Consider the following 223,724-nt stretch of genomic DNA (forward strand, 5'->3'; position numbering starts at 1 on the left):
AGCACGGCGGTCTGAATGGTCATGTGCAGGCTGCCGGCGATCCGCGCGCCCTTGAGCGGCTTGGCCTCGCCATAGTCCGCGCGGAGCGCCATCAGACCCGGCATCTCGGTTTCGGCGATGTCGAGTTCCTTGCGGCCGTAATCGGCCAGAGAGATGTCGCGGACAGCATAGTCCGCGGCTGTGACGTTTTCTGGTTTGTTCATGGTGTCGTTCCTCGAATTCCGTTTGGGTTACTGCGCGGCCACGGTGGCGCCGAAGCTGCGGGCCAGCTCTTCGGCGAGGTCGGTTTTCTCCCATGAGAAGCCGCCGTCGTCGTCGGGATGCCGTCCGAAGTGACCGTAGGCTGCGCTGCGGGTATAGATGGGTCGCAGGAGTTGCAGGTGATCGCGGATGCCGCGCGGCGTCAGGCGGACCATCTCGCGCAGACGGCGCGACAAGTCGTCTTCCGAGACCTGCCCAGTGCCCAGCGTATCGACATAGAGCGCCACCGGTTCCGGCACGCCAATAGCATAGGCGAGCTGGATCTGGCATTTGTCGGCAAGGCCCGCGGCCACGACGTTCTTGGCGAGATAGCGCGCGACATAGGCTGCGGACCGGTCGACCTTGGTCGGGTCCTTGCCCGAAAACGCGCCGCCGCCGTGGGGCGCCGCGCCGCCGTAGGTGTCCACGATGATCTTGCGGCCGGTCAGCCCTGCGTCACCGTCGGGGCCGCCGATGACGAAGTTGCCGGTGGGATTCACGATCAGCTTGTCGTCGGCGGGCAGATCCCAGCCTTCATCCTTGAAGACATCGGTGATGTAGGGCCTGACCATCTCACGCACCTCGGCCTGGCTGAGGCCCTCAGCGTGCTGGGTCGAAACGACGACGGTATCCAGGCCCACGGGCTTGCCGTTCGCGTATTTCAGGGTCACCTGGCTCTTGGCGTCGGGGCCGAAGTTCGGCTGCTTGCCGGATTTCCGGTCCTCGGCCATGTGGCGCAGGATGCGATGCGCGAACTGGATCGGCGCGGGCATCAGCTCGGCGGATTCATTGCAGGCATAGCCAAACATGATGCCCTGGTCACCGGCGCCTTCCTCGCCCTTGTCGCCCTCGTCAACGCCCTGCGCGATGTCGGAAGACTGGGCGTGGAGGCGGCAGATGATCTCGACATTGCGCCAGGAAAACCCGGGCTGGTCGTAGCCGATGTCACGGATCGCATCGCGGGCGATCTCCTCGACATCCTTGAGCACAGCTTCGGGACCGCGCACCTCGCCGGCGATGGTCAGGTGATCGGTGGTTGCCAGCGTCTCGCAGGCCACCCGGGACTGCGGGTCGGCGGCCAGGTAGGCATCCAGAATGGCATCCGAAATCCGGTCGCAAACCTTGTCGGGATGTCCCTCGGACACCGATTCACTGGTGAACAGCCAGGTCTTGTTGCTCATCTCGTTCCTTTCTCCACTGCTGTGGGGGTGGGTCGGTATTGGCAAGTGAACTTGCCGGGGTCAGGCGATCTTGCGATCCGCCCGTGACTTGTCGGGCCGATAGGCCAGACTGGGGGCCAGCCAGGCCTCGACCTCGGCGATCTCCATCTCCTTGCGCGCGGCATAGTCCGAGACCTGGTCCGGTCCGATCCGGCCGATCCCGAAATAGCGCGCCTCGGGGTGCGAAAAGTAGAGACCCGAGACCGCAGAGGCGGGCCACATCGCACAGGAGTCCGTCAGGTTGAGGCCGGTATGCGCGGGCGCATCCAGCAGGTCGAAAAGCGTGCGCTTCTCGGTGTGGTCGGGGCAAGCGGGATAGCCCGGCGCGGGGCGGATGCCGCGATATTGCTCCCGGATCAGCGCCGCGTTGTCGAGCCCCTCGCCCGGGGCGTAGCCCCAGAGGCTGCGGCGCACGCGGGCGTGCAGCGCCTCGGCAAAGGCCTCGGCCAACCGGTCGCCCAGGGCCTGCACCATGATCGAGTCATAGTCATTGCCCTCGGCCTTCAGCCGGTCGGCAATGTCGTGCACCGCCGGCCCGGTGGTGACGGCGAAACCGCCCACCCAGTCCGGCGTACCCTCGGGCGCGACGAAATCGGCCAGGCACATCTGCGTGGCGTCGCGGGTCTTGTTGCGCTGCTGTCGCAACTGCGGCATCCGCGCGCGCAGCTTGCCGCGCGTCTCGTCCGTCCAGACAAGGATGTCGTCGCCCCGGCTGTTGGCGGGCCAGAGCCCGACCACACCGCGCGGGGTGAACCAGCCTTCGGCCTCGATCCGGTCCAGCATGGCCTGCGCATTGTCGAAAAGTTCGCGCGCCGTCTCGCCCCTGTCGGGATCGTCGAGAATGGCGGGGAAGTTGCCCCTCATTTCCCAGGTGGAAAAGAACGGCGTCCAATCGATGTAGTCGCGCAGCGCGGCCACGTCGGTATCGTCGATCACGGTCAGGCCCGGGGTCTGCGGCGCGGGGGGGCTATAACTGTCCCAACCGCCGTCAAAGGCATCCGCCCGCGCCTGCACCAGCGGCGCGGTGGGCCGCTCGCCGGTGCGATCGTCGCCCGCCCGCATCTTCTCCTGACCTTCCGCGATCTCGGTCAGATACCCCGGCGCCGCCGCTTTCGACAGCAGCTTGGACACCACGCCCACGGCCTTGGAGGCATCGTCCACATGGATCACCCCGTTTTCGTACTCCGGCGCGATCTTGAGAGCGGTGTGCTTCTTGGAGGTGGTCGCGCCCCCGATCAGCAGCGGCAGGTCCAGCCCCTGCCGGGTCATCTCTCCCGCCACCTCGACCATGCGGTCGAGCGACGGCGTGATGAGGCCGGACAGCCCGATGATATCGGCCTTCTCTTCCCTGGCCTTGGCGATGATGTCCTCGGTCGGGACCATCACGCCCATGTCCACCACGTCGTAGTTGTTGCATTGCAGCACGACGCCGACGATGTTCTTGCCGATGTCGTGCACATCGCCCTTTACCGTGGCCATCAGCACCTTGCCCTTGGCCGAGGTGTCCCCCTGCAGGCGCTTTTCCTCTTCCATGTAGGGCAGCAGATGGGCCACGGCGGTCTTCATCACGCGGGCCGATTTCACCACCTGCGGCAGGAACATCTTGCCTGCGCCAAACAGATCGCCCACCACGTTCATGCCGTCCATCAGCGGCCCTTCGATCACATGAAGCGGCTTTTCCGCGCGCAGGCGGCATTCCTCGGTGTCTTCGACGACGAAATCCGTGATCCCGTGGACAAGCGCGTGTTCCAGCCGTTTTTCGACCGGGGCCTCGCGCCACTTCGGGTCTTCCTTCTTCGAGGCCTCGCCGGTGCCCTTGTACTTGTCCGCGATCTCCAGCAGCCGTTCGGTCGCGTCGTCGCGGCGGTTGAACAGCACGTCCTCGACCCGCTCGCGCAGTTCCTCGGGAATGTCGTCATAGACGGTGATCTGGCCCGCGTTCACGATGGCCATGTTCATCCCCAGCGGGATCGCGTGATAGAGAAAGGCCGAGTGCATCGCCTCGCGCACCGCGTTGTTGCCACGGAAGCTGAATGAAACGTTCGACAGCCCGCCCGAAATATGGGTGTCCGGCATGTCCGCCTTGATCAGCTTGATCGCGTCGAAAAAGGCGTTGGCGTAGTCGTTGTGCTCCTCGATCCCCGTCGCAACGGCAAAGATGTTGGGATCGAAGATGATGTCCCAGGGCTGGAAGTCCGCCTTCTGCGTCAGCAGGTCGTAGGAGCGGCGGCATATCTCGTACTTGTGCTGTGCGGTCTCGGCCTGACCGTTCTCGTCAAAGGCCATGACCACCGCGGCCGCACCGTGGCGGCGGATCGTGCGGGCCTGTTCCAGGAAAGCCGCCTCGCCCTCCTTGAGCGAGATTGAGTTGACCACCGCGCGGCCCTGGACGCATTTCAGCCCGGCCTCGATCACCTCGAACTTGGAACTGTCGAGCATTACCGGCACGCGACTGATGTCGGGCTCGGAGGCGATCAGGTTGAGGAAGGTGACCATCGCCCGTTCCGAATCGAGCAAACCCTCGTCCATGTTCACGTCGATGATCTGGGCGCCGTTCTCGACCTGGCTGCGCGCCACGTCGAGCGCGGTGGCATAGTCGCCCTCCATGATCAGCTTCTTGAACCGGGCCGAGCCGGTGACGTTTGTGCGCTCGCCGATATTGATGAAATTGGCAACACCGCTCATGCTGCATCCTCCTTGCTAGCGCCGGGGGCCTCGAACATCTCCAACCCCGACAGGCGCATCCGCCGCACCGTTTCGGGGACCGCGCGCGGGGCCTTGCCGGCGACGGCCTCGGCGATGGCGCGGATGTGGTCGGGCGTGGTGCCGCAGCAACCGCCCACAATGTTCACCAGCCCCGCATCGGCCCATTCACCCAGATGCGCAGCCGTTTCCTCGGGCGTCTCGTCATAGCCACCCATCTCGTTGGGCAGGCCCGCGTTGGGATAGGCGCTGATGCGCGTGTCCGCGACCTCGGAGAGCGTGCGCACGTGCTGGCGCATCTCGCCCGCGCCAAGGGCACAATTGAGCCCGACCGAGAAGGGACGCGCATGGCTCATGGAGACCCAGAAGGCCTCGGGCGTCTGGCCCGTCAACGTGCGCCCGGATCGGTCGGTGATGGTGCCGGAGATCATCAGCGGCGGCACGTCCAGCCCTTCGTCTTTCAGGCTGTCTATGGCAAAGAGCGCGGCCTTGGCGTTGAGCGTGTCAAAGATCGTCTCGACCAGCAGCACATCGACCCCCGTCTTGATCAGGGCCCGCGCGGCTTCGCCATAGGCGCGTGCCAGATCGTCAAAGGTCACGGCGCGATAGCCCGGGTCGTTCACGTCCGGGCTGAGGCTGGCGGTCTGGTTGGTCGGGCCGATGCCGCCGGCAACCCAACGCGGGCGGTCGGGTGTGGACATGGCGTCAGCCGCTTCGCGTGCAAGGCGCACGCTCTCGGCGTTCATCTCGGTGACAAGGCTTTCCATACCGTAATCGGCCTGGCTGATCGCATTGGCGCCAAAGGTGTTGGTGCACAGGAGGTCCGCGCCCGCCTCGAGAAAGGCGGTGTGAATGTCGCGGATCATCCCGGGCTGGGTCAGGCTCAGCAATTCGCTGTTGCCGCCCACGTCGGTTTTCCAGTCGGCGAAGCGCTCTCCGCGGTAGACGCCCTCGTCGGGCTTGTGCTGCTGGATCATGGTGCCCATGGCACCGTCCAGTACCAAGATGCGGCGGGCGGCATGGGCGACGATGTTGGACTCTGTCATCTCGACTCTCCTCAGGCGGCGCTCTCGGACGGGATCGCCGGCGTGATCCCGAGCGCGCGGCAGACCGCCAGGCTGACCTCGGGTCGATTGAGCGTATAAAAATGGAACTCGGACAGCCCCGCCTCCATCAGAAGGCGGCATTGTTCCGTGGCGACGCTGGTGGCGACCATGGCGCGGGTCTCGGGCGCGTCGTCCAGCCCCTCGAACATCCGCGCCAGCCAGTCCGGCACCGTCGCGCCGCACATCGCCGAGAACCGCTTGAGGCCGGCGAAATTGGTCACCGGCATGATCCCCGGCACGATCGGCGCGGTGATGCCCGCGGCACGGGCCCGATCGACGAAGCGCAGGATCACCTCGGTGTCGAAGGTGTATTGGGTGATCGCCCGGGCCGCACCCGCATCCAGCTTGCGCTTGAGATGGTCAAGATCGGCCGCGACGCTGGCGGCCTCGGGGTGAACCTCCGGGTAGGCGGCCACCGAGATGTCGAAATCCGCCACCCGGCGCAGCCCCGCCACCAGCTCGGCGGCGTCACCATAGCCGTCGGGGGCGAGGCGCTGTCCCTCAGGCAGGTCGCCACGCAGGGCCACGATGCGGGAGACGCCCTCTTCGTGCAGGCCCCGGGCCAGCCGGTCGATCTCGCCCCGGCTCGCACCCACGCAGGTCAGGTGATGGGCCACCGGACGCCCGGTGCGGTCTCTGACCATATCCACCACGCGGGCGGTGCGGTCGCGGGTGCTGCCGCCCGCGCCATAGGTCACCGAGAAATAGGCCGGTTCGGCACTGGCCAGTTGATCGACAACTCGCGTCAACGTCGCTTCGCCAGCGTCGGTCTTTGGCGGGAAAAGCTCGAAGGACACAAAGGCGGGGGGATCGGGATAGGGCCCGGTCATGCAGGCTCTCCAATTATGAGGGCGGAATGGTGAGGCAGGGGCCGGGGCGCGCGGCGGCACCCCGGCGCGGCGCATCACGCCGGCTTGCGGAAGTGCTGGACGCCCCAGGCGAGGTGGCCGTCATCGGCAGCCTTCACCCAGTTTTCCAGCCCCACAGCCATCTTGTCGAGATACTCCGCCGAGGCCCCGGCCTCGCGCAGTTTATCGTAGTTCGCCATCAGTTCCTCGCGAACACGGTAATAGTGCGTGCGCAGGTCGCTGACCGCGTCCTCCTGTTCCACCGTCTCGAAACCGAGCGCCTCGGCCGCCTCTCGGTAGAACCGCGGCGAGCCCAGGTCGTTAAGTTGCAGACGGTCGTAGACCGGTTGCAACACTGCGGGGTCTGCATCGTCGGCCTGCATCGGATCGGTGAAGATCAGGTGCCCGCCGGGCTTGAGCACGCGCCACGCCTCGGCCAGAACCTTGGCGCGCAGGTCGGAATGCAGGAAGGCGTCCTGGCTCCAGGCCACGTCGCAGCTGGCATCGGCCTCTGGCACGTCCTCGAACACGCCGTGGCGCACCGTGATCTTGCCGGTCAGCTTGGCGGCGCGGATCTTGCCCAGGTTGTACTCGTTCTGCGTCTCGGAAATGTTGAGGCAGACCGCCTCGCAGCCGGTCTTGCGCACAAGCGTGCGCATGGCGCCGCCATAGCCCGAGCCCATGTCCAGCACCCGGGCCGAGGCATCCAGCGGCGGGAGCCGGTCGATCATCGACTCAATGGTGCGGTCCGAGGCGGTGCGGATGTCGGGCGTTTCGGCATAGCGGCCGATATGCAGGTCCTCGCCGCCCCAGATGGTGGAGTAGAAGGTGTCGGCGTCGTCGCTGTCGTAGTAATCCTCGGTGATGTCGCGGATATCGGTCCCGGCGCTCTCGCCACCGCCCCAGCGTGCCAGGTGCAGCGCCGATTTTTCCGCGACATGGATGTAGAAGTCGGGATCGTCCTCGGCATAGGTTTCCTGAAAATCGCCATAGGTGCGGACCCGCTCGAATCCGGCCTCGCGGAACAGGCGGCGCATGTAGTCCTTGCGGATCGGGCAAAGGTTGAGCGTGTATTCCGACCCGTCGGGGAAGGAATAGCGCATCCGCACCAGCCCGTCGTCGATATGGTCAGGCTCGGCCGTCACCTTGTCGCCGCAGTAGTAATACTTGTGCTTGCTCGAAAACCCGTGGTCGAGCATCGCATCATAGTTGCGCTGGTCGAGGATGAGGATGCCGTCGTGCTTGAGCGCGGCGTAGAACTCGGCCAAGGCGCGGCGGCGGTCGGACTCCTCGTAGAGATGGGTGAAGGAGTTGCCCAGACAGACGATCGCGTCATACTTGCCGTTGATATCGCGGTTGAGCCAGCGCCAGTCGGCCTGTGCGGTCTTGAGGATCAGCCCGCGGCGGCGTCCGTTCTCGAAGGCCTTGGCCACCATCGAGGCCGCCCCGTCAGAAGCGGTCACATCAAAGCCCGCCTCGGTCAGCCGGACCGAGTGAAAGCCGGTGCCGCAGGCCACGTCGAGCACCCGTTCCTTGCCCCGGGCGCGCAGGATGTCGATGAAGAACTGTCCCTCGCTCTCGGCGCGGCCTGCCCAGTCGATCAGCTCGTCCCACTTGTCGACGAAGGTCCTGACATATTCCTTGCGGTAATGGTCGGTCTCGCGATCGGCCAGCGGATCGTCGCTGTAGACCTGATCGGTCATGGTCAGTTCAGCGTTTTCGGCCATCATGTTGCTCATTTCTGTCTCCGTTCCAAACTGTCCTGTCACCGGCGATGCGAATGCTTGCCGGTCGCGCAATATCACTGCGCGAGCCCCGAAAGGCGGCACTGACTTCTTTGCCCACTTCGATGTTCACCGCGGCCAGCGCGATCGCGCTGCGGGCGGCAATGTGGTCAGGTCCAGGTTCTGCGCGGGTCGGTGCCAAGCGGGTCGCCGGCTCGGCTCCGACACAAGGCGTCAGAGTGCTGCCCGATATGCAACGCGACCTTCACGAACAAATTGCGACCATACAACCCCCATTTGCGACATTTTTTCTAATATGCTGATTCAAAAAGGGAAAGACCGAATAGGCGGGATTCTCCGCTGCGAAATGCACCGTCGACGACATCGGGTGCCACGGTGATGATTCACCCATATGAAGGGAGAGGATATCCTCGGGCTGCGCGCATTGGACCGTTGGGCATGACGAAATGAAAAGGATCCGGCTCGTTCAGGCCGCGTCCGTGCCCAGCTCGTCCTCGAGTGCCGCAGTGGACACTGGCGGGTTGACCAGTTCGGTCAGTTTCAGGATGCTCCCAATCCCTACAGCAGCGGGCTCGGAGAGCGGCAGTGGCCTGCCCACGGTCCTCGGGGCATCAAGCGCCACATTCACCTTGAGACCAGGCGAGATCTTCTTGCCATTCGAAATCTCTGAAATCGTTCTCGTCGAACTCAGAACTCGTAACATCTTGGCTTGAGCCAGTGTCCGAATTTCGGCGGATCGCTCACCAATATTCGGATTGACTTGCCCCGCCCTCTCCTAGCGCTTCGTTCCCGTGGCACGTCGAAACAGGCGCGTCACGATCACGAAGAAGAGCGGTACGAAGATCACCCCCAGAACGGTGCCCGAGATCGTCCCGCTGAGCACGCCCGAGCCGATCGCGTTGCGCCCGCCCGAGCCCGCGCCCGAACTGAGCACCAGCGGCAGAACCCCAAGCGAGAATGCCATCGAGGTCATGATGATCGGGCGGAAACGCTGCCGCGCGGCTGTGGCCACCGCGTCGATAACCCGTTCGCCGGCCTCGTGCCGTTCGCGGGCAAACTCCACGATCAGGATCGCGTTCTTGCCCGTCAGGCCGATGACGGTGAGCAGCCCCACCTGGAAGAACACCCCGTTCTCGAACCCGCCCAGCCACGCGCCGGTGAGCGCACCGACGATGCCGATGGGCATGGCGAGCATGACGGCAAAGGGGATCGACCAGCTTTCGTAAAGCGCGGCCAACGACAGGAACACCGCCGCGAGCGACAGCGCATAAAGCAACGGTGCCTGATTGCCCGAATCGCGCTCTTCCAGCGAAAGGCCGGTCCATGCCAGGTCGAACCCGGGGCCCAGCTCTGCGGCGAGCCGCTCCATCTCGGCCATCGCCTCGCCGGTCGAGACGCCGGGGGCGGGAGAGCCCTGCAACTGCACCGCGGGAATGCCGTTGTAGCGATAGAGCCCCTGCGCGCCGTAATCCCACCGACCTTCGGCGAAATTCGAGAACGGGACAAGCCCGCCGCTTGCGTTGCGCACGCGCCATTTCTCGATATCGGTTGGGGTGGCGCGCGCCTCGGCCTCACCCTGCACATAGACGCGCTTGATCCGGCCTTGGTCGATGAAATCGTTTACATAGGTTCCGGCCCAGGCGATTTGCAGCAACTCGCCCACATCGGTAGGGGTCAGCCCCATCGCCCCGGCCTTGCGCCAGTCGATATCGAGGTTGAACTGTGCCGCGTCCTGCAGCCCGTTAGGCCGGACCGAGCCGATCAGATCGCTTTGCGCGGCCATGCCGAGCAGCCGGTTGCGCGCCGCCATCAGATCGGCGTGGCTCTGCCCGCCGCGCGCCTGCAGATAGAGATCGAAACCGGAGACGTTGCCCAGCTCGATCACCGAGGGCGGCACGACAGGAAAAACCTGCGCGTCGCGGATCTGACTGAACGCGCCAAAGGCCCGGCCCGCCAGCGCCTGCACGCTCTGCCCCGGTTCCGTCCGCTGGTCCCAGTCCTTGAGCTGCACGAAGGCAAGACCCATGTTCTGGCCGTTTCCAGAGAAGCTGAAACCGACGACGCCAAACATCGAGTCGACCACCTCGGATTCCTGTTCGAGGTAATAATCCTCCACCTTCTTGACCACGTCGAGCGTGCGTTCGGCGGTCGCCCCGGTCGGGGTCTGGATGAGGGTGAAAAGGATGCCCTGATCTTCCTCGGGCAGAAACCCGGTCGGCGTGCGCAGGAACATCAGCGCCATGCCAAGGGCCAGTGCCAGGTAAACGACGAACACCCGCACGGGGCGGCGTACCGACCAGCGCACGGTGCCGGCATAGCCCGAGATCAACCCATTGAAACCAGCGTTGAACCACGCGAACGGGCCGCGCCGTGCACCATGCCCCTTGGGCTTTAGCAGCGAGGCGCAAAGCGCGGGCGTCAGCGTGATCGCCACCACGACCGAGAGCGCCATGGCCGAGACAATGGTGATCGCGAACTGCTGATAGATCACCCCCGTGGAACCCGGAAAGAACGCCATCGGCACGAAAACCGCCGACAGCACCATCGCGATCCCGACCAGCGCGCCGGTAATCTGGCCCATGGATTTATGCGTGGCCTCGCGCGGCGGCAGGCCCTCTTCCTCCATGATCCGCTCGACGTTTTCGACCACCACGATGGCGTCATCGACCAAGAGGCCGATGGCCAGCACCATCGCCAGCATTGTCAGTGTGTTGATCGAAAATCCCGCCACCGCCAGCACCCCGAACGTGCCCAGCAGAACCACCGGCACCGCCAGCGTCGGGATCAGGGTTGCGCGCAGGTTCTGCAGGAACAGCAGCATCACGAGGAACACCAGTCCGATCGCTTCGAACAGCGTCTTGACCACCTCCTTGATCGAGATTTCCACGAACGGCGTGGTGTCATAGGGGATCACGTAATCGACACCCTCGGGAAAGAAGCGGGCGAACTCGGCCATGCGTTTCTTGACCGCGCGCGCCGTCTCGAGAGCGTTCGCGCCAGGTGCCAGCGTGATCGCCATGCCCGACGCGGGATCGGTGTTGAACCGCGCGGTCGTGGCATAATTCTGCGCGCCAATCTCGACGCGGGCCACATCGTCAAGCAGCACCAGACCACCATTCGTTTCCGCGCGCAGCACGATCTGGCGGAAATCCTCGGGCGTATTCAGGAGCGATTGCGCGGTGATCGTGGCGTTGAGCTGCTGTCCCTCCACCGTGGGCCGCGCGCCGAATGCGCCCGCCGATATCTGTGCATTCTGCGCCGAGACCGCCGCTACCACGTCGGAGGGTGACATCCCGAACGCGGCCAGCCTGGACGGGTCGAGCCATATCCGCATCGCGTATTCCGAGCCGAACACCCGCACCGAGCCGACCCCCTCGACCCGGCTCAACTCGTCCACGAGGTTGGTGGACATGTAATCCGACAGATCAACCTGGTCGAGCGTGCCATCGGTCGAGATCATGCCCACGACCATCAGGAACCCGGCCGACGATTTTTCGACCGTGATGCCCTGCCGCTGCACGATCTCCGGCAGGAGCGGCGTGGCCTGGCCCAGCTTGTTCTGCACCTGCACCTGCGCGATATCGGCGTCGGTCCCGGTCTCGAAGGTGAGGGTGATCTCTGTATTGCCCTGCGAGGTCGAGCGCGACGAGAAGTAGCGCAGCCCGTCGAGCCCGGTCATCTGCTGCTCGATCATCTGCGTGACGGTATTGGCCACGGTCTCGGCAGAGGCGCCCGGGTAATTGGCGGACACGGTGACCGAAGGTGGCGCAATCTCGGGGTATTGCGCCACCGGCAGGAGCCGGATCGCCAGCACCCCGATCCCCATGATCAGGATCGATATGACCCAGGCAAAGACCGGGCGGTCGATGAAGAAACGTGCCATGTGCCTGCGTCCCCTGCCCGGTTACTCTGCCCGCTCTTCGGGCGCAACGGTCGCCCCCGGCCCGGTTTTCTGAAAGCCCGCGACGAGCAGCCTGTCGCCCGGGTCGAGCCCTTCGTCCACCACCCAGTTGCTGCCTCGGTCCTGCACGATCCCGAGCGGCGTCTCCTCGATCACGTTCTCTTCGTTCACGACCCATGCGGTCGGACGCCCGCGACGGTCGCGCACCACGGCCTCCTGTGGCACGAGATACACCGCCTCGGCCACCTCGACCGGCATCTCGACCTGCACATACATGCCGGGCAAGAGAAGAAGCTCGGGATTGTCGAACTGCATGCGCAGCGTCACCACGCCGGTCTGCGGATCGACATTCGGTTCGGCGGCTTTCAAATGCCCGGTTTCGGAATACTCCGAGTCGTCGGCCAGAATGAGCCGCACCGTCGCATCTGCCCCGCGCAGCTCCTCTTCCGTCTCGCCACGCCGCCAACGGAGCAGATCGGCAGCGGACTGCGTTACATCCACGTAAACCGGGTCGATCCTGCGGATCACTGCCAGCGGCTGCGCCTGGCTTGCAGTGACCAGCGCGCCCTGCGAGGTCTGCGCCAGCCCAATTCGTCCCGAGAGGCGCGCCCGGATCGTGGTGCGCGACAGTTCGATCTCGGCAGAGTTGAGCTGCGCGCGAGCCAGCTCGAGCGCCGCATCGGCACTATCTCGTGTCGCCGTGGCCTCGTCGAGCGCCTGCTCGCTGGCCACGTTGCGTGCCCGCAATTCGACCAGACGCCGCTCCTCGCGTTCGGCAGCGCGCAACTGCGCCTCGGCCTGTGCCACGCTCGCGCGTGCCTGACGGACCGTTGCTTCGTAGGTCGCCCGGTCGATCTGATAGAGTGGATCACCTTCCGTCACATCCGCGCCCTCGTCAAACAGGCGTTCGGTGATGATGCCGTTGACCTGCGGGCGCACCTCGGCTTCGGCAGAGGCGGCGACACGGCCCGGCAGAAGCGAGGTTAGCGTAACATCTTGTGGCGCAACAGTTATCACGGTGACCGGCACTGTTCCCTGCTGCGCCTGCGCGGCACTCGTCAGGGTGCACATGCTGGCCATGAGGATCAGAAGGAACCTTCGGAGAGAGGCCATCGCAAGCCCTTTCACTGTCAAGATTTGGCGTAATTGCCTCTGTTGAACTGCCAAGGAACGGTGGCGCTCTTTAGATATGTCTCGCCTGGAAATGGCAAGTGCACGGCCGACAGCAAACGGGCGAAAGCCTGCGTCACGCATTCCTGGGATTCCGGTCGTGTCGCAGCTTGAAATTTGAAATTGAAGGGGGCAACGCTGGCCGCTCCTGATTACCCGAATGCTCCAACCTCCGAACAGAATAGGTCAACATCAACACAACATGGAACAAGCAACTACGATCCTCTTCGCGGATATCATCGTGCGATGGCGCGACCTCTGCGATTGCCCATGCGTATTGCCGCCTGACAGCGCAGCAGGCACAAGTGTCTGGCAACTTATGGGACGATTTCGGAAATGACCAATGGAAATCGAGAGAAGATCGACCTTCTAACCGGTCTCCTGCTGATCGCGATCACCTGTCTTGTCATCTTTCACGAATGGCATGTCGCGGCGTGGATGGCGCCCGCGAAACCTGTGCTTGTGGTGATGGTCGCCTGCATCTTCGCGGCGCAGGTGCGGTTTTCGCGCAAGGCATTTGTCGCGGTGGCGCTCGGCCTGACGCTGGCGCTGGCGGTCAGCACGGCGGACTGGCAGGGCACGGTTCTGGACGGGCTGGGTTCGGCGGCGTTCATCGCGGCCTTCTTCTCGGCGCTCTCGACCCTGCGCAATGTCGCACAGACCTCGCCCGCGGTGCAGGCGGCGGGCCGGTTTCTCTCGGGCCAGCGGCCGGGTCGGCGCTATGCCGCGCTGACCGTGGGCGGTCAGGGATTCGCGTTGCTGCTCAATTACGGTGCCATCCAGCTCTTGGGCGCCTTGGCGCTCGCAAATGCCGGATCCGAGCCAAACGCAGAGGTGCGCGGGCACCGTATCCGGCGGATGCTCCTGGCCATTCAACGGGCCTTCGTGTCGACGCTTCCGTGGTCGCCCCTTTCCTTTGCGATGGCGATCTCGGTTAGCGTCGTGCCAGGGGCAAGCTGGTCACAGGCGATGGTCCCGGGGCTGGTTTCGTCCGCGCTTCTGGCCGGGGTCGGCTGGGGGCTGGATACCGCGTTCAAGCCAAGGCTGAGCGTAACGCCTCGACGCCCCGAGCCGAGTGGCTCCTGGGCCTCCATGTTGCCGATGGTCGCGCTGCTCGGGGTCCTGGTGGTCAGCGTCATTACCCTGTCTGCCGTCACGGACGTGCGGATCGTCGGCCTGGTGGTGGTTATCGTGCCGGTGATCGCACTTGTCTGGATGCTGATCCAGCACTGGGCACATGCGCCCGTCCGGTCGGTGGCGACGCGGGTCGGTGATTACGTGACCAAGGAACTGCCGGGGTATCGCGGCGAACTCACACTGCTGATGATGGCGGGGTATATCGGCACCGTCGGCTCGGCCCTGCTGGGGCCCTTGATGCAGCGTGCCGGGCTCGACCTTTCGGTGCTGCCCCCGTGGGTCATCCTCGTAAGCTTTGTCTGGCTCATCCCGCTGGCCGGGCAGGTCGGGATGAACCCGATCCTGGCCGTGACGCTGATCGCGCCGCTCATCCCCGGGGCGGACAGTCTTGGCGTGGCCCCGCCCGCCATCGTCGTGGCACTGGCAGCAGGCTGGGCGCTGAGCGGGGCCAGCTCGCCGTTCACCGCGACGACGCTGTTGATCGGATCCTTCGCCGGCATCAGCGCGCTGCGTGTCGGATGGGTGTGGAACGGTGTCTATACGCTAAGCTGCGGCATCGCACTGTCGATCTGGGTGGTGCTTTACGCCTTCGTCTTGTGATCACCGAATGGATAACGGCGCCGGTATTCAGCCGCCTCGGTGTTCCGGAGAATGTTGTTGGCCGTTCGTTCCAAACCCGTGCATCTGAATCAACGTCAGGGCAACACCCTCGCAGCGTTCGCGGGACGCGGTTTCCGAACTGGTGATATCGCCTGTCCGTTCAAGGTCTTGGCGGACATCTCAAAGATCAAGCAAGAGATGGTGGAGCCGAGGGGAATCGAACCCCTGACCTCGTCATTGCGAACGACGCGCTCTCCCAACTGAGCTACGGCCCCGGTGGGCGCTGATTTGCGCAATTTGCCTGCCAAGGTCAAGGGGCAAAGCGCCGCTCAGAAGCACGGGCGCAGCACGTGCCCTGCATAGATATCGGCGAGCCGTTGCACCGCATCCTCGGGCGGCAGTTCCTCGCTCTCGCCGGTGCGCCGCGAGGTGAGTTCGACCACGCCGTTCTTGAGCCCCCGCGGCCCCACGGTGATCCGCCACGGCAGGCCGATCAAGTCCATCGTGGCAAACTTGCCGCCCGCGCGCTCGTCGCGATCGTCGTAGAGCGGCTCGAGCCCCAGCGCCGTCATCGCGGCATAGAGCGCCTCGCAGGCGGCATCGGCCTCGGCGTCGCCCTGCTTGAGGTTCACGATACCCGCGTGGAAGGGGGTCACGCCCTCGGGCCAGATGATGCCCCGCTCGTCGTGGCTCGCCTCGATGATCGCGCCCACGAGGCGGCTCACACCGATGCCGTGGCTGCCCATGTGCACCGGCACGGGCTTGCCGTCGGGGCCCTGCACGGTGGCACCCATCGGCTCGGAATACTTTGTTCCGAAATAGAAAATCTGTCCCACCTCGATACCACGGGCGACGCGGCGACGGTCCTCGGGGATATCGTTGAACAGCGCCTCGTCATGGGTCTCGTCGGTGCGGGCATAGCGCGACGTGAATTCCTCAAGCACCGCGCGGCACTGCGCCGGGTCGTCATAGTCGATCTCGCGGTCGCCGAATTTCAGGTCGGTGATGGCGCTGTCGTAGAACACCTCGGACTCGCCGGTTTCGGCCAGCACGAGGAATTCGTGGGTGTCGTCGCCGCCAATGGGGCCGGAATCCGCCCGCATCGGGATCGCCTGAAGGCCCATCCGCTCGTAGGTGCGCAGGTAGCTCACGAGGTGGCGATTATAGGCGTGCAGCGCATCTTCTTTCGTCAAATCAAAGTTGTAGCCGTCCTTCATCAGGAACTCGCGGCCGCGCATGACGCCGAACCGGGGGCGGACCTCGTCGCGGAATTTCCACTGAATCTGGTAGAGGGTGAGGGGCAGGTCCTTGTAACTGCCTACGTGGGAACGAAAAATATCTGTTACCAGTTCCTCGGCCGTGGGCGTATAGAGCAGGTCGCGCCCGTGCCGGTCCTTCATGCGCAGCATTTCGGCGCCGTAATCGTCGTAGCGGCCGCTCTCGCGCCACAGGTCAGCCGATTGCAGGATCGGCATCTGGATCGGGTTGTGACCCGCGCGCGCCTGTTCCTCATGGACGATATTCTCGATCTTTCTCAAGACCTTGAAGCCCAGAGGCAGCCACGAATAGATGCCCGCCGTCGCCTGCTTGATCATGCCGGCGCGCAGCATCAGCCGGTGGCTGGCGATCTGCGCCTCGGCGGGCGTCTCCTTGAGGACGGGCAGGAAATAGCGGCTCAGACGCATGGGCGGGCCTCGTGGCTTGGGGGCGAATGTCGCGGCGGTTCTAGGCGAGAAGCCGAAGCGGGGCAAGACGCCGCGCGCGCCGCCCCGGCACCACCGAACCTGCAGGTTCAGCGCACGAACCGCACGGTTCGCGGGGCGCGGCGGGCGGTGGGGCGACGCGACGTTAACGGACGGCGGCGGCGCGCGCTGTTTGCCAGCGCTGCCATCCCTGGATAGGGGCGCGGTTTGCGGGGCTTTGCATGGGGGTGCGATTGAGGAATGAGGTCCTCGGGTCAAGCCCGAGGATGACGGAGGCGCTGGGTACGAGAGGTCCTCGGGTCGAGCCCGAGGATGACGGGGGGATGACGCGCCGAGCGCTCTTGAAACCCCCGGCGTCACAAGCGATGTTGCGCACACGCAGCCGAAGGAACGCCGATGGCCCTGCCGGTCCGGGATCAGATCAAGTACTGGGGCATCGCGGCCATCGCGGTGTTCGTGGTGCTGTGGTTCCTGGGCGACGTGATGCTGCCCTTCGTGCTGGGCGCGGCGGTGGCGTATTTCCTCGACCCCGTCGCCGACCGGCTGGAACGGATTGGGATGAGCCGCATCTTCGCCGTGGCGACGATCACCGCGGTGGCGGTGCTGGTACTGGTGATCGTGGCGCTGCTCATCATCCCGTCGATCGTGGCGCAGGCGATCGCCCTCTTCGACACCGCGCCGCAGCTTGCGCGCGATTTGCAGGGCTTTCTCGGCAAGCACCTGCCGTCGCTCTACGAGCCGGACTCGACGCTGCAGCAGGCGCTGCAATCGCTGGGCGAGACGGTGCGCGAGCGCGGCGGACAGCTTTTGCAGACCGCGCTCAGCTCGGCCGCGTCGCTGGTCAACGTGGTGGTGCTGCTGGTGGTGGCGCCGGTGGTTGCCGTCTACCTGCTCTATGACTGGGATCACATGGTGGAGCGGATCGACCACCTGCTGCCGCGCGATCACGCGCCGATCATCCGGCGGCTGGCGTGCGAGATCGACGCCACGCTGGCGAGTTTCGTGCGGGGCATGGGCACGGTCTCGGTGATCCTCGGCACCTATTACGCGGTGGCGCTGATGCTGGTGGGGCTGCAATTCGGCCTCGTCGTCGGGGCGGCGGCGGGGCTGGTGACGTTCATTCCTTATGTCGGCGCGATCTTTGGCGGCACGCTGGCGCTGGGACTGGCGCTGTTCCAGTTCTGGGGCGACTGGCTGAGCATCGGGCTGGTGGCGGCGATCTTCGTCGCCGGGCAGGTGATCGAGGGCAACCTGCTGACCCCGCGCCTTGTCGGCTCGTCGGTGGGGCTGCACCCGGTGTGGCTGATCTTTGCGCTGTCGGCCTTCGGCACGCTGTTTGGCTTCGTCGGCATGCTGGTGGCGGTGCCGGTGGCCGCCGCGCTGGGGGTGATCGCGCGGTTCGCCGTGGCGGAGTACCAGAAAGGCCGGCTCTATCGCGGGTTGGACGGGCGCGGCGAGGATCGGGGCGACGGATGACATCCCGGCAACTGGTCTTTGATCTGCCCGCGCGCACGGCGCTGGGCCGCGAGGATTTCTTCGTCTCGCCGGCCAACGCGCAGGCGGTGGCGCTGATCGAGGGCTGGCGCGACTGGCCGGCGCGAAAACTGGTACTGGCGGGGCCGCGCGGCGCGGGCAAGACGCACCTGGTGCATGTCTGGGCGGCGCTGACGGGTGCGCCGATCGTGGCCGCGGGGGACCTGGGCGGCGCCGATATCGACGCGCTGGCCGCCGGGCCGGTGGCGGTGGAGGATGCCGATGGCATCGCCGGGCACGCGGAGGCCGAGGCGGCGCTGTTTCACCTGCACAACCTGGTTCTGGCGGAAGGTCACGCGCTGCTGGTGAGCGCGGCCGCGCCGCCGCGGCATTGGGGCCTTGCCCTGCCCGACCTGGCGAGCCGGATGGAGGCCATGCTGCTCGCGCGGCTGGGGCCGCCCGACGACGCGCTGCTGGCGGCGGTGCTGGCCAAGCTCTTTGCCGACCGGCAGCTTGCCCCCGCGCCCGATTGCGTGCCCTACCTCGCGCGGCGCATCGAGCGCACGTTCGACGCCGCCCGCGCCACCGTCGCCGAGATCGACGCGCGGGCGCTGGCCACGGGGCGGGCGATCACGCGGCAGCTCGCCGCCGAGGTGCTGGACAATCGCGGTCACTGACGCCATCATCCGTCACCCGAGTGTTACACTCCGCCACCATAAGGCCCGCATGACTCAGGCTGATTTTCTCAGGAACCCCGCCCCCGAACCGGTCACGCCCGAGGGGCTGGACATTGCCGGGCCGGGCCGGTTCTTTAACCGCGAGCTGAGCTGGCTCGGGTTCAACTGGCGGGTTCTGGAAGAGGCGGAAAACCCGCGCGTGCCGCTGCTGGAGCGTCTGCGCTTCCTGTCGATCTCGGCCACCAACCTGGACGAGTTCTACAACGTGCGCGTGGCGGGCCTGCGTGAATTGGCCAAGGCGGGCAACACCACGCCCGCCGCCGACGGGCTGACGCCCGCCGAACAGCTCGTGCTGATCAACGAGAACGCCCGCAGGCTGCTGCAAGCGCAGCAACAGGCGTTCGAAACGCTGCGCACGGAGATGGAGGGCGAGCGTATCTCGATCCTCACCCATGACGTGCTCGACGACACGGACCGCGAGTACCTGGCCGAGATGTTCCTGCACCGGGTGTTTCCGGTGCTGTCGCCGCTGGCCATCGACCCGGCGCACCCGTTCCCGTTCATTCCCAATCTCGGCTACGTGCTGGCGTTGCAGATGTCGCGCATCTCGGACAAGCGCCCGCTTCAGGCGCTGCTGCCGATCCCGCAGCAGATCGACCGGTTCGTGGCGCTGCCCGCACCCGAGGGAGCGCACCGATTCCTGCCGCTGGAGGAATTGCTGCTGTTGCATCTCGACAGCCTGTTCCCCGGCTACCGCTACAAGGGGCATTGCGCATTCCGCGTGTTGCGCGACAGCGATCTCGAGGTCGAGGAAGAGGCCGAAGACCTGGTGCGCGAGTTCGAGGTGGCGCTGAAGCGCCGCCGCCGCGGCGAGGTGGTGCGGATGAAGATCACCTCGGGCGCGCCCGAGGCGCTGCGCGAGGTGATCATGGAGGAGCTGCACGTCATCCCCGACGAGGTGGTGGAGGTGGATGGCATGATCGGGCTCGCCGATCTCAAGGAGCTGGTGCTCGATGCGCGGCACGACCTGCTCTGGCCGCCGTTCACGCCGCGCGTGCCCGAGCGGGTGCAGGATCACGGCGGCGACATGTTCGCCGCGATCCGGCAAAAGGACATGCTGTTGCACCACCCCTACGAGACATTCGACATGGTGGTGCGGTTCCTGCAACAGGCCGCGCGCGACCCCGACGTGCTCGCCATCAAGCAGACGCTCTACCGCACGTCGCGCAACTCGCCCATCGTCGAGGCGCTGTGCGAGGCCGCCGAGGATGGCAAATCCGTCACCGCGCTGGTGGAGCTCAAGGCGCGGTTCGACGAGGCCGCCAATATCCGGCAGTCGCGGCGGCTGGAACGGTCGGGCGCGCATGTCGTCTATGGCTTTGTCGACTGGAAGACCCACGCCAAGATTTCCACCGTGGTGCGGCGCGAGGGCGACACCCTCGTGACCTATACCCATTACGGCACCGGCAATTACCACCCGATCACCGCGCGCATCTATACCGATTTGAGCTTTTTCACCTGCGACGCCAAGCTGGGGCGGGACGCGACCAAGGTGTTCAACTACCTGTCGGGCTATGCCGAGCCGGAGGGGCTTGAGAACATCTCGATCTCGCCCAAGTCGCTGAAGCCAAGGCTGCTCGACATGATCGGGCGCGAGGCCGAGCACGCCCGCGCGGGCAAGCCGGCGGCAATCTGGGCCAAGATGAACTCGCTGATCGAGCCGGACGTGATCGACGCGCTTTACGCCGCGTCGGAGGCGGGGGTGAAGATCGACCTCGTGGTGCGCGGCATCTGCGGGCTGAGGCCCGGCATCGCGGGGCTGTCGTCGAATATCCGCGTGAAATCCATCGTCGGGCGCTTTCTGGAGCATTCGCGCATCGTCTGTTTCGGCAACGGCGCCGGGCTGCCGTCAAAGAAGGCACGGGTGTTCATCTCTTCCGCCGACTGGATGGGCCGCAACCTCAACCGCCGGGTCGAGACGCTGGTGGAGACCACCAATCCCACCGTCAAGGCACAGATCGTCAGCCAGATCATGGCCGCCAACATGGCCGACGTGGCGCAAAGCTGGGTCATGGCGCCCGATGGCAGCTTCGTGCGCGAACCGACCCCCGAGGGGGAATTCGCGTTCAACTGTCACCGCTTCTTCATGGAGAACCCGTCGCTGTCGGGGCGCGGCTCGGCGGGGGCGTCGGACGTGCCCACCCTCACCCACACCGACGATTGACCCGCGCGCGCCCGCGGCCTAGACACGTCAGGGACCGGCAAGGCAGACGATGGACGGCGTGAACGATCCCGCAGCGCACAGCGACCGCCCCTTCGGGCGCCCGCTCTTCGACAGCCCCGAGGCGCGCGCGCTGTCGCGCGTGGGTGTGGTGGACGTGGGTTCCAACTCGGTGCGTCTCGTGGTGTTCGACGGTGCCGCGCGCAGCCCGGCCTATTTCTTCAACGAGAAGGTGATGTGCGGCCTCGGCGCGGGCATGGCCGAGACCGGGCGGCTGGATCCGCAAGGCCGCGCGCGCGCGCTCGACGCGCTCAGGCGTTTCGCGCATGTGGCCGACGGGCTGGGCACCGGCCCGCTCAACGCGGTGGCGACGGCGGCGGTGCGCGAGGCCGAGGATGGCCCCGATTTCGTCGCCGAGGTGGAGCGCGAGACAGGCATCCGGCTCTTTGTCATCGACGGCCCCGAAGAGGCACGGCTCTCGGCGCAAGGGGTGCTGCTGGGCTGGCCGGGGGCCTATGGCCTCGTGTGCGACATGGGCGGCTCGTCCATGGAACTGGCCGAGATCGACGGCGGCCGCGTTGGGCGCTGCGTCAGTGCCAAGCTCGGTCCGCTCAAGCTGCGCGATCTCAAGGGTGGCAAGAAGGCGCGCAAGGCGCTGATCCGCGAAACGGTAGAGCGGCTGCGCGACGGGCTCGGTGAACAGAAGAACCGGCTGTTCCTGGTGGGGGGCTCGTGGCGCGCGATCGCCCGCGTCGACATGGCGCGGCGCGGCTATCCGCTGCACGTTCTGCACGAATACCGCATGACCGCCGCCGACCTGCGCGCCACCATCAAGCATATCGCCAAGCACGACGCGGACGCGTTGCGCGCGCAATCGGGCGTGTCGGCGGCGCGCATCGCGCTGGTGCCCTTTGCCGCCGAGGTGCTGCGCGAGGTGGTGCGCAGCTTTCGCCCGCATGACATCGCGGTGTCGAGCTACGGTATCCGCGAGGGGCTGCTCTATGAACAGATGCCGGAATCGCTGCGCGTGCGCGACCCGTTGATCGAGGCATGCCGCTTTTCCGAGGCCAAGGACGCGCGCCTGCCCGGTTTCGGCCAGGTGATCTATCGCTTCATCGCGCCGCTCTACAAATCCGCACGGCCCGAACGGCTGCGGCTGGTCAAGGCGGCCTGCCTGCTGCACGATGTGAGCTGGCGGGCCCATCCCGACTACCGCGCCGAGGATTGTTTCGACAACGCCACCCGCGCCAATCTCGGCGGACTAAAGCATTCCGAGCGGGTGTTTCTCGGGCTGGCACTGCTGCACCGCTATTCCAACAACCGCGCGGGCACGCGGTTCGACACGCTGGAAGAGCTGATTTCCGAGCGCGACCGCAACGAGGCCGAGATCCTCGGGCGCGCGCTGCGGTTGGCGGCGATGCTGTGGCTGACCGACGAGACCGATATCGCGCGGATGCGCTGGCACCCGCGGCGCAAGGTGCTGAGGCTCGATCTCGCCTCGGACGCCTCGGCGCTGTTCGGCGAGGTGGCGCAGGCGCGCTTCAAGGCGCTGGCCGGGGCGCTGGGGGCCGTGCCGGAGGTCCGCATCGGCAGGAAGCGGCTTTCGGTCTGAGCGCCGCGGGGCGCGGGCGGCGTTCAGTCCTCGGCCCACATGCGGTAGAGATTGCTCTTGGCCTTGAACAGCCGGTCGAAGGCCGGGGTCTTGCCCTGCGCGTCAAAGACCTCTCGCGTTGCCACGTCGAGATCGTAGAGCACCTCGCGCCGCGCCGCGTCGCGCACCCGGCTGGTGACCCAGCCGACCACGGCAAGCCGCTCACCGTCCGACACCGGCTCGACCCGGTGCAGCGCCGATGTGGGATAGAGCACCGCGTCGCCGGCATTCAGGCGGATCACCCGTTCCTCGATCCCGTCGTCGATGCACAGCCCGCCGCCCTCGTAATCGTCCGGATCCGAGAGCGGCAGGGTAAAGGAGAGGTCCGTGCGGCTGCCATTCATGATCGGATCATCGACGTGGAGGCCGTATTCCATGCCGGTGCGGTAGCGCGACAGCAGCAGCCGGGCAAAGCGCTTGGGCCGCGCGGCGGCGAGAAACACCTCGTGGCGCATGAGCGCGCGGCGGGCCTTTTCGAAAATCGCCTCGCGCCCTTTCGAGGGCTGCGCTTGCAGGTTGGCCTTCACGTCGCGGGCATAGCGCCCCGCGGTAGTCTTGCCATCGCCGAATTCGAGCTTGGCGGCGGCGTCCCGCAACGCCGCCACCTCGCCCGCATCGAGCACGTCACCGATGACGAGGATCATCCGCTCAGCCCAGCCCGAAGCCGGTGAGTTCGATCCGCGCCGCGGCCCCCATCAGGATCGAGGGGGCCATTTCGAAATCGCCCTCGCCCTGAAGATCGCCGAAGGCGGCGTTGGTGGCCTTTAGATGGTCGAGGATTTCCAGCCCCGCCGCCTTGATGGCGGGATCTTCGCTCTCGGCCATCTGCCGCGCCTCGCTCTCGACCACGCGCAGGAACCCCCATGCGTCCTGGTATTCGTGCAGGTTCGACACCTCGCCGCCCGCGACGGCGACGGTGTATTCCTCGCCCGCCACGCGGGTCAGCGCGGCCAGCCCCATGACCTGATCGGCGGGGGACATGGTGGCGCGCACCTCTTCCATCATGGCGCGGGCGGCCTCGAAAGCGGCACGCACCTCGTCGAGCGGCGCGCCCGTTTCGGCGGCCTCGGCAATGGCCCCGATCCGGTCCTTCAGCGCGCCCTTGTCCATCGCCGCGAGCGGGGCCGCGACGGCGTCGTATTTCTCCTTGATCGGGTGACCCATATGGGTGCGCGCGGCATCGAGATCGCCCGCCTCGTAAAGCGCGAGACCGGCGCGCAGGTGGCCCTCCATGAAGCTCAGGTCGCGCTGCAGGCGCTGTTCGGGATCGGCAACACCGGCGCTGCCTTCACCTTCCCCCTCACCTTCACCTTCTCCTTCGCCCTCAGCGGCGCTGGCTTCACCTTCGCCTTCGGCGGCGCTGGCTTCGCCCTCGCCTTCGACCTGCGCGAGGATGATACCGGATTGTTCGGTCTCGACAGGGGTATAGCCGTCCTCGGACGCTGCGGCGCCGGTCGCGGTCATGCCCGCGAGAACGGTGCCGAGGGTCAGGGTGCGGCGCACGGTGACGCTGCGTGGTTTGGTCCGGTCGGTCATGAGTATCCCCCTGTTTCGCGTTAAATCCGACAAATTCTGTTGGAATTGATAGCTCCCCGACGGCATGGGGTCAAGAAGCCCGATTGCTTTGGTCAGCTTTCTCATCTGCCGCACCACTTGCCACCGTGAGACGGGGGCAATAGGCTCCGCGCGAAACGGGACAGGACCATCCGACATGCACAAAAGACCGCTGGGCCGCACCGGCATCGAGGTGAGCGCGCTGTGCCTCGGCTCGATGACCTGGGGCGCGCAGAACACCGCCGAAGAGGGCCACGCGCAGATCGACCGGGCGCTGGAACGGGGCGTGAATTTCATCGACACCGCCGAGATGTATCCCACCGCGCCCGTCCGAGCCGAAACCACCGGGCGCACCGAGGAGATTATCGGCGACTGGGTCGCACGGACGGGGCGGCGGGACGAGGTGGTGCTGGCCACCAAGCATTCCGGCGCGGGGTTCAGGCACGCCCGCGACGGCGCGCCGATCTCGGCGGCGACCATACCCGAGGCGGTGGAGGGGTCGCTGCGGCGGCTGCGCACCGATTACATCGACCTGTATCAATTCCACTGGCCCAACCGGGGCAGCTACATGTTCCGCCAGAACTGGAGCTATGACCCCTCGGGGCAGGACCGCGCCGCGACGCTCGCGCACATGGAAGAGGCGCTGGAAGCCTTGCAACGCGAGGTCGACAAGGGCCGCATCCGCGCCTTTGGACTGTCGAACGAGAGCGCGTGGGGCACGGCACAATGGCTGCGGCTGGCCGAGGCGGGGCGCGGGCCCCGCGTGGCCTCGATCCAGAACGAGTATTCGCTGATGTGCCGCCTCTACGACACCGACCTGGCGGAGTTGAGCGTCAACGAGGATGTCGGCCTGCTGGCGTTCTCGCCGCTGGCGGCGGGGATGCTGACGGGCAAGTACCAGGACGGCGCGCTGCCCGCAGGGTCACGCATGACGATCAACACCGATCTCGGCGGGCGCCGCGTGCCGCGCGCCTTTGCCGCCGTGGATGCCTACCTGGAGGTGGCGCGCAAGCACGGGCTCGACCCGGTGCAGATGGCGCTGGCGTGGTGCCTGACGCGGCCCTTCATGTGTTCGGCAATCTTCGGCGCGACGCGCATGGATCAGCTCGAGCGGGCGCTGGGCGCGGCGGACGTGACGCTGGGCGACGAGGTGCTGGCCGATCTCGACGCGACGCACAGGGCGCACCCGATGCCGTTCTGAGACCCTCCCTATCGCCGCCGCCCCAGCCGTGCCTCGCGCATGAGCGTGTAAAGCCCCGAGGCCACGATCACCGCCGCGCCGATCAGCGTCCACGTATCGGGCCGCTCGGCAAAGACCAGCATCCCGATCCCCAGCGCGAACACCAGGCGCGTGTAGCGAAACGGCGTCACCACCGCCACCTCGCCCACCCGCATCGCCGCGACGATGGCGTAATAGGCCCCCACGCCGCAGGCCAGCGCCAGCCCGAGGTCACGCATCTGCACGCCCCCCGGCACCACCGGCCCGTCCCCGAACGCCAGAAGGATCGCGCCCGTCGGCACCAGCGTGGCAAAGGCATAGGCCGAGAGCTGCATCGACGAGATCGCCGCCGGCACCGCCCGCGTTGCCAGGTCCCGCGCCGCCAGCCCGACCACCGCCCCCACGGCAAAGAGCGAGGCGGGCGCAAAGCCTTCGAGCCCCGGGCGCACCACCATCAGCACGCCCGCGAACCCCACCAGGATCGCCGACCACCGCCGCCAGCCCACCGGCTCGCCCAGGAACAGCGCCGCACCCAGCGTGACGGCGAGCGGCGTCGCCTGAAGAATCGCCGAGGCCGACGACAACGGCGTCAGCGCGATCGCGGTGACGAAACACATGGTGCCCGCCATCTCTCCGGTGTTGCGCAGGATCACCGGCCGCGCCAGCAAATCCCGCGAGAACAGCCGCCGCCCCTGCCCCAGGCAGATCGCGGCGAATATCACCGCGCCGCCCAGCCCCAGCACCATGATGATCTGCCCCACCGGCATGGCCCCGGCCAGCCGCTTGATGAACATGTCCTCCAGCGCGAAGCCGGCCATCGCCAGCACCATCAGCACGCTGCCGCGCAGGTTTTCCATTCTCGGGGGCCTTTCCTCGGGGGCGATCCCCCCCTATTCGCACAGCCCGCGACGGGGCGAAAGCCACTGCCCTACGACAACACGACGATGCCGCTGTGCTTGGCCTTGTGCTCGGGTTCGACATGGATCGTCACCCGCGCATCGGGCAGCGCGCCCATCAGCGCCGCCTCGATCCGGTCGCACAGCGCGTGGGCGGCCTCTACCGTGGTTTCACCCGGCACCACCAGGTGAAACTCGATGAACGTCACCGGACCGGCGTGGCGCGTGCGCAAATCATGCGCCTCCAGCGCGGTCTCGCCCTCGGCGCTCTCGGCGATGATGCGGCGGATGCGCACCAGCTCGTCATCCGACACCGCCTCGTCCATCAGCCCGCTCAGCGAGCCGCGGATCACGCTCCAGCCCGACCACAGGATGTTGAGCGCCACCAGCACCGCGAGCGCGGGGTCGAGCACCCACCACCCCGTCGCCACTGCCAGCGCCACGCCACCCAGCACGCCCACCGACGAGACCACGTCGGTCATCAGGTGCCGCCCGTCGGCGGCCAGCGCCGGCGAGCGGTGCCGCCGCCCCTCGCGGATCAGCAGCCACGCCCATACCGCGTTGATGAGCCCCGCCCCCGCATTGACCGCCAGCCCCAGCCACGGCGTGTCGATCGCGCGCGGGCTCGCCAGCCCGTCCCACGCCTCGCGCAGGATGAACACCGCGGCCAGCACGATCAGCACGCCTTCCAGCACCGCGGCGAAGAATTCGGCCTTGTGATGGCCGAACGGGTGGTTGGCATCCGCCGGACGCCGCGCCAGCCGCAAGGCGGCGATCACCGCCAGCGCGGTGGCCACGTTGACCACGCTTTCGAGCGCGTCGGACATGAGCGCCACCGAGCCGGTCACGCGCCACGCCACCACCTTGAGCGAGAGCACCGCAAGCCCCACCAGCACGCTGCCCAGCGCCAGCCGCATCACCCGGTCCATGTTCCGCGCTACTCCTTGTCCTTGCGCGGCACGCCGTAAAGCTCCAGCCGGTGCCCCACAAGCCGATAGCCCAGCTTCTCGGCGATGCGCTCCTGCAGGGCCTCGATATCGGGATCGACGAACTCGATCACGTCGCCGGAATTGACGTCGATGAGATGATCGTGATGGGCGCGCTCGGCATCCTCGTAGCGCGCGCGCCCGTCGCCGAACTCCAGCTTGTCGAGGATACCCGCCTCCTCCAGCAGCTTGACCGTGCGATACACCGTGGCGATGGAGATCTTCGGGTCGCGGGCGGTGGCGCGGGCGTGCAGTTCCTCGACATCGGGGTGATCGTCGGAAATCTCCAGCACGCGGGCGATCACGCGCCGCTGCCCGGTCATCCTCAGCCCCCTGGCCGCGCAGCGCTCGGTGATGGTGTCGCGCATCGCACGCCTCCGCATCGGTTACGCAAGCCGGGATAGCGCCCCAAGCGGCGCATTTCCACCCTTTTCAGGACCGCCGAGCGACCCCGGTCACTCCTGGATCGGCGCTACGGCGTTGGCGGAACATGGGGGACTCGCGTCAATGCGCGGATCAACACATGCTTGCACGCCTCGGCTGCCGGTCGATGCGTGGCACACTCCGACCACCGTTCCTGCCGGCAGCGCGACAACCACCCGTCAATGCGGCGCCACCTTGGAGAAGAGCTGGATCACCACGATCCCGGCGAGAATCATCGCGGTGCCGATCATCGCGGGCGCGTCCAGCTTCTGCCCGAAGATCACGTAGCCGATGGCGGCGATGAACACGATGCCCAGCCCCGACCAGATGGCATAGACCACGCCCACCGGCATGTATTTGAGCGTCAGCGCCAGGAGGTAGAAACTGATCGCGTAGGCGACCACCACCAGCACCGACGGCCACAGCCGGGTGAATTGCTGGCTGGCCTGCAATGCCGTGGTGCCCGCCGTCTCGGCGAGGATCGCCAGCGCGAGAAAGATATAGACCTGGACGCTCATGGCAGACGCTCCTTGGATGGGATGTGGCCCCTCGTTACGCGAGCCCCCTCGCGCGGTCCAGCCCGTCCCGCCGCTTGCCAGCGGCGCCCCGCTGCCCCATATCTCGGATCATGTTGAAATTCACGCCGATCCTTCTGGCGCTTCTCTACGCGCTCGCGATGTATCGCTTCTCGGTCTGGCGCACCACGCGCGAGCTTGACGCGCGCTCGACCGAGTTGGCCGACCCGCGGCTCAAGTCGGTGTTCGACCGCCTCGCCCGCGCGCTCGACCTGCCGCGCGTGCGCGTGCATCTCTACGAGATCGACCCGGTGAACGGGCTCGCCGCCCCCGACGGGCGCATCTTCATCACCCGCGGCTTCTACCGCAAGTTCCAGACCGGCGAGGTCTCGGCCGAGGAAATGGCCAGCGTGATCGCGCACGAGCTTGGCCACGTTGCCTTGGGCCACGCGCGGCGGCGGATGATCGACTTTTCCGGGCAGAACGCCCTGCGCACGGCGCTGGCGATGATCCTGTCGCGTTTCCTGCCCGGCATTGGCGTGTGGATCGCCAACGGTATCACGTCGCTTCTGGCCGCGCGGCTGTCGCGCGGCGACGAACACGAGGCCGACGCCTACGCCGCAGCACTTCTGACCAAGGCGGGGATCGGCACCGAGCCGCAGAAATCGCTGTTTCAGAAGCTCGAGGCGCTGACCTCGGGCGCGGGCGGCCCGATGCCCGCGTGGCTGATGAGCCACCCCAAGACCGCCGACCGCATCGCCGCCATCGAGAAGCTCGAGAACCGCTGGCAGCGTTCGCTGGATTAACGTCGTCCTCGGGCTTGACCCGAGGATCTCTTGACCGGGAGGTCCTCGGGTCAAGCCCGAGGATGACATTTCCACACCCATTCCGTTGCGCAAATCCCTTCACACCTTCCCCGTGCGCTGCGCGGCACGAACCTTGCGGTTCGCCTCTCGAGCCTACAGGTTCGCCCCGGTGCCGCTTGGCATTTTTTTGATCAAATTATCCTTGGCAAGCCCCCTGCCCCGCGATAGGCTCGCCAAAACCCCGTTCAGGACCTCCCCGATGGACCTCTCACAGTTCCAGACCTTCCGCGTGGCCGCGTGCGACCTCAACGGCAGGATGCGCGGCAAGCGCCTGCCCGCAAGCTTTGCCGACAAGCTCGACGACGGTAGCCTGCGTATGCCACTAAGTGCCTTGAATCTCGATATTTTCGGTGCCGATATCGAGGGCTCGCCGCTGGTTTTCGACAGCGGCGACATTGACGGGCGCCTGTTCGCGACCGACCGTGGTGCCGTGCCCCTGCCCTGGCTGGAAGAGCCGCAGGCGCTGGTGCCGATGGTGATGCATTACGAGGACGGCACGCCCTTCGCGGGCGACCCGCGCCACGCGCTCTCGGCTGTTCTGGCGCGCTATGCCGCCCGCGGATGGGAGGTGTTCGCCGCTACAGAGCTTGAGTTCACGTTGGTCGATCCATCCGGCAAGTCGTTGAAAACAATTCGCGATCCACGTTCCGGGCGGCGCATGAAGGCGCCCGGCATCCTCAGCTTGGGGCAGATGGACGCGTTCGACGAATTCCTCTCGGCGCTTTATGCGGCGGGCGACGCGATGGGCATCCCGGTGGAATCGGCGATCTCGGAGGCCGGGATCGGACAGTTCGAATTGACCCTCCACCACCAATCCGCGCTGCGCGCCGCCGATGATACCTGGCTGTTCAAGACCCTCATCACCGGGCTTGCGCGACGGCACGGCTATGTCGCCACGTTCATGGCCAAGCCCTTCGACGCCGATAGCGGCAACGGCATGCACATGCATTTCTCGGTGCTGGACCGCGACGGGAACAACGTGTTCGACGACGGCACGCCACGCGGCTCCGATGTGCTGCGCAGCGCGGTGGCAGGGTGCCTCGCGGCGATGCCCGCCTCGACGCTCATCTTCGCGCCGCACGCCAACAGCTACGCCCGTCTCGTGCCCGGCGCGCATGCGCCCACCGGCGCGGGCTGGGGGTATGAGAACCGCACCGCCGCGCTGCGCATCCCCGGTGGCGCGGGCGCCGCACGCCGGATCGAGCACCGCGTGGCGGGTGGCGACATCAACCCCTACCTGACCTTTGCCGCCATCCTTGGTGCTGCAATCACCGGCATCGACGACGCGATGACGCCCCCCGACCCGATCGCCGGCAACGCCTACGAGGCAGACCTGCCGCAGCTTGCCGCCGACTGGGAGAGCGCCATCGACCTGTTCGAGGCCGATCCGCTGATCGCCCGCATCTTCCCCGCCGATCTGATCGCCAACCTGGTGATGACCAAGCGCCAGGAACACGCGCGCATCGACCAGATGGCCGCAGAGGATCACTGGAAGGTCTATCTCGAAACGGTGTAGGGTTCGGGAAAGCCCACCGCCAAGATTTGATCAAACAACGGACACCCAAATGAAGATCGGCATCCTGAAAACCGGCCACGCCCCCGACATCGTGCTGGGTGAACTGGGCGATTACGACGCCATGTTCGCGCGGCTGCTGGAGGGGCACGGATTCGACTTCGAACCGTACAACGTGGTCGATGAAGAATTCCCTGACGGACCGCACGCCGCCGACGGCTGGCTCGTCACCGGATCAAAACACGGCGTCTACGAGGATCATCCGTGGCTGCCACCGCTGGAGCAACTCATCCGCGACATCCGCGCGGCGGATCTGCCGCTCGTGGGTGTGTGCTTCGGCCACCAGGTGATCGCGCAGGCGCTGGGCGGCAAGGTGGTCAAGCACCCCGACGGCTGGCGCGTGGGCGCCACGACCTACGAGATTGACGGCCGCCCCTACACCCTCAACGCCTGGCACCAGGACCAGATAATCGCGGCCCCGCCGGGCTCGGAGGTAGTGGGCCGCGCCGAGGGCTGTGACATCGCCGCGCTGCGATACGGTCCGCGCATCTTCAGCGTTCAGCCGCACCCCGAGTTCAATGCCACCATGATGGACCGTCTGATCGAGCACCGCGCCATCGGCGTGGTTCCCGATCCGCTGCGCGATCATGCGCGCGCCCGGCTCGACACACCGACCGACACGGACGCGATGGCGCAGACCATCGCCGACATTTTCACGAAAGGCGGCTGAGATGGCTGATTTGAAAGAGTTCGTCAAAGGGCTTCCCGAGGCGGCGCAAGCCTATCTGGAGAACCGCCGCCTCGACGAAGTTGAATGCATCATCTCGGACCTGCCCGGAATCGCCCGCGGCAAGGCCGTTCCAGCGACGAAATTCGCCCGGCAAGACTATTTCCACCTGCCAGATTCGATCTTTTACCAGACCATCACCGGCGACTGGGGCGAAGCCGCGGGCGACGAAGGTTTTATCGAGCGCGACATGATCCTGCGCCCCGACATGTCCACCGCGTCGGCCGCGCCGTGGACGGCGGACTGGACGATACAGGTGATCCACGATGCGTTTGACCGCGAGGGCGCGCCGATCCCGTTCAGCCCGCGCAACGTGCTGCGCCGTGTGGTCGAGATGTATCACGCGCGCGGCTGGAAGCCCGTGGTCGCGCCCGAGATGGAATTCTTCCTCGTGGCGCGCAACCTCGACCCCGCCCAGGCGATCAAGCCGATGATGGGCCGCTCCGGTCGCCCGGCGGCGGCACGACAGGCCTATTCGATGACCGCCGTCGATGAATTCGGCCCGGTGATCGACGACATCTACGATTTCGCCGAGGCGCAGGGCTTCGAGATCGATGGCATCACGCAGGAGGGCGGTGCCGGGCAACTCGAGATCAACCTGCGGCACGGCGATCCGATCAAGCTCGCCGACGAGGTGTTCTACTTCAAGCGGTTGATTCGCGAGGCGGCGCTGAAGCACGACTGCTTTGCCACCTTCATGGCCAAGCCGATCGAGGACGAGCCGGGTAGCGCCATGCATGTCCACCATTCGATCCTCGATATCGAAACCGGGCGCAACCTCTTTGCCGGGCCGCAGGGCGGTGAGACCGACCTGTTCTTTCACTTCATCGGCGGCTTGCAGAAACACCTGCCTTCGGCCATCGCGGTGCTGGCACCTTACGTCAATTCCTATCGCCGCTACGTCAAGGATCATGCCGCGCCCATCAACCTCGCCTGGGGACGCGACAATCGCACCACCGGGATCCGCGTGCCGCTCTCGGGCCCCGACGCGCGGCGGGTCGAGAACCGGATGGCCGGGATGGACTGCAACCCCTATCTTGGCATCGCCGCGAGCCTTTCCTGCGGCCTGCTGGGCATCCTGAACGAGGAGTGGCCCGACAAGCAATTCAAGGGCGATGCCTATTCCGGCGAGTCCGACATTCCCAACGTGATGGGCGAGGCGCTGACCCTCTTCGAGGAGGCCACGGCGCTGCACGACATCCTCGGGCCCGAGTTTGCCCGTGTCTATGCCATCGTGAAGCGCACAGAGTACGAGGAATTCCTGCAAGTCATCAGTCCGTGGGAACGCGAGCACCTGCTACTCAACGTCTGAGCCCCGGGGCGCGGAAGGTGAGTATTTCGGGAGAGATGAAGCCATGAACCTGCTCCATGCCAACGACCGGCGGGGGGAGTATCCGCCAAGCTGGTACGCCGCCACGACCGAGCCGCTGCCGCCGTTCCCGCCCCTGCGCGGCGCGGCGCGGGCCGATGTCTGCGTTGTGGGCGCGGGCTATACCGGGCTGTCTGCGGCGCTGCACCTGGCCGAGGCAGGGCACGACGTGGTGCTGCTCGAGGCGCAGCGCGTGGGCTTTGGCGCGTCGGGGCGCAATGGCGGACAATTGGGCAGCGGGCAGCGGATGGAACAGACCGCGCTGGAGCGGCTGGTGGGTGCGGATGACGCAAGCCATCTGTGGCGGCTGGGAGAGGAGGCCAAGGACCTCGTCAAAGGGCTGGTGGCGCGCCACGGCATCGACTGTCACCTCAAGCCGGGCGTGGCGCACGCCAGTTTCACCCCGCGCGAGATGGACGAGGAACATGCCTATGCCGCCCATCTCGCCGCGCGCTACGGCTATGAGCAGATCGAGACGCTGGACCGCGAGGCGATGCACGCGCTCTGCCCCTCGCCCACCTATCACGGTGGCACGCTGGACATGGGCGCCGCGCATCTGCACCCGCTGGCCTTTGCCTTGGGGCTGGCGCGGGCGGCGCAGGCGGCGGGGGTGCGTATCCATGAGGGCGCGCAGGTGCACGACATCCGGCGCGGGGCCAAGGCCCGCGTGGCCACCGATGCGGGCCATGTCGAGGCGGATCACGTGGTGCTGGCCTGCAACGGCTATCTCGGCGGGCTGGACCGGCGGGTGGCCACGCGCGTCATGCCGATCAACAATTTCATCGTCGCGACCAAGCCGCTGGGAGAGGACGCCGCGCGCGTGCTGACCCGCGACGTGGCGGTGGCGGACACGAAATTCGTGGTGAACTATTTCCGTCTCAGCCATGACAAGCGGCTTCTGTTTGGCGGTGGTGAGAGCTATGGCTACCGCTTTCCGCGCGACATCCGCGCCACGGTGCGGCGGCCCATGCTCGAGATATTTCCGCATCTGGCGGAGGTGCCGCTCGACTATGCCTGGGGCGGGACGCTGGCCATCACCATGAAGCGGATGCCGTATCTGGCGAGGGTCGCGCCCAATATCCTGTCGGCCTCGGGCTATTCGGGCCACGGGGTGGGTATGGCGACGCTCGCGGGGCGGCTGATGGCCGAGGCGGTGCGCGGGCAATCGGATGGATTCGACTGCATGACTCGCGTGCCCTGCCCCGCCTTTCCCGGCGGCACGGCACTGCGCAGCCCGCTCCTGGTGCTGGCAATGAGCTGGTTCGCGCTGCGCGACCGGCTTGGGCTCTGACGGGCTTTGACAAACCGTCACAATTCGGGCCTATATGTTCGGGAAAGCCGAAGGTCACTTTCAGGAAAGCCGAACACATGACGCAAGCCCCGAATGTCCACGACGCCGAGCCGATCCCCGAAGCCGCGCGCGCCGAGATCGAGCGGCTGCTCCTCTCCGGCGACCTGTTTCGCTACACCGCTCCGCGAAACGCGCCGGTGACACTGCTCGAGCGCGAATTCGCGGAGATGATGGGCACATCCTATGCGCTCGCCGTGTCGTCGTGCTCGGCGGCGCTGTTCCTGTCGCTCAAGGCGCTGGGGCTGCCCCGGGGGGCAAGGGTGCTGATCCCCGGTTTCACCTTTGCCGCGGTGCCCTCCTCGGTGGTCCATGCCGATTGCGTGCCGGTGCTGTGCGAGGTGGGCGAGGATTACCGGGTCGACATCGCCGATTTCGAGGCGCGGCTCGAGGGTGTCCAGGCGGTGATCGTCAGCCACATGCGCGGCCACACCTCCGACATGGACGCGATCATGGCGCTGGCAGAGGCGCGCGGCGTGCCGGTGATCGAGGACGCGGCGCATTCGCTGGGCACGCTGTGGCGCGGGCGAAAGATCGGCACGATAGGACGGGTGGGCTGTTTCAGCTTTCAGTCCTACAAGCTGGTGAACGCGGGCGAGGGCGGCATTCTGATCACCGACGATGCCGACCTCGTGGCGCGTGCGGTGATCATGTCCGGCGCCTACGAACACAATTGGGCCAAGCACATGGACGGCCCCGATGAAGCGCTCGACGCGGCCTTTGCCCGCTGGCAGAACCGGCTGCCGCTCTACAACCTGCGCCTGTCGAACCTGTCGGCGGCGATCATCCGGGCACAACTGCCAGAGGTCCCGCGCCGCGTTCAGGCGGGCCGCGCCAACCACGATCACGTGGCCGGGCGGCTCGACTCGTCGCCGCACCTGTCGGTACCTGCCCCGCTCGACGGCGAGGTGCGTGCGCCCGATTCGATCCAGTTCAACCTCGTCGGGCTGAGCGACGCGGAAGCCCGCGATTTTGCCGAGAATGCCGCTGCGCGCGGTGTCAAGGTGCAGGTGTTCGGGCAGAGCACGGACAACGCGCGCGCCTTCTGGAACTGGGGTTTTCTGCCCGGACCCGCGCCCGACCTGCCGCGCACGCGGGCGATGCTGATGCGGGCCTGCGACGTGCGCCTGCCCGCGCGGCTGACACGACAGGACTGCGATACCGTGGCCGATATCCTGCTCGAGGCGGTGGCAGAGGTGACGGGTGCGCGTCGTGCCTACGGCACCTGACAGACGCAAAGGGGCCGCCCGCGATGCGGACGGCCCGGCATTCGTGTGAGCGGTGAGCGCAAGGCTTATTCCGGCTTGCCCGCCTCGATCGAGATCTCGACTTGCACCTCGTCGCTGACATAGGGCGCGAACTTGCCGAGCCCGAAATCGGTGCGCGTGAGCGTGGTCGTGGCGTCGAACCCGACCCAGGGGCGGTTCTCCATCGGGTGGGCGTCGGCCTTTTGATTCATCACCGTGTCGAGATCAACCGATTTGGTGACGCCGTTCATGGTCAGATCACCGGTGATGATCGCGGTGTTCTCGCCCGTCACTTCGATACCGGTCGAAGTGAAGGTGACCATGTCGCCCGCCTCCGCACCGAAGAAGTCATCGGACATGAAATGCTCCTCGCGTGCTTCCCAGCCGGTGAACATCGACATCACCGGCATGGAAACGCTGACCGAGGAATTGGCCGGGTCGTCCTCGTCGAACTGGATTTCACCCTCGAAACCCGAGAACATCCCCGTGGTCGTCGAGAAGCCAAGGTGGTTGTAGGTGAACACGACTTGGCTGTGGGCGGGGTCGAGTTCGTAGGTCTCGGGCGCGGCATGGGCCACGGAGGCGGCAAGTGCGAACGCGGCCGAGGTAGCGGCGGCGAAGAGAGTCGGTCTCATGTGCAAAAAACTCCAATCCTGCAATCGTCAAGCGATACGCAGGAGATTGGATCATTCGTGGCGGAGAACAATAGCACAGTTTCAAACAACCCCTGTGGACAGGCGAACACTCGCCGCGGCCTGCCAACGGTCAGCGTGCGGCGGCGAGCGCCTCGCGCAGGAGCCGTTCGCGGTACCTGCCCGCCACATGGAGCGACACAACGAGCCGCCCACTGCGGTCGCGCGCGCTCAGCAACCCGTCACGCAGGGACAGCTCGGGCAGATCGTCGAGCGGGTGCACCGACACGTGATGTACGCCGCCGTGACCCCGGGTTAGCACACGCAACTCGCGCGCGGTACGGTCGATTTGCACCTCGGGGCGCCTGTCGGGCAGGCGCGCGGCGTGGAGACAGAGCGCCCCGGACCAGAAAAGACCTATCGAGAACAAAAGCTTGATAAGCATCATAGCGGGATCGGCGCCGTGCGTCGGCAGCACCCAGAGTCCAAGTGCCGCCGCGATGAGCCCCGCGCCCGCCAAACGCAGCACGATCCGCACCAAGCCGCGCCCCCCGTCACGAACGGGAATGCCGGGATCGCCGCCGCGCAGGGGCGGACCTGCGAGATCGCAATCGAAATCGGAATGCGCAACCATGATCCTCTCCTTCCCTCGACAGACCCATTATGCGCGGCAATCGTGCCCGGAATTGGGCAACCCGGGGGCCAAGACCGGATCCGGCGCGATCGCCCTTGCAGGCACGGATGCAGCACGGTATACGCCGCCAACCTTTCGCAAACGTTATGGACCGCGCAGACTCTCGTGGACGGGCAGCGAAAGGGTATCGCCCGCCCTATGAAATGCGCCTTGACAGAAGTGGAGACGACATGCCGCTTTACGAGCATGTGATGATCGCGCGCCAGGATCTTTCCAACGCGCAGGCAGAGGGGCTCATCGAGCATTTCAGCACCATTCTCGCCGATAACGGGGGCAAGGCCCTCGATACCGAGTACTGGGGCGTCAAGACGATGGCCTACAAGATCAACAAGAACCGCAAGGGCCACTACGCCTATCTCAGGACCGACGCACCGGCCGCCGCCGTGCAGGAAATGGAGCGCCTGATGCGTCTGCACGACGACGTGATGCGCGTGCTGACCATCAAGGTCGATGCCCACGAAGAAGGGCCGTCGGTGCAGATGCAAAAGCGCGAGGAACGCGGCGAGCGCCGCGAGCGCCGTTGATCCACCACCTGAGAAAAGGACGATAAGTAATGGCTACGAAACCGTTTTTCCGCCGCCGCAAGGTCTGCCCCTTCTCGGGCGAGAACGCGCCGAAGATCGACTACAAGGACACGCGCCTGCTTCAGCGCTACATTTCCGAGCGCGGCAAGATCGTGCCGTCGCGCATCACCGCCGTGTCGGCCAAGAAGCAGCGCGAGCTATCGCGTGCGATCAAGCGTGCGCGCTTCCTCGCGCTTCTTCCCTACGCCGTGAAATAAGGAGGCGAGACCATGCAAGTGATCCTTCTGGAACGCGTCGCCAAGCTTGGCCAGATGGGCGATGTCGTCGAGGTCAGACCCGGCTTCGCACGCAACTACCTGCTGCCGCAGGGCAAGGCGCTGTCGGCGTCCGAGCGCAACATCGCCGATTTCGAGGAGCGCAAGGCGCAACTCGAAGCGCAGAACCTCGAGACCCGCAAGGAAGCCGAGTCGCTCTCCGAGAAGCTCGACGGCCAGCGCTTCATCGTGATTCGCCAGGCCTCGGACGGCGGCAACCTTTACGGCTCGGTCAGCACCCGTGACGTGGCCGATGTCGCCATCGCCGAGGGCTTTACCATCGACCGCAAGCAGGCGATCATCCGCCAGCCGATCAAGACACTCGGCCTGCACGAGGTCGAGATTCACCTCCACCCCGAGGTGATGGCGACGATCACGCTCAACGTGGCGCGTTCGCCCGAGGAAGCCGAGCTTCAGGCCTCGGGACGGACGATCCAGGACGCTGCCGCCGAGGAAGAGGCCGCAGCGGATTTCGAAATCGCGGAACTGTTCGACGATATCGGTGGTGCCGCCTCGGACGACGACGCCCCCGGAGCCGCCACCTCGGAAGACGAGAGCGCCTGATCCGCCACCGGCACGCAGACGTCAAGACGCACCGCGCGGCCAGCCCGCGCGGTGCGTTTGTCATTTTGGCGGATCGCTCGACACGCGCCTTCATCCCATGCTAGCGTTGGAAATGTTCGTATGTGCTCGCTTTTATCTTGACATAGCCTGGCAGGGCACAACCATGGGATTACCTCGGGCGGGGCACGATCATGTGTCATGACCCAGTACGGTTGATGCGGTAGCGTGTTTCCAGGGAGAGAACGGTTCTGAGAAGCGGCGCGCGCCGCGGCGGGAGGCACCATGATGGGTGACGCATTCGACCAGGCCGGGCTTATCGACCTCGCCGAATTGCCCGATGCCGCGCAGGATTTCGACGCCTTTCTGCACGAGATACGCGACCGCTTCGGTGTCGATCACGTCGCCTATGCCGGAATGAACCCGATCAATCGCTCGGTTATTGGTCACGTCACCTACGGCAAGGATTGGCAAGAGCATTACGCCACCCAGGGCTTTCACCGCATCGACCCTACCCTGCACAGCGCGCGCCGCTCGATCGCACCGGTGGACTGGTCGCGGCTGGAGCGCGATCTCGACTATCTCACGGTGTTTCGCTCCGCCCATGATTTCGGCATCTCCGACCAGGGCGTCACGATCCCGGTGCGTGGCCCCTATGGCGACATCGGCGGGCTGAGCCTGACCTGCGGTGGCTCCAAGACGGAATGGAAGGCGCTTTGCCGCGAGAACCTGCACGTCTGGCAGGCGCTTTCGGTACATGTGCACGACCTTGTGATTAGTTCGGACAGTTTCTCGAGCCTGTTGCGCGGCCCGTCGATGTCAATGCGCGAACGCGAGATCCTGCAATGGACGGCTGAGGGCAAGTCGCAGCAGGATATCGCTGATATCCTTACGATTTCTCACCGCACGGTCGAGGTTCACCTGCGCTCGGCGCGCCACAAGCTATACGCGCTCACCACGGCACAAGCGGTCGGTCGCGCGATCTCGATGGGGCTCATTTACCCCGGCTGAGGCGATTCCATACGGGATTTCCCCAATAGCGTTCCCCACAGCTTCCCCTAATCTCAAGGCTGCAGCCGCGTCACTCACGTTCGCGACTTTCATACGGCCAACTCAAGGGGATGAACACTATGATACTGATCGTTGACGCACTCAACAAGCACAAGTTTCCGATGGTTCTCGACCAGATGTTCCGATTGCGCGCCCGGGTCTTTGCCGGGCGGCTGGGATGGGACGTGACCATTACAGACGGGCGCGAGGAAGATCAGTTCGACGCGCTCGATCCAGCCTATGTCATCGGGCTCGACGAGGCAGGCAATGTCGTGGCGTGCGTGCGCGCGCTGCAAACCACAGGGCCGCACATGCTGTCGGACGTGTTCCACGCGATCCTCGACGGCGAGCCGCCGCTACGCAGCGCAACCTTGTGGGAATCCACGCGCTTTTGCGTCGATACAGAGCGGCTCGGGCGCGGGCGGTCTCGTGGCTCGGTCACCTACGCCACGTCCGAGTTGATGCTGGGCGCGGTGGAATACGCCATGCGTTCGGGCATCAGCGACGTGGTCACGGTGATCGACCCGGTGATGGACCGGGTGCTCAAGCGCTCGGGCAACGCGCCCTACGACTACGTCGGCAAGACCGTGCAGATGGGCAAGGCTGCGGCGCTGGCCGGGCTTCTTGACTGCACGGAAGAGCGGGCCGCAAGCATCCGCGAGGTGGCGGGGATCGAGGGCGAGGTATTCCTCACCGACGACGAGGCGCTCGCCCTGCCCGCGATCGCTGCGCACGTACCGCGCAAGTCCGCGCTCGAGACCTATTGCGACGAGCAGATCGCCGCGGCACGCAACGTTGACGAACGCATCGCCGCGCTGAAGCTCAAGGCGGCGCTCGCCGACAAGATTCGTTCTCACTCGCAAGTCGGTGCCTGACCCCCATCGGGCCTGGCCCGCCCGGCGCAGGCGCCGGGCCGGGTGATCGAACGAAGAGGGCCGCCCCAATCTCCCCGGGGCGGCCCTTTGATCGCTTGGCGACGGTCTTGCCCTGTAGGGCTTACTCGTCGTTCATCTCCTCGATCGCCTTCTCGAGATCTTCCTTGGACACTTCCTTGTCAGAGACCTCGGCCAGTTCGACCACGTAGTCGATCACCTTGTCCTCGAAGATCGGTGCGCGCATCTGCTGGCGCATCTGCGGGTTGTTCTGCACGAATTCAAAGAATTCCCGCTCCTGGCCGGGGTATTGCCGCGCCTGGTTCATCACCGCCTGCGTCATCTCGGCATCGGTCACCTCGACCTCGGCCTTCTGACCCAGCTCGGCCAGCAGAAGCCCGAGCCGCACGCGCCGCTCAGCGAGCTTCGTATGCTCCTCGGTCGGTTCGATATCGGGATGGTCGTGGCCCTCGTGCTCGGGGTTTTCCTCGTGCCAGAGTTGGTGCGCGATCTGCTTGGCCTCGGTCTCGACCATCGTCGGCGGCAACTCGAAGGTCACCTTCTCGTCGAGCGCGTCGAGCACGTTACGCTTGAGGATCGCGCGCGCGGCGCCGGCATATTCCTGCTCGAGCCGCTCGCCGATCTGCTGCTTGAGCCCGGCAAGGTCCTCGGCGCCGTATTTCTGCGCCAGTTCGTCGTCGATCTCGGCGGCGACGGGCTCCTTCACGGCCTTTACCGTGCAGTCGAACACCGCTTCCTTGCCCGCCAGATGCTCGGCCTGGTACTCCTCGGGGAAGGTCACCGTTACGGCCTTCTCCTCGCCCGCCTTGACGCCGACGAGCTGCTCCTCGAAGCCGGGGATGAAGCTGCCCGAGCCGAGCGTGAGCGGATAATCCTCCGCGGCCCCGCCCTCGAACGGCTCGCCATCGACCTTGCCGACGAAATCGACCACCACCTGGTCACCGTCCTTGGCCTTGGTGCCCTTCTTGCGGTCCTTGAAGTCCTGCGCGCTCTCGGCAAGGTTCTTGAGGGCCTCGTCCACGGCCGCGTCGTCGGCCTTGACGACCATCCGTTCGAGCTTGAGCGTGCCGAGATCGACCTCCGGGATTTCCGGCAGCGCCTCGTAGGTCATCTCGATCTCGACGTCGTCGCCTTCTTTCCACTCTTCGTTGGCCATCTTCACGTCGGGCTCAAAGGCCGGGCGCTCGCCTTTCTCGGCGAAATGCGCCTTCATCGCGTCATCGACGCTTTCCTGCATCGCCTCGCCGAGGATCCGCTGGCCGAACTGCTTTTTCAAAAGCGGCAGCGGCACCTTGCCCTTGCGGAACCCCTTGAGCTCGATCTCGGGTTGCGCTTCCTTGAGCTTGGAAGTGACCTTGTCTTCGAGAGCCTGCGCCGATAGCACCATCTTGTAGCTGCGCTTGAGACCTTCGTTGAGGGTTTCGGTGACCTGCATGTTCGTCCTTTCCTATGCATCGGGCCGCGGAGGCGTCCGCGGCGGTCAAGATCGCGGCCCTTCTATGGGTGGGCAAGGGCACACGCAAGGAGAAACCGGCCCGCGCGACGCCTGCCGCGCGCGGGCTTTAGCCCGGCAGGCCGGGCTTGACGGCGGTGCCCTTGGCGAGCGAGGTGCGGCGAGTCATGGGGATCATGTGCCCGGCCTGGCGCATCGCGCCCACCTCCATGATCATGCCGCTCACGGCCTTGGCGTGCGGCCGCTCCTGTAGCCGCTCGAACCAGGTGCGGATGCGGGGAAAGCGTGCCCACTCCTCCGCCGGGATGATCGCGCCGGCCTCGTGCGAGACGAATTCGTGAAACGCCAGCAGATCGGCAAAGCTGATCTCGTCGCCGCAGAGGTGGGTGTGGCGCTCCAGCCAAGTCTCAACGATCGGCATGGATTGTGCCAGCATGTAGCGGCCCATGGCGATCTCGGCGGAATAGTCGCGCGGACCCCAGATGCATTCTGCGAAGCGCGTGTAGAAAAACGCCCCCGCCCCGCGCCGCAGCATGGTGGAATGAAAATGTGTGTATTGCTGGATCAAGGCCCGCTGCCGCACGTCACGGCCCAGCCAGTTGCCCGGAAGATCGAACCGTCCGGAGAGGTAGAAGCCGATGGCGGCGCTTTCCCACAGGGTGAAATCGCCATCCACGAGGATCGGCACCTGCCCGGTGGGGTTGTAGGTGGTCTTGAAGTCCTCGGTCTCGTTCTCGCCATCCATCAGGTTGACGATTACCTCGTCGAAGGGAACGCCCGTCTCCAGCATGAGCTGATGTACCGCCCGGCAGGGCTGCGACGTGGGATGGTGCAGGAATTTGACGGTGCCGGTCATGGTTTCTCCTCACGCCCGGTCCTCTCCGCGGGATCGAGCCCTGGGGCCGGAGTATGCACCGGCATCACGGTGAGTGAACCTAAATCGCACCTGTTGACGCAGCCGTGAACGGACCCCTTGACCCCGCCCCGGAGGCCAGCACTTTGCGTTTCGCGGTGCATGCTCGCGCGGCGGCCCTCGCGACTACGAAACCATGTCGAACAGAGGCTTCCGAAAAATCTTCGGGAGTAGTGTATGTTGGAAGTTGGTTCCCCCGCTACAAAGACGACAGCGCCGGTGAGAGAGGAAGATATGGGCGATCGTGTAGATATCAGGCCTTTGGTCGCTGGAGATTATCGTGCTGTTGCTCGCATCTTCTTCTGCGCGGTCCATGAAGGCACAAGAGGAGCCTACAACTACGAACAGCGGCTCGCGTGGGGCGGAGAGACGATTGATCTTGATCGCTGGAAAAAACGACTGGAGACCCTGACGGGGTTTGTCGCGGAGATGGATGGCGAGCCGGTCGGCTTCTTCACTGTCGACCCAACGGGCTACATCGAACTCGCATTCGTTCTGCCATCAGCAACCGGGATAGGCGTGGGGCGCGCACTCCTGCGTGAAGCAGAACGGTGGGCCAAAGACCGTGGCGCAAAGCGACTTACAACCGAGGCTAGTTTGGTTGCCCGCCCCTTCTTCCTGAAGAGCGGTTGGCACGTGGTGATGGAGGAGCGGGTCGAGCGAAGAGGCGTGATCCTGACGCGCTGCAAGATGCACAAGGCGCTGGGCTGAGGCGTTTACCGCGCGTAGCTAACCTCGTCCGCACCACGAAATGCAAAGGGCCGCCCCTGGGGGCGACCCTTCCATTGATCTGGCAGTTGCCGACGATCAGCGCTTGGAGAACTGGAAGCTCTTGCGCGCCTTGGCCTTGCCGTACTTCTTGCGCTCGACCACGCGGCTGTCGCGGGTGAGGAAGCCGGCAGCCTTGAGCGCACCGCGCAGGGACGGATCGTAAAGCTGGAGCGCCTTGGATACGCCATGCTTGACGGCGCCCGCCTGGCCAGACAGGCCGCCGCCCTTGACCGTCGCCATCACGTCGAACTGGTCCTCGGTGCCCGACACGGTGAACGGCTGCTTGAGGATCATCTGGAGCACGGGGCGTGCAAAATAATCGTTGATCGGTTTACCGTTGACGACAACCTTGCCCGAGCCGGGCTTGATCCAGACGCGGGCCACGGCGTCCTTGCGCTTGCCCGTGGCGTAGGAGCGACCGAGCGCGTCGCGCACCGGCTCGCGCGGCGTCTCAACGGCCTCGGGGGACGCGGTCACCTCGCCTGCGACGGCTTCGAGACCTTCGAGGGATTTGATTTCTTCAGCCATCAGTAAGCCACCCGCGTATTCTTGGAGTTCATGTTCTTGACGTCCAGAACCTCGGGGTTCTGGGCTTCATGGGGATGCTCGGTGCCGGCATAGACGCGCAGATTGGTCATCTGGCGGCGGCTCAGCCGGTTGCCAGGCAGCATCCGCTTGACGGCCTGCATCACCACACGCTCGGGATACTTGCCCTCGAGGATTTCGCCGGTGGTGCGGCTCTTGATCCCACCGGGGTGGCCGGTGTGCCAATAGTTGGGCTTGTTGCGCTTGTTGCCGGTGAGCTGCACCTTGTCGGCATTGATGACAATCACGTTGTCACCCATGTCCATGTGCGGGGTAAAGCTCGGCTTGTGCTTGCCTCGCAGGCGCATGGCGATGATCGAGGCGAGGCGGCCCAGAACGACGCCCTCGGCGTCGATCACGATCCAGCTCTTCTCGATATCTGCCGGTTTTGCGGAAAACGTCTTCATTTCGGGCAGAACCTTGCTGTTATTCCAGTGATGTCCGGACCTCGGGCATGGCCGGGCCGGTCGATGGGCGGGTTATACGCGGGTTTTGCGCCACGTCAATGGCCCACGCTCTTAATTAAATACTATATTTCAATCTGTTACAATTACGGTATTAATTTACCCCACCGTTCTTTCAAGTCTCACCCCCGCGCGGCATGGGCCACGGGGCCGCAGGTCAAATTTATTTCGCACACTTGGCAGAAATGGCTTGCACGACTCAAGGCGCAGCCCTATGTGCCCCTCACTTGATCGGGACCGATCCCAACTTCGGATGTCTTCCGGGGGGGCGCTAAGGGACCGACTGGATTCAATCTACTGGTAAGAAGGGGAGCGCCATGAAAGACGCCAACCTCTTCCAACTGGGGATCGGTCTGGAGACAGGCGCCCAAGAGGAAGACACCGCCCGCGGGATCACCCCCGCGAACGATCACACCATTTTCGCCCGCGACGTGCTGGACGAGGACCGCGAGGATCACTTCATCCGGCGCGACGGCACCGTGTTTGCGGGCACGCATCTCATCATCGAGGTGGTGAACGGCCACGGGCTCGACGACGAGGGCCGCATCCAACAGGCGTTCCGTGACTGCGTGGACACCTGCGGGGCGACGCTCTTGCACATCCATACGCACAAGTTCTCGCCGCAGGGCGTCTCGGGCGTGGCGGTGCTGGCCGAAAGCCACATCTCGGTGCACACTTGGCCCGAGATCGGCTATGGCGCGTTCGACGTGTTCATGTGCGGCGACGCCCGGCCGTGGCTGGCCGTGGACGTTTTGAAATCGGCCTTCGGCACCGCCGATGTCCGCGTGCGCGAACTCAAGCGTGGTGAGGGTCTCGTAAGCGAGGCCGGTGTCGCGGCATGAGCGACTGGACGCGCGAGAACCTGCATCCCGACTACGCGCAATCCCTGCGCGTGGACGAGATGCTGTATGACAGCAAGACCGACCATCAGCGGCTGAAGGTGTTCATGAACGGCACCTTTGGCCGCGTGCTGACGCTCGACGACGTGGTGCAGACCACCGAGGGCGACAATTTCATCTACCACGAGATGCTGACCCATGTGCCTATCCTCGCCCACGGCGCGGCGCGGCGCGTGCTCATCATCGGCGGCGGTGATGGCGGCATGGCGCGCGAGGTGCTGCGGCACGACAGCGTCGAACATGTCACGATGGTCGAGATCGATGCGGGCGTGGTGGATTTTTCCAAGGAATACCTGCCGATGCTGAGCGCGGGCGCCTTTGACGACCCGCGGCTGGAATTGGTGATCGCCGACGGGGCCGAGTTCATCCGGCAGACCAAGGGCGGCTATGACGTCATCATCGTCGATTCCACCGATCCCATCGGGCCGGGCGAGGTGCTCTTTACCGAGACGTTCTACGGCCACGCGAAACGCGCGCTCGCCGAGGACGGTATCCTCGTGACGCAGAACGGCGTGCCCTTCCTGCAGGGCGAGGAGCTGACCAACACCATGCGCGCCTTTCGCGCGCTCTTTGCCGATGCGACCTGTTACCTGGCCACAATCCCCACCTATGCGGGCGGGCCGATGGCCTTTGGCTGGGGCACCGACGGTACCGCGCGCGACACGCCGCTCGACGTGCTACAGGGGCGGCTCGATGCTGCCGGGTTCGCGCCGGACTACTACACCCCCGAGGTGCACAAGGCGGCCTTTGCCCTGCCCGGCTATGTCCGGCGGCTGATCCCCTGACCGGGAGCGCGGCGCGTCACCGGCGCGCCGCCAGCGCCGGCCGTTCGACGTCGAGCTTGCGGCGATAGCGTGACTGCACAATCTCGACCACGAACAGCACCACCACCGACAAATAGACAAATAGAAGGTGGTCTTGGACATCGACACCACCTCGTAGCCGAAGAACCTGAGCGCAAGAGTATCGTCATGCGTGGCATGCGCCGCCGCCTGCGCCGCCTCGCTCAACAAGACCCCCCCCGACGATCAGCAGGATGAACAGGCCCAGCACCTCGTACATGCGGTTGTTCTGAAGAAAGGCGTTGACGTTGTCGGCCAGAAGCAGCATCGCCGCCCCCGACAGCAGGATCGCGATGGCCAGCACCGCGAACACGTCGGTGATGGCTAGCGCCGAGAGCACCGAGCCAAAGGAAAAGATCAGGGATGCGAGGGACGCGCCGGATCGCTATTGGCCGATGTTCCGAAAGCCGGGCTAGCCGCCCGCCCCGGTATCGGTCGCAGCGTCTTTCTCGGCCTTGAAGCGGCGCAGCCGCTCCATCAGGATCGCGCGGGCCTTGAGATTGGCGCGGCGCACGCGCAATGCGGTGAGGAAGGCCTCTTCGGCGGTCTGCGAGGACGCGCCGAGCACCTTGGTGATCTCGCCCACGATATCCTCGTCGCCGGTGGCGTCGATCGCCTTGATGACGTCACGGGCCAGTTCGTCGGCAAGGTCTTCTGTCACGCCCATGATGCGGCCTCAGCGGGTGGTTTCGGTCAGGCGGCGCTTGACGTAGTCGGTAACGGTCTCGACCATCGTCTCCATGTAGGGATCGCGGAAGAAATGATCCGCGCCCTCGATTTCCTCATGGGTGATGGTGATGCCCTGCTGCTCCTTGAGCTTGGCAACGAGATGGGTCGTATCGGCGGGCGGGGCCACGCGGTCGGCGGTGCCGTTGATGACGAGACCCGACGCTGGGCAGGGCGCGAGGAAGGAGAAATCGTACATGTTGGCGGGGGGCGCCACAGAGACGAAGCCGGTGATCTCGGGCCGCCGCATCAGCAATTGCATCCCGATCCACGCGCCGAAGGAAAAGCCCGCGACCCAGCAATGCTTGGAATTGGCGTTCATGGATTGCAGGTAGTCAAGCGCCGAGGCGGCATCGCTAAGCTCGCCAACACCCTGATCGTATTCGCCCTGGCTCCGCCCGACACCCCGAAAGTTGAAGCGCATGACGGTAAAGCCCATCTTGTAAAAGGCGTAATGCAGGTTGTAGACGACCTTGTTGTTCATCGTGCCGCCGAATTGCGGGTGCGGGTGCAGGACGATGGCAATAGGCGCATCGCGGTCGCGCTGCGGGTGATACCGGCCTTCGAGACGGCCCTCGGGGCCGGGAAAGATTACCTCGGGCATTTATGCTCTCTTTTTATGTCACTGTCCTGCGCAGGCGAATTTCTTGACGGAACCGACGCCGCGCTCTAGGCAAGCGGGATCATCGACACCGATGCGGCTGAAGGCCGAGATAAGCCCTGCGCCGTCCAAGGTCAATCTGTGTCGCTCCGTATCGAGGAGGAAGGGCCATGAAACTCAGCACCAAGGGGCGCTACGCGATGGTTGCGCTGGTCGATATCGCGCTTCAGCCCGAGGGTGAGGTGGTCACGCTGGGCGAAGTATCGCGGCGACAGGATATCTCGTTGCCCTATCTCGAACAGCTCTTCGTCAAGCTGCGCCGCGCGGGGCTGGTTGAATCGGTGCGTGGCCCCGGCGGCGGCTACCGGCTGGCGCGCCCGACCTCGGAAATTCGCGTGGCCGAGGTGCTGGCGGCGGTGGACGAGACGGTCGACGCGCTGCACAAGGGGGCGGGTGCGTCGGGCGGGGCGAGCGGCAGCCGCGCACAATCGCTGTCGAACCGGCTCTGGGAGGGGCTAAGCGCGCATGTCTACGTGTTCCTGCACCAGGCGCGGCTGAGCGACGTGGTGGGCAACGCGCTGGCGCCCTGCCCGGCGGTGCCGCATCTCTTCTCGGTGGTGGATGACGAGTAGCGGCTTGCGCGCTGTGCATGGCTCGGGCAGGGTAAACGCCCGGACCCCGTAAGGAGCCCCGCCGCGTGGCCAGTCTGAACCGCATCGTCATGCAGAAAGCCACCCGCCGCTGGATCGAGGCGCTGGAGCCGGAAACACTCGATGCCGCCGAGATTTCGGGCAAGTTCGGGCGGCGCTTCGCCTTTCGCAGCTACACGCGCTTTCGCTATCCGCGCCACGACATCTGCGAGGGCGCGTTTCATGATGCCGCCGGCGCAGTGCAGCAATTCGACCTGATCCTCGCCAACCAGGTGTGGGAGCACCTCGACCGGCCCTATGCCGCCACGCGCCACGTGCGCGAGATGCTGCGCGAGGAAGGCTGGTTCTGGCTCGCTGTACCGTTCTTCATCCCGTATCACGGCGACCCGGTGGATTGCTCGCGCTGGAGCGCGCGGGGGTTGAAGAACCTGCTCATCGAGGCCGGATTCGACGCGCGCAGGATCACCGCCCGGCAATGGGGCAACCGCGCCGCCGCGCTGCGAAACCTCGAAGGTCCATGGCCGCCACCCTACGACCCCGAAACCGACGACCTGACCGACGAGCCGGATTTTCCAATTTGCGCCTGGGCGCTGGCACAGAAATAGGGCGCGGCAGCCCTTGCGGCGTCTTGCGTTCAATCGCCTTCCCGCGGCACGCTCCAACCCCTTGATTTCGTATGTTCGAGGAGCTCAAAACCGGTTCCCGCTCTTGAGCAACATGCTCTACTCGGGCTTTGCCCCCGGCATCAACCGGGCCAGAGCGCAGAACCGTTCGAGATCAACAGTCTCGGCCCGATCTGTGGGCGAGATACCGGCGGCCAGAAGCCGGTCCTCGATATCGGGGGCCGCCCCCTTGAGCGCCGCGCGCAGCATCTTGCGCCGCTGGTTGAAGGCGCGCGCCACCAGGCGTTCGAGGATGCGCGCATCCGCAGGGTAGCGCGGCGCGGGCAACGCAGTGAGGTGCACCACCGCGCTCGACACCTTGGGCGGCGGGATGAAGGCGCTGGGCGGCAGGTGCATGACGATCCGCGCATCCGTGCGCCACTGCGCCAGCAGCGCCAGCCGTCCATAGGCCTTGGACCCCGGCGCGGCGACGATCCGCTGGGCGACCTCGCGCTGGAACATCAGGGTCAGCGTCTCCCACACGGGCGGCCATTCCTTGGGCGTGAGCCAGCGCACCAGCAACTCGGTGCCCACATTGTAGGGCAGGTTCGCGACCACGCGGATGGGCGGCGTGAGATGCGCCAACGGATCGATGTCAAGCGCGTCTCCCTCCAGCACGGTAAGCCGGCCTGGCGCGGCCTCGGCAATCTGGGCCAGGGCAGGCAGGCAGCGCGGGTCCTTTTCCACCGCGAGGACGTGGCGCGCGCCCTCCATCAAAAGGCCACGGGTGAGCCCGCCGGGGCCGGGCCCCACCTCGAGCACGTCGCAGGCGCTGAGGTCACCCGCCTGGCGGGCGATCTTGGACGTGAGGTTGAGATCGAGCAGGAAGTTCTGCCCGAGAGATTTGCGCGCCGAGAGGCCATGCGCCGCGATCACCTGAGAAAGCGGCGGTAGCGCGTCCAATCCGCTCATGTCGCGCGCGCCCGCGCCAGCCGGTCGGCCATTTCCAGCGCCGCGACGAGCGAGGTAGGATCGGCCACCCCGTGCCCGGCGATGTCGAGCGCGGTGCCGTGATCGGGAGAGGTCCGCACGAAGGGCAGGCCCAGCGTCACGTTCACGCCGCGGTCGAAATCCAGCGTCTTGATGGGAATGAGTGCCTGATCGTGATACATGGCGATGGCCGCGTCATAGCGCGCCCGCGCCGCCGCGTGGAACATCGTGTCGGCAGACATGGGGCCGCGCAGATCCATCCCCTCGGTGCGCAGCCGGTCGAGCAAGGGCGCGATCATCTCGATTTCCTCGCGGCCCATACGCCCGCCCTCGCCGGCGTGCGGATTGAGCCCCGCCACGGCGAGCCGCGGCTCCGGGATGCCGAAATCGCGGATGAGCGCGGCGTGCGTGATGCGGATCGCCTCTTCGAGCCGGTCGGCGGTGAGCGCGCCTGGCACCTCTGCAAGGGGAATATGGATGGTCGCGGGCACCACGCGAAGGCTGGGCCCCGCGAGCATCATCGCCACGCGGGCGCCCCCTGCGAGATGGGCAAGATACTCGGTATGGCCCGGGAAACCGAACCCCGCCCCCTCTTGCAACGCCTGCTTGTGGATAGGCGCGGTGCAGAGCGCCGATGCCGCGCCTGCCTGCACCAGATCGACGCCGCGGGCGATCACGTCGATGACGGCCTGCGCCTGTGCCGGTTGCGGCACCCCCGGCACGCGCGCCCCGGCGAAGGGATGGGGCAGTACCGGCAGCGCGTCACCGCAGGCGCGCGCGGCGTCCCCCGGCGCGTCGATCACCGCAAGCGGAGTGTCCTCGGGCAGGTGCGCCGGGTCGCCGATCAGGAAGAACGGCACGCGCCCGCGCAGCTTTTGCCAGGCGCCTGCGGCGATCTCGGGGCCAATGCCCGCGGGCTCTCCGCAGGTGAGCGCGATCACGGCTCGACGATCCGCGCCTCGGCCAAGAGCTGTTGGAGATAGCCATCGGCCAGCGACTGGATGCGCTGGTTGCGGATGAAGTTGGTCAGGTTCTCGATCGAGGGTTGCTCGTCATCGAGCTTGGGCGTGCGCCCGCACAGCATCAGGAACATCAACGTCTGCCCGTTCGAACGGGTCAGCCGCGTCGAGCTTTCGCCGGGGTCGAGCAGCGCAAGTTCGGCGGCGATGTCGGCGGGGATCTCTTCGGGCGCCTTGCTCACGCGGTCGAGAACCTCGGGCGGTTGATCCTGCGCCACGCCGTAGAGATCGTCGCAGGTATCGACCCGGGCGCGCACGCCGGCTGCGTGCGACAGCGCCTGTTCGCTGCGCCCGCCGGGGATGTAATAGCTGGCGTACTCGATCGCGGAATATTCCGGCTTTGGTGCCGAGCCCTCGCGGATGTCGCGCATGTAGATAAGCGCCAGCCCGCCCTCGACGGGGAGCGGCTCGGACACCTCGCCGGGCGCGAGACCGAGCGCCACCTGTCGGAGCGCCTGCGGCAGGTCAGACACCGCCTGCCAGCCGAGCCGCCCCCCGCGCCCCGCGGTCGGCGCCGCCGAATGCTGACGGGCAAACCGGGCAAAGGCCCCTTCGCTATTGGCGGTGGCGATGCGCGCGGCAAGCCGCTGCTTGTCCTCGGCGTCCTCGACGCTGGTTACCGGCAGCACGATCTCGGACAACAGCACCCGCACGGACGCGCCGCCCGACAGCGCCCGCGTGGCGCGGTCAATCTCTTCCTGGCTGACCGAGACGCGCCCCGCAAAGCGCGCGGCGGTGACCTCGCGCCAGGTGACACCAGCGCGCACGAATTCGGTCAGCGACTGCTCCGACACGCCCGATTGTGCCAGCGCGGCGATCAGTTGCTCGGCGTTCATCCCGGCACGGCCGGCGAATTCCTCTATGCCCGTGCGCAACGCATCCTCGCTCAGGGAGATGCCCATGCCATTCGCGACTTCGAGCTTGATACGTTCCTCGATAAGCTGCTCGCGGGCGAGCTGCGCCGGGTCGCCGGGCGCGCGGAACAGCGTCAGCATGCGCGCGCGCTGCTGAAGCTCGTAGCGGGTGATGGCGCTGTCATTGACGAGAATGACCGGCGCGAAGAGGTTCTGCGCGCGGGCCGGACCGGATGGCAGTAGCCCCACCGCGACCAGCACGGCAAGGCACAGCGCGGCGAGGAGGAAGGGCGCGGGGCGGTGGCTCGGGGTCATTCTCATCATTTCCTGCATGTGCGAGTGAAACTCTTGTCGCGCGAAGCGGCGGAAAAACCCCGCAGCCCCACGATAAAACCGATGTTGGTCTCGGGTTCAAGGATAGTCGAGGAGGTGAAGCGGCGCGAGACCGAAAGGGTGATGTCCACGCATTCGTTGGTGTAGGTGATCCCCGCCCCCGCCTGGATGCTGCGATCGGTGGCCGCGTCATAACGCCACTCGGCGCTGGCCGTCCAGTTATCGGCAAAGCGGTGGTGCCCGTCGAAGGACCACTCCGACACGGTCGAGGGGCGTTGCTCAGCGGGATCGGAGGGCAGCCATGTATAGGTCGCGCCAAGATCGGTGCGGGCATTCTGCCAACTGACCCGTGCCTCGGCCTTGGTGGTGTCGAACACGTCGTCAAAGAGGCTGCGCCCGGTCACGACAAGCCCCGACTGGTTGCGGTACTGTGCGGCCACGAGCAGATCCGACCGGCGGTCGCGCAGGCCCGAGGAGCGGGTGAAGCTGGGGGCGCCCGTGGGCTCGAGCAGGCGCTCGTCGCGGATCACGTGGCCCAACGCCAGCCGTCCCTCCCAGCCCTCGGGCGACACCCGCGCATAGCTCAGCCCGACAGCGCCGCTCACCCCGCGCTCGCGGCGACCGGACGATGGAAATCGTGAGATGTTGAACAGGTTGCCCTCGTCGAACTCGACCGCGGTGCTTTCCTCGAAGGGAATGTCCGGGTTCGAGCCGCCCGACCAGGCAAGCTGGGCCACCGGCTCGATCACGTGAGCCACGCCTCCGCGCGTCGTCTTCATCAGCGGCCAGCGCAGGCGAACGGCAGCGCTCGGCGTGATCTCGGTGGCCTGGCTGCGTGCCGTCACCCCGATCTGGGCGATCTCGAAATGATCGAGCGCGAGCCCCGTCTCGACCGTGGCAAGCACCCCCGAGGACAGCGCCCATTGTCGCTGCCAATTGGCCTCGGTGGTAAAACGGGTCACGTCGTGACCATCGGCGAAGATGTCGAAATCCGGACCGTCGGTGCGCAGGCTGGACGTTCGGTAATGGCTGTGCGCGAGCGCCGTAAGGCTCAGCTCGCCCCCCAGCCGCGACGGAAATATGCGCCGGGTATATTCGCCGTCGGCGACGATGCTGGGCAAGGTGGAATCGCTCTCGTTTACGCGCAGGCTCTGGAAATGGTCGAGCGCGAGGCGGGTGTACTCGTCGCGCCGCGCGCGCTCGATCGAGACGCCGCTTCGCAGGCGGTTCTTGGTGGAGAATCCGTGATCGAGCAGAAAGGTATCGTCGCTCGCCAGTTCGAGATCGAAGCGGAGAAAGAAATCGCGCGGCAGCCCGAACCGACCGGTAGCAAACAGGTAGCCGCGGGTCGAGCGCGGGTTGAAATCGTCGTCAGAAAGCGCGGTATTGATCTCGATATCGCCGTTTCGGAACGCCTGTCGGTAACGCAGCTCTATCCGGCGCGAGTCGGTTGCCCAGAACGGAGCCACGGTCAGGTCGCGGTGATCGTCCAGAACGATGAAATAGGGAACCCGCACGCCGCTGCCAAGCAGGGTGGAGTTGACGAACTCGGGCGTGAGAAACCCGGTGGCGCGATCCACCGAGCCGTCGGGCATCCGCAGCCGCGGCAGGTAGAGGACCGGCGTGTCGAGCACGCGCAGTTGCGCGTCGTAGAAATAGAGCCGCCGCTTCTCGCTGTCGTGGATCATCCGCCGGGCGCGGATCTGCCAAAGCGGCGGGCGCCCGGTCTCGCAGATCCGGCAGGACGTGACTGAAGCCTTGTAAAGCTCGGTGACGCGCGCGTCCGTGCGCCGCATCCGATGCGCGGCGAGCTGGAGCTGGTCCTGCATCACCATTCGGGCGCCGCGCAGGATGCCATTGACGAGGTCGCGGTCGAGCGACGCGCTGTCGGCGACCACCACCGTCTCACCCTCGTCCTCGGTTAGTGACAGCGGCCCGGTAATCTCGAGCCGATCCGTTGCGCGGTCGTAGACGATCTCGCGCGCGGTGAGCCGCCGCCCGTCGTGGAACGCCTCGACATTGCCGCGCGCGATGAGCCGGTTGTCGGTGCCCAGCATCACATCATCGGCCACCAGCATCGCCGGATCGGGCGGCAGGTCCTGCGCGGCGAACGGCTCCGCCCCGGTGAGGAGCGCGCCCACGAGCGCGAGGATCAGCCGCAGCGCCCGCATCAGCCATCCTCCAGGTGCAGGATCAGGCCGACCGCCAGGAACAGCGCCGCCACCGGCGGCACCCACGCCGCCAGCGCCACCGGTATCTGTCCGTTCTCACCCAGTATCTGCGCGAAATTGCGCACGTAATGCAGCCCGAACCCGACAATGACCGCGGTCAGCACCCGCAACCCGACATTGGCACCGCGCACATGGCCGATGGTGAACGCCGCCGACATCAGCACCAGCGCCACCAGAAAGACCGGGCGTGCCAGTTCGCTCTGGAACCAGACCGCGTAGCGCCGCGCCGAGAAGCCCGCTGCCTCGAGCTGCGCGATAAAGCCGGGGAGATCCCAGACCGGGATGTAACGGGGCCGTCCGAAGCTGTCGAGAATGCGATCCTGAGTGAGATCCGAGGGCAGCTCGAGCGCCGACATGCGTTGCGCTTCGGCCTCGGGGTTGCTGCCACGGTCCAACGTCCAGATCTTCACGTCCTCCAGGTGCCAGGCCCCCGCGCCCAGCCGGGCGCTTGCGGCGCTGATACGGCGCGCAGGCGCGCCATCCGGCGCGAACTCGACAAATGTCGGCGCGTGCAGCGTGCCAAGGTCGGCGCTCGCGCGCTCGGCAAAGATCACTGTTTGCCCGTCGGCGTCGCCCTGCCGAAGCCACAGACCCTCGGCCGCGACTGCGAGTGCCGCAGTCTCGATCCCGCGATAACGGTTCGAGAGATCGTGATCGCGCTTGGAGGTCGCGGCGACGATCGGGTTGCCCACCGCTACCGCCAGCAGCCCCAGCACCAGCGTGACCGCGACCGGCGCCATCAGCCCGCCAAGCGCCGAGCGCCCCGAGGCACGCACCACCACCAGCTCGGACGAGCGCGCGAGCCGCAGGAACAGCGCCACCGAAGCAAGGATCACGACCAGCGGCAGAATTTCATAGTTGGCCCAGGGCATCTTGAGAGCCACCAACCCCAGCACGTCGCCGACGGGCCGGTCGGGAAAATCGCCCAGCTTGTCGATCAGTTCGATCAGGGCAAGCACCACCCCCAGTGACAGCGCCACCCCGGCGAAATTCGTCACGAAGCGTCGCGCGAGATAGGCGTGCAGGATCATGCGCCCGCCCCCCTCGCCCGCCGCCACCACGGCCAGATCGCGTTCACGATACGCCGCCATACACCGGGGCGCTGCGCCAGCCATAAAATCCCCGCCGCCAGTGCCAGCCCCCCCAGCGACGGCAGGTAGAGCAGCGGCCAGAGTGCCGCGGTCACCAGAACCGGTGCCAGCACCGCGCTCTCGATCAGCTTGAGTCCCACCAGCAGGCCGAAGGCCACCAGCACCTGCCGCCACACACCGAAGCGGCTGAATGCGCCAACCAGCAGTGTGGCGAATCCGACAAGCGCCGCCACGAGGCACATCAGCGCCGCCGTGAAACGCCCGTGGAGCTCTGCCATGACCGCGCCGGGTGCTGCCCCCGTGCGCGCCGCCACCGCCTGCGGGTCGCGCAGCAGCTCGGGCGTTCCGGCAAAGGCCAGCTTGTTGAGGTTGATCGCGTCACGGCTGACAAGGCTGCTGATATCGTGAGAGAAATCCTCGAAATGCGTGGTAAAGAGCTTTTGGCCCGACTGCTGCATGTTTTGTGCCAGCCCCGCCACCATCACCAGCCGCGTGCCCGCCGGATCCTGCACCAGGTAGGCGCGGGACGAGGTGTAGGTCACCGCGCTACCGGGATTGCGCCGATCCGACAGGAACACGTCGCGCAACTCGCCCTCCGGCGTGATCTCGCGGGTATAGAAGGTAACACCCGGCGCCGGGTGCAGGAACTCGCCCGCGGTCAGAAGCTGGGCGGTCACATTGCGGGACACCTCGTCCTCGCGCATGCGCAGCTGGCTCAGGCTGTTGGGAATGAGCAGGTGGGCGAGTATTGACATCATCAGCGCCACGATCAGCCCGAACACCACAACCGCCCGCGCCAGCCGCCACGGCGAATAACCGGTGGCCTGCACCACCGCGAGTTCGCTGTCGGCGGAAAGACGGTGCACCACGTAGACGGCTGCGGCAAAGGCGGCGATGGGCAGCATGCTGCCGATCACCGCCGGCAGGGTAAGCGCGGTGAACTCGAAGAAGACCCATGCGGGCTGGCCATCCCCGATGAGCTTGTCGAACATGCGCACCGCCTTGTTGATCCAGAAGATCGACACCAGAACGAGCGCGAAGAAACCGAACAACACCATCAATTGCGACAGCATGTATCTGTCGAATCTGGTCACTTCTCCCCCCCGCGACAGCAGTCTTGCCGGGCAACCTAGCGGAATTGGTGACGGGGGAAAACTGCTAACTGGCCATCGGCGGCAGAGCGCGCTAGGTCTGGCGTGAACCGTGAAAAGGAGCCCCGCCGAATGACCTCTCCCGCCTCTGTCCGCTTTGTCGAGACCGACCTTGATGCCATCGCCACCGCCGAGGGCCGCGTGGCCGTCATCGTGACCCCGGATGGCAAGCTCGATCCCGGCGGGCGGCGGGTCAATCGTCTGACGCGGGGCGCACTCGCGCGGCTGATCGAGGGCGGCGCGCTCGACGGCAAGGAAGCGGGCGATGTCCTCACCCTCGACTGGCCCTCTGGGCTGGCGGCGCGGGCGCTCGACGTGGTGGTGCTGCCGCGCAACGCCGATGCCGAGACGAGCCGCCGCGCGGGTGTGGCGCTTGGTCGTGCCAAGGGCGACAAGCCGCTCACCCTGCTGGGCGGCACCCTCAAGCGGCCTGCGGAGGTGGCGCTCGGCGCGGTGCTGCGGGCCTATGATTTCGCCGCGCACAAGACCGGCGACATCGCGGTGCAGGAAGACATCATCGTCATGGTCCGCGACCCCGGGGCCGCCGAGGCGGCATTCTCGCCGCTGCGCGAGGTGGCGGAGGGCGTGTTCCTCACCCGCGACCTGGTGAACGCCCCGGCCAACCACCTGACCACCACCGCCTTTGTCGCCGAGATCGAGGCGCTGTCGGCGCTGGGGGTCAAGGTGACCGTGCTGGACGAGGCAGAGATGGAGCGGCTCGGGATGGGCGCGCTTCTGTGCGTGGGACAAGGCAGCACGAGCCCCTCGCACCTGGCGGTGATGGAGTGGCAGGGCGGCGGCGACGCGGCACCGCTCGCGCTGGTCGGCAAGGGGGTGGTGTTCGACACCGGCGGCATCTCGATCAAGCCGGCGGCGGGCATGGAGGACATGACCATGGACATGGGCGGCGCGGGCGTCGTCACCGGCGTCATGCGCGCGCTCGCGGGGCGCGGTGCCAAGGCCAATGTCGTCGGCCTCGTGGGGCTGGTGGAAAACATGCCCTCGGGCAACGCGGTGCGCCCCGGCGATGTCGTCACCTCGATGAAGGGCGACACGGTCGAGGTTATCAACACCGATGCCGAGGGGCGCCTCGTGCTGGCGGACGTGCTGTGGTACGCGCAACAGACCTACAAGCCCTGCGCCGTGATCGACCTTGCTACCCTCACCGGGGCGGCGATCATCGCGCTCGGCCACGAGAACGCGGCAGCGCTCAGCAACGACGATGCGCTGTGCGAGGCGGTGCTGCGCGCCGCCCGCACCGAGGGTGAGGGGCTGTGGCGGCTGCCGCTGGGCAAGGGATATGCCAAGGCGCTCAAGAGCCGCATCGCCGATGTCAAGAACGTGGGCGGGCGGCCCGCGGGCACGATCACGGCGGCCGAGTTCCTGCACCGGTTCATCGAGGATGGCACGCCCTGGGTGCATCTCGACATCGCCGGCATGGCGAGCGTCAAGGCCGAGAGCGCCCACGCCCCCGAGGGCGCGAGCGGCTGGGGAGTGCTAACCCTCGACCGACTGGTGCGCGACCGCTTCGAGGACGGCTGATGGGGGCGGCCTATTTCTATCACCTGACGCGCCGTCCGCTGGAGCAGACCCTGCCGCTGCTGCTGGAAAAGGCGCTGGCGGCGGGGTGGCGCGTCGCGGTGCGTGGGTGCGATCCGGCGCGGTTGGACTGGCTTGACGAACGGCTCTGGCTGGGGCCGGAGGATGGTTTTTTGCCGCACGGGCGCGCGGGCGGGCCGCATGACGCGATGCAACCGGTCTTGCTGACAACCGGCACCGAGCATCCCAACGGCGCGGCCTGCCTGATGGCGGTGGACGGGGCCGAGGTGGCGCCGCAGGAGGTGCAGGCGCTGGAGCGGGTCTGCATCCTCTTTGACGGCAATGACGAGACCGCGAAGGACACCGCGCGCGGGCAGTGGCGCGCGCTGACCGGTGCGGGCTGTGCGGCACAGTACTGGTCCGAAGAATCGGGCAAGTGGGAGAAGAAGGCCGAGGCGTGAGGGGCGGAGCGTGCGTTCGGGTTAGCCGCGCAGGGGCAAGGAGACCAACGTCGGTTCCACCCCAACACCACCCACGAAGGCGGGGCTGCCGATCGGGCTGCCCCGCTTCGCCAACTTCTCAGAACGACATGATCCGCGTATCATCGGCCAGCAGGCGCGCCGCCACCGCAGGCGGCTTGGCCGCACCGATGCCGTCGAGCAGGGCCTCGGCCCCGACGCCCTTGCCCGGCAGGTAGATGGCGCACACCTCGACCGTGCCGCCCTGCGCCATGATCCTCTGCATGAGGGCCTGCGGGCTCATGCCCTTGGGCGGCTGCGGGGCGGTGGCGGCCTCGGGCGCGTCCTTCAGCGCGAGATCGCCCGCCGGGCCACACAGGAGCACGTAGGCCCCTGCCCCGGCCTGCATGGATTGCATTGTCAGCACCATGCTCATGAGCTGCGTCTGCGGCTCGTCGCTGGTGAGGATGGTGACGAGCCGCGCGGCGTCAGAGGCCTGCGCGGCGGGCGCGGCGAAGGTGGCAAGGCCGAGGGCGGCGGCGGTGAGGATTTTGCGCATGGGATGCTCCGGTGATTAAGGTGACTTTGGAATCGCTCTTTCACGGGGGCAGCCTAGGCCGCGCCATCCCTGCGGGCCTTGATCTCCATCAAACACATATCACGAATCGAATATGAATTCGGCGCGCTCAGAGCCAGCCCAGTGCCGAGGCCGCCGCCAGCCCGATCAGCGCGATGCCCGACACCGCCAGCGCCGGGCGCTCGTAATCGCGGCTGACGCGGTGGCCGACCTGCAGCCCGATCGCCGCGAAGCTGACCGAGCAGACCATGATCGTGGTGGCCAGCGCCAGCGGCGACACACCTCCCAGCCCGAGGCCGAAGCCCACCATCAGGTTGTCGGTAGACAGCCCCGCCGAGAGCGCGGCGAGGCCCCGCCAGCTCGTCATCGCGCGCACCAGATGGGCACGGTCGCGCCGGTCCGCGCGCAACGACAGCAGCGTCGTGATCCCCAGCCCGGCAAGGATCACCGGACCGAGCCAGCCGAGATCGGTGGCCACCGCCTGCGCGATCTCGCGGCCCAGCCAGACGCCGATCAGCGGCACGGTGAACTCGAACACCGCGAACACCGAGAGGATGCGCCGCCAATGCCGCCGCCCGTCCAGCGCCCCGAGCGTGAGCGACAGCGCAAGGTTGTTGAGCGCGATCACCACGCCGAAGGCCAGAAGCGAAAGCGTCATGCCTCTCTTGCGCTGCCCAGCCGCGCTAGTACCGGGCTCGGGTCGATCCCGCCCACGGCCCCGGCAACACGGCCGCGCGGATTGCTCAACCGCGTGGCGATATAGGCCCCGGCGACTGCATCGGGCGCGTGACGCATCAGCACCGAGGCGGTGAGCAGGGTGGCGAGGCTCTCGGCATACCAGCGCGCCTGCGCTTCCTCGGGGGGTTTGGGGAAGGTCTCCATATGCGCGCGCATCGCCGCATCGAAGCGGCGATCCTGTCCCGACACCGTGGCCAGTTCGGCGCTCAGCGCCTCGCCTGCCGCGGGCTCACGGGCCAGCGTGCGCAGGATGTCGAGACAGATCACGTTGCCCGAGCCCTCCCAGATCGAGTTGAGCGGTGCCTCGCGGTAGAGCAGCGGCAGTGGGGTGTCCTCGACATACCCCATGCCGCCCAGGCACTCCATCGCCTCATAAACCACGCCGGGGCAGAGCTTGTTGCCGAGGAATTTCGCAAGCGCCACGCCGAGCCGGGAAAAGGCGCGCGCCTCGGGTCCGCGCCCGTCGAAGGCACGCGCGACGTGCATCCCCAACGCCAGCGTGCCCTCCCAGTCGAGCGCGAGATCGGCCAGCACGGCGCGCATCAGCGGCTGGTCGATCAGCCGTTTCTGAAAGGCGGAGCGGTGGCAGGCCCAGTAATGCGCCTCCGACAGCGCGGCGCGCATCAGCCCGGCGGGGGCCATCGCGGTGTCAAGCCGCGTGTGGTGCACCATCTCGATGATGGTGCGCACGCCCGCGCCCTCCTCGCCCAACCGATGCGCGATCGCGCCGTGATACTCGATCTCGACCGAGGCGTTGGCACGGTTGCCGAGTTTGTCCTTGAGCCGCTGGATATGGATGGCGTTTCGTCCCTCCTCAAGCCAGCGCGGGACCAGAAAACAGGAGAGCCCCCCCTCCGCCTGTGCCAGCGTCAGGAACCCGTCGGACATTGGCGCGGAGCAGAACCACTTGTGCCCGGTGAGGCGGTAATACGCGCCCTCTGGCGTGGCGGTGGTGGCGTTGGCGCGCACGTCCGAACCGCCCTGCTTTTCCGTCATCGCCATGCCCATCGTCGCGCCACCCTTGGCCCGCAGCGGACGCGGCGCGGGATCGTAGAGCCGCGCGGTGAGCTTGGGCACCCAATCCGAGAACAGCGCCTTGTCGGCCTTGAGCGCGGGAATCGCGGCATAGGTCATGGTCATCGGGCAGCACACGCCCGGCTCCACCTGGCTCATCAGATAGACCATCGCGGCATGGGTGGCGTGCCCGCCCGCCGCCGCCTCCCACGGGATCGCGGCATAGCCCGCGCCGATGCCGACGCGCATCAGATCATGATAGGCGGGGTGAAAGTGCACCGCGTCGAGCCGCCGCCCGCCCGCGTCGAACGGCACGAATTCGGGTGGATGGCGATTGGCGTCGCGCCCAACTGCGCGCATCGCCGCCGTGCCGATACCGGCGCCGAAATCGGCCAGCCGCGCCGCGTCGGCGCCCGCCGCCCCGGCGTGGGTTGCGAGCGCCGGGTCGCCCGCCCACAGGTCGAGATCGCCGCGCAGCGCGGGCTGGTTGGTGACCTCGTGGGTGGCAAGGCACGCGCGGGCGGGGCTGTCGGGCATGGCGGCGATCCTCCTCGCAAGAAGGCTAAGCATCGGCGCGGCCCGAGGAAAGGGGATTCACAAGCATGGCCACCTGTGGCATTGTTGTTCGGCAAAGCGTGGCCCGAGACCGCGCACCGAGGAGCCGAGCATGGAGTCCAAGAGCCGTCCCTGGGGTGCCCTGGCAGGGCTGACTGTCGCGTTCTTTTTGGGCGTGTATTTCGCCTATGCTGCGGTTCAAGGTGATTACGGGCTGTTTCGCCGCGCCGAGATCGAGGCGCAGAACGCCCAGCTTGCCCGCCAGCTTGCCGAGTTGGAAGCGGAAGTGGCGCGGATGGAGAACCTCACCAAACGGCTGTCGGATGAATACCTCGATCTCGACCTTCTTGATGAGCAGGCGCGCGACGTGCTGGGCCTGCTGCGCGGCGACGAGATCGTGATCCGCTAAACGCGGACCCACGCCGTCCTGCCCCCTCCGGAAAATTCGGTCTCGCCACGAAAGCGCGATTGTTGTATGAGATTGTTTAACGCTAAACCATTTCCGCCACCAAGGAGGAGCACCGTATGGCCCCCCGGAAAAGCGCATCGAAACCAAACGTTTCCGCCGACGAGCTCAAGACCTATTATCGCGACATGCTCCTGATCCGCCGATTCGAGGAAAAGGCGGGCCAGCTCTACGGCATGGGGCTGATCGGCGGATTCTGTCACCTCTATATCGGTCAGGAAGCGGTCGTCGTGGGCCTCGAGGCCGCCGCCGAGGAGGGCGACAAACGCATCACCACCTACCGCGATCACGGCCACATGCTGGCCTGCGGGATGGACCCGAAGGGCGTGATGGCCGAATTGACGGGTCGCGAAGGCGGCTACAGCCGCGGCAAGGGCGGCTCGATGCACATGTTTTCCACCGACAAGCAGTTTTTCGGCGGCCACGGCATCGTGGGGGCCAACGTGCCGCTTGGCGCGGGGCTCGCCTTCGCCGACAAGTACCTCGAAAACGATCGCGTGACCTTCACCTATTTCGGCGACGGTGCGGCCAACCAGGGACAGGTCTACGAAACCTTCAACATGGCCTCTCTGTGGAGCCTGCCGGTGGTGTTCGTAATCGAGAACAACCAGTATGCCATGGGCACGTCGCAGAAACGTTCGACCTCCACGCCCGACATCTACACCCGGGGCGCGGCCTTCGGCATCCCCGGCGAGGCGGTGGACGGGATGGATGTTCTTGCCGTCAAGGCGGCGGGCGATAAGGCGGTCAAGCACTGCCGCGCCGGCAAGGGGCCGTATATCCTGGAGATCAAGACCTACCGCTATCGTGGCCATTCGATGTCCGACCCCGCGAAATACCGCACCCGCGAAGAGGTGCAGAAGATGCGCGAGGAAAAGGACGCCATCGAGCACGTGCGCGAATTGCTGATCTCGGGCGGTCATGCCTCTGAGGAAGACCTCAAGGCGATCGACAAGGAGATCAAGGATGTCGTCAACAAGTCCGCCGATTTCGCCAAGGACAGCCCCGAGCCCGCGGTCGAGGAATTGTGGACCGATATCATCGCCGACGTGACGCCGCAGAACGCCTGAGGAGGAGAGACGACAATGGCAACCGAAATTCTGATGCCCGCCCTCTCGCCGACGATGGAAGAAGGCACGCTCGCGAAATGGCTGGTCAAGGAAGGCGACACCGTCAACGCCGGTGACATCATGGCCGAGATCGAAACCGACAAGGCGACGATGGAATTCGAGGCCGTGGACGAGGGCACCATCGGCAAGATCCTCGTTGAAGAAGGTACCGAGGGCGTGAAGGTCAACACCCCCATCGCCGTGCTGCTGGAGGAAGGCGAGAGCGCGGACGATATCGACACCGCGTCAAGCACCCCTGCCCCGCAAGCCGCCGAGAAGAGCCCCGAGCCGGAGGCGAAATCCGCCCCGGCGGAGACCAAGGCGCCCGCCGCGCCGAAGGCGGATGCCAGCCCAGACTGGCCCGAGGGCACCGAGATGGAAAAGAAGACGGTGCGCGAGGCATTGAATGCCGCCATGGCCGAGGAGATGCGCCGCGACGACACCGTCTTCATCATGGGCGAGGAGGTGGCCGAGTACGAGGGCGCCTACAAGATAACCCAGAACCTGCTCGATGAATTCGGCGCCAAGCGCGTGATCGACACGCCCATCACCGAGCACGGCTTTGCCGGGATCGGCGTGGGCGCGTCCTGGGGCGGTTTGCGCCCCATCGTCGAGTTCATGACGTGGAACTTCGCCATGCAGGCGATCGACCAGATCATCAACTCGGCGGCCAAGACGCTCTACATGTCGGGCGGGCAGATGGGCAGCCCGATCGTGTTTCGCGGTCCCAACGGGGCGGCAGCGCGCGTCGGCGCACAGCACAGCCAGGACTACGCCGCATGGTACGCCCAAGTACCCGGGCTGCGCGTTGTGCAGCCCTATTCGGCGGCCTGCGCCAAGGGCCTGCTGAAAAGTGCCATCCGCGACCCAAACCCGGTCATCTTCCTCGAGAACGAGATCCTCTATGGCAAGTCCTTCGAGGTGCCCAAGATGGATGATTTCACCATCCCCTTCGGCAAGGCCAAGATCTGGCGCGAGGGGGCTGACGTGACGATCGTCAGCTTCGGCATTGGTATGACCTACGCGCTGGAGGCAGCCGAAAAGCTGGCCGAAGACGGGATCGAGGCCGAGGTGATCGACCTGCGTACCCTGCGCCCGATGGACACCGACACGGTGATCGCCTCGGTGATGAAGACCAACCGATGCGTGACGGTGGAGGAAGGCTGGCCGGTGCCCTCTATCGGCAGCTACATCTCTTCGGTGCTGATGCAGCAGGCCTTCGACTATCTTGACGCGCCGGTCATCAACTGCACCGGCAAGGACGTGCCGATGCCCTATGCGGCCAATCTGGAAAAGCTGGCGCTGACCTCTACCAAAGAGGTGATCGATGCCGTGCGCCAAGTGACCTACCGGTAAGGGAGAGACGCGATGCCGACCGAAATCCTGATGCCCGCCCTCTCACCAACGATGGAAGAGGGCACGCTGGCCAAATGGCTGGTGAAAGAGGGCGATACCGTCAACGCGGGCGACCTGCTGGCCGAGATCGAGACCGACAAGGCCACGATGGAATTCGAGGCCGTGGACGAAGGCACCATCGGCAAGATCCTCGTCGAGGAAGGCAGCGAGGGGGTAAAGGTGAACACCCCCATCGCCGTGCTGCTGGAAGAGGGTGAGAGCGCGGACGATATCGCATCGGGCAGCGCGAGCGCCCCGGAAGCGGACGCGGCGGCAGAGCCCGAAAAGGACGAGAAAGCGGGCGGCGAGGGCTCCGGCAAGGGCAAGGCTGCAGAGCCTGTCGCGCAATCCGATACCCCGGCCCCCGCAGCACCCAAGGACGAGAAAGGCGAGCGCATCTTCGCCTCGCCCCTCGCCCGCCGGATCGCGGCAGAGAAGGGGCTCGACCTGGCGCAGATCAAGGGCTCGGGCCCGCATGGCCGTATCGTGCGCGCGGATGTGGAGGGGGCCAAACCCGCCGCCGCCCCCGCCAAGGAGGCCGCCAAACCTGCGGACAAGGCCCCTGCCCCGGCAGCGCCCTCCGGCCCGTCCCCGGATGCCGTCATGGCCATGTACGAGGGCCGCGAGTTCGAGGAGGTCAAGCTCGACGGGATGCGCAAGACCATCGCCGCGCGTCTCACCGAGGCCAAGCAGACCGTGCCGCATTTCTACCTGCGCCGCGAGATCCGCCTCGACGCGCTGATGAAGTTCCGCGCCGATCTCAACAAGCAGCTCGAGCCGCGCGGCGTCAAGCTGTCGGTCAACGACTTCATCATCAAGGCCTGCGCATTGGCGCTGCAAGCGGTGCCAGATGCCAATGCCGTCTGGGCCGGCGACAAGGTGCTCAAGCTCAAGCCTTCTGACGTCGCCGTAGCCGTGGCCATCGAGGGGGGCCTGTTCACGCCCGTGCTCAAGGATGCCGAGATGAAATCGCTCTCGGCGCTGTCGGCCGAGATGAAGGACCTCGCCAAGCGTGCCCGAGACCGCAAGCTGGCACCACAGGAGTATCAGGGCGGCACCTTCGCCATCTCCAATCTCGGGATGTTCGGGATCGAGAATTTCGACGCTGTCATCAACCCGCCGCATGGCGCGATCCTCGCCGTTGGCGCGGGGCTGAAGAAGCCGGTGGTGGGCGCGGATGGCGAGCTGACCGTGGCCACGGTCATGTCGGTCACGCTGTCGGTGGATCACCGGGTCATCGACGGCGCGATGGGCGCGGACCTGCTCAAACAGATCGTCGAGAACCTCGAGAACCCGATGGTGATGCTGGCCTGAGATAACCGCATCACCGATCTGAGAAAGCCCCGGACCAGGTCCCAGGTCCGGGGCTTTTGTCTGTCCGTCCCGTGTGGGCGGGATATGGCGCACCGCGCGCGTAGCGCCCCCCTCGCTAATTGACATTCCGCCCGAATTGGCATTCAAAACTTTGCATGCAACGTTTCCGATTTCTCTTCTCCCAACCATTCAGGGAGCGGATGGCATCAAACAAAGGAAACTCCGATGATGCATCCCCCACGCCGTTTTGCGCGGCTCTGGAACGCGCGACCCCGCGTAGACGCGCTGATAATCGTTCTGCTTGCCAATGCCTGGCTGCTTGCCGCGTTCAATAGGGCGTTCTGGACCCGAAGTTATGCGCAAATGCCGGAGGACGAGCCACTTTTTGCACTGTTTGTGGTGGGTATCTTCGCACTGGGGATGGTCTATCTTTTGGCGCTTTGCAATCGCTGGACGCTCAAGCCCGTCCTGATCGCCAATATCTTCATCGCCGCGGGAGCGTCATATTTTAACGATACCATGGGCATCGTGATCGACGAGGTGATGATCCAGAACATCGCCCTCACCACTGCCCGCGAAGCGCACAGCCTCTTTTCCTGGCCGATGTTGCGTTACCTGCTGACCTTCGCCGTGATCCCCTCCGCGGTCTTGCTATTACTGCGAGTTAGGTATCTGCCGATGCGGCGCGCGGCCCTTTTGCATAGCGGGGCACTCGTGCTCTGCGGCCTCGTCTTCGCGGCTATAGCGGCACCGAATTACCAATTTTACAGCTTTTCGCTCAAGCAGTCACCGGGGCTGCGCAAGGTGCTGCACCCGATCGGCCCCGTCCGCAGCGCGATCGACTATGCCGGCGTGGTGTGGACCACGCAGAACCTGCCTTTCAGACCGATCGCGCTCGATGCGCGAAAGGCGGAGGGCAGCGACACAGCCGACCGTCCCAGGCTGTTGGTGCTGATGGTGGGCGAGACGCTGCGCGACGCCAACTGGGGTCTAAGCGGCTATACTCGCAACACGACGCCCGAACTGGCCCGGCGAGATGTGCTGCCGATTGCCGATGTCGCGGCCTGCGGCACCTCCACGGTGATCTCGCTTCCGTGCATGTTTTCTCCGTATACCCGCGAGAATTTTACCTATGAGAAGGCCACCAACACCGAGAATCTGCTCGACGTTCTGAAACGCGCCGGGTTTGACGTTGAATGGTGGGATGCCAACACCGGCGACATGGGGGTAGCCGAGAGGGTGCCCTACACGAATTACAATCACGTCGCCGACAGCCCGTATTGTACCGAGGTGCAGTGCAATGACGGTATCCTGCTCGAGAAACTGGCGGAGCGGTCGGGCACGATCACGCATGATACGGTGATCGTGCTGCACCAGATCGGCAACCACGGTCCGTCCTATTACGAACGCTATCCGCGCGAGTTCGCCCGCTACCTGCCCGATTGCCGCCGCCCGGACGTGGCCAATTGCAGCGCCGAAGCGGTGGTCAATGCCTATGACAACGCGATCGCCTATACCGATCTCATCATGGCAAAGATCATCGACTATCTCGACGGGCTCGAAGAGGTGGACCCTGCCTTGTTGTTCGCGTCGGACCACGGCGAATCTCTGGGCGAAAACGGCCTCTACCTGCATGCGCTTCCCTATTGGTTCGCCCCGACGGAGCAGACCGAGGTGCCCATGCTGCTATGGCTGTCCGAGAGGTTCCGTCAAGACACTGGAATGCGATACGATTGCGTCCGCGAGGTCGCCGGCGAGGACGTCTCTCATGACAATTTCTTTCACTCGGTTCTGGGGCTGCTCGACGTCGATACCACGATCCGCGACGACACTCTCAACCTGTTTCGCGCCTGCCGGTCGCACTCCATATAAACACGCGGCAGATCACAAAGTTTCCGCCGCGATGAGCGCGGGTCGGTTGCCGCCAATCGTCACGAACGTGGGGACCCGATGGTAATGCTCGCCTGAGGCGCGGCGCACGAAGAAGCGTGCCGCGTTCATGCGCGCGCACCCGCCTTTCACCTGCTCGTCGATGTTGCATGCCCGGGGACCGGACCCCTGCGGCAAACCTGTCGATTGCGCGGCGGCGCGTCAGGCGGTAAGGATACCTGACCAATTCCCGGAGTGCCGCCCATGCCCGTCATTACATGCATAGACGATTTCAAACCCCTCTACCGCCGCCGCGTACCGCGGATGTTCTACGATTACGCAGAATCGGGGAGTTGGACCGAGCAAACCTTTCGCGAAAACACCTCTGATTTCTCGCGTCTTCTGCTCAAACAGCGCGTCGCCATCGACATGACCGGGCGCAACCTCGCATCGACCATGATCGGGCAGGACGTGTCGATGCCGGTGGCGCTCGCGCCGGTGGGGCTGACCGGGATGCAATGCGCCGATGGCGAGATCAAGGCGGCGCGCGCGGCGGAGAAATTCGGCGTGCCGTTCACGCTGTCGACCATGTCGATCTGTTCCATCGAGGATGTCGCCGCGCATACGACCAAACCCTTCTGGTTCCAAGTCTACACGCTCAAGGATGACGATTTCATGCAGCGCCTCTTTGACCGTGCGCGTGACGCGAAATGCTCGGCGGCGATGATCACGGTCGATCTGCAAATGCTTGGTCAGCGGCACAAGGATCTGAAAAACGGCCTGTCCGCACCACCCAAGCTGACGCCCGCGAGCGTGGCGAATATGATGACCAAGGTGCAGTGGGGCCTCGGCATGCTGGGGACCAAGCGGCGCAGCTTCGGCAACATCGTGGGCCATGCCAAGGGCGTGACCGATCCCTCGTCGCTCTCTGCATGGACGACAGAGGCGTTCGACCAGGCGCTCGACTGGGACCGCATCCGGCAATTCCGCAAAATGTGGGACGGCCCGCTCATCATCAAGGGGATCATGGATCCGCGCGACGCGGCGGAGGCGCTCAACGTGGGCGCGGACGCGATCATCGTGTCGAACCACGGTGGGCGGCAGCTTGACGGCGCGCTATCGTCCATCCGCGCCCTGCCCGCGATCATGGATGCCGTGGGCGACAAGATCGAGGTGCATCTCGACAGCGGCATCCGATCGGGCCAGGACGTGCTCAAGGCGCTCAGCCTGGGCGCGCGCGGTGCCTATATCGGGCGCGCCTTTACCTACGGGCTGGGGGCGATGGGCGAGGCGGGCGTGACCCGTGCGTTGGAGGTGATAGCCAAGGAGCTCGACACCTCGATGGGGCTGTGCGGGCGGCGTGACGTGCACGATCTGGACCGCGACGTGCTGATGATCCCGAAGGATTTTGCCGGGGACTGGGAGTGAGGCACGGCGAGGGTCACGACATGAGTGCTCGTGGAATGGTGAAGCCCGGCACCGGGGCATTTTGCTCTTTTCAACGGGGCCGTGGTCGGCTATCAGCGCGGCTTCACGCGGGGTGACAGCCTTGGAGGCACCCCGCCTTTTGCCAAGGAGAGACAATATGGCTGGAGAAATTCCTGATCTTCACGCCCAGGAACGCACGGGGACAGGCAAGGGCGCCGCTCGTGCCGTGCGCCGCGCACACCTGGTTCCGGGGATCGTTTTCGGGGGCGACCTGGATCCGTTGCCCATACAGATGCCCTATAACGAACTGATCCGACGCCTCAAAAAGGGCCGATTCAAGTCTACCCTGTTCAACCTCAAGGTCGATGGCCATGAGGACGTGCGCGTAATCTGCCGCGACGTTCAGCGCGACGTGGTCAAGGACCTGCCGACGCATGTCGATTTCATGCGCCTGCGCCGCACCACCAAGATCAACCTGTTCATCCATGTCGATTTCGAGGGCGAGGAAGAGTGCAAGGCGCTGCGCAAGGGCGGCGTGCTGACCATCGTGCGCCCGGAGATCGAGGTCGTGGTGACGGCGGGCGACATTCCCGAGAGAATCGTCGTGGACCTGACGAAGATGGAGAATATCGGCGATACGATGACCATCTCGATGGTCGATCTGCCCGCGGGCGCCAAGCCGACCATCGACCGCGATTTCGTGATCTGCAACATCTCCGCCCCCTCCGCGCTCAAGAGCCAGGAGGATGAAGAGGACGAGACCGAAGAAGTCGCAGCCGAAACCGAAGAAGAAGCCGAAGCCGAGGCCTGAGGCGCATCTCTGCAATTGCAGTGGAGAGACTAAACGGGCGGCACCTATGGTGCCGCCCGTTTTCGTGCGTGACCTGCTCGCGCCGCACCAACATGATCTTGAGAATTATTCCAAAGCCGGACGGTGGCGGGGCGCGCGCGGCATGACTAGGTTGGGCGCGTCGCTCCACGTCGCTGTTAAGTCGAAATCCTGCACTGCCGCGCCCCCGGCGTGAATTAGACAGAGCCCACGGAAGGGGAATCGGTCATGGTTGATGTCACCATCGTTTACTGGCGCGATATTCCCGCGCAGGTCATCGTCGGCAAGGGTCGGCGCGGGTCCAAGGTGCAACTGCCCGAGCGTTTCGAGCAGGCCATCGACCGCGCGGCCATGAAGACGGGGGCGGCGGGGACGGACGACTATCTCGCCGAGTGGCGCAAGGGCGATGCCTACCCGGTGGAGGGCGATCCCGACGAGGTCGCGCAAAGCGAGGCCGCCCGGCTCGACGCCCTTTACGACACCGAGCGTCTCAAGGCGCTCATCGGCAATGATGGCTGGGCGTGAATGCGACCCGCATCGCTATGGGAGGCCGCGATGGCTCTTTTGAATTTCAGGAAGCGTGACACCGCGACCTCCGCAAAGCCGCCCGTGAACCGGCAGGTCGAGGCGTTTCTCGAGGGCTACTCGATCGAGGTGATGCCGCGCACCGCCGAGAAGGTCGAGAATTTCCGTGACCTTCTGCCAGAGGGCACGCGCGTCTACATCGCCCATATCGAGGGCACGCCCATCGAGGACATGGTCGCCACCGCACGCCGCGTGGCGCGCGAGGGTTATCCGGTGATGCCGCATTTCCCGGCGCGCATCATCAAGGACCAGGCAACGCTCGAGGACTGGATCGCCCGCTATCAGGGCGAGGCGGGCGTCGACCAGGCGCTGTTGCTCGCCGGTGGCGTGGAAAAGCCACATGGCGATTTCCATTCCTCCATGCAGCTTCTGGAGGCGGGCGCGTTTGACCGCGCGGGTTTCAAGCGGCTGCATGTTGCGGGCCACCCCGAGGGCAACAAGGATATCGACCCCAATGGCAGCCGCAAGAACGTCGAGGAGGCGCTGCGCTGGAAGCAGAAATTCTCCGAGACCACAGATGCCGAAATGGCCATCGCGACGCAGTTCGCCTTTGACTCGAAGCCGATCATCGCCTGGGCCGATGCCCTGCGCGAAGCGGGCATCACCATGCCTATTCATATCGGCATCGCCGGACCCGCCAAACTTCAGACGCTGATCAAGTTCGCCATCGCCTGCGGCGTCGGTCCGTCCTTGAAAGTGCTTCAGAAACGCGCAATGGATGTCTCCAAGCTTCTGCTGCCCTACGAGCCGACAGAGGTTCTCGCCGCGCTGGCCGCCCACAAGGCCGCCGATCCCGATTGCCTGATCGAGCGCGTGCATTTCTTCCCGCTGGGCGGGATCAAGACCAACGCCCAATGGGTGATCGACAACGGCGGTGCCTCGGGCACCCCGGCTGCGCAACAAGGATAAGACATGACCCGCACCATCGTCGAGAGCAAGACCAGGACCGCCGTGATCGGCTTTGACGAGCCGTTCTGCGTCATTGGCGAACGCATCAACCCCACCGGCCGAAAGAAGCTCGCCGCCGAGCTGGAGGCGGGCGACTATTCCACCGTGGAATCCGACGCCGTGGCGCAGGCCGCAGCGGGCGCCACCGTGCTCGATATCAACGCGGGCGTGGTATACAACTCCAACCCCAACCCTAACGAGACCGAGCCGCCGCTGATGACGGCCATCGTCGAGCTGGTGCAGGGGCTGGTCGATCTGCCGCTGTGCATCGACAGCTCTGTTCCCGCGGCGCTGGAAGCCGGGCTTCAGGCCGCGCACGGCCGCCCGCTCCTGAACTCGGTAACCGGCGAGGAAGAGCGGTTGGAATACGTGCTGCCGCTGGTCAAGAAATACAACGTTCCGGTTGTGGCCATTTCCAACGACGACACCGGCATTTCCGAGGATCCGGACGTGCGCTTTGCCGTCGCCAAGAAGATCGTCGAGCGCGCCGCCGATTTCGGCATCCCGGCTCATGACATCGTGGTCGATCCGCTGGTCATGCCGGTGGGCGCGATGGGCACCGCCGGACGTCAGGTGTTCACGCTGGTGCGCCGCCTGCGCGAGGAACTGGGCGTAAACACCACCTGCGGTGCATCCAACATCTCTTTCGGGCTACCCAACCGGCACGGCATCAACAATGCCTTCCTGCCGATGGCGATCGAGGCGGGGATGACAAGCGCCATCATGAACCCGATCGCGCTGCCGGTGAAACAGGCCGAGATCGAGGCCAAGAAGGCCGAGGTCGCCGCGACCGGACTGGTGATCCCCGACGATATGGACGACGAGACCTTCTGCCAGTTGTTCGGGCTGGGATCGACCAAGGCGCGCGCGGGCAAGGAGATGGAGGCGATCCACGCCGCGAATTTCCTGATGGCCAACGACCCCCACGGCGGCAACTGGATCAAGTTCAACAAGGCCCCGCCGAAGCCCGGCGAAGAGGTGCGCTCGGGCGGCCGCGCAGGCAGCCGCAGCCGCCGCCGCAGGGCCTGAGCGCCACGCCACGCTGGCGCACGACTTCGCCAGCGTGGCGGCCCCGCAGCGCGTCCGCTCGGAATCGTCCGCGCTGGTGCAAACGGCGGACAGAGCGGGCGACTTGAAGACGCCCCCCCCATGCGCCGGGCAGCGTTTGATCCCACGGACAATCGCGGATTGTTGGGAGTCTTCGTGTAGGTTGAATAACCTGACGCAGAGCGGGACGGGCTAGGGTTTCACCCGCCCCCGGAAATTACTTGAGCCCCCATACGCGCGACCGGAGTCCTGACAGAAATCCGGTCGTCTTCCTGCCAGCGACACGCCTCCCGCCGCTTACTTCAGGATCGACGACCCGGCATAGCGCGCACTCTCGCCCAGCATCTCCTCGATGCGAATGAGCTGGTTGTACTTCGCCAGCCGGTCCGACCGCGCGAGGCTGCCGGTCTTGATCTGCCCGCAATTGGTGGCCACGGCGAGGTCGGCGATGGTCGCGTCCTCGGTCTCGCCCGAGCGGTGCGACATCACGTTGGTCATGCACGCGCGATGCGCCATCTCGACCGCCTGCAGCGTCTCGGTCAGCGTGCCGATCTGGTTGACCTTGACCAGCATGGAATTGGCCGCGCCGCGTTCGATGCCCTCGGCCAGCCGCGCGGGGTTGGTCACGAACAGGTCATCGCCCACCAGTTGCACCTTGTCGCCGATGGCGTCGGTTAGCGCCTTCCAGCCGTCCCAGTCGTCTTCGGCCATGCCGTCCTCGATCGAGATGATCGGATAGTCGGCGCAGAGCGCCTGAAGATAGGCGACGTTCTCCTGGCTCGTGAGGCTCACCTCCTCGCCCGCCATCTCGTACTTGCCGCCCTTGTAATACTCGGTCGCGGCGCAATCGAGGGCGAGGTGGATATCCTCGCCGGGGGCATAGCCCGCCTTCTCGATGGACCGCAGGATGAAATCCAGCGCATCGCGCGTGCCCGACAGCGCCGGGGCAAAGCCACCCTCGTCGCCCACCCCGGTGGCGAGCCCGGCGGCGTTCAGTTCCTTCTTGAGCGTGTGGAACACCTCTGCACCCATGCGCACCGCCTCGCGGATCGTGCCGGCGCTCACCGGCATGATCATGAATTCCTGGATGTCGATGGGGTTGTCGGCATGCTCGCCGCCATTGATGATGTTCATCATCGGCACGGGCAGCACCCGCGCCGAGGTGCCCCCCACGTAGCGATAGAGGGGCTGCGCGCTGTAATCGGCAGCCGCCTTGGCACAGGCGAGCGAGACGCCGAGGATCGCGTTGGCGCCCAGCCGCCCCTTGTTGGCGGTGCCATCAAGCTCGATCATTGTCTCGTCCACCGCCACCTGCTCGGTCGCGTCCATGCCCAAGAGCGCCTCGGCGATTTCGCCGTTGACGCTCGCGCAGGCCTCCAGCACGCCCTTGCCGCCATAGCGCGCCGGATCGCCGTCGCGTTTCTCCACCGCCTCGTGCGCGCCGGTCGAGGCCCCCGAAGGCACCGCGGCGCGGCCCATGGTGCCGTCCTCCAGGATGACCTCGACCTCCACCGTCGGGTTGCCCCGGCTGTCGAGGATTTCGCGGGCGTGAATGTCGATGATGCTGCTCATGGCGTGTCTGTCCCGGAGTTGAATGAAACCTGCCCGCCCCATAGCAAGAAACCTCGCCAATGCAAACGCGGCGCGTGCAAGGCGGGGCTCCGGGGAGGGATGACTGGTATTGAGTGGACGTCGGGTGTGAAGCGACTAGCCGCGCGGGGAACACCAGAGGGTCAAGTTCTGTCCAGCCCCCCGGCCATCCCCCGCTCAGGGGATGATACGGGTGTATTTCATGCCCTCGAGCGAAACGCCGGCCATCAGCCCCGCCTGTCCGAAGATCACCGCCACCACCGGCGCGGTGGAGGTCGTGGTCTCGGCCCGCAGGTTCTCGCCACGGTCGTTGAAGACATACTCGATATCGCCGCCCGCGGCCCAGCCTGACGACCGCCGGAACCTTTCCAGCGCCTCTTCGGTCATGAAAAACAGCACATGTGCGAACTGCTGCGCGCCGAATTGTAGCCCGACGCTGCCCTTGGTGGCCGAGTAGTAGTCCACCGTGACGTTGTCGATCCGCAGCGCCCCGCGGCCATAGCCGCCGCCCACGAATATCCCCCCCTCGGTCACCACCGGCATGACAAGAATGCCGGTCGCCTTGTCGGCCAGATCGCGCGTGCCGGGATAGTTGGAATACATGTGCGACAGCGTTGCGTTCACGCGCGCGTCGATCTTTGCGCCGCCAGAGCTGCCAACCCCGTTGCCGCATGCTGCAAGAACCGGCATGCCAGCCAGTGCGCCGAGGGTGAATCCGCGTCTTGTGAGATTGCTCATGTGTTTGCCCGCCTCGATTGCGTCTGATTGCGCCCGGTCGTTTCGCCTAGCCGGACTCTTGCCACTCAATATAGTCGAGCCGGCCACCAATGTCACCAAGGATTGCGGTTCTGCGCAAGATACCGCGCAGATATCAGCGGGCCGCCATCAGCCGCGCGGCAGCGGGGGCAAAATAGCTCAGGATGCCGTCGCAACCCGCGCGCTTGAAACAGGCGAGGCTCTCCATCATTGCGCGCTCGCCGTCGATCCAGCCGTTGAGCGCGGCAGCGCGGATCATCGCGTATTCGCCTGACACCTGGTAGGCAAAAGTTGGTGCGCCAAAGCGCTCCTTCACCCGACGGCAGATGTCGAGATAGGGCAACCCCGGCTTGACCATCACCATGTCCGCCCCCTCGGCCAGGTCGCGCGCCACCATGCGCAGCGCCTCGTCACTGTTGGCCGGGTCCATCTGATAGGTCTTCTTGTCGCCCTTGAGCGCGGCGGACGCCCCGACCGCATCGCGAAACGGGCCGTAGAAGGCCGAGGCGTACTTGGCGGCGTAGGACATGATCGCCACGTCCCAATGTCCCGCGGATTCCAGCGCCCCACGCATCGCGCCCACACGCCCATCCATCATGTCGGATGGCCCCAGGATGTCGGCCCCCGCCTCTGCCTGCGCCAGCGCCTGTTTCACCAGCGCCTCGACGGTAGCGTCGTTGACGATCCGTCCATCCACGACAAACCCGTCATGGCCGGTATCCGAATAGGGGTCGAGCGCCACGTCGGTCATCACCGCAATCTCCGGCACCGCGGCCTTGATGGCGCGGGTGGCGCGGTTGCTGAGGTTGTCGGGGTTCCACGCCTCGGCGCAATCGGCGGTGCGGTGCTCTGCCGATGTATAGGGAAACAGGCACATCGCCGGGATGCCGAGATCAGCCGCCTCGCGCGCGGCCTCCACCACCTTGTCGATCGAGCGGCGCATCACGCCGGGCATCGAGGCCACCGGCTCTTCCACCCCCTCGCCATCGCGCACGAAAACGGGCCAGATCAGGTCGGCAGGGCTGAGCGTGGTCTCGGCCACGAGGTCGCGCAGCGCGCCGCTCGCGCGCAGGCGCCGCGGGCGGTTAGCGGGATAGGGGGCCTGAACAGGGGTCATGGCGGGCTCTCCGCGGGGTTTGGCATTCGGAACCCTGCCTCATTTGCACGGAAATTCCACCATCTCAAGGGTAGGAATTGCCGCGCACGAGCGCTAAGAGGGCGGGCAATACAGTGACAGAGGCGCGGCCTTGACCCTTCTTGACAATGTTTTCGAGTTGATCGACCTGCGCTCCTTCAGCAACCTCTGGTTCTGGATCGCGCTGGCGGTGACATGGTCGACCGTCAGCCATTGGGTCTTGGGCGTGCCCTGGGACATGGCGATCCGCGCGCGGCGCGGTCAGGGCGAAACGGCGATGGAGGATTTCGAGGACATGGTGCGTATAAATACCGGGCGGCTGCTCTACGTGGCGAACCAGTCGGGCACGCTGCTCGCGGGGATCGCCGCCTTCGCACTGTCCTCGCTCGCGATCCTCGGCTTCGTCTACGGCAACGAGTTCTCGCAGGCCGTCTTCATGCTGGCCTTCCCGCTCACCGGGGTGGGCTTGCTGTCGTTGCGCACCGCGCGCCGCATCCGCGACGAGGCACTGCGTGGCGAGGCCCTGATCGCGCGTCTGTCGCGGCACCGCCTCGCGGTGCAAATGGTCGGCATGGCGTCGATCTTCGTCACCGCCATGTGGGGCATGTACCAGAACATGGCCATCGGCGCGCTCGGCTGATCGGCATGGGAGCAGCCAGCCATATCACCGTGGGCGGCGCGCCCGAGGGGTACGACGCGCGGCTCGTGCTGGGCGAGGTGTCGGCGCGCGAGGGGCCCGTGATCCACGTCGCACGCGACGACAAGCGGATGGCGGCGATGGCCGCGGCGCTCGCCTTCTTCGCCCCCGACATGCCGGTGATCCGCTTTCCCGGCTGGGATTGCCTGCCCTATGACCGTATCTCGCCCAATGCCGAGATTTCGGCGGCGCGGATGGCGACGCTGGCGGGGCTGGTACACGGAATGCCGCAGCGATTCGTGCTTCTGACCACGCTCAACGCCGCAACACAGCGCCTCCCCGCACGCGATGTCCTGCGCGAGAGCGCCTTCGCGGCGGAGGTGGGCGAGCGCATCGACGAAAAGGCGTTGCGCGACTTCCTCGTGCGCATGGGCTTCGTGCAGGCCCCCACCGTGACAGAGCCTGGCGATTACGCCCTGCGTGGCGGCATCATCGACATCTACCCGCCCGGCGAGGCGGGGCCGGTGCGGCTCGACCTCTTCGGCGACGTGCTCGACGGGGTGCGCCGTTTCGATCCCGCCTCGCAGCGCACCACCGAAAAGCTTGCCCGCGTCGAGCTTGCCCCCGTCTCCGAGGTGATCCTGGACGAGGCCGCAATCCGCCGCTTCCGGCAGAATTACCGCATCGCCTTCGGCACGGGCGTGGCCGACGACCCACTCTATGAATCCGTCAGTGCGGGGCGCAAACCGGCCGGCGCCGAGCACTGGCTGCCGCTCTTTCACGAGCGGCTCGAGACGCTGTTCGACTACCTCCCCGATGCCGCCATCACCCTCGACGATCAGGCCGACGCCGCCCGCGCCGCGCGGTGGGAGGCGGTTCGGGACCAGTACGAGGCGCGCTGCCACGCTCAGGGCCAGAAGGCGCGCGGCGAAGCGGTCTATCACCCGGTGCCACCCCAGGAACTGTACCTCGACGACGACGCATGGCAGGACGCGACCGGCGCACGGCGGGTGCTGCAGTTCTCGGCGCTGCCACGGCCCACGGGGCCGGGCGTGATCGACGCGGGCGGCCGCATCGGGCGCAATTTTGCCCCCGAACGGCAGCAGGAAAAGGTAAACCTTTTCAGCGTCCTGAAAGACCATATCGAGGACCGTATGGAGGCCGGACCGGTGCTCGTCGCGTGCTGGTCCGAGGGCGCGCGTGAACGCATCGAGGGGCTCTTGTCCGACGAGGGGCTGATCGGCGCGACCGGTATCCGCGACGCGGGCGGGCTGGGCCGCCACGGGCTGCACCTCGCGGTCTGGCCGCTCGAACAGGGCTTCGAGGCGCCGTCGATCACCGTGATCTCCGAACAGGACGTGCTGGGCGACCGGCTCATCCGCGGCGCTCGGCGCAAGCGGCGGGCCGAGAATTTCCTGACCGAGGCACAGGCGCTGTCGCAGGGCGACCTTGTCGTGCATGTGGATCACGGGATCGGCCGCTATCTGGGGCTTGAGGTGGTCACCGCAGCAGGCGCGGCACATGAATGCCTCGTGCTGGAATATGCCGAAGGATCAAGGCTCTACCTGCCAGTCGAGAATATCGAACTGCTGTCGCGCTACGGTCACGAAGAGGGCCTGCTCGACCGTCTTGGCGGTGGCGCGTGGCAGGCCAAGAAGGCCAAGCTCAAACAGCGCATCCGCGAGATGGCCGATCGGCTCATCCGCGTGGCCGCCGAGCGCGAATTGCGCCGCGCCCCCGTCATCGCCGCCGAGCCCCACGCGTGGGAGGCCTTCGCCGCACGCTTCCCCTATCAGGAAACCGAGGACCAGCTTCGCGCCATCGAGGATGTGCTCTCCGATCTCGAGGCAGGCCGCCCGATGGACCGGCTCATCTGCGGCGACGTGGGTTTCGGCAAGACCGAGGTGGCGATGCGCGCGGCCTTTGCCGCCGCGATGGCGGGGCAGCAGGTCGCGGTGATCGCGCCCACCACCCTGCTCGCGCGCCAACACTACAAGGAATTCGCCGAGCGGTTCCGCGGGTTCCCGCTGTCGGTTCATGCTCTCTCGCGGTTCGTCTCGCAACGCGACGCCACCCGCACCCGCGAGGCGATGGCAAAGGGCACCGCCGATATCGTGGTGGGCACCCACGCGCTCCTCGCAAAAAACGTTCGGTTCCAGAACCTCGGCCTGCTCATCATCGACGAGGAACAGCGCTTCGGCGTGGCGCACAAGGAGCGGCTCAAGCAGATGCGCTCGGATGTGCATGTTCTGACGCTCACCGCCACCCCGATCCCGCGCACGCTGCAATTGTCGCTCTCCGGGGTTCGCGATCTGTCGATCATCGGCACGCCGCCGGTGGATCGCCTGTCGATCCGCACCTACGTGTCCGAGTTTGACACCGTCACCGTGCGCGAGGCGCTCTTGCGCGAGCATTACCGGGGCGGGCAGTCCTTCTTCGTGGTGCCCCGCATCAAGGATTTGCCCGAGATCGAGGATTTCCTCGCCAATCAGGTGCCCGAGGTTTCCTATGTCGTGGCCCACGGTCAGATGGCGGCTGGAGAACTGGACCAGCGGATGAACGCCTTTTACGACGGCAAGTACGACGTGCTGCTGGCCACCACCATCGTCGAATCCGGGCTCGACATCCCCACCGCCAACACCATGATCATCCACCGGGCCGACATGTTCGGGCTGGCGCAACTCTACCAGATCCGTGGCCGGGTGGGCCGTTCCAAGGCCCGCGCCTATGCCTACCTCACGACCAAGCCGCGCGTGCCGCTGACACCGGGGGCAGAGAAACGCCTGCGCGTGCTCAGCAGCCTCGACACGCTCGGCGCAGGCTTCACGCTGGCCTCCCAGGATCTTGACATCCGCGGCGCGGGCAATCTGTTGGGCGAGGAACAGTCGGGCCAGATGCGCGACGTCGGGTTCGAACTTTATCAGTCCATGCTGGAAGAGGCGATCGCGCGCATCCGCTCGGGCGAGGCCACGGGCCTGCCCGACGACGACGGCCAATGGGCGCCGCAAATCAACCTTGGCGTGCCGGTCCTCATCCCCGAGGATTACGTGCCCGATCTCGACGTGCGTCTCGGCCTCTACCGCCGCCTCAGCGGGATGGAGAGCAAGGTCGATCTCGAAGGCTTCGCCGCCGAGATGATCGACCGCTTCGGCCCCCTGCCCCGCGAGGTCAACCTGCTCATGCTGGTCATGCGCATCAAGGCGATGTGCAAGCGCGCGGGCATCGCCAAGCTCGACGGCGGGCCCAAGGGTGCGACGATCCAGTTCCACAACGACAAGTTCGCCTCGCCGCAGGGGCTGGTGGAATTCATCCAGGACCAGAAGGGGCTGGCCAAGGTCCGCGACAACAAGATCGTCGTGCGCCGCGACTGGAAGGGCGAGGCCGACCGTGTCCGCGGCGCCTTCGCCATCGCCCGCGATCTTGCAGAAAAGGTGGTGGGCGAAAAGAAGAAGGCGAAACCGGACCGCCAGGCCGCACGCGGCTGAGGCCGGTCCGGCAATCTTCCCCCTAGCGCCCCCGCCCCCCATCGCCTAAGTTTGCCGCAGGGCGGCATGAGAGGGTGCATGAGCGATACCGGGTTACAGAAACTGGCGTTCTTCCTGCTGGTGGCGCTCATCGCCTTCGTGGCGGTGGCGGGGGGCGTGTGATGGCGCAGCGCTACGGCGGCAGACACAGCCCCGACCAGAGCGACACCGCCCCGGCCCCGTCCCCACGCGGCGGCTATCGCGGGGCGCGGCGCACACGCGTCGGCGGCCGCGTCAACATGCTGTTCCTCGCGCCCCTGCCGCTGGCCTTTCGTGCCTTTTTCGGCGGTCCGGTCGAGATGGCGCTCAACCTCGTCGCCCTCGGGATTCTGCTGCTGGCGGCCTGGCTCACCCGCGAGGGGCTGCGCGCCGAGGAAGCCTATGATGCGCGCCGCATCGCCCGTCGGCCCGCCATCCCGCGCAAGATCTTCGGCGCGGCCCTAACCGGCACGGGGCTGGCCGTGGTCGCCCATGCCGCGGGCGGCGGCGTAGCCGAGCCTGCGATCTACGCAGTGGCGGGAGCGGCCCTGCACCTGCTGGCCTTCGGCCCCGACCCGCTGCGCGACAAGTCCGCCGAGGGCATCGACAGCTTTCAGAGCGACCGCGTGGCGCGCGTGGTGGACCGAGCCGAGGACTACCTGCGCGCCATGACCCAGGCCATCGCCGCCACCCGCGACCGCGACATCGAGGCGCGGTTGGAGCGGTTCCAGGTCACGGTGCGCGACATGCTGCGCACCGTCGAGGACGACCCGCGCGACCTTACGGCGGCACGCAAGTACCTCAGCGTCTACCTGATGGGCGCGCGCGACGCCTCGGCAAAATACGCCGATCTCGCCACCCGCGCCCCGAACCCGCAGGCGCGCGAGAAATACCTCGTGCTGCTTTCGGACCTCGAACAGAATTTCACCGCCAAGACCCGCGCGCTCATGGCCGACAGCAGCACCGATCTCGATATCGAGATCGAGGTGCTGCGCGACCGGCTCGAGCGCGAGGGCGTGCATCTTGAGACCACAGAGACAGCTTAAGAGGATCCCCCATGTCAGACGCCACCCGTCAAAAGGCCGAGGCCGTGCTCGCCGATGTCGAATCCGTGAGCCGCGCGGTGCTGCCCGAACCCACGGACGCCAATGCCATCGTTCCGCTGGAAAAGGCCGATGCAACCCAGAGCGCCGAGATCGCGCGCCGCATGGCCGAGATCGACATGGCCGACACGCAGTCCATCGTCTCTTTCGGCTCGGCGGCGCAGGCGGAATTGCAGGAAATCTCGCAATCCATGCTGCAGGGCGTGCGCAACAAGGACGTGGGCCCGGCGGGTGACTCCTTGCGCGGCATCGTCACCACGATCCGGGGTTTTTCCGTCTCCGAGCTGGACGTGCGCCGCGATCGGTCCTGGTGGGAAAAACTGCTGGGCCGCGCCGCCCCGTTCGCCAAGTTCACCGCCCGCTACGAAGAGGTGCAGGGCCAGATCGACCGCATCACCGAGAGCCTGCTGGGCCACGAGCATACCCTGCTGAAGGACATAAAGTCGCTCGACATGCTCTACGAGAAGACGCTCGCCTTCTACGACGAACTGGCGCTCTACATCGCGGCGGGCGAGGCCAAGCTCAAGGAGCTGGACGACAAGGACATCCCGGCCAAGGAGGTCGAGATGGAGGCCGCGCCGGAAAACGACCAGGTGATGAAGGCACAGGAGTTGCGCGACCTGCGCGCCGCCCGCGACGACCTCGCACGCCGGGTGCACGACCTGAAACTCACCCGCCAGGTGACCATGCAATCGCTGCCCTCGATCCGGCTGGTGCAGGAAAACGACAAGTCGCTTGTCACCAAGATCAACTCCACCCTCGTCAACACCGTGCCGCTGTGGGAAACCCAACTGGCGCAAGCGGTCACCATACAACGCTCGGCCGAGGCCGCGGCGGCGGTGCGCGACGCCAACGACCTCACCAACGAGCTGCTGACCGCCAACGCCGCCAACCTGCGCGAGAGCAACAAGATGATCCGGCAGGAGATGGAGCGCGGCGTTTTCGACATCGAGGCGGTGAAACAGGCCAATGCCGATCTCATCGGCACCATCGAGGAGAGCCTTGCCATCGCCGACGAGGGCAAGGCGAAACGCGCCCGTGCGGAGGAAGACCTCAAGAAAATGGAGGCCGAACTGCGCGACACGCTCGCCTCGGCCAAGTCGCGGGGCGACGGGGTGGGCGACACCGCCGCAACCGCCGTGCCGAAGGGCTGAGGCGGCGATGACGGCGGGACAAGGGTTGCGCGTCCTCGCAGGGCTGGTGCTGGCGCTGGCGCTATCGGCCTGCGACATGCCGGTGCCTGATGCGCCCGCACCCTCCGCCCCGCGCCCGCCCGCCCAAGGCGACGACGGCCCGTCTGCCCGCAGCAAGGCGCTCGTCGCTCATTACGCGCGCATCGAGCGCGATCTCAAGGGTCGTGGCCTCCTGCGCGTCGATGGCGGCGGGCCCGACACGCCCTTTACCGACACCGACCTGATGCGCAATTTCGAGCGTATCGTATTCTTCGACGAATACGCGCCCGGTGCCGGATTTCGCTCGTCCTCGGGCCGCGCGGGGGGCCTGCGGAAATGGACGTCGCCGGTACGCATCGGGATGGAATTCGGCACCTCGGTGCCCGAGGAACAGCGCTCGGCGGATCGCGCCACGCTCGACGACTATACCGAGCGGCTAGCAGACGCAGCGCGCCATCCGATCTCGATGGTGCGCCGCGGGGCCAACTTCCACGTTCTGGTCATGGGCGAGGACGACCGCGCCGATGGTCTCGCCCGCGTCCGCCGCATCGCCCCCGATATCGACGCGGCAACCCTTGGCGTCTTTCGCGACATGCCGCGCAGCATCCATTGCCTCGTCGTGGCCTTCTCCGACCGCGGCAATCCCTATTCCTACGACCGCGCGATTGCATGGGTCCGCGCCGAGCACCCGCAACTCATGCGCGAATCGTGCTTCCACGAGGAGCTGGCGCAGGGGCTCGGCCTCGCCAATGACAGTCCCCGAGCACGACCCTCGATCTTCAACGACGATGACGAGTTCGCGTGGCTGACCACCCATGACGAAATGCTGCTGCGCCTGCTTTACCATCCAGACCTCTCCCCCGGCATGACCGCCGACGAAGCCCGCCCCATCCTCCGCCGCCTGCTGGATGAATGGCAGGCGGGGCCGGTCTGACCCGTTCGCAAAGGAGCCTTCCCATATGCCCATCTTCGATTTCCTCTCCGGCCAGTTCATCGACGTCATCCACTGGACCGACGACACGCGCGACACGATGGTCTGGCGGTTCGAGCGCGAGGGCCACGAGATCAAGTACGGCGCCAAGCTCACCGTGCGCGAGGGGCAGGCCGCCGTGTTCGTCCACGAGGGGCAGTTGGCGGACGTTTTCACCCCCGGTCTCTACATGCTGGAAACCAACAACATGCCGGTGATGACCTCGCTCCAGCACTGGGATCATGGCTTTCGCTCGCCCTTCAAGTCAGAAATCTACTTCATCGCCACGACGCGCTTCACCAATCTGAAATGGGGCACCAAGAACCCGATCATGCTGCGCGACCCGGAATTCGGCCCCACCCGCATCCGCGCCTATGGCACGTATACCGTGCGCGTCTCCGAACCGGCGAAGTTCCTCTCCGAAATTGTCGGCACCGACGGCGAGTTCACCATGGACGAGATCAGCTTCCAGATCCGCAACATCATCGTGCAGGCGTTCAGCCGCATCATCGCAGGAAGCGGCATCCCGGTGCTCGACATGGCGGCCAACACGCGTGACCTGGGCAAACTGGTGGCCGGTGAGATCACCGGAATCGTGTCGGAATACGGGTTGGAAATACCAGAATTTTACATTGAAAACATATCATTGCCGCCCAGTGTTGAAGCAGCGCTCGACAAGCGCACCTCGATGGGGATCGCGGGCGACCTGTCGCGCTTCACCCAGTATTCGACTGCCGAGGCGATGACCGCGGCGGCCAAGAACCCGAGTGGAGGCGGCGGCATTGGCGCGGGTCTTGGCATGGGAATGGGCATGGCGATGGCGCAGCAGATGGCCGATCAGGGGCCATGGGGCGCACGTCCCGCACAAGAACAGGCGCCGGCAGCCCCGCCGCCCCCGCCTGTCGAACATGTCTGGCACATCGCCGAGGGCGGCCAGACTCACGGCCCCTATTCCAAGGCACGGTTGGGGCGCATGGTGACCGAGGGCGGCCTGACGCGCGACACGCTCGTCTGGACCGCCGGGCAGGACGGCTGGAAGCGCGCCGAGGACGTTGCCGAACTGGCGCAGCTCTTCACCGTCATGCCGCCCCCGCCGCCGGGCGCCTGAGCAGATGCGCCGCCGCGCGACCATTACCCTGCACGAGTTCACTGCCGCGCGCCTACTGTTGATGCGTGGTGATGGCGGGCTGACGACATGGTTGTGATTGCTCTACGCGGCCTCGGCGCGCGTCATGGGCGCTTGAGCTTCACGCCGTATCACCCTGGAATTATTTCATAAATCCTCTGAAAGCCTCATGTCAGATACCCCGTCACCTGCCCCTGTTGAGATCAAACACCGCTTCCCCTGCGCAAGCTGCGGGGCGGATTACCGCTATGATCCGGGCGGCGACCGGCTAATCTGCGATCACTGCGGCGACGTCGCCGGGATCGAGACCGGCGGCCCCTGGCAGGGCGGTATCAGGGAGCTGGATTTCGCCGCCGCCTTGCGCGACCAACTCCCCGCGCAGGAAATGGAGGACACCCGCGTCACCACCTGCACAAGCTGCGGCGCGCAAGTGGAGCTGGGCACCGACACCCACGCCACCGAATGCCCGTTCTGCGCCTCGCCGGTGGTCACCGATACCGGCACACACCGGCATATCAAGCCACGGGCATTGTTGCCTTTTTCGCTGGGCGAAGAGCAGGCCCGCAAGGCGATGACCGACTGGCTGGGGCGGCTGTGGTTCGCGCCGAACGGGTTGCAGGACTACGCCCGCAAGGGCCGGAAGATGCACGGCATTTACGTGCCCTACTGGACCTTCGACGCCGACACCAAGTCACAGTACCGCGGCGAGCGTGGCACCGTCTATTACCAGACACGCACTGTCACGAGAAACGGAAAACGTCAGCAAATTCAAATTGCTAAGGTTCGGTGGAGGACGGTGTCGGGGCGGGTGGCGCGGTTTTTCGACGATGTGCTGGTGCTGGCGTCCACCGCCTTGCCGAAACGCTATACCGACGCGCTGGAGCCGTGGGACCTGTCGGCACTGGTTCCTTACGCGCCGGAGTACCTCGCGGGGTTTCGCGCCGAGGGGTACAGCGTTGATCTAGAACAAGGATTCGCGCAGGCGCGCGACAAGATGGACGCGATCATCGCCCGGGACGTTCGGTTCGATATCGGCGGCGACCGGCAACGCATCCATGACATCGACACCGAGGTGCGGGACACCACCTTCAAGCATATCCTGCTGCCGGTCTGGCTCGCAGCCTACAGGTTCAGGGGACGAACCTACAGGTTCGTAGTCAACGCCCGCACCGGCCGGGTGCAGGGCGAGCGGCCGTGGTCGGCGTGGAAGATCGCGGTCGCCGTGGTGATCGGCGCGGCGGTGGCCGGCGGGATCGGCTACCTGGTGGCGCTCGAACAGGGCGGGTTCTGATGCACACATCCCTGGCGATCAGGATCATCCGCGCCCATGCCGACGGCGCGACGAGCGATGTCATCGCCGGTCGGGCATGGATCGCCGGGCAATCCATGCCTATGTTCGATCCCGAGAACCCGTGGCCCGGGGGCGGTCGCCTCTCGGACACCCGGCCGGGCACAGAGGATCCCGCATGACAGACCAATTCGACACGCTGCGCGGCCTGCTGGACGCGCGTCATTCCTGCCGGGCCTTCCTGTCCGACCCGGTGGAGGACGAGGTGATCGCGCGCATCGTGCAGGCGGCGGGCCGCGCGCCCTCGTGGTGCAACGCGCAGCCCTGGCAGGTGACGGTGACGCGCGGGGGGGAGACCGAGCGGTTCCGCCGCGCGTTGCTTGACGCCGTGCGCAATGACACGCCAAGCCCCGACCTGCCGTGGCCCGAGCGCTATCCGGGCGCGCATGGCGCACGGCGCCGCGAATGCGGGCTGCAACTCTACGAGGCGGTGGGTATCGCCCGCGAGGATCGCGCCGCGCGGGCCGAGCAAAGCATGGAGAACTATCGCCTTTTCGGCGCGCCGCACGTGGCCATCGTGCATTCCGAGGCCGCGCTGGGCCCCTACGGCGCGATGGACACGGGCGGGTTCGTAACCGCCTTCATGCTGGCGGCGACGGCGCTGGGCGTGGGCAGTATCGCGCAGGCCTCGGTGGCAGCCTATGCGCCATTCGTCCGCGCGCATTTCGACCTGCCGGAAACGCGGCTGATCCTGTGCGCGATCTCGTTTGGACGACCCGATCCGGACCACCCCGCCAACCGCTTCCGCACCACGCGGGCGGCGCTCGACGAGGTGCTCGATCTCAGGAGATAGCGGGCGGCGTGCACGCCGCCTCGTCAGGCTTGCATTCGCGCGCCGCGCTGGCTTTGCTGCGGGGAAACAGGAGGGACGGTATGCGCAGGATCTTGAAATGGGCGGGTCGAGTCCTTTTGGCCCTCGTCCTGGCGCTAGTGGTTCTGGGGCTGTGGAAGCGCGAAGAAATCACGCGGCTCATCGCCGTCAACACGTTGTTTTCCGAGGAAAAGATCGTCGCGAATTTCTCGGGAATGGAGCGCGCGTTTCTCACCGTGCCCGTGCCGCGTGGGGACGGGCCGGTATCGGACCTGCCGCAAGGCCGGGAGATGACCCTGCCCGCCGATGTGATCGATTGGGTCGAGACGCGCAACGTGACCTCGCTCCTTGTGCTGCATAACGGCCGCATCACGCATGAGAGCTATCACCTCGGCACCACCGCGCAGGATCGGCGGATAAGCTGGTCCGTGGCAAAGAGTTTTCTTGCCGCGCTCATCGGGATTTCGCTTGAACGCGGCGAGATCGACTCGCTGGACGATCCGGTGACGCGCTACGCGCCACGCCTGGCAGGCAGCGCCTATGACGGGGTGACGCTGCGGCAGCTTCTGCAGATGACGAGCGGGCTGGAGTTTGACGAGGATTATCTGGACTACGATTCCGACATCAACCGCATGGGCCGTGTGCTGGCGCTTGGCGGCTCCATGGACGGATTCGCCGCCGGGCTGAGCGCGCGCGCCGCGCCACCGGGGACGCGGTGGAAATACGTCTCCATCGACACGCACGCGCTGGCGATGGCGCTGCGGGGGGCCACCGGGCGCGCCCTGCCAGGCCTGCTGTCGGAGCGGATCATCGCGCCGTTGGGGCTCGAGGCGGAGCCCGATTACATCACCGATGGCGAGGGTGTGGCCTTTGCGCTGGGCGGGCTCAACCTGACGACGCGCGACTATGCCCGCTTCGGGCTGATGGTGGCGAAGATGGGCCGCTATGGCGGGCAGCAGATCGTGCCCACAGGCTGGATCGCCGCCTCGACGGTGCCGAGCGCACCGACGCCCGAGGGCGCGTTGCAATACGGGCTGCACTGGTGGATGCCCGCCGACGCGCGCGAGGGCGAATTCTATGCCCACGGCATCTATGGCCAGTATATCTATATCGACCGCACCCGCGACGCGGTGATCGTGGTCACCTCCGCCGATCGCGGCTTTCGCGAGGACGGGGTGCGGGAAGCCAATATCGACGCACTGCGCAGCATCGTAGCGGCGCTCTGAGCGCGGCTTGCCAGTGCGCGCCGGGGCGCTATGATCGCAGGGCGAGCCGGGAGCGCTCGCACGCGCGGCCCAAGCCAGCCTTTCACACCGATACAAGGAAGGGCACGACATGACATTCATCGCCATGAACCGGTTCCGCGTAAAGCCGGGCTTCGAGGACGGTTTCGAAAGGATGTGGGCCAAGCGCGAAAGTCATCTGGCCAGCGTCCCCGGCTTTCGCGAGTTTCGCCTGCTGAAGGGGCCCGAGGGCGACGGCCACCGGCTCTATTCCAGCCATGTCATCTGGGAGAGCCGCGCGGCGTTCGAGGCATGGACGAAATCCGACGCCTTTCGTGCCGCGCACAAGGACGCGGGCAACCGGACCACGCAGGACGCGCTGTTGGGCCCGCCGGAATTCGAGGGATTCGAGACGGTGCTCGAGGAAAGCTGATCGGGCTATGGCGGCAGCCCCGCCCGCTCGAGCGCGGCCAGCCAGGCGCGGCGGTTTTCCGGGTGGTTGCGGCTCTTTTCGAATTGTGCGCGCATCGCCGAGAGCGACAGTGACGGATTGACCGCCAGCGCATCCGCGATGGCCGCCGCTGCGTCCTCCGCCCTGTCGATTTGCGCGAGGTTCGCGGCGCGCAGCAGGTGGTGGAAAACCCGCCAGGTGTCGCTGCTTGCGACGCTGCCAAGCTGCCGCGCCGCCGCGAGCGCATCGTCGTGCCTGCCGAGGTGGAACAGGATGTGTCCCTTGTAGAAATACATGTTCTGGATCAGCGGGTCGCGCGGGCTGAGCCGGATGGCAAGCTCGATCTGCGGCAGCGCACGCTCCTGTAGGCGGAACCAATCGAGCGTGTGGGCCAATTCCAGCCGGATGCGGGCGTCGTTGGGGTTGAGCGCGACGGCGCGCTCCAGATTGGCGATCGCGGGCTCCGCCTGCCCGGCAAAGCGCTGGATATAGCCAAGCGCGGCATAGGCCTGCGGATCGCTGTCGTCGAGCGCGATTGCGCGCCTCGCGGCGGCCCGCGCCTCGGCCATGGTGTCGCCGGGTTCTTCCGTCCAGCCAAAGAAGAACAGTGTCCCGAGCGCCCGCGCCATCAGCGAATGCGCCGCGGCGAAACCGGGATCCTTGGCCACCGCACGCCGGGCAAGACGCACCGCCTCCGATTGATCGGCGCGGCTGTAGCGGCCCTGCCGGAGACGCGCCTCGAGGTAGAGTTCCCAGGCGCCCATGTCTGCGGTCGGCACCCTGGTGGCGCGCTGTCCGCCATCCTTCAAGATTTGCGGGACAAGGGTGCCCGCGATCGAGCGGCTGATATCGTCCTGCACGGCGAATATGTCCGTCAGCGCCCGGTCGTAGCGCTCGGCCCACAGGGTGTGGCCTGTGGCGATCTCGATCAGCTCGCTGGTGACCCGTATGCGCCCGCCATCCCGCCGTACGCTTCCGCGCGCGACGTAAGAGACTCCGAACTCGCGGGAGGCATCGAGCGGGCGAAGCGCCCCGTCGCCGTAGGTAAAGACCGTCCCGGCGGAAATGACGAACAATTCCTTGTAGCGCGACAAGTGCGCGGTCAGGTCCTCGGTCAGGCCATCTGCGAAGGACCGGTCGCCAGCCCCCTCCCCGAGATTATCGAACCGCAGCACCGCGACCGACGGCCTGCCGACCGTGCTGCCGTCGACACCGGGAACCCGAAGCACGAACCACGCGCCGAATAACGCGAGTGCAAAAACCGCCACAAGTGCGAGCGCTTTGAGCCTTGGCAGGCGGATCGCGGAATTCGCGTCCCGAACCGGGGCCACGAACTGGAAGCCGCGCTTGGGATAGGTGCGGATATAGGCCTGCTGCGCCGCGTCATCCCCGAGCGCCCGCCGAACCGCCCGGATGCGCGTTGCCAGCGCCGCGTCGGTGATCGCCCGGCCCTGCCATATCTCCTCGATCAGGTCTTGCTTGGTCACGACCCGCGCGCGGTGCTCGATCAGGAATTCCAGCAACCGGAGCGCCTGCGGCTCAAGCGCCACAGGCGCGTCCCCCGCCCGAAGTCCGGCCGAGCGATCGAGCGTGAACTCGCCGAAACGATACGCCATGACGTCACGCCTTTCGGGCAGATATCATGGAAGTGTCAGGAATTGTCATCCGGAAATCAAGCTTTCCGACGTTGCCGGGGGCAAGCTGTGCTGGTCCGGCGTGCCTGAATGCCGGGCGGGATGGACCAGCAAGGAGTAGAACCATGACTTACCCGACAACTCTTGTCATCGCGGCGTGCTGCACGCTCATGGCCGCAACAAGCGCGAGCGCCGGCACGGCGCTCGAAGAGGCGCTCGCAAGCGGGGCCGAAAGGCTCAACTCGGACGAGATCGCCGAGCTGCTCGTGGGCAAGCGCGTGGTTGCGCGTGCCGGCGACAAGGTCTTCAACTTCCACTATGCGCCGACGAATGTGCTGCAAGGCGAATTGCAGGGCGGTGGCTGGTCCGGGACGGGCCACTATGCGATCACCGATGGCAACGAGGTTTGCGTGTCGATGGCACAGGACGCGGGGCGTTATCGCTGCCTGACGGTCGTGCGCCACGGCGACAGTCTTCAGAAATTCAACGCGCGGGGTGACAAGACCTTTGACCTGCTCGAGACGACGACGGCCTCGGGCCTCTGATACCTGATACCTGATGGAGGGTTTGACGGCCTCGCGGTATGCGCTACGATCCTGCGGAGGAGATCGCGCGCATGACCACGATGGACACTTCCGAGAACGTGCTGGGCGGGGCGCTTTCGCCCTGCTCGTCCGATCCCGTGACCGGGTTCTTTCGCGACGGGCATTGCAACACCTGCGCCGAGGATCGCGGCAGCCACACGGTCTGTGCGCTGATGACGGCAGAGTTCCTCGCCTTTTCCAAGTATGTCGGCAACGACCTGAGCACGCCGCGCCCGGAATTCGGCTTTGCCGGACTGAAACCGGGGGATCAGTGGTGCCTGTGCGCGGCGCGATTCCTTCAGGCCCACGAGGAGGGCTGCGCGCCGCAGGTGCGGCTTGCGGCCACCCATGCCCGCGCGCTCGACATCGTGCCGCTGGAGGTGTTGGAGCAGCACGCCGCCGCCTGAGCGGGTAGAACACGCGGTGGGGACTTATGGCCTGAGCCTGCCATTTGGTTCTTGCCCCCGGGCGCGGAATCGAGGCCGAAGGCCGCCGCGCCATCGCCAGGCCGCCCCCCGGACTGGCGATTTTTCTAAGCTCGTGCACCGATTACAGGTTTTTCGGATTCGGCAAGCATAAAGCGCCCTGAAAATCCGTCGGATCGCCAGCCCGCGGTCTGTCGATGGCGCGGCTCACAGCAACGACCGCTACAGGCCACCCCCGACCCCGGACATCGACCGCTGATTCCGCACCACCATCGACCCATCCACCGGCGCGTCGATGAACAGGTTCAGCCGCCGCTCTCGATGTCGAAGCCGAGGTGCTTGGCGACGGTATAGATGTCCTTGTCGCCACGGCCGCACATGTTCATGACCAGCAGGTGATCGCGCGGCAAGTCGGGCGCGATCTTGGTGACATGGGCGAGCGCATGGGACGGCTCCAGCGCCGGGATGATACCTTCAGTCTCGCAACTGAGCTGGAACGCCGCCAGCGCCTCCTTGTCGGTGATCGAGACGTATTTCGCGCGCCCCGTCTCGTGCAGCCAGCTATGCTCGGGTCCGATGCCGGGATAGTCGAGCCCTGCCGAGATCGAATGCCCTTCGAGGATCTGCCCGTCATCGTCCTGCAACAGGTAGGTACGGTTGCCATGCAGCACGCCGGGGCGTCCGCCGGTGAGCGAGGCGCAATGTTCCATCCGGTCATCGACGCCGTGGCCCCCGGCCTCGACACCGATGATCCCCACCTCCTTGTCATCGAGGAACGGGTAGAACAGCCCCATCGCGTTCGACCCGCCGCCAATGGCGGCGATCAGCGTGTCGGGCAAGCGGCCCTCGGCCTCCATCATCTGCTCGCGGGTTTCCTTGCCGATGATCGACTGGAAATCGCGCACCATCGCCGGGTAGGGGTGCGGACCCGCCACCGTGCCGATGCAGTAGAACGTGTCGCGCACGTTGGTCACCCAATCGCGCAGCGCGTCGTTCATGGCGTCCTTGAGCGTGCCGCGCCCGGAGGTGACGGGCACCACCTCGGCCCCCAGGAGCCGCATGCGGAACACGTTGGGCGCCTGACGCTCGACATCCGTGGCACCCATGTAGACCACGCATTTCAGCCCGAACTTGGCGCACACCGTGGCGGTGGCGACGCCGTGCTGGCCCGCCCCCGTCTCGGCGATGATCCGGGTCTTGCCCATCCGGCGGGCGAGGATGATCTGGCCCAGCACGTTGTTGATCTTGTGCGCGCCGGTGTGGTTGAGCTCGTCGCGCTTGAGATAGATCTTCGCGCCCCCCAGCCGCTCGGTCAGCCGCTCGGCATGGTAGAGCGGGCTGGGGCGGCCCACGTAATGCTTCCACAGGAAATGCATCTCGGCCCAGAAATCCGGGTCGGTCTTGGCGTACTCGTAGCGCTCTTCGAGTTCCAGGATGAGCGGCATCAGCGTCTCGGACACGAAACGCCCGCCGAAATCGCCGAACCGGCCCTTTTCGTCGGGGCCGGTCATGAAGGAGTTGAAAAGGTCGTTGGCCATGTCTCGCGCACCCCTTGTTGCCTGCGCCACGTCCTAGTGCGCCCCGCCCCGGAGGGCAAGGCGCAGGCGCGCGGGGGGTGTCAGTATTCCACCACCGCGCGGATCGATTCTCCCTTGTGCATCAGCTCGAACCCCTCGTTGATCTGCTCGAGGGTGAGTTTATGCGTGATCATCGGGTCAATCTCGATCATGCCCGACATGTACATGTCGACGATCTTGGGCACGTCCGTGCGCCCGCGCGCGCCGCCGAAGGCGGTGCCGCGCCAGACCCGCCCCGTCACAAGCTGGAAGGGCCGGGTGCTGATCTCGGCGCCTGCGGGGGCCACGCCGATGATGATGCTCTCGCCCCACCCCTTGTGCGCGGCTTCGAGCGCCGTGCGCATGACGTTGACGTTGCCGGTGGCGTCGAAGGTGTAATCCGCCCCGCCGCCGGTCAGCTCGACGAGATGGGCGACGATGTCGCCCTCGACGTCCTTGGGATTGACGAAATCGGTCATGCCGAAATGGCGCGCCATATCCGCCTTGGACGGGTTGAGATCAACGCCGACGATCTGCGCCGCCCCGGCGAGCCGCAGGCCCTGGATGACGTTGAGGCCGATACCGCCGAGGCCGAACACGATGGCGCGGCTGCCCAGTTCCACCTTGGCGGTGTTGACCACCGCGCCGATGCCGGTGGTCACGCCGCAGCCGATGTAGCAGATCTTGTCGAAAGGCGCATCCTTGCGCACCTTGGCGAGCGCGATCTCGGGGACCACGGTGTGGTTGGCGAAGGTCGAGCAGCCCATGTAGTGATGGATCGGCGTGCCGTCGAGCATGGAGAACCGCGTCGTGCCGTCGGGAAGGAGGCCCTGCCCTTGCGTCGCGCGGACCTTCTGGCACAGGTTGGTCTTGGGGTTGAGGCAGTATTCGCATTCGCGGCATTCGGGGGTGTAGAGCGGGATCACGTGATCGCCCACTTCGAGGCTTGTCACCCCCTCGCCCACCTCGATCACGACGCCCGCACCCTCGTGGCCGAGAATGGCGGGAAAAATCCCCTCGGGGTCGTCGCCAGAGCGGGTGAATTCGTCGGTGTGGCACAGGCCCGTGGCCTTGATCTCGACCAGCACCTCGCCTGCCCTGGGTCCGTCGAGATTAACCTCCATGATTTCCAGAGGCTTGCCCGCCTCCATCGCTACCGCAGCTTTCGTGCGCATCGTCGCCTCCCTTCATGTTGTCGCTTTTTCAGGCGTAGTCGGACATGGCGTCAAAGGCAATCTCGGAGTGTGGCACGAGGGTGGGCCGAAGTGTTTTGACAGGCGCGGCGGGGCGCTGTATTTGAACAATTGTTCATTTACTGCGGGAGGCCCCCATGCGCATGACAGACACAGCCGCGATAATAACCGGTGGGGCCTCGGGCCTCGGCGAGGCGACGGCCCGCCATTTCCGCGGCGCGGGCGCACAGGTGACGCTGCTTGACCGCGATGCGGAGCGCGGGCAGGCCGTCGCCGCCGAGATCGGCGCGCATTTCGCCGAGACGGACGTGACCGACGAGGCATCGGTCGCCGCCGCCGTCGCCGCCGCCAAATCCGCGATGGGCCGGATCACGGCGGCGATCAACTGTGCCGGCATCGCCACCGGGGCCAAGACGCTGGGCCGCGACGGCCCGCACCCGCTGGATGCCTTTCGTCGCACCATCGATATCAACCTCGTCGGTACGTTCAACGTTGCACGCCTCGCCGCCGCCGAGATGGCCGGGAACGCCCCCGGCGACGATGGTGCGCGCGGCGTGATCGTCAACACCGCGTCCATCGCCGCCTTCGACGGGCAAAAGGGCCAGGCCGCCTATGCCGCCTCGAAAGGCGGGATCGTGGGGCTGTCGCTGCCGATGGCGCGCGATCTGGCGCGCGAGGGCATCCGGGTGATGGCCATAGCGCCGGGCATCTTCGCCACGCCGATGATGCGCGGCCTGCCGCCGGAGGTACAGGATAGCCTCGCCGCCGAGGTGACCTTTCCCAAGCGGCTGGGCGATCCCGACGAATATGCGCGGCTGGCGCGGTTCATCGTCGAGTGCGGCTATCTCAACGGCGAGGTGATCCGCCTCGACGGGGCGCTCAGGATGCAGTGACGCCCCCGTGGGGGCCAGCCCCCACCACCCCCGGGGTATTTCAGCCAAGAAGAAGATCAGCGCGGCGTCATCCGGTAGGCGGCACCGTTGCCGACGCTCAGAAACCAGATCGAGCCGTCCGGGGCCTCGCGGATGTCGCGGACGCGCGCGGTTTCGGGCGATTTCAGCCGCTCGACCTCGCGCAGGGGCGTGCCCGCGAGATGCGAGATCAACCCGAACTTGAGCGAGCCCACGAAGATGTGGCCGCGCCATTCGGGCCAGAGACGACCCGAGTAGATCATCATCCCCGAGGGCGCGATGGACGGATCCCAGTAGAATGCGGGTTGTTCCATGCCCGCCTTGTGGGTGCCCTCGCCGATCTTCGCACCCGAGTAGTGGCGCCCGTAGGAGATCACCGGCCAGCCGTAATTGGCGCCGCGGCGGATGCGGTTGATCTCGTCACCGCCCTGTGCCCCGTGCTCGACCACCCAGATCGTGCCGTCCGTGCCGCGCGCCGCGCCCTGCGGGTTGCGGTGACCGTAGGACCAGATGGCGGGCCTTGCGCCTTGCGTATCGGTGAAGGGGTTGCCTTCGGGGATCGTGCCGTCGCGGGCAATGCGGATCACCGAGCCGTTCTCGCGCGAGAGATCTTGCGCCGAGGGACGGTCGCCGCGCTCGCCGATGGTGGCGAAGAGAGTGCCGTCCTCGCCCTCGACGAGGCGCGAACCGAAATGCCGCCCGCCCGAGGATCCCGGCGTCAGCTCGAAGATCGCGCGCCAATCCTCTAGCCTCTGGCCGTCCTGCGAGAGCCGGGCGCGCGCCACCGCCGTGCCGGCGCCGTTTCGCTGAGGTTTGGCGTAGGTAAAGAACAGCGTGCGGGTGGTCGCGAAATCGCGCGGCACCAGCAGGTCGAGTAGTCCGCCCTGCCCGATCGCGGCGACCGTCGGAACACCGGCGACCGTGCGCGTCTCGTCGTCGCGGTGAAGGAGCAGCCGCCCGTCCCGCTCGGTCACGAGGACGCCGCCGCCGGGCAGGAAGCCGAGTGCCCAAGGCTGGTCAAGCCCGGCGATCATGCGGGTGACGGTGACCGGCCCGGCGCCGGTTTCGAGCGCATGGGCGGGCGCGCCGAGCGCGAGGGCGATACAGAGGGCCAGGAGACGGATCATTGGAACGCTCCTTTCCTATGACCGGGCCCGGACCGTCAGGCGCGCTTGTCGCGCACCTGTCCGAGGCCCATCACCTCCAGCACGCGCGCCTCGATATCGGAGGCGGAGAGCCGGGCGGTGGCATACATGTCGGCGGGGCTCGCCTGGTCGATGAAAATATCCGGGAGCACCATCGAGCGGAATTTGAACCCGTTGTCGAAGACGCCGGATTCGGCCAGCAGGTGGCTGACATGGCTGCCGAACCCGCCAATGGAGCCCTCCTCAATGGTGATCATGGCATCGTGCCTTGCCACAAGGTCGAGGATCATCTCGGTGTCGAGTGGCTTGGCAAAGCGGGCATCGGCCACGGTGGGGGTGATGCCGCGCGCGCGTAAGGATTCGCAGGCGGTCATGACCTCGGACAGCCGCGTGCCGAAGGACAGGATTGCCACATCGGCCCCCTCCTGCATGATGCGGCCGCGACCGATCTCCAGCGGGGTGCCGCGCTCGGGCATCTCGATGCCCGTGCCCTCGCCACGCGGGTAGCGAAACGCGATGGGGCCGCTATCGTGGCGCGCCGCGGTGGCGACCATGTGCCTGAGTTCGGCCTCGTCGGCGGCGGCCATCACCACAAAGCCCGGCAGGGTCGCGAGAAAGGTGATGTCGAAGCTGCCCGCATGGGTCGCGCCATCGGCGCCCACGAGCCCGGCGCGGTCAATGGCGAAGCGCACCGGCAGGCGCTGGATCGCGACGTCGTGCACGACCTGATCGTAGCCGCGTTGCAGAAAGGTGGAATAGAGCGCGCAGAACGGCCGCATTCCCCCCGCCGCGAGCCCGGCGGAAAAAGTTACCGCGTGCTGCTCGGCGATACCCACGTCGAAGCAGCGCGACGGGTAGCGCTCGGCGAAGAGGTCGAGCCCGGTGCCGTCAGGCATGGCGGCGGTAATGGCGCAGATGCGCGGATCGTCGGCGGCCTCTGACAGGAGCGACTCGGCAAAGACGCGGGTGTAGCTGGGCGCGTTCGACGGCGTCTTCTTCTGCTTGCCGGTGACGAGGTCGAACTTGGCCGTGGCATGGCCGCCGTCGCGCGCGCGCTCTGCGGGGGCATAGCCCTTGCCCTTTTTTGTCAGCACATGGATCAGCATCGGCCCGGTGGCCCGCGCCTTGACGGTGCGCAGCACCGGCAGGAGCTGATCGAGATCGTGGCCGTCGATGGGGCCGACGTAGCTGAAGCCCAGCTCCTCGAACAGCGTGCCGCCGACGGCGAGCCCCTTGAGCATGTCCTTGGCGCGGCGCGCGCCCTCCTGGAAGGGCGGCGGCAGCATCGAGATCGCGCCCTTGGCGGCGGCCTTGAAATCCTGGAACGGCGCGCCCGCGTAGAGCCGCGAGAGATAGGACGACAGCGCCCCCACCGGAGGTGCGATGGACATCTCGTTGTCGTTGAGGATGACGATGAGCCGCTTTTGCAGGTGGCCCGCGTTGTTCAATGCCTCGAAGGCCATGCCCGCCGACATCGCGCCGTCGCCGATCACCGCGATGGCATCGCCGTGACCGGTTTCGCAGGCGCCGCCGAGGTCGCGCGCCACGGCAAAGCCCAATGCGGCGCTGATCGAGGTGGAGGAATGCGCCGCACCGAACGGGTCATAAGGGCTTTCCGACCGCTTGGTGAAGCCCGACAGCCCCCCCTTCTGGCGCAGGGTGCGGATGCGGTCGCGGCGACCGGTGAGAATCTTGTGCGGATAGCTCTGGTGCGAGACGTCCCAGATGATCTTGTCGCGCGGCGCATCGAACACGTGGTGCAGCGCCACCGTCAATTCCACCACCCCGAGCCCCGCACCGAGATGGCCGCCGGTTTCCGACACCGCTGCGATGGTCTCGGCGCGCAGCTCGTGGGCAAGTTGCTGCAACTCCGCGTCGCTCAGCCGCTTGAGGTCGGACGGTATGTGTACCTGGTCGAGAAGCGGTGTGCTCGGAGTGTCGGACATCGGGCCCCTCCCCGGGGTTCATCAGTTCTGGCGCGAGATAACGAAGCGTGCGAGCGCCTGCAAGCTTTGCGCCTCCTCACCGAATACAGATAGGGCGTCACAGGCGGTGTCCACAAGGCTCGTGGCGCGGTGGCGCGCCGCGTCGAGGCCGAGCAGCGACACGAAGGTGGCCTTGCCCGCGGCGGCGTCCTTGCCCACAGCCTTGCCGGTCATCACCGCGTCGCCCTCGACATCGAGAATGTCATCGGCGATCTGGAAGGCGAGGCCGAGGCACTCGCCATAGGTCTGGAGCGCGCGGACACGCGACACCGGGGCCTGCGCCATCACCGCCCCCGCCGTCGCCGCCCAGCAGATGAGTGCGCCGGTCTTGCCCGCCTGAAGCCCGGTGATCTCGTCGAGCGTAAGGGGCGTGGCCGCGCTCTCGGCGGCGATATCCTGCGCCTGACCGCCGACCATGCCGCCGACACCGGCAGCGCGGGAGAGGCCCCGCACCAGCGCAAGCCGGGCGGCGTCGGGGCAGGCTGTCTCGCACAACATCTCGAATGCCAGCGCCTGCAACGCGTCTCCGGCCAACACCGCCGTCGCCTCGTCCCACTTGCGGTGGACGGTTGGCTTGCCGCGCCGCATGTCGTCATCATCCATGCAAGGCAGGTCGTCATGAATGAGCGAGTAGGCATGGATCGCCTCAATCGCCGCCGCGGCGGGAGCGGACATGGCCCTCTCGATCCCGAAGAGCAGCGCGCCCTCCATCACCAGAACGGCACGAATGGCCTTGCCGCCCTGCACCGCGTAGCGCATCGCATCCGCGACCGGCCCGTCCTGCGCGGCAAGGGCGGTCTCGATCGGGGCCAGTGCAAGCTCGGCGTCGAGGGCGAGCGCCGCGCGGTGATCCGCGAGGCCGTCGGACATCACGGTCCCTCGACCGGCGCCGTGCCCGTCGGGTTGCCCTCGGCATCGAGCGTGATGGCGGCCACCTTCTCCTCGGCTTCCTTCAGCTTCGCCTCGCAGCGCTTCTTCAGGGCCGCGCCCCGCTCGTAGAGGGCGATCGACTCGTCGAGCGCAACATCGCCTCGTTCGAGGCGGCCGACCACATCCTCGAGCTCGGCCATCGCCTGCTCGAAACTCAGCTCCGTGACCGGTGTCTCTGCCATGCCTTGCTCCCGCTGCCTGATTTCAGGGCTCGACCATAGCGGTGGGCGGGCGGCGGTGCAATTCGGTTGACGCCCCCGCGGTGGTGGGAAAAACTCGACCGTATGAGCGATCCCGTCTCCCTGCCCGCCCTGCCCGCCGAGAGCGATCTGCCAGACGGTGCAGAGATCGGTGCGCTCATCCGCCACATTCCGGGCAAGCGCCGCATCCATGCCGGAACCTGGCAAGGGCGCGACGCGATCTTTCGCCTCGCCACACCCGAGACCGCCGAGATGCAAGCGCGTGAATGGCGCGAGGCGTGCCGCATCTGGCCCTACATGCAGGGCGCGCGGTTCCGCACCGCCGAGCCGTTGGCCTTTCTGCCCGAGATACGCCTGATGGTGATGGAGCGTGCGCCCGGGACACCGCTGCTCGACCGTATCGCGCGGCTGCGCGCGGACCGGCGCGCGGCGCGGCTCGCGCCCGCCGCCGCGTGGCTGCGGCGTTACACGGATGTGTCGGAGGGCTGGCGCGCGGCACGCTGTGCAGGCTGGCTCGCCCGCGCCGAACGGGCGACACAGGGCCAGCCCTTCCCGGTATTGCGCGGGATCGAGGCAGGAATCCTCTCTGGAATCGGGCGGATCGCCGGACGCATCGACGGGGCCGATTGGCGGGTGGCGATCTGCCACGGTGATTTTCACCCGAGCAATCTTTTGGTGAACGGCAAGACACTCACCGGCATCGACACCGGCGGCTCGGGGCGGATGCCCGTGCTCAAGGATATTGCGCGGTTTCTGATGCACATGGCGCGGCGCGGCGTCTGCCCCTCGGGGCGCATGTGGTGCGGCGTGGACGAGGGGATGCGCGATGCCTTCGTCGAGGCATTTGCCCTCACCGAGGCCGAGCGGCGGCTGGTGCTGCCGTTTTTTATCGGGATCGAGGCGCTGATCCGGGTCGAGACGCCAGCGCTGCGGCCCCGGCGCATCCGCATCGCAGAGCGGGTCTATGCCGCACTGCGCGACGACCTGGCGACGCGCGACCTGACCTGAGCCCTCAGCGCCCGCGAAACAGCCCGCCGAGGATGCCGCGCACGATGCGTCGTCCGGTGGTGCCCTTCAGTTCCTTGACCACCGCCGAGGCGATTGCGTCGCCGAGGCTCTCGGTCGCGGCACCACGACGGGTACGTCCGGCCCGCGCGCTGCCCGAGTACCGGCGTGCGGCACGGAACTCGCGCGCCTCCTCCTCCGCTTCGGCTTCGGCGGTTTCCGCCTCCTCGGCGGCCTTTGCCGCAGCCTCGGCGCGGGCGGCGAGCATCTCGAAGGCCGAGCGCCGGTCGAGCGCGGCCTCGTATTTCCCCGCCACTGGCGAGGCGGCGATCACGTCGCGGCGCGTGGCCGTATCGCAGGGGCCAAGCCGTGTGGCGGGTGGACGGATGAGCGTACGCTCGACCACGCCGGGCACACCCTTGTCCTGCAGGAGCGAGGTCACCGCCTCGCCGGTGCCCACGTCGCGGATCGCCTCGACCGTGTCGAAGCGCGGGTTGGGGCGGTAGGTCTCGGCGGCGCGCTTGAGCGCCTTCTGGTCGCGCGCGGTAAAGGCGCGCAGCGCGTGCTGGAACCGGTTGCCGAGCTGACCGAGGACATCCTCGGGCACGTCGTCGGGGTTCTGGGTGATGAAATACACCCCCACCCCCTTGGAGCGGATCAGCCGCGCCACCTGCTCTACCTTGTCGGTCAGCGCCTTGGGCGCATCGTCGAACAAGAGATGCGCCTCGTCGAAGAAGAACACGAGCCGCGGCTTGTCGGGGTTGCCCACCTCGGGCAGTTGCTCGAACAGTTCCGACAACAGCCACAAGAGAAAGGTGGCATAGAGCCGGGGCGAGTGGACCAGTTTGTCGGCGGCGAGGATGTTGACATGGCCGCGCCCCTCGGGCGTGACCCGCATGAGATCGGCCAGGTCGAGCGCCGGTTCGCCGAAGAAATGCGCGCCGCCCTGGTTTTCGAGCACAAGAAGCGCGCGCTGGATCGCCCCCACTGATGCGGTGGCCACGTTGCCATAGCGCAACGACAGATCGTCGGCGCTCTCGCCTACGAAGGTCAGGAGCGCCTGCAAATCCTTGAGATCGAGCAACGGTAGCGCCTCTTCGTCGGCCACGCGAAAGGCGATGTTGAGCACGCCCTCCTGCGCATCCGTGAGGCTCATCAGCCGCGACAGCAGCAGCGGGCCCATCTCCGACACGGTGGTGCGCATCGGGTGCCCCTGCTCGCCGAAAATGTCCCAGAAGATCACCGGGAAGCTGTCATAGCGGTAGGCGTCGAAGCCGATCTTCTCGGCCCGCGACGTGAACGCCGCGTGCAGCTTCTGGTCGGGGCTGCCGGGCACGGCCATACCCGACACGTCGCCCTTGATATCCGACAGGATCACCGGCACGCCCGCGTCCGAGAACCCCTCGGCCAGGATCTGCAGCGTCACCGTCTTGCCGGTGCCGGTGGCCCCGGCGATGAGCCCGTGCCGGTTGCCGTATTTCAGCAGCATCTCCTGCGGCGTGGCATATTCCGGCCCGCCGCCCCCGGTGAAAATCGTCTCACTCACGTGCCCTGCACTCCCCGTCCAGAAATCGTCACGCCGTGACCATACAAAATTAACCCTTTCGTGCCAGTCTGAAAGCATGTCCGGCGCCGCATGTCCTCTGGCGCCGGCACTTCCTCCCTGTCAGACTGGCCGCGCCCCGGGTGCGGCCTTTTTTTCCGCAGGTTTTTCCAAGCCTCGGCAACTGGACTGTTGACGGATTGCCGCTTGTGCCCTAGCGTTTCGATCAATGACTAAGTCGGCCAGTCCGACGGGGAGAAAACCGGAAAGAGGCCTTGCGGCCTCTTTCTTGTTTTTTCACGTAGCCCCTGCTTCGCAATCATACCTTCGAGATCACGGTGTCCCGGCGAGGTTTTCGGCAACGCGCCGCTGCCACCGCGCGCAATTTCGCCCTGACAGTCCCACATCGCCGTGCTAGAGGCGACATCGTGACTCTGTACAGACTCGAAGGGGAAGACATGACCAAGACCCTGCTCCACCTGTCCCTGACCGCGCTTCTGGCGCTCTCGACCGCCGCGGGCGCGCAAGAGACCACCACCGACGGCGAGGTCACAACGGACGGCCAAACCACCACCGACGGCGCGGCCGCAGCCGGTGACGCGGACGGGCCGTCGGCCCCCGTGGCCGGGCTCGACACCGGGCGCGAAATAGCCGAGGAGAGCCAAGCATATATCAAGGAAACCCATGACGACTGGTCGGTGCGCTGCTTCCCCACCGAGGGCGGCGAGGATATGTGTCAGATGTATCAACTCCTGACCGAGTCCGAGGGCAACCCGGTGGCCGAATTCACGCTCTACCGCCTTGAGGGGGCCGGCAATATCGTGGCGGGGGCCACCATCGCCGTGCCGCTCGGCACGCTGCTCACCGAAGAGGTGAAGCTCTCGGTCGATGACGGCAAGGCCAAGAGCTACGCGTACTCGTTCTGCACGATGGGCGGCTGTTTCGCGCGGATCGGGCTCACGGGGCCCGAGGTCGAGGCGCTCAAGAAAGGCGCGCAAGCCCAGATCGAGATTGTTCCGGCGCAGGCACCCGACCAGAACGTCAGCATCGACGTCTCGCTCTCGGGGTTTACCGCGGCGTATAATGCCGCCTCGACGCTGGACAAGTGACCCGCCAGGCAATGGCGCTCAGGCAAACCGCCTGAGCGCCAGCACCGCGTTCAGCCCGCCAAAGGCAAAGGCGTTCGATAGCGCCACCTCGACGTGGGCCTCGCGCGCCTCGTTCGGCACCACGTCGAGCGCGCATTCGGGGTCCGGCTCCTCGTAGCCGATGGTCGGCGCGATCACCCCGTCGCGCAGCGCCATGATGCAAGCCAGAAGCTCGACCGCGCCAGTCGCGCCAATGAGATGCGCGTGCATCGACTTGGTGGACGAGATCATCAGCCGGTCGGAATGGGCACCGAACACGTCGGCCACCGCCGCGCATTCGGTCTTGTCGTTGGCGGCGGTGCCGGTGCCGTGGGCGTTGATGTAGCCCACCTCTTCGCGGTCCACCCGCGCATCGCGCAGCGCGCCCGCCATCGCCCGCGCCGCGCCCTGCTTCGACGGCATCACGATATCGGCGGCGTCAGAGGTCATGGCAAAGCCGATCACCTCGGCGAGGATTTCGGCGCCGCGCCGTTTCGCGTGCTCCAGTTCCTCGAAGACATAGACCGCCGCGCCCTCGCCCTGCACCATGCCGTTGCGGTTGGCCGAGAACGGGCGGCAGGCGTCGCGGCTCATCACGCGCAACCCCTCCCACGCCTTGACCCCGCCGAAACACAGCATGGATTCCGAGCCACCCGTCACCATCACCGGGGTGATCCCGCCATGCACCATCTGGAACGCCTGCGCCATCGCGTGGTTGGACGACGCGCAGGCGGTGGAAACAGTGAAGGTCGGCCCCTTGAGATTAAACTCCATCGACAGGTGCGAAGCGGCAGCGTTGTTCATCAACTTCGGGACAACAAAGGGATGGACGCGGTTCTTGCCCTCCTCGTAGACCGAGCGGTAATTGTCGTCGAGCGTGGTCATGCCGCCGCCCGAGTTGCCCAGGATCACGCCCGCCCGCGCCGCAAGCTCGCCCTTGAACTCGAGCCCCGCCTGCGCGATCGCCTGCCGGGCGGCGACGAGCGTGAACTGCGTGAACCGGTCGTAGAGCGCGAGTTGCTGGCGGTTGAACACCGTTTCGGGATCGTAGCCGCGCACCTGCCCGCCGATGCGGATGGACAACCGCTCGACATCGCGGAACTCCAGCTCGCCGATACCGCAGCGCCCCTCTCGCATGGCCTCCAGCGTGGCGGGCACATCGGCACCGAGGGGGTTGATCGTGCCCGCCCCGGTGATGACGACGCGCGTCACGTCTGCTCCGCGATCAACCGCTCGATACCCGCGACGATGGCGCGGACTGAGGAGATGTCGAAATCGCTCTTGTCCGGCTCGTTGGCGTTGAACGGCACCGAGACGTCGAACGCCTCCTCGATGGCGAAGATGCTCTCGACCAATCCGAGGCTGTCGATGCCCAGATCCTCCAGCGTGCTGTCTAGGGTGACGTCGGCGGGCTCCAGCACCGCCTGTTCGGCGATGATCTCTATGACACGATCCTGAATGGTGCTCATGGCATGGTCTTTCCGTTTGCGCCCCAAGGGGGCTGTCTCAGCTCTTCTGCGACAGGTCTGTAACGGTTTTTTTAAGACCAGAGACATCCTCGAACAATCTTTTCAGGCGGCGAAAGCCCTTGAACACCTCTACCGTGGTTTCCATCTTCATCGCCGGATAGCCAAGCATCATTCGTCCGGCGGGGATATTGGACAGAACGATCGTGCCACCGCCGGTGATGACGTTGTCACCGATGAAGATGTTGTCGCTCACGCCGGTCTTGCCCGCGAGCACAACGTTGTTGCCGATCCGCGTCGATCCGGCGATCCCCACCAGCCCGCATAGCAGGCAATCGCGCCCGACAATGACATTGTGGCCGATCATCACCAGGTTGTCGATCTTGGTGCCGTCGCCCACGGCGGTGTCGCGGATGGTGCCGCGGTCGATGGTGCAGTTGGCGCCAAGCTCGACGTCGTCGCCGATGGTGACGCCACCCAGCGAATGGATGCGGGTCCAGCTCTGCGCCTGCGCCCCGTCGATGTCGCCCAGCGTGGCGCGCCCCTGCTCCACCGCCGAGGTTTCGGGGGTGACATAGGAGAACCCGTCGCCGCCCACCACGCAGCCCGGCTGCGCGATGAACCGCGCGCCGATGCGGACCCGCGCGCCGATGCGCACGCCCTCGCGCAGGAACGCGCCCTCGCCCAACACCGCGTCAGTGCCGACAAAGGCTTGGGGGCCGATCACCGATCCCGCGCCGATGCGCGCGCCGCCGCAGATCACGGCGAGCGGCCCCACCGCCACGTCGGGGGCAAGCTCTGCCTCCGGGTCGATCACCGCCGAGGGGTGGATGCCGCCGCCCCAGCCCTGTCCGGGATCGAGCAGTTTCGTCAGCCCGGACATCACGTAGCGCGGGCGCGGCGCAACCAGCGCCGCCTCAAGCCCCATCGCCTGCCAGTCGGCCCCGTCCCAAACCACCGCAGCGCGCGCACGACCCTTCGCCAGTCCCTCGGCATAGTCGGGCTTCATCGCCAGGGCGAGATCAGCAGGGCCCGCATCGGCAGGCTCGGCCACGCCGTCCACCGCGATCTCCGTCGCCCCGAAGGCGCGCGCGCCGAGCGCCCGGGCCACCTCTTCTATACTGTAGGACATGCGCCACCTCTTCTGTCGGAGAGGTATTTAGCTCCGATGCGCGCGCAGTGAAACCCCTGCCCGTTCCAGCGCCTGCCAGATCCGCGCATCGCGTCCGTAGACATCGTCGCGATACTGCGTGCGTCCACCTGCACGCGTGATCGCGGTACGATAGATCAGGTGCACCGGCACGGGCTGTTCGAGGTTAATCTGCGTCTCGCGCCCGGTGTTGAGCACGGCATGAAACCGGCCCTTGGGATCGGCTTCCTGCGGGGCGAGCAGCATGTAGGCAAAATCGAAGGGCTGTTGGAGCCGGATGCAGCCGTGGCTGAAATCGCGTTTCTCGCGGTCGAACAGGTGCTTTTGCGGCGTGTCGTGCAGGTAGATGTTGTACTTATTGGGAAACATGAACTTCACCAGCCCCAAGGCGTTGCGCGTCGATGGCGGCTGCTTGAGCCGGAAGGGAAAGCTGCGCGCCGAATAGGCGTTGAAATTCACCGCGCTGCGGGGCACCACGCGGCCCCGGCTGTCATAGAGCCGCAAGTGCCCGGCAGCGTTGCGGTTGGCCTGCATCTGCGGCAGGTATTCCTTGACCGTGATCGACCGGGGTACGTGCCAGGTCGGGTTGACGATCATGTGCTCCATCTCGTCGGAAAACTCCGGGCTGCGCCGTCCGCCCGCGTTCTTGCCGACCACCGCCCGCGTCTCGAAGGTGACACTGTCGTCATCGAGGATGCGGGCGCTGAAATCGGCGAGGTTGACAAGGATATGGCGCGCACCGCGCTCGGCGGGCAGCCAGCGCTCGCGCTCCATCGCCACGAGCACCGAGGCAAGCCGTTCCTCGGCTGAGACGTTGAGCGCGGCGATCGTCGAGGGCCCGGCGATCCCGTCGGTCTCCAGCCCGTGATCGGCCTGGAACGCCTGCACGGCAGCCTGTATCCGTCCGTCGAAACGCGCGGTCGCGCTCCGCGCAAGAAAGCCCTTCGCGACCAGCCGATCGCGCAGCGCAATCACCGCCGCGCCAGCGTCGCCCGGCTCTAGCTTGCCGCCGGGCACGACAGGGCCCCAGCCGCCCCGTGCGATCACCCCTTCCAGCCGGAGCCGTTCCTTCATCAGGCGGCGATACGCGTTGGTCTGTGGCGGCAGCCCGCGCAACACAGCGCGCGGGTCGCCCTGCATCATGTCGGCCAGCAGCGCGCCCGCCGCCCGACGGGGCACGCTACGCTTGATGTCGCTGTCCACGCGGCCCGGCACCAGCACGCCCGACTGCACGTCGCGCGCATAGGCGAGGTAGGCGCGGCTCAGCGCCACCTCGACTTCGCCCATCTCGCGCGTCGAACGGATATCGGCCATGCGCGCCAGCAACGCAGCGCGACCGTACCGCCCCTCGGGCAACCCGTGCAGCGCCGCATCGTCCAGCGCGCGCAAGAGCGCCGCACGCCGCGCGCGGTGGGTGGCGTCATCGCCTGTCCAGACCGGGCGATAGTCGGTCGCGCTGTAGAATTCCGCGAGGTCGCGGTCGGTGCCCGCCGCCTCGGCCACAGCCTGACGGAAGGCCGAGTCGCGTGCGGCGTCGAGCGCCTTGGCCATAGCCCCTGCCATCACCGCCGGGATCACCGTCGGCACCGCAGTCTGCGCGCCCTCGGCCCGCGCCACCGGCGCGCCAGCGGCTCCCGCCAGCCACAGGCCGAGCCCGATCCCGAGCCACGTGCGAGACAAACCCTCTGGCATCTCAATCCCCTTCAAACAAACCGACCATCTTCATGTTAGCCAACGAAATTATAGCCAAGAATATGGAAATATCTCAATTCTTCCCTAACACTTTCGCGTCACAGGGAAGAAAATCGGCGTGAAGCGGGGATGATCGGGCGGCGGGGTCGCATTTTGGCCACGCATTTCGCAAAGATGCGCGAAATCCCGCCGAAACCCTTGCGCGTGACACAATATGTCGAATCGGGGGTTGGTTGATGATTCTCGATATGCCATAAAATCCGTACATCTGGGGACAGCACGGGTCGCGCTAAAGCGGCTCAAGGCAGGCGACGGGACAGGCGCACTTATCAATGGCAGACTTCAGCTCGACGGGAATTTCACGGCGCGGCTTGCTTGCGGCTTTCGCCGCGACGGCGATTACCGCAGCCCCGACTTTCACCAATGCGGCCGGTTTCCTACGGGGTGCCGGCGATATCCGGCGGCTTCGGATGGTGTCGCCACGCACGGGCGAACGGCTCGACACGATATACTGGGTCGAGGGCGACTACATCCCCGAGGCGCTCAATGAAATCACGCTTTTCATGCGCGACTGGCGCACCGATCAGACCCGCGTGATCGATCGCCGCACCGTCGACATCATGGCCGCCAGCCACAACCTGCTCGATGTGAACGAATCCTACACCCTGCTCAGTGGGTACCGCAGCCCGCAGACCAACGCCATGCTGCGCCGCCGCTCCAGCGGGGTGGCCAAGAATTCGCGCCACATCATCGGTCAAGCGGCCGATCTGCGCCTCGGCAGCCGCTCGGTCGAACAGGTGTACCGTGCCGCGCTGGCCTGTCAGGGCGGCGGTGTGGGCCGGTATTCGCGGTCGAATTTCGTGCATATGGATTGCGGCCCGGTGCGTTCCTGGGGCCGGTAGGCGATCATATGTCTGGCATGACGGCAAGGCGGCGCACAGGTGCCGCCTTTTTCGTTTGAGCGGAGCGCGATCACCCGGCCTCAGGTAGCCGAAGGCGGTAGGCCCCAAAGGATTGGTGCGGGTGGTCGGACTCGAACCGACACTCCTTGCGGAAAGGGTGTTTGAGACCCTCGCGTCTACCATTCCGCCACACCCGCGTCCGACCTGTCTCTAGCCGAGCCCGCGGCCCGCGTCCAGAGGCTGCATGCGCCTGTGAAAGGGCTTGACCGGACCGGGCGGCCATGCTGTTTCGGCGCAACCCGATCCCGAGGACAGCCGATGCTGCGCGCGCTCTACGACTGGACGATCCGCATGGCAGACCACCCGCGCGCGCTGTGGGTGCTCGCCGTCATCTCCTTCGCCGAAAGCTCGGTGTTCCCGATCCCGCCTGATGTGCTGATGATTCCGATGATCCTCGCACGGCCCTCGCGGGCGTGGCTCATCGCCGCCGTTGCGCTGGTCTCGTCTGTGTTGGGGGGGATGCTGGGCTATGCCATCGGCGCCTTCGCCTACGACAGCATCGGACAGCCGATCCTCGCCGCCCTCGGCAAGGGCGAGGCGATGGACGCTTTCAACACGCGGTTCAACGATTTCGGCTTCTGGGCGGTGCTGACGGCGGGCGTCACGCCCTTCCCCTACAAGGTCATTACCATCATGTCGGGCTGGACGGGGATGCCGCTCGGCACCTTTGTCGCCACCTCTATCCTCGCCCGCGCAGTGCGTTTTTTCCTCGTAGCGGGGCTGTTGTGGAAGTTCGGCGCTCCGATCCGCGATTTCATCGAGCGCCGCCTCGGGCTTTTGACCATCGTCTTTGTCGTGCTGCTGTTTGGCGGCTTTCTCCTTACGCGCTATCTGTGATGCCATGACCAGACAAAAAACCCTCATCCTCCTCGCCGCCAGTGGCTCCGCCGCGCTCTTGCTGGGCGCGCTGGCGTTCCAGCATCTGGGCGGCATGGCGCCATGCAAGCTATGCATCTGGCAGCGCTGGCCGCACGGCGCGGCCATTGTCCTCGGACTTGTGGCGCTGGTGGCGTGGCCCGCGTTGATGGCGGCGCTCGGCGCGCTGGCGGCGCTCGCCACCGCCGGAATCGGCGGATACCACACGGGCGTCGAGCGCGGCTGGTGGCTGGGGCCCTCGGATTGCACGGGCGGCCCGGTGGGCGGCATGAGCAGCGAGGACCTGTTCGACCAGATCATGGCCGCGCCACTGGTGCGCTGCGACGAGGTGCCGTGGGAGATGTGGGGCCTGTCGATGGCAAGCTGGAACATGGTGGTGTCGCTGGGCCTCGCCGCAATCTGGGTGATGGCGCTGCGCGCGCGCTGAATGTCGGGATAAGGAGGGCGGCTGGTCTGATGCAGCGTCGGGCAGGACGCGCATTGGGACCAGGCTGCAAGCGTCCGCTCGAAGCCATCCGACACCCCCTACCCCCCCGATTTCCACGTATTGAGCAGCAGGCTCGTCTCGGAACTCGCGATGCCGTCGAAGCGGCGGATCTGCGCCAGCACCCGGTCGAGCGCCTCCAGCGTGTCGGTGCCGATCTCCACGATCAGGTCCCAGCGCCCGTTGGTGGTGTGGATTGCACGCACCGCCGCAAGCCCGCCCAATTGGCGGATGATCCGCTCGGTGCCGCGCCCCTCGATCCCCAGCATCATCAGCCCGCGCACCGGGTCGCGTAGCGTGTCGCCGCGGAGCACCACGGTAAAGCCGACGATCTCGCCCTTCGCCTGAAGCCGCTCGATCCGCGCCCGCACGGTAGTTCGTGACACGCCAAGGCCGAGCGCAAGATCGGAGAGCGAAGCACGCGCATCGTGGCGCAGCGCCGATAGCAGGCGTCGGTCCGTATCGTCCATATCGAAGCCTTTTGCATTCGTTTCGCAGGAACTACGCCCGATAAGTGCAAAATACCCGCTTCAAATCAACCCGATTCGGAGCCAAACCCTTCTCAAAGACACGAAGGAGACGCTTATGCCCCCCAAGGATATCTTGCTTGTCGGCGCGCCGGTCGACAGTGGCAAGGCCCGGCGCGGCTGCCTGATGGGCCCCGATGCCTACCGCACCGCAGGGCTCGCCGAACAGCTTGCCGAGCTTGGCCTCACCGTGCGCGATCTGGGCAACGTGAGGCCCGCCGACGCCACCGCCTCGCCGCAGATGCCCCCCCATGTGCACGCCCCCGCCGAGACCGCGGGCTGGACCGCGGCACTCACACAGGCCGGAGAAAGCGCCGCGGCGCAGGGGCTGCCCATCTTTCTGGGCGGCGATCACAGCCTGTCGCTCGGCTCCATCGCCGGCGTGGCCAACAACGCCGCCGCGGAAGGACGCCCACAATTCATCCTCTGGCTCGACGCGCACAGCGACATCCACACACCGCAAACTACCGGCTCTGGCAACCTGCATGGCACGCCCATCGGCTATGTCACCGGGCGCGAGGGATTTCACGGCTTCCCGTCCGTGGCCAACCCGGTGCCGCAGGAGAATATCTGCATGATCGGGCTGCGCTCGGTCGATGGCGCGGAACGCGAGACCCTCGCCGGGACCGCGATCCGCACCCACGACATGCGCGAAATCGACGAACGCGGGATCGCCCGCCCGCTGACCGAGTTCCTCGAGGATGTCGAGAATGCGCAGGGCGCGCTTCATGTCTCGCTCGACGTGGATTTCCTCGATCCCTCCTTCGCGCCCGCCGTGGGCACCACCGTGCCCGGCGGTGCCACCATCCGCGAGGCGCACCTGGTGATGGAGATGGTCAGCGACAGCGGCCTTCTCACCTCGCTCGACCTGGTAGAACTGAACCCGTTTCTCGACGACCGCGGCCGCACCGCACAGGTGATGGTCGATCTCGCCGCCTCGGCGCTCGGCCGCCGCGTCTTCGACCGCGTGACCCGCGCCTATAGCTGAGGAGAGACCCATGACAATTGCCCCCTCCGAGAAGGCCTACGTGCCCTTCGTCTCGGTCGATCACATGATGAAGCTTGTCCACCATATCGGCATGGAGCCAATGCTGCGCGGCCTGGCCGAGTACATCGAGGCCGATTTCCGCCGCTGGAACCTGTTCGACAAGACCCCCCGCATCGCCTCGCATTCCGAGGAGGGGGTGATCGAGCTGATGCCGACCTCCGACGGCGAGGTCTACGGGTTCAAGTACGTGAACGGTCACCCCAAGAACACCAAGGCCGGATTGCAGACCGTCACCGCCTTCGGGCTGCTGGCGAATGTCGGTAACGGCTACCCGGTGCTGCTGTCGGAGATGACCGTGCTCACCGCGCTCAGAACGGCGGCCACCTCGGCGATGGTGGCCCGCCACCTGGCGCCCAAGGGCTCCGACACGATGGCGATGATCGGCGCGGGCGCGCAGTCCGAATTCCAGAGTCTCGCGATGAAGGCGCTGGTGGGGCTGAAATCCGTGCGGCTCTACGACATCGACGCCGCCGCCACCAAAAAAGCCGCGCGCAACCTCTCGGGCATGGGGCTCGAGGTGGTGACATGCCGCAGCGCCGAGGCCGCGATGGAAGGCGCACAGATCATCACCACCTGCACCGCCGACAAGCAATACGCCACCATCCTCAGCGATAACATGGTCGGATCGGGCGTGCATATCAACGCCATCGGCGGCGACTGCCCGGGCAAGACCGAGCTGGCCCCGGCGATCCTGCACCGCTCGTCGATCTTCGTGGAATACCCCGAGCAGACCCGCATCGAGGGCGAGATCCAGCAGCTCGACGCCGATCACCCGGTGACCGAATTCTGGCGCGTGCTGGCGGGCGAGGTTCCGGGGCGCACGAGCGCGGAACAGATCACGCTCTTTGACAGCGTCGGCTTCGCCATCGAGGATTTCAGCGCCCTGCGCTATATCCGCGACCATATTGGCGGCACCGATTATTACCGCGATCTCGACCTGCTTGCCGACCCCGACGACCCGCGCGACCTCTTTGGCATGCTGATGCGCGCGGCTCGCTGAGCGCGGCTTGAACGGGGCGCCGCGTTCTGGCATAGGCACGAGGGCACCGATCGGATACGTTTCATGCCGTCACCCATCGTCACGTCCATTCCGCCAGTCTTCTCACGCAAGGACAGGGACGGGCATGAAATCGGCGACGATTACCTCGCGCGCTGCGTCCAGTCCTGGCGCGACTGCGGATTCGATCCCGTCACCGTCAATTCCGAGGCCGAGGAGCTGCACCCGCTCATCGCCGAACTCGGGGTGGAGGTGGTGCGCGTGCCGCGCGACGCAGCCGCGATCACGGGCCGCCCGCACGTGTTCCTCTCCGATCTTCTGGATGCCGCGCGCCGCGTCTCGACCGAGCGCGTGTTCATCGTCAACGCCGATATCGAGCTCGAGATGACCAACGCAGCGCGCGACCGGCTCGCCGCGCTCGGCCCGATGCAGGCCGTGGGCGTGCGGCGGCGCGATCACGACGGAGACAAGCGTCCCTCGGCCGCGCGCTACGATGGTGGGATCGACCTGCTGGGGGCGGGCCGCGACGCGCTCGACGGTCTGGACACGGGCGCGCTGATCTTCGGCATGCCGTGGTGGGATCACTACCTGCCGCTGGCGCTGCTCTGGCGCGGGGCGCAGCCCGTGCCTGGCACGGGCGTGACCGCCTGGCACCTCGACCACGAGGGGCGCTGGGACAAGCGACACCACATCCGCGCGGGGCAGGAATTCCTGAGGCTGCTCCGTGAGACACCGGCAGAAATGCGCACAGACCCGTGGGTCAGCGATCACGTCGCCGCGCTCTCGCGCATCGGGCGCGGACAGTACGGCGACACGGTACAGCGCCGGATCATGGCGCGCCTTCTCGCGCTGCTTTTGCCGGGTTCACGCACCCATATCCGCCGCGTGCTGCGTGCAGCGTCGCAAAGCAACACGGCCTTGCTAGACCGCATCGCCGGCACCGGATGAACGGAGGCGCCGGAATGCATTTTTTCATCGTGATTCCCGTTTTCAACGGCGGTGACAAGATCACCCGCACCATCGAGAGCCTGCGTGCACAGAGCGCGCTGGCCGAGGGCACGGCGCGGCTGTCGGTGCTGGTCATGGACGGGGCATCGACCGACGACACTTGTGCGCGCGTCGCGGCCCTCGACGATCCGCGCATCGAGATCGTCTCCGCGCCCGATGGCGGCATGTATGACGCGCTGGCACGGGGGCTGGCACGCGCGAGCGGGGACGTGACCGGCTATCTGCCCGCGGGCGAGGCGCTCGATCCGCACGCCTTTGCCGTGTCGGCGGAGGTGCTCACGCGCTATCCCGATATCGCGTGGATCACCGGGCAGGAGGTGACGCGCAATGCCGCCGGGCAGATCATCAACTGCCGTCTGCCCCACCCGTTCCTGCGGCGTTTCTTCGACTGCGGCATGTATGGCACGCGGCTCACCGTGCTTCAGCAGGAAAGCACGCTATGGCGCAGCGCGCTCAATGCCGAGGTTGATCGCGATCGCCTCGCCGCCTGCCGTCTGGCGGGCGATTACCTTCTGTGGCGCAGCTTCGCGCGGGACCACGAGCTCTACGTGATCGACACCCATATCGGCTCCTTCACCGTCGAGCCGGGACAATTGTCCAAGCAGGAGCCGGGGGCCTACCGGCGCGAATTGCGCGCCCTGCGCCGCCGCCCCGCCCTGTGGGAGCGGCTCGCCGCGCTGCTCTATCGCCAATACGTCAAGCGCACCCGTCCCGGACGGCGCGCGCGCCGCCTCGTCCGGTTCGATCACGGCGCGGGGGAATGGCGGTTGACAGGGCGCTGAGCGGGGCTGGGTCACGTCTGGCCCGTTCCCGCCTTCCGCTCATTGGCCCTGACGCGGACTCACACCACAAACCACCGCGCCTGCTCACGCCTCACCTTGCCGACCACGCGCGCAGTGCCCTATCATCGCTTGCATGTCGATCCTTTCCTCCTGTCGCACGCATCTACTGCTCATTGATTTCCAGGCGCGCCTCATGCCCGCCATCCATGAGGGTGAGAAGGTAACCGCGCGGGCGTCCAAGTTGCTTCGCGGGGCGCGGCTTATGGATGTTCCGCGCAGCTATACCGAGCAGATTCCCGAAAAGCTCGGCCACACCGTGCCGGACCTCGCTCCGCAGCCGGGCGAAGAGGTGCTGGCGAAATCCCGCTTCGACGCGTGCCCGGAGACCGGGCTCGCCACGCGGATCGCGCCCGGCAGCCGCATCGTCGTGGCGGGATGCGAGGCACATGTCTGCGTGCTCCAGACTGTGCTGGGGCTGATTGCGGCGGGGCGCGAGGTGGCGGTGGTCACGGACGCCACCGGGTCGCGCGCACCCGGCGACCGCGAGGCGGCGCTGGCGCGCATGACGCAGCAAGGCGCCGCGCTCGTGACCACCGAGATGGCGATATTCGAATGGTTGGGCGGGGCCGACCACCCACGCTTTCGCGAGGTGATCGCCCTGATCAAGTAGCGCTCAGGCGGCGCGGCGCGTCCGTCTGCGGCGCTGGCCGCCCGGCTTGGCACCTTCGCCCGCATGGGCACCGGGCTTGGACCCGCCGCCCCGACGCGGCCCACCGCCGCGGCCCGAAGGCTTGGCCTTGGGGTCGGGCAACACCTCCCAGGCACGGCCAGAGGCCACCGGGATGGTGGTGCCGAGGGCCTTCTGGATGTCCTTCAACTCGCCCATCTCGTCGGGGGCGCAGAACGCGATCGCCGTGCCCTCGCGCCCGGCGCGCGCGGTGCGCCCGATGCGGTGAACGTAGTTCTCGGCCACGTTGGGCAGCTCGTAGTTGTAGACATGGGTGACCGCCGGGATATCGAGCCCGCGTGCCGCCACGTCCGTCGCCACCAGCACCCGCACGCGCCCGTCGCGGAACGCGGCAAGCGCGCGCTCGCGCTGGCCTTGGCTCTTGTTGCCGTGGATTGCCGCCACCGCGAAGCCGGCCTGTTCAAGCCTGCGGGCAAGCTTGTCAGAGCCGTGCTTGGTGCGGCCGAAGACCAGCGCCAATTCGTCACGATGCTTGTCGAGGCACTCGATCAGCAGGTCGGGTTTCGCGGCCTTGGCGACGAAATGCACCGCCTGCGAGACCTTGTCGGCCGCCTTGCCCGGCGGGCTCACCTGCACGCGGCGGGGATTGCGCAGGTAGCTGGACGCGATCTCTTCCATCTGCTTGGGCATGGTGGCTGAAAACAGCATGGTTTGGCGCTCGGCGGGCAACAGCCCGGCGATGCGCCGCAACGCGTGGATGAAGCCCAGGTCAAGCATCTGGTCGGCCTCGTCGAGCACCAGGAACTCCGCCGCATCAAGGCGCAGCGCGCGCCGGTCGATGAGGTCGAGCAGTCGCCCGGGCGTCGCCACAAGGATGTCGGTGCCGCGCGCTAGTCGGTTGATCTGCGGATTGATCGAGGCGCCGCCGACCACGAGGCCGATCTTGATCGGGCTGTCCTTGACCAGCGTCATCAGCGCGTCGCGGATCTGGCCGGCCAGCTCTCGGGTCGGCGCGAGGATCAGGCTGCGCACCGCTTTGGGCTCGGGCCGGCCCGGCGCCTCCATCAGCCGCGTGACCAGCGGCAGGCCAAAGGCCATGGTCTTGCCGGTGCCGGTCTGCGCCAGCCCCATCACGTCATGGCCGTTAAGCGCATGGGGGATGGCGTGGGTCTGGATTGGCGTCGGCTCGGTGATGTTCTGCGCCACCAGCTTGGCGGTCAGCGACTTGGGCAGGCCCATTTCGTCGAAGAGGTTCAATTCGTGTCCTTTCGGGGGCCGGGGCATATGCCCAAAGCCCGGTGCAGGCGGTGCGGACACCGCCCGGTCGTCGTGGTTGCACCTGCCGAGCAAAGACGACGGGCCGATTGCCCCCCGACTTCCGACAGGTGTTTGGCCCCACGCGTGATTTTGGGAACATATCCGCGACATTTCATGAAGAACGCCCCCTCGGGGCCGTGCTGCTCACGCGGCAGGAAATGTCGGTTGCGTTGCATATGGCGGTGGGGCGAGGGGAAGTCAAGCGCCGCGCTTCCGTCTGCAGGGAAGAAAGGAAGCGAAATGGCCTGAAGGGGACCTTGAACCATCCGGTGATGAGCCGCGCGAGCGCCAGCCCGCGGGATGGTGATTCAACGGCTGGTCTACCGCACTTTATGTCCGAGTTCCCGCGAGATATCAGAGCTTTGCGCCAGCGTTACCCCATCGCCAGCCCGGGGGGCGGGCTGGCGCTCGCGCGGCGGCGTGCAAGCACGCCTTGTTCCGCGCGGGGCGCAGGAGGCGAATGGCAGGAATAGACCAATATCCGCACGCCCAGCGCCTTACCGCACCATCCACTTGCCATCGGGCCAGAACGCATGAAAGGCAAAGGCGAACATCACGTCATGGGGCACATCGCGCCCCTGCCCGTCGCTCACCCGCACGGTGCCCACCTCGCGACCCTCCGAGATGACGCCACGATCCAGCGCCGAGGCCTGACCTTCCTCCCAGCTAATGGCCACGCCTGCCTCGCGCACGCCGCCTTCGTCGCGGATGCGCGTCAGCGGCCAGGCCCGGTCGCCCACCCGCACCACGCGCTCCAGCGGCGGGATGCCATGCGGTGGGTTTTCGCCGTTGTAGAGGAAGGGCTGCGTGGATCTGTCATACCCGCGGTAGGGATTGCGCCCGTAGGAGCGGTTATAGGCGGGCTCGGCCATCACCAGCCCCTGCGGATTTCGCGCGCGGTACTGGTCCCAGCTTTCCATCCAGGTGGGCAGATGGCGCAGTTCGACCCCGGTCATCTCGCCGACGATCCCCCGGCCCACGGCCTGCTGCCACCAGCTCTGGGTCTGGCGGTCATACATCACCATGTCGGAATGGCGCAGCTTGCCCGAGACGCCGAAGCTCAGCACCCGGCCCTGCACCCGCCGGTCAAAGGTCATCCCCGAATTGCACAGCGGACAATACGTCACCGCCACGGGCACGTCGCCGACGGTGTCGTTCACGATTTCATGCCACATCAGGTAGCGGATCGGGTAGGCGCGCGGCTCGACCCCCTCGATCTCGACCGTGATGACCGGCTCGCGCCCCCGCAAGCCTGCTGCATCATCCGCACGCAGGAATTGCGGATCGTCGATGGCGGGGATGCCGTCCTTGGGCGGCCCGCCCGACATGATCTCGGACCAGTCGTCGATGCTGGTTCGCGAGAAATCGGTCTGCGGCCACTCGGCCTGCCATTGCGACGGGTTGGCATGGGCGAGCGGTGCACCGAGCAACAAGACCGCGAGAAGGGTAAAAAGGCGGGGCATCGGGGCGCGCCTCCACGCATGGACGTTAACACGAGGATGCGCACTTCGCAGGATTCGGACCAGCCCCACCCACGCGAATGTGAGTACCTGTCAGCGTCGCCTCGCCTCGGTCAGCGCCCGGTCCCAGAGCCGGTCACGCATGATCCGGCGCATGGCGCGCCTTAATTCGCCTGCCGCGTCGGTCTCGTAACAGCGTCCATGCGTGAGGATCAGCCGCTCCGGCCCCCAATCGAGCACCTTGTCGACCAGATCGCCTACCGCTCCGCGCCCGCCCAGGCGCCCCGTCAGGCCGGGTGGTGGCTTGCCATCGCTGTCGTCGATCCCCGCGAGCCAGACCAGAACCCGCGCCCAGGGTGGCAGCGGCGCGGTTTCGACCGCCATCACCAGCCGCGACAGGATCACCGACCGGCTCTCGCGGTGCAGGAACACGGTCTCGCAATCGGTGCCCGAGGCGCTGAGCGGACGGATCTCGCGTCGCCACGGGGCCTCGGACATCTCCGCCCCGCGCCACACCCGCGCCGCCGGATACGCGGCCTGCCAGTCGTCCAGCCACGGCAGGTCGGGCGCGGCGGGCACCACGAGATGCGCCACGCGGCCCTCGTCTTCCAGCCATGCCGCAAGGTCGGGCAAAAGCGGTCCCGGCGCATGAATCCACAGCGCCCCGCCCGATAGCCGCGCCACCACCGTGCGCAACGGCACCGGCACGCCCATCCGCCACTCCACATGCGCGCCCTCCAGCGCCCAGAGCCCAGGCGCAAGCGCGCGCGGCGCGGAGATGGGCACCGGCAGGCTCACTCGGTGACGGTGACTTTGGTCATCGCGTCGGGCCGCCCGATCACCGCGCCGTTCTGGCCGCGTCCGCGCTTGATGGCATCGACCACGTCCATCCCGTCGATCACGCGCCCGACGACGGTGTATTGACCGTTCAGGTGCGGGGCCGGGGCGAACATGATGAAGAACTGCGAATTGGCGCTGTCGGGATCGCGCGAGCGCGCCATGCCGATCACGCCGCGCTCGAACGGCTCGTCGGAGAATTCGGCCTTCAGATCGGGCCGGGCGCTCCCGCCCGTCCCCGCCATCGCCATGTCGCCACCCTCAAGACGGCCGAATTCGACGTCACCGGTCTGCGCCATGAAGCCGTCGATCACGCGGTGAAACACCACGCCGTCATAGGCCCCCTCTTCGGCCAGCGCGGTGATCTGCGCCACGTGGTTCGGGGCCACGTCCTCAAAGAGATCAACGATGACGGTGCCGTTGGCCTCGCCAGACACCTCGATCTTGAGGCCGGTCGCGCCTGCCGGTGCGCCAGGAAAGGCCATCAGCGCCGGGCCGGCCAGCAGGGTGACGGCAAGGACGAGTTTACGCATCGGCGGCCACCTTGACGCTGATCATCCGGTCGGGGTTGGCGGGCGGCTCGCCCTTGGTGATCGCATCGACATGCTCCATGCCGGAAATCACCCTTCCATAGACCGTGTATTGCCCGTTGAGGAAATGGTTGTCCTTGAAATTGATGAAGAACTGGCTGTTGGCGGAATTCGGGTTCTGGCTGCGCGCCGCGCCCAGCGTGCCGCGATCATGCGGGATCTTGGAGAACTCGGCCTTGAGATCGGGCAGATCGCTGCCGCCTGTGCCCGCGCGGCGCGGGTTGTAGTCGTTTTCCATGTTGGCATGCTGCACGTCGCCGGTCTGCGCCATGAACCCGTCGATCACGCGATGAAAGGCGACGTTGTCGTATTTTCCCGCACGCGCCAGCTCCTTCATCCGTTCGCAATGCCCCGGTGCAATCGCGGGCATGAGCTCGATAGTGACGGTGCCGTCCTTCAGCTCCATCAGGATGGTGTTCTCGGGGTCCTTGATCTCGGCCATCGGGCGCTCCTTTTTGTAAACTTCCCCGTTACCTAAGACGAACGCGTGCCGATGCCAAGCACGCAGGTTGACGCCGCCGCCCCCCCGCGCCAATAGGGGCACGACATACCGATCATCAGGGAGGCGCCCGCGCCATGAGCTGGAAAACCCTCGACGAGATGGAGATCGCGGGCAAGCGCGTACTGGTGCGCGTGGATATCAACGTGCCGGTCGAAAACGGCACGGTGACCGACGCCACGCGAATCGAGCGCATCAAGCCGACGATCCGCGACATTCTCGACCGCGGCGGCAAGCCCATGCTGATCGCCCATTTCGACCGGCCCAAGGGCAAGGTCGTGCCGGGCATGTCGCTGCGCGTCACGGTGCCCGCGCTCGAGGCGACCCTGGGCCGCACCGTGCGCCTGATCGAGACACTGGAGGGGGCCGAGAACCTCACCGAGGAGGCCCGTGCCGCCGACGTGCTGCTGCTGGAAAACATCCGCTTTCACCCCGGCGAAGAGGCCAATGACCCCGATTTCGCCGCCCGTCTCGCCGCGCTCGGCGACGTCTATTGCAACGATGCCTTCTCGGCGGCGCACCGCGCGCATGCCTCGACCACCGCGCTCGCGCACCTGCTTCCCGCCTGCGCGGGCCGCCTGATGCAGGCGGAGTTGCAGGCGCTCGAGGCGGCGCTCGGCAATCCGGCCCGCCCGGTGGTGGCGGTTGTGGGCGGCGCCAAGGTCTCGACCAAGCTCGATCTGCTGGGCAACCTCGTGGAAAAGGTCGATACCCTCGTGATCGGCGGCGGCATGGCCAACACCTTCCTCGCCGCGATGGGGCTCGACGTGGGCCGCTCACTCTGCGAGCGCGACATGGGTGCCACGGCGCGCGACATCATGCGCAAGGCCGGGGCGGCGGGCTGCGAGATCCTGCTGCCCGCCGATGTGGTGGTCGCGCGCGAATTCGCCGAGGGCGCACCGCACGAGGTGACTGGGGCCCATGCCTGCCCGCCCGACGCGATGATCCTCGACGCGGGCCCGCAGGCGGTGGCGCGCATCACCACGGCACTCGACGCCGCCAAAACGCTGATCTGGAACGGCCCGCTCGGTGCGTTCGAGATCGCGCCTTTTGATGCCGCCACCAACGCCGCCGCGCGCCACGCGGCCAGGCTCAGCCGCGAAGGGCGGCTTATCTCCGTGGCCGGCGGCGGTGACACCGTCTCGGCGCTCAACCGCGCCGGGGCGGCGAAAGATTTCACCTACATCTCCACCGCCGGCGGCGCGTTCCTCGAATGGATGGAGGGCAAGGACCTTCCCGGCGTTGCGGCGCTTCACGTCTGAGGCGGGCCGGCGGCGATGGATGCGCTCTGGTCCTTCCTGATCGCGGCCTTCGCGCTGACCGGCAGCCCCGGGCCCAACACGCTGAGCCTGGCCGGGGTCGGGGCCTCGTTCGGGCGGCGGCGCGGGGTGGCATATCTGATGGGGCTGACCATCGGCATGGTGCTGGTGATCGCGATTGTGGGGACCGGCATATCAGGGGCCATCATGACGCTGCCGGGAATTTCTCCGGTCGTGACCGGATTGGCCGCGGCCTATTTCCTCTACCTCGCCTGGCGCATCGCCACGGCGCCGCCCCTGCCGGAGATTGGCAGGCTGGCGCCTGAGGCCGGGCCTCGTTGGTACGAGGGAATCGTCCTGTCGCTGGCCAACCCCAAAGCCTATGCTGCGATGGCCGCGTTATTTTCCGGTCACGTACTGGTAGCCGGGAACGCCATGCGTGACGGGCTCTGGAAAGCCGGGCTCGCATTGGCGGTCATCTGCACGGTCAACATATTTTGGCTGTTGCTCGGCGCCGGGATGGCCGGGCTCATGCGCAGTCCCCGCACTGCGCGCGCCGTGAACATCGCCTTCGCTGTACTGTTGCTGGCCTCAGTTCTGATCGTGGCGGTGGGATAGCGCGGGTTTTCGCGTGCCAGTGCCAAACCCGGCGCGATGTTAGCGCCACCAGAATTGCAACGCTCCGCGCCCTCGCCTAGAAGCGGCACCAGCGCGGCACGGGGCCGCGCCCGGGACAGAACGAGGGCGGAGCATTTTCATGTCGAAAGCAGATCAAGCAGCCAGGATTCGCGCGGGCGAGGGGTTCATCGCCGCGCTCGACCAGTCTGGTGGCTCTACCCCCAAGGCGCTACGCCTCTACGGCATTCCCGATGACCGCTATTCCACCGAGGCCGAGATGTTCGACCTCGTGCACGCCATGCGTGCGCGCATCGCGCAGGCCCCGGCCTTTACCGGCGACAAGGTGCTGGGCGCGATCCTGTTCGAGATGACGATGGATCGCGAGATCGGCGGCAAACCGTCAGCGCGCTATCTGTGGGAAGAGCGGGGCGTCGTGCCGTTCCTCAAGGTGGACAAGGGGCTTGCGGAGCCCGAGAACGGCGTGCGCCTGATGAAGCCGATGCCCGATCTCGACGCTCTTCTGGAACGCGGCGCGGCGGCGGGCATCTTCGGCACCAAGATGCGCTCGGTCATCGACGCCGCCGATGCCACCGGGATCGCCGCCAACGTGAACCAGCAATTCGAGGTGGCGCACCAGATCCTTGGCCACGGCCTCGTGCCGATCATCGAGCCGGAAGTGACCATCTCCATCGCCGACAAAGCCGAGGCCGAAGAGGTGCTGCGCAGCGCGATCCTGGCACAGCTCGATGCGTTGCCGCAGGATCAGGAGGTGATGCTCAAGCTGACCCTGCCGGAGGCACCCAATCTCTACGAGGCGCTGGTCAATCACCCGCGCGTGCTGCGCGTGGTGGCGCTCTCGGGCGGTTACAGCCGCGACGAGGCCAACGAGCGCCTCGCGCAGAACCGTGGCGTGATCGCCAGCTTCAGCCGCGCGCTGACCGAGGGGTTGTCGGCGGATCAGTCCGACGACGCGTTCAACGCCACGCTCGCAGCCTCCATCGACAGCATCCGCGCGGCCTCGATGGCGGGTTAAGGGGCGCGATCCGCATCCAGGTGTGCGCGCGGAATTTTGAAAAAATTCCGGATAAGAAAATTTTAAATTTTCTTGGCCGTTGGCCCATGCGGAAAGGTGCGCGCGCCGCTCACCCCCCCTTGAGCCGCTTGAGCAGCACCACCTCGCTATCCTCGGCGATGGGCTGAAACCAGCTATCATTGTAGATGCGTCCGTCGATGGAGACCGACACGCCGCGCTCCAGTTCCGGGCGCAGGCCGGGGAATTTCTCCCCCAGCCCGTCGAGCAACTCGCGCAAGGTGGCCGCTTTGATCTCCACCTTGCGCGCGCCCTCGGCCTGATCGGCCAGCGAGCCCCAGAGCACAACTTCGACCATCAGCCGTCCGCTTGCGCCTGCAACGCCGCCAGCACGCGCGGCGGCGACATCGGCAGTTGCGTCATCCGCACGCCCGCCGCCGCCGACACCGCGTTGGCGATGGCCGCGAGTGGCGGCACGATGGAGGTCTCGCCCACCCCCCGCACGCCGTAGGGATGCCCCGGATTGGGGATCTCCAGGATCACCGTGTCGATCATCGGCAGGTCCGAGGCCACCGGGATGCGATAATCGAGGAACCCGGCATTCTGCAGGATGCCATCCTTGCCATAGATATATTCCTCGTTCAGCGCCCAGCCGATGCCTTGCACAGCCCCGCCTTGGAACTGGCCTTCGACGTAGGAGGGATGCACCGCCTTGCCGGCATCCTGAAACACCGTGTAGCGCAGCATTTTTGTCGAGCCGGTGTCGGGGTCGAGCTCCACATCCACCATATGCGTGGCAAAGCTCACCCCCGCCCCTTCGGCATTCACCTCGTGATGCCCGGCAATCGGCCCGCCCGTGTTGGAGGCGATGGCGGCGATCTCCTTGAGCGTCATGGGCGGGAATTTCCCGGCATTCGGCCCGGCGGGGCGCGCCGCGCCGTCTTCCCATTCCACGGCGTCCTCGTCGATGCCCCAGACCATAGCGGCGCGGCGGCACATTTCCGTCTTGGCCGCGCGGGCCGCTTTAATCGTCGCCAGCCCCACGGCAAAGGTCACGCGGGAGCCGTCTGTCACCTCGTTCTGCCCGAGCGATCCGGTATCGGCGATGATCGTGCGCACCTGATCATAGGGGATGCCCAGCTCTTCGGCGGCCATCATCGTCATCGACGCGCGCGAACCGCCGATATCGGGGTTGCCCTCCGAGACGGTCACCGTGCCGTCCGGCGTGATGTTGAGGCTCACGCAGGTATCACCGCCGAAATTGAACCAGAAGCCGCAAGCCACGCCCCGGCCCTGATTTTCGCCCAAGGGCGCGGACCAGTGCGGATGCGATTTCGCCGCCTCCAGCGTCGCCTTGAGGCCGATGGCGGGATAGGTCGGACCGTAGGACGCTTTCGTTCCCTCATCCGCCCCGTTCATCAGCCGCACCTCCAGCGGGTCGAGACCAAAGCCCTTGGCCGCCTCGTCAATCGCGCTCTCGATGGCGAACGCCGCCATCGGCGCGCCCGGCGCGCGATAGGCCGCGGCCTTGGGCCGGTTGGTGACCACGTCCCAACCCACGGTCTTGACGTTCTCCAGATCATAGGGGGCAAACCCCGACATGGCGCCCATATCGACCGGAGAGCCGGGATAGGCCCCACCCTGGTAGCGCAACTCGGCAAAGCCGGCGGTGATGCGGCCTTCCTTGGTCATGCCGATCTTGACGTCGATAGAGGTCGAGGATGTCGGCCCGGTGGCGCGCAGCACCTCGGAGCGGCTCATCACCATCTTCACGGGACGACCGGACTTGCGGGCCAGCATCAGCGCGACCGGCTCCAGAAACACCACCGTCTTGCCGCCGAACCCGCCACCGATTTCCGATGCGGTGACGCGCAGCTGCCCCTGCTCCATCCCGAGGATCGCGGCACAGGTGTTACGCACCATGTAGTGCCCTTGGGTGCAAACCCACAGATCAGCCTTGCCGTCCGGCCCCATGGTGGCAAGACACGCATGCGGCTCGATATAGCCCTGATGGGTGGCCGCCGTCCGATAGCTGCGCTCGACCACGCGGTCGGCCTGTTTCAGCCCCGCCTCGATATCGCCGTGCCCGAATTCCGAGCGCGCGATCACGTTGGCGGACATGCCCCCGGGCACGGTTTCCTGCTGCCGCCCCTCGTGCAGCACAGGTGCGTCGGGCTTGATCGCCTCGTCCACGTCCGTGACGTGCGGCAGTACCTCGTACTCCACCTCGATCAATTTCAGCGCCTTGCGCGCCACCGCCGGGCTGCTTGCCGCCACGGCGGCCACCGCGTGGCCGTCATAGAGAGCCTTGTCGCCCGCCATGCAATTATCCATCACGTCGGCCACGTCCGCGGGCACCTCGCCGAAATCGGCACGGGTGACCACGGCCTTGACGCCTGAGAGCGCTTCGGCCTTCGACGTGTCGATCCGCTTGATCCGCGCATGGGCATGCGGGCTGCGCAGAATGCGCCCCGTCAGCATGCCCGGCAGGACCATGTCGGCGCCGAACCGCGCGCGCCCCGTCACCTTGTCGATCCCGTCGGGGCGGTCGGGGCGCGTGCCCACGACCTTGAAGTCCCGGGTTTTCTTGGTGTCATCCAGTGCCATTACGACGCCCTCCGCATGTCCGCTGCCGTTTCCATCACGGCGCGGATGATCTTGTCATAGCCGGTGCAGCGGCACAGGTTGCCCGCCAGCCAATAGCGCACCTCCTCCTCGCTCGGGTCGGGGTTGCGCTCCAAGAGCGACTGCGCCGCCACGAGGATTCCCGGCGTGCAGATGCCGCATTGCAGCGCGGCCATCTCGATGAATTTACGCTGCAACGGGTGCAACTGATCGCCCTTGGCCATACCCTCGATGGTGGCGACCTCGCGCCCCTCGGCCTCGGCCCCCAGCATCAGGCAGGAACAGACGAGACGGCCATCCACGGCCACCGAACAGGCCCCGCAATCGCCAGTGCCGCAGCCCTCCTTGGTGCCGGTCAGCCCCAGCCGGTCGCGCAGCACGTCGAGCAGCGTGTCCTCGGGTTCGCAGAGGAACTCGGTCTCATCGCCGTTGATCTTTGTGGTGACGTGTATCTGGCTCATGCCGTATCTCCTTTCGCGCGGTTTACCGCGATCACCGCGGCGCGGCGGGCCAATACACCCGCCACGTGCCTGCGGAAATCCACCGTGCCGCGCTTGTCATCTATGGGTGTTGCCGCCTTCGAGCAGGCCGCCGCCAGGTCATCCAGCGCCGCCTCGTCGAGCACGCGGCGCTTGATCGCCTCTGCCGCTTTCTCGACCAGCATCACCTTGGGACCGACCGCGCCAAGCGAGACCCGCGCCGCTGTTACCCGATCCTCCTCGTCAAGGCTTAGCGAGATGCCGCAGCCCACCACCGCGATATCCATTTCCGTGCGCGGGATGAAGCGCAGATAGGCATCGCCCGACCGCTGCCCGCGCGCGGGCAGCAGGATCGACGCGATGAACTCGCCCGGCTCCAGCGCCGTCTTGCCCGGCCCCTGGGGCACGTCGATCACGGCCAGGTCGCGTGTGCCGTTCGGCCCGACGATCCGCGCCACCGCCCCGGCGGCCACCATCGCCGGCACCGAATCGGCAGCCGGCGAGGCATTGCACAGGTTGCCCGCCAGCGTCGCGCGCCCCTGCACCTGCGTCGAGCCGATGAGTCCCGCCGCCTCAACCACGCCGGGCCAGTCGGCGACAAGCGCCTCGTGCTCGGACATCTCGGCCCCCGATACGGCCGCCCCGATACGCCAGCCGCCCTCTTCGGCGCGGATGTCCTTCATGCCGTCGATGCGCTTGATATCGACGATCACCTCCGGCTCGATCATCTCCGAGCGCAGCTTCACCAGCAGGTCGGTGCCGCCCGCCAGAACATGCGCGCCCGGCTGCCCGGCAAGGGCAGCGACCGCGTCCTCCACGCTCAAAGGCGCCTCGTATCGCATGGCTTCATCCTTTCGCTCTGCTGTCCGCGCGGCGACTCCGCACAGACGATTTCGTCCGCGACTATCCCGCAAATGCGGACCGGGTGCAAACCGGTTCACGCCACGATCCTGCCCGCAAACGGCAACGGAAAATCCATCTTTCCGCGGTATCACCCCACCGACAAAGGACCGGAGACTGCATTTGCCAGGACCGCCCGCCAGCCAGGCCACACCCCGGCGCCACGCGCGCCTGTTCGAGCTGTTGCGCCAGCAGGAGCAGGCCCGCGCCATCGCTGCCCGCCTCGCCGCGCACCCAACGGCAAATGACGCGGCGATCACCCCCCTCGCCCGGTTGAACGGCCACAGCCTCATGGGCAGCGCGGCTCCACATGGCTGAGGCGGTCTGGGGCAAGACCTGCGCGACTAGCCTGGAGTTGCCATTCGGTTCTTGGACCCGGCGCGGAATTCAACGGCGAAACCCGCCCCCGCGATCCCGCCGGTTCTCTGCGCCCCTCAGCCGCGAAACCCGGTTGCGACCACGAATTTCTCGGAACTGTCGGCGCGCGAGGCGGGGGGCTTGACGTTCGCGACCTTGGTGAATCGCTGCTTGAGCACCTTCTGAAGATCGCCCTCGGCCCCGCCCGCCAGTACCTTCGACACGAAGGTGCCGCCCTCCTCCAGAACGTCGAAGGCCAGATAGGCCGCTGCCTCGCACAGCGCGATGATACGCAGATGGTCGGTCTGCTTGTGCCCCGAGCTTGACGCCGCCATGTCCGACATCACCACGTCGGCGCCCCCCCCGAGCCACGCCTTCACCTGCGCGTCGGCGCCCTCCTCCATGAAATCGAGCTGATGAATTTCGGCGCCGGGAATCGCCTCCACCTCCTGCAGGTCGATGCCGATGATCCGGCCCTGCCGCTTGCCAGGCCGGTCGCCCAGCGCGTTGATGCGCGGCACCGCCACCTGCAACCAGCCGCCCGGCGCGCAGCCCAGATCGACCACCCGCGCGCCCGGCACGAGAAAGCGAAACTTGTCATCGAGCTCCATGATCTTGTAGGCCGCGCGGCCTCGGTAACCCTCGGCCTGCGCGCGCTTCACATACGGGTCGTTGAGCTGCCGCTGCAGCCACCGCGTCGAGGACGAGCGCCGCCCCCTCGCGGTCTTGACCTTTACGGTCAGGTCGCGCTGCCCGCGCCCCGATGTGTTCTTGCCGTCCGGCCCTTTCGCCATCAGTCCTCTCCGTCCTCTAGCACGCCATCGGCGGCCATTTGCGCATAAAGCATCCCCTCGCGCAGACCCCGGTCGGCCACGCTGAGCCGGTCCGTTGGCCAGCACCGCAGCAACGCCTGAAGGATCGCCGCGCCCGACATTATGAGCGTCTGCCGGTCCTGTCCGATACGCGGGTCGCGCCGCCGTCCGGCGGGGCCGAGCGCGAGGTAGGAGCGGATCACGCGGTCGATCTCGTCGCTGGTCATGGTGAGCCCGTCCACCTTGTTGCGGTCATAGCGGCGCAGGCCCAGGTGACTCGCCGCCACGGTGGTGATGGTGCCGCTGGTCCCCACGATCTGGAATCCGTCCCGGCTCTGCTCGTCCTTGTAGGGGGCGAACTCGGCGAGGTTCTCCTCGAAATACCAGCTCATCAGCGCGAACCGCGCGGCATCGTCCTCGACATCGCGGAACTGCTCGCGCAGCGTCGCCACCCCGAGCGGCACGCTGATCCAGTCCACCACCCGCGCGGCGGGCCCCTCGCCGCTGTGCTGGAATCCCATATGCATCCGCATGATGGCGCGCTTGCGCTCGGGCTCGGGCACGCCGCGCAGGTCGATCCAGACAAGCTCGGTCGAGCCGCCGCCGATATCCACCACCAGAAGCTGCTCGGTGCGCGCACTCACCAGCGGCGCGCAGGAAATCACCGCCAGCCGCGCCTCTTCCTCGGTCGGGATCACGTCGAGCGTCAGGCCGGTCTCGCGCTCCACCCGGGCCATGAATTCGGCGCCGTTCACCGCGCGGCGGCACGCCTCCGTCGCCACCAGCCGCATCCGCGTGACCTTGTGGCGGCGCAGCTTCTGCCGGCACACGCGCAGCGCCTGTATCGTGCGGTAGATCGCGGCGCGCGACAAACGCCCCGACCGCTCCAGCCCGGCCCCGAGCTGAACCGATTTCGAGAAACTGTCGACCACGCGAAACGTCCTGCCCTCGGGGCGGGCGATCAGCATGCGACAACTGTTGGTGCCAAGATCGAGCGCCGCGTAGAGCGGCGTCCGATCCGGCAGGCTCGGCGCGGGGCTCTCGACCGGTTCCGGGATAGCGCCCGCACCAATCGGACGCTTGGGCGCCATGACAACACGCCCTCCATTTCAAGTTACCCCGAGAGTAGGCGCATCCGCGCCCCCGCGCAAGGGCTCGCGCCGCAGTGCCGCACCCGGCGGTCAGCGAAAAATCCGCTCGCCCTGCTCGTCGATGACCTGTTTCGCCTTGCGCAGCGATACCGCCGCCGCCTCGTCGCGATCGCGCAGCACATCGGCGCGCAGGAAATGATGCACCTTCACCTCGCCGCCCAGTTCCTTCTCGATCCGCGCGCCCACACGATAGCCGTCGCTTTCTTCCTGCGGGGCGGGTGTGATGAGATATCCGTGGTAGTCTTCGACAGGGGCCTCGGCCGCTTCGCGCTTTGCGCCACCGCCTCCGCCGCCGAACAGTCGTGACAGGATGGACATGGTGGGCCTCCTTTATGGTCCGGGCACAGAGTGGGTGAAACCCGCCACAAGCGCAAACGGAATTTCCTCAAGGTGGGGGGGGCGCCCACCCTGCGCTGGCTGGAATCATGCCAAGATCACCGGGGGAGAGTAGCTCAGTATTCCACTACTTCCCCGTTTTGCTCGTCTTGGAAACCGGTTTCTTGTCCACCCTACTGATCCAGGAAACTCCGCAGCTTCCTTGACCGCGACGGATGCTTCAGCTTTCGGAGCGCCTTGGCCTCGATCTGCCGGATCCGCTCGCGCGTCACCGAGAACTGTTGCCCCACCTCTTCCAGCGTGTGGTCGGTATTCATCCCGATCCCAAAGCGCATGCGCAGCACCCGCTCCTCGCGGGGTGTCAGGGACGCCAGCACCCGCGTCGTCGTCTCGCGCAGGTTGTCCTGGATGGCCGAATCCAGCGGCAGGATCACGTTCTTGTCCTCGATGAAATCGCCAAGCTGGCTGTCTTCCTCGTCACCGATGGGCGTCTCGAGGGAAATCGGCTCCTTGGCGATCTTCATCACCTTGCGGACCTTCTCCAGCGGCATCTGCAGCTTTTCGGCCAGCTCCTCGGGCGTGGGCTCGCGGCCGATCTCGTGGAGCATCTGGCGCCCCGTGCGCACCAGCTTGTTGATCGTCTCTATCATGTGCACGGGGATGCGGATGGTGCGCGCCTGGTCGGCGATGCTACGGGTGATCGCCTGCCGGATCCACCACGTCGCATAGGTCGAGAACTTGTAGCCGCGGCGATACTCGAACTTGTCCACCGCCTTCATCAGGCCGATATTGCCTTCCTGGATGAGATCAAGGAACTGCAACCCGCGGTTGGTGTATTTCTTGGCGATCGAAATGACCAGACGCAGGTTGGCCTCGACCATCTCCTTCTTGGCCTGGCGGGCCTCTTTCTCGCCCTTCTGGACCTGTCCAACAATGCGGCGGAACTCGCTGATGTCGAGGCCCACATACTGGCCCACCTGCGCCATGTCGGCGCGCTGTTCGGCTACCTTGTCGGCAAAGCGCTCGATGAACATCTGCCAGCCGCGCCCGGGCTTTTGCGCCATGTCTTCGAGCCACACGGGATCAAGCTCGCGCCCGCGGTATTCCTCGATGAACTCGCGGCGGTTGATGCGCGCCTGGTCGGCCAGCTTCACCATCGCGCCGTCGATCTGCATGATCCGGCGGTTGATGCCGTAAAGCTGGTCGATCAGTGCCTCGATGCGGTTGTTGTGCAGGTGAAGCGAGTTGACCAGCTCGACGATCTCGGCGCGCAGCTTCTGGTATTTCGCCTCCTGCGCCGCGGAAAAAGAGCTGTCCTCGTTGAGCGTGGCAGAGATGCGGTTGTCCTGCATCTCGCTCAGTTGCGTGAAATCCTCGGCGATGCGGTCGAGCGTCTCGAGCACCCGCGGCTTGAGCGCGGCCTCCATCGCGGCGAGGCTCATGTTGGCCTGCTCGTCCTCTTCCTCGTCGTCCTCGGTATTGCGGATCGGGTTGCCGTCGGCGTCGAGTTCCTCGCCCTTGTCCTCGCGCGTCCCCTTGTCCTCGCGCGTCTCCTGCCCCGGCGGGGTGGGCACGTTGGCGGCGACCACGGGCTCCTCGCCCTCCTCGCCCGGCTGGTTGCCAAACGTGGTCTCTAGGTCGATCACGTCCCGCAGGAGGATGTCCTCACCCAAAAGCTCGTCGCGCCAGATGGTGATCGCCTGGAACGTCAGCGGGCTCTCGCACAGCCCGGCGATCATCGTGTTGCGGCCCGCCTCGATGCGCTTGGCGATGGCAATCTCGCCCTCGCGGCTCAAGAGCTCGACCGAGCCCATCTCGCGCAGGTACATGCGCACCGGATCGTCGGTGCGGTCGAGCTTTTCCTCCTTGCCCGACCCGAGGGTGATCTCGCCCTTCTTGCCGATCTCGGCGACGGCGGTGGTCTTGCCGTCGTCTTCCTCGCCCTCTTCTTCCTCGATGATGTTGATGCCCATTTCCGACAGCATCGACATGACGTCCTCGATCTGTTCGGACGACACCTGGTCAGGCGGCAGCACCTGGTTGAGCTGGTCGTAGGTGATGAAGCCCTTCTCGCGGGCCGCCGATATCATTCGCTTCACCGCAGCCTGCGACATGTCGAGCGAAACTTCCTGCTCCTGCTCCTCGGGCTTCTGCTCGTCGGTGTCCTTGGCGGCCATGCGCATCTCCTCGGCGGTTTCGGGCATGTGATTCGTTGACCCGAATCAATAGCGCGATCATCTGATTCGCACACCCGTTTACTGTTTATTTCTTGCCTCTTCCGCATCGAAATGCGATTCGGTCACGGTTCGGCTCCCTAATGCCCCGACTTGGGGCGGTCCAGTTGCCTGAGCAGCTTCGCAAATGCCTCGCGCTCCTCGCGGTCGAGGCGCAGGCCATTCTCGCCCAGGTCATAAACGGTGCGGTCCTCCTGTTCGCTGCGCTGCGCGCGGTTGCGCGCCTCCGCAGCCTGCGCCACGCGCCATGTCAGCGTCTCGTCGGCCAGGCCGCCGATATCCTCGACCGCCTCGCGCAATTCCGCCTCCATGCCGGCACGCGCCGCCAGCTTGGCGAATTCCTCGCGCAGGGTGAGCGTCGCGCGCTCGCGATCACCCGCGTGGCGTACCGACGGGGCGATCGCGACATGGGGCAGCGCCAGAAGCTTTTCAAGGGTATCCTCGCCCATCTCCGCGCCAATCTGCGCGCGCAGCGTCTCGGCCCCTGCCCCTGCATGGCGCAGGATCGCCGCGCGCAGCCCGGCAAGATCGGGGTCGCGACAGCGCAGCCGCTCGATCTCGGCCTCGAACTCCTCGGCCACCTCCGGGCAGCAAACCAGCGTCGCGAGGATCACCTCCTCGCGCAGGCGGACCGCCTGTTCGGCGTTTCCCGACACCAGGGCGGAGTTGCGCGTCTCCGCGCGCGCAGTTTCGGGCGGCGAGCTCCACTTTCCCTTGCCGCTGCCACCGCGTCCGCGCGGGGCTTGCGGGGCCTGCCTGCGCGGATTGAAGAGCTGCCAGCGCAGGTCCTTCAACTCGCGCTCGTAATAACCGCGCAGCGACGGGTCACGGATCAGCGCGGCCTTTTCGCGGCAGGTGCGTTCGAGCGCCGCCTTGCGCTCGGGCGTGTCGAAATCGCGCCCCTCTGTCTCGCGCTGCCACATCAGCCGCACCAAGGGCAGCGCCGCGTCGATCCGCGCCTGCACAGAACCCGGGCCTTCGGCGCGCAGCAGGTCGTCGGGGTCCTTGCCCTCGGGCATGAGCGCAAAGCGCAGCGTGCGCCCCGCCTCCAGCAGCGGCAGCGCCATGTCGATCACGCGGTAGGCTGCGCCCAGCCCGGCGCGGTCGCCGTCGAGCATGATGATCGGCTCGTCCGCCATCCGCCACAAGAGCTGCAACTGATGCTCGGTCACCGCCGTGCCCAGCGGGGCCACCGCCGCCTCGAATCCGGCGGACACCAGCGCGATCACATCCATATAGCCTTCGGCAACGATCAGCGGGTGGCCTTTTCCAGTGGCCTCGCGCGCGGGGCCGTGATGGTAGAGCGTGCGCGACTTGTCGAATATCTCGGTCTCGGGAGAGTTGAGATACTTGGCGTTGTCGTTCGGGTCCATCGCCCGCCCGCCAAAGGCGATGCAGCGCCCGCGCGCGTCGCGGATCGGGAACATGATGCGGTTGCGGAACACGTCGTAGGGCCGTCCGCCCTTGTCGCTCTCGCGCGCCAGCCCGCAGGCGAGGATCATCCCGGGATCCACGCCCTTGCTAGTCAGGTGATCCCACAACCCCTGCCAGCCCTCGGGGGCAAAGCCGATCCCGAAGCGGTCCTGAACCTGCAGGTTCAGGCCGCGAACCGTGAGGTAGTCGCGCGCCGCGGCACCGGCCCCGCTGCGCAACTGCATCCCGAAGAAGCGCGCCGCCTGCTCCATCACCTCGGTCAGTTGCCCGCGCCGGTCGGCCTTTTCCTGCGCCTGCGGGTCGCGCTCGGGCATCTGCATCCCGGCCTCTGCGGCGAGGATGCGCACCGCCTCGATGAAATCGACGTTCTCGGTCTCGCGGACAAAGCTGATCGCGTCGCCCTTGGCGTGACAGCCGAAGCAGTAGTAGAATCCCTTGCGGTCATCGACGTGAAACGACGCGGTCTTTTCCTGGTGGAACGGGCACGGGGCCCACATGTCGCCCTTGGCCTGGTTGGATTTGCGGTTGTCCCACATCACCTTGCGGCCCACGACCTGTGACAGCGACAGGTGCGACCGTAATTCGTCGAGAAATCCCGGGGGCAGGCTCATGCCCCATATATCGGGCTGGGCGGGCCGTCTGTCCAGAGGCTCACTGTGTCTTGCACTGCGCGACCCATGCCCCGGCCACGTCCTTTTGCAGGTCTTCCTCGGGCAGGTCGTAGACCCAATCGACCAGGAGTTGCACAGCGGGCGCATACCCCTCTTGCGACGCATCCAGCCCGTTGTTGATCCCCGACTTCGCCGCGTCGGCCGACTGTCCGTCCCGCCGCGCCTCCACCGCCGCGGCGACGATCTCGCCGGTGGGTTCGCAGATCGGGTTCTGCGCGGTGGCGGCAAACGGCAACAGCGCGCACAGCGTCACAAGGCCCAAGGATATCATCCGCATCGGTCCGGTCTCCCTTCACAAACGGCGCGCAGGCTAGGCGATTCCGACGCGTTACGCCAGCAGGTTACGACAGATCGCCCGGTGCACGCGCCGGGTGGTTTGACACGGCTGACCAACCCGCGAGACGCAGCGCGCCTCATGTCCCGCGCCGGTCGGGCGGCATGCCCGCGCGCACCGCCGCCTCGCAGGCGGCGGCCAGCGCCTTGCGCCCCCCGGCCCCGTCGAGCGGGATCGGCGCATGGCACACCACGCGCACCCGTCCCTGCCGCACAGCCCCCAGAACCGCCAGCAGGTGGCCAGCAAACTCCATGTCGCCCCACCAGCCGTAGAGCCGCGGATCAGCGCCCTCGGGGGCCTCGTAGACCAGCGTCACCGGCTGCACCCGCGCGCCCTCCAGCCCGGCGTCGGGCTCGCAGAGCGCCTCGAACAGGGTCGATTTGAACGGGCGGACCCGCATCCCGTCGGTGCTCGTGCCCTCGGGAAAGAAAAGCAGCCGCTGCCCGGCGGCCAGCCGGTCCCGCAACAGCGCCGTATGCGCCCGCGCCGCGCGCGGGTCGCGCGTTATGAAAACAGTGCCGACAAGCCGCGCCAGAAAGCCGATGCCGGGCCAGCCCGCCACCTCGGACTTGGACACGAAATACACACGCTTGCGCGCGTTGAGCGCGAAGATGTCGAGCCACGAGACATGGTTGGCCACCACCGCGCCGGGGCCCCGCATGGACGCGCCCTCCACAACATGCGCGATCCCGAGGATCGCGAGGGTCCGGCGGCATACCCAGATGGTGATCGGCTGCGTCCACGGCCGCGCCACGCCGTGCAAGGGTCGCTCCGCCAGCCGCAGCACCAGCGTGGCGAGTACACCCGCCCCGATCACCAGCGCGATGCGCCCGCCGCGCCAGAGCACCCGCCGCCAGTGCCCCGGCGCGCGCCCGGTATCGGGCGGTGGCGTGGGCGACTGCCAGGTGACGCTCATCCCGCGCCCCCACGGGTGTAGATCGCGCGCTGCCGTTCACTCAGAAGCGCCGTATCCATCACCAGGCAGACGTCTGTCGTGTTGAAGGCGTGATCGACATAGGCCCCCTCGCCCACGCAGCCGCCCAGCCGCAGATAGGCCTTGATGAGCGGGGGCACCGCACGCATCGCGCCGGTGCGGTCGATCTCCGACTCCGGCACCAGATCCATCGGCTGAAAGCACTCGGGCCGCGCCCGCACTCGCAACGCGGGCGGCGCGAGATGCCGGTGATGCAACAGCGACAACGGCTGCGCCAGTGCCGCGACGTCGGTGCCATGAAAGCTCGCCACGCCGAACAGCACCTCGATCCCGTGGCGTTCGACATAGTGCGCCAGCCCCTGCCACAGGTGGTAGAGCGCCTCGCCGCCGCGATAGGGCCGTGCCACGCAGGAGCGGCCCAGCTCCAGCAACCGCCGGCCGCTCGCGCGCAACGGCGCAAGGTCGTATTCGTCCTCGGAGTAGAACTGCCCGGCGCGCGCCGCCCCCTCTTCGCGCAGCAGCCGGTAGACGCCCACCACCTCGCCGCCCCGGCGCAGGTCGCGCAGAAGCATGTGATCGAAGACCGGATCGAACCGGTCGCGCTCCAGCCGCGCGGCGTGATCGACCAGCGGGCCGTCGCCGCCCAGTTCCTCGACAAAGACCTCGTAGCGCAGCCGCTGCGCGGCCTCGATACCGGCGGCGTCATGCGCAAGCTCGACACGGAATCGGGGGGCGGGTGTGGTCATCGGCCTCGTCTCTGATGCGACTGCAAGGCTTCTACGCAGCCGCGCCTTCGGTTGCAACGTGACGCTGGCCCGCGCCCGGCGACCATGCTACCAAAGGTTGTTAACCCTTTGCTAACCGCAATTAGTGATCAAGGACCGGCAGCAGCGTCACGCGGTTGCCGTCGATCACAACCTTGCCCTCCTCGCGAAAGTTCACCGTGATGCGCCCGCCGATATTGGACTGCACCTGCCCCACCCCCCAATCGGGGCGCGCGGGGTTCTCCACCAGCATTCCCGGCTCCAGCAGCGCGTTCAGTTCTGTCATTTCCTGCCCCGATCCCGGCTGCCGCCATGCCACAGGATGATCCCGACTTCGCGGCCCTGACAGGCTCGCGCATCTGCCACGATCTCGCAAGCCCCGTCGGCGCGGCGCTCACCGGACTGGAGTTCCTGTCAGGCGCCTCGGGTGGGGCAAACCCGGACGAGATGGCGCTCTTGCGCGACAGCCTGACCGGCGCGCGCGCCACGCTTGAGATGCTGCGCCTCGCCTTCGGACACGCGGGCACGGGCGCGGCACTCGACGCCGCCACGCTCGGCACCACGGTGCGCGGCCACCTTGCCACGCGACCGCGACTGCGGCTCGATTGGGCGCTCGACGGCCCGCTCGGGCGGGCGGCGGCACAGCACGTGGCGCTGGCGATCTTGTGCGCGGTCCACGCGCTGCCGCGCGGTGGCACACTGACGGCGGCACTCGCCGGTGCGAGCAGCTTCGGCATCACCGCGACCGGCGAGGGCGATATCGCCGCCGAGTCCGCGCTCTGGGACGGGCTGGCGGGGCGCGCGACACTGCCCGCCCCCGATCCGCGACGGGTCGAATTCCACCTGCTGGCCGCCCGGATCGCGCGCGGCGATGCCCGGATCGACGTCACCCACGCCGCGCAAAGTGTCATGATCGTGCTCTTCCAGCCCGCGCTAGATTGATCTTCCCCGGTTTTTCCCGGTATTGAGGGGAAACCGCGAGATCATTCGAAAAGCGAGCGCCCGCCGACGTGACCAATCCCCGCCCCATCCGGACCGAGACGCAGGATTTCCAGCGTATCCGAACCGCCGCGCAACTCATCATGGCGTTTGCCGTGGTGCTGTTCCTACTGGTGCAGGCTCGGTTCCTGCTGATCTCGCTCGCCACCGCGATCATCCTGTTCAGCATCACCTCCGACGCGATCAACTCCATCGCGCGCATGCGCATCGGCCCGGCGCGCATCCCCAACTGGCTGGCAAGCATCACGGCGCTGGTGCTGATCTCCTCGGCGCTGCTCAGCCTGTCTGCAATCATCCTGTCGCAGGCCAACACGGTGCTCTCCACCACCATCGCCTATGCCGACCGCGCGCCCGAGGCGATTGCCGCCGCGGTGGCGTGGCTCGGGCCGCAGGCGGAAACGGCGGTGCGGCAGGCGGTGGCCACGTTCGACGTTGCGGGCTATCTGCGGACCATCGCGGGCCAAGCGGGCAGCCTGATGCAAGGCACGGTGCTTGTGATCCTCTTCGTGGGCTTCCTCTTCGCCGAGCGGGTGTGGTTCGATACCAAGCTCGAAAGCCTCCTGGGCGACAAGGCGCAGGCGGAGCGCACCGGGCGGATCATCGGCTCGATCATCCACCGGGTGAACCACTACCTGCTGGTCAAGACGCTGGTGAGCGCGGTGACCGGGCTGATGGCCTACGGTGTGGCGCGCTTTTTCGAGCTCGATCTCGCGGGGGCGCTCGGCATCCTGACCTTCGTGCTCAACTACATCCCCGCCATCGGCTCGATCGTGGCCACGGTGCTGGTGGCGCTGGTGGCCTTCGTGCAGTTGGGCGATGGCACCACGACGCTGGGCATATTCGCCATTATCGGCGCGATCCAGTTCCTCAACGGCAACGTGATCGACCCGATGCTGATGGGCCGCGCGCTCAGGGTGTCATCCTTTGGCATCATCATCAGCCTCGCCTTCTGGGGGGCGGTCTGGGGGATTCCGGGGATGTTCCTCGCGGTGCCGATCATGGTGGGCGCGATGATCGTGTTCAGCCACGTGCCGGGACTGCGCCCGATCGCGGTGCTTTTGTCGCGCGAGGGCCTGCCCGAGACCGAGGAAGAGCTCGACACCACCCGTCCCGCCGCCTGAGCGGGGGCCTGAATCGGTCATTTGGAGTTTGCCCCCGGCGCGTATCCAAGGGCGAAGCCCGCCGTGCCTCACCCGTCGAGGTGCAGGTAGACCCGCCGGTTCTGGCGGCCCTTCTTCTCGATCTTGCCCAGCCGCAGCGCCCCGATCTCGCCGGTGCGGGCCACGTGGGTGCCGCCGCAGGGCTGCAGATCGACCCGGTCCTCGCCCACGCCAATCCCGATCAGCCGCACCCGCCCGGCCCCGCGCGGCGGCGCGGCGGACATGGTCTTTACCAGGCCGGGGTTGGCGTCGAGTTCGGCATCGGTGATCCAGTCCTCGGTCACCGCCAGATCGCGATCCACCAGCATCGCGAGGTGCGCCTCCAGCGTCTCGCGGTCCTGCGGAGCCTCGGGCATATCGAAATCGAGCCGCGAGCGCGTCTCGCCCACCTGCCCACCGGTCACCGGCAGCGGGATCACCACCGACAGCAAGTGCAGGGCAGTGTGCATCCGCATGTGCCGGTGCCGCCGCTCCCACTCGAGCACCTGCGACACCTGCGCCCCCACCGGCGGCAGCGGCTGCGGCGCGCCGGGCACCAGCGCGATCGCGTCACCATCGGCCTTGACGGTCGTGGCCACCGGCAGGCTGCCGCCGTCCCAGTCGAGCCGCCCGCTGTCGCCGGGCTGTCCGCCGCCCGCAGGGTAGAACACCGTTTGGTCGAGCACCACGCCCCCCTCCGGCGTGTGCGCCACCACCCGCGCGACCGCCTCGGTCGCATAGGGATCGGTTCGAAACAGCATCCCGGTCATCGCCCGCCTCCGTCGCCGTCACCGCCCTCGAAATCGGCCTCGGTCAACTGCACCGGCGCGCTGCTCGGCGGCTGGGGCGCGGCGGCCTCAGGCTCGCCCCCTGCCCCGCCCGCGGGCATGCCGTTGCGAAACCAAACGTCCTGCTGCGGGAAGGGAATCTCGATGCCTTCCTCGACGAAGCGCCGCGCGATCTCGTGGTTCATGTCGGAATGCACATTCATCACCCAGTTCACATCGCGCAAGATGGCGCGGATCTCGAAATCGAGCGAGCTCGCCCCGAAGCCGCGGAACACGATATTCGGCGCCGGGTTCATCAGCACCATGGGGTGATCTTCGGCCACCTCCTGCAGGATCTTCTCGACCTTGCGGGTATCGGAGCCATAGGCCACGCCCACCGGCACGATCACCCGGCCCACGGTGTTGCCGCGGGTATAGTTGGTGACCGTGCCGCTGACGAAATCGGCATTGGGCACGATCACGTCGGTGCGGTCGAAGGTCTCGATCCGGGTGGAGCGCACCGAGATCGATTTGACATAGCCGTGCTTACCGCCCACCTCGATCCAGTCACCCTCGGAAATCGGCCGCTCGATCAGCAGGATGATCCCGGAGACGAAATTCGACACGATGTTCTGAAGGCCGAAACCGATCCCCACCGACAGCGCCCCGGCGACGATGGCGAGCGAGCTGAGGTCGATCCCCGCGCTGGTGATCGCGATTACCGCGGCGAGGAAAATCCCGACATAGCCCACCCCCGACACGATCGCGTTGCGCCCGCCGGTATCGAGCTTGGTCTTGGGCAAAATCGTGTTCCTGAGCGCCCCCTGCAACAGCCGCGTTACCACGTATCCCACCGCGAAGACGGCGGCGAAGGTCAGAAAAACCGTTGGCGATATCTGCACGCCGCCCAGGCTCATCCCCTGCGTGAACCGCGTCCAGAACTCCATGAGCTGCGCCGTGCGCGCACCCCAGATCAGCGCGAATCCCGGCACCGAGACGATCACCAGTGCAAAACCCGCCAGCACCGGCACCAGCGAGTCGGCAGCGCCGTCGCGATTGCCCGTCACCATCACGTAAAGCTCGGTCAAGAGCCGCTGCACGATCACCAGAGCCGCCAGCAGCAGGAGCGACAGCGCCGTTGGCAACATCAGCGCCTGCGCCGCCTTGACATAGCCCACCGTCGCCAGCAGCGGCCCGATCACCGCCACCGCCAGCAGTACGCGGCCAATGAGCCGCGTCACCCGGCCAGAGAACCCGGCCTCGCCGTCGTTCTCGTCGGCACAGGCGCGGCTGTGTAGAGCCAGTAACGCGGCCAGCCGCCACAGCAGGAGCCCGGTCAGCACCAGTACCGGGAAGATCACCACATTGGTGGCCGCCTCGCTCCAGTCAGCGCCCTCGGCCACCGTCTGCAAAAAGTAGAAGGCCGCCACCACCAGCCCCAGCATCGCCCCATAGAGCCGCCCCGAATAGCGGCAACGGTCGTCGAGCTGCAGCACCGGGCCGCGTGGTTCGTGGCGCGGGAACACCCGCTGCGCCAGCCAGCGCGCCAGCAGCAGGATCAAGGCTGCGGGCAAGAGCGCGTCGAGCAGCATCTCGCCGCGTACGCCCACCATCCCCGAGACCAAAGCCGCACGCACCAGCGCGTAAACGCCGGCATAAGGCAGCAACCACTCGCCCAGCGACGCGCCGAAACTCGCAATCCAGTGCCCCGCGCTGGGGTTCTCGCCCACCAGTCGCTGCATCAACCGCACGGACCAGCGCCGCCCCCGCGCCAGCAGCACCAACCCGGCCAGCACGAGAACAAGGATTATCGGCAGGTTGTCCTTGAGGATCGTGCGCTCGATCGGGCTCTGCCACGAACGGAGCACCTCGCCGCTCACGTCGCCCGCCAGCCGGTAGAGCGCGCGCAGCGCATCGGGCCAGTGCAGCGGGTTCACGGGCATCGGCCCGATGCGCAACAATTCCGCCGTCTCGCGCTCGCGGATGGTCTGGTCAATCCCGGTGATGAGCCCGTCGGCCCGGCTGCGGGCCAGTTCGGCCGTGCGCACCGGCGCCTCGATCCGCGCCAAACGTCGCTCCAGCTCTTCGCGCTGCGCGGCGATCTCGTTGGGCTCGTTGCCGTCCTCGGGCGGCGGTCCGAGCGCATCGAGCTGGTCGCGCACGGTCTTGATCGCGGTGGCGTTGGCGCCCTGCGCCTCGGTGAATTGCTGGCGGAAATCGGCGACCTGCGCGCGCAAATCCTCCAGCACGGGGGTGGCCACCTCGCCGCCGTCGAGCGCCTCTTCGACCCGCGCGGCAAGCTCCTCCCATGCCGCGAAATCCGGCCCGTTCAACACCTGCTGCGCCTGCGCAGTGGCGGTCAGCGGCGCTGGCCCCGAAAGACCCATCAGCGCCGTGCCCAGCGCCACCCAGAGCGCGACGAGAAGCGTCCTCATTCGACGAACACACCCGGGATCGAGCGCGGTGCCTCGGTCAGCCAGCCGGGCACCGGCAGGCCCTTGCCGCGCAGGAACTCGGGGTTGTAGAGCTTGGATTGATAGCGGTTTCCGAAGTCGCACAACACGGTGACGATGGTATGCCCCGGCCCCATCTCGCGCGCCATGTGCATGGCCCCGGCGATGTTCACGCCGGTCGAGCCGCCCATGCACAGCCCCTCCTCCGCCAGCAGGTCAAAGACGATGGGCAGCGCCTCGGCGTCCGGAACCCGGCAGGTGAAATCGGGGGTAAATCCTTCGAGGTTGGCGGTGATCCGCCCTTGTCCGATCCCCTCGGTGATCGAGTCGCCGGGGTTCTCCTCGCCGGTGTAGATCTTGTAGAGGCCCGCGCCCTCCGGGTCGGCGAGGCCGATCTTGACGCCCTTGTCCTGCAGCGCCTCGGCCACCCCCGCCAACGTGCCACCCGAGCCCACCGCGCAGATGAAGCCATCGACGCGGCCGCCGGTCTGCTCCCATATCTCGGGGCCGGTGGTCTCGGCATGCGCCTGCCGGTTGGCCACGTTGTCGAACTGGTTGGCCCAGATCGCGCCTTTGGCCTCGGTTTGCGCAAGTTCCTCGGCCAGGCGGCCCGAATAGCGCACGTAGTTGTTGGGGTTCTTGTAGGGGGCGGCGGGCACCTGCACCAGCTCGGCCCCGGCAAGGCGCAGCATGTCCTTCTTTTCCTGGCTCTGCGTCTCGGGGATCACGATGACGGTGCGAAACCCCATCGACGCGCCAACCAGCGCGAGGCCGATGCCGGTATTGCCCGCCGTGCCCTCGACGATGGTGCCGCCCGGCGCGAGCGCGCCGCGCGCCACCGCGTCGCGGATGATGTAGAGCGCGGCGCGATCCTTGACCGATTGTCCGGGATTGAGAAATTCGCACTTGCCCCAGATCTCGCACCCGGTCTCTTCGCTCGCGCGCCTGAGCCGGATGAGAGGGGTATTGCCGACCGCGTCGGCGAGGTTGCGTGCCATGCGCATCCCGATCGCTCCTGTCCTGATGTCCCGCGTCTCAGGTGTAGGGCCTGCGCGGGGGGAACTCAACCCGCCGCCCGCAGGCGTGCACGCTCCCGCTCAAGCCACAGAAGGCTCAAGACCAGCGGCCCGTTATTGGCCTCGCCGCTCTCCACCAGACCCATCGCGCGGTCGAATCCGATGACGTGGGTGCGGATATCCTCGTTCTCCGTGGCCAACCCGCCGCGCCCCTGCCGGGCCTCGGGCAGATCGCAAAGGCCGACGAAAAGGTGAAAGAATTCCGTGGAATAGCCGGGGGTGCAGTAATGGCTGGAAATCTGCTCCAGCCCGCGCAGCTCCAGTCCTGCCTCCTCGATGCATTCGCGCCGGGCAGTCTCTTCGGGGGTTTCGCCGCCATCCACGCGGCCCGCCACCGGCTCGAGCATCCACGGCAGCGGATCGCCACGCCCGTAAGGGCCCATGCGGAACTGCTCGACCAACAGCACCCGGTCGCGCGCCGGATCGTAGGGCAGCACCAGCGCCGCGTCGGTCGCCACGAAAACGTCGCGCGAGACCTGCGGGCTCTGCCCGCCGTCAAAGCGCGGATGACGCAGGCCGTAACGGCGGGTAAGAAAGAACCCGTCATGCGTGATCTCGACGCTTTCCTCCGCGACAGCAACGCGCGGCATGTCGCTGCGCAGACCCGCTGGCGCAGGGGCCGCCCGCGCCGCCATCCGCGCCCAAGCCCGCGAGAGGATCATCGCGCGGCGCGCGGCCATCTCTTCTGCCGGGACACCGCGATCGTGACCGCGCATCACCTCCGGCTCGGCCTCGTGCCGCAGCGCCGAAGGCACGTCCGGGCCCAGCACCGCCGCGATATACCCTTCCCGCGTCTGCGTATCGCTCACGACCACCGCCGCTCGGCCCATTCCGCGATGGCCCCCGTAAGGAACCCGCCCGCCAGCAGCACGCCGATCAGCGTGCCGTCGAGCATCACCAGCCCGTATTCCGTGGCAAGCTCGAACATCTCGGTGAGCCCATTCATGAACCCTGTAATGCGCCCGTCGAGCGCAAGCCGCAGCATCTCGTTGAAACTTTGGACAAACAACGCCCAGAACACCAGGGCGGCCATGCCCGTTAGCCCGGCGCTGATGCCGGTAGCATAGCCGAATCCCAACCTCCGCCCGGTCACCCGCCAACCGCAGAGAAGGCCAAGCACCACGTTGACATAATTGAACCAGCCGAAATCGGTGCCCTCTTCCATCAGCGGGCGAAACAGCTCGGACCCGATCCAGCCCAGCGCCCCCAGCCCGAACGCGGCCATCAGCTTGCCAGAGGTGGGCATGGTGTCGGTAACGGGCATTCAGCCGGGCCTTGCGAGGGTTATCTGCGTAACATCGCAACTACCGCCTTTGAACGCGGCCGCGCAAGAGGCAAGGTAGAACTCCCACATCCGACGGAACCGCGCGTCAAAGCCCTGCGCGGCGATCTCTGGCCAGTGCGCGTCGAACCGCGCGTGCCAGCGCCGGAGCGTCTCGGAGTAGCTCTGGCCAAACTCGCGCGATCCCAGCACTCTGAGCCCCGCGCGCCGAACCTGCTCGCGCAGCACCGCGGGCCCGGGTAGCATCCCGCCGGGAAAGATATATTTCTGGATGAAATCCACGTCCCGCCGATAGCTCTCGAAGCGGCGGTCCTCGACGGTGATGATCTGGAGCGCGGCGCGCGCGCGCGGCTTGAGCCGGTCGCGCAGGGTGTCGAAGAACACCGGCCAGTAGCGCTCGCCCACCGCCTCGAACATCTCGATGCTGGCGACACCGTCAAAGCGGCCCCGCTCGTCGCGATAGTCCTGGAGCTTCAGCTCCACCCGGTCCGCAAGCCCCGCCCGCGCGACCCGCTCGCGCGCATGGGCAAGCTGCGCCGGGCTGATCGTCAGCCCGGTCACCCGCAGCCCCCGCTCTGCGGCGGCATATTCGGCGAATCCCCCCCAGCCGCAGCCGATCTCCAGCACGTGATCGCCGGGCTTCACGCCCATTGCATCGACGAGCGCGCGATACTTGGCGGTCTGCGCCCCCTCCAGGCTGTCGGCCCCGGTCTCGAACAGCGCGCTCGAATAGGTCATCGTCCCGTCGAGCCACTGCGCGTAGAACTCATTGCCCAGATCGTAGTGATACTCGATGTTGCGCCGCGCCTGGCTCTTCGAATTGCGTTTGAACCAGAAGCGGATGCGCTCGTAGATTTGCGCAAGCTTCTGCCCCGGATAGCCGTCGTAGATGCCGTCATTGTCGTCGTTGAGCAGGTCTAGAAAGGCCTGTAGGTCCGGCGTCGACCACGCGCCGTCGAGATAGGCCTCGCAAAAGCCCAGATAACCCTCGCGCACCAGACGCGCGAACACCTCGCGGTCGTGTATATCGATGCGCGCCTCGATGCCCGGCTCCGCACCCTCGGCGCGAAACAGCCGCCCGTCGGGCAGGCAGATATCCAGCCTCCCGGCGCGCATCCCCTGCGCCACGTTGTAACAGCGCGCGAAATAGCGCGGCAGCCCGCTCTCGCCCGCGATACTGCGGCGCGGCGTCTCCGCACTTGCCAGCCGGGTCTCGTTCGGCATGTCCTTCATCATCAGAACTCCCTTGCCTCATAGGCCGCAAGGGCCCGTTTGCGCCCCTCGGCCAGACCGATCAGCGGGGCGGGGTATGGATCGTCGGGGGAGAGCCCCCAGCGTCGTGGAATCGCATCGAAATAACTCAGCGCCGTGGTCGGCGGCCGCGCCTGCGCCTCGGCGATCCAGGCTCGGGCATAGCCGCCCTGGGGATCGAATTTCGCCAGTTGCGTCTCGGGGTTGAAGATGCGGAAATAGGGCGCGGCGTCCGGCCCGCAGCCGGCGGTCCATTGCCAGCCCATCGCGTTCGACGCCGGGTCCCAGTCCGTCAGGCACTCGGCGAACCAGTCCATCCCCACCCGCCAGTGCACCATCATGTGCTTGGTCAGATACGAGGCCACGTTCATCCGCGCGCGGTTGTGCATCCGGCCCGTCACATACATCTCGCGCATAGCCGCATCGACAAAGGGGATGCCGGTGCGCCCCTGCTTCCAGCGCAGCACGTCCGCCGCGCGCCCCTTGGTCCACGCAAACGCGTCCCAGCCCTCGCGCCAGTTGCGGCTCAGGATCTGCGGCGTGTGATACATCAGGTGATAGGCAAACTCGCGCCAGACCAGCTCCTTTAGCCAGTGCTCGGCCCCGCGCTTGCCCTCGTGCTGCGCCCGCAACCCGGCGTGCCAGCACTGCCGGGGCGAGATTTCGCCATAGGTCAGGTTCTCCGACAGGTTCGAGGTACCAGAAACGGCGGGGTTGTTGCGCGCGTCCTTGTAGGGGCCGATGGTCTCGGCCACGAAGACACCGAGCCGCCTCTGCGCCGCCTGCTCGCCCACGCATTGATGGGGCAGGCAGACCTCCGCGCCACGATCCATCGCGGCCCCCATCCGCCAGTCCGCCAGCGCATCGCTTGCGGCCCACGCCTCGGGTGCGGGGATGCGCGCGGGCCCAGGTGCAGGCTCGGGCACCTCGCGATCCTTCACCGCGCGCCACATCGGGCTGTAGACCTTGTAGAAACCGCCGGTGCCTGTCTCGACCGTCCACGGCTCGAACAGCAGGTGGGAATTGTGGATGTGCGCCTCCACGCCGCGCGCCTTCAGCATCGCCTCGATCGCGCCATCGCGCACGATGGAATCGGGATCGTAGAGCCGCGACCAATGCACCGCGCCCGCGCCCGTCTCCGCCACCAGCGCCGCGATCACCTCGGCTGCATCGCCGTGCCGCAGGATCAGCCGGCTGCCGCGCGCCTCCAGGTCGCGCGCCAGCGATGCCACCGACAGGCCCAACCGCCATTTCGGCGCGGCCCCCAATGAGGCCACGCTGTCGTCATGGATGAAAACGGGTATCACCGGCCCGCCAGCCGCGCAGGCGGCGCGCAGCGCGGGATTGTCCGAAAGCCGCAGATCGCGCCGCAGCCACACTATTACCGGTCTTTGATCGGACATCCCCTGCCTCGTGTTTTCGTTGTGTTACGCAACGAGCTGGGGAGCGGATCAAAGAATGTCGTCGAGCGCGGTCATCAGCCGCTCCACCTCGTCGCCGCTCGTGTAATGTACGAAACTCAGCCGCAAGACGCCGTGGGCGGGGTCGATGCCCATCGCCTCGAGCGGGCGATGCGCGTAGAAATCCCCGCCCCCCGCCATGATGCCACGTTGGGCCAGATCGGCGGCGGCCTCGGCGCCGGGCCGGTCGAGCGCCAGCGCCACCGTCGGCGCGCGCGCGGTGGCGTCGGAAGGGCCGATCAGGCGCACGCGGTTGCGGTCCTTCAGGTGATCCAGCAGCGGCTGCAACAGCGTGGTCTCGTGGGTGCGCATCGCCTCGTGTACACCCGCGTTGCGCGCCGCCGGATCGCCCGCGATGCCGTGATGGGTGGCCAGCGTGTCGATATAGTCGGCGATGCCCGCACAGGCCGCTACCTGCGCGTGGTCGGGGCCCGCCGGCGTAAACCGTTTGTAGAGCGTGTCGGCGTTGAAATGATGCGCCTGGTTGGGCAGCATCCGCGCCACCTCTTGGCGAATGACCATGATGCCCTGGTGCGGCCCGTAGGTCTTGTAGGCCGAGAAGAGATAGATATCGGGGCCCAACCGCCCTACTTCCGGCAGGCCGTGGGGCGCATAGCTCACGCCGTCCACGCAAACGAACGCGCCCGCCGCATGCGCCAGCGCGGTGATCTCCACCACCGGGTTCACTGCGCCGACCACGTTCGAGCAATGCGGGAAACACACCAGCCGCACCCGCTCGTCCAGCAGCGCATCGAGATCGGCGGGGTCGAGCAGCCCGGTGCCGGGGTCGATCTTCCACTCGCGGATCTCGATCCCCTCGTCGGCCAGCCGCCGCCACGGGCCGGAATTGGCCTCGTGGTCCTGATCGGTAACGACGATCGCTTCGCCGGGGCGCATCCACTGCCGGAACGCCTGCGCGAGAACATAGGTGTTCTGCGTGGTCGAGGGGCCGAAACTCACTTCGTCCGTGGCCACACCCATCATCGCGGCCAGCCTCTGCCTCGCCTCGTCCATCTCCTCTCCCGCCAGACGGCTCGCCTCATAGGGGCCGTAGGGCTGGACCTTGCGTTGCCGGTAATACCGCTCCAGCCGCGCGATGACCGGCGCGCAGGTATAGGAACCGCCCGCGTTCTCGAAAAACGCCTGCCCGGCCAGCGTCGGCTCGGCAAAGGCCGGAAACTGCGCGCGCACGAAATCGTTGTCCAGTATCACTGGCCATCTCCCCCTTGGTTTTTCCCATCATTTGCGGGCACCAAACAGCAAAGCCCCCCGGCGCGCAAGCACCGGGGGGCCTCTGGTTTTAAGTTCCGGGTCGCGCTCAGCGCTTCTCGGCGGCAAGCCCTTTCCAGATCATCACGCAAATTGCCAGCAGAATGATCGTGAACGGCAGGCCTGTGGATATCACCATCGCCTGCAGCGATGTCAAACCACCGCCGAGCAGCAGCGCAATCGCCACCAGCCCTTCGAAGGTGCACCAGAACACACGCTGCGACACCGGAGCGTCGACCTTGCCGCCCGCCGTGATCGTGTCGATCACGAGCGAGCCACTATCCGACGAGGTGACGAAGAACACGATCACCAGCACGATGCCGATGGTCGAGGTGATCGCCGCCAGCGGCAGCGACTCGAGCATGGCAAAGAGCGACAGCGGCGGGTTGTAGCTGTCGATCACCTGCGCCTTGACGGCACTGGTTTCGGGGTTGGCGATGATGTCGTTGATCGCGGCCCCGCCGAACACGGCCATCCAGAACACGCAAACCAGCGACGGGATGATGAGCACGCAGGTGATGAACTCGCGCACCGTGCGACCACGGCTGACGCGCGCGATGAACATGCCGACGAAGGGTGACCAGGAAATCCACCACGCCCAGTAGAACGCGGTCCAGCCCTGCATGTAGCCCGTGTCCTCGCGGCCGACCGGGTTCGAAAGCGGGATGACCTCCTTGAAATAGGCGCCGATACCCTTGAAGAACTCGGTCATGATGCTGGCCGCACCGGCGGCGAACACCACGAAGAGCAACAGCGCCAGCGCGATTACCATGTTGATTTCCGACAGCACCTTGACGCCGCCGTCGAGCCCGCGCAGCACCGAAATGAGCGCAATCGCCGTGATGCCGATGATCAGGATCACCTGAGTCGTCACCCCTTCGGGGATGCCATAGACATAGTTCAGCCCGGCATTGGCCTGCTGCGCGCCCAGACCCAGCGATGTGGCAAGGCCAAAGAGCGTGGCAAACACCGCCAGCGTGTCGATGATGTGGCCGGTCCAGCCCCAGACCCGGTCGCCCAGGATCGGGTAGAAGGCCGAGCGGATGGTGAGCGGCAGGCCCTTGTTATAGCTGAATAGCGCCAGCGCCAGCGCCACCACGGCATAGATCGCCCAAGGGTGCAGCGCCCAGTGATAGGAGGTAGCGGCCAGCGCCATGCGCCGCGCTTCGGCGATGTTCTCCTCGATGAGTACGCCGTCCTCGGTGAATGGCCGCACCGCGCCCAGCGGCTCGTCGCCCCAGGGCGTGCCGAAGTAATAGGCGGGTTCCAGAACGCCGAAGAACATCAGCCCGATGCCCATACCGGCGGCAAACAGCATCGCGAACCAGCCCAGATAGCCGTAATCCGGCGTCGCCTCTGAGCCGCCGAGACGGATCGAGCCATAGGGCGTCACGATCAGCAGCAGGCAGAAGATGACGAAGATATTGGCCGCCGACAGGAAGAACCAGTCGAAGGTCGTGGTCAGCGCCGGACGCAGCCAGCCGAAGAAATCCGCCGCTTGCTGCGGCGCGATCAGCGCATAGGCGACGAAGGCGATGACAACCAGCCCCGAGATCACGAAGACCGGGTTGTGAATGTCGAGCCCGAATGGCCCGATCTTCGTTTGAATGTTGTCCTGACCGATCTTGTAATCGGTGTCGATGATATCCGCTGCGCCCTCCGGCGCGGGGATACCCTGAATATCGGAGTCGTCTGACATCCGTGTCCCTCCTGTTTTGCCGACGGCATTCGGGGCTCCTTTGCGGGGCCTAACCCTTGCCCGGTGCCGCCGGGTTTTCCCTGTTCCAGCGGCAACGAGACTGCCGCCGCCGGACATTTCTGCCGCCCGAAAAGACGGTCCACGCGTGGCATCAGGGTAACGCGGCATTTACGCGGCCTTCAACCGGGTGCGGTGAGAATCATTCCGAAAACGACATGCGCGCTCAGCGATGACGGTTTTGAACCGCCTCTGCCCGCGCCCTGAAATGCGCCAGCACGTGCAGCCGGATCGCCGAGGCAAGCCCGGTTCCCGGGTCGCGAGCGGCGTCTATCTCGGCTGCGAGCGCGTTGAGCGCGCGGCCCTCGGCGCGCGCGATCTCGCGGAACGCCTGCCAGAACGGCTCTTCCAGCGACACGCTCGTGCGGTGCCCCTGGAGCGTGAGCGATCGCTTGACGGGGCGCGCGCTCATCGGGCGTGGGGGATAGGGGCGCCGCCCCCGTCGCGCCTCCGCGCGACTCCCCCGGGATATTTGAGCCAGGATGAAGCGCGCATCACTCTTCCTCGCGCCTGTGCAGGTCCAGCACGTGGCGGGCCTTCTCGGCCTCGGCCTCTTCGCGGGCCTTCTGCGCCTTGGTGCGCCCGAAACGCGCCGCGTTCTCGTCGGCACGGGCCTTTTTCGCCGCCCGCGCCTTATGCTTGCGTATCCGGTTGAGGTTGACCGGGGTGTCGCTCATCTCGGGCCGATCATGTCCTCGGGGCGCACCACGCGGTCGAAGGTCTCGCCATCGACGAAGCCAAGATTGATCGCCTCTTCCCTGAGCGTCGTGCCGTTGCGGTGCGCGGTCTTGGCCACCTTGGTGGCGTTGTCATAGCCGATGGTGGGCGCCAGCGCCGTGACCAGCATGAGCGATTCCTTCATCAGCTTCTCGATGCGGTCCTCGTTGGCCGCGATGCCAGTGAGCATCCGCTCGGTGAAGCTCGCCGTGGCGTCACCCAGAAGCTGGATGGACTGCAATAGGTTGTAGGCCATCATCGGGTTGTAGACGTTCAGTTCGAAATGACCCTGCGATCCGGCGAACTTGATCGCCGCGTCGTTGCCCATCACGTGAGCCGCCACCTGCGTCAGTGCCTCGGCCTGCGTCGGGTTGACCTTGCCGGGCATGATGCTGCTGCCCGGCTCGTTCTCCGGCAGGATCAATTCGCCCAGACCCGAGCGCGGGCCGCTCCCGAGAAAACGGATATCGTTCGCGATCTTGTAGCACGACCCCGCCACCGTCGCGAGCGCGCCGGACAGGAACACCATCGCGTCATGGGCCGCCAGAGCCTCGAACTTGTTGGGCGCGGTGACGAAAGGCAGGCCGGTGATCTCCGCCATGTTGGCCGCAACCGTCTCGCCCCAGCCGGGCGCGGTGTTGAGCCCGGTGCCCACGGCGGTGCCGCCCTGCGCCAGCTCGTATATGCCGGGAAGGCAGGCCTTGACGCGAGAGATGCCCATCCGGACCTGATGCGCGTAGCCGGAGAATTCCTGCCCCAGCGTCAGCGGCGTGGCGTCCTGCGTATGGGTGCGGCCGATCTTGATGATGTCGCGGAACTCGTGGGATTTCGCCTCGAGCCCCGCCGCCAGCGCCTCCAGCCCCGGCAACGCGACGTCGCGCACGCTCATCGCGGCGGCGATATGCATGGCCGTGGGAAAGGTGTCGTTGGAGGACTGCCCCATGTTGCAGTGATCGTTGGGGTGCACCGGGTCCTTCGATCCGATCTCGCCGCCGAGAATCTCGATGGCGCGGTTGGCGATCACCTCGTTTGCGTTCATGTTGGATTGCGTGCCAGAGCCGGTCTGCCAGACGACCAGCGGGAAATGGTCGTCGAGATCGCCCGAGATCACCTCGCCCGCCGCCGCGATGATCGCGTCGGCGATCCGCGGGTCGAGCTTGCCGGATGCTTTGTTGGCCTGCGCGCAGGCTTTCTTGATGACGCCCAGCGCGCGCACGATGGCCACCGGCTGCCGCTCCCAGCCGATCGGGAAATTCATCAGGCTGCGCTGCGTCTGCGCGCCCCAATACTTGTCGGTGGGCACCTCAAGCGGGCCGAAACTGTCGGATTCGGTGCGGGTGGCGGTCATGGCGGGCCTCCTTGGCAGTTTCTCCCGTTCATACCGCAGGTGCCGGAAAGATCAATGCTGTATACGACGGGATACCAAGGCCCGCCCCGCTCGTGACCCGCTACTTGCGGAACTTGTCGAGGCTCACGACCTCGCCGGTCTCCTCCTGCGCGCCGCCCGCACCGTCCATCTCTTCGAAGGGGGCGCCGTCGTCCTCGTCCTCGTCATCGTCGCTGTCCTGCGTTTCGAACCGCAGGCCGAACTCGACCGACGGGTCAACGAAGGTGCGGATCGCCTCGTAAGGCACATAAAGCCGCTCGGGCGCTTCGCCGAAATTGAGCGTCACGCCGAAACCGTCGTCGCTGACCTCAAGCGCCTCGAACCAGTGCTGCATGACCACCGTCATCTCTGACGGGTAGCGCTCGCGCAGCCAGTCGGCCAGCTCGGCATCGGGATGTGTGGTGTCGAAGGTGATGAAGAAATGGTGCGCCCCCGGCAGCCCATTCTCGGCCACGTCCGTCAGAACCTCCTGGATGAGGCCACGCATCGCGCGATGCATCAGGGTTCCGTAATCGATGGAGCGGGTCATTCCTTACCTCGAACAAGATCGACACTGTCAGCATAGGGGATTCGGATCGAAACGAAAGAGCCTGCGAGCAAGCCTCAGATCAAAACATGTCCCGCCGCCGCGAGCGCCGCCATCAGCGCCAGGACGCGGCCCATCGGCACCCGCACCCACAGAAGCAGCACCGCCGCCAGTACCGTCAGCCCCAAGCCAGTCCAGGACACGGTCCCCCAGACCGGCACCGGACCGACCGGGCTCTCTCGCAATTTCCCGAACACCACGTGCAATGCGAACCACAGCGACAGGTTGAGGATCACCCCCACCACGGCCGCCGATATTCCCGCCAGCGCCCCCTTGAGCCGGGGCCGCGCGAGGATCGCCTCGACATAAGGCGCACCGGTGAAAATCCACAGGAAACAGGGCACGAAGGTCACCCACAGGGTGAGCAGCGCGGCCACCAGCGCGAGCCCTGCCCCCCCGGCCTGCCAGCCTGCCAGAAGGCCGACGAACTCGGTCACCAGGATCAGCGGGCCGGGCGTGGTCTCGGCGAGGCCAAGCGCGTCGATCATCTGCGCGGCGGTGATCCAGCCCTTGGCGCTCACCACCGTGTCGGCCATGTAAGCCAGCACCGCGTAGGCACCGCCGAAGGTGACCACCGCCAGTTTCGAGAAGAACAGCGCCAGATCGGTGAGGAACGCAGCCCCCGCGCCCCAGGCCACCAGCACCGGCGCCGCCCAGAGCGCGCCCCATATGAGCGCCGTGCGCAGCGTGTCTGCGGGCCGCACCGCCGTCCCCACGGGCGCGGGCGCGGGCGGCGTGTTGCGGCTCTGCCAATATCCCCAGAGCGCCGCCGCCGCGATGATCGCCGGGAACGGCACGCCAAGCGCAAACATCGCGACGAATGCCAGCCCCGCCACAACCCAGTGGCCGGGCGTGGCCAGCGCCTTGCGCGCGATCCGCAAGAGTGCCTGCACCACGATTGCCACCACCGCCGCCTTGACGCCGAGGAAGGCCGCCTGCACCAGCGGCACGCCACCCCAGATGGCATAGCCATAGCCGAGACCGAGAATTACCGCCGCGCCGGGCAGCACGAAGAGCAGCCCGGCGATCAGCCCGCCCGGCACGCCCCTCTGTCGCCAGCCCGCATAGGTGGCAAGTTGCATCGCCTCGGGCCCCGGCAACAGCATGCAAAAGGACAGCGCGCCGAGAAACTGGTTTTCCGACATCCAGCCGCGCCGCGTCACCAACTCATCATGCATCACCGAGATCTGCGCCGCCGGCCCGCCGAAACTCAGCAGGCCGATCCGCGCGAAGCTGCGCAACAGATCGGGAAAGGTTGGCGCGCCCATGCGTCCTTGTGGCGCGCGACACGCATCGGGACAAGCGACATTTGAATGAAAGTGCAGGCTTCTGTTGCCAGGTGCCTGCGAACCCCGCCTTACCTTGCTAGAGGCAAGGGCTTAAGTTTCGGTTTGGTTACTGCTTACGCAGCAACGGCCACCGGAGCACGGTTGTCATTTGCAACTGTACGTTTCGGACCGATAACGGTGGTACCTCACCGGGACAAAGCATAACCCCTTTAGACGTTCGTCGATCCTGTTTCGGCCCCATGATCCCCAAATGAAGGATTATTGGTGGAGCCGCCGGGTACCGCCCCCGGGTCCGATCCGCTTATTACGAGCGCGTTTATGTCCATAGTCCCCGTTGCCGGGAACACCCCGAATATAGGAGCTTTGCGAGCGTTTGCCTAGGGGGGCGGCACCTGCCTCCCGCGATTTGTACGCGATAGGGCCGGGCGGGGGCTTGGCCGGCGGCGGTGAAAGCGTTTTTCAGCAGCCGGTCTAGGTGTCGCGCACCGCGCCGGTGGCCAGCACGTCGCCTGTGGGTGCGCCGGTGGGCGATCCGCCCGAGGGCTCGTCAGAGACCGCGAGGACGGCACCGGGCAGGCGCGGGCGCAGGGCGTCGGGCACCGGGATCGACCCGCGCCGGTCCTCGGGCAGAACACCGAGCGAGACCGGCGCCGCCTCTCCGGCAATGAGCCACAGTTCCAGCGCGCGGCCCGGCGCGGGCGCACCCGCCGCACGGTCGATCAAAAGGGTGCCGGTCGCGGCGTCATAGACGGCATCGACCACCAGGCTGCGATCCTCCGCGGCCACCTCGGCGCGGTAGAGCGCCTCGGCGGGCGCTTGCGGCGGCGCACCCCAGTCGCCACCGGTAACGAGCGCCAGGACCAGCACCGCCGCAGCCGCAAGGCCGCCGCCCCAGAGCGCCAGCCGCCGCATCCAGCCGGCGCGGGGCCGGGCGTCAGGAAATAGCCCTGCCTCGATCCGCTGCCAGACATGGGCGGGCGGGGCCTGCGGCGCGATCTCGTCGGTCATGTCGGCGAAATCCGTGGCCCATTGCGCGTAGGCGGCGCGCAGGTCCGGGTCGCGCACCATGCGCGCCTCGAACGCCGCCGCCTCCTCTGCCGAAAGCAGGCCGAGCGCGTATTCGCCCGCGAGGATGTGGTCCTCGTCCCGGTCTGGCTGGTCCTGATCGCTCATCGCGACAGACACTCCTTCAGCTTCAAGAGGCTGCGGCGCAGCCATGTTCGCATCGTGTTGAGCGGCACGTCGAACCGCGCCGCGAGATCGGCATAGGTCTCGCCGTCGAGATAGGCACGGCGCACGGCCTCGGCACGCGGCGCGGCCAACTCCTCCATGCACGCGTCGAGCCGCCGCCGCTCGGAGGCGGCGATGGCCTGCGTCTCGGGCCCTGCCCCGGTGTCGGCGATCCGGTCTTCGAGCACGTCGGTCGTCCCGGCCCGGCGCAGCTTGCGCAGGCGGTCGACGGCGCTGTTGCGCGCGATCGTTATCAGCCAGGTCATGGGGCTCAGCCCGTTGACATTGTAACGCGCGGCATTGTGCCAGATCTTGACGTAGATTTCCTGCAACACATCCTCGGCCTCCGCGCGGTCATTCAACACACGCAGGGCAACGCCCAGGAGTTTCGCCGACGTGGCGTCATAGAGTGCCTTGAACGCTGTCCGGTCCCCTTGCGCGGCGCGCAGGATGTACCGTTCTATGTCGTCGCGCGTCGCCATATGCTCGCCACTGTCCCGTTCGCACGCCATCCTAGCACGAAAGGCCGGTATGACCAGTGCGGACGAACCATGAGGCCAACCCGATCTTGACCCTTCCCCTTGCCCTTCCACGCGATATGTTGCACCACGACACCAATGAAACAGCGACCCTATCGAAGGACCGGCGAATTGGCTGACGGCACGATTGACATCAACGCGAAACCGACCGAGGAAATCGCCGTGCGCGAGGTTTTCGGCATCGACACAGACATGATCGTGAAGGGCTTTGCCGAGCGCAGCGAACGGGTGCCCGAGTTCGATTCGACCTACAAATTCGATCCCGATACGACGCTGGCCATCCTCGCGGGCTTTTCCCACAACCGGCGGGTGATGATCCAGGGCTATCACGGCACCGGCAAATCCACCCATATCGAGCAGGTCGCGGCCCGGCTCAACTGGCCCTGCGTGCGGGTCAACCTCGACAGCCATATCAGCCGGATCGACCTCATCGGCAAGGACGCGATCAAGCTGCGCGACGGGGTGCAGGTGACCGAGTTTCACGAGGGCATCCTGCCCTGGGCGCTGCGCAACCCCACGGCCATCGTGTTCGACGAATACGACGCCGGGCGCGCGGACGTGATGTTCGTGATCCAGCGGGTGCTGGAGGCGGATGGCAAGCTGACGCTGCTCGACCAGAACGAGGTGATTACGCCCAACCCGTATTTCCGCCTGTTCGCCACGGCCAACACTGTTGGCCTCGGTGACACCACGGGGCTTTACCACGGCACGCAGCAGATCAACCAGGGCCAGATGGACCGCTGGAACCTGGTGGCCACGCTCAACTACCTGAGCCACGACGCAGAGACGGCGATCGTGCTGGCCAAGAACCCGATCTTCAACACCGCCGAGGGGCGCCAGACCGTCAGCCGCATGGTAACGGTGGCCGATCTGTCGCGCACCGCCTTCATGAATGGCGAGCTGTCGACCGTGATGAGCCCCCGCACCGTGATCTCCTGGGCGCAGAACGCCACCATCTTCCGCAACGTGGGCTATGCGTTCCGGCTCACCTTCCTCAACAAGTGCGACGAATTGGAGCGCCAGACCGTGGCGGAATTCTACCAGCGCTGCTTCGACGAGGAACTTCCCGAGAGCGCGGCGAACGTGAGCGTACAGTAATGTCGGCTGCCGGTGGCCTCCATATCGGCCTGATCGGCGGCATCGGCGTGGCGGCGACAGTCGTTTACTATCAACGCCTGACGACCGCCGTTGCGCGGCTTGGCGGACGGCTTGAACTGACAATCGTCCATGCGGACGTGCAGGATCTTATTCGTAACAACCTCGCCGACCGTCGCGAAGAGCAGGCGGAAATCTATCTCTCCCTGATCGGCCGCTTGAAAGCAGCGGGCGCAGATTGTGCAGCGATCACCTCGCTCGGCGGGCATTTCTGTTTCGACGAGACGGCGCAGCGCTCGCCACTGCCCCTCGTCTCGGCGGTGGCCCCTCTTGACGATCATTTCGCGGAAACCGGCATCCGTCGGGTCGGTCTTCTGGGCACCCGCGTCGTCATGCGCACCCGACTTTATGGCCAGTTGCACAAGACCGAGGCCGTCGCCATCGACGACGAGATCGAGACGCTGGGACAAAGCTATCAGGACATGGCGGTTACCGGGCGATGCACCGAAACGCAACGCGCGCTCTTTCTTGATGCCGGACGACGGATGGTCGCTGAACAAGGGGCCGAAGCGGTCCTCCTGGCCGGCACAGACCTCAACCTGGCTTTTGACGGTCAGGATACGGGCTATAAAGTGATCGATGCGCTCGACGTGCATGTGTCGGTTCTGGCCGACCTCGCGGCCGGGCGGCGCAGTCTTGAAGAAACGGCGGCGATGCCATGACAAAACCCTCCGACAACCCCGCCGACCCGTTCAAGAAGGCGCTGGCCAATGCCACCAAGGTGATGGCCGACGACACCGACCTGACGGTGAGCTACTCGGTCGATCCGGCGGGGATTTCGGGCGATGCGATGCGCCTGCCGCAGGTGAGCCGCCGGATGACCCGCGAGGAGGTTTTGCTGGCGCGTGGCACCGCCGATGCGCTGGCGCTGCGACACAAGTTCCACGATGACGCGCTGCATGCGCGTTACGCGCCGCCAGGCGACATGGCGCGCGACCTCTACGAGGCGATGGAAACCGCGCGGTGCGAGGCCGTGGGTGCGCGCGATATGCCCGGCACCGCCACCAATATCGACGCGCGTATCGCGCAAGAAGCCGGGCGGCTCGGCTTTGACCGCGTCACCTCGACCGACGACGCCCCCCTGCCCGCCGCCGCCGGATACCTCATCCGCCACCTCGCCACGGGGCGCGACCTGCCACCGGGCGCGCAGAACGTGATGGAGCTGTGGCGCGGCTTCATCGAGGAGCAGGCGGGCGGCACGCTGGAGAACTTGCAGGAGACGCTCGCCGATCAGACGGCCTTTGCCAAATTCGCCCGCCGGATCATCGAGGATCTGGGCTATGGCGACCAGTTGGGCGACGACCCCGACAGCCCCGATGACGACCAGGAAGACGAGGCAGAAGAGACCGGCGAAGAGGACGACCCCGAGAGCCAGGGCGAGGACCAGAGCGACGAGGACGAAGCCGACGCCGATCCCGAGCGCAGCCAGGACGAACAGCAGGACGCACAACAGGCCCAGGTCAGCCTCGACGAGATGGCCGACCAGGACATGGACGACGAGACGGAATTGCCCGAGGGCGAGGCGCCGCTCGACCCGCCACCGCCGCCGCCCGCCTCCGAGGCGGATCCGGGCTACATGATCTATGACGCCAGCCATGACGAGGAAATCCGCGCCGAGGACCTCGCCGACCCGGTCGAGCTCGAACGCCTGCGCGCCTATCTCGACCAGCAACTCGACCCGCTGAAGGGTGCGGTCGGGCGGCTCGCCAACAAGCTGCAACGACGCCTTCAGGCGCAGCAGAGCCGTAGCTGGGAATTCGACCGCGAGGAGGGTATTCTCGATGCCGGTCGCCTTGCCCGCGTGGTGGCCAATCCCACCACGCCGCTCAGCTTCAAGGTGGAAAAGGATACCGAGTTCCGCGACACGGTGGTGACGCTTCTGCTCGACAATTCCGGCTCGATGCGCGGGCGGCCCATCTCCATCGCCGCAATTTGCGCAGACGTGCTTGCCCGCACGCTGGAGCGGTGTTCGGTCAAGGTCGAGGTGCTGGGCTTTACCACCCGCGCGTGGAAAGGCGGGCAGAGCCGCGAGAAATGGCTCGCCGAGGGCCGCCCGCAGTTGCCCGGTCGCCTGAACGACCTGCGCCACATCGTCTACAAATCCGCCGACGCGCCGATGCGGCGGACGCGCGACAATCTCGGGCTGATGATGAAAGAGGGCCTGCTCAAGGAAAACATCGACGGCGAGGCGCTGGAATGGGCGCACCGGCGTATCGTGGCGCGCAAGGAAGCGCGCAAGATCCTGATGGTGATCTCCGATGGCGCGCCGGTGGACGACAGCACGCTGAGCGTCAACCCCGCCAACTACCTCGAAAAACATCTGCGCGACGTGATCGCGATGGTCGAACGCCGCAAGCAGGTGGAACTGTTGGCCATCGGTATCGGCCATGACGTGACCCGCTATTATGACCGCGCGGTGACCATCACCGACGCCGATCAGCTTGCCGGTGCGATGACCGAGCAACTGGCCGCGCTCTTTGACAGCGACCCGCGCGCGCGTGCCCGCGTCATGGGCATAAGGCGGGCGAGCTGAGCGTGCCGGTCACGCTCGACAGTCTTGGCGATCTCGGTACCCTGCCCTTCGATCAGGTCATCGACGTGCGCTCTCCGGCGGAATACGCCGAGGATCACGTCGCCGGCGCGATCAGCCTGCCGGTGCTGTCGGACGCTGAACGCGCCCGCGTCGGCACGATCTACGTGCAAGAGGACCGGTTCCTCGCCCGCAAGATCGGTGCGGCGCTGGTGGCGCGCAATGCCGCCGCGCATATCGAGGGGCCGCTGGCAGATCGCGATGGCGGCTGGCGACCGCTGGTCTATTGCTGGCGCGGCGGGCAGAGGTCGGGCTCGTTCACCTCTATCCTGCAACAGATCGGCTGGCGCGCAGACACCATCGTCGGCGGCTATCGCAGCTATCGCAGGCTGGTGGTGGCGGCGCTCTACGACAGCCCCTTTCCCTGCCCCGTCCTGCTCGTTGACGGGGGCACCGGCACGGCCAAGACGCGGCTACTGGCGCATCTTGGCGCCGCGGGTGCGCAGGTCATCGACCTCGAGGCGCTGGCCGGACATCGCGGCTCGCTCTTTGGCCTCATCGGCACGGAGCAGCCCTCGCAAAAGGCGTTCGAGAGCGCGCTCGCCATGCGTGTGGCTGCGCTCGATCGCGCGCGCCCCGTCTTCCTTGAGGCCGAGAGCGCGCGGATCGGGGGCATCACCCTTCCGCCCGCGCTCGCCGTGGCGATGAAATCGGCGCCCGGCATCCGGGTTGACGCGCCGATGGCGGCGCGGGTGGGGCATATCCTCGCCGAATACGAGGACGTGATCGCCGATCCCGCCCGGCTCGACGCGATCCTCGAACGCCTCGTGCGCTATCACGGGCACGAAAAGGTTGCCACATGGCGGGCACGGGCGGCGGCAGGAGAGTTCGCACCACTGGTCGAGGACCTCATCCGCACCCATTACGACCCGCGCTATCGGCGGGTGAGCAAGGCAGAAGCCACACCGCTCGCCCTGCCCGACCTGTCGGACGCCACACTCAGCGTGGCCGCACGCCGCCTCGCCGACCGCCACGGCTGAGCGCTCAGGCCGCCATCTGCACCACTTGCTCCAGCGCCGCCTCGACAAGCTCCGGCCCGGCACCGGGGCGCGTGGCCCCCTCCGACAACATCCGCCGCCAGCCGCGCGCCCCCGGGCGGCCCGCGAAGAGGCCCAGCATGTGCCGCGTGACCTGGTTGAGCTTGCCACCGGCGCTCAGATGCGCCTCGATATAGGGCAGCATGGCGCGCACCGCGCCCTCGGGCGTGCTATCCGGACCGGGAACGCCAAAGATGCGCCGGTCGGCGGCGCACAGGATATCGGCCGGCTGATGATAGGCCGCGCGCCCCACCATCACCCCGTCGAGGCCCTGATCCAGCAGCGCCTGCGCTTCGTCCAGAGAGGTGATGCCGCCGTTGACCGAGATGTGCAGATCGGCAAATCGCGCCTTCATCCGCCGCACCAGATCGTGATCCAGCGGCGGGATATCGCGGTTTTCCCTGGGGCTGAGGCCATCGAGCCACGCCTTGCGCGCATGGATGATGACCCGCCGCACGCCTGCCTCCTGAAGCCGCGACAGGAAGTCGGGCAGCACCGTCTCGGGGTCTTGCTCGTCCACGCCGATGCGGCACTTGACGGTGACCTCGCGCGACTGCGCGGCGATCATCGCGGCACAGCATTCGGCCACAAGGCGCGGCTCACGCATCAGCACCGCGCCGAACGTGCCCGACTGCACCCGGTCCGAGGGGCAGCCGCAATTGAGGTTTATCTCATCATAGCCCGCCTCCGCCCCAAGCCGCGCCGCTTGCGCCAGCTCAATCGGATCCGACCCGCCCAGTTGCAGCGCGACCGGGTGCTCCTGCGGGGAATGGTCAAGCAGATGCAGCGCCCCGCCCCTGACAAGGGCCGGCGCCGTGACCATTTCCGTGTAGAGCAGCGCATGACGGCTCAGCAGCCGGTGAAGATACCGGCAATGGCGGTCCGTCCAGTCCATCATCGGGGCGACAGATAGCCGTGAAACTCTTGAAATATTTGGTTTTGCTACATTTTCTGCCATACTGGAGTCGTACCATTTTACTCATTTTGGCCTATTTACGCCCTTTTTCGCAATGAGTATGACTCAGAGTCATACGAAGCAGCCCGGAGTCATACAAGAATGGCCACTTTCAGAGAACGAACCTTGAAGAGCGGCAAGACCAGCGTGACGGCTCAGATTGTACGCCGAAACCCCCCATATCAGGAAGCGCGTACCTTTGACAAACGCAAGACCGCCGAAGCATGGGCGAAGAAACGAGAGAAGGAGGTTGACGCAGACATTGCAGCCGGACGGAAGGTGCAAAGCCGTGGGGCAAAGAAGGTGACGCTGGGCGACGCCATAGACAAGTACATCGCCGAGTCGATGCGAGAGATAGGCAAGACCAAAGCGCAAGTGCTGCGCACGATCCGAGAAGAGTATGACATAGCGGACATGCCCTGCGACCGGATTGAGTCTTCGGACATTGTGTCTTTCGTGAAGGAGCTACACAACCGCCCCGGCCTCAACTCCGCGTCCACCGCCCTCAACTACCTGTCGCACCTGTCGGCGGTATTTGCGGATGCGCGCCCCCTGTGGGGGTTCCCGCTAGATGAGCAGACTATGAAAGATGCGCAAAAAGTCTGCATGCGCCATGGCTTTGTTAGCAAATCTGAGGGGCGCGACCGTCGCCCCACCCTTGAAGAGCTTGACCAACTTATGACGTACTTTGAGCGCGCCACCGCAGCGAACCCGCGAACCATGCCGATGCATAAGGTCTTGGCCTTCGCGATTTTCAGCACCCGCCGTCAGGCGGAGATTTGCAGGATCACGTGGGACGATTACGAACCCCAGCACCAGCGCATATTAGTGCGGAAGATGAAGAACCCCGGCGAGAAAGGTGGCGTCGATACATGGGTAGAACTGCCCGACCCGTGCTGCGCCATTATCGAAGCCATGCCGCAAAAAATGGCTGAGATTTTCCCTTTCAACTCAGACACAGTCAGCCGCCGCTTCACCGAAGCCTGCAAATTTCTAGGTATCGACGATTTGCACTTCCATGACATGCGCCACGAAGGCACTTCGCGACTATTCGAAATGGGGCGCACAGTGCCGCAGGCGGCGTCCGTGACCGGTCACAAGTCTTGGAAGAGCTTGGAGGGGTATACTCATATCCGTCAGCAAGGCGACCGGTACGAAGAATGGCCATGGATTGCAAAGGTGACCTAACCGCCCTGCCCGCTGACGCGGGCTACCCGCAACCCCTGTAACGCAACGGCCCGCCAAATCGGCGGGCCTTTTCCTTGCCTGCGCCACGAAATCACATTATCCGAATCATCCGCCAGACCGCACGACCGTGTGAATTTGCAATGTCAAGTAAAATATGTTAGTCATGACACTGAAAGCGATGCAACCTTAGATCGGACATGAGCCGCCCGAGGTTGCCAAATTTCCCGAGCATTGAGAGCGCCCGTCCGGGCGCGAGGAGTCGACCATGAACCCTATCACCGCGACCTTGCGGTCAACCGACCTGTGCGCCCTTCTGGGCGTCTCCGACCGTTCAATCTGGCGCTGGATGGACGGCGTTACCACCTTCACCGATTTTGGCCGTGCCCCGCGCGGACATATGTACGCCCTTCCCGAGGTAGTCACGGCCCTGCGCGCCAAGCGCCGGGGCGGACTGTCCGGCGATGATCTGGCGCGTGTCGTCGGCCACGATACCGCCAAACGCGCGGAGCGGGCGGGCGCGCTGGGATACCCGGATGATATTTGGCTGGGCGGTACCCCAGAGGCCCGCGCAGACGCCTTCAGAGCGTCCCTGGCGGGCGAGGAAGAAGAGCGCGCGCGCTTGGTCCAGAAGACGGTGACCGACGCTGCAATCGCCGCTGGCGCGCCGCGCGTCGAGCGACTCCGCCAGATCACCATCATTCATCCCGCCGCCGTCCGGTTCATCCTGACCGGTGATTTCGAAGAACTGCCCGTGGGTGACGCCGGATGGACGGCGTGGGTCAAGGCAATCGACTTAGTGAACACCCCCACCACCATCGAAGAGGAGGCCGCATAATGGCCATTGAAGACATTCTTACGCATCTCGACGAAGAAGACCGCGCGCGGTTTACGCAGGCCGTAAGCGCCATAGGCAAGGCCTTTGAGGCGCAGACTTCAGTTGCGGTCGGGCCGGAGTCTATCGTCGGTCTGAACGCCGTCAGGGACCACGTCCTGACCGGGGGGCTGATCGAATTGAACATCGCCGCCGCGATCAAGGAACTGGAAGAAGACCCCGCCGTCAGCAACGCCCTGATCGCGGCTCAGGTGAAGGTCGCTGAAGCGAACAAGATCGCTTCCGACACGAAGAATATGAGCCGCACCGAACGCATGAACTACGCGCGTGCAAACGGCCTCGATAAGCCCCGGCCTGACACCACGTCCAGTATGACCCGGAACGAGCACGACGCCGTTCTGGCGGGCCTCAGCCCGATTCAGCGCATGAATTACGCCCGCCGCCACGGCCTGACCTAAAGGAACCCGCCATGACCCTTGAACAGATCGAAACGGCCGTGCGTGCGCAGCGGGCTAACTGGACTACCCTTTTCCGCCGTGCGGGGGCGGGCTGGCAGTGCATACTCTTCCCGCGCCGAGTTCTGACGGACGCGGAATACCAGACGCTGGCAGCGCGCCTGAGCGCCCCCACGGCGGCGGACCGCAAGCGGAACGATCTACAGGCCAAGGCGGTGGCCAAGCATGGCTGATGACATCCTTAACGATCCGTCCACAGTCATCGACGAATCCCGCTGGGGCGGCGGGGGCGCGTGTATCGACACGTCCGGCGACTTCATGCACGTCACGGACCCCGCTGAACGCCGCAGGTACAAGGAACGTCGCCGCCGCTGGCGGGAGAAGCTGCGCCGCGCTGAAGCAATCCGGGCCAACTGGACGCCCGCACAGTTCGAGGAAGAGGCCCGCCAGATCGCAGCCCAGATCGAAGAATGGGAGCGGAACCATGCAGCATGAGTGCCCCGCCACCTTCGACGCGGGCAAGTACATACGCGCCCGAACGAGGCACCTTAGGCGGTGCCAGCTATGGCACGCGGCCCGTCTGGCATGTGGCGAGGAACAGTTCCGCGCCTCATGGCACCAGATCGCCGCCACCGTCGCCGAGCAACTAGAGCGCGAAGGTTTGGGCTGAGGCCCCTAGATACCACCACCTGCAAATAGGATGAATGATGCAGACCTTTGCAAATGGGCGTCTCGCCCTCGACGATGACCTTGTACAGGAACTGGCGGACAAGCTCACCGCCCTTGCCCGCCGGGGTGGCGGACGGGGAATGCGGGTCAGTTTTGAATGGCTGTCTGATGCAGTCGGCCCGCGTCTCGCCCGCACCGTCCTGCGTAGGGCGGGCTTCCGGCGACTGCCGCAACAGTGGGCTATCGGAGACGGGGACACCCGTCCCGGTCAGTTCACCTATCCCGAGGTGTTCGCGGAACAGATGGAAGAGATCGTGGACGGATACGCATAGGTGTATGCGTGGTTGACGCTACGTCACCTTGTCTCAGCCGGATGTGACATTTCCCAAATGTCATTTTCCGTGACACCGCCCGGCGTCGAATTTCTCAACGCGGGCCAAGGCTTGGCAATTCGCCAGTTTTTCGGATGTGACTTTTTCCAAGAAGTGTCATTTTCACTTACCGATGTCACGAAAACTGACAGCAAAATCAGTGTGTTGAAGCATTGATTTGTGGTCTCGGATGGCGCAGGTAGTAGGCACGATCAATCAGACAGAAGGAGTAACGATATATGGAAGAAATCATTCGCGGTGCCTACCGTCTTCTCGATCTTGCGGAACTGCCGGAAAGCCCGATGCATATGGCACGCATCAAGGAACTGATTGAGGAACTGGGTAGCTTGATGGGAGCGGCTTGATGGACAAAATTTCTGGCGGCATGCCGCGTAACGAAAGTGCGATTTCCGGCGTCATTCCATTTATTGACAGCCTATCTGAAATCGGCAGAAGGCTTTCCGCCCTCGAAAGGGAAGAAAGGTTGCACGAAGTAACGAAGACCCAGATGGATGTTGTCGTTCGCCACGCCTGCAAGATCGCCAGCATCGCGGCGGATTTTCAGAGACCTGAATAACTAGAAAACGGCTGCCCCCGTTAGGGGGCATGCCAAAATACATGGGGCGGTGACGTTGTCTGTTCTGTCACCGCCTGCCGCCCCACCGGATGGGGCCGAATGAACAGTCGAAAAGGAGAAGCGCCATGAAATGAAGCTGCAAAAGGAGATGATTAGTGTCAGGCAATATCAAGCTGGCGGTGGACAACGCCCCCGCCTGTTGGAACGAAGCTCAGATGTACGGCGACGACTCGCCGGAATGGCAGGCGCTTCTGAATCGCGAAATGACGCTCTTGCTTCCCGGTGACAAGAACCGGAACGCAGAACAGAAGAAGTGGAAGAACCACACGGCCCGCTTGCGGGATTGGCTGGAAGGCGGACCGCACGGTTCCCTTACCTGCCATGTTGAGCGCCGTAAGAAGGGTTATATGCCCATTGTCTTTGGCGCATCGGCTGGCACCCGGCGCACCGCCAATGCCATGGTGACGGCGGAATGGCTGTTGCTCGACGTGGAATCCGGTGACCGGTTGGAAGACGCGGAAGAGCGGGTCGAAGAGCTTGGACTCGCCTGTTTGGCCTATACTTCTTTTAACGATGGCACGCAGACGTCCTACCTTACCCGCGATGCCGTGTTGAAGGCGCTCAAGATCGAAACCGACCCCACGGATGAACAGGTCCGCCAGTACCTTGCCGATATGGGCAAGCATCGGCCCGAACATATCGCATCTGTGACGATCAAGAACCAGCATCATCACACCGAAGAAGGCGTGAAGATCGAACTTGAGCATGCGCCGCTGGAAAAGTGGCGTCTCGCCTTCCCTCTTTCTGAGGCTGTTACGATTACCACTCTTGCGCCGACGCAGCGGGCGCAGCAGGACGTCTATGCACGTAGGGTACGCGGGCTGGCCGAGATGATTGGCGTCATCCCCGACGAAGCCTGTCTGGACGTTTCGCGCGCCTTCTTCGCGCCATCGCACCCGTCGGGTGCAGACTATTACGTCGCCGTCTACCGGGGGCGAGGGCTGGCCTTTGAAGAAATCCGCGAGATTGGTAGGGAACGCCCTGCCAATGCTAGGGGCAACAGTCTCAAGGGTTGGGCGGCTCAGTCCGCCAAGTTCCTTGAACTGGCCACGCTCATGGAAAACGAATGTCCGGACAAGGTGCGTGCTGACAAGGGCGGGCTTTTGGAAGTCGATTGCCCGTTCGATCATATGCATAGCAACGCGGGTGACCCTGAAGACGGCGGATGCCACATTCGCGACGCGGACGGCGATAGCGGTTTTCAGTGGTCCTGCAAGCACAACGGATGTAGCGGGCACGACCGGCTGGACATGCTTGCGCAGGCATTGGCGGACGGTTGGTTTGACCGGGAATTGATCGAAGAGGGTAGCCCGTACCTGATCTTGCCGGATGAAGACGCAAGCGAACCGGCAACCGACGGGTCCGAGTTTGAGCTTGCCAAGGATTGGCTTCCAAAGCGCTACCGGATCAAGGGCGGCACGATCTGGACCAACACCGAAGACGATGTGGATTCCGTACCGATCTGCGCTGCCTTTGATGTTGTCGGGCGATCTTCGAATGCCGATGGCACCGACGATGCAGGCCGCATCCTTTCATTCGTGAATGAGAACGCCAAGCGGGTGGAAGTGACCATTTCCCGCGCGGACATTGCCGGGGACGGAAAGGCCGTCTTGCGCGATCTGGCCGCGAAGGGCCTGTTGATCTACGGGCGCGGTACCAAGCACACCGAACGCTTGCTGGACCTGTTGAACGAAATCACGCCCAAGCGGCGGGTTCCGACCGTTTATGTTCCCGGCTGGGTCCGCGATGAACATGGCGAGATTGCAGGCTTCATGCATCCCACCGGGGTCTATGACCGCGTCAGCGGTCCCCAGTTCCGCCTGCTGGAAGGGTCCCGTATCGAAGTGGTGAAGACCAAGGGCACGCTTGCAGGGTGGAAGGATACGGCGCAAGAGTCCCTGAAGTACGCCGACTCGAACTTCTATTGGCCCTTGGGCCTGATTTCCGGCTTCGCTGGGCCTCTTCTGGGCATTCTGGAATGGCACCCGTGCGGATTCAGCCTGTCCGGCCTGACGTCCAAGGGCAAGACGCTGGCGCAGCTCATGGGGTCCGCCGTTTGGGGGTCCCCCGAACCGGGGCGCGGTTTGCTCTTCACTGCGAACACCACTGGCAACGCGATGGAAGACCTTGCAGTTCGGGGCACCGACTCATTTCTGGGCCTAGATGAAATCGGGGCCATGTCGGACAAGCGCGCTCTGGGGTCCCTTCTGTTCGCCATGTCCACAGGCCGCACCAAGAGCCGGAAGAGCGGACCCGGACGCGGGCTGACTGAGGGGACAGTTTCCGCCCGTTCGCGGTCCTGTCTTCGGAACAGGGCATGCGGAATGAAATATCGGGGGCCGGGGACAAGTACCGGGGTGGCTTGGCAGTTCGTTTCCCGGACATTGACGTGTCTGAGGGTAAGGACATCGGAGCGGATGAACTGGCGAAGCTGGAAGCGTTCAAGGCGAACTATGGCCACGCCGGACCTATTTTCATCCGTTACCTGATCGAGTCCGGTATCGCCGCTGATCGTACCAAGCTGGAAAAGGAAGTCTTGGCGATAGCGTCCCGTCTCGCCGAAGGACAGGGCGCAGCCATGGCACGGGCGGCGCGGGTTTTCGCTATCGCGCAGTGTGCCGGGGAATTGGCGGCAGATGCATCGTTGCTTGGTGACGTCGGTAAGGCAAAGGAAGCCGTCAAGAAGGCCGTGAAGAAGGCGTGGGACGTGTTCACGGCATCGGATGAAGCCGGGGCCGCGACCGGCGGGGAAGCTCTTCTGGACGGGCTACGCAGCTTCCTGTTTGGCGAATTGAACCGCCGGATCATCGTAATGGATAAGCTGACCGAAGTGTCAGACGGACACGTAAACGCACGAGGGGACGTGCTGGGCTGGGCGGATAGCGACGTGATCTATCTGGACAGTTCCAAGATCAAGGACCCGTCTGTACTGGGGGTGGACATTGGCAAGCGCGATGAACTGTTGCGCCAGCTTTCTACGCTGGGCGTGTTGATCGAACCCGGCGGGAAGGGGCACACGTTCCGCCAGTTGCCGAAGGACCTTGCCGAGGGTGCGGGCGAGGAAGGCGCGGCGGTTCGGAATATCCGGTTGTGTCGAAAGGCTCTGCCCTAGAATAACCTGAGAGAACTGTCTCAAAACACTTCCATTTCGACCCTAATGAGGCTATTCTCAGAATAATCTTAGAGCCTATGGAGATTCGCTATGTTGGTCGGCTATGCAAGAACGTCTACAATTGAACAGGGTGCCGGTCTGGAAGCCCAAGTACGAGACCTGAAAGCCTTTGGCTGTGAAACCATCTATCAGGAACAGGTTTCCTCAGTGGCAGAACGTCAGGAACTCGACGCTGCAATAAAGTCGCTTAGGGATGGCGACAAGCTGGTAGTGGGTAAACTGGACCGCCTAGCCCGCTCTGTGCGCCATCTTGGCGATCTTCTGGAAACGCTAGAGGCTAAGGGCGCTGGGCTTGTGATCCTGTCTATGGGCGGTCAGCAGGTGGACACGACAACGGCCACCGGACGGATGATGCTGAATGTCATGGGGGCTGTGGCGCAGTTCGAGCGCGAGATGATGCTGGAGCGCCAAAAGGAAGGAATCGCAAAGGCCAAAGCGCAGGGAAAGTATACAGGCCGCAAGCCCACCGCCATGGCGAAAGCCGATGCTGCAATGTCCCTGCTAGGTTCTGGCATGTCCAAGGCCAAGGTTTGCGAACACTTGGGTATCAGCCGCGCCAGCCTCTACAGGATCATCGCTCAACAGGAAGCCGCCTAAGCAATCTGGGGCCCCCAAGAAAACTCCGGGGGGCTTTCCGCCGCCTGCGTTATGGCCCCTGAAGCCAAGGAAAGATTTTTTGTTCAGATTCATCGTCGCAATCAAAGCTATAGAAAGAGACTACATCCCGATCCCGCCCGCCTTACGATCAGAAAACTAACAACATATTTATTGAGAGCTATGGAAACACTCAGCCGCCACCAGTGCCTCACTGTCACTGCGCTTTTTCTGAGTAAACAGATTGCAGAGATACAAAGTCCCCTCATGCATCACATATACCGCTTGTTTGTCGTCTCTGTAACTACTTCCAGCGCCAATCGTGCCGCTAACGACAATGCCCCCGTTGATAATTTTTAGTGCCTCTTCTTCGCCCGTTATATCAGCAAATAAAAATGTAGGCGCAATGAATGAGAACGCGGCGGCGAGAAAAGTAGTTTTTTGCATGTTACAACCTTTGTGCTCGACGCCAAGGAACGGTTTATTGTTGGTAACTTACACTCAGCACCCAGACCCCACTCATAGCCGACAGTTTCCCAAAGAGTGTCTCGTGCTTCTTTCCAAAGGGCAGTTTGTTTCAGAGGGTCAACGAAATCAAGCGCACGATACATTTTATTCATGCCGTCTTCCCGGTCACCCAATTCAATTAGGCAAGCCGCTTCATAAACCCAAAATTCGTTGCGTATGAAATGCAAATTATTAGCTGCCGTCTCCGCTTCAATTAATGCTTCAAAGTCTTCCCCCAGCCACGCTGGAATCCGCCCTTGATCTTCACGGTTTGCATCATAGAAAGGCTCTAATCCCTGCCTAATTACATTTGAAAGCCTATTTGCGGCACTAGCAGCGTCAGGAGCTTTGATAACTAGTTCATCACATTATCGTTTTTGCGCAAACTTCTAACATCATCTTCTATAACCTTAAATTCCACTAAAGTTGGCAAACTTGCACCATCTTCAACTACTTTATATCGACTTAAGTCTGTTTTGTCTTCTTGAGCATTTGCGCCTGTTAAGAAAACCATTGTTATTACTATTGCGCATGAAAAGCGTTCGAGTTGTTTTTTCAAAACTTTCTCCATATGTAGCATCGCAACCTTGCCCATAGCGGCTTTCTACCGCCTCCACGCTACACCATCCACCTAACGCGTCAATCATCTCTCAGAGGGGCCGTAGGTGTTCTCAGGCGGTCTCTGAGCGCATGTCAAAGGCGATGGGCAACTTACTCGCCGAATCTCTCTTCGGTGAGCTATCGAACGTGCCGATTACCTGAACGTGGATTCGTCCTGTAGCATAGCCCAAGTACCCGAGTGGGCGAAGGCGCTCTCCTGCTAAGAGGCCGTGGGTGGTCAGCGTGTGTGGTTAACGTGTGTGGTCAGTGAGAAGTAAATTTTCTGTAAGTATCTGAAAAAGCACAATAAATAGGATTCTTGTTATAATGGCGGAGACGATGGGATTCGAACCCACGAGACCCTTGCGGGCCTACTCCCTTAGCAGGGGAGCGCCTTCGACCACTCGGCCACGTCTCCGCCGACGCGTATAGCGGGGGGTGGGGGCGGGTTACAAGGGAAAATATGGCGGTTTGGGGAGGGAGAATGCCGGGCGGTATCGCGTCGGTATTCTGTCGGTATTGCGTCGGTGGCCCGGCGGGGACGGGCGAGCGAAAAAAGAGGGGGCCCGTGGGCCCCCTTCAGTTTCGCGGATCGGATGGTGCGTTGCTGCCCGACCATATCTTTGCCTGTGTGTCCGATCCGCGTTCGGGGCGAGCGCACCCGCCCCCGAACCTGTTGGCCTCTTCAGCTACACCCGCTCGTCGAGCCGCAGGTGTTGCACTTCATGCAGGTGCCGTTCCTGACCAGCGTGTAGTTGCCGCATTCGCCGCAGGCTTCGCCCTCGTAGCCCTGCATCCGGGCCTTGGTGCGGGCGTCCATGGATGTCGCGGTGGCGGAGGCGGCGATGGCGGTGCGGCTGAATTCCACCGTTTCGGTGCTGCCTTGCATGGCCATGGCCACGTCGCCGCCGCGCCCGGCGGTGCCGACCCCCTGCCCGCCCTGCAACACGACAAGCTCTTGTGGCAGGCGCTTGCGCAGGTAGCCCGAGGAGCTGATCTGCTTGAGCACCTCCAGCGACCGGTTCGCCGCCTCGCCAGACATCTCGGAGATATTGCTCACGCCTTCCTCTTCGCCGCGGCCGAGATCGTCGAAGGACGCGCCCGAGGGTTTGACATGGGCGAGATCGGTGCGGTCGAGATAGCTCACAGCGAGTTCGCGGAAGATGTAGTCGAGGATCGAGGTGGCGTTCTTGATGCTGTCATTGCCCTGCACCATGCCCGAGGGCTCGAACTTGGTGAAGGTGAAGGCATCGACGAATTCCTCGAGCGGCACGCCGTATTGCAGGCCGACCGAGACGGCGATGGCGAAATTGTTCATCATCGCGCGGAAGCCCGCGCCTTCCTTGTGCATGTCGATGAAGATCTCGCCCAGCTTGCCATCGGCATATTCGCCGGTGCGCAGATAGACCTTGTGCCCGCCGACGATGGCCTTCTGGGTGTAGCCCTTGCGGCGCTCGGGCAGCTTGTCGCGGGCGGCGCGGATCACTTCCTTGATCACCACCTTCTCGACGATCTTCTCGGCGAGAACGGCGGCTTTCTCGTGTGTGCTGCCGGACTCCAGCACCTCGGCGGCCTCGTCGTCATCCTCGACCAGCGCGCTTGCCAGCGGCTGGCTGAGCTTGGAGCCGTCGCGGTAGAGCGCGTTTGCCTTGACGCCCAGCGACCAGGACAGCTCGTACGCCTTCTGGCAATCCTCGATGGTGGCGTCGTTGGGCATGTTGATCGTCTTGGATATCGCACCCGAGATGAAGCTCTGTGCCGCGGCCATCATGTGGATATGGCTGTCCACGCCGAGGAAGCGGCGACCCTTGCGACCGCAGGGGTTGGCGCAGTCGAAGACATGGTAATGCGCCGGGTCGAGATGCGGCGCGCCCTCGAGCGTCATGGTGCCACAGACGTGATCGTTGGCCGCCTCGATCTCGCGCCGCGAATAGCCCAGCGACGCCAGCAGGTCGAAGGTGGGGTCGTTGAGTTTCTCCGCCGGGATGCCGAGCGCTTCGCGACAGAATTCCTCGCCCAGCGTCCACTGGTTGAACACGAAGCGGATGTCGAAGGCCGCGCCGAGCGACTTTTCCACGCGTGCCAGTTCCTTCTCGCCGAAGCCGTGGCCGATGAGCGAGGTGTGGTTGATCCCCGGTGCGTTGCCGAGGCTGCCGTGGCCAACCGCGTAGCTGACGATTTCCTCGATCTGCGCCGGGCGATAGCCCAGCTTGGCGAGCGCCGCCGGCACCGACTGGTTGATGATCTTGAAATAGCCGCCGCCCGCCAGCTTCTTGAACTTGACGAGCGCGAAATCGGGCTCGATGCCGGTGGTGTCGCAATCCATCACCAGCCCGATCGTGCCGGTGGGGGCGATCACCGTGGTCTGCGCGTTGCGATAGCCGTGCGCCTCGCCCAGTTTCAGCGCCTCGTCCCACGCCGCGACCGCCAGTTTGGCCAGCCGTGCATCGGGGCAGTTGGCGTGGTCGAGCGGTACGGGCTTGACCGCCAGCGCCTCGTAGCCCTCGGTCTCGCCACGCGCGGCGCGGCCGTGGTTGCGGATGACCCGCAGCATGTGCTGCGCGTTGCGCTCGTAGCCCGCGAAGGCACCCAGCTCGCCCGCCATCTCGGCCGAGGTGGCATAGGCGACACCGGTCATGATCGCCGTGAGCGCGCCGCACATGGCGCGGCCCTCGTCGGAATCGTAGCCCAGCCCCATGTTCATCAGGAGCCCGCCGATATTGGCATAGCCAAGGCCCAGCGTGCGGAAATCAAAGCTGAGCCGCGCGATCTCCTTGGACGGGAACTGTGCCATCAGCACGCTGATTTCCAGCGTCACGGTCCAGAGGCGCGTGGCGTGCATGTAGGATTCGGCGTCGAACGCGCCATCCTCGTAGAACTTGAGCAGGTTCATCGAGGCGAGGTTGCAGGCCGTGTCGTCGAGGAACATGTATTCCGAGCACGGGTTGGAGCCGCGGATCGCGCCATCCTCTGGGCAGGTGTGCCAGGCGTTGACCGTATCGTGATACTGAATGCCCGGATCGGCGCAGGCCCACGCGGCGTGGCCGACATCTTCCCACAGGTCGCGGGCCTTGATGGTCTTGGCAACCGAACCGTCCACGCGGTTGATCAGCGACCAGTCGCCGTCATCCTTTACCGCCTTGAGGAAGGCATCGGTCACGCGGATCGAGTTGTTGGAATTCTGGCCCGAGACGCTGGCATAGGCCTCAGAGTCCCAATCGGTGTCGTAGGTCGGGAACTCGATGCTGCCATAGCCCTGCTTGGCATAGTCCAGCACGCGCTTGACGTAGGTTTCGGGAATGTGCGCGCGTTTCGCGCCGCGAATGGCCGCCTTGAGGGCCGCGTTCTTGCCCGGGTCGACCGCGTCCTCGGTGCTGCCGTCCCATTCGCGGATCGCGGTGAATATCTCGTTGAGCCTGGCCTCGTGGGCCTTGGAGCCGGCGACGATCGAGGCGACCTTCTGCTCTTCCTTGACCTTCCAGTTGATGAATTCCTCGATATCGGGGTGATCGGCATCGCAGATCACCATCTTGGCGGCGCGGCGCGTGGTGCCGCCCGACTTGATCGCGCCCGCCGCGCGGTCGCCGATCTTGAGAAAGCCCATGAGGCCCGAGGATTTGCCGCCGCCCGAGAGCTTTTCGCCTTCGGCACGAAGCGAGGAAAAGTTGGTGCCGGTGCCCGATCCGTACTTGAACAGCCGCGCCTCGCGCACCCAAAGGTCCATGATGCCGCCGTCGCCCACCAGGTCGTCGCGCACCGACTGGATGAAGCAGGCGTGGGGCTGCGGATGCTCGTAGGCGGATTTGGAGCGGGTGAGCTTGCCCGTCTCGTGATCGACGTAGTAGTGGCCCTGCCCCGGCCCGTCGATGCCATAGGCCCAGTGCAGGCCGGTGTTGAACCATTGTGGCGAGTTGGGCGCCGCCATCTGGCGGGCGAGCATCACGCGCATCTCGTCGAAATAGGCGCGAGCGTCAGCCTCGGTGGTGAAATAGCCACCCTTCCAGCCCCAGTAGGCCCAGGCACCGGCGAGCCGGTCGAACACCTGGCGCGCGCTGGTCTCGCCGCTAAAGCCGTCATTGTCCTTTGCCGCGCGCGAGCGCCACAGGAATTCGGGCACGCCCTTTTCCTTCACGCGCTCCAGCTTGTTGGGCACGCCCGCCTTGCGGAAATATTTCTGCGCGATCACGTCGCTGGCGACCTGGCTCCAGCCGGCGGGCACCTCGATCTCGTCGAGACGGAACACGGTGCTGCCGTCGGGGTTGCGGATTTCGGAGCTGGTGGTCACGAAGTTCAGCGCGGCGTAGGCGTCCTGACCGGCGGTGGTGAATTTGCGTTCGATTTTCATTGTCTCTGCCCCATAATCGCGTTGCTTGCGGCCTTTTGGCCCTGATGCGGCTGGCTCGTCCGGTCGCGCCCGTTGCGCCCGGAACGGGCGCGGGCACCGTTCCGGCTGCTCCGCTTGGTTCATGTCTGGTTTACCGTCCCGCGGGCCTGGCCACTATATATTGTGGCTCTTCAGTCCGCCCACACAAACTGACGTAGATTACGGTCTCAGGTCAACGAAAAAAATCGCTCCGGCGGTCGAAAAACCATTTGACTGTGAGGGGCACGCAGGGCGGCTCGCCGGACCGTGATTCCTCCACGCGTGGCGCGACACGGGAAAGCGCTGGGACCACCGGCGCTTAGCAGGACAAGCTGAAGAATTGCATGAAAGATGTGTTCGCGCACGCGCCTTGGGCGGCGGGATGGTCGGGGCGGCGAGATTCGAACTCACGACCCCCTGTACCCAAAACAGGTGCGCTACCAGACTGCGCCACGCCCCGGACCATGGGTCTAGATAATCGCCATCGCGCGGATTGGAAAGCGGAAACCGGGGCGGCGCGGAGGTTATTGTGCCGCGTCGCAGGGCCAGGCGGCGGCCTCTTGATCGACGGTGGGGTGACGCATTTCCCAGCCCGGCGCGATGCCGATCCGCCGCGCCATTCCGCCGTTGACCTCGAGCACGGTCTGTATGCCGTTACCGCCCATGACCGGGCGGGTGTCGTGCGGCTGCGCCTCGTGGTGGACGCGGCGCACCGTGCCGCTGGCATCCATGAAGATCATGTCGAGAGGGATGAGCGTGTTTTTCATCCAGAAGCCCACCTGCTGCGGGCGCGGGTAGACGAACAGCATCCCGGCGGAGGCGGCGAGAGACTCGCGGTTCATCAACCCCTGCGCGCGTTCGGCCTCGGTATCGGCGATCTCGACGCGGAACGCCGCCTCGCCCCCCGGGCCGCGCAACTGCGCCGTGCCCTCGCGGCAGGTTCCGGCCATCGCCGCACCGCCCGCAAGCACCAGGACGATTGCCCCGATCAGTCGTCTGAGCGAATCGCCGCTTCCCATCCACACACCTCGGTCGCCATCCGTCCCCTTTTACCATCGATCACGCGAATGGCCAGCGCCTCGCCGGGCTGGACATCGGCGAGCCCGGAGCGGCGCAGCACCTCGATATGCAGGAACACGTCCTCGGCGCTACCGAAGGTGTTGGCAAAGCCGAAGCCCTTGCCCTTGTCGAACCACTTGACCCGCGCGGGTTCCAGCGGGACGGCGCGCAGCGCGGCCTCGTCCACCTCCTCCAGGTCGGCGAGCCCGGTGCTATCGGAATCCTCGGGAGGCTCGATGGCGTGAACCTGGACCGCCTGCCGTCCGCGCGCGGTATCCTGCACGTCAAGCTCCACCCCGGCGCGGTCGGCGACAGAGCTTTGCCCGAAATTACGCAGCACGTTGGCGTGCAGCAAGATGTCAGGTCCGCCCTCGTCGGCCAGCACGAAGCCAAAGCCCTTGACCGGATCGAACCATTTCACCCGGCCCCTGACCCGGCGAATTTCATTCTCGTCTGTTGTCACTCTGTCCTACCTAACAGCCTTCATCCCCAAGACCGTTTTCACAGATGCGTCATATTAGAACCCGTATGCAACCCAAAAATCCCCTTGCAACACAAACCCTTGCATTTCACGCAACGCGAAATTCAGGGGTTGAGCCGCAGAATTTCCCACGCCTCGCCAGCCGCCTTGCGACGCCACGCAAACCGGTCGTGAAGGCGAAACGCCCCGTCCGCCCAGAATTCAATCTCAATCGGCGTGATCTTGAAACCTCCCCAAAAGGGTGGTCGCGGCGGATTCGTTCCCTTTTGCGCCGTCACGCGGGCGACCGCGGCCATCAGCGCGGTGCGCGAGGCGAGCGGTCGCGACTGCTCGGACGCCCACGCGCCAAGCCGGCTCTTGAGCGAGCGGGAGGCGAAATAGGCATCCGCCTTCTGCCCCTCCTCGCGCGTGACATGGCCGCGAAAGCGAAGCTGCCGACGCAGCGACTTCCAGTGCAGCACCCCTGCCGCCATCGGGCGCGCGTCCAGCTCGCGGCCCTTGGCCGAGCCGTAATTGGTGTAGAAGACAAACCCGTCCGCCGCGATCTCCTTGAGCAGGACCATCCGCACATTGGGCATGCCCTGCGCATCCGCCGTGGCAAGCGACATCGCGTTGGGATCGTTGATTTCCGTCCCCCCGGCCTCGTCTAGCCAACGCCGCGCGATCACAAAAGGGTCATCGCCCGCGAATATTCCTTCTCGTTCCATTCGTCTGCTCCAGCCTTCGTTTCATGCGAGTTTGGGGTGACGCGACGCCAAGTCAACGTCAATCTCCGCCCACCGGCCGCCCCGGCAGCGTGCGGGCGGGCTTGATGCACCCTGCCCTATCGCCTAAAGGTCGGCAAAAGCGATGTGGCGGGGGCTGGGAATGTCGAACACACTGATGACGGGCAAGCGCGGGCTTATCATGGGGCTTGCCAATGACAAGTCCATTGCGTGGGGCATCGCCAAAGCATGCGCCGATTCCGGCGCCGATCTCGCCTTCAGCTACCAGGGCGAAGCGTTGAAAAAGCGGGTCGGGCCGCTCGCCGCCGAGCTGGGCTCGAATATCGTGCTGCCCTGCGATGTGGCCGACATGGCCTCTGTCGATGCGCTTTTCGCCGATCTCGGACAGCACTGGGACGGGCTCGATTTCATCGTTCACGCCATCGGCTTTTCCGACAAGAACGAGCTGCGTGGCCGCTACGTCGATACCAGCCGGGACAATTTCCTGCGCACGATGGATATCTCGGTCTATTCTTTCACCGCCGTGATGCAGCGCGCGGAAAAGATGATGGGCGCAGGCGGATCGGCGCTGACGCTGACCTATTACGGTGCCGAACAGGTCATGCCGCACTATAACGTCATGGGCGTGGCCAAGGCGGCGCTGGAGGCATCGGTCAAGTACATGGCCGAGGACCTCGGCAAGGACGGCATCCGCGTGAACGCCATCAGCGCCGGGCCGATCCGCACGCTGGCCGCCTCGGGCATCGGCGATTTCCGCTATATCCTGAAATGGAACGAGCTCAACTCACCGCTGCGGCGCAACGTGACGATCGACGACGTGGGCCGCTCGGCGCTCTACATGCTCAGCGATCTTGGTTCGGGCGTGACGGGCGAGACGCTGCACGTGGACGCGGGCTATCACGTCGTCGGCATGAAGGCCGTCGACGCCCCAGATATCGACGCGACCTGAGGGCAGGTCCCGTGACCGCGCTCGATCTCCTCGCCTTCAACGCGGTGCTGGCCGCCGCGATCCTCAGCCCCGGCCCGGCGCTGCTGTTCGCGCTGCGCACGGCGCTGGCCTTCGGGCGTGGCGCGGGGATCGCAGCGGGCATGGGGCTTGGGCTCGTGGCAGCGGGCTGGACACTGGCGGCATTGCTGGGGCTGGAGGCCGTCTTCACGCTGTTCCCGTGGGCGTATACCGCGCTCAGGCTGGGCGGCGCGGCGTATCTGATCTACATCGCGTGGAGGACGTGGCGGGCGGCGCGCGCGCCCGTCGCAGAGGCCACGCACAAGCCGCGCGGGCGCGCATTTGTCGATGGCGCGCTGATCAACCTGGGCAATCCGAAATCGGTGCTGTTCGCGGCCTCGGTGCTGATCGTGGTGTTTCCCAAGGGCCTGTCGGCCACCGAAATCGCGCTCATCACCGCCAACCACATGGCCGTCGAATGGGTATTCTATTCGGGCTTTGCCATGCTGCTGAGCGGGGCGCCCGCGCGGCGCGTCTATCTCGGCGCCAAGCCGTGGATCGATCGCGCGGCGGCGGTGATGCTTGGCGCGCTCGGCCTCAAACTCTTGACTGACAGGTGATTGCCATGACCCCGAACCGTCTGCCGCATGAAAAGGGCTTTCACGTAAGCTGGGATCAGCTCCACCGCGATGCGCGCGCGCTGGCGTGGCGGTTGCAGGGCGAGGCGCCCGAGGGCGGCTGGCGCGCGGTGGTGGCGATCACCCGCGGCGGCATGGCCCCGGCGATGATCGTCGCGCGCGAACTTGACATCCGCGTGGTCGATACGATCAGCGTGAAGTCCTACGACCACCAGACCCAATCCGAGCCGGTGGTCATCAAGTCGCCGGACGCGGACGTGGTGGGCGACGGCGCGGGCGTGCTGATCGTCGACGACCTGGTCGATACCGGCCGCACGCTGGAGGTGGTCCGCGCGCACCTGCCGCGCGCGCATGTCGCCACCGTCTATGCCAAGCCGCTGGGGCGCGCGCAGGTCCACACCTTTGTCACCGAGGTGAGCCAGGATACCTGGATTTTCTTTCCGTGGGACATGGCGCTGCAATATGTCGAGCCCTATCGCGGGGCCTGACCGGCGCCCGGCGCGGCCCCTTGCCCCGCCCCGGCGCAGCGCATAGACAGGTCCGGACTGAGAAAACCGGCAGGGGTGACGATGGCGGGCAAGAGCATTTCCAAGGGTGCGATGTGGATCCTCATGGGGCTTCTCATCATCGGGCTCGGCGGTTTCGGTATCACCAATCTGGGCGGGCGGGTGCAGAGCATCGGCTCGGTCGGGACCGCCGAGATCGACGTGCAGACCTATGCCCGCGCGCTGCGTAACGAGATCGAGGCGCTTGCCGCCGAGCGGGGCGAGTCGATCAGCATGGCCGAGGCCGAGGCGGCGGGGCTAGACCGGCGGGTGCTGTCGCGCCTCGTCTCGCAAGCCGCGCTCGAACATGAGGCACATGTGCTCGGGATATCTGTGGGCGACGAGACGCTGCGCGACGAGATCGTGTCGATCCAGGCGTTCCAGGGCGCGGGTGGCGGGTTCGACCGCGAATCCTATCGTTTCGCGCTGGAGCAGGCGGGGCTGAACGAAGCCGAGTTCGAGGCCAGCATCCGCGCCGAGACCGCGGCATCACTGGTGCAGGATGCGGCGCTCTCCGGGGTGTCGGCGCCCGAGGCCCAGGTCGATACGCTACTGAGCTATCTCGGCGAGCGGCGCAGCCTGGCCTTTGCCATGCTGGACCGCGGCGATCTGCGGACCGGTCTGCCCGCGCCCACCGAGGAGGAGCTGCGCGCCTACCACCAGTCCCACCTGCCCGAATTCACCACGCCCGAGACACGGCAGATCACCTATGTGCGGGTCACGCCGGAAATGCTCGTCGATACGGTCGAGGTGGACGAGGCCGCGCTGCGCGCCGCCTACGAGGAGCGCGAGGCCGAGTTCAACACGCCCGAGCGGCGGCTGGTCGAGCGGCTGGTCTTTTCCGACGAGGCCGCCGCGCGCGATGCGATGGCCCGGATCGAGGCGGGCGAGGATTTCGAGACGCTGGTCACGGAGCGCGGGCTCGACATGGCCGATGTCGATCTGGGCGACGTGAGCGCCGCCGATCTCGGCCCCGCCGCCGATGCGGTGTTCGACACGCCGGCGGGCGAGGTGACCGGCCCGGTCGAGACCGACCTGGGCCCGGCGCTATTTCGCGTCAACGCGGTGCTCGCGGCGCGCACCACCCCGTTCGAGGAGGCGGTGCCGCAATTGCGCGAGACGCTGGCCGCCGACCGCGCGCGTCGGGTGATCGACACCGTGTCGGAGACCGCGGACGACATGCTCGCGGCGGGCGCGACGCTGGAGGAAGTGGCGCAGCAGACCGAGATGGAGCTTGGCGAGGTCGCCTGGCATCCGGAGCTTGCCGAGGGAATCGCGGGTTACCCGGCGTTTCGCGCGGCAGCGACCGAGGTGCAGCAAGGTGACTACCCGCAGATCGAGGCGCTGGGCGATGGCGGGGCCTTTGCGCTGCGCCTCGACGGAACCCGCGAGCCGCGCATCCGCCCGCTCGAAGAGGTGCGCGACGCGGTAGAACGGGGCTGGCGCCGACAGGCGGTGGTCGCGGCGCTCAAGGGACAGGCCGCGCCCGCCATCGAGGCCTTGCAGAGTGGCGAGAGCTTTGCCGCGCAGGGGCTATCGCCGACCGAGCTCGACGGCATCACGCGGCGCGATTACCGTGCCGACGCACCGCCGGATTTCATCGAGACGGTGTTCTCAATGACCCAAGGCGAGGTGCGCGTGATTGAGGGCGCGGGCCGTATCCATATCCTGCGGCTCGACGGGATCGCCCCCCCTGCCGAGGACGACCCCGATCTTGCGCGCATCGCCGAGAGCCTGCGCACGCAGATCGAGAGCGCGCGGGCGCTGGATCTATTCCAGCTTCTCGCCAGCGATATCCGAGAGCGCGCAGGCGTCAATCTCGACCAGGCGGCGATCAACGCCGTCCATGCCAACTTCAACTGAGGGCGCACGCACGTGAACCTGACGCCGGATTTCGAGAGCTTTGCCCGCGCCCACGGGGCGGGCGAGAACCAGATCGTGTACACGCGCCTTGCTGCCGATCTCGACACGCCGGTGTCGCTGATGCTCAAGCTGACGGGGGCGGCGCGCGACGCCTTTCTGCTGGAATCCGTCACCGGCGGCGAAGTGCGCGGGCGCTATTCCATCATCGGCATGAAGCCCGACGTGATCTGGCAGTGCCACGGGAACACGAGCCGTATCAACCGCGCTGCCCGGTTCGACGCCGACGCCTTTGAAGAGCAGGAGGGCGACCCGCTCTCAAACCTTCGTGCGCTTATCGCCGAGAGCCGCATCGCCCTGCCCGACGACCTGCCGGCGGCGAGCGCGGGGCTGTTCGGCTACCTCGGGTATGACATGATCCGGCTGGTCGAGCATCTACCCGACACGCCGCCCGACACGCTGGGCCTGCCCGACGCGGTGATGCTGCGCCCCTCGGTGGTGGCGGTGCTCGACGGGGTCAAGGGCGAGGTGATCGTCGTGGCCCCTGCATGGGCAGAGGCCGGTCAATCGGCGCGCGCGGCCTATGCCCAGGCCGCCGAGCGGGTGATGGACGCGGTGCGCGACCTCGACCGCGGCCTGCCGCAGGCCAGCCGCACGCTGGGCGAGGCGCAGGAGGATGCCGCGCCGGTGTCGAATTTCACCAAGTCGGGCTATATGGCGGCGGTCGAGAAAGCCAAGGAATACATCCGCGCAGGCGACATTTTCCAGGTGGTGCCGTCACAGCGCTGGACGCAGCCGTTCACCTTGCCACCCTTTGCGCTCTATCGTTCGCTGAGGCGCACCAACCCGTCGCCGTTCATGTTCCATTTCGATTTCGGCGGCTTCCAGGTAATCGGTGCCAGCCCCGAGATCCTGGTGCGGGTGATGGAGGGCGAGGTAACGATCCGCCCGATCGCGGGTACCCGTCCGCGCGGCGCCACGCCGGAGGAGGATCGCGCGCTGGAGGCGGACCTGCTGGCCGACGGCAAGGAACTGGCCGAGCACCTGATGCTGCTCGATCTGGGCCGCAACGACGCGGGGCGCGTGTCGAAAATCGGCACGGTGCGGCCGACCGAGAAACTCGTCATCGAGCGGTATTCCCACGTCATGCACATCGTCTCGAACGTGGTGGGAGAGCTGGCCGAGGGGGAGGACGCGCTCTCGGCGCTGCTCGCGGGGCTGCCCGCGGGCACCGTCTCGGGGGCGCCCAAGGTGCGCGCGATGGAGATCATCGACGAGCTGGAGCCGGAAAAGCGCGGTGTCTATGGCGGCGGCGTCGGCTATTTCAGCGCGGGCGGCGACATGGATGTGTGCATCGCGCTGCGCACGGCGGTGGTGAAGGACCGCGACCTCTACATACAGGCGGGCGGCGGCGTCGTGTTCGACAGCGACCCCGAGGCCGAGTACATGGAGACGGTCCACAAATCCAACGCCATCCGCCGCGCGGCGGCGGACGCGGCGCGATTCTCGGGCGAAGGCAACGGGTGAAGGCGCGTTGGGCGCGGGTGGCATAAAGCGGTCGTTCAGCGTAAGGCTTGGGTGGCCGCGCAGCGCCCGACCGCCGGGTGGGCGCAGTTCAGTTTGTGCTATGCGATTTATGGTGCAAGACACTTCAATGATCACCGCTACTTGCGACGTTGATGAGCGCCCGCCCGAGGGGGCGGTCGGGCGCTGCGCGGCGGCGCGTTCCGCGCCTTGATTCCGCGCAAGTGGGCCAAGTCCGGAAAGTCCGCTTCAGGCCAAGCGCAGCCGGATGCCATCGCGCGCAACCCTTGAACCGGGTTGATCCATGTCAAGGCAGCGGGCTGGCCGGATAAAATATATTCTGAATATCGAATATATTGGGAGACACACCATGACTACCCTTCCCCATCTCTGCCGCCGCGCCGCCGCGGCGCTCCTGCTTGCCGGATTCTCGCTGGCCCCGCTCGGGCTCGCCGCGGCGCCGCTGGACCTGCAAGAACCCGTCGCCGCCGACAGCCTCAAGGAAAGCAAGCGCACCGCCCCCGGTCTCTACATCACCGCCGCCGAGGCGGGCCGGGTGCTGGAGGCGCAGGACAATGTCGCGCTGATCGACGTGCGCACGCCGTCGGAGATCATGCTGATCGGGTACGCGACGAAGGCGGCGGCCAATATCCCGTCGAAATTCGTCGATCCGAACCTCGCGGAAACCTCGCTCAAGGGCGAGTACGGAATGGTCGACAACCCCGCCTTCGTGGACGAGATGAAAGCCTGGCTTGCCAGCGACGCCGCCCGCGGCATCGACACGCTGCTGGTGATGTGCCGCTCGGGTTCGCGCAGTGCGGCGGCCATCGGCAAGCTGGTGGAGGCGGGTGTCGACGTGACGCTCTACAATGTCGTCGACGGGTTCGAGGGCGACAAGAACAAGGCCGGCGTGCGCGCCGTCAACGGCTGGCGCAACGCGGGCCTGCCCTGGACCTACAAGATCCGCGAGGGGCTGCGCCCCACCAACTGAGCGCTTGTGGCGCGCGCCTCTGTGGGGCAAGAGGCGGGCATGGCCCGCCTCGTCCTGTTCAACAAGCCCTGCGGGGTGCTGTCGCAATTCACCGACCGGGGCACCGAGGGCAGCCCCCGTGCGACGCTGTCGGATTTCATCGACCTGCCCGGCGTCTATCCCGCCGGGCGGCTGGATCGCGACAGCGAGGGGCTGTTGTTGCTGACCGATGATGGAAAGCTTCAGGATCGCATCGCAAGCCCCCGTTACAAGGCGGAAAAAACGTATCTCGTGCAGGTTGAGGGGGTGCCGGACGCGGCCGCTATTGACGCGCTGCGGCGGGGTGTCGTGCTCAAGGACGGACCGACGCGGGCCGCGCAGGTTCGCCAGATCGACCCGCCGGACCTGTGGCCCCGCGATCCGCCGGTGCGTTATCGCAAGTCGGTGCCCGATCGCTGGCTGGAAATCACCATCACCGAGGGGCGCAACCGGCAGGTGCGTCGCATGACCGCCCATGTCGGCCACCCGACCTTGCGGCTGGTGCGCTGGCGGGTGGGGGAATGGACGCTTGACGGCCTCGCCCCGGGCGAATGGCGCGAGACGCGGGCCTAGCCGCTATTCCGCGCCCTGCCGCAGCACCGCCGAGACCGGCACGAGGCCCACGCTCGCCGCACGATCCTGAAGGCCCCAGAGCAGGAGCGCGCTGATCGTGTCGGCGCGCAGCCGGCCGACCATGATGACGCCTTCATCCTGCTGCGTGGCGCGCATCGCGGCGTTGTCGAGAAAGCGGCGCACGGCGGCGGCATCCTGCCCCTCTGCGTCGAAATCGCGGAACAGCGTCGCCGCAGGCACGCCCTCGCGCGCGATGAGTTTGCGCGCGGTGTCGAGCCCGTTGGGCCGCATCACGAGGCCGTGGCCGCTCTCCAGCAGGATCGGGGCAAGCTGCGCACTGGCCGCGCGCGAGGTCTGAAGGCCGGTGCCGTCGCCCTCGATCACCGCGACCGCCTGCGGCACGCGGTCGAGCCAGGCGGACATCGCGGTTTCAACATCCGCCGCCGTCGCCGCCTCGGGCAGGTCGGCGGCGAGCAGCACCTCGAACCCGGCCTCGCGATAGCGCGCAGCCGCCTGCGCCGCATCCGCGCGGCTGGCCGGGATGGCGATGCTCAGCGGGTAGGGAAACGCCTCGAGCGCGGCGAGCCCAAGCGCGTCCTGCCCCTCGTCGATCAGCACGATGGCCATCAGCGGCTTGTCACGCGGCACGTCGACCTCGACGGCATTGCGGGCAAGCGCGCCCTGTGCCTCAGGGACGGTCTCTGGCTCTGGCTCGGCTGCGGACGCTTCCTCTTCGGGCGGTGTCTCGCCGATGCGCGGCAGACGGTCGGTGCTGACGTCCCCCACGCGGTCGCCGGTGAGGGCGCCGCCGCTCTCTGGCACGATCCGGCGCGGGGTGGGGGCGGTCTCGGGCGCGCCGTCGTCAGGGGGAATGGCGGCGACGCTGTCGTCGGCAGGCGCCGTGCCGTCCGCCTGCGCGTCAGCGGCCTGCGTCGCCGCATCGCCGGTCGCGTCAGCCGGGGCCTGCTGCGTGTCGGGACTTGCCAGCCCGGCATCGCTCTCGCCGGGGTCGGGGCTTGGGGGTTGGGCCGGTTCGGTCGAGATCGACAGTCGCGTCTCGTCCTCGGGTCGCGCGGGGGCCGGGGCCTGCGGGCTGGGCAGAACCGGGCTGTCGCTCTGGACCGCGACGCCGCCCGTATCCGGCGCATCGGCGGGCGGCGCGCCGAGCGATGTCGCGTCGCCCGTGGCCGGCGCCGGGGCGGTATCGGCCCCGCTCAGGCCGCGCGTGTCATCGCGGGCCGGTTCGGGCACGCGCGGCGCGGCGGCGGGGTCGGGGCCGTCCCCGACCTCCGGCAGTGCCGTCTCGCGATCCTCGCGCACCGCGTCGAAGCCCGAGCCCGGCGGCACCTCGACCGAACCGGCATCGGGGGCCTGCTTGCGCAGCGCCGCCATGTCGGCGAGATCGACCACCACCGACGCGGTGCCAAGCACAAGGCCAGACACGACAAGGCCTGTCATCATTCCCGCCAGAACACCGCGCATTGCCGCCCTCGCCCCTTGTTTCTTCCGCCCGTTCGCCCTTGTTTCCGGCCTAGCGCCCCTTGACGGTCCGGCGCAAGCCTGAACAAGTATACCGCGACCGGCCCCAAGGCCAACAGCCCCGTTGCCAGAGGACAGGCGCCATGCTGCTCTTGATCGACAATTACGACAGTTTCACCTACAACCTCGTGCATTACGTGGGCGAACTGGGGGCCGAGACGCGCGTCGTGCGCAACGACGCGATGGACGTGGCCGAGGCGATGGCGCTCCGGCCCGCCGGCATCCTGCTCTCGCCCGGCCCCTGCGACCCGGATCAGGCGGGCATCTGCCTCGACCTGACGCGCGCGGCGGCAGAGGCGAACATCCCGCTTCTCGGCGTGTGCCTCGGGCATCAGGCCATCGGGCAGGCCTTTGGCGGGCGCGTCATCCGGCATTCCGATATCGTGCATGGCAAGATGGGTGAAATCCGGCACAACGGCACAAGCGTGTTCGCGGGGCTGCCCTCGCCTTTTGACGCGACGCGCTATCACTCGCTCGTGGTCGAGCGCGACAGCCTGCCCGATTGCCTCGAGGTCACCGCCGAGCTGGCCGACGGCACGATCATGGGCCTGCGTCACCGCGCGCACCCGATCCACGGCGTGCAGTTCCACCCCGAATCCATCGCCTCGCAGCACGGCCACGCGCTGTTGCGCAATTTTCTCAACATGATGCAGGTGCCGGCATGAGCGACATCCGCCCGCTCATCGCCGCCGCCGCCGACCGGGCGCTCACGCGCGGCGAGGCCGAGGCGGCCTTTACCATCCTGTTCGAGGGCGAGGCGACGCCGGCGCAGACCGGTGGCATTCTCATGGCGCTGCGCACCCGCGGCGAGACGGTGGACGAGTACGCCGCCGCCGCCGCCGTGATGCGCGCGAAATGTCACAAGGTACGCGCGCCCGAGGGGGCGATGGACATCGTCGGCACGGGCGGCGACGGCAAGGGCACGCTCAACATCTCGACCGCGACGGCGCTCGTCGTGGCCGGGGCGGGCGTGGTGGTGGCCAAGCACGGCAACCGCAATCTCAGCTCGAAATCGGGTGCGGCGGATGCGCTGGGGATGCTGGGCGTGAAGGTGATGATCGGTGCCGAGGCGGTGGAAAAAGTGCTCGCGGAGGCGGGTATCGCCTTCATGATGGCGCCGATGCACCACCCGGCGATGGCCCATGTCGGCCCCGTGCGGGCAGAGCTTGGCACGCGCACGATCTTCAATATCCTCGGGCCGCTGACCAACCCGGCTGGGGTGAAGCGGCAGCTGACCGGCGCGTTCTCGCGCGATCTGATCCGCCCGATGGCCGAGACGCTGGGGCAGTTGGGGTCCGAGCGCGCGTGGCTCGTGCATGGCAGCGACGGCACCGACGAGATGACCATCACCGGCATCACCTGGCTCGCCGCGCTGGAAGAGGATGGCAGCATCCGCGAGGCGGAGCTGCATCCCGAGGATTTCGGCCTGCCTGTCCACCCGTTCGAGGCGATCCTCGGCGGCACACCCGAGGAAAACGGCCGCGCGCTCGCGGCGCTGCTCGACGGGGCAAAGGGGGCCTATCGCGATGCCGTGCTGTTGAACGCCGCCGCGGCGCTTACCGTCGCCGGGCGCACAGACGATCTGCGCGAGGGCGTGACGATGGCCGCCGAGAGCATCGATTCGGGCGCCGCGCGGATGCGGCTCGCCGCGCTCGCCAAAGCTACATCGGAGGCCCAATGACCACCCCCACGATTCTCGAAAAGATCAAGGCCTACAAGCTCGAGGAGATCGCCGCCGCCAAGGCCGAGCGCCCCTTCGACGAGATCGAGGTCGATGCCCGCGCCGCGCCGCCGGTGCGCCCGTTCGGCGAAGCCGTGTTGCAAGCGTCCAAGACCGGCTATGGCCTGATCGCCGAGATCAAGAAGGCGAGCCCCTCCAAGGGCCTCATCCGCGCCGATTTCGATCCCGCCGCGCTGGCCGAAGCCTATGCCGAGGGCGGGGCGGCGTGCCTGTCGGTGCTGACCGATGGGCCGAGTTTCCAGGGCGCGCCGGAGTATCTGCGCGCAGCCCGCGAGGCGTGCGATCTGCCGGTGCTGCGCAAGGATTTCATGTACGATCCCTACCAGGTGGCCGAGGCGCGGGCATGGGGCGCCGATTGCATCCTCATCATCATGGCCAGCGTGTCAGACGCGCAGGCGCTCGAGCTTGAGGCGGCCGCGACCGAATGGGGGATGGATGCGCTCATCGAGGTGCACAACCGCGAAGAGCTTGATCGCGCGGAGGCGCTCGCCTCGCGCATGATCGGCATCAACAACCGCAACCTGCACAGCTTCGAGACCAGTCTCGACACCACACGCAAGCTGTCGAAATTCGTACCGCCCGAGTGCATGATCGTCAGCGAGAGCGGGCTGGCCACGCCCGACGACCTCGCCGAGATGGCCCGTTACGGCGCGCGCGCCTTTCTCATCGGCGAGGTGCTGATGCGCTCGGATGACGTGGCGGCGGCGACCCGCGCGCTGCTGGCTAATCCGCTCACCGCCGGGGGCATCTGATGGCCGGGCTCACCCATTTCGACGAGCGCGGCGCGGCGCATATGGTGGACGTGTCCGACAAGGACGTGACCGCGCGGGTGGCCGTGGCCGAAGGTCACATCAAGATGTCCCCGCAAACCTTTGATATCATTGCCGAAGGCCGGGCGAAGAAGGGCGATGTTCTGTCGGTGGCGCGGCTGGCGGGGATCATGGGCGCCAAGAAGACGCCCGACCTGATCCCGCTCTGCCACCCGCTGCCGGTGACCCGCGTGGCGGTGGACCTGACCCTCGACCCGGACCTGCCGGGCATACGGATCGAGGGCACGGTCAAGACCACCGGGCAGACGGGCGTCGAGATGGAGGCGCTCACCGCCGTTTCGGTGGCGGCGCTCACGGTCTATGACATGGCCAAGGCGGTGGATCGCGCGATGGAGATCGGCGGCATCCGGGTGGTTCTCAAGGATGGCGGCAAATCGGGGCGTTACGAGGCGACATGATCTCCGTATCAGAGGCCCTCGACCGGCTTTTCACGCTGATCTCACCTCTCGATGTCGAGGAGGTGCCGCTCGCGGAAGCGGCGGGGCGTATCCTCGCCCGCGACGTGGCGGCGAGCCGCGATCAGCCGCCCTTCTCCGCCTCGGCGATGGATGGCTATGCGATCGCCGAGACCCCTGCCCCCGGCGCGGTGCTGAGCGTGATCGGCGAGGCGGCGGCGGGGCACGGTTTTGGCGGCACGGTGGGGACGGGCGAGGCGGTGCGCATTTTCACCGGCGCGCCAGTGCCCGAGGGCGCGACGCGCGTGATCATGCAGGAGGACGTGACGCGCGAGGGGGCGGCCATCACGCTGGGCGACGGCATCGGCGCGGGCGACAACATCCGCGCCGCGGGCTGTGATTTCCATGCCGGGCAGGCAATGTGCGCCCCGCGCCGCCTGCGCCCCGCCGACCTCGCGCTGCTGGCGTCGATGAACGTGGCGTCCGTCCCGGTGCGCCGCCGCCCGGACGTGGCGCTCATCGCCACCGGGGACGAGCTGGTGATGCCCGGCGAAGACCCCAGCCCCGACCAGATCATCGCCTCCAACGCCTTTGGCCTCAAGGCCATGCTCGAGGCGCGCGGGGCAAAGGCGCGGCTCTTGCCGATCGCGCGCGACACGCGCGCCTCGCTGGAGACGGTGCTGGGGCTGGCAGAGGGCTGCGACCTGGTGCTGACCATCGGCGGCGCGTCGGTGGGCGATCACGACCTCGTCGCGCGGCTCGGGCCGGAACTGGGGATGGAGCGCGCGTTCTACAAGGTCGCGATGCGCCCGGGCAAGCCGCTGATGGCGGGGCGCATGGGCGCGGCGGCGACGGTCGGGCTTCCGGGCAACCCGGTCTCGGCGATGGTCTGCGGGCATGTCTTCGTGGCACCGATGATCGACGCGATGCTGGGGTTGGGCACGGCCCCCGCCCCACGCCGCACGGCGCCGCTCGCTGCTCCGCTGCCGGAGAATGGCCCGCGCGAGCATTACATGCGCGCGCGGCTGTCGGAGGACGGGATCGCGGCGGAGGACCGGCAGGACAGCTCGCTTCTGAGCATCCTCGCCCATTCCGATGCGCTGCTGGTGCGCCCGCCGCATGACCCGGAGCGGCAGGTTGGCGAATTGGTGGCGTATCTGCCGCTCTGAGATGGCGGGTTCTGGCCTGGAGGGGACGTTGCCGTCTGGTCCCGGCGCGGAATCAAGGCCGAAGGCCGCCGCGCCAACGCAAGCCTTGCGCTCCCGGGCAGGGCGATTACCTATCGAAGAGACGCCCTCACCACCCGCGAAAGGCCGCGCATGACCCTCGTGCTTCCGTTTGACAACAGCTACGCGCAGCTTCCGCCCCGTTTTTACACGCGCCAGAACGCGGTGCCGGTGCGTGAGCCCCGCCTCATTGCATGGAACGCGCCACTGGCCGAAGAGCTTGGCATCGAAGGCGGCAGCGACAGGGAGACCCTCGCGCGCATCTTCGCGGGTAACGAGGCGCCCGAGGGGGCCACGCCGCTGGCGCAGGTCTATGCGGGGCACCAGTTTGGTGGCTTCTCGCCGCAGCTTGGCGACGGACGCGCGCTGTTGCTGGGCGAGGTGGTGGACAGTCACGGGCAACGCCGAGACATCCAGCTAAAAGGGTCCGGCCCCACGCCCTATTCGCGCATGGGCGACGGGCGCGCCTGGCTCGGCCCGGTGCTGCGCGAATACGTGGTGTCCGAGGCAATGCACGCACTGGGCGTTCCAACCACCCGCGCGCTCGCCGCCGTTGAGACGGGCGAGCGGATCTATCGCGATCCCGGCGCCATGCCTGGCGCGGTGCTGACCCGCGTGGCGTCGAGCCACATCCGCGTGGGCACGTTCCAGTATTTCGCGGCGCGGCGCGATGCGGAGGGGCTGCGCGCGCTCTACGACTATACCGTGGCGCGGCACTGCCCACAGGTCGAAAGCCCCGCGCATCTGCTGGCCGAGGTCATCCGGCGGCAGGCGCGGCTGGTGGCGCAGTGGCTGTCCATCGGCTTCATCCATGGCGTGATGAACACCGACAACACGTCAATTTCCGGCGAGACGATAGATTACGGCCCCTGCGCCTTCATGGATACCTACCACCCGCAGACGGTCTACAGCTCGATCGACGCGCATGGCCGCTATGCCTATGACAACCAGGCGCATGTGATCGTGTGGAACATCGCGCAGTTCGCCACCGCGCTGGTGCCGCTCATGCCCGATCAGGACGCGGCCATCGAAGAATTCACCGCGCTGGTACATGCCATGCCCGAGCGGATCGAGGCCGAGTGGCGGCGCGTGTTTGCCGCCAAGATCGGTATCGCCGAGGCCGGGGAGGAGGATGCCGCGCTCGCGGGCGACCTGCTCGCACGAATGGCCGAGGGGCGGGCCGATTTCACCAACACATTCCGCGCGCTGATCGAGGGTGGCGCGCGCGACCAGTTCCTCGACCCGGCGGTCTTCGATGCGTGGGAGGCGCGCTGGCGCGCGCGGCTGGCCCGCGAGGCCGACCCGGAGGCGGTGATGCGCGCCGCCAACCCGGCTTTCATCCCCCGCAACCACCGCGTGGAGCAGATGATCGAGGCGGCGGTCGGGGGCGATCTTGCCCCATTTGAACGGCTTATGGGCGTGCTGTCACACCCCTATGACGACCAGCCCGGCGCCGCCGATCTGCGGCGCCCACCGGCGGCGTCGGAGGTGGTGCACGCCACGTTCTGCGGGACGTGAGCGGCGTAGGTCTTCGTGGTGGTCATGGCCTGGAGCGGACCCTCCCAGGCTGGTGCCAATGCGCGGAATCGAGGCGCGCTTGCGCGCCGCCGCGCAGCGCCCGACCGCCCCATCGGGCGGGCGCTTTTGCAACGCCTAAACCCGCACAATCGTTAAAGTATCTTGCACCATAAAGCAAAGACCACACCCGTTTGAGCGCCCACCCGCGGTCGGGCGCTGCGCGGCTCCTCAACCGTTGTTTGTAATGGCAGGATCAGGCCATTCACGCCCAGTAAACCGGATATCCGCGGATACGCCCCTACCGCCCCCGCACCCGGCGAAAGCACAGGATGCGCCCGCGCGAGGGGCCGGGATCATAGGTCAGACCCGAAGCGGACATGCAATCGACGATGCGCTGGATCACCGTGTCGGGATAGCGCCCGGGATGCAGCTCCATCATCACGCTGCGCACATGCGCGGGCCAGGGTGCGTCGAACAGATGCGCCTCGGCCCCCTCGATATCCATGATGACGAGACCGGGGCGCACCCGCGCCATCAGGTCACGCAGCCCCAGATGCGGCACCTCGACCACGCGCTCGGCGGCGCTTGCCTCGTCAGCGATGTGCCCCGCCCAGAAGCTGCGCGCGGCATCGAACGCGAGAGGCGCCGCTCCCCCGTCCATGCCGCCCACGGCACCGTGCAGCACCGTGACCGCGTCGAGCCCGTTGCGCGCGAGATTGCCCGCGATCACCGGCAGCAGATCGGGATTGGCCTCGACCGTGGTGACATTCTCGGCCCCGGCCACCCGCGCGCAGAGGCAGGCGATGTAGCCGATCCCCGATCCCAGTTCCAGCACCCGCTGCCCGGCGCGCAGCCGCATCAGCGCCGCGCGCGCCTCGTGTCCCTCGTAGCCACCCGAGGCGAGCTTGGCCCGGATGCGATCGTTGAGATGGCTGTCGGGCACCTCCAGCCGCAGGCCCTCGATCTCGAATTCCGCCATGCCCTGCCCCTTGCCGTTGATTCCGCCGCGTGCTCACCCTACACCACCCTCACCTGAGAACGGGAGCAACGGCAATGCAGCTCTTTGTGGGCCTTGGCAATCCGGGCGCGAAATACGCGCGCAACCGCCACAATATCGGCTTTATGGCGGTGGACGCCATCGCCGCGGATCACGGCTTCGGGCCGTGGCGGGCGAAGTTCCGGGGTCGCGTGGCCGAGGGCGCGCTGGGCGGCGAGAAGGTCCTTCTGCTCAAGCCCGAGACGTTCATGAACCTCTCGGGCGAGTCGGTGGCCGAGGCCGCGCGCTTCTACAAGCTGGGCCCCGGGGATGTGGTGGTGTTCCACGACGAGCTGGACCTTGCGCCCGGCAAGCTGCGCGTCAAGCGCGGCGGCGGGCATGCGGGTCATAACGGCCTACGCTCGATCCACGCGCATCTCGGGGCCGAGTATGCGCGCGTGCGGCTCGGCATCGGCCATCCCGGCCACAAGGACCGGGTGAGCGGCTACGTGTTGCAGGATTTCGCCAAGGCGGATGCCGGTTGGCTCGATGACCTGATGCGCGGCATCAGCGATGGCGCGCCGTGGCTCGCGCAGGGCAAGCCCGACCGGTTCCAGAACGCCGTGGCGCAGCGCATGGCACCGGCTCACCCTGCTGCCAAGGCCGCCACCCCCCCGACCCAGAAAGAGCCGGAAGAGCCGGAAGAGCCGCCCGAGGACGACCGCAGCCCGCTGCAGAAACTGGTCGACAGGTTCCGTTAAGCCGCGGCCTCCCCGGGTCGATGCGTGCTACCGCGGACCCGGCTTTCGCAAGGATCAGCCGCGCCGGATCTCGACCCTGCGGCCCTCTGCCGGGGCCTCGTTGCGGCGCGGAATGGTGACGCTGAGCACGCCATCCTTGAGATCCGCCTCAACCTTGTCGCCATCGGCGTCGGGTGGCAGCCGGAACGACCGGCTGAAGCGGCCATATTGCCTCTCCGAGAAGAACCACGTCTCGCCCTTCTCCTCGCGGGTGGCGGATTTCTCGCCGGTGACGGTCACCGCGCCGTCATGCACCGACAGCTCGATATCCTTTTCCTCAACACCGGGCAGTTCCATCGTGATGCGATAGGCGTCCTCGTTCGACGAGGCATCCGAAGCAGGGGCCAGCCAATCGGCCACGCGCGCCCCGAAATTTCGCAGCGGTTCATAAAGCTGGGGCCAAAAGCCAGCGACATGGGTTTTCTCGACCATTGCAGCATCCTCCTTTGCGTTGCAGTGTCATGAAATTACACTGCGGAGATGGGAATTTCCTTGATCCGCCTCAAGTCGGGAGAGGGCGATGCGCGCACTGTTGCAACGGGTGAGCGAGGCGGAAGTGACCGTCGAGAACGCGGTGATCGGGCGCTGTGACGGGGGGCTCCTGATCCTCGTCTGCGCCATGCAGGGCGATGACGAAGCCGCCGCCGAACGGCTGGCGGGCAAGGTCGTGAAGCTGCGCATCTTTCGCGACGGTGAGGGACGGATGAACCGCTCGGTTGCGGATGTGGGGGGCAGCGCACTGGTGGTCAGCCAGTTCACGCTGGCCGCCGACACCTCGCGCGGGAACCGGCCCGGCTTTTCCGCAGCCGCCCCGCCCGAGGAGGGCCGCCGCCTTTACGAACATTTCGCGGCGTCGCTCGCGGCGCTCGGCGTGCCGGTGGAGACCGGGCAATTCGCAGGCGACATGCGGGTGAGCCTCGTCAATGATGGCCCCGTCACGATCTGGATGGAGAGCTGAGGCCAGTCAACCCAGAAGGGCGAGCGACGGGAATACCTCCAGCAGCCAGTAGGAGAAATCCGAGAACCCGCCGGTGAGCATCAGGAGGCCGATGGTCCACAGGAGCAGGCCCATGACGCGCTCGATCTGCGCCATGTGGCGCTTCATCCACCCCATCAGCCCGGTGAGGCGCGGCAGGAAGGCCGCGACCAGCAGGAACGGCACGCCGAGGCCCATGGCATAGACCGCGAGCAGCGTGGTGCCGCGGGCCACGTTGGCCTCGGAGGCGGCGAGCGACAGGATCGCGCCCAGTTGCGGGCCGATGCAGGGTGTCCAGCCAAAGGCAAAGGCCAGCCCCAGCACATAGGCCCCCAGCGACGAGCCACCCCTGTCGCCCGCGTCGATCCGCGCCTCGCGGTCGAGAAAACCGATGCGGTAAACGCCCACGAAATGCGCACCGAACCCCATCACAAGGATGCCCGCGATGATATTGAACCAGTCCTGGTATTGCAGGAACGCCCGCCCCAATGCAGAGGCGGTGAAACCCAGGAACAGGAAAACCGTCGAGAGCCCCAGCACGAAGAACAGCGCGGGCACCACGGCGCGGGCGCGCGCATGACCTTCTTGCGACAACTCGTTGAGGCTCACCCCGCTCATGTAGGCGAGATAGGGCGGCACGATGGGCAACACGCAGGGGCTGAGGAACGAGACGAGCCCCGCCAGAAGCGCCACGAACATTGCGGGCAGAAGCGCCGCGTCGATGATCTCGATTCCGAACATGACCCCCACATAGCCGGTCGCAACGCCCGCGTCATCAGGCAGTCTGTCACATCCTTGTGGACAGGCTGTAACAGCGCGGCTATCTGCGGGGCATGATGCCGGATCACACCCTCGACGCGCGCGGGCTGCTCTGCCCTCTGCCCGTGCTGAAGCTGCGCAAGCGGCTGAAATCGCTGACCGTGGGCGACGTGATCGCCGTGCAGGCCGACGATCCGGCAGCGATCGTGGACGTGCCGCATTTCTGCACCGAGAGCGGGCACGAACTGATCTCGACCGAAGAGGCGGGCGGCGTGCAGACCTATTTCATCAGAAAATCCGGCTGAGCGGTCCACGCGCCCCGACACCGGGCCGGGGCGCGTGAGGGATATCAGCCGAAGGACCACCAGCCGCGGCGTTTGGGCCGGGGCTGTTCCTCGGTCTCCGGTTGCTCGGAGGCGGGTTCCGGTTCCGGCGCAGGCTGTTCGGACACGGGTTCCGGCTCCGACGCAGGTTGCTCCGCCACGGGCTCCGACGCCGGTTGCTCGGCTACGGGCTCCGGCGCAGGTTGCTCCGCCGCGGGTTCCGGCTCCGGCTCGGGCGCGGGTTTGGACCCGGTCCGCTCCGCTTCCGGTGCGGGTTCCTCGGCGGCAGGCTCCGGCGCGGGTGCGTCGGCCTTCTTGCGGCGCGACACGGTCCGCCGCTTCGGCTTGGCCTCGGGTTCGGGCTGCGGTGCGTCGGCGTCGGCACTTTCCTCGGCGGCAGCGGGTTCCGGCGCGGGTTTCTTGCGGGGCGCCCGGCGTCTCTTGGGCTTTTCGGCCACCGGCGCGTCGGTTTCCTCGGCGGGCTGCGCCGGGGTTTCTGCCTGCGTGTCAGCCTGCGTTTCGACCTGTGCGTCGACCGTGTCGACCTCCGCCGCGTTCTGCGGGGCACCGTTGTCGCCCTGCCCTTCGCCCTGCCCGTCGCCGGAACGCGGCTTGCGCTTGCGGCTGCGCGAGCGACGGCGCTTCTTCTTGGGCTTCTCGGTCTCTTCGGTATCGGGCGGCGTGCTCTCGGCCTCGACCTCGGCCTCTGTCTCGGCAGGAGCCTCGACCTCGTCGTCGATGGCGTCCATCAGCGCCGCGCCCGCGGACACGAAGGCCGTGTCCGGCTCGCGCACGGTGCGGGTGGCGGTCTTGAGCTTTTCGAGCGTGAAATCGGGGCTGACCAGCGACGGGTCACCCTCGATGCGCACCGACAGGCCATAGCGCGCCTCGATCCCGGCAACGTGCTCGCGCTTGTGGTTGATGAGGAAGTTGGCGATACCCACCGGTGCGCGCACGAGCACCTCGCGCGAGCGGCGGCGCACGCCCTCCTCCTCGATCTGGCGCAGGATCGACAGCGACATGCTGTCATCCGACCGGATCAGGCCAGTGCCGTGGCAATGCGGGCAGGGTTGCGTGCTGGCCTCGAGCATGCCGGGGCGCAGGCGCTGACGGCTCATCTCCAGCAGACCGAAGCCCGAGATGCGCCCCACCTGGATGCGCGCACGGTCGGTCTTGAGCTTGTCCTTGAAGCGCTTTTCCACCGCCGCGTTGTTCTTGCGCTCGTCCATGTCGATGAAGTCGATGACGATGAGCCCGGCGAGGTCGCGCAGGCGCAACTGGCGGGCAACCTCGTCGGCGGCCTCGAGATTGGTCTGGAGCGCGGTTTCCTCGATCGAGCCCTTCTTGGTGGCGCGGCCCGAGTTCACGTCGATGGCGACGAGCGCCTCGGTCACGCCGATCACGATATAGCCGCCCGAGGGCAGTTGCACCGCCGGGTTGAACATGCCAGCGAGATAGCTCTCGACCTGATGGCGCGCGAAGAGCGGCATCGCATCGGTGTAGTGCTTCACGTTCTTGGCGTGGGACGGCATGATCATCTTCATGAAGTCCTTGGCGATGCGGTAGCCGCGCTCGCCCTCCACCAGAACCTCGTCGATCTCGCGGTTGTAGAGGTCGCGGATCGAGCGTTTGATGAGGTCGCCTTCCTCGTAGATCTTGGCCGGCGCGATGGAGCGCAGCGTCAGCTCGCGGATCTGCTCCCACAGGCGCTGAAGATACTCGTAATCGCGCTTGATCTCGGCCTTGGTGCGCTTGGCCCCCGCCGTGCGGATGATGAGGCCCGCGCCCTTGGGCACGTCGATCTCGGCGGCGATTTCCTTGAGCTTCTTGCGGTCGGCGGCGAGCGTGATCTTTCGGCTGATGCCGCCACCGCGTGCGGTGTTGGGCATCAGCACGCAGTAACGCCCGGCGAGGCTGAGGTAAGTGGTCAGCGCCGCGCCCTTGTTGCCGCGCTCTTCCTTGACCACCTGCACCAGCATGATCTGGCGGACCTTGATGACCTCCTGGATCTTGTAGCGGCGCGGGCGCGGCTTGCGCGCGGGGCGGATGTCTTCGCTGTCATCCTCGTCGGCGACCGATTCGATGCTGTCATCGTTGGTCGAGTGGTCACGCGTGTCACGCGCGTCGGGCGTGTCCTCCTCCGTCTCGGGCGCGGTCTCGTTGTCCTCGCCTTTGGCGGTATTCGCGGCCCGCTCCGCGTCCGGCTCCTCGACCGGGGTTTCGGCGACACGCTCCATCGGCGAGCTGCCTTCGTCCTCGTCATCGCCGAGGTCGATGGTTTCCATACCGGAGATGTCTGCGCTGGTCACCGCGTCGTCCGACGCGGTCTTTTCCGTCTTGGCCCTGGGGCGCGACCGCGAGCGGGAGCGGGAGGCGCGCTTGGGCTTTTCCTCTTCATCCTGCTGGGCCTGGGCGAGCGCCTCTTCCTCAGCCATCAGCGCCTCTCGGTCGGCCACCGGGATCTGGTAGTAATCTGGGTGGATTTCCGAAAAGGCGAGAAAGCCGTGCCGGTTGCCGCCATACTCGACAAAGGCCGCCTGGAGCGAAGGCTCCACGCGCGTGACCTTAGCGAGATATATGTTTCCGGCTAGCTGACGTTTGTTTTCAGACTCAAAATCGAATTCCTCGACCTTGTTTCCGTCGACCACCACGACGCGGGTTTCCTCCGCGTGGGTGGCATCAATAAGCATTTTCTTGGCCATGTGTTCCGTATGCACGACCGCGTGGCGACCGGCCCGGGGGGCGCGGCGCCTTGCGGTCTGTGTCTGTCAGGGGCGAGGACGGGCGCAAAAGCGCCGCAGGCGCCGGGCGCTGCCGATATCGGTGTCTTGCCTGTTGCGCGCGTCATCGCGGTTCTTCACTCCGACCCCTCTGCGGGGGCCAATTCAGCGCCCGGTCGGGCCATTCGGCACGGCAACGGGCGAGCGTGCGGTCCCCACGCGGGGGGCCAATCGGTCTGTTCAGCCGCAGGGATTGCGATCCAACGGATACCTGAAACAGCGAATCTCGTGGCAAAACCCGGGGTATCGCACCGGGATCGCCTCATGTCACAGTAAAGCCACCGGTGACAAAAACACAATGGCCAAAATGCGTGCGCGCCCTCAGCCGAGGTAATCGGCGCGGCTGAGCGCATATTTTGCCATCTTTTCGTTGAGGGTACGGCGCGGCAGGCACAGCTCGTCCATTACCGCCTGCACCGAGCCCTTGTGGCGGCGCATGGTGTTGTCGATGAGCATCCGCTCGAACGCCTCGACATATTCCTTGAGCGGCTTGCCCTCGGTCGTCATCACCGGCTGCATGTCCTCGTGATCGGACATCAGAAGCGACGTGAGCGTACCTGTGCCGCGCCGCGACTGGAGCACGGCGCGCTCGGCGATATTGAAAAGCTGGCGCACGTTGCCGGGCCACGGCGCCTGCAGGAGTTGCGTGGCTTCCTGCGCGCTGACCTGCGGGGCGTCACAGCCGTAATCCTCGGCGAACTGTTCGACGAAACGGGTGAACAGCGTCAGGATATCCTCGCCGCGCGCGCGCAGCGGCGGCACCGTCAGCCGCAGGCTGGCCAGCCGATAGAACAGGTCGGGGCGCAGCGCATCCTCGCAGGTGCGCCCCTCATCCTGCATGTTGGAGATGGCGACGATGCGGGTCTCGGGCGGGGTGCCCTCCTCGTTGAGAGCGGTCAGCATCCGCGCCTGTACCGTGTCGGACAGCGCCTCGACATCCTCGAGCACGAGGGTGCCGCCGCGCGCCTCCTCGACAGCCGGCAAGCGATTGTCGCAGGACTCCACCGGGCCGAACAGGCGCCGCGCGAGCGCGCCCTCCTCGAAGGCGGCGCAGGAGAGCGTGACGAAATTGCGCCCCGCGCGGTTTCCGGCGGCGTGGAGCGCGTGCGCCACCAGCGTCTTGCCGGTGCCGGTCTCGCCCTCGATCAGGACATGGCCGTCGGCCTGCCCGAGGTCGAGGATATCCTCGCGCAGCCGCTCCATCGCCGGCGAGGTGCCGATGAGCTTCTTCATCAGCGTGCTGCCGTCCGAGAGGTCACGCCGCAGCGACCGCGCGTCGAGAACCAGACGGCGTTTCTGCGAGGCTTTCTTGGCGAGTTCGGTCATGCGGTCGGGGTTGAACGGCTTTTCCAGGAAATCAAAGGCACCAAGGCGCATCGCCTCGACCGCCATCGGCACGTCGCCGTGGCCGGTGATCATGATCACCGGCAGGGTCGAGTCGCTGCCCATGAGGCGGCGCAGGAACTGCATCCCGTCCATGCCCGGCATCCGGATATCGGTCACCACGATGCCGGGATAGTCGGGGCCGAGTTGCTTGAGCGCGTCCTCGGCGCTGGCGAAGGTTTCCGTATCGAACCCCGACAGCGCCAGCCACTGGCTGATGGACTGGCGCATGTCACGTTCGTCGTCGACGATGGCAATCTTCATGGCAGATGGCATGGCACTTTCACTCCGCGGCTCTGGTCTCTTCGGGCAATATGGGAAGCTGAACCTCGAATACAGCCCCCCCGTCCTCGGCATTGCGTGCCGTCAGGCGGCCCCCGAGGTCGTTGACGATCCCAGAGGAAATGGCAAGGCCCAGCCCGACCCCGTCGCCGGGCAGCTTGGTGGTGTAGAATGGCTCGAACAGCTTTTCGAGATCGTCGATGCCGCCGCCATTGTCGCGCACGGTCAGCACCGCAGTGTCGCCCGCCACGAGCAGGATGTCGATGGTCGCGTCCTCGGTGTTCTCGGTGGCGTCGAGCGCATTGCGCAGCAGGTTGACGATCACTTGCTCGATGCGCACCTGGTCGCCCATCACCATCACCGGCTCCGACGGCAACGTTCGGGTGATCTGCACCTTCCTCTTGCGCAGTTGCGGCTCCATCATCGCCAGCGCCGAGGCCAGCGCATCGCCAAGATTGACAGGGGCAAAGCTGTCGCCGGAATGGCGCGCGTAAGATTTGAGCTGACGTGTGATCGCCCCCATCCGCTCGATCAGGTCGTCGATGCGCTGGAACGACACGAGCGCCTCGTCCGGGCGGTTGCGGCGCGAGAGCAGTCGCGCACCCGCGAGGTAGGTTTTCATCGCTGCGAGCGGCTGGTTGAGTTCGTGGCTGACAGCCGCCGACATCTCTCCCAGCACCGCGAGCTTGGAGCTTTGCTGGAGCGTCTGTTCGGCCTGTGCGAGGGTCTCCTGCACGCGCCTGCGCTCGGCGATTTCCCGCTGAAGCCGGGCGTTCAATGCGCGAAGCTCTGCCGACTCGCGCTGGAACAGCATCATCCGCGAGGTGGCGCGACGATTGAGATAGTAGAAGGCCAGCGCCATGAGAATCGCGAATCCCATGATTTCGAGCGCGATGTAGCCGTTCACCTTGTCGCGCACCGTGGCATAGGTTGTGAAACTCGCGATGCGCCAGCCGCGGAAAGCCACCCGCCCCTCGACGCGCATCACCGCCTGCCCGCTCAGATAAGCGTCGGCGGGCAGTGCCGTCCAGTCGGCGGTGGCCTCGATGGCGCGTTCGATCGCGCTGTCAGCCGGTTCGTGCGCAAGCGCCTCCGCCTCGGTGAGCCCGCGCCAGCGCGGTTCGGTCGCGAGCACGATCACGCCCTCGCTGTCAGTGACCATAACCGCGTCGGAAATGCCTGCCCAGGCGCTCTCGAACTTTTGCAAATCGACCTCGACGAGGATCACGCCAAGCACGCCGGACGACCCCTCGATACGCCTCGAATAGAAGAAGCTGAACTGTCCCGCCTCCTGCCGCAGCACCTTGAAAACGGTGTCGCGCGCGCGCATGGCGTCAACGAAATAAGGCGCCTGGCGCAGGTTCGTCCCGAGGCGGGTGCGCTCGGTCGCGGCCACCACGCGCCCGTCCTTGTCCAGAAGCGCCAGTGAGGCGGCGCCAATCTCGTCAAGAAACGAGATGAGGCGCTGCGTGGATCGCGCGTAGTCCTGGCTACCCAGCGCGGAGATCAGCGCGGGATCGCGGGCCAGAAGCTGCGGCACGATGGCGTTCTGGCGCAACTCGCTCAGCAGGTTGCCGCTGTAGAGCAGCAGCCGCAGCTCGGCGCGGTTGCGCGTGTTCTCGGTGAAACGGTCGGTGAGCAACCGGTGCGTGGTCAGCACCACCACCACCGCCACCAGGAACAGCCCCGCAAGCACCAGCCGCGCACGCCAGGGGATGGTGCGCGGGCGCGGGGTCGGATCGGGGCGATCGGACGTTGTCATTGCCCAAGTCTAGAACGCGCGCGCCTAGCCCTCAAGCGTCACGCGGGCGCAAGCGCCCCCATCAGCCCCGCGAACATGGCCGCGCCGTCGCTGCCGCCGTGGGCGGGCTCGGCCATCCGCTCGGGGTGGGGCATCATGCCCAGCACGCGGCGGTTTTCCGACAGGATACCGGCGATGTCGCGGGCCGATCCGTTGGGATTGTCGGCGTAGCGAAAGGCAACGCGGTCCTCGGCTTCGAGCCGGTCGAGCGTGGCCTCGTCGGCGAAGTAATTGCCGTCGTGATGGGCCACGGGCACGGTGATGGTGCTGCCCGCGTCGTACCCTTGCGTGAATACGCTCTGGTTTGTGACGACCGTCAGGCCCACCGGCTTGCAGATGTATTTCAGCCCCGCATTGCGCAGCAGCGCGCCGGGCAGCAGGCCCGTTTCGGTCAGGATCTGAAAGCCGTTGCAGATGCCGAGAACATGCCCGCCCCGGTCGGCATGGGCCACCACCGCGCGGCAGATCGGCGAATTGGCCGCGATCGCGCCGCAGCGCAGGTAATCCCCGTAGGAAAAGCCCCCCGGCACGCCAACGATATCGACGCCTGCGGGCAGCGCCGTATCCTTGTGCCAGACCATCGACACCCGCGCCCCCGCGCGCTCGAAAGCCACGGCAAGATCGCGGTCACAGTTGGAGCCGGGAAAGACGATGACGGCGGCGTGCATGACAAGAGCCCTCTCATGGATGCTGTGCCGCCGCTCTAGCGCGCGGCGGCGGGCTTGTCCATCGCGCGGGTGACGGTGCCGGTCAACGCTTCGCGCGGATCACTTGCAGGAGCGGCAGGACGCGGGCCATGTCGGGCCCGTGCGCCTGCCCGGTCAGCGCCTTTCTCAGCGGCATGAAGAGGCCCTTGCCCTTGCGTCCCGTCGCCTCCTTGACCGCCGTGGTCCACTTGCCCCAGGTTTCGTTGTCATGCGGCCCCTCGGGCAGCAGCGCCATCGCCTCGGCGATGAACTCCCGGTCGTCTTCGTCGATCGCCGGCTCTGCCCCGTCGCGGAACATGATCCACCAAGCCTCCAGGTCACCCAGCGTGGAGATGTTCTCGCGCGTGACCTCCCAGAATTGCGGGCCGAGGGCCTCGGGCACGCCCAGCGCCGCGATGGTCCCCGCCACCTCGTCGTAGGGCTTCGCCGCGACGATCCGGGCGGTAAGCGGAAACAGGTCGTGCTCGTCGAACTTGGTCGGTGCCGCGCCGAACCGCTCGATGTCGAAGCCCTCGATCAGCTCTGCCATGTCGCTGCGCAGCTCCACCGGGTCGGCCGAGCCGAGCCGCGCCATCAGGCTCAGCAGCGCCATCGGCTCCACCCCCCGCGCGCGCAGGTCGCGCAGGGAAAGCGTACCGAGACGTTTCGACAGCGCCTCGCCCTGCGGCCCGGTCAGCAGCGAGTGATGCGCGAATTGCGGCGGCGTGCCGCCCAGCGCCTTGATGATCTGGATCTGCGTCGCGGTGTTGGTCACGTGGTCCGAGCCGCGCACAACATGGGTCACGCCCATCTCCACGTCATCCACCACCGAGGCCAGCGTATAAAGCACCTGCCCGTCGCCGCGAATGAGCACCGGGTCCGAGACCGAGGCCGCGTCGATGGACACCTCGCCAAGGATACCGTCCTGCCAGACGATCCGCTCGTGATCGAGCTTGAACCGCCAGACACCGTCGCCGCGCTCGGCGCGCAGCGCGGCCTTTTCCGCGTCCGTGAGGCTCAGCGCAGCGCGGTCATAGACCGGCGGGCGGCCCATGTTGAGCTGTTTTTTGCGCTTGAGGTCCAGCTCGGTCGGCGTCTCGAACGCCTCGTAGAACCGGCCCATGTCGCGCAGCCGGTCGGCGGCTCCGGCATAGCGGTCGAGCCGCTCGGATTGCCGCTCCACCCGGTCCCAGTGCAGGCCCAGCCATTCGAGATCATACTTGATCGCGTCCACATATTCCTCGCGCGAACGCTCCGGGTCGGTATCGTCGATGCGCAGGATGAATGTGCCCCCCGCCTTGGCGGCGATGAGGTAATTCATCAACGCGGTGCGCAGGTTGCCCACATGGATGTATCCGGTGGGCGACGGGGCAAAACGGGTGGTGGTCATCGGCGTCTCCTGACTGTGCCGCGGCTTTGTCACAGGGGCGCGCGATTGTCCAGATTTCAGCGGGTGCTCAGCCGTGCGTGGGCCAGGCGTGGTGATCGTCGTCGATCACGAAGGGATGCGCGTGCCTGCGCCCGCCGTGGGCGCGCAGGTGCGGGTGATCGTCGGGCAGATCGGGATGCGTGTGCTCGGGTGCGTCGGGCAGGTTCGCGGGCCACAGCCGCGCCGCCGCGACCAGCCCCAGCCCCGCGACCCCCGCCAGCAGCATCAGCGCCGGGCCCATGCCCAGGGCCTCTCCCGCCCAGCCGGCCAGCGGATAGGTCCCCAGCCAGCAGGCATGGCTGAGCGCGAATTGCGCGGCGAACACCGCCGGTCGGTCGTCTGCATGGGCCGAGCGCCGCAACAGCCGCCCCGAAGGCGTGAGGATGGCCGAATAGAGAAAGCCGAACACCGCCCAGACCGCGAGAAACACTGCCCAGCCCGGCAGCCCGTCCAGCCACAACACCGACCCCGCGACCAGCGCCACCGCCGCGAGGCCCCGCGCGCCCGCCATCATCACCCGCCGGTCGGACAGGTGATCGAGCAGCCGCGGCAGCAACAGCGCCGCCGCCATCGACCCCGCGCCGAACGCCGCCATCGCAATCGCCAGGCCACTCTCGCCGCCGCCCAGCCCGGCGCGCACCAGCACCACCGTGTTGACCAGCACGAAGGCCCCGACCGCCGCCGCCGCGAGATTGAGCGACAAGAGGCCCCGAAGCCGCGGCGTCGCGAGGTAGATGCGCAGGCCCCGCGACAGCCGCTCGCGGAACGGGCGCGCAGCGGCGGCGCGGCCCAGCGCCGGGATCGCCGATAACGCCACGAGAACGGTGGAGACGACGAAGCCCGCGAAGGTGCCGACAAACAGCCAGTGATAGCTCAGCACCGCCAGCAACAACCCCGCCAGCGCCGGGCTCAGCAGGTTCTCGAGGTCATAGGCCATGCGCGACAGCGACAGCGCGCGGGTATACTCGCGCTCCTCGGGCAGAATGTCGGGCAGCACCGCCTGGTAGGCCGGGGTAAACGTGGCCGAGGCCGCCTGCAGCACGAAGATCAGCACGTAGACCTGCCACAGCTCGGTGACGAAGGGCAGGCACAGCGCCACGCCCCCGCGCAGCGCGTCGGCCCCGATCAGCACCGCCTTGCGCGGCAGGCGCAGCGCCCAGGCCTGCGCCAGCGGCGAGAGGCCCACATAGGCCACCATCTTGATCGTGTAGGCGGTGCCCAGCACCACGCCCGCGCGTGCCCCCGCGAGATCATAGGCCAGAAGACCCAGCCCCACGGTCAGAAGCCCGGTCCCCAGAAGTGCGACGACCTGCGCGCCGAACAGGCGGGCATAGTTCCGGTTGGCGAAAAGGCTCATCATGGCGGCGACGCTACACGCGTTTAACCGCGCGGAAAACGGCACATTTCGTAGCACGCCGCGGGCCTCTCAATTTTGCGTGAGAGCCACACGCCCTACGTGCTAACGCGTTACAGTCGATCCAAACCAAACCGACAGGAGGATTCCATGTCACGCGCACCCACCCTCACCCGCCGCTGTGTCCTCGCCTCGGCCGCCGCGCTGCCGATGGCGGCCGTCACCGCCCCGGTCGCGCGCGCCGCGGCGCCGATGATGGGCGCCGGTACGACGCGGTTCAACCGCGTGACGCTCGGCGAGTTCGAGGTCACGACGCTTCTGGCCGCGACCATGCCGCGCCCCGACCCGCATTCGATCTTCGGCCTCAATGTCAGCGAAGACGCGTTCAACGCCGCCTCCGAGGCCGCCAACATTCCGACCGATCAGGCGCAGTTCTTCTTTACCCCCACGGTGGTGAACACCGGCAGCGAGCTGGTGCTCTTTGACACCGGGCTCAACCCCGAGGGCATCACGGGCGCGCTGCAGGCGGCGGGCTACACGCCCGACCAGGTGGACGTGGTGGTCATCACCCATATGCATGGCGACCACATCGGCGGGCTGATGGGCGAGAGCGGCGCAACCTTCGCCAATGCGCGCTACGTCACGTCGGGTGTCGAATTCGACGCGTGGGCGGCGATGGACAACCAGACATTCGAGGCCAAGATGCGCCCGCTGGCCGAGCAGACCAAGATGATCGGCGACGGCGCAAGCGTCGCCTCCGGCATCACCGCGATGGCCGCGCATGGCCACACCCCGGGACACACCGTCTACATGATCGAAAGCGGGGGCAGGCAACTGCTGCTCGCCGCCGATTTCGCCAATCACTATGTCTGGTCGCTCGGCTATCCCGACTGGGAGGTGAAATTCGACATGGACAAGGCCAGGGCGGCCGAAACCCGCCGCCGCCTGCTGGGTATGCTGGCCGCCGACAAGATCCCGTTCGTGGGATATCACATGCCCTGGCCCGGCACCGGCTATGTCGAGCAGGCGGGCGAAGGATACCGCTACCTGCCGACGAGCTATCAACTGATGCTCTGAGCCGCGGGGGGCCACGGACGCGGGAGGGGATATTTACAAACCCCGCGCCCTGCCCGATAGGACGGGCATGGATCAGGCGCCCCCCACCCTCGCCGCGTTCGAGCGGCTCGCGCAATCGGCCATCGACGCGCTGCCGCCGGCGTTCCGCGCCCCGGCATCGGAGGTGGTGCTTTTGGTCGTGGATTGGCCGCCCGCGCATCTCCTCGACGAGATGGAGATCGAGGACGCGCGCGATCTCACCGGGCTCTACGAAGGTATCCCGCTGACCGAGAAATCCCAGTTCGACCAGCCGCTCGGCCCCGATACCGTGTGGATTTTCCGCGAGCCGATCCTCGAGGAATGGCGCGACCGCGGCAACGTGGCGCTGCCCGATCTGGTGGCGCATGTCGTGGTGCACGAGTTCGCCCACCATTTCGGCTGGTCCGACGACGACATCGCCGCCATCGACCGCTGGTGGGAGTGACCGGGCGCCGGGGTGTGGCGCGCTACATTTGCCCCGCCTCGCGCAGCCGGTCCAACCCCGCGCGGATATAGGCGGTGCGCAGCGAGTGCCCGCCCGGATGCTGGCAGAAATCAAGGATCTCGCCGCGCGCGTTGCGCCAGCCCTCGCAGGTGAGGCCCTCGATCCCCGCGGGCTGTGCCGCGCGGAACCCGCCGAGGCGGCGATACATCGACAGCGCCTCGCGCACGTCGCCCTGCCACGTCTCGCGGATGGCGCGGCCCGTCAGCGGCACCGTGGGGTCGCTCTGGCCGTGGATATGCACGAGGCTCTCCACCGGGGTGGCGCAACGCGCGGGCGGGCGCTGCCAGAAGGTGCCGGCCACGGCGACAAACCCCGCGAATCGCTCCGGCATGGCACAGGCGAGGTTCCAGATCAGCATGGCCCCGGACGAAAAGCCCGCGCCCATCACCCGGCCCGTGTCCAACGGATACCGCCGCGCGACATCTGCCAGCACCGCCTCGACATAGGCGAATTCGCGGGCCCCGTCGGTGCCTGCGTGGCCAGGTGCGTGGGGAATCACCCAGTCGCGATCCAGCGATTTGAGCGCGATGAGCGCGAGCCCCTCCTCCGCCGCCATGCGGCGCAGGCCGCGATTGCGCATCACCGCCGCCGCCGAGCCGCGATAACCATGCGCAAAGACGATTGCGCCCACCGGCGCGCGCGCGTCCTCGGGCCATGCGATCCGGTAGTGCCGATCACCGATCCGGCAGTCGCTGTCGGCGCCGCAGGCAGCCGCGCCCTGCGCCGCAAGAAGCACCAGAATGACCTGAAAGAAAAAGACAAACCGCATATCGCACCCCGCATGATCCAGCCATGTTGCGACGCATGAGATAGCGCCGACAAGTCACATCCGCGTGGCCCCCGGCAATACCTCGCGCAAAGGTGATCGCGAGGAAACGCCCGTGGAAACGATTTGATAACGCTGCGCGCGTTCAATGCACAGGCGATTCAGGATGAAGGACGATCCCGGCATGACACGTTCGCCACTCTCCGCGCTTCTGGTGCTCGGTCTGCTTTGCGCAACCGGGGCAGAGGCTCAATCGCTCAACGAGTTGCGCACGCAGCTTCAGGCGACGTTGCAGCGCAGCCTGGGGCGCTCGATGCTCGGCGGCGCACTTCCCCATGTCAATCTGGCGACCGGCGCGGTCACCCGATACTACCCGACCGAGAACCACGAAATCATCCTCAGGATGGATGACATCTATGTCATGTGCGCCACGCTCGTCTCCGAGAACGGGGACGAGGCGCCGGTGGATTACTACATCGCCGAAAGCGACGGGCGCTTTGGCGTCATCCGGATGGAGATCGACAACCGCGCTCCGCTGCACGCGCTGATGGACGCGGGCCGCGCGGCGCGGCTGGAATGAGCGGCGCGCCCATGGCCGCCACCGCCGATCCTCGCACGCCGACGCTGAGCCTGTATCTCAAGCTCACCGCCGTGATGGTGCCTACCTTCCTCGCCTTTGCCGGGGCCGGGCTCCTGTGGCTGAGCGAGAAGAACCTCCTGCGCAGCGAGGAGGCGATGGCGATGCGCATCGGCAACGCCACCGCGCGGCTGGGCGGCGCGCTGGAACGGTTCAGCGACCAGTCAGAGGGGGCGACCGACTGGCGCGCGCCTTATGTTACCGACCTGATGCAGACGCTGCTCGGCGACCCGGCGATCCGCTGCGTCGAGCTGGTCGATCCCGGGACGCAACGCCAGCTTGCCGTGGTGCCCCGGGGATTGGGCTGCAAGGGGGCGGGCGGCGCGCTGACCCTGCCTTACGAGGTGTATTCCTGGCCGATCACCAAGCTGGTGACGCATTTCGACGAGCGCGAGATCGCAACCGTCAAGCGCTATCAGCGGGATTTCCTGCTGCTGCTGCTCGCGGGCGGCATCCTCGTCGCCGCGCTCGCCAACTGGGTGTCGTTCCGGGTGATCGTCGGGCGCCCGCTGCGCGGGCTCTTGTCGCGGCTGGAACGCGCCCGCGCCGAGGCGATCGCGGCCAACGCGGCAAAATCAGATTTCCTCGCCAGGATGAGCCACGAGATCCGCACGCCAATGAACGGCATCCTCGGCATGGCCGACCTGCTGTCGGAAACCCCGCTCTCGCCCGAACAGGAAACCTATGTCACCACCGTGGTGCGCTCGGGCGACGCGCTGCTGGCGATCATCAACGACATTCTCGACTTCTCCAAGATCGAAGCGGGCAAATTCACCCTCGCGCAAGAGCCCTACCGCCTGCGCGAGATCGTCGAGGATGTCGCGCAACTGCTCGCGCCGCTGGCATCGCGTACCGGGATCGAGCTTTACGCCCATGTCGCCCCGGACCTGCCGGAGGTGATGATCGGCGATGCCGGGCGGCTGCGGCAGGTGCTCATCAACATTGCCGGAAACGCCGTCAAGTTCACGCAGGAGGGCCATGTCGGCCTGACCGTGGCGCGGGGCGGCAAGGACGAGATCGTGATCTCGGTCCACGATACCGGCGCGGGCATTCCCGAGGACCAGCAGGGTCGGATATTCGAGGCGTTCGAGCAGGCAGGTAACGGCAGGACCACGCATCCCGGCGGCACCGGGCTAGGCCTCGCGGTGAGCTGGCAGCTCGTACAGCTCATGGGCGGCCGGATCACGCTTTCCTCGCGGCCCGGGGCCGGGTCGTGCTTTGCGATTATCCTGCCTCTGGTGCCCGCCGGCGATGCCGCCGACGCCGCGTGCAACGGGGCCCTCGCCTTGCCGGACGGCACCGCGCCGCGGGTCTGGCTGCTCGATCCGCTGCCCGACCGGCGCGCCGGGATCATGGCGCTGCTCGCACACCACGGGGCACGGGTGGCCGAGGGCGCGGGGCCGCAGGACATGGCCGCCGACCCGCCCCCCGATCTCTTGGTCATGGACGACCGCGCGTTGGCACCCGCCTGCGCGGCCCGGACACCCTGCCTCCTGCTCGGCCGGGCAGCGCAGAAGCCCCCCGCCGGTGGCGCGGTCCTGCGCAAGCCGCTGCGCGAGCGGTCGTTTCTCGACACGGTGGCGCGCCTGCTCGGGGTGGAAGCACCCCCCCGGACCACCCCGCGCATAGGGGCCGCACCGGGGGCCGAGCGGACCGCGCCGGCCGCGGCCTGGGCCAGTGGCCTGACCGTGCTCGCCGTCGACGACAACGCCACCAACCGGCTGCTGCTCGAACGGTATTTCGCGAATTCCGGTGCCGATCTGCGGCTCGCCGCGAGCGGGACCGAGGCGGTCGCGCTCTACACCGAACACCCGGCCGACATCGTGCTGATGGATGTCTCGATGCCCGGCATGGACGGCTACCAGGCCACCGGCCTCATCCGCACCCACGAGGCGGCGCAGGGTCTGGCCCCGGCTCATGTCGTCGCGGTCTCGGCCAACATCCTGGACCAGCACCGCGAGGCCGCGCGGCTGGCGGGGATGGACGCCTTTCTCGGCAAGCCGCTGCGCAAGGCGGACCTCGTCGCCCATGTCTCGCAACTGCGCGGTGCACGCGCGGCCCGCACCGCCGTGTCAGACCACCCCGCCCCCGGGATCGGCCACGCCGCCGAATGATCCGCCTCAGCCGGCGCCGCCCCCCCTGCCCGATGCGTCGCGCCAGCGGTTGACGATCGGGTAGCGCCGGTCGAGCCAGAAGGCCCGCGACGACAGCCTTGTCCCTGGCGCGGCCTGGAAACGCTTGTATTCGCTGATGTAAAGCAAATGCTCCACCTTCCGGGCATCCGCCGCATCATGGCCCGCCGCCACGCAATCGGCGATCGAGCCGTCCTGATCCACGAGGATGTCGAGGATCGAATCGAGCACCGGGTAATCGGGCAGAGAATCGCTGTCCTTCTGATCGGCGCGCAACTCGGCGCTCGGCGGCTTGTCGATCACCTGCGGCGGGATCACCTCGCCCGCCTGCCCCCGCATCCACACCCGGTGATTGGTGTTGCGCCAGCGGCAGATGTCGAAGACCCGCGTCTTGTAAAGATCCTTGATCGGATTGTAGCCGCCCGCCATGTCGCCGTAGATCGTGGCATAGCCCACCGCCACCTCGGACTTGTTGCCGGTGGTCAGCAGCATCTCGCCGAACTTGTTGGAAAGCGCCATCAGCAAGAGGCCGCGAAGCCGGGACTGGATGTTCTCCTCGGTGATGTCCGGCGCGCGGCCCTCGAAGAGCGGCGCGAGCGTGTCGGTGATCGCCGCGCGCCCCGCCGAGATCGGCACGGTATCATAGCGGCAGCCGAGATTTTCGGCCACGGCCCGCGCATCGTCGAGCGACGCCTCCGACGTGTATTCCGAGGGCAGCATCACGCAGCGCACATTCCCCGCCCCGAGCGCATCGACGGCAATCGTGGCGACAATCGCGCTGTCCACCCCGCCCGACAGGCCCAGCAGCACCCGCTCGAACCCCGCCTTGCGCAGGTAGTCGCGCAACGCGAGAACCATCGCGTGGTAATCTTGCTCCAGATCGCCGGGCAGATGCGCCAGCGCGCCGGGGCGCGCGCGCCAGCCCTCGGCGCCGCGCTCGAAATCGACCTGCGCCACCGCCTCCTCGAACATCGGCAACTGCATCGCCAGCCCACCGCCCGGGTTGAGCACGAAGGAGCCGCCGTCGAATACCTGGTCGTCCTGTCCGCCGACCATGTTGAGATAGGCGAGCGGCAGCCCGGTCTCGACTACCCGCGCCACCATGTGGTTCTGCCGCAGCGCCATCTTCTCGCGGTAATGCGGCGAGCCGTTGGGCACCAGCAGCATCTCGGCCCCCGTCTCGGCGAGCGTCTCGGCCACGTCCGGATACCAGCTATCCTCGCAGATGGGCGAGCCGATGCGCACCCCGCCCACCGCATAGGGCCCGTTGACCTGCCCGCTCTCGAACAGGCGCTTCTCGTCGAACACGGTCTCGTTGGGCAGGTGATGCTTGAGCACGCGCGCGGAGATCCGCCCGCCCTGCAGCACGTAATAGGCGTTGTAGAGCCCGACGCCGTCGAGCGCGGGGCCGCCGATCGCCAACGCCGGCCCCTCGGCACAGTCGCGCGCCAGCGCCTCGATCGCGGCGATCGCGGCCTGGTGGAATGCCGGTTTCAGCACCAGGTCCTGCATGTTGTAGCCGGTGATGAACATCTCGGGCAGCGCCACCAGATCGGCCTCCGCCGCGCGCCCCTCGTCCCACGCCCCGCGTGCAAGCGCGGCGTTTCCCGCCAGGTCGCCCACCGTCGGGTTGAGCTGTGCCAGTGTCAGGCGAAACCTCTCGGCCATGCGCGTCCCCTCGCCGCTTTGCCCTGATGATCTAGCAGATCGCGGCGCGAGGAAAAGCCGAATTGCCCGAATCCCGTTGTCACATGCCGCGGGCTCATCTAGATTTGCAGCGCCTGCCGCCATTTCTGGCGGGCGAGAGGCATCGGGGCAGACATGACACGCATAGTGACGCATACGACGATCCTGACCGCCGCGCTCGTCGCGGGCCATGCCGGCTTTGCGCAGGACGACGAGGTGCGGACCAAGCAATACGACGACGGCGGCATATACGAAGGAACGTTCAAGAACGGCCTGCAACACGGCACCGGCACCTACACGCTGCCCAACGGCTATGAATATTCCGGCGAATGGGCCGAGGGCGAGATCCGCGGCGAGGGCGTCGCGCGCTTTCCCAACGGCTCGGTCTACGAGGGCGAGTTCGCGCGCGGCAAGCCGCACGGCCTGGGCAAGATCGTGTTCGCCGATGGTGGCACATACGAGGGCGAATGGGTAGAGGGTGAGATCACCGGCCAGGGTGTCGCGGTCTATGCCAATGGCGTGCGCTACGAGGGCGGATTTCTCAATGCCATGCATCATGGCACCGGCCGCATGGAAAGCCCGAACGGCTATCGCTACGAGGGTGACTGGGTCCGCGGCGTCAAGGAGGGAAGCGCCACCATCACCTATCCCGACGGCGCAATCTACGAGGGCGAGGTCAAACGCGGCGCACGCGAGGGTGAGGGCAAGCTCACCATGCCCGACGGGCTGATCTACGAGGGGATGTGGAAGGACGGCCAGATCGACGGCACCGGCAAGCTCATCCAGCCCAACGGCGATGTCTACGAGGGCGACCTGGTCGCTGGTCAGCGCGAAGGCGAAGGCCGCGTGACCTACGCCAACGGCGATGTCTACGAGGGCCAGTTCAAGGACGACATGCGCCACGGTCAGGGGGTATTCACCGGCACCGACGGCTATCGCTACGAGGGCGAGTGGCAGAACGGCAAGATATCCGGCACCGGTCGCGTAACCTATCCGGACGGCTCGGTCTACGAGGGCCAGTTTCGCGACGATCTCGCCAACGGGCAGGGCAAGATCACCTACCCTGACGGCTCGACCTACGAGGGCGAATGGGTCGGCGGCGTGATCGAGGGCACGGGCCGCGCCACCTATCCCAGCGGGCTGGTCTACGAGGGCGAGTTCGTGAACGCGCGCAACCACGGCCACGGCGTGATGACCTATCCCGACGGCTATCGCTACGAGGGCCAGTGGAACGACGGGCAGCGCCACGGGCAAGGCACGGCTACCTATCCCGACGGCACCATCTACGAGGGGGAATTCGTCGATGGCCAGCGCCACGGGCAAGGCAAGATCACCATCCCCGACAACCCCGACACGCCCGAGAACGACCGCTTCGCCTACGAGGGCGAGTGGCGCGAGGGCGAGATATCGGGGCGCGGCGTGGCGACCTATGCCAATGGCGATGTCTACGAGGGCATGTTCCTCTCCGGCAAGCGGCAGGGCGAGGGCACGATGCGCTACGCCGGCGGGAAAGAGGCGAGCGGCACCTGGGAGGACGGCGTGCTCACCGACAATCTCACCCGCACGGAATAGTCAGACCTCGTCACCCGCATCGAGCCGCGCCAGAACTGCCGCCGCGCCGTCACGCACGGCGTGATGGCGTTCCGTGTCCATCCGGTCCCATGTCCGGTAAATCGGCCCCATCCGCGGGTTGCGCCCGAACCGATCGCGATGGCGCACGAGAAAATCCCAGTAGAGCAGGTTGAACGGGCAGGCCAGATCGCCGGTCTTCGACTTTACCGAATAGGCGCAGGACGCGCAGTAATCTGACATCTTCGCAATGTAATTACCTGAAGACACATAAGGTTTCGACGCGACGATGCCGCCGTCGGCGAACTGGCTCATGCCGATCACGTTGGGGGCCTCGACCCATTCGAACGCATCGGCATAGACCGACAGGTACCATTCGTGCACCTCGGCCGGATCGATTCCGGCCAAGAGCGCAAAATTGCCCGTGACCATCAACCGCTGGATATGGTGGGCGTAAGACTCTTTCTGCGTTTGTTCAATGGCTTGCGAGACACAGTTCATCTTCGTCGGCGCACCCCAGTACATAGCGGGCAGCGCGCGCCCGTGCCCCAGCGCATTGCGCCGCACATAGCCGGGCCCCTCGCGGAAATAAAGGCCGCGCATGTATTCACGCCAGCCAATGACCTGCCGCACATAGCCCTCTGCGGCATTGATCGGCACACGCCCGGCCATCCACTCCTCGACCACACGGGTGCAGATTTCCCAAGGTGTGAGCAATCCGATATTCAGGTATGGCGACAGTACCGAATGATGCAGGAACCGGTCGCCCGCGATCATGGCGTCCTGATAATCGCCGAAACCCGCCAGAAATTCTCTCGCGAAATGGTCGAGCGCACGCTTGGCATGCGCCGCTGTGACCCCGAACCAGAACGGTCGCAGGTCGCCGAAGTTACCGCCAAAGCGGTCCGCGACCAGATCGAGCACCTCCTTGGTGATCGCGTCCGGTGCAAACCGCATCGGGCGCGCGCGCAGCATGTCGGCCCGCGCAGGCTTGCGGTTGTCGTGGTCGAAATTCCATTTGCCGCCCGCCGGTTTGCCATCTTCCATCAGGAACCCGGTCTTGCGCCGCATCTCGCGGTAGAAATACTCCATGCGCAACTCGCGGCGTCCCTCTGCCCAGGCGTCGAATTCCTCCAGCGAGCAGATAAACCGGTCATCGGGTAGCTGTGTCACCGTCAGCGGCGCCGCTTCCAGCGCCTCGATCAGCCGCCATTCGCCGGGCTGCGTGGCGATCACCTCGCTTGTCCCGTGCGCCTCGCCTCGCCGCATCAGCTCTCCCACGATGCTCCGCGACGCCCCCGCGTCGTCGAGCCGCGTATAGGCCACCTGCCAGCCGTCGGCGCGCAACTCGTCCGCGAAATGGCGCATGGCCGAGAGCACCAGCGCGATCTTCTTGGGGTGATGGGGGACATAGCTGCCCTCGTCCATCACCTCGGCCATCACCACCAGATCGCGCGCCCGGTCGCCCGCGCGCAACGCCGAGAGATCGTGGCTCAGCTGGTCCCCTAGCACCAGGACGAGACGGCTCACCACGGCACCGGCTTGCCCTGCCAGTCGAAGAATTGGCCGCTGTCCCCGGGCCCGAGATCGCCGATCACCGCGAGCAGGTTCTGCGCCGCCTCCTCCGGCGGCACCGACGGGTGACGCCCGAGATACTTCTCGGTGAACGGGGTGGCCACGGTGCCGGGATGCAGCGCCACGCAGACGGCCTCGCGGTGGCTACGCGCGAGCTCGATCGCGCCGGTGTGGATCATCTGGTTGAGCGCCGCCTTGGCGGTGCGGTAGCTGTACCAGCCGCCAAAGCCGTTATCCCCGATCGAGCCCACCCGCGCCGACAGCGCGGCAAAGACCGAGCGCCGGTCGCGCGGCAGCAGGTCCACGGCATGCTTGAGCACTAGCGACGGCCCCACGCAATTGAGCACGAACTGGTCCACCATCGCCTGTGCCGTTACTTGCTTCAAAGCCTTCTCGGGCCGCGCGCCGCCGATTTCCAACGCGCCGGTCGCCACCAGGATCAGGTCGTAGGGACCGGAAAGCCGCGCCAACGCCGCTCGCACGCTGCCCTCGTCGGTCACGTCGAGCCCGTCACCCGACCGCGACAGCCCCGTGACCGCGACACCCCGCGCGCCAAGCGCCTGCGCTACGGCAGCGCCGATCCCGCCCGAGGCGCCAATGATCAATGCGGTGTCCATCTCGCCAGAGCTAGCCGGGCGCACCCCCGATTCAAGCGTCGCGCGCCGCCAAATTCACGCTTTTCAACCGCGCGCCCCGCTCTTATAGTGACCGCCATGATGATGCAGGCCCATATCCGGATGTCGCATCGCGCCCCGGCGCGTGCCGATGGCCTGCGCGCGCTCCCCGGCCTTCTCCTGCTTAGCCGCCTCTGAGCGTGCCCCGCGGCGCGAGCGCTCAGAGGATGTGCACCCCCGCGCCCCAAGGCCAACGGACATCATTGAACAAAGAGACCCGACATGACTGATACAGCCAAGGACCGCGTTTCGCCGGAGGCGAAAAAAGACAGGGTGGTCATTTTCGACACCACGCTGCGCGACGGCGAGCAAAGCCCCGGCGCGACCATGACCCACGAGGAAAAGCTCGAGATCGCCGGGCTGCTCGACGAGATGGGCGTCGATATCATCGAGGCGGGTTTTCCCATCGCCTCGGAGGGCGATTTCCGCGCCGTGAGCGAGATCGCCAAGCAGGCCAGGAACGCCACGATCTGCGGCCTCGCCCGCGCCAACCTCAAGGATATAGACCGCTGCTGGGACGCGGTGAAACACGCCAACTCTCCGCGCATCCATACCTTCATCGGCACCTCGCCGCTGCACCGCGCGATCCCCAATCTGGACATGGACCAGATGGCCGAACGCATCCACGAGACGGTGACCCATGCCCGCAACCTGTGCGACAACGTGCAATGGTCGCCGATGGATGCCACGCGCACCGAATGGGATTACCTGTGCCGCGTGGTGGAAATCGCGATCAAGGCGGGCGCAACCACCATCAACATCCCCGACACCGTGGGCTATACCGCGCCGGTCGAGAGCGCGGACCTCATCCGCCGCCTGATCGAGACGGTGCCGGGCGCCGACGAGGTGGTGTTTGCCACCCATTGCCACAACGACCTTGGCATGGCCACGGCCAACGCGCTCGCCGCGGTCGCAGGCGGCGCGCGGCAGATCGAGTGCACGATCAACGGGCTGGGCGAGCGCGCGGGCAACACCGCGCTGGAAGAGGTGGTGATGGCGCTGCGCGTGCGCGGCGACATCATGCCCTATGACACCGGCATCGACACCCGCAAGATCATGCACATCTCGCGTCGCGTCGCCGCCGTCTCGGGCTTTTCCGTGCAGCCCAACAAGGCCATCGTCGGCAAGAACGCCTTTGCCCACGAATCGGGCATCCACCAGGACGGCATGCTCAAGAACGCCGAGACGTTCGAGATCATGCGCCCCGAGGATGTGGGCCTTGCCGCCACCAATATCGTGATGGGCAAGCATTCGGGCCGCGCCGCGCTGCGCGCCAAGCTGCATGACCTGGGCTATGACCTGGCCGACAACCAACTGGGCGACATCTTCGTGCGGTTCAAGGAACTCGCCGACCGCAAGAAGGAGGTCTATGACGAGGACCTGATCGCGCTGGTCAATGCCGGGCTCGACGACGAGACCGACCGCCTGCAGATCAAGCGGCTTCAGGTGGTGTGCGGCACCGAAGGCCCGCAACAGGCAACCCTCACCATGCTGATCGACGGCGAGGAAAAATCCACCGAGGCCACCGGCGACGGGCCGGTGGACGCCACGTTCAACGCGGTCAGGGCGCTGTTTCCGCACGATGCACGGCTGCAACTCTACCAGGTTGCCGCCGTGACCGAAGGCACCGACGCGCAGGCCACCGTCAGCGTGCGGATGGAGGAAGACGGCCGCATCGTCACCGGGCAATCGGCGGATACCGACACGGTCGTGGCCTCGGCCAAGGCCTATGTCCACGCGCTCAACCGGCTTCTCGTGCGGCGCGAGAAGACCGGCGCGGACAAGCGCGAAGTGAGCTACAAGGACGTCTCATAAGGCCGCGCTGCGGCCCATCCCGCGCGCCCGCGCAATCCCGCGGGCGCGCGCTTGGACTCATTGGCGGTCGTCGCGGCGCTCGCGCAGGATCGCGCGCTCGTCATGGACGAGACCGAGGCAACCGACCTTTTGTGGACGCTGCTTTCCATCCCGACATGGGAACACCTGACCCGCCTCTGCGACTGGCCGCAGGAGCGCTACCTGTCGGAAATCGCCCGCCTCGCGCACCCCGCTCTGACAGGCAAGCCGTGAGCCGCGCCTAGTCCGCCCACTCCCAGGGCCGCACGAACCGGCCGAGCACATGGCTCATCGCCTCTTCGTCCACCTCGCCGGTGCGGGTCAGTTGCGCCACCAGCCCGCGCTTCTTGTCATCGACGACCGAGGTCACCTGCGCCGCGATCCCCGCCTCCTCAAGCGCGGCGTTATAGATGCGGGTGATGGCGCGCTTGCGCAGGTCGGGCTTGAACACCTTGCCGACGGCGGTCTTGGGCAACTCGTCCAGCACCTCGACATGTTTGGGGATCGCCGCGCGCTCGTGGACATGCACCTTGCAGTATTCGCGCAGCTCCTCGCCCGTGGCGGTGCCGCCCTCGACCAGCTCGACATAGGCGCAGGGCATCTCGCCGGTGTGGGCATCGGGCTGGCCGATGGCCCCGGCCATCGCCACGTCGTGATGCGTCATCAGCGCCTCCTCGATCTCGGCGGGGTCGATATTGTGGCCGCCGCGGATGATCAGGTCCTTGGCGCGGCCCGTTATCCAAAGGTAGTCATCGGCATCGAGCCGCCCCAGATCGCCGGTACGCAGGTATTTGCCGTGGTAGTATAGGCTCGCGTTCTTCTCGGCCTCGGTATAGGTGTTGCCGGTGAATACGCCGGGGTTGGAGACGCAGATCTCGCCCACCTCGTCGACCTCGCACTCCACCGGGCCATCCGGGGTTTCCTTTATGATGCGTACTTCCGTGTAGGGAAACGGTACGCCGACCGATCCTACCTTCTTTTCCCCGTCGGGCGGGTTGCACGACACAAGGCAGGTCGCCTCGGTGAGGCCATAGCCCTCGATCACGGTCATGCCGGTCGCGCTCTCGAACCGATTGAACAGCTCCAGCGGCATCGGCGCCGAGCCGGAAAAGGCGTTCTTGACGGTCGAGAGATCGGCATCCACCTTGCGCTGCATCAGCGCAGAGACGGCGGTGGGCACGGTGATGACAAAGCTGATTTTCCAGCGCTCGCACAGCTTCCAGAAATTGTCGAACACCCCCTCGCCGCGATAGCCCGCGGGCGTGGGAAAGACGACATGCGCCCCCGACTTGATGCAGGCCATCAGGATCACGTGGCAGGCAAAGACGTGAAACAGCGGCAACGGGCACATCACGTTGTCTTCTTCGGAAAAGAGCAGCGTGTGGCCGAGCCAGCCATTATAGACCAGCCCGGAATACTTGTGCTGCGCGACCTTGGGCATTCCGGTGGTGCCGCCGGTGTGGAAATAGGCCGCCACCCGGTCGCCCGCGCTGTCCGCAAAGGTCAGCGTCTTCGGCTGCCCGGCCAGGGCCTTGTGAAAGTCCATCGCATCGGCATGATGGTGAACCGCGTTTTTCGGGCGCACCAGTGGCACGATCCAGCTCTTGGGCGGGCTGAGATAGCGGTTGAGGTCGATCTCGAGCACGGTATGGACCTGCGGCGCATGGCGCACCGCCTCGGCGGTCTTCTGCGCGATGTCCGTCTTGGGAAATGACTTGAGCGTGACGACGACCTTGGCGCCGGTCTCGCGCAGGATGGCACCGATATGCTCGGGCTCCAGCAGCGGGTTGACCGGGTTGACGATCCCGGCAATCGCGCCGCCGATGGTGGCGGTCGCTGTCTCGACGCTGTTGGGCAGCACCAGCGCCACCACATCCTGCTCGCCGATGCGCAGGCTACGGAACAGGTTGGCCGCCTGGCAGCACTGTTCCTGGAACTGCCGCCATGTCAGCGTCACCGCGTTGTCGGCGGGCCCCGACGTGAGCTGGTAGCTCAGCGCGGGACGGTCGGGAAAGGCCTGCGCCGTGGCGCTCAGCATCTCGTGCAGCGTGGCGGGCGTTTCGCGCGCCTCCCACGGCATCTCATTCTGGATCGCAAGCGCGTCCTGACGCGAACTGAACGTCATGGCCTCTTCCTCCCTTTCCCGCGCCTCTGGTGGCACGGCTCTCTCCCGTGCGCGCCAGAATGTGCGGGAACGGGGCGCGGCGCAAGTTTTACGCGGCGTTCCGACGTGCCGTCAGCCGTCGGCGCCGAGGCACTCCGCCAGCGCCCCGGCCATGTCCCCGATGAGAGCCGGATAGAGCGCGGGCCCCGGCGCGTGGCGGCCTCCCAGCGGGTCGAGCACGCCGTGGCGGGCGGTATCGCCAAACACCGACGAGACCCGCGAGCCGTCGAATTGCGGCTCGGTGAATACGCAGACGATCCCCGCCTCCCGTGCCATGTCACGCAGCGCGGCGATTCGCGCCGGCCCCGGATCGGCGGCGTCGCCCAGCGCCAGCGCCCCGGTGGGGGCCAGCCCGAATCGCGCTTCGAAATACTGGTAGGCATCGTGGTAGACGAGGTAGGGCGTGCCCTGCACGGGCGCGAGGCGCGCGGCGATCCGGTCCTCCAATGCGACCAGCTCCTGCGCGGCCTGTGCCGCGTTGGCGGCGTAGCGCGCGGCGTTGTCGGGGTCGTGCCCGGCCAGTTCCGCCGCGATCACATCGAGCCAGGCACGCGCGTTCGCCGGATCGAGCCACGCATGGGGGTCGGCGCCGTCATGGGCGTGGTCGTGGTCATCGTCGTGAGCGTCGTCGTGCCCATCCTCATCGTGCCCGTGCTCATCGTGGTCCTCGTGCGCGTGGTCGTCGTGTCCGTGCTCGTCATGCCCAGCATCGTCATGCCCGTCCGCGTCCGCCGCCGCGAATGTCAGCCCCTCGCGAAAAGTCCGCACCGTCGAGCCGCCCGCTCCCAGCAACGTGACCACATGCGCATCGCCCGCCAGCGTCTCTACCGAATCCGCCAACCACGGTGTCAGCCCCTCGCCCATCCAGAACACCACCTCGGCGCGGTCTAGCGCCGCCGCCTCGGAGGGGCGCATGGAATGGCCGTGCGGCGACGCGCCCGGCGGCACGATCAGCGCGGGCTCGCCCACCCCGTCCATCACCCGCGCCACCAGCGAATGCACCGGTGCGATATCGGTGGCCACCTGCGGCGCGGCCATACCTGGGCCGGCGCATCCCAGTGCCAGTCCGAAAGAAACGAGAAACCGGGTCGGCATTCAATCCTCCATATGTTACCTTATTACACATCTGCCGGGGTTGATAAGCGTTATGATATAACATATCAAGCCGCAATCGACCGCTGGAGACCGCCATGCACACACTCGGATTCGAGCATCACGACCATCACCGTTGCAAGCGCGAGGCGCTCGATGCAGCCGAGGCGCATTGCGCACGCCACCGGCTCAAACTCACGCCCCAACGCCGCCGCGTGCTCGAAATCCTGCTCGAGGGGCACCGCGCGATGGGGGCCTACGAAATTCTCGACACGCTGCGCGAAGAAGGGCTCGGGGCACAGCCGCCGGTGGCCTACCGGGCGCTCGATTTCCTCGTGACCAACGGCTTCGCCCACAAGATCGAGCGGCTCAACGCCTTCATCGCCTGCACTCACCCGGATGCCACGCACACCCCGGCCTTCCTCATCTGCCGCATCTGCGACGCGGTCGCCGAGACCCATGCCGAACCGGCGCGCGGGATGCTCGGCGCCGCCGCCGAGGCCGCCGGGTTCGAAATAGAACAGGCCGTGGTCGAGGCCGTAGGCCGCTGCCCGCGCTGCCGCGACGGGGCCGCGCCATGCCGCTGATCGCCGCCACCGACCTCTCCGTGCGCCTTGGCCGCGCCGAGGTGTTGCACGATGTCTCGCTCAGCCTCGAGCCGGGTGAGATCGTCACCATCGTCGGCCCCAACGGGTCGGGCAAGTCCACGCTGCTGCGCGCGCTGATCGGCGCGGTGCCGGTGAGTCGCGGCCATGTCCGCCGCGCACCGGGGCTGCGCATCGGCTACGTGCCGCAGCGCCTGCACATCGACCCGACCCTGCCGATGACGGTGATGCGGTTTCTCGCCCTGCCCCGCCGCCGCGCCGCGACCGACCTGCGCGCCGCGCTCGACCGGGCGGGCCTGCCCGACCTGCGCCACCGGCAGATGGCGGATCTCTCGGGCGGGCAGTTCCAGCGCGTGCTGCTGGCGCGCGCGCTGATGGACAGCCCCGACCTGCTGATCCTCGACGAGGCGACGCAGGGCCTCGATCAGCCGGGATCGGCGGCGTTCTACCGCCGAATCGAGGAGGTGCGGCAGGAGATGGGCTGCGCGGTGCTGATGGTCAGCCACGAGTTGCACGTCGTGATGAGCGCGTCCGACCGGGTGATCTGCCTCAACGGCCATGTCTGCTGCGAGGGTCGCCCCGAGATCGTCGCGCAGGCCGAGGAATACCGCGCCCTCTTCGGCACCGGCACCCACGGCGCGCTCGCGCTCTACCGCCACGAGCACGGGCACTCGCACGACCACGACCACGACCATAACCACGAGGCCGCCGAATGATCCTCGACGATTTTCTCGTGCGCGCGGCTCTCGCGGGCCTCGGCGTGGCGCTGGCGGCGGCCCCGCTCGGCAGCTTCGTCGTCTGGCGGCGCATGGCCTATTTCGGCGATGCCACGGCCCATGCCGCGATCCTCGGCGTAGCTTTGGCACTGGCCTTTGATGCTTCGGTCTTCGCGGGCGCGCTGGTGATGTCGCTCGCGATGGCAAGCGCGGTCTCCACCCTCTCGGGGCGCGGCTTCGCGATGGACACGCTCCTGGGCGTGTTGGCCCATTCGGCGCTCGCCTTCGGGCTGGTGGGGGTGTCGTTCCTGTCGGGCGTGCGAATCGACCTGATGGCCTATCTCTTCGGCGATATCCTCGCCGTCAGCCGGGGCGACCTCGCGGTGATCTGGGGTGGCGCGGCAGGGGTCGTGGCGCTGCTGGTCTGGCGCTGGCAGGCGCTGCTGACCGCGACGCTCAGCCCCGATCTGGCGTGGTCCGAGGGGATCGACCCGCGCCGCGAGCAGATGGTGCTCACGCTGGCACTGGCGCTGGTGGTGGCGGTGGCGATCAAGGTAGTGGGCGTGCTGCTGATCGCCGCCATGCTGATCGTGCCCGCCGCCGCCGCCCGCCCGCTCTCGGCCACGCCCGAACGCATGGCCCTGATCGCGACGGCGATCGCCGGGGCGGCGGCGCTGGGCGGGCTGGCTGCCTCGTTCCGGCTCGACACGCCCACCGGCCCCACCATCGTTTGCGTGGCTGCGCTCATTTTCGCGCTGACCATGACCGGCCATAGCCTGAGTGGAATTATCGGAAATAACCGTTGACTCATTCTGTCAGAATTGCGACAGATTTCCGAGTTAAATACTCGGATCAACCAAGAGGAGTCCCCGATGAATCCGATCAAGGCTGCGCTCTCGGCCACCGCGCTGATCGCCCTCACGGCCCCTGCCTTCGCGCAGGAGGTCAACCTGTATTCCAGCCGTCACTATGACAGCGACGACGCGCTCTATGCCGCCTTCACCGAGAAGACCGGCATCACCATCAACCGCATCGAGGCCAAGGCCGACGAGCTGATGGCGCGGATGGAGGCCGAGGGTGCCAACAGCCCAGCCGACGTGTTCATGACCGTCGATGTGGGCCGCATCTCGCGCGCCGAGGAAAGGGGGCTGCTTCAGCCGTTCGAATCGGCGGTGATCGAGGCCAACGTACCCGCCCACCTGCGCGACGACGAGAATCTCTGGACCGGCCTGTCGCAGCGCGCGCGCATCATCTTCTATTCCAGGGAACGGGTCGAAAACCCGCCGCAAACCTATGAAGAGCTTGCCGATCCCAAGTGGAAGGGCCAGGTCTGCATCCGCTCGTCCTCGAACATCTACAACCAGTCGCTCATGGCGTCGATCATCGAGACCCACGGCGAGGAATCGGCCCGCGATTGGGCCGCCGGCATTGTCGCCAATATGGCACGCGCCCCGCAGGGCGGCGATACCGACCAGCTTCGCGGCATCGTCTCGGGCGAATGCAACGTGGCGGTGGCCAACACCTATTACTACGTGCGCGGCCTCGCCAGCGACGTGGACGGGCTCACCTCGGGTATCGACGGTGTCGGCTTTGTCTGGCCGAACCAGAGCGGGCGCGGGGCACATGTCAACCTCGCCGCCGCTGGCATCGCCGCCAACGCCCCCAACAAGGACGAGGCGACCGCGCTGCTGGAATACCTCGCCAGCGCTGAGGCACAGGCGCAATTCGCCAACGCCAACAACGAGTACCCGGTGATGGCCGGTGTGCCGATCGGCGAACACGTGGCGCAACTCGGCATCTTCATCCCCGACAACGATACGCCCACCTCTTCCTTCAAGGAGCACGCGACCACCGCGCAGACCATCTTCAACGAGGTCGGCTGGGACTGATCCGCAAATTGCGCAATCCGCATCAGTGATGCCGAGGTGTCGCAATTTCGAACCGAAAAAGGCTATCAACTTCTTCTGAAATTGCTTTAGGGTCGGGGTCTCCAAACGGGATCCCGGCCCTTTTGCATGAAATCCGTTCGGCTACGCCTGCTCATTCTCGCGCTGCTGCCCCTGGTGGTGCTGATGCCCGCGCTTCTGGCGGTGGCGGTCGGGCGTTGGTCGGCCAATTACGACGCGCTGCTTATCACCAATGTCGAAACCGACCTGCGGGTGGCCGACCAGTATGTGCAGCGCATCCTGACCACCACCGGCGGCGACGTCACCGCGCTCGCCCGGTCGCTGCGCTTCGACCGCGCGCTGCGCGAGGACGGGGCCGACCTCTCCGGTTTTCTCGACCGGGAACGCGATACGCTGGGGCTCGATTTCCTCTACTACCTGCCCCGCGCAAGGACAGGTGACACCGGCTGGCCGGTGATCGCGCGCGCCGCCGCCGGGGTGCCCGCCACCGAGATCGACCTCTTCGCGCAGGATGACCTCGCCGCCCTGCCCGAAACCGGCCCGGCACTGGCCGACCGCGCCCTTGTGCCGCTCATCCCCACGCAGGCCGCCGTGCCCACCACGCGCACGGTCGAGGATCGCGGCATGGTCGTGCACAGTGCCACGCCAGTCACCACCGACGGGCGCGAGGGGGTGCTGGTGGGCGGCATCCTGCTCAACCGCAACCTCGATTTCATCGACACGATCAACGCCCTCGTCTATCGCGACAGTGGCGCGCCGGGGGCACGGCAAGGCACCGCCACCCTGTTTCTCGAGGATGTGCGCGTCTCGACCAACGTGCGGCTGTTCGAGGGCAGCCGCGCGCTCGGCACCCGCGTGTCGGCGGCGGTCCGACACGCGGTGCTGGACGAGGGGCGTACCTGGCTCGACAGCGCCTTCGTGGTCAATGACTGGTACATGTCGGCCTATCGCCCGATCATCGACAGCACCGGGGACCGCATCGGCATGCTCTACGTGGGCTTTCTCCAGGCGCCGTTCGACGCGGCCAAGCGCAACGCCTACCTCATCGTATTTACGGCATTCCTGGCCGTGGTCGCACTCAGCGCGCCGCTTTTCCTGCGGCTGGCACGCAATATCTTCGCGCCGCTAGAGCGGATGACCCGCACCATGGAACGGGTCGAGGCGGGCGACCTCGAGGCGCGCATCGGCCCGGTGCCCGCGCGCGACGAGATCGGCACCGTGGCCGCCCATCTCGACAGCCTGCTCGACCAGGTGCAGGAACGCGACCGCGCGCTGCGCGCCTGGAACGACGAACTGAACCAGCGCGTTGATGAGCGCACCGCCGAGTTGCGCGAGGCGAATGCCAAGCTCGAAAGCACCTATCAGCAACTGGTTATGTCCGAGAAACTCGCCTCCATCGGCGAGATCACCGCCGGTGTCGCGCACGAGATCAACAACCCCACCGCCGTCATCCAGGGCAATCTCGACGTGATCCGCGAAACACTCGGGGACCGGGCAGAGCCGGTGCTCCACGAGCTTGGGCTCATCGACCGGCAGGTCGGCCGCATCAGCGCCATCGTCGGCAAGCTTTTGCAATTCGCGCGACCCACCGAGTTCGGCAGCTTCGAGGAAGACGTGGACCTGGGCCAAGTGCTGCGCGACTGCCTCGTGCTGGTCGATCACGTCCTGTCCAAGGCCGAGATAGAGGTCAGCATCTCCGAGGCGCCCGACACCCCCCTCGTCACCATCAACCCCGGCGAATTGCAGCAGGTCATCATCAACCTCGTGACCAACGCCGCGCAGGCGATGGGCACCGGCGGCCGGCTGATGATAGAGACCCGCCCGATGGCGCGCGAGGACCGCCCCGGCGCGGCGCTCGTCGTGGGCGACACCGGGCCGGGTATCCCGGAGGACAAGATCGCCGCGGTGTTCGATCCGTTCTTCACCACCCGGCACGGCGAGGGCACGGGCCTCGGCCTTTCAGTAAGCCAGACGCTGATCCGACAGGCGGGCGGCATTATCACCGCCCGCAACCGGCCCCGGAACGGTGCCGAATTCACCATCTGGCTGCCCGCGCAGGGGGCGCGCTG

214 protein-coding genes, 4 tRNA genes and 1 other RNA gene (1 of these 219 running past the window's edge) are annotated in these 223,724 nt (G+C 66.4%); 107 read left to right on the plus strand and 112 right to left on the minus strand.

The annotated features are described in order from the left end of the window. The 9 genes from AC13D8_RS09060 to AC13D8_RS09100 form a co-directional block, all read right to left on the minus strand. The coding region (locus tag AC13D8_RS09060; protein WP_482968553.1) for an adenosylhomocysteinase at window positions 1-203 on the minus strand (203 nt) is incomplete at its 3' end. 27 nt (window positions 204-230) lie between these two features. Further along, window positions 231-1,421 carry a methionine adenosyltransferase gene (metK, locus tag AC13D8_RS09065; RefSeq protein ID WP_482968554.1) on the minus strand — a complete coding sequence of 397 codons (1,191 nt, stop codon included), beginning with the start codon at window positions 1,419-1,421 and terminating at the stop codon, window positions 231-233. A gap of 60 nt (window positions 1,422-1,481) precedes the next feature. Beyond that, window positions 1,482-4,145, minus strand: coding sequence for a methionine synthase (metH, locus tag AC13D8_RS09070; RefSeq protein WP_482968555.1), 2,664 nt, complete (start codon window positions 4,143-4,145; stop codon window positions 1,482-1,484). Further along, window positions 4,142-5,209, minus strand: coding sequence for a homocysteine S-methyltransferase family protein (locus tag AC13D8_RS09075; protein ID WP_482968556.1), 1,068 nt, complete (start codon window positions 5,207-5,209; stop codon window positions 4,142-4,144). Before AC13D8_RS09075 ends, metH begins: the two co-directional genes overlap by 4 nt. Before the next feature lie 11 nt (window positions 5,210-5,220). Then, the gene (metF, locus tag AC13D8_RS09080; RefSeq protein WP_482968557.1) at window positions 5,221-6,099 is read right to left on the minus strand and encodes a methylenetetrahydrofolate reductase [NAD(P)H]; all 879 of its coding nucleotides are present in this window, start codon (window positions 6,097-6,099) and stop codon (window positions 5,221-5,223) included. 74 nt (window positions 6,100-6,173) lie between these two features. Further along, on the minus strand, window positions 6,174-7,856 hold the full coding sequence (locus AC13D8_RS09085) for a glycine/sarcosine N-methyltransferase (RefSeq protein WP_482968558.1): 1,683 nt from the start codon (window positions 7,854-7,856) through the stop codon (window positions 6,174-6,176). 472 nt (window positions 7,857-8,328) lie between these two features. Further along, the gene (locus AC13D8_RS09090; RefSeq protein WP_482968559.1) at window positions 8,329-8,565 is read right to left on the minus strand and encodes a hypothetical protein; all 237 of its coding nucleotides are present in this window, start codon (window positions 8,563-8,565) and stop codon (window positions 8,329-8,331) included. A gap of 72 nt (window positions 8,566-8,637) precedes the next feature. Then, on the minus strand, window positions 8,638-11,745 hold the full coding sequence (locus AC13D8_RS09095) for an efflux RND transporter permease subunit (RefSeq protein ID WP_482968560.1): 3,108 nt from the start codon (window positions 11,743-11,745) through the stop codon (window positions 8,638-8,640). A 21-nt stretch (window positions 11,746-11,766) separates the two neighbouring features. After that, window positions 11,767-12,876 (minus strand): efflux RND transporter periplasmic adaptor subunit, encoded by a 1,110-nt coding sequence (locus AC13D8_RS09100; protein ID WP_482968561.1) that lies wholly within the window; start codon window positions 12,874-12,876, stop codon window positions 11,767-11,769. A gap of 393 nt (window positions 12,877-13,269) precedes the next feature. Between AC13D8_RS09100 and AC13D8_RS09105 the strand changes: the two genes are divergently transcribed. Further along, complete coding sequence (locus AC13D8_RS09105; RefSeq protein ID WP_482968562.1) at window positions 13,270-14,670, plus strand: hypothetical protein; 1,401 nt, start codon at window positions 13,270-13,272, stop codon at window positions 14,668-14,670. Between the two features lie 199 nt (window positions 14,671-14,869). Here AC13D8_RS09105 and AC13D8_RS09110 read toward each other — a convergent pair. After that, a tRNA-Ala gene (locus tag AC13D8_RS09110) sits at window positions 14,870-14,945 on the minus strand. A gap of 54 nt (window positions 14,946-14,999) precedes the next feature. Further along, window positions 15,000-16,355: a proline--tRNA ligase gene (proS, locus tag AC13D8_RS09115; RefSeq protein WP_482968563.1), complete on the minus strand. Its 1,356-nt coding sequence runs from the start codon at window positions 16,353-16,355 to the stop codon at window positions 15,000-15,002. 414 nt (window positions 16,356-16,769) lie between these two features. Here proS and AC13D8_RS09120 point away from each other — a divergent pair, with 414 nt between their 5' ends. The 4 genes from AC13D8_RS09120 to AC13D8_RS09135 are packed head-to-tail and all read left to right on the plus strand — an operon-like array spanning window position 16,770 to window position 22,356. After that, the gene (locus tag AC13D8_RS09120; RefSeq protein WP_482968564.1) at window positions 16,770-17,849 is read left to right on the plus strand and encodes an AI-2E family transporter; all 1,080 of its coding nucleotides are present in this window, start codon (window positions 16,770-16,772) and stop codon (window positions 17,847-17,849) included. After that, window positions 17,846-18,523 (plus strand): P-loop NTPase family protein, encoded by a 678-nt coding sequence (locus AC13D8_RS09125; protein WP_482968565.1) that lies wholly within the window; start codon window positions 17,846-17,848, stop codon window positions 18,521-18,523. Before AC13D8_RS09120 ends, AC13D8_RS09125 begins: the two co-directional genes overlap by 4 nt. Before the next feature lie 49 nt (window positions 18,524-18,572). Then, complete coding sequence (locus tag AC13D8_RS09130) at window positions 18,573-20,747, plus strand: RNA degradosome polyphosphate kinase (RefSeq protein ID WP_482968566.1); 2,175 nt, start codon at window positions 18,573-18,575, stop codon at window positions 20,745-20,747. 49 nt (window positions 20,748-20,796) lie between these two features. Continuing rightward, a complete protein-coding gene (locus AC13D8_RS09135) occupies window positions 20,797-22,356 on the plus strand; it encodes a Ppx/GppA family phosphatase (protein ID WP_482968567.1) in 1,560 nt (519 codons plus the stop codon). Window positions 22,357-22,379: 23 nt separating this feature from the next. On the opposite strand, the gene AC13D8_RS09140 is transcribed toward AC13D8_RS09135, so the two are convergent. Then, window positions 22,380-23,039 (minus strand): Fe2+-dependent dioxygenase, encoded by a 660-nt coding sequence (locus tag AC13D8_RS09140; protein ID WP_482968568.1) that lies wholly within the window; start codon window positions 23,037-23,039, stop codon window positions 22,380-22,382. A gap of 4 nt (window positions 23,040-23,043) precedes the next feature. Continuing rightward, window positions 23,044-23,931 (minus strand): hypothetical protein, encoded by an 888-nt coding sequence (locus AC13D8_RS09145; protein WP_482968569.1) that lies wholly within the window; start codon window positions 23,929-23,931, stop codon window positions 23,044-23,046. Window positions 23,932-24,106: 175 nt separating this feature from the next. On the opposite strand from AC13D8_RS09145, the gene AC13D8_RS09150 reads away from it, so the two are divergent. Beyond that, window positions 24,107-25,150 carry an aldo/keto reductase gene (locus AC13D8_RS09150; RefSeq protein ID WP_482968570.1) on the plus strand — a complete coding sequence of 348 codons (1,044 nt, stop codon included), beginning with the start codon at window positions 24,107-24,109 and terminating at the stop codon, window positions 25,148-25,150. Window positions 25,151-25,158: 8 nt separating this feature from the next. On the opposite strand, the gene AC13D8_RS09155 is transcribed toward AC13D8_RS09150, so the two are convergent. From AC13D8_RS09155 to AC13D8_RS09170, 4 genes are all read right to left on the minus strand, one after another. After that, the gene (locus tag AC13D8_RS09155) at window positions 25,159-26,025 is read right to left on the minus strand and encodes a DMT family transporter (protein WP_482968571.1); all 867 of its coding nucleotides are present in this window, start codon (window positions 26,023-26,025) and stop codon (window positions 25,159-25,161) included. A gap of 71 nt (window positions 26,026-26,096) precedes the next feature. After that, window positions 26,097-26,993, minus strand: coding sequence for a cation diffusion facilitator family transporter (locus AC13D8_RS09160; RefSeq protein ID WP_482968572.1), 897 nt, complete (start codon window positions 26,991-26,993; stop codon window positions 26,097-26,099). Window positions 26,994-27,001: 8 nt separating this feature from the next. Next, window positions 27,002-27,418 carry a Fur family transcriptional regulator gene (locus tag AC13D8_RS09165; RefSeq protein WP_104017391.1) on the minus strand — a complete coding sequence of 139 codons (417 nt, stop codon included), beginning with the start codon at window positions 27,416-27,418 and terminating at the stop codon, window positions 27,002-27,004. A gap of 234 nt (window positions 27,419-27,652) precedes the next feature. Beyond that, complete coding sequence (locus AC13D8_RS09170) at window positions 27,653-28,093, minus strand: DMT family transporter (RefSeq protein ID WP_482968776.1); 441 nt, start codon at window positions 28,091-28,093, stop codon at window positions 27,653-27,655. Window positions 28,094-28,101: 8 nt separating this feature from the next. On the opposite strand from AC13D8_RS09170, the gene AC13D8_RS09175 reads away from it, so the two are divergent. The 6 genes from AC13D8_RS09175 (at window position 28,102) to AC13D8_RS09200 (ending at window position 35,100) form a co-directional block, all read left to right on the plus strand. After that, on the plus strand, window positions 28,102-28,794 hold the full coding sequence (locus AC13D8_RS09175; RefSeq protein WP_482968573.1) for a M48 family metallopeptidase: 693 nt from the start codon (window positions 28,102-28,104) through the stop codon (window positions 28,792-28,794). 259 nt (window positions 28,795-29,053) lie between these two features. Beyond that, window positions 29,054-30,370 (plus strand): glutamine synthetase family protein, encoded by a 1,317-nt coding sequence (locus tag AC13D8_RS09180; protein WP_482968574.1) that lies wholly within the window; start codon window positions 29,054-29,056, stop codon window positions 30,368-30,370. Window positions 30,371-30,419: 49 nt separating this feature from the next. Continuing rightward, window positions 30,420-31,097 carry a type 1 glutamine amidotransferase gene (locus AC13D8_RS09185; protein ID WP_129433472.1) on the plus strand — a complete coding sequence of 226 codons (678 nt, stop codon included), beginning with the start codon at window positions 30,420-30,422 and terminating at the stop codon, window positions 31,095-31,097. Window position 31,098: 1 nt separating this feature from the next. Then, entirely contained in the window at window positions 31,099-32,466 is a 1,368-nt protein-coding gene (locus tag AC13D8_RS09190; protein WP_482968575.1) for a glutamine synthetase family protein, read from the plus strand. A 43-nt stretch (window positions 32,467-32,509) separates the two neighbouring features. Then, entirely contained in the window at window positions 32,510-33,814 is a 1,305-nt protein-coding gene (locus tag AC13D8_RS09195) for an NAD(P)/FAD-dependent oxidoreductase (RefSeq protein ID WP_482968576.1), read from the plus strand. A gap of 77 nt (window positions 33,815-33,891) precedes the next feature. Beyond that, window positions 33,892-35,100, plus strand: a complete 1,209-nt coding sequence (locus tag AC13D8_RS09200) for a DegT/DnrJ/EryC1/StrS family aminotransferase (protein ID WP_482968577.1) — start codon at window positions 33,892-33,894, stop codon at window positions 35,098-35,100. Between the two features lie 65 nt (window positions 35,101-35,165). Here AC13D8_RS09200 and AC13D8_RS09205 read toward each other — a convergent pair whose 3' ends face one another. Next, a complete protein-coding gene (locus AC13D8_RS09205) occupies window positions 35,166-35,753 on the minus strand; it encodes a YceI family protein (RefSeq protein ID WP_129433483.1) in 588 nt (195 codons plus the stop codon). Window positions 35,754-35,883: 130 nt separating this feature from the next. Next, complete coding sequence (locus AC13D8_RS09210; protein WP_482968578.1) at window positions 35,884-36,384, minus strand: hypothetical protein; 501 nt, start codon at window positions 36,382-36,384, stop codon at window positions 35,884-35,886. A gap of 230 nt (window positions 36,385-36,614) precedes the next feature. Between AC13D8_RS09210 and rpsF the strand changes: the two genes are divergently transcribed. The 5 genes from rpsF (at window position 36,615) to AC13D8_RS09235 (ending at window position 39,768) form a co-directional block, all read left to right on the plus strand. Further along, window positions 36,615-36,968 (plus strand): 30S ribosomal protein S6, encoded by a 354-nt coding sequence (gene rpsF / locus AC13D8_RS09215; RefSeq protein ID WP_129433489.1) that lies wholly within the window; start codon window positions 36,615-36,617, stop codon window positions 36,966-36,968. Window positions 36,969-36,997: 29 nt separating this feature from the next. After that, window positions 36,998-37,225, plus strand: a complete 228-nt coding sequence (gene rpsR, locus AC13D8_RS09220; RefSeq protein ID WP_104017380.1) for a 30S ribosomal protein S18 — start codon at window positions 36,998-37,000, stop codon at window positions 37,223-37,225. 12 nt (window positions 37,226-37,237) lie between these two features. Then, window positions 37,238-37,846: a 50S ribosomal protein L9 gene (gene rplI / locus AC13D8_RS09225; protein ID WP_482968579.1), complete on the plus strand. Its 609-nt coding sequence runs from the start codon at window positions 37,238-37,240 to the stop codon at window positions 37,844-37,846. A 285-nt stretch (window positions 37,847-38,131) separates the two neighbouring features. Next, window positions 38,132-38,854, plus strand: a complete 723-nt coding sequence (locus tag AC13D8_RS09230; RefSeq protein ID WP_482968580.1) for an autoinducer binding domain-containing protein — start codon at window positions 38,132-38,134, stop codon at window positions 38,852-38,854. 119 nt (window positions 38,855-38,973) lie between these two features. After that, the gene (locus tag AC13D8_RS09235) at window positions 38,974-39,768 is read left to right on the plus strand and encodes an acyl-homoserine-lactone synthase (protein WP_482968581.1); all 795 of its coding nucleotides are present in this window, start codon (window positions 38,974-38,976) and stop codon (window positions 39,766-39,768) included. Between the two features lie 121 nt (window positions 39,769-39,889). Here the strand turns inward: AC13D8_RS09235 and tig are convergent, their stop codons facing one another. Together tig and AC13D8_RS09245 are read right to left on the minus strand one after the other, a co-directional pair. Next, window positions 39,890-41,221, minus strand: coding sequence for a trigger factor (gene tig / locus AC13D8_RS09240; protein ID WP_482968582.1), 1,332 nt, complete (start codon window positions 41,219-41,221; stop codon window positions 39,890-39,892). Window positions 41,222-41,348: 127 nt separating this feature from the next. Further along, complete coding sequence (locus AC13D8_RS09245; protein WP_482968583.1) at window positions 41,349-42,095, minus strand: glutathione S-transferase family protein; 747 nt, start codon at window positions 42,093-42,095, stop codon at window positions 41,349-41,351. Window positions 42,096-42,386: 291 nt separating this feature from the next. Here AC13D8_RS09245 and AC13D8_RS09250 point away from each other — a divergent pair, with 291 nt between their 5' ends. Continuing rightward, the gene (locus AC13D8_RS09250) at window positions 42,387-42,863 is read left to right on the plus strand and encodes a GNAT family N-acetyltransferase (protein ID WP_482968584.1); all 477 of its coding nucleotides are present in this window, start codon (window positions 42,387-42,389) and stop codon (window positions 42,861-42,863) included. Between the two features lie 96 nt (window positions 42,864-42,959). Here AC13D8_RS09250 and rpsI read toward each other — a convergent pair whose 3' ends face one another. Together rpsI and rplM are read right to left on the minus strand one after the other, a co-directional pair. After that, window positions 42,960-43,451, minus strand: coding sequence for a 30S ribosomal protein S9 (gene rpsI / locus AC13D8_RS09255; protein ID WP_104017374.1), 492 nt, complete (start codon window positions 43,449-43,451; stop codon window positions 42,960-42,962). Then, a complete protein-coding gene (rplM, locus tag AC13D8_RS09260) occupies window positions 43,451-43,915 on the minus strand; it encodes a 50S ribosomal protein L13 (RefSeq protein WP_104017373.1) in 465 nt (154 codons plus the stop codon). Before rplM ends, rpsI begins: the two co-directional genes overlap by 1 nt. A 374-nt stretch (window positions 43,916-44,289) precedes the next feature. On the opposite strand from rplM, the gene speD reads away from it, so the two are divergent. Next, window positions 44,290-44,814: an adenosylmethionine decarboxylase gene (gene speD / locus AC13D8_RS09265; protein ID WP_129433513.1), complete on the plus strand. Its 525-nt coding sequence runs from the start codon at window positions 44,290-44,292 to the stop codon at window positions 44,812-44,814. Next, the gene (gene speE, locus AC13D8_RS09270) at window positions 44,811-45,656 is read left to right on the plus strand and encodes a polyamine aminopropyltransferase (protein WP_482968585.1); all 846 of its coding nucleotides are present in this window, start codon (window positions 44,811-44,813) and stop codon (window positions 45,654-45,656) included. The genes speD and speE overlap by 4 nt, the downstream gene beginning before the upstream one ends. Before the next feature lie 184 nt (window positions 45,657-45,840). On the opposite strand, the gene AC13D8_RS09275 is transcribed toward speE, so the two are convergent. Genes AC13D8_RS09275 through AC13D8_RS09285 form a run of 3 tightly spaced genes read right to left on the minus strand, consistent with a single transcriptional unit; the run spans window position 45,841 to window position 47,043 of the window. Beyond that, complete coding sequence (locus AC13D8_RS09275) at window positions 45,841-46,074, minus strand: TerC family protein (protein WP_482968777.1); 234 nt, start codon at window positions 46,072-46,074, stop codon at window positions 45,841-45,843. Window positions 46,075-46,125: 51 nt separating this feature from the next. Beyond that, complete coding sequence (locus AC13D8_RS09280) at window positions 46,126-46,380, minus strand: hypothetical protein (protein ID WP_482968586.1); 255 nt, start codon at window positions 46,378-46,380, stop codon at window positions 46,126-46,128. 9 nt (window positions 46,381-46,389) lie between these two features. After that, window positions 46,390-47,043: an alpha/beta hydrolase gene (locus AC13D8_RS09285; protein ID WP_482968587.1), complete on the minus strand. Its 654-nt coding sequence runs from the start codon at window positions 47,041-47,043 to the stop codon at window positions 46,390-46,392. Window positions 47,044-47,210: 167 nt separating this feature from the next. Here AC13D8_RS09285 and iscR point away from each other — a divergent pair, with 167 nt between their 5' ends. Beyond that, a complete protein-coding gene (gene iscR, locus AC13D8_RS09290) occupies window positions 47,211-47,672 on the plus strand; it encodes a Fe-S cluster assembly transcriptional regulator IscR (protein WP_104017368.1) in 462 nt (153 codons plus the stop codon). 65 nt (window positions 47,673-47,737) lie between these two features. Further along, complete coding sequence (locus tag AC13D8_RS09295) at window positions 47,738-48,295, plus strand: methyltransferase domain-containing protein (protein ID WP_241691149.1); 558 nt, start codon at window positions 47,738-47,740, stop codon at window positions 48,293-48,295. A gap of 117 nt (window positions 48,296-48,412) precedes the next feature. On the opposite strand, the gene rsmA is transcribed toward AC13D8_RS09295, so the two are convergent. From rsmA to lptF, 6 genes are read right to left on the minus strand one after another with little or no spacing between them, the layout of a single operon-like run. Continuing rightward, entirely contained in the window at window positions 48,413-49,264 is an 852-nt protein-coding gene (rsmA, locus tag AC13D8_RS09300) for a 16S rRNA (adenine(1518)-N(6)/adenine(1519)-N(6))-dimethyltransferase RsmA (protein ID WP_482968588.1), read from the minus strand. Beyond that, window positions 49,261-50,223 (minus strand): 4-hydroxythreonine-4-phosphate dehydrogenase PdxA, encoded by a 963-nt coding sequence (gene pdxA, locus AC13D8_RS09305; protein WP_482968589.1) that lies wholly within the window; start codon window positions 50,221-50,223, stop codon window positions 49,261-49,263. The genes rsmA and pdxA overlap by 4 nt, the downstream gene beginning before the upstream one ends. Next, window positions 50,220-51,476, minus strand: coding sequence for a peptidylprolyl isomerase (locus AC13D8_RS09310; RefSeq protein ID WP_482968590.1), 1,257 nt, complete (start codon window positions 51,474-51,476; stop codon window positions 50,220-50,222). Before AC13D8_RS09310 ends, pdxA begins: the two co-directional genes overlap by 4 nt. Then, window positions 51,476-53,659 carry an LPS-assembly protein LptD gene (locus AC13D8_RS09315; protein WP_482968591.1) on the minus strand — a complete coding sequence of 728 codons (2,184 nt, stop codon included), beginning with the start codon at window positions 53,657-53,659 and terminating at the stop codon, window positions 51,476-51,478. The genes AC13D8_RS09310 and AC13D8_RS09315 overlap by 1 nt, the downstream gene beginning before the upstream one ends. Continuing rightward, window positions 53,659-54,810, minus strand: coding sequence for an LPS export ABC transporter permease LptG (lptG, locus tag AC13D8_RS09320; RefSeq protein ID WP_482968592.1), 1,152 nt, complete (start codon window positions 54,808-54,810; stop codon window positions 53,659-53,661). Before lptG ends, AC13D8_RS09315 begins: the two co-directional genes overlap by 1 nt. Beyond that, complete coding sequence (gene lptF / locus AC13D8_RS09325; RefSeq protein ID WP_482968778.1) at window positions 54,747-55,883, minus strand: LPS export ABC transporter permease LptF; 1,137 nt, start codon at window positions 55,881-55,883, stop codon at window positions 54,747-54,749. Before lptF ends, lptG begins: the two co-directional genes overlap by 64 nt. Before the next feature lie 150 nt (window positions 55,884-56,033). On the opposite strand from lptF, the gene AC13D8_RS09330 reads away from it, so the two are divergent. Then, window positions 56,034-57,503: a leucyl aminopeptidase gene (locus AC13D8_RS09330; RefSeq protein ID WP_482968593.1), complete on the plus strand. Its 1,470-nt coding sequence runs from the start codon at window positions 56,034-56,036 to the stop codon at window positions 57,501-57,503. Then, window positions 57,503-57,961 carry a DNA polymerase III subunit chi gene (locus AC13D8_RS09335; protein WP_482968594.1) on the plus strand — a complete coding sequence of 153 codons (459 nt, stop codon included), beginning with the start codon at window positions 57,503-57,505 and terminating at the stop codon, window positions 57,959-57,961. Before AC13D8_RS09330 ends, AC13D8_RS09335 begins: the two co-directional genes overlap by 1 nt. Window positions 57,962-58,079: 118 nt before the next feature. Here AC13D8_RS09335 and AC13D8_RS09340 read toward each other — a convergent pair whose 3' ends face one another. From AC13D8_RS09340 to AC13D8_RS09350, 3 genes are all read right to left on the minus strand, one after another. Next, complete coding sequence (locus tag AC13D8_RS09340; protein WP_482968595.1) at window positions 58,080-58,517, minus strand: DsrE family protein; 438 nt, start codon at window positions 58,515-58,517, stop codon at window positions 58,080-58,082. A gap of 127 nt (window positions 58,518-58,644) precedes the next feature. Continuing rightward, window positions 58,645-59,193 (minus strand): manganese efflux pump MntP, encoded by a 549-nt coding sequence (locus AC13D8_RS09345; RefSeq protein WP_482968596.1) that lies wholly within the window; start codon window positions 59,191-59,193, stop codon window positions 58,645-58,647. Continuing rightward, window positions 59,190-60,824 carry an acyl-CoA dehydrogenase family protein gene (locus tag AC13D8_RS09350; protein WP_482968597.1) on the minus strand — a complete coding sequence of 545 codons (1,635 nt, stop codon included), beginning with the start codon at window positions 60,822-60,824 and terminating at the stop codon, window positions 59,190-59,192. Before AC13D8_RS09350 ends, AC13D8_RS09345 begins: the two co-directional genes overlap by 4 nt. A 130-nt stretch (window positions 60,825-60,954) precedes the next feature. Between AC13D8_RS09350 and AC13D8_RS09355 the strand changes: the two genes are divergently transcribed. From AC13D8_RS09355 to AC13D8_RS09400, 10 genes are all read left to right on the plus strand, one after another. Beyond that, window positions 60,955-61,251, plus strand: coding sequence for an FtsB family cell division protein (locus AC13D8_RS09355; RefSeq protein ID WP_482968598.1), 297 nt, complete (start codon window positions 60,955-60,957; stop codon window positions 61,249-61,251). 116 nt (window positions 61,252-61,367) lie between these two features. After that, on the plus strand, window positions 61,368-62,378 hold the full coding sequence (gene pdhA / locus AC13D8_RS09360) for a pyruvate dehydrogenase (acetyl-transferring) E1 component subunit alpha (protein WP_129433549.1): 1,011 nt from the start codon (window positions 61,368-61,370) through the stop codon (window positions 62,376-62,378). Window positions 62,379-62,393: 15 nt separating this feature from the next. Then, window positions 62,394-63,773, plus strand: coding sequence for a pyruvate dehydrogenase complex E1 component subunit beta (locus AC13D8_RS09365; RefSeq protein WP_482968599.1), 1,380 nt, complete (start codon window positions 62,394-62,396; stop codon window positions 63,771-63,773). A 12-nt stretch (window positions 63,774-63,785) separates the two neighbouring features. Further along, on the plus strand, window positions 63,786-65,126 hold the full coding sequence (locus AC13D8_RS09370) for a pyruvate dehydrogenase complex dihydrolipoamide acetyltransferase (RefSeq protein ID WP_482968600.1): 1,341 nt from the start codon (window positions 63,786-63,788) through the stop codon (window positions 65,124-65,126). A gap of 225 nt (window positions 65,127-65,351) precedes the next feature. Further along, window positions 65,352-66,998, plus strand: a complete 1,647-nt coding sequence (locus AC13D8_RS09375; RefSeq protein WP_482968601.1) for a phosphoethanolamine transferase — start codon at window positions 65,352-65,354, stop codon at window positions 66,996-66,998. Window positions 66,999-67,259: 261 nt separating this feature from the next. Continuing rightward, complete coding sequence (locus tag AC13D8_RS09380) at window positions 67,260-68,423, plus strand: alpha-hydroxy acid oxidase (protein WP_482968602.1); 1,164 nt, start codon at window positions 67,260-67,262, stop codon at window positions 68,421-68,423. Window positions 68,424-68,580: 157 nt separating this feature from the next. After that, window positions 68,581-69,234, plus strand: a complete 654-nt coding sequence (locus AC13D8_RS09385; RefSeq protein ID WP_482968603.1) for a 50S ribosomal protein L25/general stress protein Ctc — start codon at window positions 68,581-68,583, stop codon at window positions 69,232-69,234. A gap of 246 nt (window positions 69,235-69,480) precedes the next feature. Next, the gene (locus AC13D8_RS09390; protein ID WP_482968604.1) at window positions 69,481-69,777 is read left to right on the plus strand and encodes a virulence factor; all 297 of its coding nucleotides are present in this window, start codon (window positions 69,481-69,483) and stop codon (window positions 69,775-69,777) included. Between the two features lie 30 nt (window positions 69,778-69,807). After that, entirely contained in the window at window positions 69,808-70,746 is a 939-nt protein-coding gene (locus AC13D8_RS09395; protein WP_129432206.1) for a methylenetetrahydrofolate reductase, read from the plus strand. A 3-nt stretch (window positions 70,747-70,749) separates the two neighbouring features. Next, on the plus strand, window positions 70,750-71,814 hold the full coding sequence (locus AC13D8_RS09400) for a dihydropteroate synthase (protein ID WP_482968605.1): 1,065 nt from the start codon (window positions 70,750-70,752) through the stop codon (window positions 71,812-71,814). A 315-nt stretch (window positions 71,815-72,129) separates the two neighbouring features. On the opposite strand, the gene eno is transcribed toward AC13D8_RS09400, so the two are convergent. From eno to hemB, 3 genes are all read right to left on the minus strand, one after another. Next, window positions 72,130-73,404: a phosphopyruvate hydratase gene (gene eno / locus AC13D8_RS09405; RefSeq protein ID WP_482968606.1), complete on the minus strand. Its 1,275-nt coding sequence runs from the start codon at window positions 73,402-73,404 to the stop codon at window positions 72,130-72,132. Between the two features lie 195 nt (window positions 73,405-73,599). Then, window positions 73,600-74,160, minus strand: coding sequence for a lipid-binding SYLF domain-containing protein (locus AC13D8_RS09410; RefSeq protein ID WP_129432203.1), 561 nt, complete (start codon window positions 74,158-74,160; stop codon window positions 73,600-73,602). Window positions 74,161-74,293: 133 nt separating this feature from the next. Then, on the minus strand, window positions 74,294-75,295 hold the full coding sequence (gene hemB, locus AC13D8_RS09415) for a porphobilinogen synthase (RefSeq protein WP_482968607.1): 1,002 nt from the start codon (window positions 75,293-75,295) through the stop codon (window positions 74,294-74,296). Window positions 75,296-75,425: 130 nt separating this feature from the next. Between hemB and AC13D8_RS09420 the strand changes: the two genes are divergently transcribed. The 11 genes from AC13D8_RS09420 to hmuQ all read left to right on the plus strand — a co-directional run bounded on the left by AC13D8_RS09420 (window position 75,426) and on the right by hmuQ (window position 87,639). Then, complete coding sequence (locus AC13D8_RS09420; protein WP_482968608.1) at window positions 75,426-75,953, plus strand: component of SufBCD complex; 528 nt, start codon at window positions 75,426-75,428, stop codon at window positions 75,951-75,953. 5 nt (window positions 75,954-75,958) lie between these two features. Then, entirely contained in the window at window positions 75,959-79,435 is a 3,477-nt protein-coding gene (gene mfd, locus AC13D8_RS09425; RefSeq protein WP_482968609.1) for a transcription-repair coupling factor, read from the plus strand. Window positions 79,436-79,596: 161 nt separating this feature from the next. Further along, window positions 79,597-80,499 carry a 5-bromo-4-chloroindolyl phosphate hydrolysis family protein gene (locus tag AC13D8_RS09430; RefSeq protein WP_482968610.1) on the plus strand — a complete coding sequence of 301 codons (903 nt, stop codon included), beginning with the start codon at window positions 79,597-79,599 and terminating at the stop codon, window positions 80,497-80,499. A gap of 11 nt (window positions 80,500-80,510) precedes the next feature. After that, on the plus strand, window positions 80,511-81,710 hold the full coding sequence (locus AC13D8_RS09435; RefSeq protein WP_482968611.1) for a toxic anion resistance protein: 1,200 nt from the start codon (window positions 80,511-80,513) through the stop codon (window positions 81,708-81,710). Between the two features lie 7 nt (window positions 81,711-81,717). Continuing rightward, window positions 81,718-82,662 carry a DUF2927 domain-containing protein gene (locus AC13D8_RS09440; protein WP_482968612.1) on the plus strand — a complete coding sequence of 315 codons (945 nt, stop codon included), beginning with the start codon at window positions 81,718-81,720 and terminating at the stop codon, window positions 82,660-82,662. A 25-nt stretch (window positions 82,663-82,687) separates the two neighbouring features. After that, entirely contained in the window at window positions 82,688-83,806 is a 1,119-nt protein-coding gene (locus tag AC13D8_RS09445; RefSeq protein WP_482968613.1) for an SPFH domain-containing protein, read from the plus strand. 187 nt (window positions 83,807-83,993) lie between these two features. Then, the gene (locus tag AC13D8_RS09450) at window positions 83,994-85,115 is read left to right on the plus strand and encodes a TFIIB-type zinc ribbon-containing protein (protein ID WP_482968614.1); all 1,122 of its coding nucleotides are present in this window, start codon (window positions 83,994-83,996) and stop codon (window positions 85,113-85,115) included. Continuing rightward, window positions 85,115-85,294: a hypothetical protein gene (locus AC13D8_RS09455; protein WP_482968615.1), complete on the plus strand. Its 180-nt coding sequence runs from the start codon at window positions 85,115-85,117 to the stop codon at window positions 85,292-85,294. Before AC13D8_RS09450 ends, AC13D8_RS09455 begins: the two co-directional genes overlap by 1 nt. Then, the gene (locus AC13D8_RS09460; RefSeq protein ID WP_482968616.1) at window positions 85,291-85,965 is read left to right on the plus strand and encodes a nitroreductase; all 675 of its coding nucleotides are present in this window, start codon (window positions 85,291-85,293) and stop codon (window positions 85,963-85,965) included. Before AC13D8_RS09455 ends, AC13D8_RS09460 begins: the two co-directional genes overlap by 4 nt. A gap of 80 nt (window positions 85,966-86,045) precedes the next feature. Continuing rightward, on the plus strand, window positions 86,046-87,209 hold the full coding sequence (locus AC13D8_RS09465) for a serine hydrolase domain-containing protein (protein ID WP_482968617.1): 1,164 nt from the start codon (window positions 86,046-86,048) through the stop codon (window positions 87,207-87,209). Window positions 87,210-87,318: 109 nt separating this feature from the next. Further along, window positions 87,319-87,639 (plus strand): heme-degrading protein HmuQ, encoded by a 321-nt coding sequence (hmuQ, locus tag AC13D8_RS09470; RefSeq protein ID WP_482968618.1) that lies wholly within the window; start codon window positions 87,319-87,321, stop codon window positions 87,637-87,639. Window positions 87,640-87,644: 5 nt separating this feature from the next. On the opposite strand, the gene AC13D8_RS09475 is transcribed toward hmuQ, so the two are convergent. Then, a complete protein-coding gene (locus AC13D8_RS09475; RefSeq protein WP_482968619.1) occupies window positions 87,645-89,273 on the minus strand; it encodes a winged helix-turn-helix domain-containing protein in 1,629 nt (542 codons plus the stop codon). 143 nt (window positions 89,274-89,416) lie between these two features. Between AC13D8_RS09475 and AC13D8_RS09480 the strand changes: the two genes are divergently transcribed. Together AC13D8_RS09480 and AC13D8_RS09485 are read left to right on the plus strand one after the other, a co-directional pair. Further along, window positions 89,417-89,836 (plus strand): hypothetical protein, encoded by a 420-nt coding sequence (locus AC13D8_RS09480; protein ID WP_482968620.1) that lies wholly within the window; start codon window positions 89,417-89,419, stop codon window positions 89,834-89,836. A gap of 71 nt (window positions 89,837-89,907) precedes the next feature. After that, entirely contained in the window at window positions 89,908-90,282 is a 375-nt protein-coding gene (locus AC13D8_RS09485) for a DUF2237 family protein (protein WP_129432220.1), read from the plus strand. A 323-nt stretch (window positions 90,283-90,605) separates the two neighbouring features. Here AC13D8_RS09485 and trpB read toward each other — a convergent pair whose 3' ends face one another. Then, entirely contained in the window at window positions 90,606-91,838 is a 1,233-nt protein-coding gene (gene trpB, locus AC13D8_RS09490; protein WP_482968621.1) for a tryptophan synthase subunit beta, read from the minus strand. 80 nt (window positions 91,839-91,918) lie between these two features. Then, complete coding sequence (locus AC13D8_RS09495; RefSeq protein WP_482968622.1) at window positions 91,919-93,031, minus strand: S-(hydroxymethyl)glutathione dehydrogenase/class III alcohol dehydrogenase; 1,113 nt, start codon at window positions 93,029-93,031, stop codon at window positions 91,919-91,921. A gap of 155 nt (window positions 93,032-93,186) precedes the next feature. Between AC13D8_RS09495 and AC13D8_RS09500 the strand changes: the two genes are divergently transcribed. Further along, complete coding sequence (locus AC13D8_RS09500; RefSeq protein WP_482968623.1) at window positions 93,187-93,942, plus strand: SDR family NAD(P)-dependent oxidoreductase; 756 nt, start codon at window positions 93,187-93,189, stop codon at window positions 93,940-93,942. A 56-nt stretch (window positions 93,943-93,998) separates the two neighbouring features. On the opposite strand, the gene AC13D8_RS09505 is transcribed toward AC13D8_RS09500, so the two are convergent. Genes AC13D8_RS09505 through AC13D8_RS09520 form a run of 4 tightly spaced genes read right to left on the minus strand, consistent with a single transcriptional unit; the run spans window position 93,999 to window position 98,202 of the window. Continuing rightward, window positions 93,999-95,087, minus strand: a complete 1,089-nt coding sequence (locus tag AC13D8_RS09505; protein WP_482968624.1) for a PQQ-dependent sugar dehydrogenase — start codon at window positions 95,085-95,087, stop codon at window positions 93,999-94,001. Between the two features lie 35 nt (window positions 95,088-95,122). Beyond that, a complete protein-coding gene (gene dxs, locus AC13D8_RS09510) occupies window positions 95,123-97,051 on the minus strand; it encodes a 1-deoxy-D-xylulose-5-phosphate synthase (protein WP_482968625.1) in 1,929 nt (642 codons plus the stop codon). Between the two features lie 21 nt (window positions 97,052-97,072). Then, on the minus strand, window positions 97,073-97,960 hold the full coding sequence (locus AC13D8_RS09515; RefSeq protein ID WP_482968626.1) for a polyprenyl synthetase family protein: 888 nt from the start codon (window positions 97,958-97,960) through the stop codon (window positions 97,073-97,075). After that, a complete protein-coding gene (locus AC13D8_RS09520; RefSeq protein ID WP_104017327.1) occupies window positions 97,960-98,202 on the minus strand; it encodes an exodeoxyribonuclease VII small subunit in 243 nt (80 codons plus the stop codon). Before AC13D8_RS09520 ends, AC13D8_RS09515 begins: the two co-directional genes overlap by 1 nt. 102 nt (window positions 98,203-98,304) lie before the next feature. Here AC13D8_RS09520 and AC13D8_RS09525 point away from each other — a divergent pair, with 102 nt between their 5' ends. Continuing rightward, window positions 98,305-99,228 (plus strand): phosphotransferase, encoded by a 924-nt coding sequence (locus AC13D8_RS09525; protein WP_482968627.1) that lies wholly within the window; start codon window positions 98,305-98,307, stop codon window positions 99,226-99,228. A gap of 4 nt (window positions 99,229-99,232) precedes the next feature. Here the strand turns inward: AC13D8_RS09525 and AC13D8_RS09530 are convergent, their stop codons facing one another. Further along, window positions 99,233-100,714, minus strand: coding sequence for a helicase HerA-like domain-containing protein (locus AC13D8_RS09530; RefSeq protein ID WP_482968779.1), 1,482 nt, complete (start codon window positions 100,712-100,714; stop codon window positions 99,233-99,235). A 512-nt stretch (window positions 100,715-101,226) separates the two neighbouring features. Here AC13D8_RS09530 and AC13D8_RS09535 point away from each other — a divergent pair. Continuing rightward, window positions 101,227-101,877: an invasion associated locus B family protein gene (locus AC13D8_RS09535; protein WP_482968628.1), complete on the plus strand. Its 651-nt coding sequence runs from the start codon at window positions 101,227-101,229 to the stop codon at window positions 101,875-101,877. An 18-nt stretch (window positions 101,878-101,895) separates the two neighbouring features. Here the strand turns inward: AC13D8_RS09535 and AC13D8_RS09540 are convergent, their stop codons facing one another. From AC13D8_RS09540 to AC13D8_RS09555, 4 genes are read right to left on the minus strand one after another with little or no spacing between them, the layout of a single operon-like run. Continuing rightward, window positions 101,896-103,107, minus strand: coding sequence for a beta-ketoacyl-[acyl-carrier-protein] synthase family protein (locus tag AC13D8_RS09540; protein WP_482968629.1), 1,212 nt, complete (start codon window positions 103,105-103,107; stop codon window positions 101,896-101,898). Then, complete coding sequence (locus tag AC13D8_RS09545; protein ID WP_482968630.1) at window positions 103,104-103,364, minus strand: acyl carrier protein; 261 nt, start codon at window positions 103,362-103,364, stop codon at window positions 103,104-103,106. Before AC13D8_RS09545 ends, AC13D8_RS09540 begins: the two co-directional genes overlap by 4 nt. Window positions 103,365-103,401: 37 nt before the next feature. Then, the gene (gene lpxD / locus AC13D8_RS09550) at window positions 103,402-104,493 is read right to left on the minus strand and encodes a UDP-3-O-(3-hydroxymyristoyl)glucosamine N-acyltransferase (protein ID WP_482968631.1); all 1,092 of its coding nucleotides are present in this window, start codon (window positions 104,491-104,493) and stop codon (window positions 103,402-103,404) included. A gap of 27 nt (window positions 104,494-104,520) precedes the next feature. Further along, window positions 104,521-106,203, minus strand: coding sequence for a L,D-transpeptidase family protein (locus AC13D8_RS09555; protein WP_482968632.1), 1,683 nt, complete (start codon window positions 106,201-106,203; stop codon window positions 104,521-104,523). A gap of 332 nt (window positions 106,204-106,535) precedes the next feature. Here AC13D8_RS09555 and mepK point away from each other — a divergent pair, with 332 nt between their 5' ends. Further along, on the plus strand, window positions 106,536-107,105 hold the full coding sequence (gene mepK / locus AC13D8_RS09560) for a peptidoglycan L,D-endopeptidase MepK (protein WP_482968633.1): 570 nt from the start codon (window positions 106,536-106,538) through the stop codon (window positions 107,103-107,105). A 113-nt stretch (window positions 107,106-107,218) separates the two neighbouring features. Here the strand turns inward: mepK and AC13D8_RS09565 are convergent. Further along, window positions 107,219-107,302 (minus strand) — tRNA-Leu (locus AC13D8_RS09565). A 121-nt stretch (window positions 107,303-107,423) separates the two neighbouring features. Between AC13D8_RS09565 and AC13D8_RS09570 the strand changes: the two genes are divergently transcribed. Beyond that, on the plus strand, window positions 107,424-108,002 hold the full coding sequence (locus AC13D8_RS09570) for a YqaA family protein (protein ID WP_129432175.1): 579 nt from the start codon (window positions 107,424-107,426) through the stop codon (window positions 108,000-108,002). 4 nt (window positions 108,003-108,006) lie between these two features. Continuing rightward, on the plus strand, window positions 108,007-108,468 hold the full coding sequence (locus tag AC13D8_RS09575) for a disulfide bond formation protein B (RefSeq protein ID WP_129432174.1): 462 nt from the start codon (window positions 108,007-108,009) through the stop codon (window positions 108,466-108,468). Window positions 108,469-108,566: 98 nt separating this feature from the next. On the opposite strand, the gene AC13D8_RS09580 is transcribed toward AC13D8_RS09575, so the two are convergent. Further along, entirely contained in the window at window positions 108,567-108,995 is a 429-nt protein-coding gene (locus tag AC13D8_RS09580; RefSeq protein ID WP_104017316.1) for an Lrp/AsnC family transcriptional regulator, read from the minus strand. A 115-nt stretch (window positions 108,996-109,110) separates the two neighbouring features. Here AC13D8_RS09580 and rocF point away from each other — a divergent pair, with 115 nt between their 5' ends. From rocF to AC13D8_RS09605, 5 genes are all read left to right on the plus strand, one after another. Continuing rightward, complete coding sequence (gene rocF, locus AC13D8_RS09585; RefSeq protein ID WP_482968634.1) at window positions 109,111-110,040, plus strand: arginase; 930 nt, start codon at window positions 109,111-109,113, stop codon at window positions 110,038-110,040. Window positions 110,041-110,050: 10 nt separating this feature from the next. After that, complete coding sequence (locus AC13D8_RS09590) at window positions 110,051-111,100, plus strand: ornithine cyclodeaminase (protein WP_482968635.1); 1,050 nt, start codon at window positions 110,051-110,053, stop codon at window positions 111,098-111,100. Window positions 111,101-111,163: 63 nt separating this feature from the next. Beyond that, a complete protein-coding gene (locus tag AC13D8_RS09595; protein ID WP_482968636.1) occupies window positions 111,164-112,045 on the plus strand; it encodes a hypothetical protein in 882 nt (293 codons plus the stop codon). A gap of 14 nt (window positions 112,046-112,059) precedes the next feature. Further along, complete coding sequence (locus AC13D8_RS09600; RefSeq protein ID WP_482968637.1) at window positions 112,060-112,887, plus strand: glycosyltransferase; 828 nt, start codon at window positions 112,060-112,062, stop codon at window positions 112,885-112,887. A 133-nt stretch (window positions 112,888-113,020) separates the two neighbouring features. After that, the gene (locus AC13D8_RS09605; protein WP_482968638.1) at window positions 113,021-113,557 is read left to right on the plus strand and encodes an isochorismatase family protein; all 537 of its coding nucleotides are present in this window, start codon (window positions 113,021-113,023) and stop codon (window positions 113,555-113,557) included. Window positions 113,558-113,560: 3 nt separating this feature from the next. On the opposite strand, the gene AC13D8_RS09610 is transcribed toward AC13D8_RS09605, so the two are convergent. The 5 genes from AC13D8_RS09610 to AC13D8_RS09630 form a co-directional block, all read right to left on the minus strand. Continuing rightward, window positions 113,561-114,832: a DEAD/DEAH box helicase gene (locus tag AC13D8_RS09610; protein ID WP_482968639.1), complete on the minus strand. Its 1,272-nt coding sequence runs from the start codon at window positions 114,830-114,832 to the stop codon at window positions 113,561-113,563. Window positions 114,833-115,389: 557 nt separating this feature from the next. After that, window positions 115,390-116,355 carry a DUF3179 domain-containing protein gene (locus AC13D8_RS09615; RefSeq protein ID WP_482968640.1) on the minus strand — a complete coding sequence of 322 codons (966 nt, stop codon included), beginning with the start codon at window positions 116,353-116,355 and terminating at the stop codon, window positions 115,390-115,392. A gap of 90 nt (window positions 116,356-116,445) precedes the next feature. Beyond that, a complete protein-coding gene (locus AC13D8_RS09620) occupies window positions 116,446-117,138 on the minus strand; it encodes a DUF4336 domain-containing protein (protein ID WP_241691086.1) in 693 nt (230 codons plus the stop codon). Between the two features lie 8 nt (window positions 117,139-117,146). Beyond that, window positions 117,147-117,722, minus strand: a complete 576-nt coding sequence (locus tag AC13D8_RS09625; protein ID WP_482968641.1) for a peptidylprolyl isomerase — start codon at window positions 117,720-117,722, stop codon at window positions 117,147-117,149. Next, window positions 117,715-118,221, minus strand: coding sequence for a peptidylprolyl isomerase (locus AC13D8_RS09630; protein WP_482968642.1), 507 nt, complete (start codon window positions 118,219-118,221; stop codon window positions 117,715-117,717). The genes AC13D8_RS09625 and AC13D8_RS09630 overlap by 8 nt, the downstream gene beginning before the upstream one ends. Before the next feature lie 134 nt (window positions 118,222-118,355). Here AC13D8_RS09630 and AC13D8_RS09635 point away from each other — a divergent pair, with 134 nt between their 5' ends. The 3 genes from AC13D8_RS09635 to AC13D8_RS09645 all read left to right on the plus strand — a co-directional run bounded on the left by AC13D8_RS09635 (window position 118,356) and on the right by AC13D8_RS09645 (window position 121,188). Then, window positions 118,356-119,540: a phosphoglycerate kinase gene (locus AC13D8_RS09635; protein ID WP_482968643.1), complete on the plus strand. Its 1,185-nt coding sequence runs from the start codon at window positions 118,356-118,358 to the stop codon at window positions 119,538-119,540. A 15-nt stretch (window positions 119,541-119,555) separates the two neighbouring features. Then, entirely contained in the window at window positions 119,556-120,155 is a 600-nt protein-coding gene (locus tag AC13D8_RS09640; protein ID WP_482968644.1) for a LysE family translocator, read from the plus strand. 139 nt (window positions 120,156-120,294) lie between these two features. After that, window positions 120,295-121,188, plus strand: a complete 894-nt coding sequence (locus AC13D8_RS09645; protein ID WP_482968645.1) for a fructose bisphosphate aldolase — start codon at window positions 120,295-120,297, stop codon at window positions 121,186-121,188. A gap of 109 nt (window positions 121,189-121,297) precedes the next feature. Here the strand turns inward: AC13D8_RS09645 and AC13D8_RS09650 are convergent, their stop codons facing one another. From AC13D8_RS09650 to AC13D8_RS09665, 4 genes are read right to left on the minus strand one after another with little or no spacing between them, the layout of a single operon-like run. Next, complete coding sequence (locus tag AC13D8_RS09650; RefSeq protein ID WP_129432161.1) at window positions 121,298-121,543, minus strand: MoaD/ThiS family protein; 246 nt, start codon at window positions 121,541-121,543, stop codon at window positions 121,298-121,300. Then, on the minus strand, window positions 121,543-123,792 hold the full coding sequence (locus tag AC13D8_RS09655) for a xanthine dehydrogenase family protein molybdopterin-binding subunit (RefSeq protein ID WP_482968646.1): 2,250 nt from the start codon (window positions 123,790-123,792) through the stop codon (window positions 121,543-121,545). The genes AC13D8_RS09650 and AC13D8_RS09655 overlap by 1 nt, the downstream gene beginning before the upstream one ends. Beyond that, entirely contained in the window at window positions 123,792-124,271 is a 480-nt protein-coding gene (locus tag AC13D8_RS09660) for a (2Fe-2S)-binding protein (RefSeq protein WP_104017303.1), read from the minus strand. The genes AC13D8_RS09655 and AC13D8_RS09660 overlap by 1 nt, the downstream gene beginning before the upstream one ends. After that, the gene (locus AC13D8_RS09665; RefSeq protein ID WP_482968647.1) at window positions 124,268-125,131 is read right to left on the minus strand and encodes an FAD binding domain-containing protein; all 864 of its coding nucleotides are present in this window, start codon (window positions 125,129-125,131) and stop codon (window positions 124,268-124,270) included. The genes AC13D8_RS09660 and AC13D8_RS09665 overlap by 4 nt, the downstream gene beginning before the upstream one ends. Window positions 125,132-125,312: 181 nt before the next feature. Here AC13D8_RS09665 and AC13D8_RS09670 point away from each other — a divergent pair, with 181 nt between their 5' ends. Continuing rightward, window positions 125,313-125,507 (plus strand): hypothetical protein, encoded by a 195-nt coding sequence (locus AC13D8_RS09670; protein WP_482968648.1) that lies wholly within the window; start codon window positions 125,313-125,315, stop codon window positions 125,505-125,507. Window positions 125,508-125,623: 116 nt separating this feature from the next. Here the strand turns inward: AC13D8_RS09670 and AC13D8_RS09675 are convergent, their stop codons facing one another. From AC13D8_RS09675 to AC13D8_RS09715, 9 genes are all read right to left on the minus strand, one after another. Further along, window positions 125,624-126,340, minus strand: coding sequence for an RlmE family RNA methyltransferase (locus AC13D8_RS09675; protein WP_482968649.1), 717 nt, complete (start codon window positions 126,338-126,340; stop codon window positions 125,624-125,626). After that, complete coding sequence (locus AC13D8_RS09680) at window positions 126,340-127,449, minus strand: Ppx/GppA phosphatase family protein (protein ID WP_482968650.1); 1,110 nt, start codon at window positions 127,447-127,449, stop codon at window positions 126,340-126,342. The genes AC13D8_RS09675 and AC13D8_RS09680 overlap by 1 nt, the downstream gene beginning before the upstream one ends. Window positions 127,450-127,539: 90 nt before the next feature. Further along, entirely contained in the window at window positions 127,540-127,827 is a 288-nt protein-coding gene (locus AC13D8_RS09685; RefSeq protein ID WP_482968651.1) for an HlyU family transcriptional regulator, read from the minus strand. A gap of 191 nt (window positions 127,828-128,018) precedes the next feature. Then, the gene (gene rpoD / locus AC13D8_RS09690; protein WP_482968780.1) at window positions 128,019-130,022 is read right to left on the minus strand and encodes an RNA polymerase sigma factor RpoD; all 2,004 of its coding nucleotides are present in this window, start codon (window positions 130,020-130,022) and stop codon (window positions 128,019-128,021) included. 137 nt (window positions 130,023-130,159) lie between these two features. Further along, entirely contained in the window at window positions 130,160-132,124 is a 1,965-nt protein-coding gene (gene dnaG / locus AC13D8_RS09695; RefSeq protein WP_482968652.1) for a DNA primase, read from the minus strand. 40 nt (window positions 132,125-132,164) lie between these two features. Beyond that, window positions 132,165-132,461 carry a DNA primase gene (locus AC13D8_RS09700; RefSeq protein WP_482968653.1) on the minus strand — a complete coding sequence of 99 codons (297 nt, stop codon included), beginning with the start codon at window positions 132,459-132,461 and terminating at the stop codon, window positions 132,165-132,167. Window positions 132,462-132,597: 136 nt separating this feature from the next. Further along, a complete protein-coding gene (gene olsA, locus AC13D8_RS09705; RefSeq protein ID WP_482968654.1) occupies window positions 132,598-133,434 on the minus strand; it encodes a lyso-ornithine lipid O-acyltransferase in 837 nt (278 codons plus the stop codon). Next, window positions 133,431-134,198, minus strand: a complete 768-nt coding sequence (olsB, locus tag AC13D8_RS09710) for an L-ornithine N(alpha)-acyltransferase (RefSeq protein ID WP_482968655.1) — start codon at window positions 134,196-134,198, stop codon at window positions 133,431-133,433. Before olsB ends, olsA begins: the two co-directional genes overlap by 4 nt. A gap of 121 nt (window positions 134,199-134,319) precedes the next feature. Further along, window positions 134,320-134,502 (minus strand): DUF3553 domain-containing protein, encoded by a 183-nt coding sequence (locus AC13D8_RS09715; RefSeq protein WP_104017291.1) that lies wholly within the window; start codon window positions 134,500-134,502, stop codon window positions 134,320-134,322. 26 nt (window positions 134,503-134,528) lie between these two features. Here AC13D8_RS09715 and AC13D8_RS09720 point away from each other — a divergent pair, with 26 nt between their 5' ends. Both AC13D8_RS09720 and AC13D8_RS09725 read left to right on the plus strand, forming a co-directional pair. Beyond that, entirely contained in the window at window positions 134,529-135,158 is a 630-nt protein-coding gene (locus AC13D8_RS09720; protein ID WP_482968656.1) for a histidine phosphotransferase family protein, read from the plus strand. Between the two features lie 140 nt (window positions 135,159-135,298). Next, window positions 135,299-136,336 carry an AI-2E family transporter gene (locus tag AC13D8_RS09725; RefSeq protein ID WP_129432216.1) on the plus strand — a complete coding sequence of 346 codons (1,038 nt, stop codon included), beginning with the start codon at window positions 135,299-135,301 and terminating at the stop codon, window positions 136,334-136,336. A 68-nt stretch (window positions 136,337-136,404) separates the two neighbouring features. Here the strand turns inward: AC13D8_RS09725 and AC13D8_RS09730 are convergent, their stop codons facing one another. From AC13D8_RS09730 to AC13D8_RS09810, 17 genes are all read right to left on the minus strand, one after another. Further along, entirely contained in the window at window positions 136,405-137,124 is a 720-nt protein-coding gene (locus AC13D8_RS09730; RefSeq protein WP_482968657.1) for an alanyl-tRNA editing protein, read from the minus strand. Beyond that, window positions 137,121-139,556, minus strand: a complete 2,436-nt coding sequence (locus AC13D8_RS09735) for a DUF3772 domain-containing protein (RefSeq protein ID WP_482968658.1) — start codon at window positions 139,554-139,556, stop codon at window positions 137,121-137,123. The genes AC13D8_RS09730 and AC13D8_RS09735 overlap by 4 nt, the downstream gene beginning before the upstream one ends. Continuing rightward, window positions 139,553-140,578: a cysteine synthase A gene (locus AC13D8_RS09740; RefSeq protein WP_482968659.1), complete on the minus strand. Its 1,026-nt coding sequence runs from the start codon at window positions 140,576-140,578 to the stop codon at window positions 139,553-139,555. The genes AC13D8_RS09735 and AC13D8_RS09740 overlap by 4 nt, the downstream gene beginning before the upstream one ends. 59 nt (window positions 140,579-140,637) lie before the next feature. Beyond that, window positions 140,638-141,459: an NUDIX domain-containing protein gene (locus AC13D8_RS09745; RefSeq protein WP_482968660.1), complete on the minus strand. Its 822-nt coding sequence runs from the start codon at window positions 141,457-141,459 to the stop codon at window positions 140,638-140,640. After that, window positions 141,456-141,914: a TrgA family protein gene (locus tag AC13D8_RS09750; protein WP_482968661.1), complete on the minus strand. Its 459-nt coding sequence runs from the start codon at window positions 141,912-141,914 to the stop codon at window positions 141,456-141,458. Before AC13D8_RS09750 ends, AC13D8_RS09745 begins: the two co-directional genes overlap by 4 nt. After that, window positions 141,915-143,156, minus strand: a complete 1,242-nt coding sequence (locus AC13D8_RS09755) for a class I SAM-dependent methyltransferase (protein WP_482968781.1) — start codon at window positions 143,154-143,156, stop codon at window positions 141,915-141,917. A gap of 11 nt (window positions 143,157-143,167) precedes the next feature. Beyond that, window positions 143,168-144,586, minus strand: a complete 1,419-nt coding sequence (locus AC13D8_RS09760) for a cryptochrome/photolyase family protein (protein WP_482968662.1) — start codon at window positions 144,584-144,586, stop codon at window positions 143,168-143,170. Window positions 144,587-144,634: 48 nt separating this feature from the next. After that, window positions 144,635-145,855 carry an aminotransferase class V-fold PLP-dependent enzyme gene (locus AC13D8_RS09765; RefSeq protein WP_482968663.1) on the minus strand — a complete coding sequence of 407 codons (1,221 nt, stop codon included), beginning with the start codon at window positions 145,853-145,855 and terminating at the stop codon, window positions 144,635-144,637. Window positions 145,856-145,961: 106 nt separating this feature from the next. Then, window positions 145,962-147,611, minus strand: a complete 1,650-nt coding sequence (locus AC13D8_RS09770; protein WP_482968664.1) for a BCCT family transporter — start codon at window positions 147,609-147,611, stop codon at window positions 145,962-145,964. A gap of 223 nt (window positions 147,612-147,834) precedes the next feature. Then, entirely contained in the window at window positions 147,835-148,080 is a 246-nt protein-coding gene (locus AC13D8_RS09775) for a ribbon-helix-helix domain-containing protein (protein ID WP_104017281.1), read from the minus strand. Window positions 148,081-148,162: 82 nt separating this feature from the next. Then, window positions 148,163-148,345, minus strand: coding sequence for a DUF4169 family protein (locus tag AC13D8_RS09780; protein ID WP_104017280.1), 183 nt, complete (start codon window positions 148,343-148,345; stop codon window positions 148,163-148,165). Further along, the gene (fumC, locus tag AC13D8_RS09785) at window positions 148,342-149,733 is read right to left on the minus strand and encodes a class II fumarate hydratase (RefSeq protein WP_482968665.1); all 1,392 of its coding nucleotides are present in this window, start codon (window positions 149,731-149,733) and stop codon (window positions 148,342-148,344) included. The genes AC13D8_RS09780 and fumC overlap by 4 nt, the downstream gene beginning before the upstream one ends. 100 nt (window positions 149,734-149,833) lie before the next feature. Then, complete coding sequence (locus tag AC13D8_RS09790) at window positions 149,834-150,301, minus strand: SspB family protein (RefSeq protein ID WP_129432139.1); 468 nt, start codon at window positions 150,299-150,301, stop codon at window positions 149,834-149,836. 74 nt (window positions 150,302-150,375) lie between these two features. Beyond that, window positions 150,376-151,626 (minus strand): chromate efflux transporter, encoded by a 1,251-nt coding sequence (chrA, locus tag AC13D8_RS09795; RefSeq protein WP_482968666.1) that lies wholly within the window; start codon window positions 151,624-151,626, stop codon window positions 150,376-150,378. A gap of 50 nt (window positions 151,627-151,676) precedes the next feature. Beyond that, window positions 151,677-152,031, minus strand: a transfer-messenger RNA (tmRNA) gene (ssrA, locus tag AC13D8_RS09800). 87 nt (window positions 152,032-152,118) lie between these two features. Next, window positions 152,119-152,820 carry an anti-sigma factor gene (locus AC13D8_RS09805; RefSeq protein ID WP_482968667.1) on the minus strand — a complete coding sequence of 234 codons (702 nt, stop codon included), beginning with the start codon at window positions 152,818-152,820 and terminating at the stop codon, window positions 152,119-152,121. Next, complete coding sequence (locus AC13D8_RS09810; RefSeq protein WP_482968782.1) at window positions 152,817-153,359, minus strand: sigma-70 family RNA polymerase sigma factor; 543 nt, start codon at window positions 153,357-153,359, stop codon at window positions 152,817-152,819. The genes AC13D8_RS09805 and AC13D8_RS09810 overlap by 4 nt, the downstream gene beginning before the upstream one ends. A gap of 168 nt (window positions 153,360-153,527) precedes the next feature. Here AC13D8_RS09810 and cobS point away from each other — a divergent pair, with 168 nt between their 5' ends. From cobS to mnmH, 4 genes are read left to right on the plus strand one after another with little or no spacing between them, the layout of a single operon-like run. Continuing rightward, entirely contained in the window at window positions 153,528-154,514 is a 987-nt protein-coding gene (gene cobS / locus AC13D8_RS09815; protein WP_482968783.1) for a cobaltochelatase subunit CobS, read from the plus strand. Continuing rightward, window positions 154,514-155,233 carry an aspartate/glutamate racemase family protein gene (locus AC13D8_RS09820; protein WP_482968668.1) on the plus strand — a complete coding sequence of 240 codons (720 nt, stop codon included), beginning with the start codon at window positions 154,514-154,516 and terminating at the stop codon, window positions 155,231-155,233. The genes cobS and AC13D8_RS09820 overlap by 1 nt, the downstream gene beginning before the upstream one ends. Next, entirely contained in the window at window positions 155,230-157,104 is a 1,875-nt protein-coding gene (cobT, locus tag AC13D8_RS09825) for a cobaltochelatase subunit CobT (RefSeq protein ID WP_482968669.1), read from the plus strand. The genes AC13D8_RS09820 and cobT overlap by 4 nt, the downstream gene beginning before the upstream one ends. A gap of 2 nt (window positions 157,105-157,106) precedes the next feature. Beyond that, window positions 157,107-158,141, plus strand: coding sequence for a tRNA 2-selenouridine(34) synthase MnmH (gene mnmH, locus AC13D8_RS09830; RefSeq protein WP_482968670.1), 1,035 nt, complete (start codon window positions 157,107-157,109; stop codon window positions 158,139-158,141). 4 nt (window positions 158,142-158,145) lie between these two features. Here mnmH and dusA read toward each other — a convergent pair whose 3' ends face one another. Next, window positions 158,146-159,156: a tRNA dihydrouridine(20/20a) synthase DusA gene (dusA, locus tag AC13D8_RS09835; RefSeq protein WP_482968671.1), complete on the minus strand. Its 1,011-nt coding sequence runs from the start codon at window positions 159,154-159,156 to the stop codon at window positions 158,146-158,148. Window positions 159,157-159,255: 99 nt separating this feature from the next. Here dusA and AC13D8_RS09840 point away from each other — a divergent pair, with 99 nt between their 5' ends. The 11 genes from AC13D8_RS09840 (at window position 159,256) to AC13D8_RS09890 (ending at window position 167,074) form a co-directional block, all read left to right on the plus strand. Next, on the plus strand, window positions 159,256-160,341 hold the full coding sequence (locus AC13D8_RS09840) for a site-specific integrase (protein ID WP_482968672.1): 1,086 nt from the start codon (window positions 159,256-159,258) through the stop codon (window positions 160,339-160,341). Between the two features lie 265 nt (window positions 160,342-160,606). Then, entirely contained in the window at window positions 160,607-161,176 is a 570-nt protein-coding gene (locus AC13D8_RS09845) for a hypothetical protein (protein WP_482968673.1), read from the plus strand. Beyond that, the gene (locus AC13D8_RS09850; protein ID WP_482968674.1) at window positions 161,176-161,631 is read left to right on the plus strand and encodes a hypothetical protein; all 456 of its coding nucleotides are present in this window, start codon (window positions 161,176-161,178) and stop codon (window positions 161,629-161,631) included. The genes AC13D8_RS09845 and AC13D8_RS09850 overlap by 1 nt, the downstream gene beginning before the upstream one ends. Before the next feature lie 11 nt (window positions 161,632-161,642). Then, window positions 161,643-161,861, plus strand: a complete 219-nt coding sequence (locus AC13D8_RS09855) for a hypothetical protein (RefSeq protein WP_482968675.1) — start codon at window positions 161,643-161,645, stop codon at window positions 161,859-161,861. Continuing rightward, entirely contained in the window at window positions 161,854-162,123 is a 270-nt protein-coding gene (locus AC13D8_RS09860) for a hypothetical protein (protein ID WP_482968676.1), read from the plus strand. The genes AC13D8_RS09855 and AC13D8_RS09860 overlap by 8 nt, the downstream gene beginning before the upstream one ends. Window positions 162,124-162,335: 212 nt before the next feature. Then, on the plus strand, window positions 162,336-162,629 hold the full coding sequence (locus AC13D8_RS09865; protein ID WP_482968677.1) for a hypothetical protein: 294 nt from the start codon (window positions 162,336-162,338) through the stop codon (window positions 162,627-162,629). Window positions 162,630-162,907: 278 nt separating this feature from the next. Further along, window positions 162,908-163,033: a hypothetical protein gene (locus AC13D8_RS09870; RefSeq protein WP_482968678.1), complete on the plus strand. Its 126-nt coding sequence runs from the start codon at window positions 162,908-162,910 to the stop codon at window positions 163,031-163,033. After that, on the plus strand, window positions 163,033-163,245 hold the full coding sequence (locus tag AC13D8_RS09875) for a hypothetical protein (RefSeq protein ID WP_482968679.1): 213 nt from the start codon (window positions 163,033-163,035) through the stop codon (window positions 163,243-163,245). The genes AC13D8_RS09870 and AC13D8_RS09875 overlap by 1 nt, the downstream gene beginning before the upstream one ends. Before the next feature lie 155 nt (window positions 163,246-163,400). Further along, complete coding sequence (locus AC13D8_RS09880) at window positions 163,401-165,794, plus strand: DUF927 domain-containing protein (protein WP_482968680.1); 2,394 nt, start codon at window positions 163,401-163,403, stop codon at window positions 165,792-165,794. Further along, window positions 165,695-166,417 carry a hypothetical protein gene (locus AC13D8_RS09885; protein WP_482968681.1) on the plus strand — a complete coding sequence of 241 codons (723 nt, stop codon included), beginning with the start codon at window positions 165,695-165,697 and terminating at the stop codon, window positions 166,415-166,417. Before AC13D8_RS09880 ends, AC13D8_RS09885 begins: the two co-directional genes overlap by 100 nt. 90 nt (window positions 166,418-166,507) lie before the next feature. Next, window positions 166,508-167,074 (plus strand): recombinase family protein, encoded by a 567-nt coding sequence (locus AC13D8_RS09890; protein WP_482968682.1) that lies wholly within the window; start codon window positions 166,508-166,510, stop codon window positions 167,072-167,074. Window positions 167,075-167,242: 168 nt separating this feature from the next. Here AC13D8_RS09890 and AC13D8_RS09895 read toward each other — a convergent pair whose 3' ends face one another. The 8 genes from AC13D8_RS09895 to pdxH form a co-directional block, all read right to left on the minus strand. Further along, window positions 167,243-167,518, minus strand: coding sequence for a hypothetical protein (locus AC13D8_RS09895; RefSeq protein ID WP_482968683.1), 276 nt, complete (start codon window positions 167,516-167,518; stop codon window positions 167,243-167,245). Between the two features lie 415 nt (window positions 167,519-167,933). Then, window positions 167,934-168,173, minus strand: coding sequence for a hypothetical protein (locus tag AC13D8_RS09900; protein ID WP_482968684.1), 240 nt, complete (start codon window positions 168,171-168,173; stop codon window positions 167,934-167,936). A 333-nt stretch (window positions 168,174-168,506) separates the two neighbouring features. Continuing rightward, window positions 168,507-168,596 (minus strand) — tRNA-Ser (locus AC13D8_RS09905). A 267-nt stretch (window positions 168,597-168,863) separates the two neighbouring features. After that, window positions 168,864-172,523 carry a vitamin B12-dependent ribonucleotide reductase gene (locus tag AC13D8_RS09910; protein WP_482968685.1) on the minus strand — a complete coding sequence of 1,220 codons (3,660 nt, stop codon included), beginning with the start codon at window positions 172,521-172,523 and terminating at the stop codon, window positions 168,864-168,866. 401 nt (window positions 172,524-172,924) lie between these two features. Continuing rightward, window positions 172,925-173,001 (minus strand) — tRNA-Pro (locus AC13D8_RS09915). 64 nt (window positions 173,002-173,065) lie between these two features. Beyond that, entirely contained in the window at window positions 173,066-173,560 is a 495-nt protein-coding gene (locus AC13D8_RS09920; RefSeq protein WP_482968686.1) for a DUF192 domain-containing protein, read from the minus strand. Continuing rightward, the gene (locus AC13D8_RS09925; RefSeq protein ID WP_482968687.1) at window positions 173,530-174,021 is read right to left on the minus strand and encodes a cold-shock protein; all 492 of its coding nucleotides are present in this window, start codon (window positions 174,019-174,021) and stop codon (window positions 173,530-173,532) included. The genes AC13D8_RS09920 and AC13D8_RS09925 overlap by 31 nt, the downstream gene beginning before the upstream one ends. Window positions 174,022-174,185: 164 nt before the next feature. Next, the gene (gene pdxH / locus AC13D8_RS09930) at window positions 174,186-174,788 is read right to left on the minus strand and encodes a pyridoxamine 5'-phosphate oxidase (RefSeq protein WP_482968688.1); all 603 of its coding nucleotides are present in this window, start codon (window positions 174,786-174,788) and stop codon (window positions 174,186-174,188) included. A 160-nt stretch (window positions 174,789-174,948) separates the two neighbouring features. On the opposite strand from pdxH, the gene fabI reads away from it, so the two are divergent. From fabI to AC13D8_RS09965, 7 genes are all read left to right on the plus strand, one after another. Next, window positions 174,949-175,755, plus strand: a complete 807-nt coding sequence (gene fabI / locus AC13D8_RS09935) for an enoyl-ACP reductase FabI (protein WP_482968689.1) — start codon at window positions 174,949-174,951, stop codon at window positions 175,753-175,755. 11 nt (window positions 175,756-175,766) lie between these two features. Then, a complete protein-coding gene (locus tag AC13D8_RS09940) occupies window positions 175,767-176,372 on the plus strand; it encodes a LysE family translocator (protein ID WP_482968690.1) in 606 nt (201 codons plus the stop codon). Between the two features lie 5 nt (window positions 176,373-176,377). Continuing rightward, on the plus strand, window positions 176,378-176,878 hold the full coding sequence (gene gpt, locus AC13D8_RS09945) for a xanthine phosphoribosyltransferase (protein WP_104018919.1): 501 nt from the start codon (window positions 176,378-176,380) through the stop codon (window positions 176,876-176,878). An 81-nt stretch (window positions 176,879-176,959) separates the two neighbouring features. Next, on the plus strand, window positions 176,960-178,798 hold the full coding sequence (locus tag AC13D8_RS09950; RefSeq protein WP_482968691.1) for a peptidyl-prolyl cis-trans isomerase: 1,839 nt from the start codon (window positions 176,960-176,962) through the stop codon (window positions 178,796-178,798). A 12-nt stretch (window positions 178,799-178,810) separates the two neighbouring features. After that, on the plus strand, window positions 178,811-180,322 hold the full coding sequence (trpE, locus tag AC13D8_RS09955) for an anthranilate synthase component I (protein ID WP_482968692.1): 1,512 nt from the start codon (window positions 178,811-178,813) through the stop codon (window positions 180,320-180,322). A 367-nt stretch (window positions 180,323-180,689) separates the two neighbouring features. Next, entirely contained in the window at window positions 180,690-181,310 is a 621-nt protein-coding gene (locus tag AC13D8_RS09960; RefSeq protein WP_482968693.1) for a rhodanese-like domain-containing protein, read from the plus strand. Window positions 181,311-181,349: 39 nt separating this feature from the next. Beyond that, window positions 181,350-181,901, plus strand: coding sequence for a pseudouridine synthase (locus AC13D8_RS09965; protein WP_482968694.1), 552 nt, complete (start codon window positions 181,350-181,352; stop codon window positions 181,899-181,901). A 3-nt stretch (window positions 181,902-181,904) separates the two neighbouring features. Here the strand turns inward: AC13D8_RS09965 and AC13D8_RS09970 are convergent, their stop codons facing one another. Next, complete coding sequence (locus tag AC13D8_RS09970) at window positions 181,905-183,383, minus strand: divergent polysaccharide deacetylase family protein (protein ID WP_482968695.1); 1,479 nt, start codon at window positions 183,381-183,383, stop codon at window positions 181,905-181,907. A 140-nt stretch (window positions 183,384-183,523) separates the two neighbouring features. Between AC13D8_RS09970 and AC13D8_RS09975 the strand changes: the two genes are divergently transcribed. The 6 genes from AC13D8_RS09975 (at window position 183,524) to AC13D8_RS10000 (ending at window position 189,150) form a co-directional block, all read left to right on the plus strand. Beyond that, window positions 183,524-184,105 carry an anthranilate synthase component II gene (locus tag AC13D8_RS09975; protein ID WP_104018914.1) on the plus strand — a complete coding sequence of 194 codons (582 nt, stop codon included), beginning with the start codon at window positions 183,524-183,526 and terminating at the stop codon, window positions 184,103-184,105. Further along, window positions 184,102-185,121 (plus strand): anthranilate phosphoribosyltransferase, encoded by a 1,020-nt coding sequence (trpD, locus tag AC13D8_RS09980; RefSeq protein ID WP_482968696.1) that lies wholly within the window; start codon window positions 184,102-184,104, stop codon window positions 185,119-185,121. The genes AC13D8_RS09975 and trpD overlap by 4 nt, the downstream gene beginning before the upstream one ends. Further along, window positions 185,118-185,933 carry an indole-3-glycerol phosphate synthase TrpC gene (trpC, locus tag AC13D8_RS09985; protein ID WP_482968697.1) on the plus strand — a complete coding sequence of 272 codons (816 nt, stop codon included), beginning with the start codon at window positions 185,118-185,120 and terminating at the stop codon, window positions 185,931-185,933. Before trpD ends, trpC begins: the two co-directional genes overlap by 4 nt. Continuing rightward, on the plus strand, window positions 185,933-186,409 hold the full coding sequence (gene moaC / locus AC13D8_RS09990) for a cyclic pyranopterin monophosphate synthase MoaC (protein ID WP_482968698.1): 477 nt from the start codon (window positions 185,933-185,935) through the stop codon (window positions 186,407-186,409). Before trpC ends, moaC begins: the two co-directional genes overlap by 1 nt. Next, entirely contained in the window at window positions 186,406-187,575 is a 1,170-nt protein-coding gene (locus tag AC13D8_RS09995) for a molybdopterin molybdotransferase MoeA (protein ID WP_482968699.1), read from the plus strand. Before moaC ends, AC13D8_RS09995 begins: the two co-directional genes overlap by 4 nt. Window positions 187,576-187,725: 150 nt before the next feature. Beyond that, complete coding sequence (locus AC13D8_RS10000) at window positions 187,726-189,150, plus strand: protein adenylyltransferase SelO (protein ID WP_482968700.1); 1,425 nt, start codon at window positions 187,726-187,728, stop codon at window positions 189,148-189,150. 298 nt (window positions 189,151-189,448) lie between these two features. Here AC13D8_RS10000 and AC13D8_RS10005 read toward each other — a convergent pair whose 3' ends face one another. Then, a complete protein-coding gene (locus AC13D8_RS10005) occupies window positions 189,449-190,129 on the minus strand; it encodes an FkbM family methyltransferase (protein ID WP_482968701.1) in 681 nt (226 codons plus the stop codon). A gap of 74 nt (window positions 190,130-190,203) precedes the next feature. On the opposite strand from AC13D8_RS10005, the gene pth reads away from it, so the two are divergent. Then, window positions 190,204-190,887, plus strand: a complete 684-nt coding sequence (pth, locus tag AC13D8_RS10010; protein ID WP_482968702.1) for an aminoacyl-tRNA hydrolase — start codon at window positions 190,204-190,206, stop codon at window positions 190,885-190,887. 54 nt (window positions 190,888-190,941) lie between these two features. On the opposite strand, the gene AC13D8_RS10015 is transcribed toward pth, so the two are convergent. Beyond that, window positions 190,942-191,358, minus strand: a complete 417-nt coding sequence (locus AC13D8_RS10015; protein ID WP_129434061.1) for an Hsp20/alpha crystallin family protein — start codon at window positions 191,356-191,358, stop codon at window positions 190,942-190,944. Window positions 191,359-191,446: 88 nt separating this feature from the next. On the opposite strand from AC13D8_RS10015, the gene dtd reads away from it, so the two are divergent. After that, window positions 191,447-191,884 carry a D-aminoacyl-tRNA deacylase gene (dtd, locus tag AC13D8_RS10020; protein ID WP_104018905.1) on the plus strand — a complete coding sequence of 146 codons (438 nt, stop codon included), beginning with the start codon at window positions 191,447-191,449 and terminating at the stop codon, window positions 191,882-191,884. Between the two features lie 6 nt (window positions 191,885-191,890). On the opposite strand, the gene AC13D8_RS10025 is transcribed toward dtd, so the two are convergent. Continuing rightward, entirely contained in the window at window positions 191,891-192,643 is a 753-nt protein-coding gene (locus AC13D8_RS10025) for a cytochrome c biogenesis CcdA family protein (RefSeq protein ID WP_482968703.1), read from the minus strand. A gap of 92 nt (window positions 192,644-192,735) precedes the next feature. Here AC13D8_RS10025 and AC13D8_RS10030 point away from each other — a divergent pair, with 92 nt between their 5' ends. Then, window positions 192,736-192,966, plus strand: coding sequence for a sulfurtransferase TusA family protein (locus tag AC13D8_RS10030; protein WP_482968704.1), 231 nt, complete (start codon window positions 192,736-192,738; stop codon window positions 192,964-192,966). A gap of 44 nt (window positions 192,967-193,010) precedes the next feature. Here AC13D8_RS10030 and AC13D8_RS10035 read toward each other — a convergent pair whose 3' ends face one another. The 6 genes from AC13D8_RS10035 to AC13D8_RS10060 form a co-directional block, all read right to left on the minus strand. Next, on the minus strand, window positions 193,011-195,686 hold the full coding sequence (locus tag AC13D8_RS10035; RefSeq protein ID WP_482968705.1) for an Rne/Rng family ribonuclease: 2,676 nt from the start codon (window positions 195,684-195,686) through the stop codon (window positions 193,011-193,013). Between the two features lie 399 nt (window positions 195,687-196,085). After that, complete coding sequence (locus AC13D8_RS10040; protein WP_482968706.1) at window positions 196,086-197,423, minus strand: sigma-54-dependent transcriptional regulator; 1,338 nt, start codon at window positions 197,421-197,423, stop codon at window positions 196,086-196,088. A 7-nt stretch (window positions 197,424-197,430) separates the two neighbouring features. Then, a complete protein-coding gene (locus tag AC13D8_RS10045; protein WP_482968707.1) occupies window positions 197,431-199,191 on the minus strand; it encodes a sensor histidine kinase in 1,761 nt (586 codons plus the stop codon). 38 nt (window positions 199,192-199,229) lie between these two features. Then, on the minus strand, window positions 199,230-199,898 hold the full coding sequence (gene purQ / locus AC13D8_RS10050) for a phosphoribosylformylglycinamidine synthase subunit PurQ (RefSeq protein WP_482968708.1): 669 nt from the start codon (window positions 199,896-199,898) through the stop codon (window positions 199,230-199,232). An 82-nt stretch (window positions 199,899-199,980) separates the two neighbouring features. Then, the gene (gltX, locus tag AC13D8_RS10055) at window positions 199,981-201,306 is read right to left on the minus strand and encodes a glutamate--tRNA ligase (RefSeq protein WP_482968709.1); all 1,326 of its coding nucleotides are present in this window, start codon (window positions 201,304-201,306) and stop codon (window positions 199,981-199,983) included. A 67-nt stretch (window positions 201,307-201,373) separates the two neighbouring features. Continuing rightward, complete coding sequence (locus AC13D8_RS10060) at window positions 201,374-202,705, minus strand: MFS transporter (RefSeq protein ID WP_482968710.1); 1,332 nt, start codon at window positions 202,703-202,705, stop codon at window positions 201,374-201,376. A gap of 144 nt (window positions 202,706-202,849) precedes the next feature. On the opposite strand from AC13D8_RS10060, the gene AC13D8_RS10065 reads away from it, so the two are divergent. Next, entirely contained in the window at window positions 202,850-203,776 is a 927-nt protein-coding gene (locus AC13D8_RS10065) for an MBL fold metallo-hydrolase (protein ID WP_482968711.1), read from the plus strand. A gap of 67 nt (window positions 203,777-203,843) precedes the next feature. After that, complete coding sequence (locus AC13D8_RS10070) at window positions 203,844-204,239, plus strand: metallopeptidase family protein (protein ID WP_482968712.1); 396 nt, start codon at window positions 203,844-203,846, stop codon at window positions 204,237-204,239. A gap of 22 nt (window positions 204,240-204,261) precedes the next feature. Here the strand turns inward: AC13D8_RS10070 and AC13D8_RS10075 are convergent, their stop codons facing one another. Next, entirely contained in the window at window positions 204,262-205,068 is an 807-nt protein-coding gene (locus AC13D8_RS10075) for a CE1 family esterase (RefSeq protein WP_482968713.1), read from the minus strand. 181 nt (window positions 205,069-205,249) lie between these two features. Between AC13D8_RS10075 and AC13D8_RS10080 the strand changes: the two genes are divergently transcribed. After that, entirely contained in the window at window positions 205,250-205,645 is a 396-nt protein-coding gene (locus AC13D8_RS10080) for a hypothetical protein (RefSeq protein ID WP_482968714.1), read from the plus strand. Then, window positions 205,642-207,816 carry an ATP-binding protein gene (locus tag AC13D8_RS10085; protein WP_482968715.1) on the plus strand — a complete coding sequence of 725 codons (2,175 nt, stop codon included), beginning with the start codon at window positions 205,642-205,644 and terminating at the stop codon, window positions 207,814-207,816. The genes AC13D8_RS10080 and AC13D8_RS10085 overlap by 4 nt, the downstream gene beginning before the upstream one ends. A gap of 6 nt (window positions 207,817-207,822) precedes the next feature. Here the strand turns inward: AC13D8_RS10085 and AC13D8_RS10090 are convergent, their stop codons facing one another. Then, a complete protein-coding gene (locus tag AC13D8_RS10090; protein WP_482968716.1) occupies window positions 207,823-209,502 on the minus strand; it encodes an NAD+ synthase in 1,680 nt (559 codons plus the stop codon). A gap of 153 nt (window positions 209,503-209,655) precedes the next feature. Between AC13D8_RS10090 and AC13D8_RS10095 the strand changes: the two genes are divergently transcribed. Next, window positions 209,656-211,092 carry an MORN repeat-containing protein gene (locus tag AC13D8_RS10095; RefSeq protein WP_482968717.1) on the plus strand — a complete coding sequence of 479 codons (1,437 nt, stop codon included), beginning with the start codon at window positions 209,656-209,658 and terminating at the stop codon, window positions 211,090-211,092. Here the strand turns inward: AC13D8_RS10095 and AC13D8_RS10100 are convergent, their stop codons facing one another. Both AC13D8_RS10100 and AC13D8_RS10105 read right to left on the minus strand, forming a co-directional pair. Then, the gene (locus AC13D8_RS10100) at window positions 211,093-212,622 is read right to left on the minus strand and encodes a cryptochrome/photolyase family protein (protein ID WP_482968718.1); all 1,530 of its coding nucleotides are present in this window, start codon (window positions 212,620-212,622) and stop codon (window positions 211,093-211,095) included. Then, entirely contained in the window at window positions 212,616-213,281 is a 666-nt protein-coding gene (locus tag AC13D8_RS10105; protein ID WP_482968719.1) for an SDR family NAD(P)-dependent oxidoreductase, read from the minus strand. The genes AC13D8_RS10100 and AC13D8_RS10105 overlap by 7 nt, the downstream gene beginning before the upstream one ends. Before the next feature lie 279 nt (window positions 213,282-213,560). On the opposite strand from AC13D8_RS10105, the gene AC13D8_RS10110 reads away from it, so the two are divergent. Together AC13D8_RS10110 and AC13D8_RS10115 are read left to right on the plus strand one after the other, a co-directional pair. Then, on the plus strand, window positions 213,561-215,153 hold the full coding sequence (locus AC13D8_RS10110; protein WP_482968720.1) for a 2-isopropylmalate synthase: 1,593 nt from the start codon (window positions 213,561-213,563) through the stop codon (window positions 215,151-215,153). A 51-nt stretch (window positions 215,154-215,204) separates the two neighbouring features. Beyond that, entirely contained in the window at window positions 215,205-215,405 is a 201-nt protein-coding gene (locus AC13D8_RS10115; RefSeq protein ID WP_482968721.1) for a hypothetical protein, read from the plus strand. 7 nt (window positions 215,406-215,412) lie between these two features. Here the strand turns inward: AC13D8_RS10115 and AC13D8_RS10120 are convergent, their stop codons facing one another. Together AC13D8_RS10120 and AC13D8_RS10125 are read right to left on the minus strand one after the other, a co-directional pair. Beyond that, a complete protein-coding gene (locus AC13D8_RS10120; protein WP_482968722.1) occupies window positions 215,413-217,296 on the minus strand; it encodes an acyl-CoA synthetase in 1,884 nt (627 codons plus the stop codon). Window positions 217,297-217,407: 111 nt separating this feature from the next. Next, complete coding sequence (locus AC13D8_RS10125; protein WP_482968723.1) at window positions 217,408-218,430, minus strand: zinc ABC transporter substrate-binding protein; 1,023 nt, start codon at window positions 218,428-218,430, stop codon at window positions 217,408-217,410. Window positions 218,431-218,525: 95 nt separating this feature from the next. Here AC13D8_RS10125 and AC13D8_RS10130 point away from each other — a divergent pair, with 95 nt between their 5' ends. The 5 genes from AC13D8_RS10130 to AC13D8_RS10150 all read left to right on the plus strand — a co-directional run. Further along, a complete protein-coding gene (locus AC13D8_RS10130) occupies window positions 218,526-219,014 on the plus strand; it encodes a Fur family transcriptional regulator (protein ID WP_482968724.1) in 489 nt (162 codons plus the stop codon). Beyond that, window positions 219,005-219,748 carry a metal ABC transporter ATP-binding protein gene (locus tag AC13D8_RS10135; RefSeq protein ID WP_482968725.1) on the plus strand — a complete coding sequence of 248 codons (744 nt, stop codon included), beginning with the start codon at window positions 219,005-219,007 and terminating at the stop codon, window positions 219,746-219,748. The genes AC13D8_RS10130 and AC13D8_RS10135 overlap by 10 nt, the downstream gene beginning before the upstream one ends. After that, window positions 219,745-220,554 (plus strand): metal ABC transporter permease, encoded by an 810-nt coding sequence (locus AC13D8_RS10140; RefSeq protein WP_129433989.1) that lies wholly within the window; start codon window positions 219,745-219,747, stop codon window positions 220,552-220,554. Before AC13D8_RS10135 ends, AC13D8_RS10140 begins: the two co-directional genes overlap by 4 nt. A gap of 66 nt (window positions 220,555-220,620) precedes the next feature. Further along, complete coding sequence (locus AC13D8_RS10145; RefSeq protein WP_482968726.1) at window positions 220,621-221,637, plus strand: extracellular solute-binding protein; 1,017 nt, start codon at window positions 220,621-220,623, stop codon at window positions 221,635-221,637. A 126-nt stretch (window positions 221,638-221,763) separates the two neighbouring features. Next, on the plus strand, window positions 221,764-223,724 hold the 5' portion of the coding sequence (locus AC13D8_RS10150) for a sensor histidine kinase (protein WP_482968727.1). Its footprint extends 1 nt past the window's final position; the window shows 1,961 of its 1,962 coding nt (coding positions 1-1,961); it begins with the start codon at window positions 221,764-221,766; its stop codon straddles the right edge of the window (only 2 of its three bases are visible, at window positions 223,723-223,724).

Source organism: Roseovarius sp. B-10 (assembly GCF_056859295.1).

Bases quoted from the DNA above. Each gene is read 5' to 3' on its own strand.
- metK (WP_482968554.1), bottom strand. From the start codon at position 1,421: ATGAGCAACAAGACCTGGCTGTTCACCAGTGAATCGGTGTCCGAGGGA.
- metH (WP_482968555.1), bottom strand. From the start codon at position 4,145: ATGAGCGGTGTTGCCAATTTCATCAATATCGGCGAGCGCACAAACGTC.
- AC13D8_RS09075 (WP_482968556.1), bottom strand. From the start codon at position 5,209: ATGACAGAGTCCAACATCGTCGCCCATGCCGCCCGCCGCATCTTGGTA.
- metF (WP_482968557.1), bottom strand. From the start codon at position 6,099: ATGACCGGGCCCTATCCCGATCCCCCCGCCTTTGTGTCCTTCGAGCTT.
- AC13D8_RS09085 (WP_482968558.1), bottom strand. From the start codon at position 7,856: ATGAGCAACATGATGGCCGAAAACGCTGAACTGACCATGACCGATCAG.
- AC13D8_RS09090 (WP_482968559.1), bottom strand. From the start codon at position 8,565: ATGTTACGAGTTCTGAGTTCGACGAGAACGATTTCAGAGATTTCGAAT.
- AC13D8_RS09095 (WP_482968560.1), bottom strand. From the start codon at position 11,745: ATGGCACGTTTCTTCATCGACCGCCCGGTCTTTGCCTGGGTCATATCG.
- AC13D8_RS09100 (WP_482968561.1), bottom strand. From the start codon at position 12,876: ATGGCCTCTCTCCGAAGGTTCCTTCTGATCCTCATGGCCAGCATGTGC.
- AC13D8_RS09105 (WP_482968562.1), top strand. From the start codon at position 13,270: ATGACCAATGGAAATCGAGAGAAGATCGACCTTCTAACCGGTCTCCTG.
- proS (WP_482968563.1), bottom strand. From the start codon at position 16,355: ATGCGTCTGAGCCGCTATTTCCTGCCCGTCCTCAAGGAGACGCCCGCC.
- AC13D8_RS09120 (WP_482968564.1), top strand. From the start codon at position 16,770: ATGGCCCTGCCGGTCCGGGATCAGATCAAGTACTGGGGCATCGCGGCC.
- AC13D8_RS09125 (WP_482968565.1), top strand. From the start codon at position 17,846: ATGACATCCCGGCAACTGGTCTTTGATCTGCCCGCGCGCACGGCGCTG.
- AC13D8_RS09130 (WP_482968566.1), top strand. From the start codon at position 18,573: ATGACTCAGGCTGATTTTCTCAGGAACCCCGCCCCCGAACCGGTCACG.
- AC13D8_RS09135 (WP_482968567.1), top strand. From the start codon at position 20,797: ATGGACGGCGTGAACGATCCCGCAGCGCACAGCGACCGCCCCTTCGGG.
- AC13D8_RS09140 (WP_482968568.1), bottom strand. From the start codon at position 23,039: ATGATCCTCGTCATCGGTGACGTGCTCGATGCGGGCGAGGTGGCGGCG.
- AC13D8_RS09145 (WP_482968569.1), bottom strand. From the start codon at position 23,931: ATGACCGACCGGACCAAACCACGCAGCGTCACCGTGCGCCGCACCCTG.
- AC13D8_RS09150 (WP_482968570.1), top strand. From the start codon at position 24,107: ATGCACAAAAGACCGCTGGGCCGCACCGGCATCGAGGTGAGCGCGCTG.
- AC13D8_RS09155 (WP_482968571.1), bottom strand. From the start codon at position 26,025: ATGGAAAACCTGCGCGGCAGCGTGCTGATGGTGCTGGCGATGGCCGGC.
- AC13D8_RS09160 (WP_482968572.1), bottom strand. From the start codon at position 26,993: ATGGACCGGGTGATGCGGCTGGCGCTGGGCAGCGTGCTGGTGGGGCTT.
- AC13D8_RS09165 (WP_104017391.1), bottom strand. From the start codon at position 27,418: ATGCGCGACACCATCACCGAGCGCTGCGCGGCCAGGGGGCTGAGGATG.
- AC13D8_RS09175 (WP_482968573.1), top strand. From the start codon at position 28,102: ATGTTGAAATTCACGCCGATCCTTCTGGCGCTTCTCTACGCGCTCGCG.
- AC13D8_RS09180 (WP_482968574.1), top strand. From the start codon at position 29,054: ATGGACCTCTCACAGTTCCAGACCTTCCGCGTGGCCGCGTGCGACCTC.
- AC13D8_RS09185 (WP_129433472.1), top strand. From the start codon at position 30,420: ATGAAGATCGGCATCCTGAAAACCGGCCACGCCCCCGACATCGTGCTG.
- AC13D8_RS09190 (WP_482968575.1), top strand. From the start codon at position 31,099: ATGGCTGATTTGAAAGAGTTCGTCAAAGGGCTTCCCGAGGCGGCGCAA.
- AC13D8_RS09195 (WP_482968576.1), top strand. From the start codon at position 32,510: ATGAACCTGCTCCATGCCAACGACCGGCGGGGGGAGTATCCGCCAAGC.
- AC13D8_RS09200 (WP_482968577.1), top strand. From the start codon at position 33,892: ATGACGCAAGCCCCGAATGTCCACGACGCCGAGCCGATCCCCGAAGCC.
- AC13D8_RS09205 (WP_129433483.1), bottom strand. From the start codon at position 35,753: ATGAGACCGACTCTCTTCGCCGCCGCTACCTCGGCCGCGTTCGCACTT.
- AC13D8_RS09210 (WP_482968578.1), bottom strand. From the start codon at position 36,384: ATGGTTGCGCATTCCGATTTCGATTGCGATCTCGCAGGTCCGCCCCTG.
- rpsF (WP_129433489.1), top strand. From the start codon at position 36,615: ATGCCGCTTTACGAGCATGTGATGATCGCGCGCCAGGATCTTTCCAAC.
- rpsR (WP_104017380.1), top strand. From the start codon at position 36,998: ATGGCTACGAAACCGTTTTTCCGCCGCCGCAAGGTCTGCCCCTTCTCG.
- rplI (WP_482968579.1), top strand. From the start codon at position 37,238: ATGCAAGTGATCCTTCTGGAACGCGTCGCCAAGCTTGGCCAGATGGGC.
- AC13D8_RS09230 (WP_482968580.1), top strand. From the start codon at position 38,132: ATGGGTGACGCATTCGACCAGGCCGGGCTTATCGACCTCGCCGAATTG.
- AC13D8_RS09235 (WP_482968581.1), top strand. From the start codon at position 38,974: ATGATACTGATCGTTGACGCACTCAACAAGCACAAGTTTCCGATGGTT.
- tig (WP_482968582.1), bottom strand. From the start codon at position 41,221: ATGCAGGTCACCGAAACCCTCAACGAAGGTCTCAAGCGCAGCTACAAG.
- AC13D8_RS09245 (WP_482968583.1), bottom strand. From the start codon at position 42,095: ATGACCGGCACCGTCAAATTCCTGCACCATCCCACGTCGCAGCCCTGC.
- AC13D8_RS09250 (WP_482968584.1), top strand. From the start codon at position 42,387: ATGGGCGATCGTGTAGATATCAGGCCTTTGGTCGCTGGAGATTATCGT.
- rpsI (WP_104017374.1), bottom strand. From the start codon at position 43,451: ATGGCTGAAGAAATCAAATCCCTCGAAGGTCTCGAAGCCGTCGCAGGC.
- rplM (WP_104017373.1), bottom strand. From the start codon at position 43,915: ATGAAGACGTTTTCCGCAAAACCGGCAGATATCGAGAAGAGCTGGATC.
- speD (WP_129433513.1), top strand. From the start codon at position 44,290: ATGAAAGACGCCAACCTCTTCCAACTGGGGATCGGTCTGGAGACAGGC.
- speE (WP_482968585.1), top strand. From the start codon at position 44,811: ATGAGCGACTGGACGCGCGAGAACCTGCATCCCGACTACGCGCAATCC.
- AC13D8_RS09280 (WP_482968586.1), bottom strand. From the start codon at position 46,380: ATGGGCGTGACAGAAGACCTTGCCGACGAACTGGCCCGTGACGTCATC.
- AC13D8_RS09285 (WP_482968587.1), bottom strand. From the start codon at position 47,043: ATGCCCGAGGTAATCTTTCCCGGCCCCGAGGGCCGTCTCGAAGGCCGG.
- iscR (WP_104017368.1), top strand. From the start codon at position 47,211: ATGAAACTCAGCACCAAGGGGCGCTACGCGATGGTTGCGCTGGTCGAT.
- rsmA (WP_482968588.1), bottom strand. From the start codon at position 49,264: ATGAGCGGATTGGACGCGCTACCGCCGCTTTCTCAGGTGATCGCGGCG.
- AC13D8_RS09310 (WP_482968590.1), bottom strand. From the start codon at position 51,476: ATGAGAATGACCCCGAGCCACCGCCCCGCGCCCTTCCTCCTCGCCGCG.
- AC13D8_RS09315 (WP_482968591.1), bottom strand. From the start codon at position 53,659: ATGCGGGCGCTGCGGCTGATCCTCGCGCTCGTGGGCGCGCTCCTCACC.
- lptG (WP_482968592.1), bottom strand. From the start codon at position 54,810: ATGGCGGCGTATCGTGAACGCGATCTGGCCGTGGTGGCGGCGGGCGAG.
- lptF (WP_482968778.1), bottom strand. From the start codon at position 55,883: ATGCTGTCGCAATTGATGGTGTTGTTCGGTTTCTTCGCGCTCGTTCTG.
- AC13D8_RS09330 (WP_482968593.1), top strand. From the start codon at position 56,034: ATGACCTCTCCCGCCTCTGTCCGCTTTGTCGAGACCGACCTTGATGCC.
- AC13D8_RS09335 (WP_482968594.1), top strand. From the start codon at position 57,503: ATGGGGGCGGCCTATTTCTATCACCTGACGCGCCGTCCGCTGGAGCAG.
- AC13D8_RS09340 (WP_482968595.1), bottom strand. From the start codon at position 58,517: ATGCGCAAAATCCTCACCGCCGCCGCCCTCGGCCTTGCCACCTTCGCC.
- AC13D8_RS09345 (WP_482968596.1), bottom strand. From the start codon at position 59,193: ATGACGCTTTCGCTTCTGGCCTTCGGCGTGGTGATCGCGCTCAACAAC.
- AC13D8_RS09350 (WP_482968597.1), bottom strand. From the start codon at position 60,824: ATGCCCGACAGCCCCGCCCGCGCGTGCCTTGCCACCCACGAGGTCACC.
- AC13D8_RS09355 (WP_482968598.1), top strand. From the start codon at position 60,955: ATGGAGTCCAAGAGCCGTCCCTGGGGTGCCCTGGCAGGGCTGACTGTC.
- pdhA (WP_129433549.1), top strand. From the start codon at position 61,368: ATGGCCCCCCGGAAAAGCGCATCGAAACCAAACGTTTCCGCCGACGAG.
- AC13D8_RS09365 (WP_482968599.1), top strand. From the start codon at position 62,394: ATGGCAACCGAAATTCTGATGCCCGCCCTCTCGCCGACGATGGAAGAA.
- AC13D8_RS09370 (WP_482968600.1), top strand. From the start codon at position 63,786: ATGCCGACCGAAATCCTGATGCCCGCCCTCTCACCAACGATGGAAGAG.
- AC13D8_RS09375 (WP_482968601.1), top strand. From the start codon at position 65,352: ATGATGCATCCCCCACGCCGTTTTGCGCGGCTCTGGAACGCGCGACCC.
- AC13D8_RS09380 (WP_482968602.1), top strand. From the start codon at position 67,260: ATGCCCGTCATTACATGCATAGACGATTTCAAACCCCTCTACCGCCGC.
- AC13D8_RS09385 (WP_482968603.1), top strand. From the start codon at position 68,581: ATGGCTGGAGAAATTCCTGATCTTCACGCCCAGGAACGCACGGGGACA.
- AC13D8_RS09390 (WP_482968604.1), top strand. From the start codon at position 69,481: ATGGTTGATGTCACCATCGTTTACTGGCGCGATATTCCCGCGCAGGTC.
- AC13D8_RS09395 (WP_129432206.1), top strand. From the start codon at position 69,808: ATGGCTCTTTTGAATTTCAGGAAGCGTGACACCGCGACCTCCGCAAAG.
- AC13D8_RS09400 (WP_482968605.1), top strand. From the start codon at position 70,750: ATGACCCGCACCATCGTCGAGAGCAAGACCAGGACCGCCGTGATCGGC.
- eno (WP_482968606.1), bottom strand. From the start codon at position 73,404: ATGAGCAGCATCATCGACATTCACGCCCGCGAAATCCTCGACAGCCGG.
- AC13D8_RS09410 (WP_129432203.1), bottom strand. From the start codon at position 74,160: ATGAGCAATCTCACAAGACGCGGATTCACCCTCGGCGCACTGGCTGGC.
- hemB (WP_482968607.1), bottom strand. From the start codon at position 75,295: ATGACCCCTGTTCAGGCCCCCTATCCCGCTAACCGCCCGCGGCGCCTG.
- mfd (WP_482968609.1), top strand. From the start codon at position 75,959: ATGGGAGCAGCCAGCCATATCACCGTGGGCGGCGCGCCCGAGGGGTAC.
- AC13D8_RS09430 (WP_482968610.1), top strand. From the start codon at position 79,597: ATGGCGCAGCGCTACGGCGGCAGACACAGCCCCGACCAGAGCGACACC.
- AC13D8_RS09435 (WP_482968611.1), top strand. From the start codon at position 80,511: ATGTCAGACGCCACCCGTCAAAAGGCCGAGGCCGTGCTCGCCGATGTC.
- AC13D8_RS09440 (WP_482968612.1), top strand. From the start codon at position 81,718: ATGACGGCGGGACAAGGGTTGCGCGTCCTCGCAGGGCTGGTGCTGGCG.
- AC13D8_RS09445 (WP_482968613.1), top strand. From the start codon at position 82,688: ATGCCCATCTTCGATTTCCTCTCCGGCCAGTTCATCGACGTCATCCAC.
- AC13D8_RS09450 (WP_482968614.1), top strand. From the start codon at position 83,994: ATGTCAGATACCCCGTCACCTGCCCCTGTTGAGATCAAACACCGCTTC.
- AC13D8_RS09455 (WP_482968615.1), top strand. From the start codon at position 85,115: ATGCACACATCCCTGGCGATCAGGATCATCCGCGCCCATGCCGACGGC.
- AC13D8_RS09460 (WP_482968616.1), top strand. From the start codon at position 85,291: ATGACAGACCAATTCGACACGCTGCGCGGCCTGCTGGACGCGCGTCAT.
- AC13D8_RS09465 (WP_482968617.1), top strand. From the start codon at position 86,046: ATGCGCAGGATCTTGAAATGGGCGGGTCGAGTCCTTTTGGCCCTCGTC.
- hmuQ (WP_482968618.1), top strand. From the start codon at position 87,319: ATGACATTCATCGCCATGAACCGGTTCCGCGTAAAGCCGGGCTTCGAG.
- AC13D8_RS09475 (WP_482968619.1), bottom strand. From the start codon at position 89,273: ATGGCGTATCGTTTCGGCGAGTTCACGCTCGATCGCTCGGCCGGACTT.
- AC13D8_RS09480 (WP_482968620.1), top strand. From the start codon at position 89,417: ATGACTTACCCGACAACTCTTGTCATCGCGGCGTGCTGCACGCTCATG.
- AC13D8_RS09485 (WP_129432220.1), top strand. From the start codon at position 89,908: ATGACCACGATGGACACTTCCGAGAACGTGCTGGGCGGGGCGCTTTCG.
- trpB (WP_482968621.1), bottom strand. From the start codon at position 91,838: ATGGCCAACGACCTTTTCAACTCCTTCATGACCGGCCCCGACGAAAAG.
- AC13D8_RS09495 (WP_482968622.1), bottom strand. From the start codon at position 93,031: ATGCGCACGAAAGCTGCGGTAGCGATGGAGGCGGGCAAGCCTCTGGAA.
- AC13D8_RS09500 (WP_482968623.1), top strand. From the start codon at position 93,187: ATGCGCATGACAGACACAGCCGCGATAATAACCGGTGGGGCCTCGGGC.
- AC13D8_RS09505 (WP_482968624.1), bottom strand. From the start codon at position 95,087: ATGATCCGTCTCCTGGCCCTCTGTATCGCCCTCGCGCTCGGCGCGCCC.
- dxs (WP_482968625.1), bottom strand. From the start codon at position 97,051: ATGTCCGACACTCCGAGCACACCGCTTCTCGACCAGGTACACATACCG.
- AC13D8_RS09515 (WP_482968626.1), bottom strand. From the start codon at position 97,960: ATGTCCGACGGCCTCGCGGATCACCGCGCGGCGCTCGCCCTCGACGCC.
- AC13D8_RS09520 (WP_104017327.1), bottom strand. From the start codon at position 98,202: ATGGCAGAGACACCGGTCACGGAGCTGAGTTTCGAGCAGGCGATGGCC.
- AC13D8_RS09525 (WP_482968627.1), top strand. From the start codon at position 98,305: ATGAGCGATCCCGTCTCCCTGCCCGCCCTGCCCGCCGAGAGCGATCTG.
- AC13D8_RS09530 (WP_482968779.1), bottom strand. From the start codon at position 100,714: ATGCTGCTGAAATACGGCAACCGGCACGGGCTCATCGCCGGGGCCACC.
- AC13D8_RS09535 (WP_482968628.1), top strand. From the start codon at position 101,227: ATGACCAAGACCCTGCTCCACCTGTCCCTGACCGCGCTTCTGGCGCTC.
- AC13D8_RS09545 (WP_482968630.1), bottom strand. From the start codon at position 103,364: ATGAGCACCATTCAGGATCGTGTCATAGAGATCATCGCCGAACAGGCG.
- lpxD (WP_482968631.1), bottom strand. From the start codon at position 104,493: ATGTCCTACAGTATAGAAGAGGTGGCCCGGGCGCTCGGCGCGCGCGCC.
- AC13D8_RS09555 (WP_482968632.1), bottom strand. From the start codon at position 106,203: ATGCCAGAGGGTTTGTCTCGCACGTGGCTCGGGATCGGGCTCGGCCTG.
- mepK (WP_482968633.1), top strand. From the start codon at position 106,536: ATGGCAGACTTCAGCTCGACGGGAATTTCACGGCGCGGCTTGCTTGCG.
- AC13D8_RS09570 (WP_129432175.1), top strand. From the start codon at position 107,424: ATGCTGCGCGCGCTCTACGACTGGACGATCCGCATGGCAGACCACCCG.
- AC13D8_RS09575 (WP_129432174.1), top strand. From the start codon at position 108,007: ATGACCAGACAAAAAACCCTCATCCTCCTCGCCGCCAGTGGCTCCGCC.
- AC13D8_RS09580 (WP_104017316.1), bottom strand. From the start codon at position 108,995: ATGGACGATACGGACCGACGCCTGCTATCGGCGCTGCGCCACGATGCG.
- rocF (WP_482968634.1), top strand. From the start codon at position 109,111: ATGCCCCCCAAGGATATCTTGCTTGTCGGCGCGCCGGTCGACAGTGGC.
- AC13D8_RS09590 (WP_482968635.1), top strand. From the start codon at position 110,051: ATGACAATTGCCCCCTCCGAGAAGGCCTACGTGCCCTTCGTCTCGGTC.
- AC13D8_RS09595 (WP_482968636.1), top strand. From the start codon at position 111,164: ATGCCGTCACCCATCGTCACGTCCATTCCGCCAGTCTTCTCACGCAAG.
- AC13D8_RS09600 (WP_482968637.1), top strand. From the start codon at position 112,060: ATGCATTTTTTCATCGTGATTCCCGTTTTCAACGGCGGTGACAAGATC.
- AC13D8_RS09605 (WP_482968638.1), top strand. From the start codon at position 113,021: ATGTCGATCCTTTCCTCCTGTCGCACGCATCTACTGCTCATTGATTTC.
- AC13D8_RS09615 (WP_482968640.1), bottom strand. From the start codon at position 116,355: ATGCCCCGCCTTTTTACCCTTCTCGCGGTCTTGTTGCTCGGTGCACCG.
- AC13D8_RS09625 (WP_482968641.1), bottom strand. From the start codon at position 117,722: ATGCGTAAACTCGTCCTTGCCGTCACCCTGCTGGCCGGCCCGGCGCTG.
- AC13D8_RS09630 (WP_482968642.1), bottom strand. From the start codon at position 118,221: ATGGCCGAGATCAAGGACCCCGAGAACACCATCCTGATGGAGCTGAAG.
- AC13D8_RS09635 (WP_482968643.1), top strand. From the start codon at position 118,356: ATGAGCTGGAAAACCCTCGACGAGATGGAGATCGCGGGCAAGCGCGTA.
- AC13D8_RS09640 (WP_482968644.1), top strand. From the start codon at position 119,556: ATGGATGCGCTCTGGTCCTTCCTGATCGCGGCCTTCGCGCTGACCGGC.
- AC13D8_RS09645 (WP_482968645.1), top strand. From the start codon at position 120,295: ATGTCGAAAGCAGATCAAGCAGCCAGGATTCGCGCGGGCGAGGGGTTC.
- AC13D8_RS09650 (WP_129432161.1), bottom strand. From the start codon at position 121,543: ATGGTCGAAGTTGTGCTCTGGGGCTCGCTGGCCGATCAGGCCGAGGGC.
- AC13D8_RS09655 (WP_482968646.1), bottom strand. From the start codon at position 123,792: ATGGCACTGGATGACACCAAGAAAACCCGGGACTTCAAGGTCGTGGGC.
- AC13D8_RS09660 (WP_104017303.1), bottom strand. From the start codon at position 124,271: ATGAGCCAGATACACGTCACCACAAAGATCAACGGCGATGAGACCGAG.
- AC13D8_RS09665 (WP_482968647.1), bottom strand. From the start codon at position 125,131: ATGCGATACGAGGCGCCTTTGAGCGTGGAGGACGCGGTCGCTGCCCTT.
- AC13D8_RS09675 (WP_482968649.1), bottom strand. From the start codon at position 126,340: ATGGCGAAAGGGCCGGACGGCAAGAACACATCGGGGCGCGGGCAGCGC.
- AC13D8_RS09680 (WP_482968650.1), bottom strand. From the start codon at position 127,449: ATGGCGCCCAAGCGTCCGATTGGTGCGGGCGCTATCCCGGAACCGGTC.
- AC13D8_RS09685 (WP_482968651.1), bottom strand. From the start codon at position 127,827: ATGTCCATCCTGTCACGACTGTTCGGCGGCGGAGGCGGTGGCGCAAAG.
- rpoD (WP_482968780.1), bottom strand. From the start codon at position 130,022: ATGGCCGCCAAGGACACCGACGAGCAGAAGCCCGAGGAGCAGGAGCAG.
- dnaG (WP_482968652.1), bottom strand. From the start codon at position 132,124: ATGAGCCTGCCCCCGGGATTTCTCGACGAATTACGGTCGCACCTGTCG.
- AC13D8_RS09700 (WP_482968653.1), bottom strand. From the start codon at position 132,461: ATGCGGATGATATCCTTGGGCCTTGTGACGCTGTGCGCGCTGTTGCCG.
- olsA (WP_482968654.1), bottom strand. From the start codon at position 133,434: ATGAGCGTCACCTGGCAGTCGCCCACGCCACCGCCCGATACCGGGCGC.
- olsB (WP_482968655.1), bottom strand. From the start codon at position 134,198: ATGACCACACCCGCCCCCCGATTCCGTGTCGAGCTTGCGCATGACGCC.
- AC13D8_RS09715 (WP_104017291.1), bottom strand. From the start codon at position 134,502: ATGACAGAACTGAACGCGCTGCTGGAGCCGGGAATGCTGGTGGAGAAC.
- AC13D8_RS09720 (WP_482968656.1), top strand. From the start codon at position 134,529: ATGCCACAGGATGATCCCGACTTCGCGGCCCTGACAGGCTCGCGCATC.
- AC13D8_RS09725 (WP_129432216.1), top strand. From the start codon at position 135,299: ATGGCGTTTGCCGTGGTGCTGTTCCTACTGGTGCAGGCTCGGTTCCTG.
- AC13D8_RS09730 (WP_482968657.1), bottom strand. From the start codon at position 137,124: ATGACCGGGATGCTGTTTCGAACCGATCCCTATGCGACCGAGGCGGTC.
- AC13D8_RS09735 (WP_482968658.1), bottom strand. From the start codon at position 139,556: ATGAGGACGCTTCTCGTCGCGCTCTGGGTGGCGCTGGGCACGGCGCTG.
- AC13D8_RS09740 (WP_482968659.1), bottom strand. From the start codon at position 140,578: ATGCGCATGGCACGCAACCTCGCCGACGCGGTCGGCAATACCCCTCTC.
- AC13D8_RS09750 (WP_482968661.1), bottom strand. From the start codon at position 141,914: ATGCCCGTTACCGACACCATGCCCACCTCTGGCAAGCTGATGGCCGCG.
- AC13D8_RS09755 (WP_482968781.1), bottom strand. From the start codon at position 143,156: ATGCCGAACGAGACCCGGCTGGCAAGTGCGGAGACGCCGCGCCGCAGT.
- AC13D8_RS09760 (WP_482968662.1), bottom strand. From the start codon at position 144,586: ATGTCCGATCAAAGACCGGTAATAGTGTGGCTGCGGCGCGATCTGCGG.
- AC13D8_RS09770 (WP_482968664.1), bottom strand. From the start codon at position 147,611: ATGTCAGACGACTCCGATATTCAGGGTATCCCCGCGCCGGAGGGCGCA.
- AC13D8_RS09775 (WP_104017281.1), bottom strand. From the start codon at position 148,080: ATGAGCGCGCGCCCCGTCAAGCGATCGCTCACGCTCCAGGGGCACCGC.
- AC13D8_RS09780 (WP_104017280.1), bottom strand. From the start codon at position 148,345: ATGAGCGACACCCCGGTCAACCTCAACCGGATACGCAAGCATAAGGCG.
- fumC (WP_482968665.1), bottom strand. From the start codon at position 149,733: ATGACCGCCACCCGCACCGAATCCGACAGTTTCGGCCCGCTTGAGGTG.
- AC13D8_RS09790 (WP_129432139.1), bottom strand. From the start codon at position 150,301: ATGACCCGCTCCATCGATTACGGAACCCTGATGCATCGCGCGATGCGT.
- chrA (WP_482968666.1), bottom strand. From the start codon at position 151,626: ATGGGCGCGCCAACCTTTCCCGATCTGTTGCGCAGCTTCGCGCGGATC.
- AC13D8_RS09805 (WP_482968667.1), bottom strand. From the start codon at position 152,820: ATGAGCGATCAGGACCAGCCAGACCGGGACGAGGACCACATCCTCGCG.
- AC13D8_RS09810 (WP_482968782.1), bottom strand. From the start codon at position 153,359: ATGGCGACGCGCGACGACATAGAACGGTACATCCTGCGCGCCGCGCAA.
- AC13D8_RS09820 (WP_482968668.1), top strand. From the start codon at position 154,514: ATGTCGGCTGCCGGTGGCCTCCATATCGGCCTGATCGGCGGCATCGGC.
- cobT (WP_482968669.1), top strand. From the start codon at position 155,230: ATGACAAAACCCTCCGACAACCCCGCCGACCCGTTCAAGAAGGCGCTG.
- dusA (WP_482968671.1), bottom strand. From the start codon at position 159,156: ATGGCAGAAAATGTAGCAAAACCAAATATTTCAAGAGTTTCACGGCTA.
- AC13D8_RS09840 (WP_482968672.1), top strand. From the start codon at position 159,256: ATGGCCACTTTCAGAGAACGAACCTTGAAGAGCGGCAAGACCAGCGTG.
- AC13D8_RS09845 (WP_482968673.1), top strand. From the start codon at position 160,607: ATGAACCCTATCACCGCGACCTTGCGGTCAACCGACCTGTGCGCCCTT.
- AC13D8_RS09850 (WP_482968674.1), top strand. From the start codon at position 161,176: ATGGCCATTGAAGACATTCTTACGCATCTCGACGAAGAAGACCGCGCG.
- AC13D8_RS09855 (WP_482968675.1), top strand. From the start codon at position 161,643: ATGACCCTTGAACAGATCGAAACGGCCGTGCGTGCGCAGCGGGCTAAC.
- AC13D8_RS09860 (WP_482968676.1), top strand. From the start codon at position 161,854: ATGGCTGATGACATCCTTAACGATCCGTCCACAGTCATCGACGAATCC.
- AC13D8_RS09865 (WP_482968677.1), top strand. From the start codon at position 162,336: ATGCAGACCTTTGCAAATGGGCGTCTCGCCCTCGACGATGACCTTGTA.
- AC13D8_RS09870 (WP_482968678.1), top strand. From the start codon at position 162,908: ATGGAAGAAATCATTCGCGGTGCCTACCGTCTTCTCGATCTTGCGGAA.
- AC13D8_RS09875 (WP_482968679.1), top strand. From the start codon at position 163,033: ATGGACAAAATTTCTGGCGGCATGCCGCGTAACGAAAGTGCGATTTCC.
- AC13D8_RS09890 (WP_482968682.1), top strand. From the start codon at position 166,508: ATGTTGGTCGGCTATGCAAGAACGTCTACAATTGAACAGGGTGCCGGT.
- AC13D8_RS09895 (WP_482968683.1), bottom strand. From the start codon at position 167,518: ATGCAAAAAACTACTTTTCTCGCCGCCGCGTTCTCATTCATTGCGCCT.
- AC13D8_RS09900 (WP_482968684.1), bottom strand. From the start codon at position 168,173: ATGGGCAAGGTTGCGATGCTACATATGGAGAAAGTTTTGAAAAAACAA.
- AC13D8_RS09910 (WP_482968685.1), bottom strand. From the start codon at position 172,523: ATGAAAATCGAACGCAAATTCACCACCGCCGGTCAGGACGCCTACGCC.
- AC13D8_RS09920 (WP_482968686.1), bottom strand. From the start codon at position 173,560: ATGGGAAGCGGCGATTCGCTCAGACGACTGATCGGGGCAATCGTCCTG.
- pdxH (WP_482968688.1), bottom strand. From the start codon at position 174,788: ATGGAACGAGAAGGAATATTCGCGGGCGATGACCCTTTTGTGATCGCG.
- fabI (WP_482968689.1), top strand. From the start codon at position 174,949: ATGTCGAACACACTGATGACGGGCAAGCGCGGGCTTATCATGGGGCTT.
- gpt (WP_104018919.1), top strand. From the start codon at position 176,378: ATGACCCCGAACCGTCTGCCGCATGAAAAGGGCTTTCACGTAAGCTGG.
- AC13D8_RS09950 (WP_482968691.1), top strand. From the start codon at position 176,960: ATGGCGGGCAAGAGCATTTCCAAGGGTGCGATGTGGATCCTCATGGGG.
- AC13D8_RS09960 (WP_482968693.1), top strand. From the start codon at position 180,690: ATGACTACCCTTCCCCATCTCTGCCGCCGCGCCGCCGCGGCGCTCCTG.
- AC13D8_RS09965 (WP_482968694.1), top strand. From the start codon at position 181,350: ATGGCCCGCCTCGTCCTGTTCAACAAGCCCTGCGGGGTGCTGTCGCAA.
- AC13D8_RS09970 (WP_482968695.1), bottom strand. From the start codon at position 183,383: ATGCGCGGTGTTCTGGCGGGAATGATGACAGGCCTTGTCGTGTCTGGC.
- AC13D8_RS09975 (WP_104018914.1), top strand. From the start codon at position 183,524: ATGCTGCTCTTGATCGACAATTACGACAGTTTCACCTACAACCTCGTG.
- trpD (WP_482968696.1), top strand. From the start codon at position 184,102: ATGAGCGACATCCGCCCGCTCATCGCCGCCGCCGCCGACCGGGCGCTC.
- trpC (WP_482968697.1), top strand. From the start codon at position 185,118: ATGACCACCCCCACGATTCTCGAAAAGATCAAGGCCTACAAGCTCGAG.
- moaC (WP_482968698.1), top strand. From the start codon at position 185,933: ATGGCCGGGCTCACCCATTTCGACGAGCGCGGCGCGGCGCATATGGTG.
- AC13D8_RS09995 (WP_482968699.1), top strand. From the start codon at position 186,406: ATGATCTCCGTATCAGAGGCCCTCGACCGGCTTTTCACGCTGATCTCA.
- AC13D8_RS10000 (WP_482968700.1), top strand. From the start codon at position 187,726: ATGACCCTCGTGCTTCCGTTTGACAACAGCTACGCGCAGCTTCCGCCC.
- AC13D8_RS10005 (WP_482968701.1), bottom strand. From the start codon at position 190,129: ATGGCGGAATTCGAGATCGAGGGCCTGCGGCTGGAGGTGCCCGACAGC.
- pth (WP_482968702.1), top strand. From the start codon at position 190,204: ATGCAGCTCTTTGTGGGCCTTGGCAATCCGGGCGCGAAATACGCGCGC.
- AC13D8_RS10015 (WP_129434061.1), bottom strand. From the start codon at position 191,358: ATGGTCGAGAAAACCCATGTCGCTGGCTTTTGGCCCCAGCTTTATGAA.
- dtd (WP_104018905.1), top strand. From the start codon at position 191,447: ATGCGCGCACTGTTGCAACGGGTGAGCGAGGCGGAAGTGACCGTCGAG.
- AC13D8_RS10025 (WP_482968703.1), bottom strand. From the start codon at position 192,643: ATGTTCGGAATCGAGATCATCGACGCGGCGCTTCTGCCCGCAATGTTC.
- AC13D8_RS10030 (WP_482968704.1), top strand. From the start codon at position 192,736: ATGATGCCGGATCACACCCTCGACGCGCGCGGGCTGCTCTGCCCTCTG.
- AC13D8_RS10035 (WP_482968705.1), bottom strand. From the start codon at position 195,686: ATGGCCAAGAAAATGCTTATTGATGCCACCCACGCGGAGGAAACCCGC.
- AC13D8_RS10040 (WP_482968706.1), bottom strand. From the start codon at position 197,423: ATGCCATCTGCCATGAAGATTGCCATCGTCGACGACGAACGTGACATG.
- AC13D8_RS10045 (WP_482968707.1), bottom strand. From the start codon at position 199,191: ATGACAACGTCCGATCGCCCCGATCCGACCCCGCGCCCGCGCACCATC.
- purQ (WP_482968708.1), bottom strand. From the start codon at position 199,898: ATGCACGCCGCCGTCATCGTCTTTCCCGGCTCCAACTGTGACCGCGAT.
- gltX (WP_482968709.1), bottom strand. From the start codon at position 201,306: ATGACCACCACCCGTTTTGCCCCGTCGCCCACCGGATACATCCATGTG.
- AC13D8_RS10060 (WP_482968710.1), bottom strand. From the start codon at position 202,705: ATGATGAGCCTTTTCGCCAACCGGAACTATGCCCGCCTGTTCGGCGCG.
- AC13D8_RS10065 (WP_482968711.1), top strand. From the start codon at position 202,850: ATGTCACGCGCACCCACCCTCACCCGCCGCTGTGTCCTCGCCTCGGCC.
- AC13D8_RS10070 (WP_482968712.1), top strand. From the start codon at position 203,844: ATGGATCAGGCGCCCCCCACCCTCGCCGCGTTCGAGCGGCTCGCGCAA.
- AC13D8_RS10075 (WP_482968713.1), bottom strand. From the start codon at position 205,068: ATGCGGTTTGTCTTTTTCTTTCAGGTCATTCTGGTGCTTCTTGCGGCG.
- AC13D8_RS10080 (WP_482968714.1), top strand. From the start codon at position 205,250: ATGACACGTTCGCCACTCTCCGCGCTTCTGGTGCTCGGTCTGCTTTGC.
- AC13D8_RS10085 (WP_482968715.1), top strand. From the start codon at position 205,642: ATGAGCGGCGCGCCCATGGCCGCCACCGCCGATCCTCGCACGCCGACG.
- AC13D8_RS10090 (WP_482968716.1), bottom strand. From the start codon at position 209,502: ATGGCCGAGAGGTTTCGCCTGACACTGGCACAGCTCAACCCGACGGTG.
- AC13D8_RS10095 (WP_482968717.1), top strand. From the start codon at position 209,656: ATGACACGCATAGTGACGCATACGACGATCCTGACCGCCGCGCTCGTC.
- AC13D8_RS10105 (WP_482968719.1), bottom strand. From the start codon at position 213,281: ATGGACACCGCATTGATCATTGGCGCCTCGGGCGGGATCGGCGCTGCC.
- AC13D8_RS10110 (WP_482968720.1), top strand. From the start codon at position 213,561: ATGACTGATACAGCCAAGGACCGCGTTTCGCCGGAGGCGAAAAAAGAC.
- AC13D8_RS10120 (WP_482968722.1), bottom strand. From the start codon at position 217,296: ATGACGTTCAGTTCGCGTCAGGACGCGCTTGCGATCCAGAATGAGATG.
- AC13D8_RS10125 (WP_482968723.1), bottom strand. From the start codon at position 218,430: ATGCCGACCCGGTTTCTCGTTTCTTTCGGACTGGCACTGGGATGCGCC.
- AC13D8_RS10130 (WP_482968724.1), top strand. From the start codon at position 218,526: ATGCACACACTCGGATTCGAGCATCACGACCATCACCGTTGCAAGCGC.
- AC13D8_RS10135 (WP_482968725.1), top strand. From the start codon at position 219,005: ATGCCGCTGATCGCCGCCACCGACCTCTCCGTGCGCCTTGGCCGCGCC.
- AC13D8_RS10140 (WP_129433989.1), top strand. From the start codon at position 219,745: ATGATCCTCGACGATTTTCTCGTGCGCGCGGCTCTCGCGGGCCTCGGC.
- AC13D8_RS10145 (WP_482968726.1), top strand. From the start codon at position 220,621: ATGAATCCGATCAAGGCTGCGCTCTCGGCCACCGCGCTGATCGCCCTC.